Source organism: Kitasatospora purpeofusca, assembly GCF_036010405.1.
GTDB classification, from domain to species: Bacteria; Actinomycetota; Actinomycetes; order Streptomycetales; family Streptomycetaceae; genus Kitasatospora; species Kitasatospora purpeofusca.
This window is the reverse complement of sequence record NZ_CP108561.1, coordinates 8572311-8800376: the sequence shown is the minus strand read 5'-3', so window position 1 is coordinate 8800376 and position 228066 is coordinate 8572311. Positions and strand designations below refer to the sequence as shown.

The window sequence follows — 228066 nt, the reverse complement described above, 5'->3', positions numbered from 1 at the left end:
CGACCGGGCACCAGAACACCTGGAGCAGGTCCGCCCCGGCGGGCGGACGCAGCAGCGGGACGTCGCGCAGGTGGAGCTGGACCACGGCCACCATGGGGTTCGGCCCCTCGCGCTCCTCGTCGGTCGCCTCGTCCCACCAGCCGTGCTGCTCACCGCAGTGCGGCCAGGGCTCGTCGGCAGGCCACAGGAACGGCCCTCCGACCGAGCTGTCGTAGGGCGTGGGAGCCCCGGGCCGGGGATGCAGCCGGATCGCCTCCCTCGCCAGCGGGGCGAGGTCGGGGAACACGGAGGTCACGTCGAGCGGGCGCGGCGGAGTGGTGCGGGAGTGCTTCACGACCGTGATGCTGCCAGGCGCCTCCGACAGCGGACGAACGGACCCGGGCCGGGGCCGTTCCGGCCCATCCCGCCGCAACGCGGCCATTGCGCACAAGCGGGGGTGAACCGACCTCGCCGCACCGCGGGCGTACTCGAACATCTACGCTGTGCGCCGACGGATCATCAGTTCGGCCAGGTGCGGAGGCGTGGAGACAGTGGTGGGTTACAACGAGATGTGGGAACCGGGCGAGCCCGGCGTTCCCGCCGACCTCCGGCCCGAGATTCCGCACCCCGCGCGGATGTACGACTACTACTTGGGCGGGAAGGACAACTTCCCGTCCGACCGCGAGGCGGCCGAGCGGGCGCTGGCGGCCAACCCGGAGTTCAGATCCACCGCGCGCGCCAACCGGGGCTTCCTGAACCGGGCGGTGCGCCATGTGGCCGGGCTCGGCATCGACCAGTTCCTCGACATCGGCACCGGCATCCCGACCGCCGGCAACACCCACGAGATCGCCCAGGCCGTCGACCCGGGCTCCCGGATCGTCTACGTGGACAACGACCCGATCGTGCTCGCCCACGCCCGCGCCCTGATGGGCGGCACCGCCGTCGGCCGGACCACCGTCATCCAGGCCGACCTGCGCGAGCCGGTCGACCTCCTCGCCGCCGCCGAGGCCGAGAAGCTGCTCGACTTCGACAAGCCGATGGCCCTGGTGCTGGCCGCCGTGCTGCACTTCGTCCCGGACGAGAGCGGACCGTACGAGATCGTCCGCACGCTGCTGGACACCCTCGCGCCCGGCAGTCACCTGATCCTGTCCCACGGCACCGCCGACTTCATCCCCGCCGAGGTCCGCGACCGGGTCACCGGCGTCTACAGCAAGGCCACCGCACCGCTGGTCGGCCGCAGCCGGGAGCAGGTGGGCGCCTTCCTGGACGGCCTGGACGTCCTCGACCCCGGCGTGGTCACCGTCCCGCTGTGGCGCCCGGAGGACGAGCCGGTCGCCGGCGCGGACCGGGTCAGCATGTACGGCGCCGTCGCCCGCAAGTCCTGACGGCACGGCGGCGGTGGCGGCCCGGATCCGTCCGGTTGCCGCCACCGCCGGTACGGCCGCGCCCCTCGGCAGGGTGTCAGGCGGGCTTGCTCGCGCGGATCGAGTACATCAGCGGGACGCGGGGCTGACCGGCCGGGAAGCGGAAGCCGCGGTCGTGCTCCAGGACCGGGAAGCGCGGGAACAGCGTGAAGTCGTGCTCGTGGAGGAACTCGACCCGCAGGCCCTCGGCCACCAGGGCGCTGAGGACGTCGCCGATCCCGTGCTGCCACTCGACGGTCCTGGTCGCGAGGGACGTCACCTCGCCGTCGGTGTAGGTGCTCGGGTCGTCCCAGACCGTGGCGTCGCGGTCGAAGTAGTCGTACTCCACCGTCCGGCCGTCGTCGCCCAGGGTGTCGCCGAAGGGGTGGAACTCCGCCAGGTAGAGGAAGCCTCCCGGCGCGACCAGGGACGCCGCGGTGCGGGCCCAGCGCGCGATGTCCGGCAGCCAGCACAGGGCACCGAGGCCGGTGTAGACGATGTCGAAGGTCTGCCCGTCGAGCGCCTCCACCGCCTCGTACACGTCGGAGACGACGAAGCGGGCCGTGTCCGCGCCGATCTTCCCGGCCAGCTCGGTGGCGGCCTCCACCGCCGGCTCCGAGAAGTCCAGGCCGGTCACGGTGGCGCCGCGGCGGGACCAGGACAGGGTGTCCAGGCCGATGTGGCACTGGAGATGGAGCAGGGACTTGCCGCTGACGTCACCGACCTCGGCCAGCTCGAAACCGCGCAGCGCCTCGTTGCCGGCCAGGAAGCCGGGGAGGTCGTAGAAATCGCTGGCCGTGTGCACCGGGACGCGGCCGTCCCAGTTGGCGCGGTTGGTCGCCAGCCAGTCATCGGGGGCAGGGGTCTTCTCCATACCGACCACGCTGCCAGAGCCGCGAGCGCCGCTCAAACGCTTTTCACGGCAGCCACGGACCGTCGGCGGCGGGGAGGTCCAGGACAGTGAGGAGGGGCGGGTCCAGCGGCCAGGGGAAGTCCGGTGCGGCGGTGCTGACGGCGTCGGTACGCGCAGCGGCCGGCACGACGGCCGCCGGGCTGACCGCCGCCGGGGCAGCAACGGCCAGGCGGAGGGCGCCGAGCAGCGGCGGGCCGTCCGGAGGGCCCGGGCGGGCGCCGGGGAGGCGGACCGCGAGCGCGTCCAGGGTCGCCCGGCGCAGCGCTTCGAACCGGAACAGGCCGCCGGTCAGGGCGAGCCGGGGACCGGGCCGACCGGCGGCCTCGGCGGCGGCGGTCGCGGTGGCGGCGATCTCCTCGCCCGCGCGGCGGAGCAGCCCCGCGGCGACCGGACAGCCCTCCTCGGCGGCCGCGACCACCGCCGGGGCGAACTCCGCGAGCAGCGCCGCCCGGTCCGGGCGCGGCTGGAGCGCGGCCGGGAGACCGGCCACCGGGCCGTAGTGCCGCTCGGCCGCCGCCAGCAGGACGGGCGAACCCCCGTTGCGCCCGTCCTGCGCCCGCAGCGCCGCCTCCAGCCCGGCCCGGCCGATCCAGGCGCCGCCGCCGCAGTCCCCGAGCAGCTGGCCCCAGCCGTCGGCGCGGCACCAGCCGCCGCCCGGGCGGAGGCCGATCGCGACCAGCCCCGTCCCCCCGGCCACCACCACTCCGGCGGCGGTGCCCAACGCGCCCACGTAGGCCGTGACCGCGTCCCCCGCGAGCACCAGTCGCCGGGCGCCGGTGGCCCTGGCGAGCGGGCCGGGCAGCCGGGCGGCCAGGTCGCGGCCGAGCAGGGCCATCCCGGTGGCGCCCACGGCGACCGCGCCGATCCGGGCCCCGTCGGGCAGGCCCGAGACCAGGGCGTCGAGTGCGGGCAGCAGTCGGTCGAGCAGCGCCCGCGCGTCCTGCCCGCCCGCCGAGGCGGACACCCGCGCGGCGGCGGCCGACCCGACCGTCCGCACCGCCGCCGGATCGACCGGGCGGCCTGCGGGCGCCGCCCCGACCCGGATGCCGGAGCCCCCGACGTCCACCCCGACCACCCAGCACTCCCCCGCCGCCTGCTCCACTCCGCCTCCACCCGCCGCGCCGACGACCCGTCCTCCCCATGGTGCCCCCGGCGGAGCCCCCGGGCGGGCGGGTGCGCGCCCGGCCGCGTCCCGGCCGCCCCTGCGGTTTCCGGTGGGGCGGAGCCGCAGGGGTGACCCGGGTGCGCGGCGGAGCTGCGGCTACCTGGCGCTGCCGCAGCCGAAGCCTCCTTCCTGATCACGTCGATCTCCTTCACCGTCAAGGTGGTTCGGATCGGGCCGGTTCGCGTTCGGCCGGCCCGGATCCATGGAATCGCCCGCCGGGTGGGCGGGTCGAATGATTCGATGAGGCTCGAACGCAAGCGCGGAGGTGGATGCGGAGGGGGATGCGGTGCTCCGGATCGAGCTGGACGCCCGGGCACTGGCGAACACCCGGTTCGTGGTCTCGCCGCTGTACAACGTCACCGACAGCCTGTGGCTGATCCGTTCGGCGGCCGGAGCGGCCGGAGCAGGTGGGCGCGGAGCGGGCGCGCTGATCCGGGAGGCGGTGCGCGAGCGGCGGCTGGCGGTGCTGGAGTCCTTCTTCACCGGGGCGTGGACGTACATCCCGGACTTCCTCAATCCGCAGCCGGAGCAGCACGAGGAGTCGCTCGAACGGGAACTGCACGCGGTCGCCACGGTCGCCCCGGAGCGGCTGGCGCAGGAGATCCGGACGATGCTCGCGGGTGACGAGGGACTCGGCATCGCGGGCGGCCGCGCGCCGCGCGCCCTGCTGCGGGCGCTCGACCGGGGTGAGGCGGAGTTCGCCGAACTGGTCGCGGCCGAGCTCCACCAGCTCTGGCAGTCCGCCGTCGGACCGCGCTGGCCGATGCTGCGCGCCCGGATCGACGCGGACATCGCGCGGCGGGCCCAGCTCTCCGCCCGGCAGGGCCTGGCGAGCGTGCTCGCCGGGCTGCATCCACGCGTGCTGTACGACGAGGAGGGTGTTCGGCTGCTCGTCGACGCCCGGGCGGAGCTCCCCGCGACGGGGCTGGACCTCACGCCGACGGTCTTCAGCTCCGAACTGCACGTCTCGGTCGACCCGCTGCCCGGCGCACGGCAGTTGCGACCGATGATCCTGTACCCGGCGTTCCCCGCTCCCGGTGCCGGTCCCGATGCCGGCCCCGGCCCGGAGCCGGGACCTGCCTCGCCCGCCGGCGACCTGATCGGGGCCACCCGGGCCCGGCTGCTGGCCGATCTGGACGTGCCCCGGAGCACCACCGAACTCGCCGAACGCCACTGGCTCGCGGCGAGTACCGTCTCCTACCACCTCGGCGTCCTGCACCGCGCGGGCCTGCTGGTGCGGACCCGGTCCGGGCGCCGGGCCCTCTACCAGCAGGCCCCTCGGGCCGAGGCGCTGCGCCAGGAGGGCTGATCAGGCGGCTGCGGCGGGGAGGCCGACGAGTTCGGCGGAGCCGCTGCGGTTGTGGCGCTCCTGCCACTGCTCCAGGGCGCTGCGGCAGGCGTGGTCGAGGTGCCGTACGCCGGCGAGGTCGAGGCGCACCGGGCGGTCCGCCGGCAGTCCCTCCAGGGATTCGAGGGTCTCCAGCAACCGGGGCAGCCGGAGGAAGGTGGCGCTGCCGTGGAGCGTCACCCGGACCGCGCCGTCGGGGAGTTCGGCGACGGCGACCTGGAGGTGCGAGGTGTCCCAGGCACTCTTGAGCACGGCGAGGAGGAGGCCGAGCAGGACGCCTTCGAGCAGGTTGGTCACCACGATCGCGATCGCGGTGACGGCGAGGATCGCGGCCTCGCCCCGGTCCGCCCGCCAGAGCGGCCGCAGGCTGCGCAGCGGGACGAGCTTGGCCCCGGCGTGGACCAGCACGCCGGCCAGGGCGGCGAGCGGGATGGCGGAGAGGGCCGCGGGGACCAGCGCGGCGAAGAGCAGCAGCCAGACCCCGTGCAGCACCCGGGAGGCCTTGGTCCGGGCACCGGCCTGGACGTTGGCCGCGCTGCGGACGATCACGGCGGTCATGGGAAGGGCTCCCAGCAGGCCGCAGACCGTGTTGCCGACGCCCTGGGCGAGCAGCTCGCGGTCGTAGTCGGTGCGCGGGCCGTGGTGCAGGCGGTCGACGGCGGCGGCGCTGAACAGGCTCTCGGCGGAGGCGATCAGCGCGAAGGCGAACGCCGTGCCGAGCACGCCGAGGCTGCCGAGTGCCGCGAGGTCGCCGACGGCGGGCAGGTCGACGACACCGGCGAGGCCGGCCACCTCGACCCGGGCGACGGGCAGGTCGAACAGGGCGGTGACGGCCGTCGCCCCGGCGACGGCGGCGAGCGGCGCGGGAACCAGCCGGACCCGGGCGGGCAGGCGCGGCCAGAGCAGCAGGACCGCGATCGTCCCGGCGCCGATGGCGGCGGCGGCGAGCGCACGGCCGTCCCCGGCGATGTCGACGACGAGGCCGGGGAGTCCGGCGAGTTTGGCGGGGCCGCCGGTGGGGCCCTTGATGTCGGCCAGCGCGTAGAGCTGACCGGCGATCAGGATCAGGCCGATGCCGGCCAGCATGCCCTGGACGACCGAGACGGAGATCGCCCGGAAGAGCCGGCCGAGGCGGGCGGCGCCCATGGCGAGCTGGAGCAGGCCGGCCGCGGCGGTGATCACGCCGAGGGTGGCTATGCCGTGCTCCTGGACGGCGGCGAGGACGAGGACGGTCAGCCCGGCGGCGGGGCCGGACACCTGGAGGCTGCTGCCGGGCATCAGCCCGGTCACCAGGCCGCCGACGATGCCGGTGACCAGGCCGAGTTCGGCCGGTACGCCGGAGGCGACGGCGACGCCCACGCAGAGCGGGAGCGCCACCAGGAAGACAACGAGGGAGGCAGGGAGGTCGGAGCGCAGAGTGCTCAGCCGAAGGGCGGGACGACGAGTCATCGGGTCCTCGGGAGAGTAGCGGGATTCGGACGGCGGTGGTGCGCCAAGCGGTGGTGCGGTGAGCAGTCGTGCGGCGGCCCGTGCTGGGTGGGCCTCACAGCGGGAGGAACAGACCGGTGTCGGCGCGGTGTTCGAGCACCAGGCCGGTGTGGATCTCGTAGAACCAGCCGCGCAGCCGGATCCGCCCCTCGCTCAGCCGCCGGGCGACGGCGGGGTAGCCGCGCAGCCGGTCGAGCTGGGCGAGGACGTGCCGCTGCACGGGGCCGGCGACGGTCGGGTCGAAGACCTCGGCCGCGTCGGCGCGGAGCACGGCCCGGTCGGCGTGGCGCAGCCAGGAGCGGACGGCGGGCACCACGCTGAGGTCCTCGCCCCGGACCACGGCGCCGACGGCGCCGCAGTGCGAGTGGCCGCAGACCACGATGTCGCGCACGCCCAGCACCTCGACGGCGTACTCGACCGTCGCGGTCTCCCCCGAGGCTCCGTCGGCCCGGTAGACGGGGACGATGTTGCCCGCGGTGCGGAGCTCGAAGAGGTCGCCGGGGTCGGCGTTGGTGATCAGGGCCGGGACCACGCGGGAGTCGGAGCAGGTGATGAACAGGGCCTGCGGGCTCTGGCCGGCGGCGAGGCCGGTGAGTTCGCGGCCGGTGTCCCCGGCCCGCTGCGGGAAGGCCCGGGCCCGGTCGATGAGCGGTTCCATGAGGGTGATCGCCTCCTTCGGTGACGGCAGGTGAAGCCCTGTTCACCTGACGTTGCGTCAAGAGCGAGTAAAACATGGGTATGGGGCGAGCAAAAGCGGGTTTTGAGCACAGAGTGTGCCGATCCGGTTAACATCCTGTTGCCTCGAACGAAATGACACCTTCCACTACGGAAGTCGCAGGTCAAAGGGCATGGGCGAGCCGATCGACAGTCGGCGCACAGCATTTGCCGCGCGCCCCTCCAGCCACCGCGCGCCCTCTGCACACTCTCCTGGGCCACCGCCGTCCGGGGGAACGGCCGGAACGCGCCCGGACATTTCCGGACGGCACTCGCACCCACGGGGCCCCTCCTCGCGCCGGGTCTCCCCCTCGGATCCGTCCGACGGCGCCCTCCCGCTCCCCCCGGACCGCCCCCGTCGGCGTCACTCGCCCCGGCCCGGCTCCGTCCGGAGCGCGTCGACGAACCCCAGGAGACGGTCGTTGACCAGCTCGGGACGCTCCAGGTTGAGGCCGTGACCGGCCCGCTCGACGATCTCGGCCCGGACGCCCGGGATCAGCGCGGTGACCCGTGCCAGCACCTGACGGGGCCGGAGCAGGGCGCTGCGCCGTCCGAGCAGGACGAGGACGGGCAGCCGGATCGAGGCCAGCTCCTCGTCGGTGAACGGCCGGGCCGCGGGGCGGGTGTTCGGCCGGTAGGTCCGCACGGCCAGCATCAGCGGCGCGATCATCGCGGGCGGCGCGCTCAGGGCGGGGTTGGCGAGCAGTCGCCCGAGGGCGGGTCGGAGCCGGCGCGGGGCGAGCATGCCGAACAGCCCGCCGATCATGTGCGCGTAGAACCGCGCGGGGACCTTCTCGATCCCGCCGGGGTCCAGCGGTGCGATCGAGGCGAGGCGCTCGGGCGCGTGCACGGCCTGGTTGAGGGCCAGCCACCCGCCGTAGGAGAGGCCGACCAGGTGGACGCGCTCCAGCCCGAGTCCGGCGAGGACCTCGCCGAGCCAGGCCGCGTTCTCCGCGGAGCCGGCCGCGACGGCGCGCTGCACGCTGCGGCCGGGGTCGTCCAGGGTGTCGATCGCGTAGACCGGGTGGTTCTCGCCCAGGGCGGCGATCTGCGGGTACCAGTTGGAGGCGTGTCCGGCGTGGCCGTGCAGGAGCACGATCGGCTCACCGGTCCGGGCCCCGCAGCGGTGGACGTGGACGGTGCCGTAGGCGGTTTCGACGTCCAGTTCCTCGCGCGGGCCGGGCCACAGCTCCATGGCGCGGTCGTACGCCGCCAGGAACTTCCCGCGGGCTTCCTCACTGACGAAATGTCCGACACTCGCTCGGGTCATGGCCCCTCCCGGCACGCAGAACTGCAGGATTTGATGGTATGTTTGTACCATAAAAACGTTCGAGAGGAACCCGATGCCGAAGCTGGTCGACCATGACGAGCGCCGGGCCCAGATCATCGACGCCCTGCTCCGCACAGCGGCGGACACCGGGCTGCACGCCGTCACCATGCGGTCCGTCGCCGTCGAGGCGGGCATCTCGGTGCGGCTGGTGCAGTACTACTTCGACACCAAGGAGCAGCTGCTGCTCGCCGCGGTCGGCCGCCTGACGACCCGCATGGGCGAACGCGTCCGCGAGCGGGTGCGGGCCACCGGCCCGTCACCGACCCCGCGCGACATCGTCGAAGCGGTCCTGCTCGAAGCCGTCCCCACCGACGAGGAGAGCCGGATCTTCCACCTCGTCCACACCGAGTACGCGGTGCTCGCCGTCACCGACACCGCCCTCGGCGGCCGGGCCTTTCTCGCGGCACCCGACGAGATGGAAGGGTTCCTGGTCGGCCGGCTCGAAGCCGCCCAGCGGTCCGGCGCCGCCGACCCGCGCCTGGACGCCCGCCAGGAGGCCGCCGTTCTGCTCGCGGCCTCCGCCGGCCTCGGCCTGAGCGTGCTGCTCGGCCAGCGCACGCCGGAGGACGCCACCGCCGCCCTCCGCTACCACCTCGGACGGCTCTTCACCGGCCCCTGAGCCCGGAGCCGGCCCGGACGGAGCACCCGCGGACGGAGCGGCCGCAGGCGGCGGCCGCTCCGCAGGCGGTCAGCGGGTGGCCACCGGGTCCGGGGCGCAGGTGAGGTCCCGGGGCGGCAGGGTGCCGGTGATCAGGAACCGGTCGGCGGCGGTGACCGCGCAGGACGGGGTGGAGCGGTCGTAGGCGCCGTGGTTGCCGCCGTCGACGGTGACCATGCGGGCCCGCTTGCCGAGGGTCGCCCGCATGCCCAAGGCGCCGATCAGGGGGGTGGCCGGGTCGCGCTCGGTCTGGAGCAGCAGGATGTTCGCGGGACCCCGGTCGGTGATCCTGACGGCGGGCTCGACCGGGTCCGGCCAGAACGCGCAGGGCCAGATGTTGGCACCCATGCCGGCGACGATCGGGTTCCGTTGCCGACTCTCGGCGACGGCCCGCCGGTAGTGGCCGAGGTCGCGCGGTGCCGGGGTGTCGCCGCACAGCACGGCCGTGAGCGCGGCCACGTCGTTGTCCTCCGGGATGCCCGGGGTGCCCTTGGCCAGCCACCAGTACGGGACCGGGCCGGCGCCGTCGTCGGCGAGGAAGCGCCACCAGTCGGCGATCTCCTGGAACAGCGCGGTGTGGTACGAGTCCAGCCGGTAGAGCGTGCGCCACAGGTTGCCGTTGACCGGCCCGGCGACCGGGTGGGTCACCGGCGTCCGGTCCAGCTTCGCCGCCAGGGCCAGGTAGTTGGCGCGGACGGCCGCCGGGGTGGCGCCGAAGCGCAGGGTGGCGTCGCGCTCGGCCGCCCAGCGGGCGAAGTCCTCGAAGCGCAGTTCGCTCGCGCGGTCCCAGCCGGCCAGCCGGTCCTGCCAGGTGACATTGGGGCTGACATTGCCGTCCAGCACGAAGCGGTCGGTCCGCCCCGGGAACAGCTCGGCGTAGACGACGCCCAGGTAGGTGCCGTAGGACGCGGCGCGGTAGGAGATCCTCGGCTCGCCGAGGGCGGCCCGGATCCGGTCCAGGTCGCGCGCCGTGTTGGCGGTGGTCAGATGGCGGATCCGGTCGCCGTTGCGGGCCAGGCAGTCGCGCGCCAGGTCACGGGCGAAGCGCACATTGGGAGCGATCGAGCCGTCCGGCGCGGGGAACGGGAACACCAGCTCGTACGGCACCTCGGCGGCCGTCCGCCCGCAGCTGACCGGGGTGCTGCGGCCGACCCCGCGCGGGTCGAAGCCCACCAGGTCGTAGCGGTCCAGCACCTCCTTCGGGTAGCCGGACTCCTGGGCGCTCGGCAGGTGCAGGCTCGCCACCCCCGGGCCGCCGCCGTTGTGGACCAGGATCCCGCGGCGCAGCCCCGGCTCGGCGGCGGGGAGCCGGGACACCGCGATCTCGACGGTCCGCCCGCGCGGTTCCCGGTAGTCCAGCGGCACCTTCAGGGTGGTGCAGCGCAGCCGGGGGTCCACCGGAGCCCCGGACGGGTCGGCGGGGCAGTCGGTCCAGACCAGGGGCGCGGTCGGCTGCTTCGGTGCCGCTTCGGCGGCGCCGGCGCCGGCGGTCGCTCCGGCCAGGGCCAGGGCGAGCGCGGCGCCGACGGTTCTCAGCGGCCCGGTGGGTCGTAATCTCCTCAACATAGGTCTGGACCATAGGGATGCGGCCGTCGGGTGTCATCCCCCCGGAGTGGTACGGACCACCGGCCGTGCTGATCAGTCGTTCGACCCGGAGGCCGGGCGGGGCGTCCGGACCAGGCCGGTCTGGTACGCGAGGGCGACGAGCTGGGCGCGGTCGCGGGCGTCGAGCTTGGACATCGCCCGGTGGATGTGGGTGCGCACCGTGAAGGGGCTGACGTACATCCGGGCGGCGATCTCCTCGTTGCTGAGGCCGGTGGCGGCCATCGCCATCACCTCGCGCTCCCGGGCGGTCAGGGCGGCCAGCCGTTCGGGTGCGGCGGCCGGGGCCCGGTCCGGGTCGGGCTGGGCGAGCAGGCGGTCGATGACGGCGCGGGTGGCGGCGGCCGACAGCAGTGGTTCGCCGCCGGCGACCCGGCGCAGGGCGGCGAGCAGTTCGGTCGGTTCGGCGTCCTTGCCCAGGAAGCCGCCGGCACCGGCGCGCAGGGCCTGGGCCACGTACTCGTCGATCTCGAAGGTGGTGAGGATGAGCACCCGGGTGCCGGCGAGGTCGGGGTCGCCGCAGATGGCGGCGGTGGCGGAGAGGCCGTCGACGCCGGGCATCCGGATGTCCATCAGGACCACGTCGGGGCGGGTGGTCCGGGCGAGTTCGACCGCCTCCCGGCCGTCGGCGGCCTCGCCGACCACCTCCATGTCGTCCTCGGCGTCGATGAGGACGCGGAAGGCACCGCGCAGCAGGGCCTGGTCGTCGGCGAGCAGTACTCGGATGGTCACGCGGGTTCCTCTCGGGCTGCTGTGCGCAGGGGCAGTTCGGCGGAGACCAGGAAGCCGCCGCCGGGCCGGCGGTCGGCGGTGAGGCGTCCGCCCACGGCGGCGGCGCGCTCGCGCATGCCGATCAGGCCGAAGCCGCCGCCGGCCGGGGCGGACGCGGGCGGGACCGGGCGCGGCGGGCGGTCGTTGGCGACGGTCAGCAGGAACCGGCCGCCGGAGTAGGTCAGGGTGATGTCGGCGGCGCTGCCGGCGGCGTGCTTGGCCACGTTGGTCAGGGATTCCTGGAGGATCCGGTAGGCGGTGAGGTCGACGCCCGGGGAGAGCCGCTGCCGCTCCCCCTCGACGGTGAGCCGCACCGGCAGCCCGGCGCGTTCGAAGGTGTCGACGAGGTCGGGCAGCCGGTCCAGGCCGGGGGCCGGTTCGAGCGGGGCCTCCGGGTCGTCGGCGCGGCGCAGCAGGCCGACGGTGGCCTTGAGTTCGCGCAGCGCGGAGCCGGTGGCGTCGGTGAGGTGGCTGAGCATCTCGCGGGCCTGGGCGGGGTTGCGGTCGAGCAGGTGGACGGCGATCCCGGCCTGGGCGTTGGCGAGCGCGATGTGGTGCGCGACGACGTCGTGCAGGTCGCGGGCGATCCGGATGCGTTCGTCGGCGACCCGGCGGCGGGCCTCCTCCTCGCGGGTGCGCTCGGCCCGTTCGGCGCGTTCCTCGATGGCGGCCAGGTGGGCGCGGCGGGTGCGGACGGAGTCGCCGATGGCGCCGGGCAGCAGGATCCAGGCGACGAAGCCGATCCGGGCGCCGATCGGGGCAGTGGGCTCGGCGACGAACGTGGCGCCGGTGAGCACCACGGCCGCGACGGCGGTGGCGATGCGCGCGGTGGTGCGGTCGGTGTGGACCGCGAGCACGTACAGCGCGACGATCAGCGGAGCGACCAGTCCGACGTTGAGCTGGGTCGCGACGAAGCAGATGGCCAGGGCGCAGGCGAAGGTGATCCCGAACAGCGCGCGGGGGTGGCTGCGGTGGAGGAACACGGCGGCGCTGGAGACCACGGCCAGGGCGAGCGCGGGCGGGTTGGGCGCCAGGTGGTTGCCGAGGCGGTCGACGGTGGTGGTGCCGGCGGTGGCGGTGAACACGCCGAGCACCAGCAGCGCGTCGAGCAGGCGGGGGTAGCGGCGGCGGACGCGGCGCGGCCAGGTGTCGGTCATGCTCGGTTCTCCACGGGCCCGGACGGTTCGGCGGGGGTGCGGGCGTTGGGGCGGGTGCCGTACGGCGCGTACTGCGGATGCAGTACCCGGTCATGCGGTTCGACTGCGGTTCGACTGCGGTTCGTCAGTGCTTCGTCGGTGCTGTTCGTCAGCGGTGTTCGTCCACGGTTCGTACCATTTTGACCGGTCGGGCGCGACGGCCGGAACGCGGGCCGCCCCGCCGCGGCCCCGGGGAGAGGGATCGCGGCGGGGCGGGGTCCTCAGACGCCGACCGAATGGCGGGCCGGTTCGGGGCCGGTCCCGTCTCCGGGGGCGGCGGGGAGCGGGGGCTCGGTCCGGAGGTTGGCGCCCTCGACGTCGATGTCGGGGACGATCCGCTCCAGCGGACGCGGCAGCCACCAGGCGCGGCGGCCGAGCAGGGCGAGGGCGGCCGGGACGATCGCCATCCGGACCACGAACGCGTCGAAGGCGACGGCGGCGGCCAGGCCGAAGCCCATCATCTTAATCATCGGCTCGTTCATGCCGATGAAGCCGGCGAAGACGCTGATCATGATGAGCGCGGCGGCCGTGACCACCCGGGCGTTGTGCCGGAAGCCGGTGACCACGGCCTCGCCGGGTTCCTCGCCGTGCACATAGGCCTCGCGGATCCGGGTGACCAGGAACACCTCGTAGTCCATGGCCAGGCCGAACACCACACCGATCATGAAGATCGGCATCATGCTCATCACCGGGCCGGTCTGCTCGATCCCGATCAGCTCGGCCAGCCAGCCCCACTGGAAGACCGCGACGACGGCGCCGAGCGCGGCGGCCACCGAGAGCAGGAACCCGGCGGCGGCCTTGAGCGGGACGAGCACCGAGCGGAAGACCACCAGCAGCAGCAGCACGGCGAGGCCGACCACCACCGCCAGGTAGGGCAGCAGCGCGTCGTTCATCTTCTGCGAGACGTCGATGTTCATCGCCGTCGGACCGCTGACCAGCACGGTCGCACCGGTGGCGGACTTGAGGCCCGGTGCCTTGTCCCGGATGGCGTGGACCAGGTCGGTGGTCGCGGCCTCGCTGGGGCCGGTGGCCGGCATCGCGGTGACCAGGGCGGTGTCCCCGGCCTGGTTGAAGGCCGCCGGGGTCACGGCCACCACGCCGGGCAGGCCCTTCACGGCATCGGCGACCTGCTGGGCGGCGCCCTTCGGGTCGGGCACGCCCTTGGCGTCGACCAGCAGGGTCAGCGGACCGTTGAAGCCGGGGCCGAAGCCCTCGGAGAGGTGGTCGTAGGCCCGGCGCTGGGTGGTGGAGGTGGGCTTCGCCTCGTCGCCCGGCAGGCCGAGCCGCAGGTCGAGGGCGGGCAGGGCGAGCACGCCGAGCCCGATCACGCTGCCGACCAGGACGGCGACCGGGCGGCGCAGCACGAACCGGGCCCAGCGGGTCCCGCCGTTGGGGCGGGCGCCGGTGGCCGCCGCGGCGGCCCGCCGCGGGTTGCGGAGCTTGCGCGGCAGCACCCGCTGGCCGATGAAGCCGAGCAGCGCGGGGACCAGCGTGAGCGCGACCAGGACGGCGATCACCACGGTGCCGGCCGCCGCGAGGCCCATCTTGGCGAGCAGCGGGATGCCCACCACGGAGAGCCCGGCCAGCGCGATGATCACGGTGAGACCGGCGAACACCACGGCCGATCCGGCCGTGCCGGCGGCCCGTCCGGCGGCCTCCTTGGGCGCGTACCCGTCGAGGAGTTCGGCGCGGTAGCGGGAGACGATGAAGACCGCGTAGTCGATGCCGACGGCGAGGCCCAGCATCATCGCCAGGGTGCTGGTGGTGCTGGACAGTCCGAGCACACTGCCGAGCCCGGTGATCAGCGCGATGCCGAGGCCGACGCCGATCAACGCGGTGAGCAGCGGGAGTCCGGCCGCCAGCAGCGAGCCGAAGGTGATCACCAGGACGACGGCCGATATCGCCATGCCGATGGCCTCGGCGGAACCGCCCGCCTCGCCGCCGGCCATCAGGGCCGTGCCGCCGATGTCCACGGTGAGACCGGCGTCCCGGGCGTGCTGGGCGGCCTGCTCCAGGGCGTCGGTGGCCCCGGTGGAGACCTTGCCGGGCTTGGCGTCGTAGCTGATCGTCGCGTAGGCGGTGGTGCCGTCCTGGGAGACGGCGCCGGTCTTGAACGGTCCGGCGGCTCCGACGACCTGCTCGCCGTGGGCGAGCTCGGCGACCGTCTTCTCGACCGTCTGCTGGTTCTCGGTGGCGGTGATCTTCTGGCCGGACGGCGCGACGAAGACGATCCGGGCCGAGGCACCGTCGGACATCGCGCCGGGGAAGCGCTCGTCCATGAGGTCGAAGGCCTTCTGCGCCTCGGTGCCGGGCATGGCGAAGCCGTCGTCGGGGGCGGCGGGCGCCTTGGCGGCCAGCACCCCCACGGCGGCCAGCAGGGCGACCCAGAGCAGGGTCACCAGCCGGCGCCTGAGGAAGGACCATCGGCCCAGGCGGTACAGGAAAGTGGCCACGGGAGAGCGGACTCCTTCGGATGTCGGTCGGCGGACGTCGGATGCCGGACGTCGGATGCCGGACTACGGGCGTCGGGCGTCGGGCGTCGGGCGGGATCGGTGGCCGGGAGCGCTGCCCGGCCGTCGCGGCCGGGGGCTTCCGGAGCATGGCCATCCTGCGTCGGCGGGCGTCTCGTCGGCGTCGGCCCTGTGCAGGCATTCCGGACTACTGCGGACGCAGCAGGACGACCCGGACGGCGTAGTGCCCGGAGCGGGCCGGCGGCCGTCCGGCTCCGACCTGCGGCCGAGGGGGGCGGCGCGGGGGTCAGGGTCGCCCGGGTCACCCGGGCGGAGGTACGGACGGGCCGCGCCCCGACCGGCGAAGTAGCGTGATGTGCCTGGACCGGACGTTTCACACCGGTTCGTCCGGAGCTGTCCGTCATTCGTCCAGACCTGTCCGTCACCGGTGCACCGGGAAGGCCGCAGGCCCCCGGAACACCGCCCGTCCGCAGCTCGACCGCTGCCGGAGGTGGCCCATGGGCGTTCCCGCCGCCCGCATCGTGTTCGACGAGAACGACCGCGCGGCCGTAGCGGAGGCGGTGAGCGAGATGCTCGCCACCGGCGCGCTCACCCTCGGCCCCTGGACCGAACGGTTCGAGCAGTCCTTCGCCGCCGAGCACGGCGCCACGCACGCCGTCGCCGTCGCCAGCGGCACCGCGGCGCTGGAGATCGTCCTTCGCGGCCTCGACGTCCGCGGCCGCGACGTGGTCGTCCCCGCCGTCACTTTCTACGCGACCGCCGGCGCGATCCTGCACGCCGGTGGCCGGCCGGTCTTCGCCGACGTCGACCCGGCCACCCTCGCGCTCGCCCCGGACACCCTGGAGGCCGCGCTCACCCCCGACACCGCCGCCGTGGTGCTGGTCCACATCGGCGGGCTGATCACCCCCGAGGTCGACGCCCTGCGCGCGATCTGCGACGCCCGGGGCGTCCCGCTGGTCGAGGACGCCGCGCACGCGCACGGCAGCAGCTACCTCGGGCGCGCCGCCGGCACCTTCGGAACAGCCGGAGCCTTCTCCTTCTACCCGACCAAGGTCACCACCAGCGGCGAGGGCGGCATGATCCTCACCGAGTCCGCCGAACTGCGCGACGAGGCCCGGATCCACCGCGACCAGGGCAAGGGCTCCTTCACCACCAACCACCACGTGCGGCTCGGCGCGTCCTGGCGGATGAGCGAGCCCAATGCCGCCATCGGCACCGTCCATCTGCGCCGGCTCAAGGAGTTCGTGGAGACCAGGCGCCGGGTCGCCCAGCGCTACGACGCCGCGCTCGGCGCGCTGGACGGCCTGACGCCCGTCCTCGAACCGGCCGGCTCCCGCGGCAACTACTACAAGTACGTCGCCCTGCTGCCGCCCGGCACCGACCGCGCGGCCTTCAAGCGGGCCGTCGCCGAGGAGTACGACGTCCGGCTCTCCGGCGAGGTCTACGACCTGCCGCTGCACCTGCAGCCGGTGCTCGCCCCGTACCGGCGGGCGGCGCTGCCGGTCGCCGAGGACGTCTGCGCCCGGCAGATCTGCCTGCCGGTGCACTCCGACATGACCGAGGACGAGACCGAGCTGGTGATCGAGGCGGTCTCCGCCGTCCATCGCCGCTCCACGGGCTGACGGACCACGGACCGACGGACCGCGCCGGTCGCGAGAACCGTCGGGAGCAGTCGGTCGACAGAAGACAGGAGAGAACCGTGCGAATAGCGGTCACCGGAGGATGCGGCTTCATCGGCTCACACGTCGTCGACCGGCTGCTCGCCGCCGGGCACGAGGTGCTCGCGGTGGACTCCACCGACAAGTACCTCAACCCCGACGCCGACCACGCGCGGATCGACATCCTCGACCTGCCCGCCCTCACCGCCGCCCTGGACGGCTGCGAGGTGGTCTTCCACCTGGCCGCGCAGGCCGACGTCGAACGGGTCGCCGCCGACCCGGTCGGCGCCGTGCGGGCCAACATCGACGGGACCGAGGCCGTCCTGGAGGCGTCCCGCCGCAACGACCTCAGCCGGACCGTCCTGGCCAGCACCGTCTGGGTGTACGGGGCGGCCCTCGGCGAGGCCGGGATGGAGGACGAGGAGCAGGAGCTCGACGAGCACGTGCCGATCGAGCTGGACCACAGCGGGCACCTCTACGTCGCCACCAAACTGGCCGCCGAGATGCTCGTGCACAGCTACCGCCAGCTGTACGGGCGGCACTTCACCATCCTGCGGTACGGCATCCCGTACGGGCCCCGGATGCGCGACGAGCTGGTGGTCGCCCGGTTCGTGCAGGCCGCGCTCGACGGGCGGCCGATCACCATCGCGGGCGACGGGCGGCAGAGCCGCAACTTCGTCTACGTCGAGGACCTCGCCGACGCGCACGTCCGCGCCCTCTCCCCCGCCGCCGAGGACCAGACCTTCGCCCTGGAGGGCTCCACGGCCGTCTCGGTCCGCGACATCGCCGACACCGTCGACCGGCTGCTCGGACCGGTCAGCATCGAACACATCGAGGCCCGCACCGCCGACTACGCCGGGCGCCGGATCTCCGCCGCGCAGGCCAAGCGGCTGCTCGGCTGGTCGCCGCGCACCAACTTCGCCGACGGCGTGCGGCGGTACGCCGACTGGTACCGCTCCGAGGCCGCGCCCGCGGCCGGCCCCGCGGCCGGCCCCCGCCAGGGCGCCTGAGCCGGGGCCGGGAGGTGCCGCACGCGCTGCTGGTCTCCGGCTCGCTCGGCCAGGGCCACGACGTGATGGCCCGGGCCTGCGCCGACTCCCTGGAGGCGCGCGGCTGGACCACCAGCACGGTCGACGCGATGGCCCTGCTCGGGCAGCACGCGGGCAACGCCGGGGAAGCGGTGTTCCGGCGGCTGCTCGACCTGCCCGGCGTCTACGACGCGTTCCACTTCTCCGCCCTGCGCCCCGGCGCCCGGATCGCCCTGCTCGCCGACGCGGCGGCGAGGCGGCGGCTGGTGCCCGCCGTCCGGGCGCTGCTCGCGGAGCAGCGCCCGGAGCTGGTGGTCTCGGTGTTCGCCACCGCCACCTCCGCCGTCAACCGGCTGCGCGGCGACCCGCCCGCCTTCCGCCACCTGGTTCTCTGCACCGACGTGACCCCGCACCGGCTCTGGGTGCAGGACGGCACCGACCTGTTCCTGGTCACCTCCGAGGTCGCGGCCTGCGGAGTCCGCCGCTACCGCCCGGACGCCCCGGTGGCCGTCCTGCCCGCACCGCTGCGCGCGCCGTTCTACTCGCCGCCCTCGCGCGCCGAGGCGCGGGAACGGCTGGGCCTGCCGCCGGACGCGCGCTGCGTCCTGCTGATGTCCGGCGCCTGGGGCCTCGGCCCGCTGGCCCGCACGGCCGCCGAACTCGCCGACGCCGGACCGCACGTCCTCGCCGTCGCCGGCAGCAACACCGAACTCGAACGCCGCCTGCGCCGGGCCGCCGCCCACCGCCCCCGCCTCCACCCCTTCGGCTGGACCGACCAGGTGCCCGCCCTCATGGCCGCAGCCGACCTCGTCGTCACCAGCTCCGGCGACACCTGCAGCGAGGCCCGCGCCCTGGGCCGCCGCCTCCTGCTCCTCGACGTCGTCCAGGGCCACGGCCGCGACAACCTCCAGCACGAACTCGAACTCGGCCACGCCGACGTGGCCTCCGCCCGCCCCACCGAGGTGCTCCACTCCGCCCTCGCCGCCCTCACCCGCCCCGAACCGCACCCCTCACCGGGCGCCACCCCGGAGGGCTGGCGCACCGGCTTCGAAGCGGCCCTGACCCGGGTCGGCCTGGCCTGACACGGTTCCCGGTCCAACCCGCCCGGGGCAAAGGACACACGAACGCCAACCGGCCGCTTCCCCCGATCGCGACGGGGGAAGCGGCCCAACGCCCGCCAAGGCCGGGCTCTTCCGCGCTTCAGTCGCCCCGGACGCCGTGGTCGCGGAGGGGCCCGAGGGTGAGGCCCCGGTCGTGGCAGTGGGCGGCGATCAGGGGGAGGGCGGCGAGGGTGGCGCGCCAGGAGTCGGGGGCGGAGGTGCAGTCGGAGTCGTGGAGGAGGAGGGTCGCACCGGCAGTGAGGTGGGGGCGGGCGGTGGCGAGGACCGAGCGGCCGGTGGCGCCGGCCTCCCAGTCGCGGCCCCAGGCCGTCCACAGCACGGTGCGCAGGCCGAGGCGGTGGGCGGCCAGGGCCTGGCCGGTGGTCTGGACGCCGTAGGGCGGGCGGTACCAGCACGGGGGCGCGCCGGTGAGGTCGGTCACCGCCTCGGTGGCGCGGCCCAGTTCGCGCAGGTCGCGGGCGGGGGCCGGGTAGTACTGGCGGCGGTGGTGCCAGCCGTGGACGGCGGCCTCGTGGCCGCGGGCGACCAGTTCGCGGCCGAGGTCCGGGGAGCGTTCGAGCATCGCGCCGAGGAGGAAGAAGGTGGCGCGCAGGCCGAGGGCGTCGAGGGCGTCCAGGATCTGCGGGGTGCCGCGCGGGTCGGGGCCGTCGTCGAAGGTGAGGGCGAGGTGCCCGGGGACCGCGCCGTAGCCGGCGGTGCGGCGGGCCAGCAGCCGTTTGACGGGCGGCAGCCGCACGGCGGCCGGGGCGAGGTGGAGCAGTTCGACGCCGGCGGCGGCGCCGAGCAGGAGGCCGGCACCCCCTCGGGCCCTCACCCGAACCGGGCCGCCATCCGGCGGAAGAAGCCCGGCGCGGCGCCGTGGATCCGGGCCGGGAAGTCCAGCCAGTGCGGGAGGAAGGCGCGGTCGCGGTCGGTGGTGATCGCCGTGTGGACGAGGTCGGCCACCGCCTCGGCGGAGACGGGGCGGGGGCGTTCGCGCTGGTAGTCGGTGCCGCGGGTGGCGAAGAAGGGTGTCGCCACCGCTCCGGGGAGGATCAGCCGGACGCCGACGCCGGTGCCGCGCAGCTCGTACCAGAGGCTCTCGGCGAACATGGTCAGCCCGGCCTTGGTGGCGGCGTAGGCGGCCTCGTCGCGGACGCCGACCTGGCCGGCGATGGAGCCGAGCAGCACGATCCGGCCCCGGTCGCGTTCCAGCATCGCGGGCAGCAGCAGCCGGGCCAGCCGCAGCGGGGCGGCGAGGTTGACCTCCAGCATCCGGTCCAGGGTGTCGGTGGGGGTCTGCGCGAAGGGGCCGCGCCAGCCGAGTCCGGCGCCGGCGATCAGGGCGTCCACCCGTCCGGCGGCGGCGAGGGCGGCCTCGGCGAGGCGTTGGGCGCCGTCGGGCTTGGCGAGGTCGGCGGGGAGCGGGCGGCCGCCGGTGCGGGCGGCGACGGCGTCGAGCCGGGTCTGGTCGGTACCGGAGAGCAGTAACCGCCAGCCGACGGCGGCGAGCCGGTCGGCGGTGGCGGCGCCGATGCCGGAGGAGGCGCCGGTGACGAGGGCGATCGGCGGGTTGTCGGCAGGGCGCCGCCGGGGCCGTCGGGAGCGTGAACGGGCGTCTTCCGTGACGTCCGTGGCGTCCGTGGTCATGGCATCTGCCGCTCTGTGCGCACCTCGCCGTCCGTTTTGTCCGGCAAATCACCTTTGCATGGCGGAGCCGTCCGGGCGACCCGACCAAGGTCCGCACCGGGGTCCGCACCGGGTGGCGTCGGGACGGGCGCCGGGACCGTCCCGGCGGGTACCGACAGAAGGCCCGACTCCGACTCCACCTCGCCGAACCGGGACAGTACGAAGGTGCCGCCGACCGCCACCACGAACCCGGTCAGCGCGCACCAGGCGTAGCCGGGCCTGGCGGTGTCGCCGAGCGCCACCACCCCGACCAGGGCCGGGCCGAAGGTCTCCGACACCGTCCCGGCGGCGGTCACCGCCGTCACCGTGCCGCGCTGCAGGGCCAGCGCGTAGGCGAGGTAGCCGCCGAGTCCGCCCAGCGCCAGCCCGTACGCGGCCGGGTCGGTGAACACGTCGAGCGGCCCGGAGACGTCGAGGACCCGGACGGCGAGGCTCGTGACCCCGAAGCCGACCCCGGCCAGCAGGCCGAGGCCGACCGCCGCCGCGTTCCCGCTGCGGCGGGCGAGGACGAAGGTGAGCAGCAGCATCAGCACCGTGGTGGCGAGCAGCGCCCAGTGGAACGCGGCCGAGGCGTGGTCGCGGCCCGCGTGCCCGGAGCCGAGGGCGAGCAGGGTCAGGCCGACCACCACGGCGGCGATGCCCAGCAGGTCGGCCCGGTGCAGCCGGGCCCCGAGCAGCCGGGCGGCGGCCAGCGCGGTGACGGCGAGGCTGGCGTTGGTGACGGCCTGGACCAGGAACAGCGGCAGGGTGCGCAGGGCGACGATGCTCAGCACGAAGCCCGCGACGTCCAGGCCGGTGCCGAGCAGGAACCGCCAGGACCGGAGCAGGGCGGCCAGCAGGCCGACCCGCACCCGGTCCGCGTGCGGCGCCTCGCGCGCGCCGCCCGCCTGGAACACCGAGCCGAAGCCGAAGCAGACGGTGGCGACCAGGGCGGTGGTGAGTCCGAGCAGCATGGCCCTCCCGGCGTCCGGGGCGCCCCCCGGTGACCGGGGGTCCGTCCCCAGTCTCCGCCGGGCCCGCCGGGGCCGCAGCGGGGAGGGACAGGAAGGACCGGGAAGGACCGCGACCGGTGGGGGTCAGCCCTCGGCCGGGCGCCCCGCGGCGGCGGCGAGCACACCGTTGGCCACCGGCACCGCGAGCAGCAGGGCGATCGCGCCGATCAGCCCCGTCCCGGCGGCATCCGGGAGCAGGCGGTCCGCCACCGCCGCGACGAGGACGGACACCGCGCCGAGGGCGGCCACGCCGGCCAGCGCTCCGCGCAACCGACGAGGCGGGCGTTTGCGGTCGTACTCGACCGCGACCCCGACGGCTCCGACGACACTGAAGGCCCAGGGGAGGTCACGCAGCCACCCCTCCCCCAGCAGCAGCCACACCGCCAGGCCGAGCAGGCAGGCGAACAGGACGCCCAAGATCTCGGCCACCACCGTCGCCGCCACCATGTCCCGGACGTGCATTTGCCTCCCCCTCCGCGCGCCCCTCCCGGGAGGCTACCCCGGGAGGGGCGCGTTCGGTACAGGGCCGAACGCGCCGCGTGAGCGGGGGCGGGCGTTCCCGGGGAGGAGCGGTGGCGGCGCGGGACACGCCCCCGGGCGTGGATCGGGTCGTGATCGTCAGGTGCTCCTGGTCAGCTCCTCGTTCCCGATCACGTTCCCGATCACGACCCGGCACCCGGCACCCGGCACCCGGCACCCCGGCTCAGGTCCCGGGGAGGACACGGCGCGTTTCGTACGCCCACATCGCGATCTCGACCCGGTTGCGGGCGCCGAGTTTGGCCATCAGGCTGGCCAGATGCGTCTTCACCGTGCTGAGACTGATGTGCAGCGCGTCGGCGATCTCGGTGTTGGTCAGCCCGCGGGCGACGGCGAGGAGCACCTGCTCCTCGCGGGCGGTGACGGGTGAGACCGGCTGGGCCGCGGGCCGGCCGGCGGGCAGGTCCGCGAACGCCCGGAGCAGACGGACGGTGACGCTGGGCGCGATGAGCGCCTCCCCGTCGGACGCCGACCGTACGGCCTGGGCCAGAAGGTCCGGTCCCGTGTCCTTGAGGAGGAACCCGCGGGCGCCGGCACGCAGCGCGCCGTAGACGTACTCGTCGAGGTCGAACGTGGTGATGACGACCACGGCCAGCGGGTCGACGACGCCCGGGCCGGCGAGCAGCCGGGTGGCCCCGAGCCCGTCGAGCACGGGCATGCGGATGTCGAACAGGCAGACGTCGGGGCGCAGTTCGCGGGCCAGGCGGACCGCTTCCCGTCCGTCGGCGGCCTCTCCGACCACCTCGATGCCGGGCTGGGCGTTCAGCATGATCCGCAGCCCGGTGCGGATGATCGTCTGGTCGTCAGCGACGAGGACGCGTACGGACACCGCTCCCGCTCCTCGCTCTCGGCAGCTCGGCCTCGACCTGCCAGCCGCGGTCGGTGCCCGGGCCGGCTCGTAGTGTGCCGCCGATCAGGGTCGCGCGCTCGCGCAGTCCGGTGAGTCCGTACCCGTCGCGACCCCGGCCGGTGCGCCGGCCGTTGTCCCGCACGCTCACCCGTACCGCGTGCGGTTCCGCGGCGACCCGGACGACGACCTCGGTCGCGTCGACCGCGTGGCGCAGCGCGTTGGTCACCGACTCCTGCACGATCCGGTAGACGGCGGCGTCCAGGGCCGGGGGCAGCGTGTCCAGCTCGCCGTCGAGCCCCAGGTCGACCCGGACGCGACCGCCGGGGGTGCGCACCAGGCGCTCCAGATCCGCGACGCCGGCGGGGGGCGCCAGCTCGGCACCGACGCCGCGGTCGCGCAGCGCGGCGACCATGGCGCGCATTTCCTCCAGCGTGCGCGCCCCTTCCTCCTCGATCCCCTCCAGCACCTCGACCGCGGCGGACGGATCGGTGCCCGCGAGCACCCGGCCCGCCTGGGCGATGATCACCATGGCCGACACGTGGTGGGCCACCGTGTCGTGCAGTTCCCGGGCGAGCTGCTCGCGCTCGCGGGAGCGCACCTGCTCCAACTGCCGCTCGCGAGCGGTCACCCGGAACCGCACCGCGGCCCCGAGCACGCCGGGCAGCAGGCCGAAGACGAAGCCCACGACCTTTTCCACGACCGGGGTGCCGTCCGCGACGACACACAGCGCGAACGCCACGACGATCGTCGCGCCGCCCAGCACGTTCTCGCGCCCCGATCCCCACCGGGGCAGCGCGTACACCAGCACGAGCACGACCGCGCCGGCGTACAGGCCGACGGGCTCGCCCGGTGCGACGACGAGCGAGGCCACCTGAAGCAGGATCACCGAGCCGAACGCCAGCGTGACCGTCGCCAGCGGGCGGGTCCGGCGCCGCAGGGTCAGCAGGCACAGCCATACGGCGAACACCACCGCCGTCGGACGCCACACGACGTTCTCGCGCAGGGCGGCCTCCAGCGCCACCCCGGCGAGGCCCGCGGCGAGCAGCGCCCAGTCCCGCCGCACCCGGGCGGGCGCGTCGGTCGGCCGGGGTTCGGTCCACAGCGTTCGCAGGTCGTCTCGGAGCACGGTTCTCAGCTTAGGGACCGCGGCGGGCCGCGCATCGGCCGAAAGGACGGGTCGTCACTCCGCCCCGGGGCCGACGGATCCGCGGCCTGCGGGCCGATGCCGCGGAGCGCCGCGGCGACGAACCTCGGCATCGGCGGCCGTACAAGGACGGCCACCGAGGTGGTTGGAGGAACCGATGCTGTCGACAGCCCTGTTGCGCCTGGGCACAAGCGCCGCCCGCCGTCCCTGGCGGGTGATCGCGGCATGGCTGGTCGCCGCCACGCTCGCCGTCCTCGCCGCCGTCGCCTTCGGCGGGCCGAACGCGGATTCGATGACCGCTCCGGGACTGGACTCCGGACGGGCCGCGCAACTGATCGAGCGGGCCGGCACCGGCCAGGAGGGGATGACCGCCCAGGTGGTGGTCACCCCCCTCGACGGCGCCGCGACGTTCTTCGACGACGACGGCGCGCGCGCCGCTCTCTCGCGGCTGCAGAGCGAGGTGCGGCGGCTGCCGCACGTGCTCGGCACGAGCGACCCGGCGGGGGCGCTCGACGCGGGCGGGGACACCACCGTGCGCGGCGGCCTCGTCTCGGCCGACGGGCGGATCGCGGTCGTCCGGGTCCAGTACCCCGACCAGAACCGGCTCTCGGCCGAGGACCTCGACGCCCTCGTCGATCTCGGCGACCGGCTGCGCGCCGAACTGCCCCTGCGCGTCGAGATGGGCGGGAGCCTCTTCTACGCCTTCTCCGACCCCGACGGCGGCGCGAGCGAGTTGATCGGGATCCTCGCCGCGGCCGCGATCCTGTTCCTGGCGTTCGGTTCGCTCGTCGCCGCCGCGCTGCCGATCGGCATGGCGGTCTTCGGACTGACCGTCGGGGTCGCCACGATGACCGTACTGGCGGGGGTGACGGACGTCCCCGCCTTCGCACCGGTCCTGGGCAGCATGGTCGGGCTCGGAGTGGGCATCGACTACGCGTTGTTCGTGCTCGCGAGGCACCGGGAGTACCTCGCGCGCGGGCTCGGTCCGCGCGAGGCGGCGGGGCGAGCGGTGGCCGCGGCGGGGAGGCCCGTGGTCTTCGCCGGCGGCACCGTCGTCGTATCGATCCTCGGCCTGGCGGTCGCGAACGTACCGTTCATGACGGTGGGCGGGCTCGCCGTCTCGATCGTCGTTCTGATCATGGTGGTCGCGTCGGTGACGCTGCTGCCGGCCTTCCTCGGCGCCGCCGGCCCACGCCTGGCCCGGCCGGGCCGGATCGGCCGGGCTCTGCGGACCATGAGGCCCGGCCGACTCGCCCGGCGGCGGGACCCGGCGGCAGGCGGCGCCCCCGCCGCCGGGTGGCACCGCTGGATCGGGCACGTCGGCCGGCACCCGGTGCCGTACGCGGTCGGCGCGGCGGGGCTGCTGCTGACCGCGACGCTGCCCGTGCTCGGCCTGCGCGTCGGTCTGCCGGACGACGGCTCACTGCCCCGCAGCCGTACCGAGCGCCGGGCCCACGACCTCGTCGCCGAGGGGTTCGGCCCGGGCATCAACGGTCCCCTCGTCATCGCCGCGGACCCCGCCGGTGATCCGGGAGTGCTGGACCGACTCGTCGCAAGGGTCGCGGCGGATCCGGGCATCGCGTCCGTCGCGCCGACGCACATCGATCGGGCCACCGGCATCGCGACCCTCGTGGTGTTCCCGACCACCAGCCCTCAGGACAGGGCCACGACCGACACCATCGCCCGGCTGCGCACCGACGTGCTGCCCGCGGCGATCGGGCACGGCCCGGCCAGGGCCCACGTGGGCGGCGCCGCCGCGAGCCTGTCCGATGTGGGCCGCCGCACCAGCCGACGCCTGCCGGTGTTCGTCGCCGCCGTGCTGGCGATGTCGTTCCTGCTGCTGATGCTGGTCTTCCGCTCGGTACTCGTACCGCTCAAGGCGGTACTGCTGAATCTGCTGAGCATCGGCGCGGCCTACGGCATCATGGTCGCGGTCTTCCAGTGGGGTTGGGGAAGCGCGCTCATCGGGTTGGAAACGACGGTTCCGATCGTGTCGTTCATCCCGATGTTCCTCTTCGCCATCCTGTTCGGCCTGTCGATGGACTACGAGGTGTTCCTCCTCTCCCGCATACGCGAGGTGTACCTGCGCACCGGCGACAACAGCACGGCGATCGTCGAGGGCGTCTCGCGCACCGCCCGGATCATCACCTCGGCCGCCCTCATCATGGTGGCGGTCTTCCTGTCCTTCGCCGTCACCGAGGACCCCTCCACCAAGATGTTCGGGCTCGGCCTGGCCACCGCGATCCTCGTCGACGCCACGGTCGTCCGCATGGTGCTGGTACCGGCGACCATGACACTCCTCGGCCGGGCCAACTGGTGGCTGCCGAAGTGGCTGGACCGGATGCTTCCCCGCGGCCCGGTCGGCACCGACCGGACGGACGACGAGCATCGACCTCGGACAGGTCCCCACCCGTGAGCGGTCCGACGGCCAGGACCGGGGCGGTCCTGGCCGGCCGGGCCTACCCCGGGAGTGCCGCCTCCGCGCGGCCCGAACCCTCCGCCCGCGCGGGGAGGTTCGGCCAGGTGAGGAGCGGCAGCGGGTCGGGGTGGAGGTGGACGGCGTAGTGGTGCGGGGCCATCGCGGTCTCGTGGCCGGGGAGGGTGCCGACGACCGCGTGGTGTGCGGCGGCGGGGGTGAGATCCTGGTCGGTGGTGGCGATCCGGGCGGTGAGCCGGCCGTCCTCGTAGCCGAGGTCGACCGCCGTCGCCCGCGCGCCGAGGGCGTCGGCGACGAGGGTGCGGACGGCCGCGAGGTCGATCCAGTCGGCGCCGATCCGCTGCCAGTCGCCGGTGCGGGTGGCGGGGCTCAGGCCACTGAGGGCGGCCAGCTCGGTGAGCGGCAGCGGTCCTGCGGCGGCGGCCGCGAGGACGGCGGGGACGGCGCGGGCGAAGCGCTCGGCGTCGGCGCGCTCGAACACCTGGGGGCAGGCCAGCAGGGCGAAATCCAGGCTGCCGGCGGTGCGCAGGATGTTGAGCATCAGGCGCACCGGCAGCGGCTGGTCCGGCAGCCACTGCACCTCGGGGTCGGCGGTCGGGGCCGGGCGGGCGTCGGAGATGGTCTCGGGGATGGCGAGGCTGAGGTCGTTGACGACGATCTGCCGGTTGAAGCGGGCGCCGCGCCGCTCGGCGACGTCCTCCACCAGTTGCCAGACCTTGTCGGCGTTGAGCGTGCTGTGCCAGTAGCCGGTGAAGGAGGCGACCTTGGTGCGGCCGATCAGGGCGTCCAGATCGTCGTCCGCGCCGGAGGGGCCGACCTCCAGGGCGATCAGGGCGTCCTGGGCCAGGGTGCCGATGTGGTCGGCGAGGGCGGAGCGCTGGCGGTTCGCCGACAGGGCCGAGATCACCAGGTCCGTGCGGTCGGCGCGGTGCGCGGCGAGGGCGGCGAAGACGGCGATCAGGACGGCCGAGGGGCCGGCGGCGGTGCGGCGGCAGACCGCCTCCAGGTCGGCGGCGGCGGTCCGGGAGCGCAGCAGCAGGGCGGCCGTCCCCTCGGGGCGGCCGGGGGTCATGCCGTCGACGGAGAAGGAGCTCGACGGTCCCGCGGTGAGCACCGTCTCCCAGTGCTTGAGCGCGGCCGCGGTCTTGCGGCGCCCCTGGGGGCTCTGCTCCAGGGCGGCGAGTTCGAGCGGGGTGCGGGAGCCGGCGGGCGGCAGTCGCGTCCCGGTGGCGAGGGCCAGCCAGTCGCGGATGAGCAGGGTGACGGCGACGCCGTCGACCCCGGCGTGGCAGCCCACCACGACCAGCCGGTGGACGAGTTCGCCCTCGGTGAGCAGGGTGAAGCGCAGCCGCGGGGCGGCGGTCAGGTCGAACGGCACGGCGACGTCGGCCCGGCCCAGCTCGTCGGCGAGGGCATCGATCGCGGCGCCCCCGCGGTCGCCGACGGGGACCAGGGTGACGGTGAACTCGCCCTCGGTGCGCACCTCCTGGCGTTCGGGGAAGCCGTCCGCGCCGGGGCCGGGCGGGAAGACGGTGCGCAGCGACTCGTGCCGTTCCAGCAGCGCGCGCAGGGCGTCGACGGCGGTGGCGACGGTGGTGCCCTCGGGGACGGGCCAGACCGACTCGCGGTTGATCTGTTCGGGCCGGTCACGCCCGATGCAGCGGAGCATGTTGTCCTGGCCGAGGGTGAGCGGTCCTGAGCCGCCTCCCACGCCGTGGAAGCGGGCCGTGATCCGGCCTTCGGTCTCGGTCACGTCGTGCGTCATCACGTCGATCGCGCCCTTCGGTTCGCAGGTCTGGGCGAGGTGCGGTCGGGACGCTACCAGCGGGCCGATCATGTGGTCCAGACCAGAAACCTGGGATACCGGCGGGCCCCGACAGTATTCTGATGTTTCGTCAAGTACCTGTCATGGCAAGTTGATTGGGGACCAGATCCGTCGGCGGACCTCGGCCGGGCCGGCTCCGACGGTGGCGACCGCGGCCCGGAACCCACCGGGGGCGGGCACGTCCTCGACCCGGCAGGGGCCCGGGCCGAGCGCGCCGGGGTCGGCGAGCAGCACCGGCGACGGTCCGTCCAGCGGCAGCCCGAAGCCCTGGACCAGCCGCCCGCCGTACGCCTTGACGCACGCCTCGCGGCGGCACCAGAGCACGGTGAAGCGCCCGGCCGGGTCCGGGTCGGCGGCGACCGACTCGGCCTCGGCGGCCGGGAACCAGCGCCGGGCCATCCGCACCGCGACCCGCGCGTCCCGGACCCGCTCGACGTCCACCCCGACGGCGCGCCCCTCGGTGAGGGCGACGGCCGCGAGGGCGCCGGAGGCGGAGTGGTTGACGGCGAGGCCGTCGAACCCGGGCTTGCCGTGCGGGCCGTAGCGCCAGAGCAGCCGCGCGGGGTCGCGGCCGAGCCGGGCGCCGGCGAGCAGCCGCACGGCGCCGTGGGCGACGGTGAACCGCCGCCCGAAGCGCCGGTCGGGACCGTCCGCGCGGGCGCGTTCGGCCGGGTCGAGCAGCTCGTACAGGGCGCGGACCACCGGCTCCGGCTGGTCGGTGGGGACCAGCCAGACGTCGACGACGTCCGTGCCGGCGACTGGAGCGACAGGAGCAGCGGGAGCGACGGCACCGGTGCCGGCCGGGGCCGCACCGGTGCCGGTCATGACGGCGGACCGGCGCGCAGGGTCAGGGTGGAGAGCACACCGAGCCTGGGGTCGAAGTCGGCCAGCAGCACGGGTCGCCGCTCGGCGCGCCAACCGGGCAGCCGGTCCGCGAGGGCCGACCAGAGTCCGGTGAACGGCTGACCGGCGGGGACGCGGACGGCGTCCAGGCCGGGCACGTCCAGCCCGGCGGCGAGCAGGACGGCCGCCCCCTCCCCCAGCGCCTTCGCCTGCCGGCGGACCTCCTCGGCCACCGAATCGGCCGTCCCGACCACCGCGCCACTGTCCTGACGGACCGTCAACTCCTCGTCGGGCAAGGTCTCGCAGACCAGGACGACGGCGCAGTGGCGGTCCGGCAGGGTGACCGGTTCGGGCGGCAGATGGTGCAGGGCGGTCTGCTCGGCGAGTACGACCACCGCACGCCGGGCGACACCGGTCCGCTGGTACGCGAGTGCGGCGCGCAGCGCGGCGAACGCCCCGGCGGTGCCCTGGTCGCAGAGCGCGAGCGCGGTGGGCGTGCCGGCGCAGGAGCGGCTGAGCGCGAGCGAGGTGGGCGCGCCGGGCCGGACGTCGGGCGAGTCGAAGGCCTGGATCAGTACGTCCGCGGGCTCGTCCGGTCCGAGGGCCTCGGCGAGCAGGCCGGCGGCCAGCTCCTCGTAGGCGTGCCCGACCCCTTCGGCCAGCAGGTCCTCGCGCAGCGGCAGGCCGTACGGGCGGACCAGGTCGGCGACGAAGACCCGGAGGTCGGGGTCGAGGGAGAGTTCGGAGCGGCCGTCGGCGTACCGCGTCAGCACCCGGGTGAGACCCGGGGCGGCGGACACCGGTCAGTCCTCGGCGATGACGTGCGCGGCGACGTAGTCGGCCAGGTTGGTGACCGAGCGCAGGTCGTCCTCGGTGATCTGCTCGACGTCGACCTGGATGTCGAGCGCCTCCTCGACCTCCAGGATCAGCTCGATGGTGCCCGCCGAGGTGAGGCCGAGGTCGTCGAAGAGGCAGGCGTTCTCGGGGATCTCGAACGGGTCCCGCTTGAGGACGCGCGGGATCAGCTCGCCGAGGCTGTGCAGGATCCGGACGCGCAGCTCGGTGTCGGTGGTCTGGACCACTTGGTCGGACATGGGTAGGACCGTCCCGTCGTGCGTGGTGGAGTGGGGCGGAGCGGCCGAAGGACCGGCGCCCGGGGAAGGAGAAGGACCGGGGAGGACGGGCCGACGGCGGGTCGGCCGTCCGGCGTCAGTGCTCGACGACCATGGCGGAGAAGGTCGCTCCGATACCGGCGGCCGCGACGAGGTAGCGGTCGCCCCGTTCGAGCAGCCCCCGCGTGGTCGCGGTGTGCAGGTTGATGAGGCCGTCCGCAGCGAAACTGTGCCCCACCGACGTCACGTTGTCCAGCACCACCTTCCCGATCGGGAAGCCGATCCGGCGCGCGATCGTGCGCCAGGACGCCTGGTTGACGTTGTGCGGGAGCAGCAGCGCCAGGTCGGAGAGGTCCAGACCTGCCTGGTCGAGGGCGGCCTCGATCGCCTCGACCATCACATCCGGGTACTCCCGCTGGTAGCGGGCCAGCAGGTCCTGGTCCTCGGCCAGCCGGCCGTCGAACTCGGGACGCTGGCGCACCGCGTAGGACAGCACCCGGTCGTGCTCGCCGTCCGCGCTGACCAGGCAGGCGGCCGCGCCCTCGGCGAAGATCCCGGTCTCGGGCACCACCTGGGCGTCCTTGGTGAAGGTCTTCTCCCCGGCGAGCACCAGGGCCAGCGCCCGCGGGTCGGGCTCTCCGGCGAGCAGGCGCCCGGCCAGGTCGACGGCCAGCAGGCCGACGGCGCAGGCGTGATGGGTCACGGTGAAGGCCTGCGCGTGGCCGAGGCCGTACTGCTGCAGCAGGTCGTGCAGGGGGTTGAGCGGGTACGGCACGGCCACCGGCATGCTGCGCGCGTGGATCACGAAACGGATGTCCCGTTCGCGTCCGCGCAGCTCCGGAAGGGCGTCGACGGCGGCGCCGAGCAGGTCGGGCAGCTTCCCGTCCGGGTCCAGTCGCAGCTGGTCCAGGCCGTGGAAGCGGCGGAAGAGTCGAAGTTGACGTGGGGTCAGGCCCAGGCGCTCGCCCACTGCCTCGATGGGCACGGTGTGGTGGGGGAGGTGGACGGCCACTGCCTCCAGTGCGGTCACGCGGGCTAGTATTCCCACGCCCGACGGGTCCGCACAAGTGATCTCGGGCGGTTGCGGCGCACAGTCCGCACAGCTCACCCCACGGAACGCGCAGGCCACGTGCCGCCGTCCCCCCGCCCCCGCGTCGTCGAGCCGGTGGAGTCCCTGATGAACGATCGTGAACGTCCCGTCCCCGTACCGCCGGTCCTTCCGGCCCTGGTCGCACTGCTGGCGGAGGCCGCACAGGCACCGCCCGGCTGGGCCGCCGGGGTGATCGGGGAGTCCCGGTTGGACGGGGACCTGCTGCTGGACGAGACCGAGCTCGCCGCCCTGCACGAGGGCCTGCAGCGGAGCTTCGGCCCGTCGGTGGACCTCGCCGCGCTGCGGGCGGGCCTCGACCTGGCCGCGCTGGAGGCCCTCACCGTCGCCGACGTCGAGCGGCTGCTGCCTGCGGAGGACGCCCGATGAGCCGCTTCCTGCTGGTCGTGCCGCCCCTGACCGGGCACGTCAACCCGACCGTGGGCCTGGCCCGGGAGCTGGTGGCGCGCGGCCACGAGGTGGCCTGGACCGGCACCGAGACGGCGCTGCGGCCGCTGCTCGGGCCGGACGCGACCGTGTTCGGCACCGGCACCCGGGCGTTCCGGGCGCAGGGCGGCCACGGGCTGGCCGCCGTCCGCTCGCTGTGGGAGGGCTTCATCGTCCCGTACGCGCGGTTCACCACCAAGGCGCTGGACGCGGCGGTGCGGGAGTTCCGGCCGGACGCGCTACTGGTGGACCAGCACACCCCGGCCGGGGCGCTGGTGGCGCACCGGCACCGGCTGCCCTGGGGCACCCTGGCGCCGGGGGCGATGGAGCTGGGGCGGCCGTTCCGGGGGCTTCCGCTGCTGGAGGAGTGGATGACCGGCCTGCTGCTGGGCCTGTGGCGGCGGGCCGGACTGCCCGAGGAGGAGTACGTCGACCCGCGCTTCTCCCCCGCCCTGGTGCTCGCCTTCACCGGCCCGGCGCTGACCGGCCCCGGGCCGGTCCCCGCGCACCATGCCGCCGTCGGGCCGGTGCTGACGGACCGGCCGGCCGATCCGGCGTTCCCCTGGGAGCGGCTGCTGCCGGGACGGCGCCGGGTGCTGGTCACCATGGGCACCCTGTCCGGCGAACTCGGCGCGGACTTCCTGGCCCGGGCGGTGCGGGCGCTGGAGCTGTGCGGGCCGGACGTGCAGCCGGTGTTCGCGGCGCCCGCCGAGCTGCTGCCCGAACTGCCCGGTCACGCGGTGGCGGTCGACCGGGCGCCGGTGCTGGAGCTGATGCGGCGCGGGGTGCTGGACGCGGTGCTGTGCCACGGCGGGATGAACACCGTCGGCGAGGCCCTGGCGCACGGACTGCCACTGGTCGCGGCCCCGATCCGGCACGACCAGCCGTTCGTGGCGGCCCAGCTGGCGGCCGCCGGGGCGGGACTGCGGGTGCCGTTCGCCCGGGTGACGCCGGATCATCTGGCGGAGGCCCTGCGGAGCGTGCTGGAGGAGCCCGGCTACCGGGCGGCGGCCGCCCGGGTCGGGGCGGAGCTGCTCGCCGGCGGCGGGGCCGGAGCGGCGGCCGACCGGGTGGAGGCACTGGTCACACCGGGTGCCCCTTGGGCCAATCCATTGGTCTAGGCCATTGTTTCCGGGGTGCCGGAACCCCTAGGGTGGCCCGCAGCACCACTTCCCAGGTGTCCCGCGCGCCGTCTTCCGGCGCCCCGGCAACCCCATCCCCGCACGGGAGTTCTGGTTGATCGAGACCAAGGGGCTCAGAAAGTCCTACCCCTCCAAGAAACGCGGCCAGCCCCCCGTGGACGCCGTCCGAGGCATCGACCTCGACGTCGCTCCGGGTGAGATCTTCGGTTTCCTCGGCCCCAACGGCGCCGGGAAGACCACCACCCTGCGGATGCTCGCCACCCTGATCCGCCCCGACGGCGGAGAGGCCCGGATCGCCGGGGCCGACCTGTTCGCCGACCCCGCCGAGGTCCGCCGCCGGATCGGCTACGTCGCCCAGGGCGGCGGCACCACCGACGCCGTCACCGCGCGCGAGGAACTCGTCATGCAGGCGCGGCTGCACGGCTCCGGCAAGGCCGAGGCCGTGCGCCGGGCCGACGAGGCCCTCAAGGCCTTCGAGCTCACCGAGTTCTCCGACCGGCCGTGCCGCACCTACTCCGGCGGCCAGCGCCGCCGGGTGGACATCGCGCTCGGTGTCATCCACTCGCCCAAGGTGCTGTTCCTGGACGAGCCCACGGTGGGCCTCGACCCGGCCAGCCGCGGCCACGTCTGGACCGAGATCCGGCGGCTGCGCGACGAGGGCATGACCGTCGTCGTCACCACGCACTACCTCGACGAGGCGGACGCGCTCTGCGACCGGGTCTCCATCGTCGACCACGGCGGCATCGTCGCCGAGGGCACGCCGGAGACCCTCAAGCGCGAGATATCCGGCGACGTCGTCCTCATCGGCCTCGGCGCCGGCGAGGCCGAGCGCGCCGCCAAGGCCCTGCGCGAGCAGCCCGGCCTGCCGGAACTGCACCGGCTGGAACTGCGCGGCGAGGACGGCCTGCGGCTCTACCTGGACGACGGCGCGGCCGCCGTCCCGCACCTGCTGCGCGCCCTCGACGGGGCGGGTGTCACCACCGGCACCGTGCAGTTGCAGCGCCCCAGCCTGGACGACGTGTTCCTGGCCCGCACGGGCCGCTCCATCGAGCAGTCCTGACCCTCACCTCCGAACCCCGAGGAGGGGCTCCGATGAAGCTCGCCCGCGACACCTGGCTGGTCTTCCAGCGCCAGCTGCTGCTGATGTGGCGAACCCCGATCTGGATCGCCGTCGGCGTGATCCAGCCGATCTTCTACCTGCTGCTGTTCGCACCGCTGCTCAAGCAGGTGCTGGCGCCGATGGGCGCCACCACCTACGCCGAGACCTACCAGATCTACGTGCCGGGCCTGTTGGCGGTGCTGTGCATCTTCGGCGGCCTGTACACCGGCTTCAGCCTGCTCGGCGAACTCAAGGCCGGCATCATCGAGCGGGCCCGGGTGACCCCGGTCAGCCGGCTCGCGCTGCTGCTCGGCCGGGCCCTGCGGGAGACGGTGGCGCTGCTCGTCCAGGCGGTGATCATCACCCTCATCGCGCTGCCGTTCGGCCTGCGGGTCGGCCCGCTGAACCTCCTGCTGGCCTTCCTGCTGATGGGCCTGCTCGCGCTGATGACCTCGGCGATCTCGTACGGGATCGCGCTGGTGCTGCCGGCCGACGAGGCGATGGCACCGGTGGTGAACACCCTCGCCCAGCCGATCGCGCTGCTCTCGGGGGTGCTGCTGCCGCTGGCGCTGGCGCCGATGTGGCTGCAGTCGATGGCCAAGTGGAACCCCTTCTACTGGGCTGTGGAGGGCATGCGCGCGCTGTTCTCGGGCCATGTCGGGGACAGTGCGGTCTGGCAGGGGCTGCTGGTGGTCGCCGTGATGACGACGGCGGCCGTGTACTGGTCGGCCCGGCTGTTCGCGACCCGGGTGCGCTGAACCGGGTGCGCTCAACCGGGTGCGCTCAACCGGGCCCGGGACAGCGGGTCCACGGACCCACGAGTGACAGAACGACAGAACGGCAGACAGACACAGGCGGGAGGCGGGCGGGCCGGGCCGGAGGGGATCCGGCCGGCCCGCCTTCCGGCGTTCCCGCGCCCGGGCCCGTCCGCCACCCGGGCCGCCGCCGCGTCCGCCGCCTCGTCAACACGGTTCGGGCAGTGATCTGTTGTCGGGGCGGACCCGGCGGCCCTATCGTCGGGACCGGTCGATCGTCCGTTCGTCAGAAGGAACCCGAATGAGCCCCCGGTCCGAGAACACCCCGGCCTCCGCCCGGCGCCGCGGCACCCGCCTGGCCATCGCGGGCGGGGCCATCGCCGCGCTGCCGGTGGTCGGCCTGCTCGCCGCGACCCCGGCCTCCGCCAAGCCGCCGGTCAAGGCCGCCGAGGCCCGCCCGGCGGCCGGGAGCGTGGCCGCGAAGCCGCCGATGAAGATCGTGGCCGCCAAGCCGCCCGTCAAGGCCGTCGCGGCCAAGCCGCCGGTCAAGGCGGTCGCCGCGAAGCCGCCGGCGAAGATCGCCGCCGCGAAGCCCCCGGTCAAGGCCGTGGCCGCCAAGCCCCCGGCGAAGGCCGTCCCCGCCAAGCCGCCGATGAAGATCGTCGCCGCCAAGCCGCCCGTCAAGGCCGTCGCGAGCGACCCCCGCGCGGCCCGGGGCAACTGACGCCCCGCCCGGAATCCACCGGCGGAACGCCGAACGGCGGTGCCCCTTCGTGCAAGGGGCACCGCCGTTCCGCGTTCGTGTGCCGCGGGCTACCCGACCGTCCCGCCCTCGGCCCGCAGGAAGCCCGCGAGCCGGGCCACGCCCTCCGCGATCCGCTCGGGCGTCAGCGAGCTGATGGAGAGCCGCAGCCGCCGCTCCCCGCCCCCGGCCGGGTAGAACGGCGCCATCGGCGTCCACAGCACGCCGAAGTCCCGCGCGCAGCGCTCCATCGCCGCCTCGTCGGCCGCGAACCCCACCGTGAGCACGGCGAAGAAGCCGCCCTCGGGCACGTTCCAGGACACGCCCAGGCGGTCCCGCTCGGCCGCCGGGAGCTGCCGCTCCAGCTCGGCCAGCAGCGCCCCCATCGAGGCCGCGTAGTGGGCCGTCGCGGGGGCGTTGGCGGCCCGCAGCCGGCAGTCGTGGGTCAGCAGCATCCCGCCGATCACCGCCTGGCTGAGGGCCGGGGTGTTGACCGTCGTCATGCTCTTCAGCTTGGCGATCTCGTCGGCCAGCAGGGTGCGCCGGCCGCCCGGACCGGTCACCTCCTGGTCGGCGACCAGGTAGCCGAGCCGCGCGCCGGGAAAGCAGGTCTTGGCGAAGGAGCCCAGGTAGACGACCCGGCGCTGGCGGTCGAGCGCCTTCAGGGTGGGCCTGGCGCCGATGTCCCGGGCGAAGAACCCGTACGGGTTGTCCTCGACGATCAGCAGGCCCTCCTCGGCGGCGGTCTCCAGCAGCCTGGCCCTGGCGCCCACCGGCATCGAGGTGCCGGAGGGGTTGGCGAAGTCCGGCACCACGTACAGGGCGCGCGGGCGCCGCCCGGTGGCGCGGACCTCCCGCGCGGCGGCCCGGACGGCCTCCGGGTCCGGCCCGCCCTCAGGCCCCTCGGGGACCGGCACCGTGGTCAGGTCGAGCAGCCGGGCGGCCCCGGTGACGCCGACGTAGCAGGGCGAGCTGACCAGCAGGACGTCGTCCGGGCCGGCGCAGAGCGCCCGCAGCGTCAGCAGCATGCCCTCCTGGGCGCCGACGGTCAGCACCAGCGCCTCGGGGGCCACGGTGAGGCCCTCGTCGTGCGCCAGGGTGCGGGCGACCAGGTCGTTGATGATGCCCTTGGTCGGGCCGTACTGGAACAGCGTGGTGCGGATCGCGTCGCGGTCGAGGCCGGTGGCCGCCAGGTGGTCGAGGTAGGCGTCCAGGTAGGCGGGGACGTCCTCGGGCTCGAAGAAGCCCTCGTAGGGGCGGCCGGGGGCGAAGGAGATCGCCTGCGGGTAGCGGGTGGTGACCTCGTTCAGGAAGGTCATCGCGTCCAGCAGCGGGTCCGCGAGCGAGCCGTGCAGCTCCGCCAGCGGGAGGGTGACGGGCCCGGCGGCGACCGCCGCCTCCGGGGCCGGGACGGCCGGGGCGCTCACGCGAGGGCCTCGCGCAGCCGCGCGGCCGCGTACGCCTGGGCCTCGGCGGCGCCGTCCAGGGTGCCGGTCATGGCGAAGAAGCCGTGCGGCATGCCCTCCCAGCGGCGCAGCTCCACCGGGACCCCGGCCGCGCGCAGCGCCTCCGCGTACTGCTCGCCCTCGTCGCGCAGCGGGTCGTACTCGGCGGTGACGACGGTGGCGGGCGGCAGGCCGGTCAGGTCCGGGGCGCGCAGCGGGGAGACGTGCGGGTGCTCGCAGTCGGCCGGGTCGGCCAGGTAGTTGCCCCAGTACCAGGCGACCGAGCGGCGGTTGAACAGCGCCGGGTCGTCGTGCTCGCGCATCGACGGGGTGTCGGCGCGGGCGTCGGTGTTGGGGTAGACGAGCAGCTGGTGCCGGAGCGCGGGGCCGCCCCGCTCGCGGGCGAGCAGGGCGAGGACGGCGGCGAGGTTGCCGCCCGCGCTGTCGCCGGCGACGGCGAGGCGCTCGGTGTCCAGGCCCAGTTCCGCCCCGTGGGCGGCGAGCCAGTCGGCGGCGGCGGCGCAGTCCTGGACGGCGGCGGGGAAGGGGTGTTCGGGGGCCAGCCGGTAGCCGACGGAGGCGGTGGCGCAGCCGACGGCGTTGGTCAGCGCGCGGCAGATCGCGTCGCTGGTGTCGGGCGAGCCGAGGGTCCAGCCGCCGCCGAACAGGTAGAGCAGGACGGCCGGCCGGCGGCCGTCGGCGGGCGGCGCGGGCCGGTAGAGCCGGAGCGTGAGCTCGCCGCCGGGGCCGGGGAGGCGGTGCTCCTCGACGGCCTCGACCGGCTCGGGCGTGCCCGCGGCGGCGCGGATGTCGGCGAGGTCGGCGGCGCGGGCCTCGGCCACGGTGAGGTCGTAGAGCGGGGGTGTGCCGGCGCTCGCGCGGCGGTCGCGCAGGGCCTGGGCCTGGGGGTGCAGGGGCATCGGGGTTCCTCGGGGCGGCGGTCGGCCGCGGCGGCGGCCGGCGGTCGGGTGGGCGGCCGTGGCGGTGGCCGGCGGTCGGGTGGGCGGCCGTGGCGGTGGTCGACGCCCGGTCGCGCGGCCGTGGCGACGGGCGGGCGGCCGTCGGGCGGGCTACCGCGGCGGCGGCCGGCGGGTCAGCGGTCTGCTTCGACGTAGATGGTCTCGTCGGTGCGGAAGGCGGTGTCCAGGTCGGCGACGTCGCCGCGGACGCCCTCGCGGTAGGCGCAGTGGCGGATCCGGGCCTCCTCGAAGCCGGCCTCGGTGAGGACGTGCCGCAGTTCGTCCAGGTCGTAGATCCACTGGTGACCGTAGTACCGGAAGATCTGGTTGACCAGGAACGCCGGGCGCTGCGGCATCGGCGGGCCGAAGCCCATGGTGCTGAGCCGGCGGTGGTGCTTGGCGAGGAAGCCGTCGCCCTTGGCGTAGCCGTTCAGGTAGCGGGCCAGGTCGGGGGTGGTGATCCGCAGGACGCCGCCGGGGCGCAGGACCCGCCGGGCCTCGCGCAGCCAGCCGATCGCCACCGGCATGGTGACGTGCTCGATCAGGTGCTCGGCGTACACCCAGTCGACGCTGGCGTCGGCGAAGGGCAGCGGGCGGGAGATGTCGAGCTGGGTGAACCAGCGGTCGCCGTCGACCCGGTAGAGGGTGCCGGGCTCGCTGGCGGTATCGGGGCCGCGGAGCGCGGTGAGGTCGCTGCCGAGGCCGCCCGGGTGGGCGGTCCTGAAGGCCGCGAACTCGATGCCGGTGAGGCCCAGGTCGGTGAAGTCCTGGTGGTCGAACGGGAGCCCGCCGTCGGCCGGTTCGAGGCTCCGGCAGGTGGCGACGTCGGCGCTGAAGCGGTCGAGCTGCTCGGCGAGGCCGTCGGGGTCCTCCCAGTCCCAGCCGGGGAAGGCGTCCTGTCTGTTCATGGTCTCGCTCTTTCGGTCGCGGCGGTCGGGATGGGGCTAGGGGCGGTCGGGGCGGGGCTTGCCGGGTCGGGGGCCGGCGGGTCGACAGGTGTACGCACCGTCAGACCGGCCAGGGCGCGAGGGCGGTGCGGTCCAGGTCCGCGGCCGAGGGGCGGCCCAACAGGGCCATGGTGTGCTCCAGTTCGTCGCGCAGCAGGTCGAGGACCTGTGCGACGCCGGCCTCGCCGCCGGTGGCCAGGCCCCAGAACGCGGGGCGGCCGACCAGCACGGCGCGGGCGCCCAGCGCGAGCGCGACGGCGATGTCGGCGCCGCTCCGGACGCCGCCGTCGAGCAGCGCCGGGATGTGCGGCGGCAGGGCGTCGACGACCTCGGGCAGCGCGGCGAGGGCGGGCAGCGCGCCGTCGAGCTGGCGGCCGCCGTGGTTGGAGACCACGACCGCGTCCACGCCGTGGTCGGCGGCGCGGCGGGCGTCCTCGGCGGTGAGCACTCCCTTGAGGACCAGCGGCAGCCGGCTGCGTTCGCGGAGCCAGGCGAGGTCGGCCCAGGTCAGGGTGGGGTCGAACTGCTCCCGGGCGTGCTCGGCGATGCCCGAACTCCCCTGGCCCGCGTGGTGGCTGGCGGCCATCAGGGCAGGGTCGAGATTGACCGCGCGGATCTCCGGCGGGACGGCGAAGCCATTGCGCAGATCGCGCAGCCGGCGGCCGATCCTGGGGGCGTCGACGGTGAGCAGCAGGGCCGCGTAGCCGGCCGCCTCGGCGCGTTCCACCAGGGCGGCGAGGGCCTCCCGGCGGCGCAGCCAGTAGAGCTGGAGCCAGAGCGGGCCGGTGGCGGCCTCGGCGATGTCCTCCAGGGTGCGGCTGGCGAAGATTCCGGCGACGAGCAGCGCGCCGGCCTTTCCCGCCGCCCGAGCGGTCGCCGTTTCCCCGTCCGGATGGACCAACCGGTGGTAGGCCATCGGGGCAATTCCGACCGGGAACTGCAGTGCGGCGCCCAGCAGATCGACGGCCGGGGCGCACTCGGAGACGTCGACGAGCGCGCGCGGGCGGAACGCATGGCGTCCGAACATTTCCCGGTTCGCCGCCAGGGTGCGTTCCGCACCACTGCCGCCTTCGACGAAGTCCCAGATTTCCGGGGCAAGTTGATCGCGCGCCGCGCGTTCGATCCCGGCCAGCGTGAGTGGTGCCACGGGCGTCCTCGTTCCCGGACCGGCTACGTTCGGACCGGCCCACGGATCGGCAGCGTAGGAGGTCTGGACCTGATTGGTATAGACCTTGATTTGACCAATCGTCTGTGCAATCGTCTGGCAACGGAATTGGACGTATTGCCTGGTGTCGACGACGACCCGGGAAAGTGACGACCAAGTGTCCATGACAAATCTCCTCACGTGTGGAGTGGCGTTGACCGGCTTTTCCTCTTCTTCTCCGGCGCCCTCCTCACCCCCGCACGCCGATGCTCCCGCCGACTGGGTCGACCGGGTGCTGCTGGCCGGCCCCGGGGGTGAGGAGTGCCTCCGATTCGGCACACCCGTCGACCGCGACGCCCTGCGCGCCCTGGTCGCCGAGCAGACCGAACGACTGGCCTCGGCCGGGCTCGGCCCGGGCGGCACCGCCGCCCTGCGGCTGCCGCCCTCGCTGGGCTTCGTCGCCGTGCTCCTGGCCGCCTGGCGGCTGGGCGCCCAGGTGGCACTGCTCGACCACCGCCTGACCGAGCACGAGGTCGAGCAGGCGGTCGCCCGGCTGCGCCCGCAGGTCCTGGTCGGCTCCGCCGGGCGGCCCGCGGCGTCCGCCCTGCGCGGCTACTCCGCGGTCGATCCCGTGGCGGTCGCACAGCCCGACGGCCGGCCCGCCGGGACCGGCCACGCGCTGGTCCAGCTCAGCTCGGGCTCGACCGGGCCGGCCAAGGTGATCGCCCGCACCGCGAGCGACCTGATCCGCGAACTCGACTGCTACCGGGAGCTGGTGTCGTTCCCCGGCGAGGGCGAGCGGGTGGTGCTGCTGTCCTCGGTGGTGCACGTGCTCGGCCTGGTCGGCGGGCTGCTCAACAGCCTCCACGGGCGCGCCCCGCTCACCGTCCCGGACCGGATGACGGCGGCCGGCATCCTCGCCGCGGTCGCCGCCGACGACCGCCCGACCACCGTGATCGGGGTGCCGTTCCACGCCGAACTGCTGGCCGGGGCCGCCGATCCGCCGGAACTCCCGCAGCTGCGGCGGATGGTCGTCGCCGGCGAACTGGTCAGGCCCGGCCTGTCCGAGACCTTCACCGCCCGCTGGGGCGTACCGCTCGGCACCATGTACGGGATGACCGAGCTCGGGGTGATCGCCACCGACCTGGACGGCACCCTGCACCCGGCCAAGCAGCCCGTGCACGGCATGGAACTGCGGCTCGTCGACGGCGAACTGCGGCTGCGCACCGCCGCCTCCCCCTACCCCGGGCTCGACGACCCGACCCGCTGGGCGGACGGCTGGCTGCACACCCGTGACGCCGCCACCCTCGACCCCGGCACCGGCCGGGTCACCGTACTCGGCCGCCGGGACTCCCAGGTCTCGATCGGCGGCCTCAAGGTCGACCTCACCGAGATCGAGCAGACCCTCGCCGCCCTCCCCCACGTCCGGGAGGCCGTCGTGGTCTTCGACGAGGGCGCGATCGAGGCCTACCTCTCCGCCGAGGACGGCGCCGACCGGGCACTCGTCCAGGACGGGCTCGCCCGGCAGCTGGCCGCCTACAAGCGGCCGCGCCGGCTCGCCTTCCTCCCCCAGCTCCCCCGTACCGCCACCGGCAAGCTGCTGCGCGACCCGGCCGCCCTGCGCGCCGCCGCCGGCTGAACCGGGCGCGCCGCGACCCGGCGCGCCCGCCCGCATGCCACCCCACGCCACCGGCCGGGACCTCGCGCCCCGGCCGCCACGAACCACCCGGAAGGGCCGGGCGGGATTCCCCGACGGGCAGCCACAGCCTGCCCCCGGGGCCCCGGGTCCGCCCCGAAGGACTGCTTTCCCCTCCCCGACGACCCCGTGCGCACCGCCTGCGCCCGGGCACAAGGAGCACACCATGCAGGACCGCATCCGCGCGTTCGTCCTCTCCGCACTGGCCGAGATGCAGTACGACGTCGAGGGCGTCACCGGCGACACCGACCTCGGCCCGGCCGGCCTGGACCTGGAGTCGCTCGCCCTCGCCGACCTCTCGGTCCAGGTCGAGGACGAGTTCGGGGTCAAGTTCGACCTCGACGAGATGGAGACCACCGCGCTGATGACGCTCGACCAGTTCACCGCCGATGTCGAGGCCCGGATCACCGCCGCCACCGCCACCTCGGGCAGCCCGGCGTGACCGACCTCGCCCGCCCCGACCGGGCCGAGGTCCTGGAGATGCTCGCGGCGTTCGGGCAGCGCGCCGCCGAGGACGTTCCCGATGAGCTCGGCTCACTCGAACTCACTTGGCTGATAGCCGAGTTCGAGCAGCGCTACGGCATCGAACCGGATCTGGACGACGAGGCCTTCGAGGCCGTCCGGACGGTGGACGACGCCGTCGCGGTGTTCCGCGCGGCCGTGCTCGCGGCCGGCGGCGCGGCAAGCGGCAGCGGCAGCACCGCCGGCGGCGTCGCGGGAGCCGCGCGGCCATGAACCGCCACGCCCCGACCGCCGTCCGGCCCGTGGTGACCGGCGTCGGCGTGCTCAGCGCCGCCGGCGAGGGGACCACCGCGCTGGCCGAGGCCGTCGTGCACGGCAAGGCCGCGTTCGGCCAGGTCACCCGGTTCGACGTGTCCGCCCGCCGCACCACCCGCGCCGCACTGCTGCCCGAACCGCGCCCGCTCGCCGACGCGGTGCTCGCCGCCGTCGGCCAGGCCTGCCGCTCGGCCGGCCTCGACCCGGCCGACCCGGACGGCGGCCCGCCCGTGCTGCTCGCCCTCCACAGCGACCGGCACACCCGGGCCACCCTGGCCGAGGTGTCCGCCGGGACCACCGCCCGCTGGGGCGGCCCTGGGGTCCTGCGCGGCTACACCGGCGCCTGCGTGGCGGCCGGGACGGCCGTCGCCGACGCCGCCCAACTGGTCGCCGCCGGCCGTCGGCCCCGGGTCCTGGTCGCCGCCGGGCACCTGGTCGAACCGGGCGTCTTCGCCGCCTTCGACGCCGGCCGGGCGCTCGCCCGGGACGGCGAACTGCGCCCGTTCAGCGCCGGCCGCAGCGGCACCCTGCTCGGTGACGCGGCGGTCGCCGTCCTGGTCGAGGCCGAGACCGAGGCCGAACGACGCGGCGCCCCCGTGCTGGCCCGGCTGGCCGGCTGGGGCCGGGCCGGCGACGCCCACCACGTCTGCCGCCCCGAACCCGGGGGCGACGGCGTGGCCCGGGCGATCGGGGCCGCGCTCGGCCGGGCCGGCATCGCGCCGGAGGAGGTCGACTACGTCAACGCCAACGGCACCGGGTCGACCCTCTCCGACCACGCCGAGGCGCTCGCCCTGCGGCGGGTCTTCGGCGCGCACACCGACCGGCTGCCGGTCAGCTCCAGCAAGGCCGTGCACGGCCACGCCCTGGAAGCCTCGGCGCTGCTCGAACTCGTGGTCACCATCGGCGCGTTGACCGACGGACTGCTGCCGGTCAACGCCGGCTGGCTGGGCCCGGACCCGGAGATCGGACTGGACCTCGTCCTGGACGGCCCGCGCACCGCCCGGCCGCGCCACGCGCTCACCCTCAACTCCGCCTTCGGCGGCGCCAACACCGCACTCCTGGTGGCCGCCCGATGACCGCGCTGCGCATCCTCGCCGAGGCCGTCTGGCCCGACCCCGAAGCCCGCGGGCCCGAGCAGCTGCCGCCGCTGCCCGGCTTCTCCGCGTCCACCTTCAACCCACTGGTCGCCGAGACCGCCGAGCGCTGCCTGCGCGCCCGCCACGGCGCCGCCCCCGCGCCCGGCCGGACGGCGCTGCTGCTGGTCAGCGCGAGCGGCGACCTCGCCACCGCCCGGGCCATCGAGGAGGCCGCCGCCGACACCGCCCGGCGGATGCCCCCGCTGCTGTTCTTCCAGTCCAACCCGAACGCCGTGCTCGGCCACATCGCCGCCCGCTGGGGCCTGACCGGCCCGGTGGTGGCGATCTGCCCGAGCCAGCCCCCGCCACCCGGACGGGTCCCCCAGGACGCGCTGGACCTGGCGGAACTGCTGCTCGCCGACGGCGACGCCGACCAGGTGCTCGTCATCGCCGCCGAGCAGGCGGAGCGGACCGAGCAGGCGGAGCAGACCGACGAGGACGCCGACGGCACCGACGGCACCGATCGGGCGGTGGCCCTCCTGGTCGCCACCGCCTGACCGACCCCGACACGAACCCGCAGCACGACCTCGCAGCACGAACCCCAAGTACCGACCGAAGCACCGACCCGAACCCGCCGACCGCCCCGCCCCAGCCCCACCCTGCGCACCCAGCGGCGCGAGCGGTCCCCCGCCCGCCGCGTCCCGCCGCAGCACGCCCGCACGCCCGCACCTCGGGAGGGATCCACCCCGTGAGCATCCGCAGTATCCGCACCCTGCTGGCGGACGACCCGGCCGTCGGCGCCGGCAACGTCCTCACCCGCCGCATCGAACTCGGCCTCGGTCTCGACGAGCCGCTGCTGACCTTCGACACCCCGGTGGACGAGCACGCCGCCTGGCAGCCGCTGACCCTCACCGAGCTGGACCGCGCCGTCCGGGCCCGGGCCGCCGCGCTGCACGCCCTCGGCATCGGCCGCCGCGACCCGGTGGTGGTGTACGCCGGCGACGCCGCCGACCAGGTCCTCGCCTTCCTCGCGCTGGCCCGGATCGGCGCCATCCCCGCGCTGCTCAACCCCAACCTGGACGGCGAGCGGGCCGCCCGCTACATCGCCAAGCTCGGCCCGGTCGGCGTCCTCGCCGACCCGCCGCACCTGGCCGCGCTGGCCGGCCACGAGACCGGCGCCCCCGCGCTGCCGGAGATCGCGACGCTCGGCGCCGGCGACCCCGAGGACGCCCCCGCGCCCTACCGGCACTCGCCCGACGACCCGGTGGCGATCACCCACTCCTCCGGCACCACCGGACTGCCCAAGGCCGTGGTCCACTCGCACGCGAGCCTCTACGCGGCGATCCGCCACCGCGCCCGGCTGCCCCGCCCGCAGGGACAGGAGCGGATGCTCAGCGCCCTGCCCGCCCCGCACGCCGCCACCCTGATCGCGGTCAACCTGTCGCTCGCCTCGCACACCCAGCTCGCCGTGCTCTCCAGCCAGGCCGGCGCCGGTGTGCTGGACGCGATCGAGCAGTGGCGCCCCAGCGGCGTGATCGGCTTCGCCGCCACCTGGGCCGAGCTCGCCCACCACGACCTCGCCGCAAGGGAGTTGGACTCCGTCGCGCTCTGGTGGAACACCGGCGACTGCGCCCACGAGGTGCACATCCGCCGCCTCGTCGCCTCCGGCAGTCGCGAGTCGGTCACCCGCGAGGGCCGGGTCCGGGTGCCGGGATCGCTGTTCGTGGACGGCCTCGGCTCCACCGAGATGGGCCACTCACACTTCTTCATCACCCACGGGCCCGGCACCGAGCGCTACGGCCGCTGCGTCGGCCGCCCGCACGCCTTCGTCGACTGCGAGCTGGTCGGCCCGGACGGCGAGCCGCTCGGCCCCGGCGAGGTCGGCGAACTCGCCACCACCTCACCGACCCTGGCGCTCGGCTACTGGAACGACTCGGCCACCACCTACCGCACCCGGCTGCGCGGCCGCTTCCTCACCGGCGACCTCATGTACCGGGACGAGGAGGGCTACTACTACCACGTCGACCGGGCCGTCGACTCGGTCGAACTCGGCGACGGCAAGCGGCTGTTCACCGCGATGTCGGAGGAGAGGGTGCTGGCCGCCCACCCCGACGTGCTGGACTGCACCGTGGTCGCGGTGCGCGACGGCGACCGGGTGGTCACCGATGTGCTGCTGGTGCTCGCCGCCGGCGCCGACCCGGACGCCGACCGCACCGAGGCCGTCACCGCCGCCCTGGACGAGGCCGCCGCGGCCACCGTCCGCCAGGTGCTCGTGGTCTCCGGGGACGACATCCCGCTCGGCCCGACCGGCAAGGTGCGCAAGGTGCTGCTGCGGCAGCGCTACCTCGACTCGGTCGCCGTCGCCCCGGTGGCAGCCGTGGCGGCCGCCCGATGAGCGCCGCCCGCCGCCCGGGCGCCGTGGTCACCGGCATCGGCCTGGTCACCCCGCTCGGCCGCAAGCCCGCCGAGGTCTTCGACGCCCTCACCGCCGGCCGCTCCGGCATCCGCGCCGTCCCCGAGGGCCACGCCGCCCACGGCTGGCTGAACGCCGCCGGCATCGCCCCGGCGATCGACGGCCGCGAGGTGCTGCCGCCCACCGAGACCCGCTGCGTGGACCGCTTCGTGCTGCTCGCGCTGGCCGCCGCCGACGACGCCCTCGCCGACGCCGGCCTGGTCGTCGGCCGGGACGCCGACCCGCACCGCACCGCCGTGGTGCTGGCCACCGGCGGCGGCGGACTGGAGACCTTCGAGCAGCAGTCGCAGCGGCGGACCGAACGCGGCCGCCCCGGCGTCAGCCCGTACCTGCTGCCCGGCATGCTCTCCAACATGGCCACCGCCCGGATCGCCATCAAGCACGGCATCCGGGGCTTCAGCACGGCCATCGTGACCGCCTGCGCGGCCGGTGCCCAGGCCGTCGCCGAGGGCCTGCGCCTGATCCGCTCCGGCGACGCCGACGTGGTGGTGTGCGGCGGCACCGAATCCTCGCTGCACCCCACCATCGCCGCCGCCTTCACCAACGCCCGTGCGCTGGCCTCCGGTTGGGACGACCCGGCGCAGGCGAGCCGGCCGTTCGACAGCCGCCGCAACGGCTTCGTGCTGGGCGAGGGCAGCGCCGTCCTGATCCTGGAGAGCCGCGAGCACGCCGCCGCCCGCGGCGCCGCCGGCTACGCCGAACTCACCGGCTGGGGCGCCTCCACCGACGCGCACCACCCGACCATGCCGCGCCCCGACGGCGCGGGCGCCGCCGACGCCATGCGCTCCGCCCTCGCCAACGCGGGCCTGACCCCGGCCGACATCGGCTACGTCAACGCCCACGGCACCGGCACCAAGCTCGGCGACGTCGCCGAGACCGCCGCCCTGCGGTCGGTCTTCGGCGGACACACCCCCGCGGTCAGTTCCACCAAGGGGGCCACCGGTCATCTACTGGGCGCCGCAGGCGCGTTGGAGGCAGCGGTCACCGCCCTGGCGGTGGCCCGGGGGACGCTGCCACCGACCGTCAACCTCACCGAGCCGGATCCGGCCTGCGACCTGGACCACGTCCGGGGCGCGGCCCGAACCGGCCCGCTCACCGCGGCCCTGAGCAACGCCTTCGCCTTCGGCGGGCACAACCTCAGCCTGGTCTTCGAGCCCGCCTCCACCCCGTCCCTCCGCTGACGCCGCCCTGCAGCGCCGCAGCGCGGACACCCGTGCCAGGCCACTCGTCAACTCGCGATCCCCCGGGGAGATCCCGTTGTCCATCCAGTCCATAGCCCACGTCGAGTACTACAGCGCCGACGCCGACACCACCGCGGCGGAGCTCTGCGCCGACTACGGCTTCACCGCCGTCCCGCCCGAGCCCGAACAGCTCGCCGCGGCCGAATCCGCGGACGCCCGCACCGTCCTGGTGCGCCAGGGCAGCATCCGGTTCCTGCTGCGCTCCGCCGCCGACCCCGCGCACCCGGTGGCCCGCTACGCCGCCCGCCACGGCGAGGGCGTGGCCGCCCTCGCCCTGTCCTGCCCCGACCCGCAGGCCGCCCTCGACCGCGCCGAGCGGCACGGCGCCCGCGTCCTGGACCGGGCCGGCGGACTGGTGGCCGGCTTCGGCGACACCGCCCTGCGGTTCGTCCCCGAGGCGCCGGCCCCGGCCGAGCCGGACGGGGCCGGCCCGCAGCTGCTGGACGCCCTCGACCACGCCGCGATCTGCCTTCCGGCCGGCCAGCTGGCGGACGCGGTGCGCTTCTGCGAGGCCGCGCTCGGCATGCACCGGATCTTCGGCGAGTACATCGAGGTCGGCGAGCAGGCGATGGACTCCAGCGTGGTGCAGAGCACCTCCGGCGAGGTGACCTTCACCCTGATCGAGCCCGACACCAGCCGCCGGTCCGGCCAGATCGACACCTTCCTCGCCGACCACGACGGCGCCGGCGTCCAGCACCTCGCCTTCCGCACCGGAGACATCGCCACCGCCGTGCGCAGCGCCCGCGACCGGGGCGTCGCGTTCCTGACCACGCCCGGCACCTACTACGACGCGCTCGCCGAGCGGCTCGGCGCCACCGCCATCCCGGTCGAGACCCTGCGCGAGCTGGACGTCCTGGTGGACCAGGACCACGGCGGGCAGCTGTTCCAGATCTTCGCCCGGTCCACCCACCCCCGGCGGACGTACTTCGTGGAGCTGATCGAGCGCCAGGGCGCCGGCACCTTCGGCACCGCCAACATCAAGGCCCTGTACGAAGCCGTCGAACGGCAGCGCGCCGCCGCCTCCGTCTGAGTCCACCCGCACCGCCCGAAGAGGAGGCCCGACCCCCATGACCACCGCACCCGAGTTCCACCTCACCGAGGCCGAACGCGCCCTGCTGCCCACCCCCGAGGAGGTGGCCGGCTACCTGGAGCACGGCTGGTACCTGTCCCGCCGGCTGTTCAGCGACGAGGAGCTGGACACCCTCCAGGCCGCCACCGAGCACTACTACACCGGCCACCGGGACCGCACCCTGCCGGTCCGCCCGCCGCGCCTCGCCTCCTGGTCGGCCGCCGACGGCCCGGTCCAGCGGCACAACGACTACGTGCACTACGAGAGCGACGCGATCGGCGCGATCCTGCGCAAGCCGCTGCTCGGCGCCGTCGCCGCGCTGCTCGCCGAGGCCGAGGAGGTCCGGATCTTCCAGGCCACCCTCATCTACAAGCCCCCGGTGCCGGGCGAGCCCAGCAACCAGGTGCCGTGGCACTTCGACAAGCACTACTGGCAGACCTCCTCCTCGGACCGGATGCTGACCGCCTTCCTGCCGTTCCACGACTGCGGCGAGGAGAACGGCACCATCACCATGGTCGACGGCAGCCACCGCTGGAAGGAGCTGTCCTCCGGGGAGGACTCCACCCGGCACTTCGCCGAGCGCGACAACTCCGAGCTGGACTCCATCCTGGACGCCAACGCGGAGTACAACGGCACCGAGGTCCGCAAGGTCCCGATGGTCATCCCGCGCGGGCACGTCAGCTTCCACCACTGCCGCACCTACCACGGCAGCGGCCCCAACCTGGCCTCCTTCCCGCGCCGGGCGGTCTCGCTGCACCTCCAGGACGGCGGCAACACGTACCAGGCCGCCACCCGCCCGGACGGCGGGCCGGTGGTCTACAACCACGACGTGCTGGTCCGCCGCACCCCGGACGACCGCCCCGACTACGCCGACCCGGACTTCTGCCCGACCGTCTGGCGGGGAGCGCTGTGACCCCTGGGGCACCCGCCGACACCGCACGTGTCGACACCGCACCCGCCACGGCGGGCTCGGGCACCGCGCCCGCGCCCGCCGTGGCGGCGCTGGACACGCCCGAGCGGCGGTACCGGATGCTGCGGCTGATCCGCTCCTTCGAGGAGCGGGCCCTCGGCCTGGTCAAGTCCGGGGTGATCACCGGCGGCATCCACCCCTACATCGGGCAGGAGGCCGTCGCGGTCGGCGTCTGCGCCGCGCTCGGCGCCGGCGACCGGCTCGCCTCCACCCACCGGGGCCACGGCCACGTGCTGGCCCGGGGCCTCGACCCGGCCCGGATGCTGGCCGAACTCGCCGGGCGGGTCGGCGGGTCCAACCGGGGCCGGGGCGGCTCGATGCACGCCGCCGACCTGCGGCTGGGCATCCTCGGCGCCAACGGCATCGTCGGCGCCGGCGCCCCGATCGCGGTCGGCGCCGCCTGGGCCGACCGGCAGGCCGGCACGGACGCGGTCGCGGTGGCGTTCTTCGGCGACGGCGCGCTCAACCAGGGCGTGCTGCTGGAGTCGCTCAACCTGGCCGCGATGTGGCGGCTGCCGGTGCTCTTCGTCTGCGAGAACAACGGCTACGCCACCACCCTGCCCGCCGGCACCGCGGTGGCGGGCAGCGCGGTCGGCCGGGCCGCCGCCTTCGGCATCCCGGCCGCCGAGGTGGACGGCATGGACACCGAGGCGGTGCGGGCCGCCGCCGAGGAGGCCGTCGCCCGGGCCCGGAACGGCGGCGGGCCCGGCTTCCTGGAATGCCGCACCTACCGGTTCGAGGGCCACCACACCATGGAACGGCTGATGAAGCTGCACTACCGCACCCCCGAGGAGGTGGCCTCCTGGCGCGAGCGCGACCCGCTCCTCCGGGCCGCCGAGGCGATCGGCGCCGCGCGCGCCGCCGCCCTGGACGCCGAGGTCGACGCCCGGCTCGCGGCGGCCGAGGAGTTCGCGCTCGCCTCGCCGCACCCCGACCCGGCCGGCGCCGCCGACCACCTGTACGCCTCCGGCCTGCGGCCCCGGGCGGGGGCGGTCGCATGAGACTGTCCTACACCAAGGCGCTCAACCGGGCGCTGGCCGACGAGTTGGACGGCGACCCCTCGGTCTGCGTGTTCGGCGAGGACATCGGCGCCGGGATGGCCGGGCCCACGCTCGGACTGCTGGACAGGTTCGGGCCGGAGCGGATCGTCGACACCCCGCTCTCCGAGCAGGCGTTCACCGCGATGGCGGTCGGTGCGGCACTGGCCGGGCGGCGGCCGGTGCTGGAGTTCCAGATCCCGTCCCTGCTGTTCCTGGTCTTCGAGCAACTCGTCAACCAGGCGCACAAGTTCTCGCTGATGAGCGGCGGGCAGGCGGGCGTCCCGCTGACCTGCCTGGTCCCCGGCTCCGGCTCCCGGAGCGGCTGGGCCGGCCAGCACTCGGACCACCCGTACAGCCTGTTCGCGCACTCGGGCGTGAAGACCGTCGTCCCGGCCACGCCGACCGACGCCTACGGACTGCTCCGCTCGGCGATCCAGGACCCGGACCCGGTGGTGGTGTTCGCCCCGGCCGCCGCGCTGCCGGTCCGCGAGACCGTCACCTGGGACCTCGCGCCGGTGCCGCTCGGCCGGGCCCGGGTGCACCGCGAGGGCACCGATGTCACCCTGGTGGCGGTCGGGCACCTGGTGCACGACGCGCTGGCGGTGGCCGAGGAACTCGCCGGCGAGATCTCGGTCGAGGTGCTCGACCCGCGCACGCTGTACCCGTTCGACTGGGACGCGCTGGGCGCGTCGCTGGAGCGCACCGGGCGACTGGTGGTGATCGACGACTCCAACCGCAGCTGCGGGATCGGCGCGGAGGTGCTGGCCACCGCCGCCGAGGAGTTCCGACTCACCGCCCCGCCCCGCCGGATCACCCGCCCGGACGGCACGGTTCTGCCGTTCGCCCCCGAGCTGGACCGGGCGCTGCAGCCCGACCGGGAGCAGCTGCGGCACGCGCTGCGCGCCGTCATGAAGTAACCGTCCGAACTGGATCGACGTTCGTCACGACACCCTCCGGGGGCGGCCGCCGCGGCCGCCCCCGGTCGGCGTTCAGAGCACCTTGGGCACGGCCGCGAGCAGCGCCGGGAGCCGGTCCGACGGGTCCCGGTAGCGGTGCAGGGCGGCCCGGCCGTCCGTCCCGCGCAGCCGTGCGGCGAGCCGGGCGGGGACCACCAGCGTGGTGAGGAGCCCGGTGCCGCCGAAGCCCTCCACGCTCCAGGAGACCCACGGAAGCGGGTAGTTGGCGGTCGGGCTGAAGAACACCGGTCGCTGCCCCTGGAAGCTGGCGTCGTAGAGGCCGAAGCGGCTCCAGTTGGAGAAGCTGAACCGGCGGTGCTGCGGGTCGAAGCCGAGCGGCACGCACCCGGCCAGCCCGGGGCGGCCCAGCTCGGCCAGGAAGCGGAGGTTGGAGCGCAGATTGAGGTGCTCCTCCGCGTAGTCCCGCACGGCGGTGCGCAGCGCCCCGGCGAGGGCGCCGGGGCCGTCGGCGGGCGTGTACGGCAGGTGGATGTCGCCGAGCAGGTTGCCGATCAGGGTGTCCGGAAGGCCGAGCGGGCGTCGGACGTTGACCGGGACGGTGAGCCAGCGGGTCTCCGGGTCGCCGTCCAACTCCCGTACGGTGTGCACGACATGGGCGCAGACGGCGTCACCGGCGGAGACCTTGACGCCGGCCGCCGCGCCGAACTCCTCGCGCATCCGGGCGATCTCGTCGTCCCCGAAGTAGAGCTGCACGGTGCGGTTGGCACGCGGTCCGGCGGCCACCTCGCGGTCCAGCAGCAGGCGTTCGGCCTCCTCCGGCACCCGGAAGCCGGGCCGGCCGCAGTCCTCGGCGGGCAGGACCCGGTCGAGCAGCGCGTCCTGGTCCTCGACGAGTTCGGCCACCGGCAGCTCCTCCCCCTCGACCGCCGCCGACCAGGCGCGCAGCAGCAGGGCGAAGCTCTGCAGGTCGCCGATCGCGTGGTGCCAGGAGCAGCCGAGCACGGTGCCGCCGTCGCCGGTGCGGGTGACCCGGACGCCGAACAGCGGCCCGTCGCCGGTCCGGGCGGACCGGGCGTCCAGCGGGTCGACGTGCTGCGCACCGGGTGCGGTGACCCGGCCCATCGACTCGGCGAGGGTGCCGTCGACGCTGTAACTCACCATCGGAACACCGGAGTCGTCGCAGACCGCCTCCAACACCCCGTCGACGGTGCGCAGTCGGCCGGCGAACACCGGAACGCGCTCCAGCGCCCGGGCCAGCCCGGCGGCGAGCCGCTCCTCGTCCAGGGCCCGGTCGAAGAACAGCACGACCGAGACCGAGAGGTCGGCGAGCATGGTGTCGACGAGGCCGCAGCGGAGCACCGTCCCGGGCGCGGCGCCGGCTCTGACCGTTCGGGTGTCGCGCAACTGCGGCCAGACGCTCAATGGATCCATCCCGGGGCTCGCGTGGCGTGTCGTACGGAGGGCCCCGACGACCGTACCGATCTCCCCGAACGATAGGGCAGTACCCGGGCGGCAATCCAGTGGTCCAGTCCAATTCTCCGGCATCGGCCCGCCCGGCCGCCCCGCACCCTCCGTGACCGCCCCCGGCGGGCGCCGCCCGACCGGGTGACCGGGGCGGGCGGACCCGGTGATCGGGCCGGGCGCGGCCCGCCCGACTAGACTCCGAAGCATGGGAGAGCGCCCGGGCGCGCCCGACGCGCCGCCCCTGGTCCTCGTCACCGACACGGATTCGCAACTGCTCGATCCGCGCCGGGCGTACCACGTCGGCCGCGACCCGACCAGCGAGATCGTCCTCGACGACCCCCGGGTCTCCTGGCACCACGCCGTGCTGCGCGCCAGTGCCGACCACTGGCAGCTGGAGGACGTCGGCAGCACCAACGGCACCTTCGCCGACAGCCGCCGGATCCGGTCCGAGGAGGTCGGCCCCGGCACCAGGCTGCGGTTCGGCGACGCGGCGGACGGGCCGTCCGCCACCTTCGCCGGCCTGCCCGCCGCACCCCCGCATGCCGCCGCCCCGCACGCCGCAGCCCCGGCCGCCCCCGCCCCCGCCCCCGCCGAGCGGCCCTCGCTCGTCGCCCCGGCCGTCTCCGGCACCTTCCGCCGGCCCAGCGCCGTCCTCAGGCTGCCCGGCCGCACGGTGCGGATCGGCCGGGCCCCCGACAACGAGCTGGTGCTGGAGGACCTCGTGGTCTCCCGGCACCACGCCGAACTGCGCACCCTGCCCGACGGCGGCCACGAGATCGTCGACCTGGGCAGCCACAACGGCACCTACCTCAACGGCCGCCCCGTCCAACGGGCCCCGATCGGCCCGGCCGACATCGTCGGCATCGGCCACTTCGCGCTCTGCCTCTCCGGCGACGAGCTCGTCGAGTACACCGACACCGGGGAGGTCTCGCTCAATGTGCAGGGCCTCGTCGTACGGGTCGGCTCCGACCGGCGGGTGCTGCTCGACGACGTCTCCTTCCCGCTCGCCGAGAAGGCCCTGCTCGCCGTGGCCGGCCCCAGCGGCGCCGGCAAGTCCACCCTGCTGAACGCGCTCACCGGGCTGCGCCCGGCCGACGAGGGCACCGTGCTCTACGACGGCCGCGACCTCTACCGCGACTACGCCGAGCTGCGCCGCCGGATCGGCCTGGTGCCGCAGGACGACATCCTGCACACCCAGCTCACCGTCCGCCGCGCGCTCTCCTACGCCGCCGAGCTGCGCTTCCCCGGCGACACCGCCAAGGAGGAGCGGGAGGCCAGGGTCTCCGAGGTGATCCACGAACTCGGCCTGGACGCCCGCGCCGACCTGGTGATCTCCAGCCTCTCCGGCGGCCAGCGCAAACGCGTCAGCGTCGCCCTCGAACTGCTCACCAAGCCCTCGCTGCTCTTCCTCGACGAGCCCACCTCCGGCCTCGACCCGGGCATGGAGCGCTCGGTGATGCAGATGCTGCGCGGCCTGGCCGACGACGGGCGCACCGTCGTCGTGGTCACCCACAGCGTGCTCAGCCTGGACGTCTGCGACCGGCTCCTGGTGCTCGCCCCCGGCGGTCGCACCGCCTACTACGGCCCGCCCGACGAGGCCCTGCCGTTCTTCGGCTTCACCGAGTGGCCGCAGGCCTTCGAGGCGTTCGAGAACGAGGACCACGCGGCCTGGCAGCGCCGCTTCCGGGAGTCGCCCCAGTACGAGCGGTACGTCGCCGCCGGGGCCCTGCCGCCCGTACGGCCGGTCCCGGTGGCCGGTCCCGGGGCGGAGGCCGCCGACAGCATCGGACCGGAGCAGCCGCAGGGCTGGTTCGCCCAGCTGGGCACCCTGATCCGCCGCTACACGGCGGTGCTCGCCGCGGACCGGCTGTTCCTGACCGTGATGATCGCCCTGCCGTTCCTGATCGGCGTGATGTGCCGGGCGATGGCGGGCAGCCGGCTCTCCTCCGACAACGCGCTGAACTGCCTGCTCACGCTCTGCATCGGCGGCCTGCTCACCGGCTCGGCCAACGCGGTGCGCGAGATCGTCAAGGAACGGCCGATCTACCAGCGAGAACGCGTGGTCGGGCTGTCCCGCTCGGCCTATCTGGTCTCCAAGGTGGTGGTGCTCGGCACGATCACGGTGGGGCAGGCCGCCGTACTGACGGTGGTCGGCCTGGCCGGCGTCGATCTCAGCCCGACCCTGGCCAACGGGGTGACGGTGCACAGCGGCGTACTGCTGCCACCACTGGCCGAGCTGATCATCGCGGTGGCGCTGCTGTCCTTCTCCGCGATGATGCTCGGCCTGCTGGTGTCCGCGCTGGTCCGCAAGGAGGAGGCGACGATGCCGCTGCTGGTGCTGCTCTCCGTGGTGCAGATCGTGTTCAGCGGCGCCATGCTGAAGCTGCACGACGTGCCCGGCCTCGAACAGTTCTCCTGGCTGGTGCCGTCCCGCTGGGGCCTGTCCGCGATGGCCCGCACCGTCGACCTGCACACCGTCCTGCCGACCGCGATCACCGCCGACCCGATGTTCCGGCAGGACCGGACCGGGTGGCTGCTGTCACTGGCGCTGCTGGTCGGACTCGCGGTGCTGCTGGCCGTCGCCGTGCTCGCCCTGCTGCGCCGGCAGGAGCCGGCGATCATGCGGAAATGAACCGGCGCGAGTGAATCGCCGCAAGCGAATCAACGGAAGTGAACCAGCGGAAGCGACCCTGCGGAAGTGAACCTGCCGATGGACGAGTTCGGGTTCCGCCCCACCCATGTGGCCCCACCCGACGGCCTGCCCAGCTGGGCCGCCCCGGACCCGGCGCAACCCGCGTCCCCGCTGGACCCGCTGCTGCCGCTGCAGTTGCTCGGCCGCGCCGGGGACTGGGCCCAGGTGCTCTGCTCCAACGGCTGGACCACCTGGGTCGACGGCCGGCTGCTCCTCTCGCTCCCCGGTGCCCCGCCCGCCGCCACCGGCCCACCGGCCCGCACCGCCGACCCGCGCCCCGCCCTCGCCGAGGCGGAGAGCGGCCTGGCCCGCTACCGCTCACTGCTGGAGGACCTCGCCGCCGGCGGCGTCGACCTGGAGACCTTCCGGGACCGGGCGCGCGGCCTGCGGATCGGGCTGGTCGTGGACGGCGAGCGGCTCTGGGTGTTCGATCCGGTGCACGACCGCTGGTCCTACTGCGACGGCCTCCAGCTCCACACCTACGCCGTCGGCGACCGTCCTCGGCTGCCCGACAGCGGGCGGCCCGCCGCCGGGGCGCCGGAGGCCGCGCCGCCCGACGCCGGGACGCCGGACGCCGGCCCGCCGCCCGAGGCCGGCGAGCCGACCCGGCTGGTGGGGCCGTGAGCACACCCCCGGAACCGGAGCCCGCGCCGTTGCCCGATGAACAGCCGCCCCGCGAGCAGCCGCCCGGCGGGCCGGCACCTGCCCCGGACCCGTCCGCCGAGCCGTCCCCGCACCCACCCACCGCGGCGCGGCCCACCGAAGTGCCCGACGCCGGTCCCACCGCGGCGGCCGCTCCCGCCGCTCCCGACCCCGTACCCGGACCCGACCTCCCGGCGGACCCCGACGACGACGCCCTGGCCCTGCCGAGCCTGCCCGCCGGCCTGGTCGGCCGCCGGGTCGCCGGCTACCGGCTGGAGGCGGAGATCGGCCGCGGCGGCATGGCCGTCGTCTACCGGGCCAAGGACCTGCGGCTGGGCCGCACCGTCGCGGTCAAACTGCTCGCCCCCGAACTGGCCCGCAACGAGGTGTTCCGGCGCCGCTTCATCCACGAGTCGCAGGTCGCCGCCGCGATCGACCACCCGCACATCATCCCGGTGTTCGAGGCGGGCGAGGCGGACGGCATCCTCTTCATCGCGATGCGCTTCGTCGAGCACGGCGACCTGCGCGGCCTCATCTCCCGGAAGGGCCCCTTCCCGGTCGAGCGGGCCGCCGGGCTCGCCCTGCAGATCGCGTCCGCGCTGGACGCCGCGCACGACCACGACCTGGTCCACCGGGACGTCAAGCCCGGCAATGTGCTCGTCGCCCCCGGCACCGACAGCGAGCACCCCGAACACCTCTACCTCGCCGACTTCGGCCTCACCAAGAAGTCCCTCTCGCTGAGCGGCCTGACCGGCGTCGGCCAGATCGTCGGCACCCTCGACTACGCCGCGCCCGAGCAGATCTCCGGCCGGCCGCTGGACGGCCGCTGCGACCAGTACGGCCTCGGCTGCGTCGTCTTCGAGATGCTCTCCGGAGCGCCGCCGTTCCGCCGGGAGAGTGACCTCGCACTGCTCTGGGCCCACCTCAACGACCCGCCGCCCACCGTGCGCGAGCACCGGCCCGACCTGCCGCCCGCCGTGGACGAGGTGGTCGGCCGGGCCCTCGCCAAGGTTCCCGAGGAGCGGTTCGCCAGCTGTCTGCAGTTCGTCGCCGAGCTGCGCGCGGCCGGCACCGTCACCCCGGCCACCGGCCCTCCCGGCGCCCAGTGGGGCACGGCCGGCCCACCGACCCAGGTCGTCCCCGCCGTCGTACCCCCGTTCGGCGCCACCCCCGGCGTCCCCGAACCCCCCGGTTGGGCCCTCCCGGCCGTCCACCCGCCCGGCCCCGGCCACTGGCGGTGACGGCCCACCGGACGACGGCCCCGGCCGTTGTCGGTGCCGCCTGCTTCGATGGCCCCGACAGCGAGAACAGCAGAGCGACCGGGGAGAATCCGTGGGCACGTGGGGCAGTGGGAACTTCGAGAGCGACACGGCGCTTGACCACCTGTCGGCCGTCGTCGGTCGCCTCGTCGACGAGGTAGCCGAGGCGATGGCCGGCGATCCGGTCGGCATCGAGCCCGACGAGTACTGGGGCGAGGCCGTGCCGTGCCAGCTGGAACTGCTGCACGTCCTCGCGCAGGCCGGCCACGCCACCGAGGGACTGCCGAAGGCCGAGGTGATCGAGGGCTGGAAGGAGACGTTCATGGCCGTCTGGGAGCGCAGCATCGACGGTCTGGAGCCCAAGCCCGACTACAAGAGGAAGCGCCGGGAGGTACTGATCCGCACCTTCGACCAGCTGGCCGCCGACGCACGGCAGGCAGAGGTCGACCAGGACTCCTAGTAGGTCTCGCCGCGGCGGGGCAGGCGGGTGGCGGCGAGGGCGCCCAGGGCGCCCGTCAGCAGGCCCCAGCCGGCGGCGAGCGGCACGGTGATCCAGAGCACCGGGTCGAGCGTCAGCGTGCCGCCGGTCAGGGCGGCGGCCGGGCCGACCGGGCCCACCTCCGGGCCGAGGACGGAGCTGAGCAGGTCGCCCAGGCCGCCCTCGCCGAGGCCGACCCCGAGCACCGAGAGGCCGTAGTCGGCGGAGATCCTGGTCCAGACGCCGACCAGCAGCATGGTGACGGCGGCCGCCGCCGCCAGCCGCACCGCGTGCTGCCACAGCCGGACCCCGCGCGGTGCGCGGTGCGCGGCGAACACCCCGGCAGCGAGCATCAGGACGGCGGCCGCCGGGAGCAACCACCAGGCGCGGGCGTTCTGTTCGGCGAGCGTGCCGAGGCTCACCGTGCCGTCCTGGCCCTCGCCGACGCGCAGGACGGCGGCCAGTGATTTCGGCACGGGCAGTCCGATCGCGCCGACCAGGTGGCCGTGCCACTCGCCGCCGAGGCCGACGCCGAGGGCGAGCCAGACCAGATTGGGCAGGGCGAGCAGCGCGACGGCGGCGACCTCGCGGGCGTTCCCGTTCACCGCGGCGGTGACGATCGCGGCCACCACCCCGAGCGCCACGCACCCGAGCAGGACCAGCAGCATCGCGAACCCGGCCGGACGGACGGCCTGCTGGAAGGGCACCAGGGAACGCGGCAGCGGCGCCCGGCGGGAGACGGCGAAGGTCGCGGCCAGCACGACCAGCAGCCAGAGCAGCCCCAGGCCGAGCGTGGGCGCGGGCTCCGCGTGGAAGCCCACCTCGGGGTCGATCCCGAGCGCGCCGCCGAGCTGTTCGACCAGCCCGCCGCCGAGCGGAACCGGGAAGGTGTGCCGGGCCGCGACGCAGAGCAGGGCGAGCGCGACCAGCCAGACCACCGCCGTCCGGGCGGCGCGGCCGAGCAGTTCCCGGCCGCCCGCGACCGCCCGGAACCGCAGTTGGCGCAGGAACACCTCGGCCACGGCCAGCGCGCCGACCAGGCTCACGGACAGCGGCATCGCGACGATCCCGGCATCGACGGAGGCGAAGAAGCCGGCCCCGCCGTCGAGGCCGACCGAGCCGCCGACCGCGAGGGTGAGGGTGGCCGCGAGCACGTACGGGAAGCCGCCACCGGGCAGGTCGTTCGCCCCGGCCGCCCAGAGGCCGAGCGCGGCCACGGCCGCCATCGCCGCGAACCCGGCCAGGACCACCGCCACCGCGTCCAGCCAGCCGCGCACGGCGCCGGGTGCTCCGGCCGCCCCGGGGCGGGCCGGCCCGCTCGAACGGGCCTGCTGGTGCATGCGGGTCTCCCTGTCGGCTCGGTGTCCCCCGTGCGTCCGTTCCGGCCCCCACGCCTGCCACCAGGGTGGCCCAGGACCGGCCCGCCCGCCTGTCCGCCTCCCGGCGCCGCCACCCCGCCCGCCGCCGCGCCACCGGTCCGCCCGCCGCCGGCCGCTGCTGTTGCTGTTGCTGTTGCTGTTGCGACGGACGGACACCCGGGGCAGAAATGGATCCCAGTGGCAGGAGCCTCCTGCGCCGGCCGGGTGGACCGGCCGCCTGCGAAACGGAGCCTCGATGAGTTCCCAACCGCCTTCGTCCGGCCCGCCCCTCGGCCCTCCCTCCGGACCGCCGTCCGGCCCGCTCTCCGGCCCGCCCTCGGGCGGCCGGTCCGGGCCGCCCGGTCCCCCGTCGGGCCCGGCCTCCGGTGGAGCCGGCGGACCGTCCGGTGGTGGCGGACCCGGCGGGTCGTCCGGTCAGGGCGGGCCGGGCGGGGGGCGTCCGACGCCGTGGTGGCGCTCCGGGCGGAAGGCCGCCCTGGTCGCCGGCACCGCCGCGCTCGCCGTGGTGGCGGCCGTGCTGATCATCAACAACAACAGCGGCGGTGGCAGCAGCAACGACACCACCGTGCCGACCGCGAACGAGGTCGCGCTGCAGGGTCCGCAGGACCCGGGCCCGGCGCCGTTCACCCCCTCGGTCCAGACCGAGGCGGTACAGGCCCCGGCCGCGGCGCCGGCCACGGTGACCGCCACCCGAACGGCCGGTGCCACGGCCACCGCGAGCACCGGCCTCCACAACGTCGAGGGGACGTCGGCCGGCGTCTACGGCGGGACGATGAACAAGCCGAGCTGCGACGTGGAGCGGCTGATCTCGATCACCTCGACCGGCGACACCGGCCGGGCCTGGGCCTCGGCCCAGGGCATCGAGCAGTCCGCCGTCCCCGGCTACCTGCGGTCGCTGACCTCGGCCTACCTGCGGGTGGACACCCGGGTCACCAACCACAGCTACCAGGGCGGCGCGGCGGTCGCCTACCAGTCCGTGCTCCAGGCCGGGACGGCCGTGCTGGTCGACGCGCAGGGCGTGCCGCGGGTGCGCTGCGGCTGCGGCAACCCGCTGAAGGCGCCGACGCTGGTCTCGGACGCCAAGTACGTCGGCAAGCCGTGGACGGGCTTCCAGCCGAGCACGCTGGTCATCGTGGTCGCCGCGCCCCGGCCGGTGACCGAGATCGTGCTGGTGGACATCGTGACCGGCGGTTGGTTCGCGCGGCTGACGGGTCAGATCAAGGTCGTCGACAAGGAGGTCCGGGAGCCGCGAGGTCCGCTGGCACCCGGCGTCCCGCCCGCGACCTCCTGGCCGTCCGCCTCGTCGAGCCCTTCGAAGTCGGGCTCCACCTCCGCCTCGACCTCGTCCTCGACCTCGGGTTCGCCGTCCGGCTCGACCTCCGGCTCCACCGGGCCGTCCAGCAGCTCGGCGACCGCCTCGACCTCGGGCGCGACCTCCTCGGGTGCCACCTCGTCGGGGGCCACCTCCTCGGGCGCGACCTCCTCCGGGGCCACGTCCTCGGGCGCGACCTCCTCCGGGGCCACCTCCTCGTCCGCCTCGGCCGGCACCTCGACCAGTGCCTCCACCGAGTCGGCGAGCTCCAAGCCGACGGTGACCAGCACTCCGGCCGCCACCACGACGACCGCGAAGACGGCCGCGTCGACCACCACGGCCCAGCAGCCGGCGACGGCCGCGGCGACCTGCGCCACCGCCACGCCGTCCACCCTGCCGCCCTGCCCCACCACCACGGAGGCCACCGGCTGATCCGACCGGCCGGTCCGGACCGTCCGGGGTGTCACTCCGGTGGCAGCAGCACCTCGGTGTCGTCCGGCCCCAGTACCCGGCCGTCGGCCGCCCGGACCTCCACCCGGGCGACCGGCGCGCCGGCGGTGCGGTCGACGAGGCGGGCCCGCGGCTCGTCGGCCGCGAAGCAGTACCGCTCGCCCCACTGGCGCATTGCGGTGACGACGGGGAACAGCGCCCGCCCCTTCCCGGTGAGCACGTACTCCTGGTACGGGCTGCCGTCGGCGGCGGGGGCGAGTTCGAGGACACCGTGGGCGACCAGGTTGGCGAGGCGCGCGGAGAGGATGTTCTTCGCCAGCCCCAGGTTCTTCTGGAACTGCCCGAAGCGGCGCAGCCCGTCGAAGGCGTCACGGACGATCAGCAGTGTCCAGCCGTCGCCGAGAAGGTCCAGCGGCCGAGCGACCGGGCAGGTCGACTCCTCGTGCGAGGTGCGTTTCGGCACCCGCTCCTCCTCTCGTCCGGCGGCCGCCGGCGGCTCCGACGGCGCGGGTTTCACCTTGCAACCATAGCGCTCGCCGACCCGGCGATCCGTGGTTGCTTATTAAAACCTCCTCGTGCGAGGGTATCGCGGTAGCACTTTGAAACCACTCTGCCGCGAAGGAGCACCCCTGCCGTGCCCGTCCCAGCCGTGCCTGCGCGTTCCGCGCCCGTCCCCGCCGTCGCCTGGCTGTTCTCCGTCGCCGGCGGCCTGGCCGTCGCCAACGTCTACTACGCCCAACCGCTGCTCGACCTCGTCGCCGGGGACCTCGGCATCGACCACTCCACGGTCGGCCTGATCGGCACCCTCACCCAGATCGGCTACGCGGTCGGCCTGCTGCTGCTCGTCCCGCTCGGCGACCACCTCGACCGCCGCACCCTGGTCACCGCCCAGCTCGGCCTCTCCGTCGCGGCGCTCACCGCCGTGGCGTTCTCCCCCTCCGCCCCGCTGATGCTGCTCGCCATGGCGGCGGTCGGCGTGCTCGCCGTGTCCGCCCAGGTGATGGTCGCCCACGCGGCCGCCCTCGCCGACCCCGCCGACCGGGGCCGCGTCGTCGGCATCGTCACCAGCGGCATCGTGGTCGGCATCCTCCTCGCCCGGACCGTCGCCGGCACCGTCGGCGACCTCGCCGGATGGCGCGCCGTCTACATCGTCTCCGCCGTCGCCACCGGCGCCACGGCCGTCGCCCTCGCCTCGGTCGTCCCCGCCGAACGCCGCCGCCCGGAGCGGATCCGCTACCCGGAACTGGTCCGCTCGGTCTTCACGCTGTTCGCCGAGGAGCCCGTGCTCCGGGTCCGCGCCGGACTCGCGCTGCTCGTCTTCACCGCCGTCACCGTGCTGCTCACCCCGATGGTGCTGCCCCTGGCCGCCCCGCCGTTCGGCCTCAGCCACACCGAGATCGGGCTGTTCGGTCTGGCCGGGGCCGCCGGTGCGCTCGGCGCCGGACACGCCGGGCGGCAGGCCGACCGGGGGCGGGCGCAACGCACCCTGGCGATCGGGCTCACCGCCATGCTGGCCGCCTGGCCGCTCGCCGCGCTGCTGCCGCACTCGGTGTGGTGGCTGGTGCTCGCCACGGTGGTGATCGACTACGGCCTGCAGTCCGTGCACGTGGTCAATCAGCACCTGCTCTACCAGGTCCGCCCCGAGGCGCAGAGCCGGCTCACCGCCGGGTACATGCTGCTCTACTCGGCGGGCAGCGCGATCGGCGCGATCGGCTCCACCCTGGTGTACGAACACGGCGGCTGGACGGCGGTCTGCGCCCTGGGCGGCGGGATCAGCCTGCTCGCGCTCGCGTACTGGCGGGCCACCGAACGCCTGCTGGCGGCCCGGCACGTCGTGGACGACGACCGGTCCGCAGGGGCCACGGCCACGGAGGCCACCGCCGCGGAGCGCTGCCTCAGCCGGTGACCGCCAGCTCCGCGACCACCGCGCGGTGGTCGGTGCCCCGCACCCGGTGCTCCGTCACCGACACCGCGCGCAGCGCCTCCCCGTGCAGCACATGGTCGATCTGGATCACCGGCCACAGCGCGCTGAAGTAGGTGTCCGGCTCCGGCCAGGTGGGCGCGACCCCCCGGCCCAGTTCCGCGTGGGTGTCGGCGAGGCCGGTGTCGAGCAGGGCGCGCATCGGCGTGTGGTCGAGCGTCGCGTTGAAGTCCCCCAGCAGGACGGCGTTGCGGGTGGCACCCGACACCGCCGCCCGCAGTCCGTCGAAGTCCGCCGACCAGCGCCCGGAGTCACCCAGCGGGTAGTAGGTGTGCACGGCCGTCAGCCGGACGGTGCGGCCGCCGACCGTCACCTCGGCCGCGATCTGCTCCCGGGCCGCCTCCGAGGCCGAGCCGTCCAGCGGCGTCAGCGGGAGCCGCGAGTAGATCGCGGTGTCCCGGCCGGGCCGGAGCTCCCGGTGCGGCAGCACCTCGGCGATCCCCGCCCGGTCCAGGCCGGCGACCGCGCCCGGCCCCAGCTCCTCCATCGCCAGGACGTCGACGCGCTGTTCGCGGACCAGCCGGACGATCTCGGCGGCATCGGCCTGCCCCACCCAGGCGTTGCTGGTGGCGACCCGCAGCCGGGGCGCGTCGGCCGCCGGAGCGGCACCGCCGTCCGGCACCAGCCTCGGGACCAGCCAGAAGAGCTGCACCGCCACCAGGACACCGGCGACCGCCGCCGCCCACCACGAGCGGAGCGCCAGCAGCACCCCGAGCGCGAGCACGCCGCCCAGCGCCGCGTACGGCAGCAGCACAACGGCGAGCGCCAGCGGCGTCCCGTCGTCCCACCCACCGAGGCGGACCGCCACCAGCGCCGCCGACAGCGCCGACACCGTCCAGCCGGACCACTCCAGCACCCGCCGCACCCACACCCACACCCACACCCACACCCACACCCACCAGCGTGCCCGCTCCACCGGATTCCCCACACCTCGCTCCAGCCCCTCGCCTCTGGCTCAGGACGCCCCCGTACCCGGAGCGGTTCCGCACCGCGCCGCGCACGGGGCCGCCGGCCGGGAGCCGCCGCGCCTCCTCCCGGAGCCCCGGGCACTGAGCTATTGAGGTGATCGTTTCTGCGTGTCCGGACCGAACGGTCCGCAGGCCGGGCGAGGGTGGGACGGACCTGCCCCGATCCCCTTGCCCGTTGTGAGGCCACCCGTGGTTCATCGACCCTCCCCGCACCGCAAACGTCTGCGGGCCCTGTGCATGGCGGTCCCGCTGGCCGCCGGGCTGGCGGCGCCGTTCGCCCTGGACCCGGCCTTCGCGGCACCGGACCTGCCGCAGCGCCAGGCGGCGGTCCGCGGGGCCGGCACCCAGCGGCCGATCGGCCCCGACCCGGTGCTCGACCTGCTGGCCCACGGCAACCTGACGATGGCCTCGAACTCCGTCCTGACCTGCGACGACAGCGACGGATCGGTCTGCAACGACACCGAGGGCACCAACAACGGCCGCACCAAGTACATCAAGACCGACCCGAACGCCCCCGGGAACAACGCGTCCTCGGCCCAGCTGGAGATCCCCGCCGGGGCCGAGGTGCTCTCCGCCCGGCTGTACTGGCAGTTCAACCCGACCAACACCAGCAACGCGGGCGGTACCTCCGGGGACATCAACAAGGGCAACACGGTGTCCTGGAAGGTCCCGGGCGGCGCCGCCTACGAGCAGGTCACCGCCGACACCTACGACTGGTTCGACCAGCAGGTCGGCGGCACCCCGCCCGAGCCGCTGCTCGCCGGGGCCGGAGTGAAGGACGTCACCGCCCAGGTGAAGGCCGCGGGCGCGGGCAGCTACACCGTCGCGGACATCCAGGCCTGCGCCGGGCGCTCCTCCGCGCAGAACTCCGGCGGCAACAACGTGGGCTGCTGGGGCGGCTGGTCGCTCGTGGTGGCCTACCAGGACCAGGCCGCCCCGCTGCGCTACCTCCAGGTCTGGGACGGCTTCCAGCTGCTGCGCTCCCCCGACAACCTGGCGACGCTCACCCTCGCCGGCATCCGCACCCCGGCCACCGCCCCGCCGGCCACCATGGGCGTCACCGTCGGCGACGGCGACGTACCGATCTCGGGCGACCAGCTGCTGGTCGGCTCCTCGACCGACAACCTGACCCTGCTGCCGATGCCCGGCCCCACCGGTGTCGTCACCGACAACGCCTTCACCAGCCGGATCGACCGGGTCGCCGCCGACGGCACCGGCAGCAACATCACCACCCGCGACCCCGCGCCGGTCAACAACTACGGCTACGACGCCCGCATGATCGACGTCACCGGCAAGATCCCCGCCGACGCCACCCAGGCCGTGCTCCGGATCAACGGCGCCGGCGACGCACTGCACCCGCAGGCCGTCTGGCTCGCCGTCGACGCCCTCGAACCGGATCTGCAGATCACCAAGGCCAACGCCCCGGCCGGTACCACCGACAACAACCCGCCCGGCAACGTCGGCCCCGGCGACAGCATCACCTACACCTTCAACGTCACCAACCAGCACTCCGACGGCGGCACCGGCGACCTCGACACCGCCACCGGCATCACCGTCACCGACCAGCTGCCCGCCGGCACCACCTTCGTCGCGGGCTCCAACCCCGCCTGCAGCGCCGTCGGACAGACCGTCACCTGCCAGGTCGCCGACCTCGCCCCGGGCGCGAGCACCACCGTCGCCTTCCGGGCCACCGTCGACCAGGCCGCCACCGCCGGCACCGTCCTGGACGACAGCGCGACCCTCGCCTTCAAGGGCAACCAGACGCAGCGCGAGCAGACCCGCACCAGCAACACCGTGCGCAACACCGTGGTCGACACCCCGGTCTACTCGATCGAGAAGACCGCCACCCCCACCTCCACCACCCCCGGCAAGTCCGTCGGCTACCGGATCAAGGTCACCAACACCGGCCGCGTCGCCGCACCCGGTGTCACCCTCGACGACAACCTCGCCGACGTGCTCTCCCGGGCCGACTACAACGGTGACGCCGCCACCGACCTGGGCAACGTCACCGTCACCGGCAACACCCTGCACTGGAGCGGGGACCTGCCGGTCGGCGGCAGCGCCACCATCACCTACTCGGTGACCGTGCACGGCTCGCTCACCAGCGACACGGCGCTCGCCAACAGCATCACCTCAAGCACCTACCGCAACAACTGCCCGCCCGGCGAGGGCGACGCCCGCTGCCGCGCCGACGTCACGGTGACGGTCCCGACGCCGTCGCCGTCCCCGACGGCCTCACCCTCGCCGACGGCCTCCCCTTCTCCGACGGCTTCCCCCACCGCGTCGCCCAGCCCCACCGCCTCCCCCACGGCGACGCACAGCCACAGCCACAAGCCGACCGGCCGGCCGACGCACACCCCCGGGCCCGACGGAGAGCTCCCCAGCACCGGCTCCGGCGCCCTCCCCCTTCTCGCCCTCGGCACGCTCGGCTGCCTGACGATCGGCCTGATCGCCCTGCGCACCCGGGGCCGCCGACACTAGGCTCCCGCCCTTCCTGCCCTTGGACAGACCGACAGCGAGCCCGTGCCGGACGCATTCGCCCGGCACGGGCTCGCTGTCGTGGAACGGGCTCGCTGTCGTGGAACGGCGCCCCGGGTTCAGTCCACGCAGGGGATGCCCCCGGCCTTCACCGCGGGGCCCTGCATGGGGAGGTCCGGTGCCGGACCGGTCGGACCGGTCGGACCGGTGCCGGGCCCGGTCGACGGGGCCTCCGGCGAGGCCGACGGGCTCCCGGTGCGGGGGGAGTGCGCGGAGCGGGGTGCGGCCGGGGTCGTCGTCCGGGTGGCGACGGGCGCCGCGAACGCGGCCTTGGCCCTGACCCCGGCCGACGGCGGCACGGCCGGGGCGGACGGCGCGGTCGGTGCGGCTGGCGCGGTCGGTGCGGCGGACGTGGCCGGATCGGGCTGCTCCGCCGGGGCGGACGGCGCGGCCTCCGGCGGGACCTCGTGGCCGAACAGCTGCTTGACGATCCGCTTGATCTGGCCCGGGTCGACGGTGTTGACCTCCTGGCCGCCGATGTTCTTGAACCCGGTGATCGGCAGCGTGTTGAACTCCACATTGCCGCCGGTCAGGTTGGGCGCCTGCTGGGCGAAGTCCAGGACGTTCCACCGGTCGTCGATGACCACGTCCTTCTTCACCGCGTCGAACAGCCGCTGGAGCCGGCCGAGGTCGCCGACCACGCCGTCCTGCTTCAACTTGTAGACGACGGAGGAGATGAAGGCCTGCTGCCGGTGGGTCCGGTCCAGGTCACCGTTCTTCAGGTGGTGGCGCTGGCGGACGAACGACAGCGCCTGCCGGGCGTCGAGCGAGCTGACGCCGGCCGGGAGCCGCAGCCCCGTCCCGCCGCCCTCGTGGGTCGCCGTCCGGGCGACGATCGGGTCGTCGACCGGGTTGTTGAGGCAGACCTGGATCGGCTCGACGGCCTTGGCGATGTCGTAGAAGCCGATCAGGTTCACCTCCGCGAAGTGGTCGATCGGGATGTCCAGGAAGGACTGGACGGTCTGGAGGGTCGCGGCCCGCCCGGCCTCCCGGCTCTGCCGCTCCAGCTCCGGCTTGGACAGGCCCTTCCCGCTCAGCTTCTGCTCGGCGGCGCCCTTGGCGATGCCGTACGCCTCCTTGATCTTGTGCATCTTCCCGTCCGCCCTGACGGTCTGCACATAGTCGTCGCGCGGGACGGACAGCGCCGTCACCTTGCCGCCGTCGGCCGGTATGTGCAGGACGATCAGCGCATTGGTGTTGTACCCGCCGATCTCGCTGGAGCCGGCGTGCAGCTCCTCCTCGACGAACTCCTTGGGCAGGTCGTTGCCGTCCATGTCCTTGCGGCTGTCGAGGCCGATGAGCAGCAGGTTGACGGACTGGTCGAGGTGCGGGGGCGCGTTCTTCCGGGCCTCGGTGAGCGCGGCCGACTTGACCATGCCGCTGTCGAGTTGCCGGTACTCGTACCAGACCAGACCGCTCGCGCCGAGGACGGCCACCGAGAGGGTGCCGGCGAGCACTCGGCCGGCGACGGTCAACGGTCCGGTGCGGGGCTCAGCCATGACGGCGCCTCCGGTCGGCGGTCGGGCCGGTGCGGGCCGACCGCGCCGCGAGGAGCGCTCGTCCCGCGACGACCGACAGCGCGACCAGCAGGGCCACCGCCATCACCGGGAAGGCGTCGACCACCCAGCGCACGGCCGACGAGGCGAGCGCCTTGCCCTGAGCAGCGTCGGAACCGGCGGCCCAGGCGGTGCCGGCCCTGGCGGCCAGGACCGCGGGCGGCGCGGCGATGACGACCCACCAGCGCCCGGGGCGGGTGCAGCGGGCCGCCGCGACGCCGGTGCCGAGGACGGCGCCGAGGGCGAACAGCGGACCGCCGCCGTTCCCGGTCAGCTCCCCGGCGACCGCTCCGGCCAGTGGCAGCCCGGTCGCGGCCAGCAGGACCGCCGCCGTCCCACCGGGACGGGACGGCGGGGCCGCTCCGCCCACGCCTCTCGCGTGTTGCCCGACCATGCCCCACACCCCTTCCGCCGCGCCCTCGGATGAACTTCTACAATGCTGTAGAGCAAGAGTGGAGCATACAAACCCGTCCCCGCGAAATCACCCCGGCCCCACCCGCAACCTCGCCACCACAGGGCCTCCTGGCCGGAAAACGGCAGGTCAGGGGCGGCTAGGATGAACACGAACCGGGCGGAACGAACAGAAGGACCATCATGTTCGAGCACCTCAAGAACCTCGCCGACAAGGCCACCGGCCTCGCCCGCGAGCACAGCGGCGCCGTCACCCAGGGCCTGGACAAGGTCGCCGGGATCGTCGACGAGAAGACGGACGGCAAGTACAGCGGGCACATCGACACCGCCACCGGCAAGGCCAAGGACTTCGTCAACGGCCCCGACGAGTCCAAGTAGCGTCGACGCGGACCCGCCCCGGAGCGGCCCGGCCGGGCCGGGGCGGGGCGGGTCCGCGTCCGGCCTGCCGTCAGACAGTGGCGGCCAGGCGCTCGATCCAGCGGGCGCGCCACGCGAGCGCGTCCCGGACACCCTCCGCGATGCTCCGGCGCGGCTCCCAGCCGAGCAGTTCGCGCGCCGCCGTCACATCGCTGTAGCAACCGAGCACGTCGCCGGGGCGCGGCTCCGCCTCCCGGACGTCCAGCTTCTCGCCGATCGCCTGCTCGAACGCCTCGACCAGCTCGCGGACCGTGGTGCCGTCACCGGTACCGATGTTGACGACCCGGTAGCGCTCCCCGGCGCCGGGCCGCACCACCTCGTCGAACCGGACCAGCGCGGCGACATGGGCGTCCGCGACGTCCTGGACGTGGATGTAGTCCCGGATCCCCGAGCCGTCCCGGGTGTCCCAGTCGACACCCGTGATGGTGAACGGGGTGCCGTTGACGTGCGCCTCGATCAGCTTGCCGAGCGCGTGGCTCGGCGCGAGGTCCTGGAGTCCGGTCCGCAGCTGCGGGTCCGCGCCGATCGGGTTGAAGTAGCGCAGCGCGACGACCCGCGTCCCGTCGGCGTCGGCGCCCCCGGTCCAGTCCTGGAGCACCTGCTCCATCATCTGCTTGGTGCGCGCGTACGGGCTGCTGCCGTCGACCGGGCAGCTCTCGTCGACCCGGCCGGTCGGGGTGGGCCGGTAGATGGAGGCGGAACTGCTGAAGACCACCCGGGTGCAGCCGTTGCGCTGGAGCGACTCCAGCAGCTCGACGGTCTTGCCGACGTTCTCCCGGTAGTAGAACAGCGGCCGCGCGACCGACTCCGGGACGACGATCCGGGCGGCGCAGTGCAGCGTCGCGTCGATGTCGGGGTGCTCCGCGAAGATCCGGTCGACCAGCGCGGCGTCCGCGATGTCCCCCTGGTAGAACTCCCGGCCCTCGACGAACTCGGCCCGGCCCTTGGAGAGATCGTCGAGGACGACCGGGGTGATGCCCGCGTCCAGCAGCGCGGACGCCACGGTGCTTCCGATGAAGCCTGCCCCGCCGGTGATCAGTACCTTCCGCACGATCCGCATGCTCCCTTGCCTCGGTACGGACGTCCCGTGACGCCCGTTGCGGGGGAGGACGACCGGTTCGCACCCGGCGGTTCCCTGCGGCGGACGGGCGCGGTGCCCGGCGGGGCGCCCTCGGGACGGAGCGGGCTCGGGACGGCGACTCAGGGACGGCGGGCGCGGCGGCGCAGGGCGAGGCCGGCCGTGACCAGCGCGACCGCGACGGCGGCGGTGCCCACGGCGACCCAGGTGGCGAGCCCGGAGCCGTCGGAGTCCGCGGATTCGGTGGCGGCCGCGGCGGTGCCCGGGGCCGCGGTGGCGGTGGCGGGAGAGGTGCCCGGAGCCGTGGGCCGGACCGTGGGCCCGGTCGTGCCCGGACCACTTGTCCCCGGACCACTTGTCCCCGGACCACTTGTCCCCGGACCGGTGGGCGTCGGCAGTGTCGGGTCGGAGATCACCGCGGCCTCGACGTCGAGTTCGCGCTCACCGTGCCCGAGCGAGGGGAACGCGCAGTCCACCACGATCCGCCAGTGCCCGGCCGGCAGGAACTCCCGCGTGGTGTAGGTGCCCGGCCGCCCCGGCACGGCGACCAGCCGCCACGGTCCGGCCGCCCGGCCGTCGGCCGAGGTGGCGGAGAGCGTCCCGGCGAACTGCTCGGTGACCGGGTCGCGGTCGTTCTCCCAGGTGGCGACGGTGGTGACGTGCCCGCCGTCCTGGCCGGACACCTCCAGACGGACGGTATCGCCGTGCGCGGCGGCGGGGACTGCGGCGGGAGCGAGCACGACCGCCCCGGCGAGGGCCAGGGCGGCGAGGGACTGACGGGTGCGGGGCATCGCGGGTCTTCCTCGTGAAGTGGAACGGGCCGGGTGCGGCCGCCACTGCGTCAGCGGCGGCCGCACCCGGCTCGGGGTCCGGGGATCGGGGGTCGAACCCCGGACGTCAGGTGGTCTTCTGCAGGTTCCAGCTCTGGTAGGTCTGGCTGTTCGGCTTCTGCAGCTCCAGCAGCCAACCGCCGTAGTACCAACGCTTGCTGGCGCCGAGGACCAGGTCGGAAGCATCGGCGGTCAGGGTGACCGCACCGCCGGCGGAGGTGACCCGCCACTTCTGGCCGGCCGCGTCCGAGCAGGGGCGCTGCGCGACGTACTGTCCGGCGACCGGGTTGCCGCCGAGCTGCAGGCACTTCTCCGAGCGGACGGACTTGATCCGCAGCGTGCCCGAACCGGCGTCCTCGAAGGTCCACTTCTGGTTGGCGTAGCCGGTGCGCTGGTAGGCGATGGCCACCGTGCCGTCGTTGAGCGAGCTGCCCCAGAGGTCGGCCGCCTGGCCGGTGAGGCCGTTCAGCAGGCTGTAGCGGGTCCCGGGCTGCGGCTTCCCGGCGTCGGCCGAGGTGCGGAAGGCCACCGCGCGACCGGGCTTGGAGACCGCTCCGGCGGCGTCCCTGACGGCCACCGCGACGGAGTACGAGGTGTCGGGCGCCAGTCGGACCACGCCGACCACGGTCGCCCGGACGGTGCCGATCGTCTGGCCGTTCAGCAGGACGTCGTAGCCGCTCGCGCCGTTCACGGCGGGCCAGCTCAACACAGCCGAGGTCTGGGTGACCTGACTGACCGTCATCGCCGGGCCGGTGGTGCCGCCGGTGGGCGAGGCGGTCGGGCTCGGGGTGGTCGACCCGGTGGGGCTCGGAGTACCGGTCCCGGTCGGGGTCCCGGTCGGCGTCGGGGTGCCGGTGCCGGTCGGCGAACCGGTCGGGGTCGGGGTGCCGGTCGGGCTCGCGGTCGGCGACGGGCTGCGGGTGGCGGTCGGGCTCGCGGTGGGCGAACCGGTCGCGGTCGGCGTGCCGGTGGGCGTCGGGGTGCCGGTCGGGCTCGCGGTCGGCGACGGGCTGCGGGTCGGCGAGTTCGTCGGGGTCGGCGAAGCGGTCGGGGTCCGGGTCGGGTCGGGCGTCGGCCCGGTGCCGCCGCCGGCGATCAGGAAGCGGTTGTTGGCGACGTTCCAGTGGGTGGCGAGGTAGCTGCCCGGCGCCGGGTCGGTGTGGTAGTAGTCGTCGTGCCGGCAGTCCAGGCGCATGTCACTGGCGTTGTCCGGGCAGACCGTGCGCATCGCCGGGTAGTACGGGGCGTCCGAGTAGCACATGATGTCCCACTCGTCGACGCAGTGGCCGCCCTTGCTGGAGTTGGGCGCGCTGTTGCTCACCGCGCCCAGGTTGTGGCCGAGTTCGTGCGCGGCGGTGTGGCCGCCCCAGCAGCCCGAGTCGGTCCGGCCGTACGAGGGGCCGAAGTTGCTCAGGTTGTCCTGGCCGGGCCGCTCGTCACCGGCGAAGGTGCCGATGCCGCAGTACACCTTGGCGTCGGCGAAGATCATGTACTTGCGGTCCTTGCGGTTGAGGCCCTGGGCCGCGATCGCACGGTTGCTGGTGTTGAAGTCGGCCATCTCCGCGTCGGACACCTGGATGTTCAACACCGAGGCGGAGCAGTCGGATTCGGTGACGAACCGGACGTGCCGGACACCACCCGTCTCCTGGGCGCTCGCGTTGTAGATGACGTCGACGTCGGCCGCCCACTTCTTGAAGGAGGCCAGGTACTGGGCGAAGCGGTCGTTGCCCGGGGTGTGCGCGTAGACCACCTGGACCCGGTTGCCGACGCTGCCGTCACCCTCGCAGACGACGCCCTGGCCACCGGCTGCGGGCGCGGCGGCGGCCGTCCCGTCACCGGCCGCATCGGCCAGCAGGGTCTTCGTGGTGGCGTCCAGGACCGGCATCGTTCCCTTCACCAGGTCCGCGGCGGCGGGCGGTTGGGCATCGGCCGGGGGCGTCAGCGCGGCCGGCTGGGCGACGGCGGCGGCCACCGGCGGGACGTCCTTGCGGATGTCCACGTCCTTCGGCGGCGCGTCCGGGCCGTGGCTGCACAGCTCGCCGCCGGTCACCTCCAGCGACCCCGCGCAGCGGTCACCGGCGGGCAGGTTCAGTCCGGCGTAGACCAGGCCGCGTTCGGGCTGGTCCTTGGGTATCTCCTTGATCGGCGCGGCCTTCTGGTCGCGCTTCGGCCCGGGGGCCTTGGTGGCGTTCTCGGCGGTGCCGGTCTGGCCCGTGCCGTCGTCGGCGATCGTGCCGGCCATGGCACCGCCCACGCCGTCGACCGAACCCGCCACCGCGCTCGCCGCGGCGGTGTCGCGCACCGCCGACGACTCCATGGCGGTGCTGATGCCCAGCGCGCCCGCGACCAGTCCGGCCGCGACCGCCAGTGAGATCAGTGCCGTGCGCTTGCCCGTCCGTCGACGCCGCCGACGGCGGAGCTCCGTGCTCCGGTGCCCCATCGGGTGTCTCCTCTCCTCGTGCGAGGGTCCCGACCACCGCTCGGGGTGATGGCCTGAACCTTCCGACACTCCGGAGACCGGCCGGGGCGGGCCGGATAACAAAAACCTCTTTTCGAAATTCGCGCGGGCGGACGAGGGGGTCGGGACGGGACCACCGGAGCGGTCGGTGGCACGCCCGGGGACATGCCCGGTGACATGCCGTCGGCACGCGCCCGGGGTGCGGTGCGCGGGCCTCGCGGTGCGGCGTACGCGGTGCGGGGTGCGGGGTGCGAGCGAACGGGAGCGGCCGGATCCGTTCGCTTCCCGGGGGTGTTCGGTCTCCGGGGCCGCACGGTCCTCGGGGACCGGTGGGGTGCTCCTCAGGCCGCGACGTCGAGCCGCTGCGCGGCGAGACCGGGGCTGCCCTGCCGGTGCAGTGCGGCGAGGCCCGCCGCGAGCTGCTGCGGATCCCCCGCCAGCCAGTACCGGAGCGCGGCCGACAGAGCGGCGCTCGCCGGGCCGATCCGCAGCCCGGTCACCGCCGTGATCCGCTCGCCGACCAGCGGGAGCAGATCGGCGACCGGCGCCGGCAGCCAGAGCGTGAGCGCGCACGGCGCGGGTCGGGCCAGCACCCGCAGCAGCCGCAGCACCCCCGCGTCCACGGCCCCTGACGCCGACCCGACCCCTGACCCGGCCCCTGAGGCGGCCCCGAACCCGGTCCCGGCCCCCGCCGCCGAACCGACGGGCAGCACCGCCGCCTCCGGCCGGACGGGGAAGGCCGGGAGGACGTGCAGGCTGGGGACGACATCGATCAGGCCGTCCGCCGCGACGTCGGACATGTCGGCGCCGTGTCCGCGCGCGAGTTCGCGCAGCAGGGCCCGCTCGGCGGCCGCGATCCTGACGGTCAGCATGACTTCTTCGCAGTCCATGGTCCCAGTTCCCGTCCAGAGCGTGAGGGTGTGCTCGTCCGTCGTCGGTCGTGTACCGGTCAGCCCTTACCGATCATTACCTGCCCGTCAGTAGGGGTCCGCTATCGGCGTGATCAAGCCATAGTGGCCGTCGTAGCGGCGGTACAGGATCCGGCCGCGTCCCTCGCCGGGGTCGGTGTGGAACACGAAGGGCCAGCAGGTCAGCCAGAGTTGGCGGGCCGCTTCGAGCACGTCCAGCCGGGGCGCCGGGTGCGCGCTCTCCGTCAGCGGCAGTCCCGAGCCGCCGAGCCGGGCGGTGAAGTGGGCCCGGACCAGCCGGAATCCCCCGTTCGCGGGCATCCGGTGGACCACGCTGTCCTGGCCGGTCAGCACGTCCGAGAAGAGGTGGAACCGGTGGTCCAGGGCCAGCATCTCGCGCACCGCCTGCTCGGGTGTGTGCCGGGCCAGGAGCACCGACTTCCGCCGGACGATCCGCCGTTCGGCGAGCGGGCGCGACGCGTACTGGGGGCGGTAGGCGCTCTCGTACGCCGTCGCGAGCCCGATGTCGCCCAGCTCGCGCAGCCGGACGGCGCGCCCGGCGAGGGTGCCGAGCGCCAGGTCGACCGCCTCCCGGACGGTCACCGCCGCCAGTTCCACCCGGACCCGCCCCACGCCCGCCAGGTCCAGCGCCGCCTGGGCGACGGCGGGCCTGGTCACCGACCGGTCGCGCGGCCGGGTGAGCCGCAGCCGGGCGGTGTGCACGTCCGGCCCGAGGTCCGCGATCAGGGCCAGGCACCGGCTCCGGGCGTACTCCGCGTCCTCGCGGGGCAGTTCGCCCCGGATCTCCACCCGGACGTCGAGGGCGGGCCGGTGGCGCAGACGGGTCATCAGGGGATCCTCCTCGGTTCGCCACCATGCTGGACCCGCGCGCACCCTCCCGCCGAGGGCCGAAAGGCCCTGCCCACCAGGCAGGACGACCCGGGCGGACCCGAACGGTTCGTCCTCCGACGGAGTCGCGCACGACCGTCCGGGCCGCCCCATCGGGACGCCACGCGTACACCTTGAGGACACTCCACCGATGGGGTGATCAACCCGGGTACGGCGCAACGCTCACGGGACCGGCGCGTTTCCCATGGCGTGCGCCCTCTCGCAGCGGCGCGCGCGGGGTCCGCGTCGAACGGCCCCCGGAACCCGGCTGTCGCGGCGGCGGCTCCGGTGGTACCGAAGCGCCGGGCCGTTCGACCGGTCCGACACCGACCGGTCGCGCCGGACCGTCCCACCGGTCCGTCCCCCGGTCCATCTGGTGAGAGGTGATGTCATGATCCTGACGAACGAGACCCGTAGACCGCCCGCCCCGCCCAGAACCCCTGCGGCAGGGCCCCGCCGAGCGGTCGTTCCCCCGCTCGCCCCCGGCGCACTGCCCGGACTCGGCCACGCCCCGGCCCTGCTGCGGGACCCGCTCGGCTTCCTCGGCTCCCTCTCCCAGTACGGCGATGTGGTCCGGATCCGCCTCGGCCCGCGCACGGTCTGCGTCGTCACCGACGCCGGACTCGTGCACACGCTGCTGGTCGCGCTCGCCCACGACTGCCCCCGCGGCGCCGTCCAGGACACCCTCAAGACGGCCTTCGGCGACGGCCTGCTGATGTCCGAGGGCCGCGCCCACCGCGACCGCCGCCGGATCATCCAGCCCGCCTTCGGCCCGGACCGGATGACCGACTACCTGGCCGTCATGCACCGGGTCACCGAGGAGCGGGCCGACCGCTGGCGCCCCGGCCAGGTCCTCGACGTGGCCAAGGAGATGAACCACCTCGCGCTGGAGATCGTCACCCGCGCGCTGTTCGACGCCCGGCTGAGCGAGGACGCCACCCTCGCCTTCCACCGCGCCCTGCCCGACCTGGTGAAGGGGCAGATCGTCCAGTCCCTCTACCCGCACCCTTCGCTCGCCCGGCTGCCGCTGCCGGTCAACCGGCGCTTCGACGCCGCCGTCCGGGTGCTCAACCGCGTCGTCGACCAGGCCGTCAACGGCACCGCGCCCGGCGGCCGGTACGGCGAGCGCGGCGGAGCCGGCGGGTACGGCGGAACCGGTACCGGTACGGCCGGGGGCGGCTGCCCGATGACCGGGGGCGGGGCCCGGCGCCCCACCCTGCCCGCCCTGCTGCGCGCCGCCGTCGACCCCGCCACCGGCCGCCCGCTCACCGAGGCGGACGTCCGCTCCGAGGCGATCACCATGTTCGGGGCCGGCACCGAGACCGTCTCCACCACGCTGACCTGGCTGATCGACGAACTGGTCCGGCACCCCCGGATCGAGGCCCGCGTCCTGTCCGAGTTGGACCAGCACCTCCCGGCCGGGACGGTGCCCACCCCGGAGGCCCTCGCCCGGCTCCCCTACACCCGTGCCGTCACCCAGGAGGTCGTCCGGCTGCACGCGCCGAACGCCTTCCTGATGCGCACCGCGCGCGTCCCGGTCACGCTCGGTGCCTACCGGATCCCGGCCGGCACCGAACTGCTCTACAGCCTCACCGCCGTCCACCGCGACCCCGCGCTCCACCCCGACCCGCTCCGGTTCGACCCCGGCCGCTGGTACGACTCCGACGGGGCGGAGGGAACGGGCACCGGCGGTACCGCCGCGGCCCGCCAGGCGTTCCTCCCGTTCGGCGCCGGCAAGCACAAGTGCATCGGCGAGGCCTTCGCCTGGGCCGAGTTGACCGTGGCCGCCGCCGCCATCCTGCGCCGCTGGCGCCCGACGGCCGTCCCCAACGCTCGGGCCCGCGAGGTCGTCTGGACGACCGTCCAGGCCCAGGGCCTGCGGGTCCGGCTCGCACCGCGCGGCGGCAACCGGGCGCCGCACGCCCCAGGCACGCGCCGCACGCCCCCGCCGGGCGGCCGGGAGGACACGCCGACCCGGTGCCTGCCGATCGCCGGCCCGCGCCGGTCGACCCTGCTGCCCGCCCGGTCGACGGTACTGCCCGGTCGGTCCGCGCCCAGCCGCTCGTACCCGGCGGCGCTGCACACCAGCGCCCTGCGGACAGCCGCCCGGACGGTCGCCCGCACCGCTTCGCGCACGGCTTCGCGCTCCTCCGACTCAGGAACTTCGGAGTCACGTGCTCCGGAGTCACGTACGCCGGAGTCACGTACGCCGGAGTCACGTAGTCCGGAGTCACGCACCGCTTCACGCGTCTCCGAGGCACGAACCGTTTCGCGCAGCTCCGACCGAACCGGCCCGCGTCCCCGCGGCGGTGGCGGTGGCGGCGGCGGCGGTGAGGCCCTCGCCCCGGGCGCGGGCACCGTCCGGGCCCTGGCCCAACCCCGGCGCCTCGTCCTCCTCGGGCCCGCCACCGCGACCCCCCGGCCCATGCTGGCCCCCCGCACCGCGGCGCCGACCCGACCGGCGGGCCGCACCGGCGCGGCCGTCCGCCCGCTGCTCCGGCCCGGCACCGAGGAGGCCCGCACTCCGGCCGAACTGACCGCCGCCACCGCCCGGCACGGCGACTGGGCACTCGCCCACGGCCTGCTCGCCCCGGCCGACCTCGCCCGCTACCAGTCCTACGCACTGCCCGAGCTGATCGGCCACGCCTACCCCCGCGCCCGCGGCGCGGAACTGGACCTGCTGGTCGACATCCTGGGCTGGTTCACCATCCTCGACGACCGCTTCGACGGCCCGCCGGGACGGGACCCCGCCGAGGCACGCGCCGTCGTCGGACCGCTGCTCGCCGTCGCCGCCGGCCGCCCCGTCCCGGTCGGCAGCCCCCTCCCCCACCTGCTCGATGCCTGGCGGGAACTGTGGCAGCGCCAGACCGCCCCCATGTCACCGGAGTGGCGCCGGCGCACCGCCGACGAATGGCGCTCCTGCCTGGAGACCTTCCTCGCCGAGACCGCCCACCGGGCCGCGCGCACCCACCCCGACCTCGCCGAGACCGTCCGGCTGCGCCGCCACGCCAGCTGTCTCTACCCCTTCATGGGCATACTGGAGCACGTCCACGGCTGCGAGGCACCGGCCGCCCTGCACCGGGACCCCGCGCTGCGCCGACTGCGCGCGAACACCGCCGATGCGGCGACCCTGATCAACGACCTGTACTCGGCGGACCGCGAGGAACGCCAGCAGGTCGCGGCCTTCAACACCGTGCTCACCCTGCAGCGGGTCCGCGGCTGCACCCGGGCGCGGGCGGTCCGGTCCGTCGGCACGAGGATCGCCCGGCTGACCGCGGAGAGCGAGTCGCTGCGCCGCCGGCTGGTGCTGCGGTACCCGGAGGGCGGCTGGTACCTCCGCGGCACCCGGGAACTCGTCGACGGCGTCCACGCCTGGACCAGCACCAGCCGCCGCTACACCGGGGAGGACGCCGCGCGCTGATGCCGTTGCCGATCCCGGGCGGGCCGGATCACTTCCGGTCGCCGAGGGCGAAGAGCAGCAGGACGAAGCCGGCGAACAGGTGCGTGGCGAAGATGTAGATGCCGGCCCGGATCAGCATCGCCCGGCGCCGGGCCTTCTCCTCCAGCGTCGCCCGCGCGTTCGTGGTGCCGTCACCGTTCATGGTGCCGTCGCTGCCCGTGGTCCCGTTCGGCCTCGTGGCCCCGCTGCTGGGCGTGGTCCCGTCCGGGCTCATCGGTGGCCCGCCGGGGCGGCGGGGGCCTCAGGTGCGCGCAGCTCGCCCAGCAGCGCGTCCTGGTCGGTGATCAGCTCGGTCAGGATCCGCCGGGCGGCCCGCAGCAGCTCGGCGACGTCCGGTGTGCTGAGGGCGTAGACGACGGTGTTGCCCTCGCGGGTCGCGGTGACCAGCTGGGTCCGGCGCAGGACGGAGAGCTGCTGGGAGAGGTTGGACGGCTCGATCCGGATCTCGGCCAGCAGCTCGCGCACCGGTCGTGGTCCGTTCTGGAGCAGTTCCAGGACGCGGATGCGGACCGGATGTCCGAGGGTCCGGAAGAACTCCGCTTTCGCCTGGTAGAGCGGGACCGGCATCGTCCGTTCTCTCCTGCGGGTAGGGGATGGGCTCGTTCGCCGCCTGGCGGCGTGAAGCATCATCCTGGCGGATGAAGATTTCTTCAAGTCGTCATCCCCGAACACGGAAAGCGGACGCAGAGCGGAGGGAGAGCGAGGGACGCGGAGAACCGCGGAGGGGCCCGAGAGACAGGACAACAGTGCGGGCCCGGGATCCAGGGATCCCGGGCCCGCACCGCCCTACCGGGCGCGTGTCATCAACACGGCACCACGACGTCGACGGTCACCGGAACGGGACCCCACGGGTAGGTGGCGGCGCTGAAGCTGCCGTGCACGGTGGAGCCGCACGGAACGGTGCCACCGACGCCGCGCACCTGCACGGTGCTGGCGGTGAAGCGGGTGTACCCGCTGACCGAACCGAGCGACGCGCCGCCGACGACCTGGCCGGACAGGCCGGTGATCAGCTCGACGGTCTGCGGCCACGGGGTGCCGGGGCTCGGCGGGCCGGCCAGGCTGATCTGCCCGTACAGCTGGACGCTGTCGCCGGTGATCTCGGCGCACACCCGGGTCGACAGACCGGCCTGCAGGCCGGAGGCGCCGCAGGTGGTGGTGGTGCCGATGATGCCCGTGGTGGTGGTCTGGGCCGCGTTCGCCTCCGCCGGCACGGCCAGCAGGGCCGCCGCGCCGACGATCCCGGCCGCGGTCAGGGTGAGTCGGTTCATCCGCATGTCCGCTCCTCCTCTTCTCTCTTTGACTGCAAGGAATCAGCATCGCCACATGTGACATTTCACATGTGGCATGTCGTAAGACTTTCATGCGATTCCAATGCAGGAAAGGGCCAAGATCCGAACACTTGATGATCAGACTGGAAACTGGCCTTCGATGGCGTGATTCTCAGCCTCCGCTGGCTTGAATCGCTACTCGCCCAACGGCAATCGGCCGGCACTCAGCCGCTGGGCACTCTCGATCGCCATGTCCATGAACGCGAGCGCGTCGGCCCGCCGGGTGAACGGGTTCGGATAGCGGGAGCGGCGCCGCCCGCCGTCCCGGATCCGCAGGCACTCGTCCACGATCCGGTACCACCGCTCGTCGAACACCGCCCGGGCGTACTCCCCGGCCCCGCGCTTCGAGGCGATCCGCCCGGTGGCCAGCGTGTAGTGCGCGCGGCTCACCCCGAGCACCCCGTGGGCCGGGCCCGCCCCGTTCAGCAGGGCCAGCCCCGACCGCGAGGCCAGCCGCGACGCGCGCCGCCGCCACGGACGCCAGTACTCCTCCAGACTTTCGGCCGTCCACACCGCGAGCTCCCCCGGGCCGGTGTCGATCATCAGCTCCTGCGCCCGTGGACCACAGAGCGTGACGCCGTGCCGCGCCAGGGTGTGCCAGAGCACCGGCGTGCGGTCGGTTCTCACCCGGTGCCGGACCGTCCCCCCGAACACCTGCGGTCCCGGCGCCGCCTGCGCGGGCGGGCCCGCGAGTTCGTGCCAGGTCAGATAGGGGCCGTCGAACGCGGGGCGCGGATAGCGGGCCGCCAGCCGGGCGTGCGCGCGCTCCAGCCCCGCGAGCTGCGCCGCCGTCACCGGATCGGCGGACACGGCCACGAAGTCGATGTCGCTCCGCGCCGGGTGGAAGTCCCCCAGTGCGGCCGAACCGACCACGTAGAGGCCCTCGACCAGCCCGGGTGCGGCGGCGTCGACCAGGGTCAGGTAGGCGTCGGCGATCTCGTGTACGAGAGGGTGCACAGTCACGGCGGCAAGCCTGCCATCCGGATGACCCTCCGTGTCCGCTCGTTTCCGCTAAGGATCGGCGCGTGTTGGTCAGCTGTGCACCCTCTTCGCGCCACCCTCACTCCCTTTCGCGCCACCCCCTCGCCACCCTCGCCACCCGCGCCACCCCGGGTGGGCGCGGGCGGGCAGGGGCGGCAGGGGGCGGGTGGGCATCGGGCGTGCGCCGGGTAGCGGATAGCGGGTGCCGGAGGCGCGGGTGTCGGGGCGTGCGGGTGTGCGGGTGCCGGGGCGTGCGGGCTCAGGACCGGTTGAAGGAGGTACGGAGGCTGTCGACCCGGCCGACGGCGCTCCTGAACTCCCCGGCGTCCAGACGCCCGCTGTCGAGGGCGGCGGCGAGGGCCTCGGCGGCGGCGTCGCCCTGCTGGATGTCGCGGGCGGAGCACAGCAGGAGGTCCATGCCCGCCCCGGCCGCGGCGACCGCCCGGTCCCCGGTGTCCCCGAAGGCGGCGAGAGCACCGGCCTCCAGGGCGTCGGTGACGGTGACCCCGCGGAACCCGAGGCGCCGGCGCAGTTCACCCTGGACGACGAGGCTCGACAGTCCGGCCGGGCGGTCGGCGTCGAGGGCCGGATAGACCGCCCAGGAGGCCATCACCAGCCGGACCCCGGCGGCGATGGCAGCACGGTAGGGCTCCTCCCCCCGCGCCCTGAGCTCCTCCAGCGGGACCGGCAGGACGACCGGGCGCTCGTCGGTGTTCTCCTCACGGGCCGCGGCGCCGAGACCGGGGAAGTGCTTGGCGGTGGCGGCCACCCCCGACTGCTGCTGGGCGGCGAGGAAGGCGGTGCCCAACTCGGCGACCACCTCGGGCTTTCCGCTGTACGAGCGTTCGAAGTGGTCGATGAAGTTGTCCGGTGCGTCGAAGACGTCGAGCACGGGCGCGAGGTTGACGTTCAGACCCGCGTCGGCCAGGGTGCCGGCCGCTCCCGCGCCGGACCGGGCCGCGTCCCCGGCCGGGTCGGCGGCCGCGCCGGTCTGCCGGGCCGAGTGGACGGGCGCCCCGGGCAGCCGCCGGACCTTCCCGCCCTCCTGGTCGGTCATCAGCAACAGCGGTGCGCCGGAGGGCGATTCCTGCGCCGCGTTTTTCAACAGCTCCACCGCCACCCGGAGTTGCTCGGGCGACGGGGCGTTCTCCTTGAACAGGATGACGCCGGCGGCGCGGCCCGCCCGGATGGTGTCGAGCAGTTCGGGCGGAGGGGTGTCGCCGGGGTAGGAGTAGACGATCCGACGGCCGGCGAGCCGGAGCGAGGCGGCGGCGGGAACGGTGGTGGGCACGGTGCTGGTCCTCCCGGTGGGGGTCGGGGTCACCGGATTCGCCCCGACGGCGCCGGCCCCGGTGGCGGTGTCGCTGTCGGTGGCGGTGCGGGTTCCGGCGCCCGCGCCTGTGCCCGGGCCCGCTCCTGGGTCGACGGGCCCGGCGGGCCCGTCGGGCGGCGCCTGCAGGGCAAGGGGCACGACCGGGCCGAGCGCGGTCGCCGGTCCCACCGCCGCCAGCAGCAGCGCCAGGAGCGCGAAGCGGACCGGCCGACGGGGCGTCCGACGGGTGCTGCGGTGGGACGGGCGTGGCATGGGGCGTCCGCGGCGGGGCGTGGGCATCCGGCCTCCCTCGGTCGGTCGGGGTCCGGGCCGGTCGGGCGATCCGGCCCCGGAACGGCCAGGATCGTCGATCGGCGTGCGGGAGTCGACGGGTTCGACCGCGGACACGCCGCCGGTGCCGCGGACACCGCGACCGGACGGCGTAACAGCAGCAGCCTCACCCCGGGAGCGGTGGTCCCGCCTCCTGGAGCAGCCGTCCGAGGACGGCGATGCCCTCCTCGATCTCGCCCGGTGTGCCCGCCGCGTACCCGAGGACCAGCCCCGGCGGGTGCGACAGCCGGGCGTGCCAGGACAACGGGTGCACCTTCACCCCGTGGGCCAGCGCCGCCGCCGCGAGCTCGGTGTCGGTGCAGGGCAGACCGTCCGGGAAGGTGAGCATCAGGTGCAGCCCGGCCGCCGCGCCGTGGACCGAGGCGCCGGGCAGATGGGCGGCGACGGCGGCGGTCGTGGCGTCGCGTCGGCGCCGGTGGCGGGTGCGCTGCAGTCGGAGGTGGCGCTCCAGGGCGCCCGATTCCATCAGATGGGCGAGGACCAGCTGCGGGAGTGCGGCGTTGCCGAGGTCGCTGAGCCGTTTGGCGTCGACCAGGGCGTCCCGGTAGCGGGTCGGGGCGAGCACCCACCCGGTGCGCAGCGCGGGGGCGAGCAGCTTGGAGACGCTGCCCAGGTAGAGGACCTGCTCGGGGAGGACGCCGCGCAGGGCGGGCACGGGCGGTCGGTCGTAGCGGTGTTCGGCGTCGTAGTCGTCCTCGATCACGAGCCCGCCCTCGGCCGCCCATTGGAGCAGCTCGCGCCGTCGGGCACCGCCGAGGACCACGCCGGTCGGGAACTGGTGGGCGGGCGTCAGCAGTACGGCCCGCGCGCCGACGGCGCGCAGCGAGTCCACCCGGATGCCCTCGGCGTCGACGGGGACGGGCGGGGTGGCGGTGATCCGGTGGCCGAGGTGCTGGCGGGTGCCGAGGGAGCCCGGGTCCTCGACGGCGACCACGTCGAGGCCGTCCGCCCGGAGCACCTCGCCGACGAGGGCGAGCGCCTGGGCCGCCCCGGCGACGACGAGGACCTCCTCGGGGTCGGCGCGGATGCCGCGGTTGCGGGCCAGCCAGTCCGCGACGGCGCGGCGCAGGGCGGGGGTGCCGCGAGGGTCGCCGTAGCCGAAGTCCGGTGCCGCGAGGTCGCGCAGGACGGCGCGTTCGGCGCGCAGCCAGGCGGCGCGGGGGAAGGCGGCGAGGTCGGGGACGCCGGGGGTGAGGTCGATCCGGGCGGAGGCGGTGCGGAGGGAGTCGAAGACGGTCGTGGCGGGTGCGCCGTCGAACAGCGAGGCGGGCGCGGGGCTGGTGCCGCGGGCGGTTCGGGAGTGGGCGGGTCGGGGGTGGGCGGGTCCGGGGCGGGTGCCGCCGGGGCGGGCCGCCGTCGACCGGGCGGGTGGCGGTTGAGCAGGTGGCGGTTGAGCGGCGGTCGACGGGGGCGGGGGCAAGGAGAGGGGCGGGGAGAGGGGCGAGGACGGGGAAACGGTCCCCGGGGCGAACTGGTCGACCACGACGGTGCCGCCCCGCCCCAGGCCCGCGATCCGCCCCTCCTCGCCGAGGCGGCGGTAGGCGTCGGTCACCACACCGCGCGAGACCCGCAGGTCGGCGGCGAGCACCCGGGTGGCGGGCAGCCGGCTGCCGACGGGGAGCCGGCCGTCACCGATCGCCTCCCGGAGCCGCCGCGCCAGCCAGTCCGCGAGTCCACCGGCGGGGGCCTGCCCGGGGTCGAGCTGGAGGAAGTCCGCGCCCGCCGTTCTGGACCTGTCGATCGGATGATCATTGGACCTGTGCACCGGTCCATTGTGCCGGGAGGGTGAAGGCATGACGACCACCGCCTCATCCGCCACCCCCTCCGCCACTTCCATCTCGGCCCCTTCCCCGTCCCACCCCGACCAGGCTTACGTACACGGCTACTCCCCCGCCGAGGCCCGCCGCCTGGGCGACCAGGCCGACACCCTCGCCGACCTGCTGCACGCCGGTACGGTGTACCCGCCCGGCAGCCGGGTCCTGGAGGCCGGATGCGGGGTCGGCGCCCAGACGGTGCACCTGCTGGAGGCCAGCCCGGGTCTGCTGCTGACCGCCGCCGACATCTCCGCCGACTCGCTGGCCCGGGCCCGGGCGCGGGTCGCGGAACAGCTGCCGGAGGCCCAGGTCTCCTGGCACCGCGGTGATCTGCACCGGCTCCCCTTCCCCGACGGTTCGTTCGACCATCTCTTCGTCTGCTTCGTACTGGAACACCTCGCCGACCCGGCGGCGGCGCTGACGGCGCTGCGCCGGGTCCTGCGCCCGGGCGGCACCGTCACGGTGATCGAGGGCGACCACGGCTCGGCGTTCTTCCACCCCCGCGGCGAGGCCTCGGAGCGGGTCGTCGGCCATCTGGTCCGGCTCCAGGCGGACGGCGGCGGGGACAGCCTGGTCGGGCGGCGGCTGTACCCGCTGCTCGCCGGGGCCGGGTTCCGGGACGTCTCGGTCGCCCCGCGCACGGTGTACGCGGACGGCGGCCGGCCCGACCTGGCCGAGGGGTTCACCCGGCGCACCTTCGTCGCGATGGTCGAGGCGGTCCGCGCCGACGCGCTCGCGGCCGGCCTCGACACGGCCGAGGGCTTCGACCGCGGCGTCGCCGAGCTGCGTCGCACGGCCGAGCCGGACGGGTCCTTCCACTACACGTTCTTCAAGGCGGTGGCGGTCAACCCGTGACCGGCCGTCGGCGGGGCGGTGCGGTCACTCCGGGTCGTCCCCGAGGGTGCCGAGGAGGGTGCGCAGGGCCGCGACGAAGGCGGCGGTCCTCGGCTCGTCGAGGTCGCCCAGGATGCGGCGCTCGGTCGCCAGGTGGTCCGGCAGGGCACGGTCGATCAGGGCGTACCCCTCCTCGGTGAGCTCGACCTCGCGGCTCCGGCCGTCGGAGCCGCTGGGGGTGCGGGTGACCAGGCCGCGCGCCTCCAGCCGGTCGAGGCGCTGGCTGATCGCCCCGGAGGTGACCATCGCGGACTGCATCAGCAGGGTCGGCGTGAGCCGGTACGGCGGACCGCTGCGGCGCAGGGTGGCGAGCACGTCGAAGGAGGCGAAGTCGAGGTCGTGCCGGGCGAAGGTCTCCTTCAGCTCGGCGTCGACCAGTCGGGACAGCCGCTTGAGGCGGCCGATCACCTCCATCGGCGAGACATCCAGGTCGGGGCGCTCGGCACCCCACTGCTGCACGATCCGGTCCACATGATCCACGCGCTCTGCCATGCCTCCACCCTAAACGATGCCTTAGCGGTGAGATACCTCACAGCACCCTTCGCCCGGGCGGACCTTGCGGAGATTCCTTAGCGCTGAGATATATTGGCTTAGTGCTAAGGAATCGACTCGCCGTTGTGCTGCTGACTGCCGTGGCCCCAGCCATCTGGGGCTCCACCTACCTCGTCACCACCGAACTGCTGCCGCCGGGACGCCCGCTGCTCGCCGGCGTACTCCGCGCCCTGCCCGCCGGACTGCTGCTGATCGCCCTCACCCGCCGCCTCCCGAGCGGGAGTTGGTGGTGGCGCTCGCTCGTCCTCGGCGCCCTGAACATCGGCGCCTTCTTCGCCCTCCTCTTCGTCGCCGCCTACCGCCTTCCCGGCGGGGTCGCCGCCACCGTCGGCGCCGTGCAACCGCTGATCGCCGCCGGTCTCTCGGCCGCCCTGCTCGGCGACCGGCTCTCTCCCCGCACCCTCCTCTCCGGCATAGCCGGGGTGGCCGGCGTCAGCCTGCTGGTCCTGCGGGCCGGCGCCCAGTTGGACGCCCTCGGCATCGCGGCCGCACTGGGCGGCGCGGTGGTCATGGCGACCGGTGTCGTCCTCTCCAAGCGCTGGACGTCACCGGCACCACTGCTCGCCACCACCGGATGGCAGCTCACCGCCGGCGGCCTACTGCTGCTCCCGGTCGCCTTCCTGGTCGAGGGACCGCCCCCGTCCCACCTCACCGGCGCCAACCTGCTCGGCTACGGCTACCTGAGCCTCATCGGCGCGGCCGTCGCGTACGCGCTCTGGTTCCGCGGCATCCGTGCCCTCCCTCCGACCTCGGTCACCTTCCTCGGGCTGCTCAGCCCCGTGGTCGCCACCGCCCTCGGCTGGCTCGTCCTCGACCAGGACCTCTCGCCCGTCCAGGCCATCGGCGCGCTGATCGTGCTCGGCTCCCTCGTTGCCGCCCAGACCCAGCGTCCGCGCACCCCGTCCGGGACGGTGACCGGCCCGCCCCTCGGCGTACCCTCCGACCACAGCGGTCGACCGGCCAACGGCCGCACCCACCAGTCCGCCTGACCGGGCGGCCGCCCCACCTCCTTCCCTTCTCCCGGTTTCCGATCCGCCCGACCCGTCCCAAGGAGAATCACCCATGAACATCACCGTCTTCGGCGCGACCGGCAACGTCGGCAGCCGGGTCGTGGCCGAGGCCGTCGCCCGCGGCCACCAGGTCACCGCCGTGCTGCGCGACCCGCACCGCCCGCACCCGTTCCCCGCCGCCGTCCGGATCGCCACCGGGGACGCCCGCGACCCCGAGGACGTCCGCCGCCTCGCCGCCGGCCAGGACCTGCTGGTCACGGCCACCCGCCCGGCCCCCGGGCGGGAGGACGAACTGGCCGTCGCCACCAAGGGTCTGCTCTCCGGACTGGCCGGCGCCGGCGTCCGACTGCTGGTCGTCGGCGGCGCCGGAAGCCTCACCCTGCCCGGTGGCGACGGCGTCACCCTCGCCGACTCCCCGGACTTCCCCGCCGCCCTGCTGCCCATCGCCAACGCCTGCGGCGAGCAGCTCTCCCTCTACCTCGCCGAGACCGAGGTCGACTGGACCTACCTCAGCCCCTCCGCCCTCCTCGCGCCGGGCGAGCGCACCGGACTCTTCCGGCTCGGCCGCGACGAACTCCTCGTCGACGCCGACGGCAACTCGACCATCTCCATGGAGGACCTCGCCGTCGCCCTCCTCGACGAGGCCGAGCGGCCCGCCCACCGCCGCGCCCGCTTCACCGCCGGCTACTGAGTGCCGCCCACCGGCTTGCCTCCCCCCGCCCTCTCTGCCCGAAACACCCCGTCACCGACATGGCGGTACGTTTCGGGCGGAGTGGCACGGCGTCTCGTCAACTACCCGACGGGCCGGTCACCCTGGTGGATGTTCGGCTGTACCGGGCAACCGGGTCGGGGTGGTGCAGGCACCACCGCAAAGACGGGTGCGGGCCTGATCGACCACGATCGATCGAACCGTCAGGATCGTGCCATGACCACACGAGACCAGATCCGTACCGCCAGCACCCCCACCACCAGCACCCCCACCACCGGCGCCTCCACCCGCCGCGACCGCCGCACCACGCCCGGTGGGCGCACCGCCGCACTGCTCGCCCTCCTCGCCCTCGCCTCCACGACCGGCACCACCGGTGCCGTCGCGGCGCCCACCGCGGCGGCCGCCCCCGCCCGCTACTCCCACCAGCAACTCACCTGGCAGACCTGCGCGGAGGAGGCCGCGCTGGAGTGCGCCACCATGACCGCGCCCAGGGACTGGCACCATCCGGGCCGCGGACCGGACATCACCGTCGCGGTCTCCCGGCACCGCGCGACCGATCCGGCCCGGCGGATCGGCACCCTGATCACGGCCGCGGGCGGCCCCGGCGGCCAGGGGCTGCTCCGCCCGGCCGACCACGTGCGCAACGCACCCGCCCTCGGCGCCTCCTACGACATCATCGGTTTCGACCAGCGCGGCGTCGGCCGCAGCACCCGGGCCGTCTGCCAGACCCCCGAGGAGTTCCGCACCTTCTTCGCCGGGGACTTCCGCGACGACACGCCGGCCGACCGCGCCCGCGTGATCGCCAACTCGGCCGCCCTCGCCGCCGGCTGCGAGCAGCGCAGCGGCGGCCTGCTGCCCTTCCTGACCACCGAACAGACCGCCCGGGACATCGACCTGCTGCGCGCCCTCCTCGGCGAGCGCCGGATCAGCTACTACGGGCCGTCCTACGCCACGATGATCGGCGCCTACTACGCGACGCTCTTCCCGCACCGGATCGAGCGGATGGTGCTGGACAGCAACATCGGTTTCGACGGCACCTGGGAGCGGTTCCAGCTGGGCCAGCCGATGAGCTTCCAGCGGCGCTTCGAGGAGGACTTCCTGCCGTGGCTCGCCGCCCGCGACGCCACCTACCACTACGGCACGACCCCCGCCGAGGTGAAGGCCCGCTGGGAGGCCCGCCGTGCCGCGCTGCGCGAGCACCCGATCGTCGACGGCCAACTCACCCTCGGGCCGAACCAGTTGGACAACGGCACCATCCAGGGCATCTACCGCGAGAACAACGGCTTCACCCTGCTGGCCACCGCGCTGACCGCGCTCGACGACTGGCCGGCCGCCGACCCGGCCGCCCGCACCACGGCCCGGAGGGTCTTCGGCGACTACCTCAGCCCGGAGTTCCTGGCCGAATTCTTCGCCGTCACCTGCGGCGACACCCCCTGGACCCACGACCTCTCCCTCTGGGCCGCCCGGGGTGCCGAGAACGCCGCCCGCTGGCCGCTGGTCGGGGCCCGCACCCTCGCCTTCGCCGCCGTCTGCGCCTCCTGGCCGACCCCGCCCCCGACCGCGACCGCGCCCCGGGTCCGGGTCACCGGCGCGGGCCTGCCGCCCACCCTGATGCTCAACTCGGTGCACGACCCCGCGACGTACTACGAAGCCGCCCTCTCCGCCCACCGGGCCCTGCGCGGATCCCGCCTGGTGACCGTCGCCGACAACGGCGACCACGGCCAGTACCCCGGCCCCAACCCCTGCGTACGCAACGCCGTCGAGTCCTACCTCCTGACCGGCGTGACCCCCGCCGGCGACCTCACCTGCCCCACCGTCACCACGTCCTGACGCTCTCCCGGCCCTCCCCCCAGCCCCCTGCTAGTTTGTACCGACATCACCAACTGCTCTGATCGAAAAGGTACTTGTCCATCGTCCAAGGGGGGCTTGGAAAGATGCAACGACGTCCACTGTCCGTACTCCTCGCGGCCGTACTCGCACTGCTCGGCACAGCGGCACTCGCTCCGGCCGCGGCCTCAGCCGCGCCCGCCGCCACCGCACCCGCACCCGCACCCGCACCCGCACCCGCACCGACCAACAATCTCGACCCCGCGACCAATCCCACCCTCGCCGCCGGCTGGTCCGGCTGGCAGGACCTCGGCGGCTACGCACTCAGTGCCCCGACCGTGTCCTCCTGGGCTGCCGGCCGACTCGACCTGTTCGTCGTCGGCGGGGACAACGCCCTCTGGCACCGCTGGTACGACAACGGCACCTGGAATCCCTGGGAACCGCTCGGCGGCAACCTGACCGGCAACGTGTCCGCCGTCTCCTGGGGGCCGGGCCGCATCGACGTCGTCGGCGCCGATGCCAGCAGCTTCCACGTGGTTCACCGCTGGTACGACAACGGCACCTGGTACGCCTGGGAGGACCTCAGCGAAGGCCTGACGACGGTGAACCCGGCCGTCTCCTCCCAGGGCCTCGGCAAGGTCGACCTCTTCATCACCAATGGCGGGTCCCTGCTCCACCGCTCGTACAGCAACGGCGCCTGGACGCAGTGGGGAAGCATCGGCACCGAGGCCGTCAGCTCCCCGGCAGCCGTCTCCTGGGGCCCCGGCCGCATCGACGTCGTCGGCCGCGCCACCGACGGCCGACTGCGCCACAACTGGTACAGCAACGGGGCCTGGGCCGGTTGGGAGACCCTCTCCGCGCGGACCGACGGCAGGCCGGCGATCTCCTCCCGGGGGATCGGGCGCCTGGACGTCTTCGCCCCGATCGCCGACAACCACATCTGGCAACTCTCCTACGACTCCACCGGCTGGGACCAGTGGGACGACCTCGGGGGCGTCGGCCTTCCGACCGTGGGTGCCGTCTCCTGGGGCCCGTACCGGATCGACCTGTTCACCTTCGGCAAGCAGCAGCAGATCGAGCACGGATGGTACAGCTGACCACCCGGCGCGTCCCGACCCCGCCGCCAGGGCGCCGCTGACGGCGACCCCGATCGCGACCGCCGTCGCCGGATCTCCCCCCGGAGGACCCGGCGACGGCGCGCAGAGCCGGTGCGGGCAGCGGCCCGCCGATTCAGAGGCTCAGGAGGTCAGGAGCTCAGGGACTCAGGGGCGGTCCAGGGTGATGGAGTTGATCGGGCCGAGGTCGGCGTAAACGCCGGCCTGGGCGGCGATGTCGTAGCCGCAGCCGCCACCGTTGGAGCCGGTGCACAGGTGGGCGTGGGCCCCGCCGGACTGGTTGTTGAGCACCCAGTGCCAGCCGTACTGGTTGCGGAGGTTGTGGGGGCCGTAGCTGTAGAAGACATCGGTCGGCGGCCGGCTGGTGTCGGAGTCCTGGGGGTAGATGCAGACCGCCCCGTACGGACACCCGTCCCAGGAACCGTCGGCCGCCTGGGCGCCGGAGCTCCCCATCGTGGTGACGGCGGCCGCCGCGAGGGCGAGCGCGGCGAAGGTGTGCATGATCTTGCGCATAGTGGTTCTCTTCCAGTTGCCGGTCCGGCTCGGATTCGGCCGGTGTTCAGCAGCGTAGGAAGCCACCGCCCGCAGCGGTCCCTGACAGATGACAGGGTCGCCCGGGGCGGGACGCACCACCGGGAACGCGCCACCGGGAGTGCACAACTGGGAACGCAATGCCAGGAGTGCACGGCCGGGGCACGGGTCAGCTCGGCGTCGCGAAGGTGTCGCAACGGGCCGGGTCGCCGAAGCGGTAGCCGGCGGTGAACCAGGCCTTGCGCTGGTCCGAGGAACCGTGGGTCCAGCTGTCCGGGTCGATCCGGCCGGTCGACTGCTTCTGGATCCGGTCGTCGCCGACGGCCGCCGCCGCGTCCAGGCCCTGGGCGATGTCCTGATCGGTCAGGGTGCGGATCAGCGGCCGCCCGGTGGAGGCCTGCGGGGTGGTGGTGGCATGGTTCGCCCAGACACCGGCGTAGCAGTCCGCCTGGAGTTCGAGCTTCACCGAGGCGCTGTTGGCACCCTGCCGGTCGCGGCCGACCTTCTGCATGGTGCCGGTCAGGTTCTGGATGTGGTGCCCGTACTCGTGCGCGACGACGTAGGCCTCGGCGAACGGGCCGCCGGAGGCCCCGAAGCGGGTGGCCAGCTCGTCGAAGAAGCCGAGGTCGAAGTAGGCCCGCCGGTCGGCCAGGCAGTAGAACGGGCCGACCGCCGAGCTCGCCGCGCCGCAGCCGGTGGACACCCGTCCGGTGAACAGGACCGTCTCGGCGGGGCGGTAGGCCACACCGGACCGGGGCAGCTGTCCGCCCCAGTAGTCCTGGAGACTGTTGGTGACAGCGACGATCCGGCAGTCCTGGCGGCTGTTGGCGTCGGCACCGGTCCGGCAGACCTGTTGCACCTCACCCGCCGTCGTGCCCCGGCCGGACCCGGCACCCGTGTCTCCCGCGCCGTCGGAAAGCCCGAGGACGCTCGGGTCGACACCGAAGAGCACCGCGATCAGGACGGCGATCAGACCGGCCGCACCGCCCCCGACGGCGACCTTCCCGCCGGGGACGCGGCGCCGGTCGTCGACCTGCGAGGTGTCGAGGTCGCCCTGATCGTCGAACTGCATGCCTGCCGTCCCTGGTGGTGCCGACGGCGCCCCACGACGCCGGGCGGCCGACCTCGGCCGCCCGGCCACGCTAACCGCTCGATCTGCCGCCACCGAGGAGGGACGCGCAGGTCAGAGGCGGTTCCCCACCCTTCCCGGGCGGAGAACCGCCGAACGGACCGGCCGGCCCCAACCGATCCGCCACCCCCGGCCCGCCACCCCCGGCCCGCGAACACCCGCACGCCACCACCCGCACGCCACTCCGCCGGCGGTGCCGCCGGACCCGCCCCGAGGAGGGTCCGGCGGCCAGCCAGCCCACCGAGCCGCCTACCGACGACCGGCTACCGGCTACCGGGCGGCAGCCGGTGCCGGGGCGTACCCGGCCGGGCGGGTGGTGAACGTGCCCCGGCCCTGGGTGCGGCTGCGCAGCGCGGTCGCGTAGCCGAACAGCTCGGCCAGCGGCACGACCGCCGTCACCGCCGCCACCGCGCCGTGCGGGTCCGAGCCCTGGACCCGGCCCCGGCGCGCGGCGAGATCACCGAGGACCCCGCCCACCGCCTCCTGCGGCACGGTCACCGTCACCTCGACGACCGGTTCCAGCAGCACCATCCGGCAGGCGCGCAGCGCGTCCCGCAGCGCCGTCCGCCCGGCGGTGCGGAAGGCGAGGTCCGAGGAGTCCTTGCTGTGGGTGGCCCCGTCGGTCAGGGTGACCCTCAGGCCGGTGACCGGGTGGCCGCCCAGCGGGCCCTCGGCGAGTGCGTCCCGGCAGCCGGCCTCGACCGCCTGGACGTACTCCTTCGGCACCCGCCCGCCGGTCACGGTGGACGCGAACACGAAGCCCCCGCCCTCCTGCGCGCCGACCGGTCCGTCCAGCGGCGCCACGTCGATCACGACCTGGGCGAACTGGCCGGCGCCGCCGTCCTGCTTGACATGACGGTGGACGTGGCCGGTGACGCCGCGTTCGACCGTCTCCCGGTGGGCGACCTGCGGGCGACCGACGGTCACCTCCAGACCGTTGTGGTCACGGCGGATCTTCTCCACCGCCACCTCCAGGTGCAGTTCGCCCAGGCCCGAGAGCACTCGCTGCCCGGTCTCCGGATCGGTGCGGACGACCAGCGACGGATCCTCCTCCGCGAGCCGGGCCAGCGCGACCGCCAGCCGGTCGGTGTCGACCGAGCGCCGCGCCTCGACCGCTACCGTCACCACCGGCTCGGCGGTGACGGGTGGTTCGAGGACGAGCGGCGCGCCGGGCGCGCAGAGCGTGGCGCCCGTGCGCGCGGCCTTGACCCCGATCACCGCGACGATGTCCCCGGCGACCGCCGAGTCCGTCTCGGTGTGGCTGTCGGCCTGCACCCGCAGGATCCGGGCGATCCGTTCGGTACGGCCGGTCGTGGCGTCCAGCACGGTGTCCCCCTTTCGCAGTGTTCCGGTGTAGAGGCGCAGATAGGTCAGACGGCCGGAGGCGGTGACGTTCACCTTGAACACCAGCCCGGTGAGCGGCCCGGCGGGATCGGCGGCCCGCTCCAGCTCGGCACCCTCGGCGCCCTCCGCACCCGCCGCGCCCGCTGCACCACCGGAGCGCGCCGCACCACCGGAGCCCGCCGCACCCACGGCGGATCCGCGCACCGCGGGGACGTCCAGCGGTGAGGGCAGGTAGGCCGTGACGGCGGCCAGCAGCGGTTCGACACCTCGGTTGCGGTAGGCCGATCCGCACAGCACGACCACGGCCTCACCGCTGTGGGTGAGGTCCCGGAGCGCGGCGGCCAGGGTCGCCGTGGAGAGTGCCGCGTGCTCGTAGTACTCCTCCAGTGCGACCGGATGGAGCCCGGCCACGGCCTCGTCCAGCCGTCGGCGCCGGTGCTCGGCCTCGGCCCGGAGCTCCTCCGGTACCGGCCCCTCCCGCAGGCCGTCCCGACCCGGTCCGTCGTCCCAGGTCAGGGCACGCATCGTCAGCAGGTCGACGACGCCGGTGAAGTCGCCCTCCCGCCCGACGGGCAGTTGGACGGCGAGCGGGACCGGGTGCAGCCGTTCCCGGATGGAGGCGACGGCCGCGTCCAGATCGGCGCCGGCCCGGTCCATCTTGTTGACGAAGGCGATCCGGGGCACGCCGTGCCGGTCGGCCTGGCGCCAGACGCTCTCGCTCTGCGGCTCCACCCCGGCGACGGCGTCGAACACCGCGACCGCCCCGTCCAGCACCCGCAGCGAGCGTTCGACCTCGTCGGCGAAGTCGACGTGCCCGGGGGTGTCGATGAGGTTGATCCGATGGCCGTCCCAGAGGCAGCTGACGGCGGCGGCGAAGATGGTGATGCCGCGTTCGCGCTCCTGCGGGTGGCAATCGGTGACGGTGGTCCCGTCATGGACCTCGCCGCGCTTGTGGGTCTCGCCGGCCAGGAAGAGGATCCGCTCGGTGACGGTGGTCTTGCCCGCGTCCACGTGGGCCAGGATGCCAAGGTTGCGGACGGTGGTGATGCCGGCCAGGACGGCGGCTGCAGCAGCGGAAGTGCTGGTGGTGGTGACGGCGTTGTGCGTACGGCGGACGTCGGTGCGCATGGCCCGGTGCCTTTCGAGGTGGAACGAGGTGCTGGGGCAGCGCGATTGCGGCGACGACGCGCCCGGCCCGGCCGGCCCCACCCCGTCCGCTCCACCTACGAACCCGCCGCACCACCGCACCACCACCACACCACCCCGATCAATACGGGCATGCGGGCGGTCGGGCACCCGAACACACGGAACCCAGGACACACAGGGCCCAAGGCACTCGGACGGGCAGGAGGAGACAGGAAGGCAGAAGAGCCGGAAGGCGGCGGACGACCGAAGGGGTGACCCGAGGTCAGCGGTGCGTCGCGCGGATCCGGTGCCGGCCGCGCAGCGGGCACCGGAGGGACGAGGACACCAGGATCACCTCGTACCGGGACGAGGGGACGACGGCAGCGGTGCGGTGTCGCACGACCGGTCCTCCCTCTGCTCATCACGGCGCGCACCGCCACCGGAACCACGGCGGTGCGTCTCTGGAGGCCGAGTGTAGGGACCGGAACGCCCCCGGGTCACGTGGTTTTCCCGGTTCGCCCTCACGCCGGCCGAGAAGGCACCGACCCTGTGACAGCCGGGTCCTGATTTCGCAACAGCACCGCGTACACACCGATCGGGACACCTAGGCTCCGCCGCATGAGTCTTTCAACGACCGACGTCGCCGCCGCCGGTGCGGCCTGGGTGTGGAAGCCGGACGACGCCGAGGTGGTCGAAACCGCCGAGTACACGATCCTGCGACTGCCCGAGCATGTCGCCTTCGACCTCTCGGTGGTCTCCTTCACCCCGACCGGACCGCTCCCCGCAGCCGTCGACGCCGTCCTCGACCGGGCCCGCGCCTTCGGGCCGCCGATCCTGGACTGGCAGGTGCTGGTCGGCTCCCCGGCCGGTCTGGCCGCCGAACTCGCGGCACGGGGCGGGCGGGTGAAGCTCGGCCTGGAGCTCCTGGCCTCGGACCTGAGCGGGGGCGCGCCCCCGCTGCGGCCCCCGACGGTGGACGTGTCGCTCCGCTGGGCGACGGACCTCGCGACGGCCCGGGACGCGGCGGCGGTCGAGGTCACCGGGTTCGGCGGCGCGCTCCCGCCCGAGGAGCGGATCGAAGCGACCGCGGCGAAGGTCGCCAAGGCCCTTCCGGCCGGCGAGGGCGGCACGGTCGTCGCCTACGTGGACGGTGAACCGGCCGGTTGCGGCGGCGTCTCGATCGTGGACGGGGTCGCACGGCTGACGGGCGGCGTGGTCGCACCGCCCTGGCGGGGCCGGGGCGTCTACCGGGCGGTGCTCGCAGCCCGGCTCTCCTACGCGGCGACGCACGGCGCGACGATGGCCCTGGTCAAGGCCAACAGCACCACGTCCGGCCCGATCCTGCGCAGGACCGGCTTCACGGCCTTCGGACCGGAACCCGTCTACGCCGTCCCCCTGCACTGAGACCCCGCACCCGTCGCAGCCGCGTCCCCGAACGGAGCCACCCGAACGGAACCAGCCGAACAGAACCGCTTCCGAACAGAACCGCCCCCGAACGGAACCGCCCCACGCCTCCCGCGCGTCGAAGCGCGTGTGCGTACGCACCGGCCGCCCGCCGCAGCTGCGCGGAGACGACAGAGACGGCAGGGTCGGCGGAGTCGGCGGAATCCGGGGAGGCTCTCCAGATGTTGATCCCACTCGTCCTGCTGATCGCCGGCGTCGGCCTGGTCCTCATGGGCGTCGACAAGCTGAACAGTGCGGAGCCGACCTGCTACGGCCGGCCCATGTCACCCGGCGACGTCTGCCACGTCCAGGTGAAGGGCTCCTTCGGTGACGGCATGCCGGAGCCTCACGACACGACCTACCAGGAGCAGTTGGACGGTCTGACCAGCGGCGGCTGGACGGCGATCGGCTTCGGCGCCGTCCTGCTGGCACTCGCGGTCGTGATCACGATCTCCTGGACCGTCACCGCCGCCCGTCGGGACCGGGAGTACTGAGGCCCGACCGCGCTCCGCTCCACCCCTCCACGCCTCCACGCCGCCCCCACGTCGCCCCTCCACGCCGTACCCGGCCGTTCCCGCAGGGGCACGAATACCCCTGCGGGAACGGCCGGACCGGCCGGACCGGCGACCGACCGAAGCAGCCTCGACCGGGCCGGCCGACCGGCGCCCGTCAGCCCTTCGCGGCCGCGTACGCGGTCTCGGCGGCGAAGCCCCAGCCCGGGGCGTCGTCCCAGGGCACCAGCAGCGCGTCGTCCGTGGCGTAGACGTAGCCGGCGCCCCGGGTGAAGGCGGCGTCGAGGGCGGTGCGCATCGCGGCGCGGTCCGGGGTGTCGTACACCAGGTGCCAGAAGGCCGTGCCGCTGGCGTCGAGGGCCGCGCCGGAGTAGTAGCCCGCCGTGGCGTTGAAGACGTTGCCGCCCAACCAGGCGCCGGTGTAGTCGTCGTAGTCGCCCTCGAAGGTCACGAAGATGTCGGCCGTGCGGTGGCCGGGTTCGAGGTAGCAGTCGGCGACGGCGGTGCCGGGGTTGTTCACCACCAGGTCCTGGACCTGCGGGGCGACGGCGTAGACGGTCTCCTGGACGTAGCGGCGCAGGTCCGCGTAGTAGTCGCGGGCGGTGTTGCCCGGGCCGCAGTCGCGCCCGGTCTGGTCGAAGAAGATGCCGTCGACGTGCAGCCGGTGGTCGGCCGTCCTGAGGTAGTTGTCGACGACCGCGCGCACGGCGGACGGCGGGAGCGAGCCGTGGCCCGTGTCGACGTAGCCCAGCACCCGGGTGGCGGTGCCGTGCGCGGTGACCCCGGCGCGCAGCGCGTCGGCCTGCGCCTGCCAGGCCGCGTCGAAGGGGGCGTAGCCGTTGGACGGGTTGAGGACGACGATCGACGGTGCCGGGCGGGCGCTCGCCGCAGCGGTCAGCATGGGCTCGCCGGGCAGGACGTAGGCCGGAACGGCGACCTCCAGACCGTGGGGTCTTTCGGCGGTCGCCGCGTCGGCCCCGCTGGGGGACGCCAGCGCGGCTACGGTGAGCGCCACGCCGGCCAGCAGGACGGGCAGGGTCTTGGTGAACGAACGCATCGGGTCCCTTGCTCGCAGAAGACGGGAAAACCGGAGGGGGCTCCCCCGCGGCGCCCGGGCACGGTCCGTCCAGCCCCTCGCGCCCCGTCCCCTCCACCCGCCCCGGCCGGGTCGGGCGCTCCCATTCCTACCGGTCCGATCCGCACCAGGTGGCCAACTTCTGGTGAACGCAGGGAAGTTCGCGCAAGCACCGACGTCACTCGGGAGCATCCCGAACACTCCTGCCACCACTGCCACCACCGTCACCGGCGCCGCCCCCTCCCCCTCCGGCCACACCCGCCGCCGCGACACGCCCGAGCGGGCCACCCCCCGGGCGGCCCTCCGAAACACCCTCCACAACACCCTCCGGAGCACCCCCCGAGCCACCCCCCGCACCGCCACGCGGGCGGCCGAGCGCGACCCCCGCCAGCACCAGCAGCAGTCCGGCGAACTGCGGCGGGCCGAGCCGTTCGCCCGCCACCACCGTGCCGAGCAGCACACCGGTCAGCGGGTTGAGCAGCCCCAGCAGCCCGACCGTGCCCGCCGGCAGCCGGCGCAGGCCCGTGAACCAGGCGGCGAAGGCCAGCGCGGTCGCCACCACCGCGACATAGCCGAAGGCCGCCAGCTCCCGCCCGGCGGGCACCGCGGGCCCGCCCTCGAACACCGAGGCCAGGGGCAGCAGGACCAGTCCGCCCGCCAGCAGCTGCCAGCCGGTGGTGGCGAGGACGTCCGCCCCCTCGCGCCACCGGGTGGCCAGGACGTAGCCGAGCGAGGAGACCAGCATCGCCGCCGCCGAGGCGGCCAGGCCCGGCAGGCTGACCGGTTCGCTCCTGGTCAGCAGCATCAGCGCGACACCGGCCAGGCCGGCCAGGGCGCCGAGCAGGTGCGCCCGGGCGGGGCGGGCGGCGGTCAGCACCCAGGCCAGGAGCAGCATCGCGAGCGGCGAGGCCGCCATCACGGTGGAGGCGACGCTGGTGGCCAGGGACTGCGAGGCGATGTAGAGCAGGACGAAGAATCCCGCCGTGTTGAGCAGTCCGAGGACGGCCGTCCGCCACCACCAGGCCCCTCGCGGTCGGCGCGGGCGCAGCGCGAGCAGCAGCAGTCCGGCGGGCAGGGCCCGCAGGGCGGCTCCCCAGAGCGGGCGGTCCGCCGGGAGGAACTCGCGGGTGACGTAGTAGTTCGCGCCCCACGCCACCGGCGCGACGGCGGTCAGCAGCACCCACCGAAAACTGGCTTCCATGGAAGACAATATACCTTCCACAGAAGCTACTGCGCTAGGGTGGAGCCATGGCACCCACCCCCACCGGCCCCGCCACCCCCACCGGCCCTGCCAACCCCACGGCAACCACCCCCGCGACCACTGCCACCGCAGCAACCGACACCGCGCCCCCCGACCATGTGGCGACCATCCAGGCCGAGTGGCGCCGGGAACGGCCCGACCTCGACGTCTCCCCGCAGGCGGTGATCGGACGCCTGCACCGCCTGTCCGGCCGGCTGACCGAGGAGCTCTGCCTGGTCTACGGCCGCTACGGCCTCGGCGAGGGCGAGTTCGACGTCCTCGCCGCACTCCGCCGGGCGGGCGCGCCGTTCGAGCGGGCCCCCGGGGAGCTCGCCGCCCACACCATGGTCACCACCGGCGCCATGACCAAGCGGGTCGACCGACTGGAACGGGCGGGCCTGGTCACCCGCCGCCGCAGCGAGACCGACGGCCGGGGCCGGGTGGTGGCCCTCACCGAGGCCGGCCGACGGCTCTTCGACGAGGCGTTCACGGCCCACATGCGCAACGAGCACCGCCTGCTGAGCGTCCTCACCCCCGAGGAGGCCTCCGCCCTGGAGCTCCTGCTCACGACCTGGCAGCAGCGCCTCGACCACCCCGAGCCGCCCCAGGCCGGACACCCTCACCCCTGAGGAACCGCCCCACCCGGCGACTGGGATCACCGGCCCCGGCCAAGCCCGGCCCGGCCCGGCCCGGCCAGGTGTCCGACGATAGGGTCGTCGGATGGTCACAGTGCTGGTCAACGGACTTCCCGGAGCGGGGAAGACCACGCTCGCGCGAGCCCTGGCTGCCGAGATGGGCCTTCCGCTCTTCAGCAAGGACGCGATCAAGGAAACCCTGGCGGACACGCTGGCGGGCCTTCGGACGCCGGAGTGTCCCGACCACGAGTGGAGCCGGATCCTGGGCGTTGCCGCCGGCGAGACCCTGTGGACGCTGCTCGGCGACGCGCGGGGCGGGGCCGTTCTGGAGAGCCCCTGGTTGGCCCACCTGCGACCGATCGTGAAGGCCGGCCTTCTACGCGCGGGCGTGGCGGAAGTGCGTGAGGTCTGGTGCGAGGTACCGCTGAACGTGGCCCGCCGCCGGTTCGCCGAGCGCATGGCCGAACGGCACCCGGTGCACCCCGAACGCCTCGGCGGCTTCGGCGGGGACTGGGAGTTGTGGTCCCGCAGTGGCGAGCCGCTCGGACTGGGAATCGTCCACCGCGTGGACACCACCGGCCCGGTCGACGTTCCGGCGCTGGCCGCTGCCCTTTCCCGTCTCGGATGAGCCGGTCCGTGGGTAGTCCTGTGACCTGCGGCGACCATATCCATCGAGACGTCGGGCAGAGCGGAAGAGGATCTTGAGAGTGGTGGGCCCACGCGCGGTCGGTCCGGGAGGTCATGGAGACCTTTGCTGAGGTCGAGGTGGTCAACAGTCCGGATGTCGTCGAGCGGGCCGACTTGGATCTGCCCGGAGTCGACATCGACGAGCCGACCGGACCGTCGGAGACGGGACAAGCGTTCTCGCATCCACCGCCGACAAAATGCCCGCGAATCATCGGACGTCCGTTCTAAGCTGCTGTCCAACCCTTGGACCGAGGAGGCACCTTGGCGGACGAGTACTTCGTGCTGATCTGCGACAACGTGCCCACCGCAGTGGTTCTGACCGACTTCGGACCCCAGGTGATCGAGGTCGTGAAGGTGCTTCGTCGGCGGACCGGGCTGAGCCTGTGGCAGAGCCGGTCCCTCCTGGATCGTCTTCCGGCGACCATCCTCGAAGACGTTTCGGAGGACCTGGCCGAAGCCACGGTCTGCGAACTCCTCGAAGTAGGGGCCAAGGCTGAAGTGCGGCGACAGGCGTAGCCGCTGAACACATTCGCGACAGGGCCACCAGGCACCGCTGGAGCAGGCGGGCGGAGCCGCGCTCAACGAGCTTCATCACCTTGACGACCAAAGGGTGGGTAAATGTCCGAGTTCTCCGTGCGGGATTTCTACGACGAGTTGGCCCGCGACTACCACCTGATGTTCCGGGACTGGGACGCGAGTGTGGCGCATCAGGCCGAGGTGCTGGGCGAGTTGGTCCGCCAAGGTCTTGGGCCCGGGGCGCAGCGGGTGCTGGACTGCTCGTGCGGGATCGGCACCCAGGCGATCGGCCTGGCCTCGGCCGGGCATCGGGTCGTCGGCAGTGACCTCAGTCCGGCCGCCGCCGCACGGGCCTCGGCCGAGGCGGCGGCCAGGGGCGGCCGGCTTCCGACCGCCGCGGCGGACATGCGCCGACTGCCGTTCGCGGACGGGGCCTTCGACGCGGTCGTCTGCGCGGACAACTCGCTGCCGCACCTGCTCTCCGGCGAGGACCTCGGGGCGGCGCTCCTCGGTATGAGGCGGGTCCTCCGGGACGACGGGCTGCTGATGGTCACCGTCCGGGACTACGACGAGGCGCGGCGGGCCAGACCCGCCGCGACGCCTCCGCAGGTCTCGGAGACGAACGACGGGAAGGTGGTCACCTTCCAGCTCTGGCAGTGGCACGAGGACGGTGAGCGCTACGACCTGGAACACTTCCAGCTCGTCCCCGCGAAGGGCACCTGGGACGTCCGGATCCGCAGGACCACCTACTGGGCGCTGACGCGCTCGCAGTTGACGGAGTTCGTGGCCGGGGCCGGATTCACCGACATCACCTGGCACAGCCCGGAGTCCAGCGGCTACTACCAGCCCGTGCTCACCGCCCGGGCGTGACGGACCGGTGAAGCGGTGGACCGGCGGGCGGGCGGGGAAATCCGGATGATCCGGCCGGATCCCGCACGATAGTGTCATCGGATGCCGAAACGGACCTGGGAACTCGTACTGCTCGGTGGCGCCTCCGGCGTCGGGAAGAGTGCGGCGGCCGCCCGGATCGCCGGGGCGACGGGCGCCTTCGTCGTGGAGTTCGACGACGTGGTCGCCGCCCTCCAGGAGCTCACCACCGCCGAACAGCACCCGGCGCTGCACCATTTCGACGGTCCGACCGCGCCCGAGCGGCCGGAGGACACCTGGCCGCCCGAACGCGTGCTGGAGCTCCAGATCGCCACCGCCGAGGCGCTGGAACCGGCCGCGCTGGGCGTGGTGCGCAACCGGCTGACCGTCCCCGTCCCGGCCGTGATCGAGGGCGACTACCTCACCCCCGCCGTCTGCGCCCGGGCGGTCGCCCTCGGGCGGGCGACGGGCCGGGACGTCCGGGCGGTGTTCCTGCACGACGGCGACGCGGAGCGGATCGCCGCCAACTACGCGGCGCGCGAACCGGCGGGCGGCGACCGGACCGGGCGCGCCGAGGTAGGCGCCCGGTACTCGCACTGGCTCGCCGACGAGGCCCGCCGGAACGGCCTCCCGGTGGTCGACTGCCGCCCGTGGAACACGCTCGCGGACCGCCTGGACGCCGCTCCGGACGCCGCGCCGAGCGGCACTCCGCACGCCGCACCGGACGCCGCACCGGACGCCGCGGCGGCCGACGGGACCGGAGTGCCCTCGCGGCGGGCGCCGTAGCCCACGCGGCCCGCCGTGGTCCGGGGGACACCTCCCGTCCTGGCATGATCGCCGTATGAACGACCGAATCATTGCCGCCTGTGACGGGGCGGCCAAGGGAAACCCGGGCCCGGCGGCCTGGGCCTACGTGGTGGCGGACAGCGCCGGGGTGCCGCAGCGCTGGCAGGCCGGACCGCTGGGTCACAGCACCAACAACGTGGGCGAACTCACCGCGCTGGAGCGGCTGCTGGCCGCCACGGACGCCGCCGTGCCGCTGGAGGTCCGGCTGGACAGCACCTACACCCGTGATTCGGTCACCAAGTGGCTGAAGGGCTGGAAGCGCAACGGCTGGAAGACCGCCGCGGGCAAGCCGGTCGCCAACCAGGAGCTGATCCAGCGGATCGACGAGCTGCTGGACGGGCGGGACGTCACCTTCGTCTATGTGCCCGCCCACCAGGTGGACGGCGACCCCCTCAACGCCGTCGCCGACAAGGCCGCCAGTGACGCCGCCCGCACCCAGGAGGCCGCCGGCGGGACGGCCGCCGACCTCCCCGTGCCGGACCCTGCCGCGAGCAGCCCCGCCCGCGGGGGAGCCTCGCGCGGCGGCGCGGCCCGGAGCGGAGCCCGGAGCGCTGGTACCGCCTCCCCGGCCGCGGCGAAACGCCGGTCCTCGGGCGGCGCTCCGACGCTGTCCGCGCGCTTCCCCGGCACCTGCCCGTGCTCGCGGCCCTACGCCAAGGGGGACAAGATCACCAAGGTGGGCGGCGGTTGGGGCCACCCCGAGTGCGCGACGGCCGCGCAGGACTGAGTTCCCGCGCCCGGGCCGATCCCAGGGTCGGCCCGGGCGCCTCAGGCAGCGTCCGGCCCGGGCGCCTCAGGCAGCGTCGGCCGTCCGCCGCTCCGCGCGGCGGGCCCGGAGCCAGCCGAGGGCGGCGACCAGTCCGACCGTGCCGCCGACGCCGATCTTCACGGCGCCCTCGGCGACCAGCCAGCCGAGGCCGGGAGCCGTCCACCCCAGCCCGTGCAGGACGAGCAGCAGCACCAGCGCGCCACAGACCGCGGCGAGGACGGTGACCAGCACGGCCAGGCCGGTCGACAGTTCGCGCTCCTCCGGCTCCGGATCGCGGTCCTCGGTCGTCAGCCCCCGGGCCTCCGGCGCCGGGTCGTTCGTTCCCCCAGTGTTCATGGGGTGAGTCTAACGACGGTCCGACCGGCGCAGTCCCCGCCGATCGGCCGTTCCCAGCACACCCGGCCCCCGCCGATCGGCCCTCCGACGAGGACTTCCCCGGTGTCAGCGCCGGGCGTGGTGGGTGTCCCCGGAGTGCTCGCCGGTCTCCCGGTCGGGGAAGCTGACGGCGAGGGTGACCCGGTACTCGAAGACGTCGTCACGATGGCCGGGGACGCGCGCCCAGGCCAGCGAGTGCACCTCGGCCTCGGGTGCCTGTCGGCACCAGGCGGCGGCCTCCTCCAGGGCGCGGGCCGCCGACCGCCCGGTGCACACCACCGCGGTGTACGCGGCCACCGCGAGGTCCCCCCCGCTCCGGCCGCCCCGGGACGCGGCCCGGACCGCGGCTGCCGCATGGGTGAGGTCGCGGGCGAGGTCGTCGACGACTCTCGGCGGCGCGGGCAGCGCGGCCGGGGCCTCGACCACGGTCTCCGGCAGGTTGGTGCTCATTGTCAGGGCCTCCGTCCCTCAGGTGTCCCACTGGTCGCGCGACCCGCCCCGTCCCGGGATCCGCCTGATCACGGGCTCAGGATGCCGGGCCGCCGTTCCTGGCATGACCACTTTCACCAGAACGTCACCCGTCCGGGGAAGACGCCCTCCGGTCCTCGACAGCGACCCGACCGCACTGGTATGGAGGGGTTCCGCATCCGGCCTGGTCAGTCGGTCGGCCGAGGGCGCCGCCGGGAGCCCGGCCGCACGTTCGCGTACCACCCCCGTGCCCCGGACCGCCGTTCCGGCCTCCGGAGGCGCCGGCTCCGCGCCCGTGACCGGGTTGCCCCGGCGCCCGTGACCGGGTTGTCCAACTCCCGTAGCCGGAACGGGAAATATCAGCCCCTTCCCGGCCGTAGGATCCTGCCACCACGCAGTCCGCCGCACCGGTGGACGACCATCGGAGGGGGTTCCATGGACCGCAGGACACCGATCTCGGCCGGCCGCCGGTACACCTGGCTGCCCGCGCTGGCCCTCGCGGCCGTCGCGGTGGCCGGCTGCTCGTCCTCGGGCGGCGGATCCACCTCGGCCTCCGCCCCGCCGAGCAGCGTCGGCACCGCCGCGGCGCCCGCCACCGGCACGGCCCCCGGCACCCCGAACAGCCCGGTGGCCACCACCCCCGCCGCACCGCCCTCGGCCACGCCGGCACCGACTCCCACGGCCGCCACCACCCCGGCCGGCACCACCAAGCGCCCCGCGGACGCCTGCACCCTCCTCACCTCCCCGCAGGTCGTCGCCGCCGTCGGCACCGCCGGCCCGTTCAGGGGCACCCACCCCGACAAGGTGGACGGCAAGGAGGTCTGGGGCTGCACCTGGGGCTCCCCGCAGTCCTACGTCCACATCCGGGAGACCTCCCCCACCGTCCTCGCCGGACTGAGGACCAACCCGGACTACAAGCTCACCCCGCTCCCGGGCGTCGGCGAGGAGGCCTACCTGGTCGAGCGCAAGGACGGCTTCCGACCCGAGGTGTACTTCGTCTCCTCCGGACACCTCTACTCCATCGCGGTGGTCAAGGACCGGAGCCCGGACGACGAGGTCAACTCCCCGGCCGAGGCGGCGGCCGCGAGCGGGCTCGCCCTCGCCCTGTCCAAGCTGGTCTAGGGCACACCGGGGGCAACTCGGAGGCGCACCGCCCCCGGTCTACTCAGTTCGGGTGAAGGTCCGTCCACCGACCGATGCGGCGAGCGCCCCGCGCCCTAGGGTCGGTGACGGACCGTCACCGTCACCACCCGGATGTCCGCGGTCCGTTCGCAGCCGCGGGAACGCGGCTCTCCGGAAGGGCCATCGGCACTGTGACACATGCATCGGACGAACACGGAGCGGCCACCGGCGGCCCCTCCCGCCGCGAGCTCCTGAGGATCGGCCTCGGGGTCGCGGTGGGGGCGGGAGCCATCGGTGCGGGCGCCCCGGCGGCCGTCGCCAACGGCCCGTACGACCCCACCAGCCCGACGATCACGGTCAAGGTGAAGAACCTCAGCGGCCCGGCCGAGACCGGGCAGTTCGGGGCCCCGTGGACGGACCTGGGCATCCCCGTCCGCTGCCCCGCCGGCAGCATGCTCTTCGTCTGCGGCGACACCTTCGGCGGCGCAGAGGTGGGCGCGCCCGACTGGAACGCCCCGGTCGGCCTGCGTTCCAGCAGCGCGGACCTCGGCAACCTCCGCATCGACGACGTCGTCCGCGGCGCCCACGGCATCAGCCTGGTCGAGGAGCCGCACAACCCGGTCGGCGACACCGCGCACACCACGGCGATCCCGTCCGACGCCTTCGTCGTCGACGGGGTGATGTACATGCACCTCATGCGCGGCGTCATCTACGACACCCACCACACCGACTTCTGGCGCTCCACCGACAACGGCCGGACCTGGGAGTACCTCTGCCAGTGGCCGGGGGACCTGCACGGCGGACAGTTCCAGCAGAAGACCTACGCCGTGGCCGGCGACGGCTACTGCTACGTCCTGTCCACGGTCTTCAACCGCGACGTGCCGTCGGGCATGCTGCTGCACCGGGTGCGGCAGGACCGCCTCGGCGAGCCGGACGCCTACGAGCCGTGGGGCTACGACGGCGGCTGGCGGTGGGGCGCGCGCCCGACGACCGTCTTCGGTACCCGTAAGTGGGGCGAGCTGTGCTTCCGCGCCATGGACGGCAAGTACGTCCTCACCTGGCTGAACACGGACCCGCTGTCGATCAGGGCGATGGTCTTCCCGCTCCCGACCTCGGACCTGACCAGGACACTGGAGCAGACCATGATCCTCCCCGGCGCCCCGGGCCAGGAGGTCGGCAACCTGGTCGCCGCCCCGTACGGCGGGTTCGTCGTCCCCGGCTCCACGTTCGGCAACTTCCACATCGTCGTCAGCCAGTGGTACGACCCGACGAACTACCGGATCATGCAGTACCGCAGCGCCCTGCTGTCCTGACCGGGGATCGGCAACCGGGAATCGGGAACCGGGGACCGGCGTCCAGGCACCGGGGAGCCGGCGCCGGGTCCCGCCCGGGGCGCCGCCGCCCGGCGCAGTGCGTTCCCCCCGGGGCGTGAACGGGGCGGGCTCCGGGGTTCGGGCGGATGCGGGTGCGGCGCGGGCGTTCGCAGAATGACGCGACGGCGCCGCAGCCGTACTCCCCCCGACAGCCAAGGCGGATCGCATGAGCCGATCGCACCCACCCGCCCACTCCACCGGACCGCAGGCCGCCGGACCGCACCCGGAGCCGATATCCAACGGTCCGGCATCCCGGGGCTCGACGTTCCGGGGCCCGACCTCCCCGCCACCGGGGCCCGCGGCGCCGCCGGCGGGCCCCCGGCGGAGGCGCACCGGGGCGGCCCTGCTCTCCGGCTTCGCGCTGCTCGCCCCGGCCCTCGCCGCCGGCGCGCTCGGCGGCGCGGCCCCCGCCCGGGCCGACAGCCCGACCGTCTCGGTCAACACCATGCGCACCGCCTGGGACGCCAACGAACCCGGCCTCGCGCCCGCCCAGGTGTCCGGCTCCGACTTCGGACGCCGCTGGTCGACCGCCGTCGACGGCGCGGTGTACGCCCAACCGCTGGTGGCCGGTTCGACCGTGATCGTCGCGACAGCGACCAACCACGTCTACGGCGTCAACGCGGCGGACGGGAAGATCGTCTGGCAGCGCGCGCTCGGCACCCCGGTGGCGTCCTCCAGCGCCTGCCTCTCCCCGGGTACCGGCATCATCTCGACCCCGGTCTACGACAAGACGACCAAGACCGTCTACCTGGTGAGCAAGTCCAGCGAGGGCGGCGCTCACTTCTCGGTGCACGCGCTGGACGCCACCACGGGCGCCTCCCGCAGCGGCTGGCCGGTCACCGTCTCGGGCTCGCCGGTGAACAGCCCCGGGGTGCAGTTCAACACCAGCACCTCCGCCCAGCGGGCCGGACTGCTGCTGCTCGACGGCGCGGTCTACTTCGGCTTCGCCTCGGACTGCGGCCTCGGCACGTACGTCGGCACGGTCGCGGGCGTCAACACCAGCACCCGCAAACTCACCCTCTGGTCCACCGAGTCCGGCTCCGCCTCGCAGAACGCGGGTGTCTGGATGAGCGGCGGCGGCCTGGTCTCGGACGGCTCCGGGCGGATCTTCATCGCGACCGGCAACGGCGCCGGTGAGGGCTCCTCGCCGCTCAAGGGCCCGGGCGACAAGCCCGGTGGCCACTTCGCCGAGTCCGTCGTCCGGCTGGGCGTCAACAGCGACGGCAGCCTCGCCCCGCGGGACTTCTTCAGCCCCACCAACAACCGCGAGATGGACCACGGCGACGTGGACCTCGGCTCCGGCGGTCCGGTCGCCCTGCCGTCCGGTTTCGGCAACGCCGCGCACCCGCACCTCATGGTGCAGGTCGGCAAGGACGGCCGGATCTTCCTGCTCGACCGGGACAAGCTCGGCGGCATGGGCCAGGGCCCCAACGGCACCGACGGCGTGGTCGGCACCACCGGCCCGTTCAAGGGCGTCTGGGGCCACGCCGGCGTCTGGGGCGGTGACGGCGGCTACGTCTACCTGGTCGAGAACTACGGCTCGCTGCGCGCCCTCAAGTACTCGGTGAACAGCGCCGGGAACCCCCAGCTCACCAGTGCCGCGACCAGCCCCGAGGGCTTCGGCTACGCCTCCGGCTCCCCCGTCGTCACCTCCAACGGGACGGCGGCCGGCTCGGCCCTGGTGTGGTCGGTCTACTCGGGCACCGGGCCGGGCGGCCAGAACGGCGAACTGCGGGTCTACGACGCGCTTCCGGTCAACGGCTCGCTCAAGCTGCGGCGCAGCTTCGCGCTCGGCACGGTGACCAGGTTCTCCGTCCCGGCGACGGACGGCGGGCGGGTGTTCGTCGGCACCAAGGACGGCCACCTGGTGGCCTTCGGCCGGTCCGCCTGAGCCGGTCCGTCCGGTCCCGCCACAGCTTTCCGAACGCCCCGCCGAATCCCGACACACCCCGTGACGCCCACTCGACACGGCACTGCCGGACCGGCACACTCGACACCGGTTTCCGTCCCGGGCCCCGCCCGGGTGCGGAGTCCGTCGCGTCACCCGTTCGATCGCGAATGTCACACGATCGCACGGTCCGGACCGGCGGGCGGACCCGGCGGCTCGTAGCGTCCTGCTCCAGGGGCCGCCGGACCCCGACCCCCACCCCACTTCACCGAGGAGGGCAACTCCCATGAAGTCCACGCTCACGCCCCAGCTGACCGCCACCACCGCCACCGTCGCGCCGGCCGCTCCGGCGGCCGCCGCCAAGCCCGCCTGGTCCGCCCCGTCGGTGCAGTGCCACCGCACCGGCGCGGAGGTCACCGCGTACGCCGCGCGGACCACTCGGTGACCCAGGCTTCCACCATCGCGTCGACCCGCGAGGAGTTCGCGGCCAGGCTCCACGGCCTGCGGGGACGGTACTGGGACACCCACCCGTTCCATCTGCGCCTGCACTCCGGTGGCTGCACGCCACCGGAGTTGCGGCGCTGGGTCGCCAACCGCTGGTACTACCAGCTGTGCCTGACCCGGAAGAACGCCGCGATCATCGCCAACTGCCCGCTCCCGGAGGTCCGTCGGGAGTGGACCCGGCGGCTCGGCCAGCAGGACGGGCCGCAGGAGGGCGAGGGCGGGCTGGCCGACTGGCTGGTGCTCGCCGAGGCCGTCGGCCTGGACCGCGCCGAGGTCCTGGACGAGCGGCACGTGGCGCGCGGTGTGCGCTTCGCCGTCGACGGTTACCTGCACTTCTGTCAGACCCGGCCGTGGACCGAGGGCGTAGCGGCCGCGCTGACCGAGATGTTCTCGCCCGACCACATGGCCGAGCGGGTGATCGCCTGGCAGAAGCACTACGACTGGATCGACCCGGCCGGCTACGCCTACTTCGAGCACCGGATCCCCGACGCCCGCCGGGACAGCGCCCGGACGCTCGACGTGGTGCTGGACCACTGCGTGACGGCCGAGCAGCAGCAGGCCGCGGTGTCGGCGCTCGCCTTCAAGTGCGAGGTGCTGCGGGCGATGCTCGACGCGGTCGACTACGGCCCGGAGACCGCCGCCACCGCCGGGGCCGCCGCCAATGCCACCAAGGCCACCAAGGCCACCGGGACCGCCGGAACCCCCGTGCCCGCCGGGGCCGGCCGGTGAACGCCGCACCCGCCGCCGCGGCCCCCGGGCTGCGGCGCGGGGTGCGGCTGGTCCACGACCCGGTCCGCCGGCAGGACGCCCTGCTCTACCCGGAGGGCGTGCTGCTGCTCAACGGGACCGCCGCCGCCGTGCTGCGGCACTGCGACGGACGGCGCGACGCCGCCGAGGTCACCGCCCGGCTCGCCGAGGAGTACGAGGGCGTGGACGCCGGCCAGGTGCTCGCCCTGCTGGCCGACCTCGCCGATCGGCGGCTGCTCGCCCTCGACGGCACCGGCGGCCCGGCCGACCCGTACCCGGCCGCCGGACTGCCCGGGGCCGCGGCCGGCAAGCGCGCCCCCGCCCCGCTCGGCCTGGTCGCCGAACTCACCCACCGCTGCCCCCTGCAGTGCCACTACTGCGCCAACCCGGTCGAACTCGTCCGGCAACGGGAGGAACTGGACACCGGGCAGTGGCTGCGGGTGCTCGACCAGGCGCGCGGGCTCGGTGTGCTCCAGGTCCACCTCACCGGCGGCGAGCCGCTGCTCCGCCGCGATCTGGTCACCATCGTCGCGCACGCCCGGGAGCTCGGCCTCTACACCAACCTGATCACCAGCGGTCTGCCGCTGGACGGTGACCGCGCCGCCGAACTCGCCGCGGCCGGGCTGGACCACGTTCAGCTGTCCGTCCAGGACGCCGACCCCCGGCAGGCCGACAGCATCGCCGGGCTGACCCGGCTCAAGGGTCCCACCGGGCACGAGCGCAAGCTCGCCTCGGCCGTCCTGCTCACCGGCGCCGGACTGCCGCTCACCGTCAACGCCGTGCTGCACCGCGCCAATGTCGAGCGCCTCGGCGAGATCGCCGACCTGGCCGTCGCGCTCGGCGCCGACCGGGTGGAGCTCGCGCACACCCAGTTCTACGGCTGGGCCTGGGTCAACCGGGCCCACCTCGCGCCGAGCGACGAGCAGGTCCGGCAGGCCGAACAGGACGTCGCCGCCGCCCGCGCGCGGCACGGCGACCGGATCGAGATCACCCATGTCGTCGCCGACCACCACAGCGGCACCGCCAAGCCCTGCATGAACGGCTGGGGGAACGAGCAGTTGGTGGTCTCGCCCGACGGCGCTGTGCTGCCCTGCCTGGCCGCCGCCCAGCTGCCCGGGCTGCCGGTGCCGAACGCCGTGACCGACGGTCTGGCCGCGAGCTGGCACGACTCGCCCGCGTTCAACCGCTACCGCGGCACCGACTGGATGCCCGAACCGTGCCGCAGCTGCGACCTGCGCGAGCAGGACTTCGGCGGCTGCCGCTGCCAGGCCTTCCAGTTCACCGGCGACGCGGGCGCCACCGACCCCGCGTGCCGACTCTCCCCGCAGCACCACCTGGTGCACGCGCCCGACCTGGAGGCCGGTCCGTCCCCCCGGCCGCGCCGGTTCACCGCGCCCGTCCCCCCGGCGCCGCCGGTGCTGCCGGTCCCGACCGTCCAGATCGTCCAGACCCTCCCGGCTCTCCCGGCTGTCCCGGCTGTCCCGGCCGTCCCCGCCCGGTCGCCCGACCCGTCCGTGCCGGGCCCGGCCTGAGCGCCCCCGGCCCGGGACCCGTCCCTCGGAGCACGCACTGAAGATCCGGATCCTCGGCACCGCCGCCGGTGGCGGCCTGCCCCAGTGGAACTGCGGCTGCGCGGGCTGCGCCACCGCCCGCCGCACCGGCGCCGCCCGCAGCCAGGACTGCCTCGCGGTCAGCGCCGACGGCGCCGCCTGGTACCTGGTCAACGCCTCCCCCGACCTGCGGTCCCAGCTGCTCGCGACCCCCGAGCTGGCGCCCCCGCCCGGCACCCGGGACACCCCGCTCCGCGGCGTCCTGCTGACCAGCGGCGAACTCGACCACACCCTGGGCCTGGTGACCCTGCGCGAGGCCGCCGGGCTGACGGTGCACGCGACCGCTCCGGTCCGGGCCGCGCTGCACGAGGGGTTCCCGGTCGGCCCGCTGCTCGCCCCGTACACCAAGGCGCGCTGGCACACCGTCGTCCCCGGGGAGCCGGTCGAACTCGCCGGGGGGCTGGTGGCCGAACCGCTGGCCCTCGGCGGCAAGCGCCCCCGGTACGCCGCCGACCTGGCCGGCCTGCCGACGGGCGACCGGTCCGAGGAACCGCCCGGCGGGCGCACGGACTGGGTGATCGGCTACCGCTTCACCGAGGCCGGCGGCCGCGCCAACGCCGTGTACGCCCCCGGTCTGGCCGCCTGGACGCCCGCCGTCGACCGGGCGGTGGCCGACGCGGACGTGGTGATCCTGGACGGCACCTTCGCGACGGACGACGAGCTCGGCGAGCGCACCGGCGGCGCCCGCGGCTCGCGCGGCATGGGACACCTGGCGGTCGCCGACTCGCTCCCCCACCTGGCCGGCCGCCCCGGCCCGCGCTACCTCTACACCCACCTCAACAACACCAACCCGCTGGCCCACCCGGGTTCGCCGGAGGCCGTCGCCCTCGCCCCGGCACTGGCGGCGGCCGGCGCGGCCGTGGCCGAGGACGGGATGCTGCTCGACCTCTGAAACGCGGCCCCGCCCGGGTCGCCCCGGCCGTCCCTGACCGTGTCCGGTCGAACTGCTCCACCGTCCGTTCACCGAACGGTGGCGCCCGGTATCGCCCCAGGCCACCAAGGGCCTGTCAGATCGTCGTGATACTAATCATTCGGGTCATGAGATCTGTCATGCACCGGAAGGCACGATGGTGACAGCCGGTCCGTTCCCAGGGGACCGGACGGTGACGGGGAGGGGCAGGGCATGGTGACCAGGAACGGCGCGGCCGCACAAGGAGACGGCGGGCCCGCGGGGGCGGAGCCGCGGACCGGTCGGACGACCGGACGCCGGCTGCGGCTCGGCAAGCGGCTCACCGGCATGCTGGCGGTCTTCACCGCCCTCGCCGCGCTGACCGGCTCCCAGGTGACCGGCCTCCGGCTCGCCCCGGCCGCCGCGGCCGAGCCCGTCCCGGAGCAGCCCGGCGGCAGCGCCGCGACATTCCCGGGCCTCGGCGCCGACGGCATCGGCGCGCCGTTCGGCACCGGTGCCACCCCGCTCCCGGGCACCCTCGGCACCGCGCCGGTCGACGGCGGCGGCACCCTGCCGCTCGCCCAGCCGCCGCTCGCGCCGCTCACCTCGCCCTTCGCCGATCCGCTGCGCTCCGGTCCGGCCCTGCCGGAGACGGTGTTCGCCGCCTACCGCAAGGCCGAGGCCGCGCTGATCCTCCGCTCCCCCGGCTGCCACCTGCCCTGGCAGCTGCTCGCCGCGATCGGCGAGGTCGAGTCCGGCCAGGCCGGCCGCGGCGCGGTCGACGCCGCCGGGACGACGTTCCGTCCGATCCTCGGCCCGGCGCTGAACGGCGCCGGCTTCGCCGCGATCGGCGACACCGACGGCGGCCGCTTCGACGGCGACGCCCAGTGGGACCGCGCCGTCGGGCCGATGCAGTTCATCCCCTCCACCTGGGCCTCCTGGGGCGTGGACGCCAACGCGGACGGCAAGGCCGACCCGAACAACATCTACGACGCCGCCGAGGCGGCCGGCCGCTACCTGTGCGCGGGCGGCCGCGACCTGAACGACCCGGCCCAGCTGGACCGGGCGATCCTCGGCTACAACCACTCCGCCGAGTACCTGCGCACGGTCCGGAACTGGATGGCCCACTTCGGCACCGGCAGCCCGGTCACCACCCCGAACCGCCCGGGCACCCCGAGCCCGCTGACGCCGCTGCTCCCGGTCGTTCCGGTGGCGCCGCTCGTGCCGACCGCTCCGCCGGCCCCGGTCGTGCCGAACCCGGCCACGACGCCGGCCACGACGCCCGGCACGTCGCCGACGCCGAGCCAGAGCACCGCGCCGACCGCCCCGGGCACCCCGAGCACCACCCCCACCACCACGCCGTCGGGCGAGCCCTCGCCGAGCGCCACGCCCTCCGGCACCCCCTCGCCCTCCGCGTCCGCCTCGCCGTCCGCCGAGCCGAGCGGCACCCCGAGCGGCACGCCCACCACCGCACCCACCACCACGCCGTCGGGCAGCCCGAGCCCCAGCGCGACCGCGACGCCGACGAGCACCCCCACCACGACGCCCACCGCCACGCCGACGGCGTCGCCCACGGGCACCCCGACGGCCTGCCCCACCCCGACCGGCACCCCGACCGCGACCGCGAGCCCCACCGCGACGCCGTCCGGCACACCGTCGACCACCCCGAGCGCGACGGCCACCCCGGGCGCCCCGGGTTGCCCCACGCCCACCCCCACTCCGTCGGACACCCCGTCCGCGAGCACCACCCCGAGCGCTCCGAGCGCCACCACCTCCCCGTCCGCCGCGCCGTCCCCTTCGGCCCACTAGTACTTGAGCCGCGCTCCTTCGTCCCCCGGTCAACGGCCCGGGATGCGGGGCACGGTGGCACGGAAGCGATACACGAGGGCCCGGCGCGACCGCCGGGCCCTCGGCCCGCGTGCGAACACCTGAATCGTCAAGTCATCGTGCTGATTGGATGAGCCGTATGTTTGACAAGCATTCGATAGACGCCCCTTGGGGCGCGTCCGTGTTCGGCGCGGCGAGCGTGGACGCGGCGCCGGACGTGGCCCGGCTCCGGGTGGCGATCGCGGAGACGCGGCCGAAGCCGGGTGAGGCGTTCGAGGCCACCCGGGGCGGGGTCAACCGGATCCGGGACGTCCTGCGCGGTCACGGGATCCCCGACACCGCGGTCTCGACCTCACGACTGGATCTGAAGTCCTCGTGGGACTACGGCAGTGAGCGCAAGTTCCTCGGTTACGAGTGCACCGCCTCGTTCGTGATCGAGCTGCGCGAGCTCGACCTGCTGGAGCCTGTGCTCGTCGATGTCGTCGAGGCCGGGGCGAACCAGGTCGACGGAGTCGAGTTCGACGTGAATGCGAAGAAGGAGCTGCGCGCGCAGGCCCGCACGGCCGCGGTGGCCGCCGCGCGGGAGAAGGCGCAGCTGTACGCGGAGGCCGCGCAGGTCCGACTCGGTCCGGTCGTCCACATCAAGGACGTGGACTCCGAGCAGCTGCAGAACAGCTACCGCAGTCACCGCGGCGGCGGCGCGGGTGGCGACGGCGACGGCGACCTGACGCCGGGCAGGATCAGTGTCACCGCGGGCGTGGTCATCGGCTTCTCGCTGATCGGGGGCTGACAGCACCCACCCGGACCGCGGCGCCCTGCGGTCAGCTCCCGGCCCGCCGCTCCAGCGTCTCCTTCATCACCTGGGCCCCCCGGGCGACGCGCGGCCGGACCTGGTCGATCATCTCGTGCGGCAGCACATCGGTGGTCCACACCAGCCGGCAGCGCCCGGCCTCCTCGGGGAACACCTGGAAGGAGGCGTGGTGGTGGGTCAGCGGGATCCGGAACCCCTCGACAGCCGAGTAGGCGAGCCGGCGCAGACCGTCGTCGACGCTCACGATCAGCTCCCGCACGACCGCGCCGCCCGGCACCGTCAGATACCGGGTGTCGCCGTCCATCCGGACGTCGAGGACATAACCGGGAACGAGACGCTCGTGCACCGCGCCCACGTCCCGAACCGCGTCCCACACCTCGTCGGCGCCGGCTTCGATCACGATGTCCTGCACGACGGTGGCGATGGCCGTTCTCCCTGCCCGCAACGATGACTGACGATCCGTAAATGATCGCCGTTCGGCGCGGCGGCCTCGGCGGCGGGGTGGGTGCGGGCGTTCGTCAGACCGGGTTCCCGGGCTCTTCGGCGGTGTCCTCGCCGTCGTTCTCGTCCTCGTTCTCGGCGTAGAAGATGCCCGCCTCGCGGTCGCGCTGTTCCTGGACGCGCAGCGGGAGTTCCGGGTCCCAGTCCGAACTGCGGGGCAGTTCCGGGCCGTCGGGGCCGAGGCGGACCACGGGCTCGACCCGGACCAGTCGGAAGTGGCGGTCCGCGGCGCGGAGTTCGTCGGCGCGCTCGGCGTCCAGGCGGTCGGCGGCCTCCGCGTAGCGGGCGAGTTCCTCCTCGCCGAGGTGCGGGTCCAGCCGGGGGGCGAACTCCCGGAGGTAGGCGGCCAGGGTGTCGCGGGCGTGCTGCGGGGTCTCGCAGGCGCCGGTCATCGGGCCCCAGCCGCCGTCCCGGTACTCCGCGACCGCGCAGTGCACGGGCAGTACCAGCACATTCGGGTAGAGGTGGGAGGAGAGCCGGGCCTGTTCCCGGACGTCGTCCGGGATGGAACGGCCGGTCGGCACCAGGGACATCATGTCCAGCCGCAGGATCCCGTCGACCAGGGTGACACCCGCCGCCGGGTCGATCACGAACCCGGTCGTCCGGGGCGGCAGCCGGTGACCCTCGCCGACGGCGGCCGGGTCCGGGTCGGTCGGCCGAGGCGGCTCGATGCCGTCCGGGCCCGAGCGCAGCACCTGCTCGGCACGGAAGATCCGGTAGTCACGCCCGCCGGCGGAGATCTCGTCGAGCGGTTCCCACTCCAGCCGTTCGTAGGCCGCGCTGTAGGAGGCGCGCTGCTCCTCGTCGAGGTCCCGGTCGGCGGCCTGGTCCGAACCGGGTTCGGCGAGCGCCCAGGCCCGGAACGCGTGCCCCAGGTCGTCCCGGGCGGCCTGCGGGGTGGTGGCGTGGAACTCGACGATCCGCCAGGCGCCCGAGCCGGTGCGCTCCAGGCTGCCGAAGACCGGCGGCATCATCATCAGGTTCGGGTACTTCTCGCGGGATGCCCAGGCCTCCAGACCGGCCACCGCCGCGACCGGGTCGTCCGTGTGGGTGACCCGGATCGTCAGGTGCTCCGGCAGCTGCGCAGCGTCGTCGTCCATGCGGCCAGTGTTAGCGGACCCGCCGAGAGCCCCGCAGGGTTATCGCGGAACTCCACCCGACCGGGCCCGCCCGCCGTCGGCCTGGGGGCGCGGGCACCCGGACCGGCCCGTCCGGGACACCCGGGCGGGCCGTGCGGGCGTACCGCAGAGGTGGTTCAGAGGTACTTGACCAGCTCCGGCATGAGGTCCTGGAAGGTGCGGCCGCCGGCCGGCTGCCCGATCGCGGTCATCTGCCAACCGGCCTGGGTGCGCTGCATCTTGGCCATGATCTGCGCGGTGTAGGCGCCGCCGCCGGTGAGTGTGTACCGGGCCAGTTCGGTGCCGGTCTGGGTGTCGACCAGCCGACAGAAGGCGTTCTCGACCTCCTGGAAGGTCTGGCCGGTGAAGGAGTTCACGGTGAAGAGGATCTGGTCCACCTCGGCCGGTACGGCGGTGAGGTCGACGGTGATGGTCTCGTCGTCGGTCGCGTCCCCGGCGCCGCCGGTCAGGTTGTCACCGCTGTGCCGCACCGAGCCGTCGTTGCTGGTGAGGTGCTGGAAGAAGACCACGTCGACCGGCTTGCCCCCGGAGAACAGCACCGCCGAGGCGTCCAGGTCGATCTCCTGGGAGGCGAACAGCTTGGCCAGGAAGCCCTTGCGCTGCGCCGCCCGCCAGCCGAGGCCCATCCGTACCACGCCCAGGCGGCCTCCGCCCGGCTTCTCCAGGCTGAGCTTCTGCCCCTTCGCCAGCGAAACGCTCATCGCGCCCTCCTCGTTGATCGCACTCGCACCTTGAATCTACAGCACTGTAGATCTTTTTGGCGCTGCGGGACGCCTTCGTCCCGGGACACCTGCATACCCCGTGCGACCGCCGCGGATGCGGGTGACACCGCACCGCACCCGGGCCGGGCGATCCGGGCCGCCGGGCCGCCGGGGGTCAGGCCGGCCGCTCCAGCCGGACCAGGGCGTCCACCGCCACCGCGCCGCCGCCCTCCGGCCCGCCCCGCTCCCGGTCCCGGTCCCCGTCCTGGTCCCCACCCCGGTCCCGATGGCCGCTCTCGGCGGCGACCGGGCGGAGGACCCGCTCGGCCCGGACCGTCCGCAGACCGGCGCCGACCAGGTCGGCGAGCACGTCCTCGGGGGTGTAGAGCACGGCCGGGTCCTGCGGGCCGCCGACCCCCTCGGTCAGGTTGCTGGAGTCGTGCCCGACCACCAGCAGGGTGCCGCCGGGCGCGAGCGCCGCCGCGGCGCGCCGCAGTGCCGCCCGGCGGTCCTCGGCCGGGATCTGGAGGTAGGCGACCACGACCAGGTCGTAGCCCTCCGGCGGGGCCTCAAAACCCCGGGCGTCGCCGTGCCGCCAGGTCAGCCGGTCGGCGACCTCGTCGGGCAGCGAGGCGGTGAGCCGTTCGGCGCGGCCGAGGGCGACGGTGGAGAAGTCGAGGCCGGTGACCTCCCAGCCGAGACCGGCGAGCCAGATGCTGTTGCGGCCCTCCCCGGCGGCCAGGTCCAGGGCCCGTCCGGGTACGAGTCCGGCCAGCTCACGGACCACCCAGCCGTTGGGCCCGGTGCCCCAGACCAGCTCGCTGGCGGCGTAGCGCTCGTCCCAGGCGCGGCTGTCCATGGCCGTTCTCCGTTCGACGCGGGGATTTCTCGGGAGGCCACCGTACCGGTCCTCCGGCCGGCCCACCGGGTGCCCGACCCGTCCGCGATTCACCCGCCGGGCACCCTTGACGGCGAATATTGGTCCAGTCCAATCTGTGATGTCGTGATGCACCGGCCCCGGCCGGTCCGCGTCGAGGCTTCCGCACGCCGTACACCCGTACGTCCGTACTGCCGCTCCGTCTTCACCCGGCCGCGCGCCCCCACAGCGCCCGGCCCGGCTCCCCTTGGCCCACCCGGGCCGTCGCACCGCCGGAAACCCCACTCCTCCGGAGGACAACCGCATGCACGACCGTGTCATGTCCGCGCGCCCTGCCGAGCGCCGGGCCGTCGCACCGCGCCGACGAGCGCTCGCACTCGCCCTGGCCGCCACCCTCAGCACCGGTGGCGCCGCCCTCGCGCTCACGCTCGACACCGCCTCGGCCGCCGCCGTCAACCTGCTGACCAACGCGGACCTGGAGACCGGCACCCTGGCCGGCTGGACCTGTGCCAACGGATCCGCGGTCACCACCCCGGTCCACGGCGGCGGTTACGCGCTCAACGGCGCCGTCTCGGCCTCCGACACCGCCGAGTGCCGGCAGACGGTCGCCGTCCTGCCGAACACCACCTACACCCTGGCCGGCTGGGTCCGGGGCAACTACGTCTACCTCGGCGCGACCGGGACCGGCGTCAACTCCCAGAGCTGGACGCCCGGCACGGGCGGCTGGACGCAGCTGAGCAGCACCTTCACCACGGGTGCGAGCACCACCTCGGTGACGGTCTTCACCCACGGCTGGTACGGCACCGGCGCCTACCAGGCCGACGACCTGAGCCTGACCGGCCCGGCCGGACCGACCGGCACCGCCAGCCCGACGGCGACGAACAGCCCGACGGCGACCAGCAGTCCGACGGCCAGCCCGACCGCGACCGGCAGCCCCACCACCAGCCCCACCGTGACCACCAGCCCGACGGCGACGAACAGCCCGACGGCCACCGGCAGCCCCACCGCGACCGGGACCGCGACGCCCACCGCCACCTCGACGGCCACCGGCCCCGCCGGGGACGGCAAGGTCACCACGCCGGCCGGCGTCACCGTCACCAAGGTCACCCACAACGCCGTGGTGCTCCAGTGGCAGCCGTCCACCGCGACCGCAGGTGACGCCCCGGTCGCCTACAAGGTCTACGCGGGCGACCAGTTGGTGGCCACCTCGATGGGCACCTCGGTGGCCGTCAGCTCGCTGCTGCCCACCCGCGGCTACGCCTTCACCGTCCAGGCCTACTCCGGCAGCCACGCCTCCGCCCAGTCGGCCCGGGTGAGCACCACCACCACCGCGGCGCCCGCCACCAGCCCGTTCCGCTCGGCCTACTTCGACCAGTGGGGCGTCTACGAGAACGCGTACCACGCGAAGAACGTCGACACCAGCGGCGCCGCCGGCAAGCTGGACGTCGTCAACTACGCGTTCGCCAACATCCACCCGACCAACCTCACCTGCTTCCAGGCGGTCAAGGCCTCGGACTCGGCGAACGAGAACAACCCCAACGCCGGTGACGGCGCCGGTGACGCGTACGCCGACTACCAGGCCGACTACAACGGCGCGACCAGCGTGGACGGCAGCGCCGACACCTGGGAGCAGCCGCTCAAGGGCAACTTCAACCAGCTGCGCCAGCTCAAGGCCAAGTACCCGAACCTGAGGTTCACCATCTCGATCGGCGGCTGGACCTACTCCAAGTACTTCTCGGACGCGGCGGCCTCCGACGCCTCCCGGAAGAAGTTCGTGTCCTCCTGCCTGGACATGTTCCTCAAGGGGAACCTGCCGGCGAACGTCGCCGGGGACCCGGCGGGCGGCACGGCCACGGCGGCCGGGCTCTTCGACGGCGTCGACCTCGACTGGGAGTACCCGGGTTCGACCGGCGGCCACACCGGCAACCACACCTCGCCCGCCGACAAGCAGAACTTCACCCTGCTGCTGAAGGAGTTCCGCACCCAGCTGGACACCCTCGGCAACGCCCAGGGCAAGCGCTTCCTGCTGACGGCCGCACTGCCCAGCGGGCAGGACAAGATCGCCCAGCTGGAGACCGACAAGATCGGCGCGTACCTCGACTACGCCGACATCATGACCTACGACATGCACGGCTCGTGGGACGCCAAGGGTCCGACCAACCACCAGGACCCGCTGCACGACAGCCCGGCCGACCCGACCACGCCGATCACCCCGGGCAACCGGAAGTACAACATCGACACCACGCTCACCGCGTACACCACCGGCCTGCCGGAGTACGGCATCGCGGGCGGGTTCCCGGCCGCCAAGCTGGTGCTGGGTGTGCCGTTCTACTGGCGCGGCTGGACCGGTGTGCCGGCCGGCTCCAACTTCGGCCTGTACCAGAGCGCGACCGGTCCGACCCCGGCCAAGCCGCTGAGCGCGGAGGCCGGCCTGGCCGCCTGGAAGGAGCTCAACCCCACCGCCGCCAACACCCACTGGGACCCGGTGACGGAGTCCTCCTGGGTGTACGACGGCACCAACTTCTGGACCGGTGACACCCCGCAGGCCGTCCAGGCCCGCGGCGCGTACGCCAGGAGCAAGGGGCTGGCCGGGATGTTCGCCTTCTCGCTGGAGAACGACGACGCCGCCGGGACGATGCTCAACGCGATGAACAGCAGCCTGCACTGACGCCCGGTCGGACAGCGGGGCCCGACCGGGACGATCCGGTCGGGCCCCGCGTGCGACTCGGTGCGCCCCGTCCGAAGCGGCGCACCTGGGCGGTTCAGCGCTCCGGCACCGGGTCGACGCCGTTCCTCCGCCGGGCGGCCGAGGGGCGGCAGCGCAGCAGCCGGCCCGCCGTGAGACGGGCGCCGCGCACCGCGCCGTGCCGGTGCAGGGCCTGCACGGCGTAGGTGGAGCAGCTCGGCGTGTACAGGCAGCAGGCGGGACGCTTCGGGCTGATCTCGGTGCGGTAGTGGCGCACCGCGCCGTAGAGCACCCCGGCCACCAGGCCCTGCGGCGCGGGCGCGGCCCGGTCCGCCGTACGGGTCCCGGCGGCGCCTCCCCGACCGGCGGTGAGGGCGAACCGGAGTCCGGCGGCCAGGGCCATCGGGAGCAGCGCGAGCAGGCAGGGCCCGTCGCACCCGCCTCCTCCCCCGCCGCAGCCTCCGTTGCCGCCACCGCAACCGCCGTTGCCACCGCCGCCGTTGCCACAGCCGGAAGGCAGGCAGTTGTCGAGGTCGTCGTCCTTCTTCCGCTCGCCGTGCCTGCGCAGGTAGGCCTTCCACTCCTGCTGCCGGCGCTTGCGTTCGCGCCGTTCCTCGGCCGGCAGCCACCACCAGGCCCGTCCGGGACGCTGGGTCGTCGGGAACTGTTCACCCTGACCGGGCTGCTGGTACGCCACTGCTCGCGATTCCTCTCGGCGCGCACGCCGGGGCCGACCCCCAACGGCCCGATCAGATTATCGAAGGCCCGGATCGTGGGGGTCGGCCCGCAGGAGGATCCCGCGCGGTGCGCTCAGTCGCTACCGCCACCCAGGGTGGGGAACAGATCGGTGAACGTCTGGGTGGTGACCGAGACGCTCCGGCCGAACGGGTCGTCGAAGTCCCAGATCAGGAACAGCAGGAAGGCGATCAGCGCACTGAACGCACCGGCCAGGATCAACTCGCGCGGGGAGCGCCGGATCTGGAGGAAGAACACCATGCCCACCGTCACCACGGCGCCGACGATCAGGCCGAACCAGACCACGCCGGGCATGCTCGGGCCGGCGTTCTGGCCGCGCGCGTTGCGGGCGTCGTCGACGACGCTGATCCGGTCCAGCATCGGCTGGTACGCCTGCGCCTCCAGGTCGGAGGCCGGGGGGCGGGTCGCCACATCGGTGCGCAGCTTGTCCAGCAGCTCGGTGCCCCGGTCGGAGATCTCGCCGTTCTCGCGCATGTACGTCCACTCCACGTCGACCACGTAGGAGACGTAGGCGTCGACGTCGGCCCGGATCTTGTCGCGGTACTCCACCGGGTAGACCTGCGCACGGGCGCTCACCTCGTGCAGTGCCTGCGCCTCGCGGAAGACGTCGTCCTGCGCCGCGCCGCGGGTCTCCCAGACTCCGGCGATGGCCAGGCCGAGCACGATGGCGTAGACCACGCCGATCATCATCGTCATGTACTCGATGACGTCGGGTGTCTCGTCGGTGTCCTCGTCCGCACCGGCGCGGCGGTGCCTCAGCAGCACCACCGCCACCACCACGGCACAGGCCGCCAGCATGGCGATGGCCAGCGCCAACCATTCGGACATCGGGATTCCTTTCTCGGTCGGGGATCGACAGGAGTCGATCGGAATCAGTCGGACAGGTGGGTCGGGCCGTACCGGGCCCGGCACACGGGGAACAGGAACGCCCACCGGTCGGGCGGGCAAGGACGCAGGCAGAAGGAAGGGAACAGGGAGCGGTGCGGCGTCAGGAGCCGCTCGAACCACCGGAGCCGCTGGAACCGGCGGAACCACCGGCTCCGGCACGACCACCGGCACGCCCCCGTCCGCCTCCTCCGCCGCCGCGCGGGCGCAGCGCCGCCACGGCGAGTACGGCGGGCACGGTGATCACCAGCATCGTCCGGGTCGGCGAACTGCCGTGGTGCACGGGTGGCGCCGGAACGGGCTGGGCCTTCGGAACCGGCCGCAGCGTCGGGGCCGGGCGGACCGGGCTGGGCTTCGGTGACGCCGGGGTCGGCGTCGGGACCGGGGCCGGAGGCGCGGGGGCGGGCGGCACCGGGGGCGGGACCGCCGGCGCCGTGGACGGCCGCGGGCTCGCCGGTCGTGGCGAGGGCTTCGGCGGTGGCGGCGTCGGGGAGGGCGCGGGTGGCCGGGGCGACGCGGGCGGCGGGGTGGGCTGCGGCGTCGGGGAGGGCGGCACCGGGGCCGGAGCCGGCGGCGGGGTCGGCACCTGGGTGGGGGTGGGGGTGACGGTCGGCTTCGGCGTGGGCGTCGGCGTCACGGTGGGGCTCGGGGTGGGCGTCGGAGTCGGCGTCTGGGTCGTCCGCGACGGCGTCGGAGTGAGTGTCGGCGTCGGTGTCGGCGAGGGGCACGGGTGGTGGTGCGTCGGCCTCGGCGGCCAGGGCTTGGTGGGCCACGGCTTCGGGTGGTGCAGGATTCCGGAGAGGTCGACGTCCACGCCCACCTCGACGTCCACGTCCACCTCGGTGTCCACGCCGTCCCGGCCCACCCCGACCGACACGCCCGTACCGGTGTGGACGCAGGTGTCGACGACCGGGCCGTGCGGGTGCCCGCCGTGCCGCTCCGCCGAGGAGCGGGCGGTGGCCGAGCCCGTCAGCAGCGCGCAGAGCGCGACCACACCGGCGGCCGCTCCGACGAGTCGGACCCTCCGCGGCCGCAGGTCGACGCCCTTGGCGAGGCCGGTTCCGGGTAGGACGGCGCGGCTGCGGGGGGCGCCGTCCACCGACGCCCGGTCCGCGGTCACGGTGCCCCGTCCATCGGTATCCGCCGGGGCGGCTGGTGCTGCGGCATGGGCTCCATGCACCTCTCGTGTCGTCAGGAGGGCCGGCCCGGGCCGGAAGGGGGGCCGACACCGGACGGCCCGCCGCAGTGGGCGGGCCGTCCGGCATCAGGTGAAACGATCATGCAGAGGGCCGGTTACGGCCGCTCCGGGGCATCCGGCGCGGGCGGGCGACCCGGGCATGCGGCGCGGCCGTGCGACCCGGCCGGGCGGCGCGGGCCCCACGGCGCGGCGTGCGGCTCAGTGGCGGCCGTGCGCGATCTCGACGTTCTCCAGGACACCGACGGCGTCCGGCACCAGGATCGCGGCCGAGTAGTAGGCGCTGACCAGGTAGGAGATGATCGCCTTCTCGTCGATGCCCATGAAGCGGACCGAGAGGCCCGGCTGGTACTCGTCCGGGAGGCCGGTCTGGTGCAGACCGATGACGCCCTGGTTGTCCTCGCCGGTCCGGATCACCAGGATGGAGCTGGTGTTCTCCTTGCTGATCGGGATCTTGTTGCAGGGCAGGATCGGCACACCGCGCCAGGCCGGCACCTGCTGTCCGCCGAGGTCGACGTGGTGCGGGTAGATCCCGCGGGCGTTCAGCTCGCGGCCGATCGCGGCGATCGCCCGCGGGTGGGCGAGCAGGTAGTCCGGGTCCCGGCGGCGGCTGAGCAGCTCGTCCAGGTCGTCCGGGGTGGGCGGGCCGGAGTGGGTCTGGATCCGCTGGGCGAAGTCGGCGTTGTTGAGGAGGCCGAACTCCGGGTTGTTGACCAGCTCGTGCTCCTGGCGCTCGCGCAGCGCCTCGATGGTCAGCCGGAGCTGGTGCTCGATCTGGTTCATCGGCTGGTTGTAGAGGTCGGCGACCCGGGTGTGCACCTTGAGGATCGTCTGCGCGACGCTCAGCTCGTACTCGCGCGGCTTCAACTCGTAGTCCACGAAGGCGCCCGGCAGCTGGTACTCGCCGTGGTGGCCGGCCGACATGGCGATCTCGGCCTCGCCGCGCTCGTTCTGGCGCTGGAGCGGCAGGGCCAGGAAGGCGGTGAGGTGCTCCTGGAGCGCCGGGGAGTTGTCCCGGATCTGCTCGAAGTCGCGGCGGGGAAGCGACAGCACGGTACCCGCGGTGACCGTCCTGGCGGTGAACTCCCAGACGGCGTCCTGGTCGAGCACGGACTGCTCGCCGAACCGGTCGCCGTCACCGAGCACACCGACCACCGTCTCGTCACCGTACTTGCCGGTGCCGATCTGGTTGATCTTGCCGTGCGCGATCAGGTAGATGCGGTCCGCCGCCTCACCGCGCTCGGCCAGCACCTCGCCCGGACCGAAGTCGCGCTGCTCGCAGCGGTCGGCCAGCGCGGTCAGCACCTCGTCGTCCTCGAACCCGCGCAGCAGCGCCAGCTCACCCAGCTCCTGCGGGATGACCCGGACCTGGGAACCGGTCTTGATGAACTCGACCCGGCCGTCACCGACGGTGTAGGTCAGTCGGCGGTTGACCCGGTAGGCGCCACCGGCGGCCTGCACCCAGGGCAGCACCTTGAGCAGCCAGCGGGAGGTGATCTCCTGCATCTGCGGCGCGGACTTGGTGGTGGTGGCGAGATTGCGGGCAGCGGCCGTCGTCAGGCTCGACTGCGCCACCTGCGGTGTCTCCGGGGCCGTCTCCACGGTCATCGGCAGGGTTCTCCATTTCGTGTGATCAGTCACGCCGACCCGTCGCGCGACCGGCGGCAGCCGGGGGCCAGGTATCGACGGTTCATCAGATACGCGTATCGGTGCGGGTGTTGACTGTTCTTCGCGATGCGGTGCGCCCGCTCGGGCGATCCACCGGAACCCTAGATCACCACCGCACGGCCCATCCCGTACGAGAACCGAGTGCCCCCCGATTGGGTGAATCTCTCCGATCGGAAGGTTTGAATCCGTCACCCCTGCGCCGGTGGGCCGTCACGTTTCTGCGCATGCGAATCATCCAGACGTAGGAACGATTCACTCCACCCGAACGGAGCAGCGTGAAGGTCCGCACCCCGGCCGGTGGGGCGCAAGCATGGCAAACATGTGTTCGAGGCTCGAACACAGTACGAATCCGGGTGCCGGCCGGCCCGCTGCGGGCGCCCCGCGAGCCCCGGCCCCGGTCACCCCCCGGGCCCGTGCTGCGACCGGGCCGCGCGCCTGGCCGCCCGCAGATTGCGCCGGTGCGCGACCCACCACAGCGTGCCCACCGTGACGGACAGGACGATCAGGACCAGGGCCAGCACCGGCCAGCGGCTGTCGGCGAGCCGGATGTCGGCCAGCAGCAGCCCGCCCACCGCCGCGACCGGGACGAGCAGCGCGGCCAGGGCCCGGCCCGTCGCGGCCACCACGCCCGGGTCCGCGTGGGCCCGGTGCAGTCCGGGCCAGCCGAACGGGTCGCCGCCGAAGTAGTGGGCGACCCCCCGGACCGCCAGCCGGTCGGTGGCCCAGGTGTAGGAGAGCGCCATGTAGGGGAGCCAGACCAGCGGGGCGACGGTACCCATCAGGAGGACCAGCGCCAGCAGGGACCACTCCCCCGCCGACCGCCAGCGGGACGGCGGCGGGACGGTGTCCTCGCTGGTGATGCCGAGCAGTCGGGCCATCCGCCGGACCAGCTCCCAGAACCCTCTGAGGCGGCCGGGGGGACGGGAGGCGTCGGGCTCCGGACCCTCCGCGAGCGCCCGCTCGGCGGCGGCGAGATCGGGGTGGGCGCCCTGGAGGACGAGCAGTTCGGGGGCGCGGGCCCGGTCGGCGGGGTCCTTCCCGGCGAGGGCGGCGAGTTCCAGCAGCAGCTGGGCCTGGGCCAGCAGGGCGGTGCAGAAGGCGAACGGGATGAGCCAGAGGAACGGCCCGCCGACGAAGGCGCCCTCGCTCTGGATGACCAGCCGGGCGTGGTCGACGGCCCGCGCCGCCAGGTCGCCGGTCGTGGCCTCGGGGTGGGCCGCGCGGAGTGCCGCGACCCGGCGCGCGGCCCGGGGGCCCCGGTGGCGGACGGCGAAGACGGCGAGCAGTTCCGGCAGCCGGGCGGGGTGGGCCCGCATCGAGCGCACCAGCTCGGCGACGGGGGCGCCCTCCTTCGCCGCTCCGGGGACCGCGGGCCGCGGCGGGGCCGGGGCGTCGAACGGGGCCGGGGCGTCGGACGGGGCTGCGGGCCCCGGGGCCCCGGGGTGTTCCGGTCGTGCGGCGTCGAGGCGCTCGGGGTCCGGGCGCTCGGGGTCCGCGTCTGTTTTCGGGGCCACGTTCGTCCCACCGCTCCGCCGCACGCTCCGGCCGCGCCCGGACCGGCGTCCGACCGCTCGCGGCCGACCGCTCACCCGGGCCTTCCTCCACCCTAGGCTCCGCCCTCGGGCCCCCGCCTGCCGGACGGCCGGGGTCAGGCGACCTCGAAGCCGTGCCGGACCCGGTCGAGGCGGCCGACCGCGAAGTCCTCCTCGGAGATCCAGAAGGAGACGTTGACGCACTCGCCCCAGTCGACGGCCAGCGCGCCGCTCCCGATCTGGAGCAGCGGGCGGTGGCCCTCGGGCCGGCCGGTGTCCGTGTCGCACCAGCCCAGCAGCCGGACCTCGGGCCGGGGCAGCCGCTCGGCGACGTCCTGGGCGAGGTCGAAGGCGACCAGGAAGTCGTCCGGGAACAGCCGCTCCAGCTCCTGGTCCTGGTAGGACGGCGCGGAGAGCGCCCAGGCGGCCCGGACCGGAACGGCGGGGACGGCGGGGGTCCCCTGCTCGACGGCCGGGGCCGGCCGGGGCGGGGCACCGGCGGGGACGTGCAGCACCCGGCAGCCCCGGCCGGTGAAGTCGGAGAGCCATTCGTCGTGGAAGAAGAGCAGCAGGCCCTCGGCGGGCAGCGGCCAGCTCTCGGCGCCCGGCCGGGTGGACCGGAAGGCCGTGGCGAGGGCGGCGCAGTCGAGCTGGGCGAGCAGCTGCATCGGGCGGCCGCCGGCCTCGGGCCAGGCCGTGCCCGCCGGCAGCGCGGGCAGTCCGCCGAGCCGCCCGACCGGCACCGCGTCCGCACCGGGGAGGCCGACCGCGCCGGCGTGGTCCGAGGGGTTCGAGAAGTCCGAGGAGTCCGAGGAGTCCTCGTCCGGCAGCCGGTCCAGGACGAGGGAGGAACGAAACAACCGCTCGACCAGCGCCGCCGGCCGCTCGCCGACCCGGGCCCGGATCAGCTCCGCGACGTCGCCCGGAATCGGTGGCGCGCCCTCGGCGGGCGCGGCCACGGGGGTGTCGGTGGTCACGAGTTCGGCCATGCGCCAAGCCTGCCACGAGGGTCCGACAACGCCGGTCGGCCGACCCCGCGTACAGCGGGCGGCAGCGGGCGCGGGCGGGGCGGGAACGACGGGCAGGCGGGGACGACGGGCAGGCGGGAACGGCGGGAACCGCGGGCGGAAACGCCGAAGGCCCCGTCAGATGCCGGTACGGGGGGATGATCGGCACCTGACGGGGAGCGGGCCGACGGCCTGTCGGCCCGGCTGTGGGAGTGGCTCAGGCGCAGGTGATCTCGTTGCCGGGGACCTGGAAGATACCGGAGTCACTGGCCGCACCGGCGGCGTACTCGTAGTAGAGGTACGTGTAGAAGTCGATCCGCGCGCCGTTGCCGCAGACCGAGTCGGTGCCGATGGTGTAGGTCAGCGTGACGGTGGTGGTGGCGCCCGCGGCGACCGGGACGGAGTGGTGGACCAGGCCGCTGGTGGCACCGGTGTCGCAGGCGGTGACGTTGCCGCCGCAGGAGGAGAAGGCGTACTTCAGGCCGCTGTTCAGGGTGGTGCCGTAGGTCGGCTGGACGGACTCGTAGAGGAAGTACGCGGCGGTGTCGTGCGGGTTGGTCAGGGTCAGCGTCAGGGTGACGTCCGAGCCGGGGGTGGCTGTGGCCTTGTCGACGGAGACCGACAGCAACGGGGTGTCCGCGTGGGCGGGGGTGGCCGACAGCAGCAGGCCGAAGAGGAGGGCGAGGATCGCGGGCAGGCCGATACGGCTCAGAAATGAAGTGCGCATGACCAATGAGCGTAGGCGGCCGTGCCCGCGCCGGGGCCCGCCTCCGCACCGGTCCGTACTGGCATATGACTGCGGAGCGGACGCCGCGGGCCATTGCCTCCCCATTACGCCCCGGTTCCGCCCACTCTCCGGCGGCCGGACGCCTACCCTCCGCGCCCGGCCCTCCGCACCCGACCCTCAGAGCGGCGGCGGCAGAATGGCGCAGAGCGCCTCCAGCGCCGCCGGGTAGGCGTGGTCCGGCGGGGTCGCGTAGCCCACGACCAGGCCGTCCGTCGCCGGCATCGCCTCGGCCGCGAGCAGCGGGTGCCGGTAGTCGGCCAGGCCGTCCAGGACCAGCCCCCGGTAGGCGGCGGCCTTGAGCACCGAGCGCTCCGTCCCGGGCGCGAGCCGGAGCACCGCGTGCAGCCCGGCCGCGATCCCGGTGACCTCGATGTGCGGGGCATGCTCGGCCAGCGCGCCGACCAGCCGGTCCCGGCGGTCGCGGTAGCGGCGGCGCATCCGCCGGACGTGCCGGTCGTAACCGCCGGAGTCGATGAACTCGGCGAGGGTCAACTGGTCCAGGGCGCTGGCCCAGGCCTCCCGCTCGCCCTTCGCCGCCAGCACCCGGTCCACCAGGTGGTCGGGCAGCACCATCCAGCCGAGCCGCAGCGCGGGGCTGAGGCTCTTGCTGGCCGTGCCCAGGTAGACCACCCGCTCCGGGTCGAGGCCCTGCAGGGCGCCGACCGGCTGCCGGTCGTAGCGGAACTCGCCGTCGTAGTCGTCCTCCAGGACCAGTCCGCCGCGGCCGCGCGCCCAGTCGACCACCGCCGCGCGGCGGCCCGGGTGCAGCGGTCCGCCGGTCGGGAACTGGTGGGCGGGCGTCAGCAGCGCCGTGCGGATCTCCGGGTCCTCCGTCAGCCCGCCCACCCGTGCGCCGTGCTCGTCGAGCGGGAGCGGGCTGGTGGTGGCACCGGCGGCGGCCAGCAGCCCTCGGTGGAAGGCCAGCCCGTAGCCCTCGACGGCGAGCGACCCGGCCGTCCGGGCCGCGAGGACCGCGCGCGGGCCGTCGAACAGCAGCCGCAGCGCGTGGGCGAAGCCCGAGCAGACCACGATCCGGTCCGGGTCGGTGCGGACGCCCCGGGCCCGGGCGAGGTAGTCGGCGAGGACTTCCCGCAGTTCGCGCCTGCCCTGCGGATCACCGGGCCCGAACGCCTCGTTGGGCGCGGCGGTGAGCGCCCGGCGCCCGGCGGCGAGCCAGGCGGTGCGCGGGAAGGCGGCGGCGTCGGGCTGGCCCTGCCGCAGGTCGTGGACGGGGCGCGGCGGCCGGGAGGAGCGGCGGGCCCGGGTCGGGGGGACGGGCTCGGCCCGTTCGGCGACGGTGGTGCCGGAGCCCTGGCGGGCGGTGAGCCAGCCCTCGGCGACCAGTTCGGCGTAGGCGTCGGCGGCGGTGTTGCGGGCGATGCCGAGGTCCGCGGCGAGCGCGCGGTAGGGCGGCAGTCGGGTGCCCGGGGCGAGCCGGCCGCTGCGGATCGCGTCGCGCAGGGCGTCCATCAGGGCGGACCGGCGGCTGCCGGTGGCGGGCAGGTCGAGGTGGAGGTCGGCCCCGGTGGGGCCTGCGGATCCGGCGACGCCGGCAACCCCTGAAACGGGGCGCCCGGTGGCCGACGGGGTCGAAGGGACCGAAGGGACTTGGCGGGCCGCGCCCGTCGCGCCCTCGGCGGGGCGGGCGGTGGTGGGCCGGGTGCCGGCGGGGCGGGTGGCGGCGGTGGCGCTCCCGTCGTCCGGCCGGGTGGTGCCCGGCCGGTGCCCCCGCCGGGCGGCCGGGCGCGGTGCCTCGGCCGCTCCGGCGGGACTGCGGCGGGGTGTCCGGGGCGGATCGACCGAGGTGTCCGTCATGGTCCCGCAGCCTAGCGCCGGGCCCGGGCGGCCCCGGGGCCGGGCCTGCCGCCCCGGGGCCGCCGGACCGGGGCCGCCGGACCGTCGGGCGCGGTCCGGTGCCGGGGCGGCGCCTGTTCAACGCCGGTCCGGCGCCGGTCAGTCGATCCGGATCGAGTTGACGATGAACGAGCGCACGTCGTTGCGGGTGCGCTCGGCGAGCGTCGAGTCGGTGGAGTAGGCGCTGACGGTCAGCCAGATGTTCCCGGACTGCGGGACGCAGACGACGGTCGCGATCACGTCCGCGTTGCCGCCGATCACCTGGTAGTCGCCGTCGCCCGCGAGGTCCCAGACCTGGAAGCCCTGGCGCTGCAGCGCGGTCTGGGCCAGGCCGAGGCAGTCGCCGAGGGTGTCGTTCTTGGTGAAGGTACCCCAGTGTGCGTACATACGGGTCTCCCGTTCGTGCCGTGGTGGCGGCCGCCGCCGGAGCGGTCCGACCCCGGTGGCGGCCGTACCCAGAGCGTCGGGGAGCGGCTGTCCCGGGTGCACGGGGCGGGGGTCCCGTTCCGGCCCGGTTCTCCGACCGGGACCGGCGCGGGGGGGAATCCCGGGCGGGGCCGCACCACAGCGGCGGCCGGACCGCCCCTCCGGTGCGCCGGGCGGGCGGCGGGACTCCTGCATCGGTGTGCGGTTCCGCCTGCGATCGGGTGACCTTATGGTCGGATTATGTTGCTATAGGCGTGTCGACTGGCTATTCCTTCGCCATGACCAACACCAGGAAGTACCTGATCACCGCCGGCCTCGGCACCGCGCTGGCGGTCCTCTCCGCCGGCCCCGCCTTCGCGCTCGACTGCGACGCCCCCGTGCACCACACCCCGAGCGCCCCGGCCCACAGCGGCCTCCCGGGCGGCCTCCCCGGTGGAGGCGGCGGCACCGTCTGCATCAACGAGGGCGGCGCCTACGCCAACGGCATCGTGGCGAACTCCCCGGGTGTGCTGTCCGGCAACCAGATCCAGATCCCGATCAACATCCAGACCAACATCTGCGGCAACAGCCTCTCCATTCTCTGACCAGGGCCCGGCACGCGCCCGAGGTTCGCCCGGCGCCCCGCACCGACCGCACGCGGGCCGCGACCCCGGCACCCGCCGGGGCCGCGGCCCTCGCTCCTTTTCCCCGATCCCCGACCGCGGCGGCTACGGCACCACGGTGACCGGCCAGCGGCCCGCCTTGACCAGCCGCACCGCGACCGAGCCGATCACCCGGTGCCCGGCCTGCTCGGAGGCGCCGACCACCACCGCGTCCGCCCGCAGCTCGTCGGCCAGCCGGGCCAGACCCGTATAGGGGTCGCCGCGCACGGTGAGGAAGCGCCACTCCACCCGCCACACGTCGCGCAGCCGGTGCTCGGCCTCGCGGACGGCGGCGAGCAGTTCCTCCGCGATCTCCTGGGTGGTCTCCTCGACGGCGGCGCCCGCTAGCGCGGTGGCCGCGCCCAGCACCGGCTGGATGTACGCGATCGCCAGCGTCGCGTTCTGCCGCCGGGCCAAGCCCGCCGCGTAGGCGGTCGCCCGCCAGGAGGAATCCGAGCCGTCGAGGCCCGCCACGATCATCTTGGGCCCGTCGGTGCCCAGCTCGAACCCGGACGGCGTCACGGCCGCGCCCGGCTGCTCGGCCCCGTCGGCAGCCGCCGACCCCTGCTCCGCATCGCTCTCGTTGCTCATGGCCCGAGGCTATGCCGGACACGGTGGGTGACGGCGCCGGGCACGGCGGGTGAGGGCTGTGGCCCGGGCCACCCGACGCCACCGCCGCACCCCGCCCGGCACCCCGATTCCCGCACCCGGCGCGACGGGACCGCCACCGCGCGTCGACCGTGTGCCCGGCCTCACAGGCCCCCCGGAGTGGCCCGGACCACTTCCGGCCCGTATTCGATCTTGAAAATACGGACATATGCCTTCAAAACAGGCCAATATCAAGATCCATACCCCCGGTAACCCCCCACTGACCTCGCTAAACCTACGAATCCTTGAAACCCCACCCCCACCCCCGTAACTTCGAATGCGTTGCACCGAACGAACCGCCCACCGGAGCCCAGCGCCCCGCAAGCGGACACGGTGCCCGACCGCGCGAAGCGTGCACCCCCTCGAAACCGCCGCCCTCCCCGGGGCCTGGTTCCGCACGCCCGCATCCCCCTCCGAAAGGAAACCCATGACCTTCCGTAACGAGACCGCCACCGCCACCACCACCAAGCGCCGCAACCGCGTCCGGACGGCACTCATGGCCGGGGCCCTCACCGCCCTCCCCGTGGCCGGCCTCGTCACGGCCAACGCCGCCTCCGCCGCCCCCGCCGGCGTCTGGGACAAGGTCGCCGCCTGCGAGGCCACCGGCAACTGGGCCGTCAACTCCGGCAACGGCTTCTACGGCGGCCTCCAGTTCACCAGCTCCACCTGGGCCGCCTTCGGCGGAACCGCCTACGCCCCCCAGGCCCACCAGGCCACCAAGGCCCAGCAGATCACCATCGGCGAGAAGGTCCTCGCCGCCCAGGGCCCCGGCGCCTGGCCCGTCTGCTCCGTCAAGGCCGGCCTCACCAAGTAACACCCCCACCCCCGCACCATGCGGGGCGCACCACAACAACGCCGCTGCACCCGACCACCCCCACCACAGGGACGGCCAGGTGACCAGCGGCGTCGTGCGTCCCCCGCACACAACACCCGACCGACGTCAGACCACCCGACCACCCGCCCAGTCGTACAGACGACGCGCACCCTCACCCAGACGGGTCGCGTAGAGCGTGCCGGCGGTTCCGCCCGCGAGTTCCTCGGTCGTGGTGGTGACGCCCACGACCGTGCCGGAACCGGTCCGGGGGTCGAAGCCGGTCAGGTGGGGGCCTCCGCTCGCCCCGTGCGACATGTCGCAGGACTCGCCCCACAGCAGCGGGGCCGCCGGGCCCTGGCGGGCGGGTCCGGCGCAGTGGATCATGCGCGAACCGGCGTACTTGGCGGCGGGATCGTTGAGCCGGTCCTTCGGGTAGCCGAAGGTGTCGACGAACTCGCCCGCCACGGGCCGGGTGAACGCGATCCGCTGGCTTCCGGTGACCTCGGCGACCCGCCGTCCGTCGGCCGAACGGTTCAGCACCAGCATCCCGGTGTCGTGGCCGGCCGCGGCGACGGCGTCCGAGGTCGTGCCGCCCGGGTCGGCGTCCCAGTGGGAGGAGGTGGCCATGCTCCGGACACTGAAGCCGCCGAGCGGCTTGGTGCCGTTGCGGTAGCCGGGGACGAAGTACAGGTTGTGGCGCCAGGTGTCGTCGGCGCTGGCGGCCCCGACGCCCCGCAGACAGTGCGCGGCGGTGACAGCGGTGCTGCGGTTCGCGGCGGTGACGACGGTGGCGGTGCAGCTGCCGTCGTAGCCGTCGGAGAAGGTGAAGAACAGCCGGCCAACGCTGCGGTTCACCGCGCCACCGCGGGTCCAGACCGCCCCCGGGTCCGGGGTGCCGACGGGCAGCGGCCGGGGGTCGTCGGGCGTGCGGTCGTCCTCCGGCACGGGCGTGATCTCGGGGACGAGGGCGCCCGCGAGCCGCATCCGGTCGGGGGTCCAGTAGCCGTCGATCCGGTCGCGCTCCTCGGTGGTCGTGGCGCCGGCGTGGGTCGTGACGGACTCGCGTTCCGCGGCGACCGCCGCGGTCGGCAGCAGCGCCGCCGCGGTCGCGCTCAGCAGCAGTGCCCCCAGGACGGCGCGCCCGCGCGGGCGGGCCCGGTCGGTGGCGGTGGCTCCGGACGCCTCGGCAGTGGTCGGTGTCTCGGCAGTGGTCGGCGTCTCGGCGACGGTCGGCGTCTTGGCAGTGGTTCCGGGTGTCTTGAACATGACCGGGACGCTAGCCATGACACATCTGGCTTCTGTGTGGACGGCGTCGCGGACGTCCGTCGATCGGGTCAGGATCCGGTAAAGGCGTCTCGGTCGTGTATCGGCGCGCACCTGGGTGGTCGGGCGTATGCGGCCAGCCAGTATCCTTTACGGACTGTCGGGCCTGATGGCACACCAGCACGAGGGAGCGCATCCGTGGCGGACACCGGACTGCTGGCCCACCAGCGGCAAGCGCTGATCGCCGAGATGGTGCGCCGCAGCGGGGCGGTGCGCGTCGCCGAGCTGGTCGACCAGTTGGGCGTCTCGGACATGACCGTGCGGCGCGACCTCGACGCGCTGGAGCGTTCGGGCGTGGTGAAGAAGGTGCACGGCGGCGCCGTCTCCGCCTCGGACACCGCCATCGACGAACCGGGCTTCGAGGCCAAGTCCGGCCTGGAGTCGGCCGCGAAGGCCGCGGTGGCCGAGGCCGCCGCCACCCTGGTCGAGCCGGGCAGTGTGATCGCGATCGCCGCAGGCACCACCGCCTACGCGGTCGCGGCCCGGCTGCTGCACATCCCGCGTCTCACCGTCGTCACCAACTCGCTGCCGGTCGCGGAGCTGGTCCGCTCGGCCGGCGACGAGCACGGGACGGGCGCGCCCTCGCTGCTGCTGACCGGCGGGGCGCCCACGCCCTCGGCCGCGCTGGTCGGGCCGCTGGCCGACCAGGCCGTCCGCTCGCTCCACGTCGACCTGTTGATCCTGGGCGCCCACGGCGTCTCCGAGCGGGCCGGTCTGACCACGCCCAACCTCGCGGAGGCGCAGACCAACCGGGCGCTGGTGGCCTCCGCGCGCCGGGTCGCCGTCGTCGCTGACCACACCAAGTGGGGTGTGGTCGCGCTCAGCGGCTTCGCCACCCTCGACGAGATCGATGTGTTCGTCACCGATTCGGCGCTCAACGCCCAGGCCCGGGCCGCCCTGACGGAAACCGTCGGGGAGCTCGTCGTCGCCCCGGTCGCAGGGGCCTGACCGCCCCTCGCCGGGACACGGAGCCGCGGCACGAGCCGGAGCCGCGGCACGAACCGGAGGCCGGGCCGGCGGCAGCCGCCTCAGTAGCCGCCGAACCCGCCGTAGGAGTGCCCGCCACTGAAGCCGCCGGTGCCGCCCATGCCGGTGCCGCCGAAACTCTGCCGGGGAGCGGAGGAACGCTGCCCGGGCGGCACGAAGACCGGAGCGGGACCGTGGGGGCCGGGCCGCCAGGCGGGACCGGCCAGATCGTGCCACCACTCCAGGAACGTCAGGTGCACCTCCTGGGCCAGGCACTCCGCCTCCGTCACGGCCGTGGCGCGCTCGTCCCACCGGATGTCGACCGGGCTTTCCGCCCGCCGCGCGAGGGCGTTCAACGCGTCGGCCAACTCCCGCGCGGTCAGCGGCTCCTGATCCTCGGTCATCGAACCGCCGGAGGTGCCGGCCGCCGCACCCGGCCCCGGCAGGTCGACGCGCCGGACGAGCACCGGCTCCCCCGAGCCGGCGCTGCGGTGCTGCCACACCCGGCGCCCGGCCGACTCGTCGAGGACCGCCCGCCGGTGCCGCGTCGCCTCCTGCTCGGCCTCCATCGCCGCCCGGCGGGCCGCGAGCGCCTCGGCCACCCGCAGGGCGACCTCCGCCGACACCGGCCGGTACTCCTCGACGGCCCGCCGCACCTCCAGTGCGAGGACGTGCTGGGCGCGGGCCGAGCGTTCGACGGTCCTCCTCTCCCACCCCGGCCAGCGGCGCGGCCGGCCGATCCCCCAGCGGGTTCCCCGACCGGAGGCGAGGTCGATCTCGATCCTGGTACCGCCGTGCGCCCAGTAGAAGTCCTCCAGGGCCCGCGACAACCGGTCGAGGCAGGCCAGGGCAGCCAGCTCCCACCGTTCGTGCTCGGCCGGCGTGCAGGGCAGCGGCTCGCCCCGGCCGTCCAGGATCCGGTAGACCTCCACCCGCTCCGGCAGCTCCGCCGAGGGGTCCGGCCGGAATGCCATGCCGCCGATCCCGGCCACGTCGAGCCGCACGTCCTCCAGCCACACGCCGGTCCACTTCGTGGTCACTGCTGCGCCCTCCCGTCCTGCCGACGGACGGTGACCCACCCGAGGGGCGCCGAACGCTCCGCACCCGGGCGGTCACCCACCACGACGGGTCACCTGCCCGCCGACCCGCTCCCGTACACGCCCGGTCCGGGCGGACCGGGCGGACCGGGCGGACCGGGCGGACCGGGGCGCGGGGAACCGCCACCGGGCAGGACCGCTCTCCAGCAGCAGAACCAAACACATTCAAACGCAATGTGAAATTGCACACCCACCCTTGATGGGCCGTCAAGTGCCGTTCACCGCCGAGATCAAGTCGTGACGCGCCATATGGGACAAGTAATGACAACGGCCTCCGGGGTTCGCACGCCCTCTTGAGTGACAGGTTCAGTCATGTCTATGCTGCGTTGCTTTCTGTTGGGAAAAGAGACAGAAAACATCACGGCGACTCCCCTGCCTGCCGCACCTCAGCGCCGCCACGCACCCCCACGTAACCCCCACCCGCCCCCACTCGCGCCCTGGAGCGCCCATGCGCAGAACCGCGCCGAACCTCCCCCTCACCGTGTCCCGAGCCGTGCTCCGAGCAGTGCCCCGCACGCTGCTCGCCCTGGCCGTCGCCTCGGCCGGACTCGGCACACTCGCCCTCGGCCCCTCGGCGACCCCCGCCGCCGCCGTCGAGAACGGACAGGCCCTCACCCCGCCGATGGGCTGGAACTCCTGGAACACCCTCGGCACCGGCGTCACCCAGCAGGAGGTCCTCCAGACCATCGACTTCATGGTCTCCCGCGGCCTGGTCGCGGCCGGCTACAACACCGTGACCATCGACGACGGCTGGTCGCTGGGCCACCGCGACGGCCAGAGCGCCGACTTCGCGAAGACCGCCGAAGGCGCGATGCAGCTGTACGACGCCAACCGCAACCCGGTCGCCGGCACCGACGGCAACGGCATCGACCTGACGAGCGGTCACCTGGTGCCCGACCCGGAGCGGTTCCCGAACCGCGCCGTCAACGGCCGGACGCTCAACGGCATCGAGTACCTCTCCTGGTACGCGCACAGCAAGGGCATGAAGTTCGGCCTCTACGCCACCACCACCTACACCACCTGCCAGGGCCGCCCCGGCAGCCTGGGCCACGAGACCGTCGACGCCGCCGACTTCGTCTCCTGGGGCGTCGACTACGTCAAGTACGACGACTGTCCCTACGGGCCGAAGATCATCGGCCCCGACGGCCACGACTACTACACCCAGGGCGTCGGCCGCGAGCTCACCCGCTCCATCTACGCCCGGGTGCAGGACTTCCGCCGGGCACTGGACGCCGCCTCGGCCGCGCAGAACCGGCCCAGGGTCACCCTGAGCGTGTCCGCCCAGCCGGTGCACTCCGGTGTTCCCTACCTGCTGGCCCCCGACGACCCGGCCCGCACCGACCCGGTGGTGGTCGCCGCCGGAACGCCCGAGCGCGAGGCGCCCGGTTACGCGCCGACCGGCAAGTGGTGCGGCCAGGTCGCCAACCTGTGCCGGATCGGCGGCGACCGGGGCCCGGACCTGGACGGCGTGCTGTACAACGGCCAGCTGCGGACCGCGCTCCAGTACCCGACCAACGTCCGGCCCGGCAGCTGGAACGACATGGACATGATGTTCGCGGGGTGGCTGAACCCCTACGGCATCTACGGCACCACCGACAGCTGCGTGTGCCACAAGCCGATGACCGACGACGAGTCGCGCAGCGAGATGTCCGTCCTCGCCATGATGGCCTCCCCGCTCATCAGCGGCGCCGACCTGCGTACCGCGGCCGACTCCCAGCACAGCGACAAGGGCTACACCTGGTCCACCGGCATCAGCGACTCGGCGCTGGCGGTCTACAAGAACGCCGACGTCATCGCGGTGAACCAGGACCGCCTCGCCAAGCCGGCCACCCTGGTCGGCCGCACGCCGGGAAACGCCACCGACCCGATCGTCCTCAAGCGCCAACTCGCCGACGGCGACACGGCGGTGCTGCTGATCAACCAGGACCCGTCCGGCTGGCGGAACATCACCACCACGCTCGCCGACCTCGGACTGACCGGCCCCGGCTACACCGCCAAGGACCTCTGGACCGGCGCCACCGGCACCTTCACCAACTCCCTCGGCGGCTGGGTCCCGGCCCACGGCGTCACCATGTACCGCCTCAAGGCGCTGCCCACCACCGTCCCGGCGGCGGTCGTCGGCGACGGCCGCTACCACGGCATCAGCGCCGGCGGCACCGGCGGGCAGGCCCTGGAGGTCAACGGCATGTGCTCCGCGCCCGACGGCTCGACCACCGACGTCAACACCTGGTGGGACTGGCACACCTCGGAGCAGTGGAAGTTCACCCCGAACCCCGACGGCACCGTCCGGATCACCGACAACTGCGACACGCCCACCCAGACCCACGGCACCCTGACCGGCGGCAGCGGCAACGGCTCGGCCGCCTGGGTGCTCAACCGCTGGGACCCCAACAGCCCCAACCAGAAGTGGCGGGTCACCCAGAACGCCGCCACCGGCGCGCTGACCATCACCAACGTCGCCAGCGGACTCGCCCTGGACGCCCCTCGGTCCGCGCCGACCTCCGCCGTGGTCCTGAACCCGCCGAACCCGGCCTCGCCCGGCCAGGCCTGGACGCCGCTGAACTGAGCGGCCCGCTCCACCGGCCCCGTCCGGCGTGATCCGCAAGCACCACCCACCCCCTCAAGCCGGTCCGACCGGTCTGCCGCCAGGCTCCCCCGCCAGGCCGGCCGGTCTGTTTCCCCCGACCGACTCCGATCCCTCGATGGAGGATTCGTGCGAACCCCCGACGCCCGACCGGCGCGCCGTGCCGCGTCCGCGCTCACCGCACTAGCCCTGTTCGCCGGCGGCGGCGCCGTGACGGTGGGGCTCCAGCTCGCGACCGCACCGTCGGCCGCGGCCCTCGACAACGGCCTCAACCTGACGCCGCAGATGGGCTTCAACAACTGGAACTCCACCTACTGCGGGGCCCAGTTCAACGAGGCGATGATCAAGGGCATCGCCGACATCTTCGTCGCCAAGGGCCTCAAGGCGGCCGGCTACCAGTACGTCAACCTCGACGACTGCTGGGCCCAGCCCCAGCGCGACGCGAGCGGCAACCTGGTGGCCGACCCGGTCCGCTTCCCGCACGGCATCAAGGCCCTCGCCGACTACGTGCACGGCAAGGGCCTGAAGTTCGGCATCTACTCCAGCGCCGGCGACCACACCTGTGACGTCAAGGGCTTCCCCGGCGGGCTCGGCCACGAGCAGCAGGACGCCGACCTGTGGGCGTCCTGGGGCGTCGACTACCTCAAGTACGACAACTGCAACAACAAGGGCATCGACGCCAGGACCCGGTACAAGGCCATGGGCGACGCCCTGAAGAAGACCGGCCGCTCGATCCTCTACAGCATCTGCGAGTGGGGCAGCACCGGGCCGTGGAACTGGGCGCAGCCGGTCGGCAACTCCTGGCGCACCACCGGTGACATCAGCGACAACTGGCAGAGCATGATCTCCATCGCGCAGGCCAACCAGGGCCTGGCGAACTACGCCAAGTCCGGGGCGTTCAACGACCCGGACATGCTGGAGGTCGGCAACGGCGGCATGACCGGGACCGAGTACCGGACCCACTTCAGCCTCTGGGCGCAGATGGCCGCCCCGCTGATGATCGGCACCGACCTGCGGACCGCCGAGCCGGAGACCCTGGAGATCCTCACCAACACCGATGTGATCGCGATCGACCAGGACCCGCTGGGCAAGCAGGGTGCCGTGGTCTCCCGGGAGAACGGGCTGGTGGTGATGAGCAAGCCGCTGGCGGACGGCAGCCGTTCGGTGACCCTCACCAACGAGGGCTCCTACGACGCCACCATCAGCACCACCGCGCAGGCGGTCGGGATCGGCGGCGCCGAGTCCTACAAGGTCAAGGACCTGTGGTCGAAGAAGACCAGCACCGGCAACGGTGCGATCAGCGCGGTCGTGCCCGGTCACGGCACGGCGATGTTCCGGGTCACCCCGAGCTCGCCGGTCTCCCCGCCCTCGGGCGTGACCCGGCTGAGCGACCTGCCGTTCACCTCGGCGGCCAACTTCTGGGGCCCGGTGGAGCGCGACCGCAGCAACGGCGACCACGTGGCCGGCGACGGTGGGACGATCACCATCCGCGGCGCCCAGTTCCCCAACGGCCTCGGGGTGCACGCCCCCAGTGAGATCGGCTTCCACCTCGGCGGGACCTGCCGCAACCTGGTCACCGACGTGGGCATCGACGACGACGCCTACGGCAACGGCTCGGTGGTGTTCCAGGTCTTCAAGGACGGCGTGAAGGCCGCCGACAGCGGTCCGGTCACCGGCCAGGACCCGGCGCGACGGCTCACCGCCGACCTCTCCGGGGCGCAGGAGCTGAAGCTGGTCGTCACCGACGGCGGCGACGGCACCTCCTGGGACCACGCCGACTGGGCGAACGTCCGGGTCGCCTGCGGCGACGGTCCGGCCGCCGGGACGTACCAGGTCTCCGACCTCAACTGGTCGGCGGCGGGCAACAGCTGGGGCCCGGTCGAGCGCGACATGAGCAACGGCGACAACCAGGCGCGGGACGGCAGCACCATCACCGTCGGCGGCGCCACCTACGCCAAGGGCCTGGGCGTCAACGCCTTCAGCGAGATCGTCTACTACCTCGGCGGCGCCTGCTCCTCGATCAGCACCGATGTCGGCATCGACGCCGAGGCCCAGGGCCGGGGTTCGGTCTCCTTCGAGATCTACGCCGACGACACCAAGGTCGCCGACAGCGGCCGGGTCACCTCCGCGTCCGGCGTCAAGCACCTGACGGCGGCACTGGCCGGGGCCAACGAGCTGCGGCTCGTGGTGACGGACGGCGGCGACGGCACCAACAGCGACCACGCCGACTGGGCCGCGCCGGTGCTCACCTGCTGACGCACGCCTGGTGACGCTCATTCGGTGATGCCCACCTGGTGACGCCCACCCGGTGACGCTTTCGGTGATACCCACCTGGTGACACTCACCTGCCGACGCCGCCGGACACGGCCGGCGGTCGAGGGCGGGCGCGGTGCCGGACTCCCGGCGCCGCGCCCGTCCGGCGTCCTCAGACCCTGGTCACGTCACGGGTCCCCGTGCCCGGCCGGACGACGTAGATCCCGGACCCGGGCAGCGTCTCCCGGGAGTCCGCCCGCAGCTGGTCGACGCTGATGGCGGCGGGCCACCGGGTGCGCAGCTCGGACCAGCGGACGCCCGCGAGGTCGACCCCGGCGAGGTCGACCGAGGTGAGGTCGGCGGTGGTGAAGTCGTCCAGGACCTCGGCCAGGAACTCCAGGTCCAGGGTCTCCGGTTCGCCGAGTTCGAGCAGTTCGCCGACCTGCTCGACCAGCACCCGGGACAGGTACTCCACCTCCCGGACCGCGCGGGTGAGGTCCCCGCCGATCACCGCGTACATGAACACCTCGCAGGCGCGCAGGAATTCGGCGATCGCCGGGTGGTCCGCCGTCCGCACCCGCGCGTCGATCGTGGTCACCATCTCCCGCACCAGGAGCTGTCCGACCCGGCGGGCCCGGTCGATCTCCGGGTAGTGGGGTTCGAGCAGCGCCACGATCTCGTGGGCGCGGTCCCGCAGGTCCCAGGCGAGGGCTGCCCGCCGGTCGAGCTCCTGCGCGATGCCCCGGGCGACCCCCTGGGCGGCGAACACCGCCCGCTGCAGCGGCATCCCGCGGTAGCGGCCGAATCCCAGGCCGTAGGTGAGGTCCTGGGCCAGCACCACGGTGCGGATCAGCAGGTCCGCGAGGATGGCCGAGGTGACCAGCGGGTGCCCGCGCAGCACCAGGCGCTGCTCGGGGCCGATCAGTTCGAACCGCTGGTGCATCAGGCCGACGTCGTAGAGGGGGGCGGCGGCCTCCTCGAACTCCGTCCTGGCCGTGCCCCGGGACAGTACGGACACCAGCCCGGCCTCGATGTCGAGCACGGCGTCCAGGCCCTCCGCCAGCTCCTTGTGACGGGCGCACAGCATCACCTCGCGCAGCCCGGCCTCCACGTCCAGATGGGCGTCGAGCCCGTGCAGGAAGGATTTCCGCAGCGCCGCCATCCGGTCCGAGAAATCACGGGTGCGGCGCTCGGGAGAACCGCGCTCGGCCATCATTCCCCCTCTCGATCGGTCATTCTGCTGGAGACGGCCAGCCGCGCCTTGAAGAGGCTGGCGCGGACCGCGGCGGGCCGCATGCCCAGCTCGGCGGCGATCTCCGTCGGCGTGTAGCCGTCCAGCGTCCACGCCAGGACCTGGCGCTGACGGGCGGGCAGGCCGCCCAGCAGCCGCAGGATCTCCTGCTCGTCCTCCCACTCGGCGGCGTGCCCCGGCGCCGGAAGCAGCGAGGTCGGTTCGAGCGCGAGTTCCTCGATGCTGTCCTCGACCTGGCTGAAGGCGCGCACGAGTTCACGGGACGCCACTCTCCGGCACCACGCCTCCGGCGACTGGATCCGGTCCCAGCGCTCGTACGCCTTGACCATGGTGTCCTGGGCCAGGTCCGCAGCCAGTGCGGCCGGCGCCCCCTGCCACATCAGGAACGCCACCAGCCGGCGGAGGCAGGTGCGGTAGAAGTACGCGAACTCGCCGTGCCGGGCTCCGGTCCCGCTGCCGTCGGCGGGGGCCGGAAGGTGGCCGAGGGACGCCGCCGACGCGGCCTCCCCCTCCGGGCCGGTCTCACTCATGCGCGCCGCGACCCCGCTCCTCGTACGGCTCCGGCCGTCCCGGCCGCCCCGGCCGCTTCTGTCCGTCGTCCTCGGACCGGCTCGCCCGGAGCGCGAGGACGACCACGACCGGGGGCGGCGGGGGAGGCTGCCGCTCCCGCCGGCGCGGCCGTAACTGCCCCACCAGGGTGACCAAGGCGCCCACCAGCCCCAGCACACCTGCCACCACCGAGCCCGTCACGGGATCCACCAGCGCTCCTGTCGTCGTTCCCACACTTCTACGACCAGGAGGGCCGCCGGGGCGCCCGCGTTAACCGGTCCGGGGATTCTGTTACAGACCGCCCGGAGCGGGCCGGGACCCCCGCGCCGGTGCGGCACGGGGGTCCTGGGGGCGTCAGTGGTGGGCGTCCCGCGGTGGGAGGCGGGCGGCGGCGGGTGTCCGCTGCCGGCGGCGGTGTCAGCGGGTCATGTAGACGCTGTCCATGAAGTCGACGATCTGCTGGTCCGTCAGCCGCTGGCCCTCGCGGTGGCCCGTCGCGAGGTCGGCCTCGCTGATCATGCCGACCAGCCGGTCGCCGTCGATGACCGGGATGCGGCGGATCTGGTGCTGCTCCATCTTGTGGAGCACCGCGTCCATGCTGTCGTCCGCGTGCACGCAGTGCAGGTGGCCGGCCAGCTCCATGGCCTTCACCGACGCCGGGTCCCGCCCCTCGGCGATGCACCGGACGATGATGTCGCGATCGGTGATGATGCCCTTCAGCTTCTGGTCCGCGCCGCAGATCGGGAGGGCGCCGACATTCATGTCGCGCATCATCCGGGCGGCATCGGCGAGGCTCTGGTCGGCGGCGACGCACTGGGCGCCGGCGTGCATGATGTCTCGGGCAGTAGTCACGGGCTCCTCCTCAGGGTCTCCCCGAGCACCGGGTGTTCCGGTGCGCCCACCCTACGCACGGGTCCCGGGAGTCCGCGAGCGCATCGGGACGGCCGTCGCCGAGCGTGGTCGGGAGGCCGTGGCCGGGGCCTGCCGGGGAGGCAGTCGCCGAGCGCGTCCGCGCCCGTCCGGCGGGACGATACTGGGGGCGTGACGGAGGAGTTCGCCGGGGCGCCCGGTGCGGTGAGGGCGTCGGACCGGACAGCGGTGACGACCGCCCCCGACCTGGTCGACGAGGCGGTCCGGGCCCGTCCCGCGACCGCGCTGCGCCCCTATGTGGCCTGGTACTCGGGCTACCGCCAACGGGGCCTGCCGCCCGCCCTGCACCGGGGCCTGCCGTCCCCGTACCTGACCTTCATCGTGACCCTGGACGAACCGCTCACCATGGCGGGCCACCCCGACCCGGCGCAGCCCCCCGGCCGGTTCGCCACCCTGCTCGGCGGCCTGCACACCGCCCCGGCGCTGATCAGCCACGACGGCCGGCAGTCCGGCATCCAGGTCGCCGTCCACCCGCTGGCGGCGCGGGCGCTGTTCGGACTGCCGGCCGGGGAGCTGGCCGAGCTGGACGTACCGGCGGAGGCGGTGCTCGGCGCGGTGGCCGAGCGGCTCCAGGAGGCCGTGCGGGAGGCGCGGACCTGGCCGGAGCGGTTCGCGGCGCTGGACGGCGCGCTGCTGCGGCTCGCGCACCCGTCCGGCCGGGTGCCGCCCGAGGTGCTGCGGGCCTGGGACGCGCTCCGGCGCAGCGGTGGGGCGCTGCCGGTGGCCGCGCTCGCCGAGGAGACCGGCTGGAGCGGCCGCCACCTGCAGGACCGGTTCCGGCGGGAGACCGGGCTCACGCCGAAGGCCGCCGCCCGGGTGATCCGGTTCGACCGCGCCCGGCGGCTGCTGGCCGCGCCCGGTCCGGCGCCCCGGCTGGCGGAGCTGGCGGTGCACTGCGGGTACTTCGACCAGGCGCATCTGGCGCGCGAGTTCCGCACGCTCGCGGGGTGCGCGCCGACGGTCTGGCTCGCCGAGGAGGGGGCGGACGAGGCGAAGTTCCGAAACGTCCAAGGCGGGGCGGCCGGGCCCGGGTCAGAGTGGGAGGCATGACGGCGGACCGGCCCCCACCCGGGCCGGGCGCCCCGAACCGAGGAGGTACCGGCCATGGACGCCGACGGCGCAGACATCAACGGCGCGAGTGACGGTGGCACCGGCGGCGGGGCGGCGCCCGCCCCGCAGGTCTGGCCCAGTCTGCGGGCCCGTGACGCCCGGGCGCTGATCCGCTTCCTGGTGGAGGCGTTCGGCTTCGAGGAGGTCGTCGCCTACGGCGAGGGCGAGTTCGTCGGCCACGCCGAACTCGCGTGGCCGGAGGGCGGCGGGATCATGCTGGGCTCCGACCGGCCGGCCACCGAGGGCAGCGAGCCCTGGCCGGGCGGCCCCGGGACCTTCTCCGCCTATGTGGTGACGGCGGACCCGGACGCCCTGCACGCGCGGGCGGCCGCCGCCGGGGCGCGGATCACCACGGCCCTGTACCACACCGACTACGGCTCGCGGGACTTCGCCGCCGCCGACCCCGAGGGCAACCACTGGTACTTCGGCAACTACCCGGGTGCTCCGCGCCCCTCGGCGGGCTGAGCGGTGCGGACCGCCGAGCCGTCGGGCCCGGTCCCAGGCCCGGGCCCGGCCGTGGAGCGGACGGCCGTGGAGCGGACGGCCGTGGAGCGGCTGCGGGCCGTCTGCCTGGCCCTGCCGGAGGTGGACGAGCGGGTCAGCCACGGCGAGCCGACCTGGTTCGCCGGCGCCGGCCGCCGGGCGCGGGTGTTCGTGATGCTGGCCGACCACCACCACGACGACCGCCTCGCGTTCTGGTGCCCGGCGGCGGCCGGCGCGCAGGAGTTCCTGGTCGCCGAGGAGCCCGAGCTCTTCTTCCGCCCGCCCTACGTCGGCCACCGGGGCTGGATCGGCGTCCGCCTCGACGTCCCGCCGGTGGACTGGGAACGGGTCGAGGACCTGGTCGCGGACGCGCACGCCCTGGTGACCGGCGGGGGCGCCGGACAGCGGGCCTGATCTGTGACCGCCCTGCTCTCTTGATCTTATTTTTAGGTCACCTGACCTAGTTTTTGAATATGACCACTTCGGAGAACACCCAGGCCCCCGACGTCGACGGGCCCGACGGCCCCGACCACCTCTCGCTCGACCCTCGGGGACCGGTCCTGCTGGTCGGCGGCTACGGGACGGTCGGCGCCGAACTCGCCCGCCTGGTCGCGGCCGAGCACCCCGTCCTGCTCACCGGCCGCTCCGAGCAGCGGGGCGCGGCCCTCGTCCGCGAACTCGGCGGCGCCCCGCACGCCGCCGTCCGTCGCTGGGACCTCGCCGACCCCGCCCCCTTCAGCGCGGCGGTGAGCGCCGTCGTCGGCGTCGTCAACGACCCCGACGACCGGGTGCTCCGAGCGGCGGCCCGCGCCGGCGTCCCGTACGTGGACGTCACCCGCTGGACCGTCCGGCTCCAGCGCGCCGCCACCGTGGCCGCGCTGCTGCGCCCCACCGCGCCGGTGCTGCTCTCCTCGGCCTGGATGGGCGGCGTGGTCGGACTCGTCGCGGCCGCGCTGGCCGAACGCCTCGGCGGGGCGGACCGGGTCGAGACCGCGATCCGCTGGGACCTCGCCGACCGGGCCGGCGCGGACTCCGTGGAGTTCATGGACCGGCTGGGGCTGGACTTCGAGGTGATTGGCGAGGGCCGACGCCGCACCGTCGCGCCGCTGACCGGGGCCCGCACCGTCCGGATCGGCGACCACCCCACCCGGGTCGCCCGGATCGACACGCCGGAGCAGTTCACCCTGCCGCTCACCCTCGGCACCACCACCGCCACCACCCGGATCGGCTTCAGCTCCGACCTCAGCACCCGGGCCCTGCTGGCCGCCAAGCACACCGGCTTCTTCCGCTGGGGTCGGGGCGAGCGCTGGCAGTCCGCCCGCCGCGCCCTGCTGTACTCCCCCGGCGCGGGCGGCACCGCGCTGCTGCGCGTCGACGTCGAGCACTCCGGCCGCACCCTCACCGCGGTCGTCGAGGACCGGTCCGGCCAGGCCCACCTCACCGCGGTCGGCGGCCTGCTCGCCCTCCGCCGCGCCCTCGGCTCGGACGGCGCGGCAGCGGCACCGGCCGGCGTCTCCTTCCCCGAGCAGACGCCCCGTCCGGCCCGGGTGGTGGCCGACCTCGCCGCCCTGGGGGTCGCGGTCGACATCAGCGCCGCTCCGGGCTTGGATGCTGCTGCATGAGCACCGCACCCGAACCTGCCTCGTCCGCCCCGTCCGCCGCCCCCGCACGAGGGCAGGGGCGGAAGGGGGCCGAACGGCGGGAGGCCCTGCTGGACGCCGCCGAGGCGGTACTGGTCGCCGAGGGCGGCCCGGAGTGGACGATGCGGGCCGTGGCCGCGGCGGCCGGCGTGCGACTGGGCCACCTCCAGTACTACTTCCCCACCCACGCCGAGTTGGTGGCCGCCGTACTGGAGCGGGTGCTGCGACGATCCGCCGACCGGCTGGCGCCCCTGCTCTCCGCCGACTCCGACGCCTCCGGGGCGCCCGCCGCAGTGGTCACCGCGCTGCTCGCCGAGCAGGAGGACGCCCGCCTGATGCGGCTGTTCGCCGAGGTGTGGGCCCTGGCCGCCCGGGACACCACCGTGGCGGCGGCCGTCCGCGGGTTCTACGGCGACTACCGCACCCAGGTGGCGGCCTTCCTCGCCCGCCGCCACCCCGACCTCCCGGAGGAGGAACGCCGCGCCCGCGCCGGGGTGTTCATCATGCTGATCGAGGGGGCCTCGCTCTTCCGCTCCGGAGTGGCGGGCGAACGCGACCCCGCCACCGACGAGGCATTGGTCCGCACCGCCCACGCCCTGCTCGGGCCCTGACCTACCCGGGCTTGTCGCACGAGTTCGATCCCCGTCGCCCACTCCAGCGATAGGGCCCCGCCTTGCTCCCGGAAGGCCGACCACGACCGGCGAGCCGAAACCGTCCAAGGCGGTGACCGGCCCAACGACAGCGGGCGCGGGAGCCTCTCCCGCGCCCGCTTCGTTCAACAGCACCGGTTCCGAAGTACACACCCGCGCCGCCGGGTTGATCGTCTTCGGATCCGACACCGAGGGGCGGATCACCCTGCCGGGCTGGGTCCGCGATCGGATTCGGCGGCTCCGTCGGTGTCCAGGCCGTCGATCGGTGCCCACTCGTGTTCCAGGATCGAGTAGGTGATCGAATCGCGCCACGCCCCGTGCACGAAGACGTGGTCACGGATCCGGCCGTCCTCGGTCATCCCGGCTCGGAGCAGGGTCCGGGCCGAGGCCTCGTTGAGCGGTGCTCGGGCGGCCCAGATGCGGTGCAGGCCGAGGGCGTTGAAGCCGAGGGCACAGAGCAGGTGGACGGTCTCGGTGCCGAGGCCCTTGCCCCATGCGGCCGGGTGGAGGGCGAAGCCGATGGTGGCGGCCTGCTGCGGCTCGGTTGCCAGGCGCGCGTAGCCGATCAACGGGTGCTCGCCGCGCCGGGTCACGGCCAGGCAGTACTCAGTACGCGGGGTGGCGTGCGCGGAGTCGATGGAGCGGGCAGTGATCGCTTCGACCTGCTCGCGGGTGCGGGGTTCGAAGCTGAGGTGCCGGGTGGCCTCGGGGTCACCGTAGATCGCCAGGAGGCCGCCGGTGTCCTCGGGTTCGACCTCGCGCAGCGCCAGCTTGGGACCGGTCAGGCGGAGTGGGGTCATGGCTGCGGAGCCTATCCGCAGGGTCACCGGACGAGGGCCGAGGTGGGGGTGGTGATGAAGACCTCGATCTCCTGGCGCAGACCGGCCGCCGCGCCGCCGCTGCTGCGACGGCCGGCACCGTGCAGGGCGGCGTGGACGCGTTGGGCGCTGCTGACGATGCCGAAGTTCCTTTGCTCGACGGGGAGGTCGAGTACGGGGCGGACGGCCTCGGCGGCGCCCTCGATCTCACCGCAGGCGATGCGGGCGAGGGCGAGGTCGGTCTGAGCGCCCGCCTGGTCACCGAAGGCCCACTCGTCCTCGGTGGCGTTGCGGTAGGCGAAGACAGCGGTCTCGGACCGGCTCTCACCGAGAGCCGCGTCTTCCCCGAGCTGCACTGTGGCCTCGGCGACGTAGTAGAGCTGGCGGGGCAGCGGGAAGGTCATGATGCCGCCGAAGGCGTCGAGGTCGTCGGGTTCGGCGGTCGCGCGGGCCTCCTCGGCCTGCTGGATGGCGGTGCGGGTGGCCTCACCGTCACCGAGGAGGGAGTGGGCACGGGCGGAGAGACAGGCCAGCCAGACGCTGGTGGTGCCGTGGACGTTGCCGATGACGCCCTGTCCGAGGGCAGCGTAGTCGGCGGCTTCGCCGGGACGGCCGGCCCAGTAGGAGATGAGCGACTGGAGCGAGCGGACCCAGGCCCGCATGGCATGGTGGTCGGCGTTGTCGGCGCAGACGAAGGCGGTTCGGGCCTGCATCATGGCAGCGCTCGGGTTGCCCAGGTCGTGGCTGGCCTTGGCGAGCATGCCCGAGGTGATCCCGGCGAGCAGGTACAGCTCGCGGGCCTGCAGCGGCTTGGCCCGTCCGTGTTCCAGCAGTTGGAAGGTGAGGTCCTGGACCTCGACCAGGTCGCCGAGCAGGGTCGGCAGTGCCAGCTTCGGGTAGGCGACGGTCAGGCGCCGTACCTCGTCGTGGATCTGGCCCAGGGTCTCCGGGCCGATGCTGCTGCCCTCCGCCATCGCGGTGAACCGAAGTGCACGACGAGCTGCCATCGTGACCTGCCTTTCCAATTCCGTGGTGCCCGCGTCGAAGCGGGGCTCGCTGCTGGATGGGCCACCGACAGGCAGTGCCACTACCTGCTCGGGTGGGAGAAGAGCAGGGACCGACCGTGGCAGCGGGACGACGAACGAGGTGGCGGCGGCGGGCACGGATACGTGGCCGGCCGGTGCGGGCGCGAGGAGTTGGTCGACGCCGACACCGAACATGGCCTCCAGCACCCTGCACTGGTCCGGGTAGGGGCGGGTCTTCACGGCGCCGCCGTACCAGCGCTCGAACTGTCGCTTGGAGACCGACAGGCCCCGGAGCCGGGGGTCGCACTCCTGCTCGGCGGCCGAGTTCGCAGTCGCCTCGAACCGGAGACGGAAGGTCTCGTAGACCTGCCAGTGTCGCCGAAGCGCCAAAACCCTTAGGAGTGTGGGAGTTTCAGCCTCTGCGGATCATCTCCGTCCCCGTTCGTCTGTTCTGACGACAGCCGTGGTCGCTCGACAGGAAACCCGTTCGAGGTCGTCTCGGCCCAGATGACGGTGGCCGTGACGGCAGTCATGACGCGCACCGGCATGGCTCGCCCCTCGGGACGGCGGGACGGTGACGGTGGCCGCGTCGTATCGGTGCCGCTCCTGGCGTCGTCATCCTGAACACCACCTCGCTGTCCGTGCATTGCCGACAGCGAAGCGTGAGATCAAGGGCGCTGGGATCGGCGCCCGATCGACCCCGTCCAGCACCACCTGACCCGCTGCCCCTCGCTCAGCCCGGTGGTTGCGGAGCCGCTGCCCGTCGCCGACCGGACGGCCCTGGCCGCGCGGCGGTGGAGAGCGCCCGCAACATGGCCGCCCTCGGCTACACGAAGGCGGCCGAGCGGATGCTGCTTCGGCTCTTCTACACCTACGCCCTGCCGGAGGGCACGGTCTACGACCTGATCGCCGAACTGCACACCTCCCTCGGCGATATGGAGGCCGCGACGAGCTGGGAGACCGCCAAGCGCCGCCTGCTCGCCATCCCCGCCTGATCCCAGCCCACACGTACGCGCGGAAGGAAGAAGCGCATGCCCACCCTGCAACTGGCGGCGATCACCCAGGCCAACCGGCCCGCGCAGCTGCCGCTGCTGTCGAAGCTCGCCGACATCCTGGCCACCTCCCCGGAGGTGACCCACCTGATGGTCCGCGGGTCGCTGGCCCACGGCACAGCCGACCGCCTGTCCGACGTCGATCTCGTCGCCGGTGTCCACGATGCGCGGTTCCCGTCGTTCGTCGAGGCACTGGACACCCTGATGCCGGTCGAGGCCGGCGCCCTGCTGCCCGGCTGGCGCGACACGATCGTCGCCGACCTGGGCGGCGTCGGTCTGGTCTTCCTCGTCCCGGACGAGGGGAAGCTCCACCAGATCGACCTTTACGTCGCACCGGCCTCCCGGATTCCGCGGCTGCAGGAGACGGTCAGCACCGCCGTCCTCCTCGACCGCCGGCCCGGACCGGTCGCCGCGCCGGACGTCGCGGCGGCCGAGAGCTTCGCCGCCGCCTTCCTAGCACGGCCGCGCTCCTGTGCCGAGCTGCTGATCGAGCACCTGGTGCTGGCCGTTCTCCTGCACAAGCGGATCAAGCGCGGCCAGCGGTTCGTGGCGTACTCCGAGTGGTACCGGCTGCACACGGCCACGAAGGACCTCATCAAGACCGCCCTGGCCCCCGCCTCACGATTCTGGGGCTGGTACCAGCTGCGCGAGGAGATCGGCATCACCCCGATCGGCCGAGCCTGCCTGCGCGACCTGGACGCCGCGATCAGCGGCCCGGCCGTTCCGGAGGCGGCCGATGTCACCGAGGCGATCGAACGGGTGCTCACCTTGGCCGAAAGGGCCTGCCCGCAGGCACTCGACGGCCTGCACGACGCCGTCGCCGCCTACCGCACCTACCAGGAGCTGGTGCGAACGCACTCCACCTCGCGGGCCCGGCCGCCGGCCGGGCCCGCGAGGGCCTGACCGCTGTCTTCTTCGGCGGCGTCGTCCCCGCCTCCGCCCAGGAGGAGACACTGGCCGAGGAGATCGGCCGGGCCATGGCCCAGGCCGGGTACCAGCTCATGCACGGCGGCTACAACGGCCTCATGGAGGCCGCTGCCCGCGGAGCCGCCGGCCAGGGAGCCACGGTCACCGCCGTCACGCTGATCGGCAAGCACGACGAGTGGGGCGCGTTCAACCCGCACACCACTCTGTCCGTCCACGTGCCCGACCCCGGCGCCCGCCTCAACCACTACCTGGACAACGCCGACCTGGTCGTCGCCATGGGTGGCGGGACCGGCACCCTCCACGAGCTGACCGCCGCCCTCTACTACGCGACCACCATCCGGCCCGTACCGGTCTGTCTCGTGGGCGCGTCGGCCCTGCGCCTGCTCGCCTTCCTTCGAGAGGAACGGTGGTTGTACGAGACCCCGACCCGACCGCTCGGCTTCCTCACCACCGCCGAGTCCGCCGACGCCTTCCGCGCCCACCTGGACTCTCTCGACACCACCCCGATCGGAGGAGCATGACCGCCCGCACCCCGTCGGCCGGCCTCGCCGCCCGACTCGCCGAAACCGCGTGCGTCAACGCTCCGTTCAAGCTCGCCGACGGCGGCCGACTCGACGCGTACTTCGACGAGTACCGGCTCGCCTCCGACCCCGCGCTCCTGCGCGACACCGCCACCGCCATGGCCGACCTCGTCCCCGACGACGCCCAGGTGCTCGCCGGCATCGAACTCGGCGGCGTCCCCCTCGTCGTGGCGTTGTCCGCCGCCACCGGCCTGCCCGCCGTCTTCGTGCGCCGCAGGCCCAAGGGCTACGGCTCCTGCCACCAGGTCGAAGGCCTTCCCATCGACGGCCGCCGCATCGTCCTGGTCGACGATGTGGTCCGCTCCGGCGGCCAACTGCTCCACATGGCAAGCATTCTGCGGATGGTGGGCGGACCGGTCACCCACGCTCTGTGCGTCCTGGAGCGCCCACTCGGCGGCCGAACGCTGCTGGCCGATCACCGCGTCACGCTGCACTCTCTGTTCACCGAGGCCGACCTGCCAGCGCCACGCCCAGGTGGCGCCGCGTGAAGCGGGCCGCGCTCTTCGACCTCAACGGCGTCCTCGTCGACAGCCGGGACGCACGTCCCAAGCCCGCCCCCGACGGCATCCTGCCCTTGCTGGTCGGCATCGGCCGTCAGGAGGACAACTCCAAGCGATCTTGACCTCGGAGCCGCTACCGTTGGTGGCGCAGTCACAGCGCACTGTTGCGTCGCTGTCGGCTGCGCCACCTCAGAACAACGGATACCGGAGTCATGGTCTACACCGTGGGGGCGCGAGCTATCTGCGTCGAGCTGGAGAACTGAGAACCACTCAGTCCCTGTTCTCGGCCCGGCTCGGCGTGTGATCACCCCCCACCTCTCCGCGACTCTTCCGTGAGGGCCCTACCGCCATGCGCTCGACGCAGATCCGCTCCACGTTCCTGGACTTCTTCACCTCGCGCGGCCACCGCCACGTCCCGTCCAGCCCGCTCATCCCCTCCGACCCGACCCTGCTGCTGGCCAACGCCGGCATGAACCAGTTCAAGCCCTACTTCCTGGGCGAGGTCACCCCGGAGTACCCCCGCGCCACCACCATCCAGAAGTGCGCCCGCACCTCCGACATCGACAACGTCGGCCGCACCAACCGGCACGCCACGTTCTTCGAGATGATGGGCAACTTCTCCTTCGGCGACTACTTCAAGGCCGACGCCATCGCCTACGCCTGGGAACTCCTCACCCAGGGCTACAACCTGGAGAAGGACCGCCTCTGGATCACCGTCCACCACGACGACGACGAGGCCGAACAGCTCTGGCGCAAAATCGGCGTCCCCGCCGAGCGCATCCAGCGACTCGGCGCGGACAATTTCTGGGACATGGGCGTCCCCGGCCCCTGCGGCCCCTGCTCCGAGGTCAACTACGATCGGGGCCCGGCCTTCGGGCGCGAGGGCGGACCGGCCGTCGACGGCGAACGCTACGTCGAGATCTGGAACCTCGTCTTCATGCAGTCCATGCGCGGCGAGGACGACGACAGCGGCACCTTTCCGATCCTCGGCGACCTCGCCCAGCAGAGCATCGACACCGGCCTCGGACTCGACCGCCTCGCCGCGATCCTCCAGGACGTCGAGAACGTCTGCAGCACCGACCTCCTCCTGCCCACCCTGACCACCGTCCAGGAACTCGCCGGCCGCGACTACCCGGGCAGCGGCTCCGCCGTGGGCGAGGAGAAGGTCTCGTTCCAGGTCGTCTCCGAGCACGCCCGCTCCATCGCCTACCTCATCGCCGACGGTGTGCTGCCCGCCAAGGACGGCCGCGGCTACGTCCTGCGCCGCCTGATGCGCCGTGCGATCCGGCACGCCCGCATGCTCGGCATCGACCAGCCCGTCCTCGCCCCGGCGACCGCCAGCGTGATCGCCAACCTCGGTGACGTCTGGCCCGAACTCGCCGGCCAGGCAAGCCTGATCGAGCAGGTCGTCACCGCTGAGGAGGAGTCCTTCACCCGCACGCTCACCCAGGGCACCCGGCTGCTCAACGCCGCCATCACCCGAAGCCGCGGCAGCCGCTCCACCACCCTCACCGGCGAGACCGCCTTCGAGCTGCACGACACCTACGGCTTCCCCGTAGAGCTGACCATCGAGGCCGCCCGCGACGCAGGTCTGACCGTCGACGAGGACCGCTTCACCACCCTGCTCGCCGAACAGCAGAGGCGTGCCAAGGCCGGCGGAAAGGCCAGGACCGCCGAGGCCCTGCGCCGACAGGACGTCTACCGCGAACTGTCCTCCCGCCACGGCCGCACCGACTTCGTCGGCTACGACCGCCTCGACACCGAGGCCACCGTCCTCGGCCTCATCTCCGAGGGCACCGTCGTACCCGGCACCGACCAGGGCAGCACCGTCGAACTCGTCCTCGACCGCAGCCCGTTCTACGCCGAGTCCGGCGGCCAGGTCGGCGACACCGGCACCATCCGTGCCGCCTCCGGCGCGCTCCTCGATGTGCTGGACACCAAGCTCGGCTTGGAGGGCTTCCACGTCCACACCGTCCTCGTCCGTGAAGGCGAGATCCGCAGCGGCGAGCAGGCCGAAGCCCTCGTCGACGGCCCGCGACGCGACGCCGTCGCCCGCTCCCACTCCGCCACCCATGTCCTGCACGCCATGCTCCGCCGTACCCTCGGCGACCACGCCCGCCAGCACGGCTCTCTCGTCGACGCCGGCCGCCTGCGCTTCGACTTCGCCCACTTCTCCGCCGTCGACCCCGCCCAGCTCGCCGCCGTCCAGTCCCTCGTCAACGACCACCTCCTCGACGACCCCGAAGTCCGCATCTGGCACGCCACCCGCTCCGAAGCCGAGGCCGCCGGAGCCACCGCCCTCTTCGGCGAGAAGTACAGCGACCACGTCCGCATCGTCGACATCGGCGACTTCTCCCGCGAACTCTGCGGCGGCACCCACGTCCCCCACGGCGCGAACGCTGGCCCCGTCCGTATCCTCGGCGAAGCCTCCATCGGCTCCAACCTCCGCCGCATCGAAGCCCTCACCGGCCGCGACGCTCTCACGTACCACGACACCGAACGCCGCCTCCTCGAAGAACTCTCCACCCTCCTCGGCACCCGCCCCCAGGACGCCCCCGACACCCTCCGCAAGCGCCTCGACACCCTTGCTGCCGCACAGCAGGAACTCGCCCGCCTCCGCGACGCCGAGCTCCGCACCCGCGCCCAGCAGCTCGCCGCCTCCGCCCGCACCGTCCCCGGCGGCCGAATCATCACCGAGCGGGTCACCGGCCTCGGCCCCGGTGAACTCCGTACCCTGGCCGCCGACACCGCCGACCTCCTGGGCAGCGACCACGCCGTCGTCGTCCTCGGAAGCGAACACGGCGGCAAGGCCCTCCTTGCCGCCGCCATCACCCCCAGCCTCCACGCCACCGGTACCCAGGCCAGCCATTTCCTCACAGTCGCCGCCCGCACCGTCGGCGGAGGCGCCGGCGGGAATGGCCCCACCAGCAGCGCCGGAGGACGCCGCCCCGAGGTCCTCGACGAGGCACTCACCATCGCTGCCCAGGACGCTGCCCAGGCTCTCGGCCAGTAACGCCGGCCGCTGGCGCGTGCGGTCGGCGTCTCCCCGCCGGGAGACGCCGACCGTGCGTTCTCACCGTTCCAGGCGTGCCGCGGCAAGGTCCTTCAGAAGGACCACGCTCTCGTAGTTGGTCACATCCCACCGCCACGTCCCGATCGGTGCGTACCCCCGCCCGAGATACCAGCCGACCAGCTCAACGGCCTCGACCGATGTATCGATGACCGCTTCCGCGGCCCCGAGAGCGACGATGCGGTCCTCTGCCACGGTCAGCAGCCGTTGTCCGAGGCCCGCCCCCTGGCATGTGGGATCCACAGCGAGCTGCCAGAACGAGCCCGCACCGGCCGGTGCGGGATATCCCGCAGGCACCGGGTACGGTGCCGCCAGCGTCACCGACCCGACCAGCTCGGCGCCCTGGAAGGCAAGCCAGCACTCGCCCCTCCCGGCCCGGATGGCCGTGTCCTGTACGGACTGGTAGGACGCGAAGAAGACCCTGCCGGCCGCCGCATGAGCGGCGTATGCGCGGTGCAGGAGCAGGGTGAGTTCCTCGGCCGAATCACCATCGGTGAAGCGCCGAATCGAGATGTCTCTACCAGGGCCGGCCGACCGGCCGTGAACGTTGCGCAGGATCACAGCGAACAGTTTCGCTCCGATGCGGCCGGCGGGCCTCCGCGAACGCCTGCCCGCCGGCCGGTGAGTGGTTGGCGCGTAACGACGGGACACCACTCAGGGCATGGCCGCCGTCCCGGCACCCCGCCCAGGTGTCAGGCCAGGTCGGTGAGGAGTTGGAGGTCCGGCGGGCCGGCCAGCAGGGTGGCGCCGGCGGCGAAGGCCTCGGCCATGTGCGGCGCGGCGAGGTGGGCGTCGAAGTCGGCCCGGCTCGCCCACTGTTCGACGACCACCCAGGACGCGGGGTCGAGCGGGTCCTGGTACGGGCGGTAGAACAGGCAGCCCGGCTCGGCGAGCGTCGGCGCGACCAGCGACAGCGCCTGCTCCCGCACCAGCTCCTCCTGCCCCGGTGCGGCCTTCAGTCTGGCGACTGCGGTGATCGGTCCACTCATTACGTCCCCCTGGATTCCGGTGATCGTCTGCGATCACCGGTGGCCAACAGGTCCGGGACACCAGCTATTCCGGCCGGCGAGCCCCGGCGGACGGCTCGCGCCGCGCCGCCGGCGCGGGCAGACTGGCCGCGACGGGCCCGGTGGACCCGGGCGGCCCAGGAGGGCCATGCCCGGGGCCGGGGACGCGCGCAGCTCCGGAGGCGGCGATGCCGCAGATGACGGTCGACGGGCGCACCCTCGCGCTCTCGCACCTGGACAAGGTCTACTACCCCCGGACCGGCACCCCCAAGGGCGAGGTCCTGCGCTACTACGCGGCCGTCCACACCGCCCTGCTGCCGCACCTGCGCGACCGTCCGGTGTCCTTCCTGCGCTGCCCGGACGGCGTGGCGGCCGAGGTGTTCGTGGCGAAGAACCCGCCGCCCGGCACGCCCGACTGGGTCCGCACGGTGGAGGTGCCGAGCAACAGCGGCGAACTGCGCCAGGTGGTGCTGGAGGACGGTGCCGGGCTGCTCTCGGTGGTCAACCTGGGCTGTCTGGAGCTCCACGTGCCGCAGTGGCACGCCGCCGCGCCCGGGCTCGCCGACCGGCTGGTGCTGGACCTCGATCCGGGGGCGGGGGCGGACGTCCTCACCTGTCGCACCGTGGCCGGGCTGCTGCGCGAGCGGCTCGCGGCGGACGGCCTGGAGGCCTGGGTGAAGACCTCCGGCGGCAAGGGCCTCCATCTGCTGGTGCCGCTGGAGCCCACGCCGAGCGCCCGGGTGTCCGCCTACGCGAAGGAGCTGGCGGCCGAGCTGGAGGCGGCCCGCCCGGAGCTGGTCGTGCACACCATGGCGAAGGCCCGCCGCACCGGCCGGGTACTGGTCGACTGGTCCCAGAACTCGGCGAAGAAGACCACCGCCGCCCCGTACACGGTGCGGGCGCGGGAGCGGCCGACGGTGTCGGCGCCGCTGTCCTGGGCGGAGCTGGACGCGGCCGGTTCGGCGGCGGAGCTGGTGTTCACGATCGCCGAGGTGCCGGAGCGGCTGGCGGCCCGCGGGGATCCGCTCGGGCCGCTGCTCGACCCGGCGCGGGCCCGGCCGCTGCCCTCGGCCGCGCCGCACCGCGCCCGGCCCCAGTCCCCGCCGCCGTCCCCGCCCCCCGGCGGGCGCGACCCGGTGGTCCTGACGCCTCCGGTGGAGGTGATGCGCCCGGCCGCCGTGACCGCCGTGCCGCCGGCGGACGGCCTCGGCGGCGCCGGGGTGCTCTACGAACTGAAGCTGGACGGCTTCCGCTGCGTGGCCTTCGCCCGGGGCCCGGACCGCCCGCCGTTCCTCCAGTCACGTTCCGGACGGGACCTCGCCGCCGAGTTCCCGCCGATCGCCGCGGCCGTCGCCCGGCTGCCGGCCGGGCTGGTGCTGGACGCGGAGCTGGTCGCCTGGCGCGGCGGCCGGTTCGCCTTCGAGGAGCTGCTGCGGACCAGGCGGGACGGGCCCGCCGAGGACGTGGCGCTGGGGCTGGTCGCCTTCGACCTGCTCGCCCTGCCCGGCCGGGACGTCCGCCCCCTCCCGCTGGCCGACCGGCGGCGGTTGCTGCTTGCCGCGCTGGCCGAGGTGCCGCCGCCGGTCCAGCCGGTCCTGGCGACCACCGACCGGGCCGAGGCGCTGACCTGGATGGAGCAGCTCGCCGACACCGGGGTGGAGGGGCTGGTCTGCAAGGCCGCCGGTTCGGCGTACCGGCCGCGCGGGGCGGGCCGGGTCTGGGTCAAGTACCGGCGCGGCGACACCGTGGACGCCACCGTCCGCGCCGTGACCGGACCGCCCGCCCGGCCCCGGGCGGTGGTCCTGGAGCTGGACGACGGCCGGGTGCTGCTCTCCTCCCCGCCGCTGTCACCGCTCCAGTCCCGTCAGGTGGCGGAGCTGGCGGCCGGACGGCTCGGCGCGCCCGTCCACGATCCGCAGTACGGCGACGTCCGGCCGCTCACCGTCCCGCTGCGGGCCGAGGTGACCGTCACCGGCCGGCCGCCGGCGGCGCTCTTCGTCCGCCTGCGCGGCGACTGAGCGTGCGACGACCGAGCGCGGGCGCGGTCGGTCCGGCTCCGCCTACCCCTCCCCCGCCGCGTGGCGGGACGGGGCCGGCTCGTGGGCGACGGGCCACGGCGGGTGCGGGCCCCCGACCGGCCGGGCGTGCGCGAACTCCGTCACCAGGGCCTCGGTGAAGGCCGGCAGGTCGCTCGGCCGACGGCCGGAGACCAGCACCCCGGGGCCGTCCCGGCAGACGTGGACCGGTTCGTCGGCCCAGTAGGCGCCGGCGTTCACCAGGTCGGTGCGGATGCTCGGCCAGGAGGTGAGGGTGCGCCCGCGCACCGCGTCCGCCTCGATCAGCGTCCACGCGCCGTGGCCGGTCACCGCGACCGGACGGCCGGCGGCGGCCAGTTGATGGACCAGGGCCACGGCCGCGCGGTCCAGGCGCAGGCAGTCGGGGTTGGCGACTCCCCCGGGCAGCACCAGGGCGTCGTAGGCACCCGGGTGGGCCAGGGCGACCACGTCGTCGACCGGGAAGGCGTCCGCCCGGTCAAGGTGCCGGTACGCGTCGACGAGTCCGGGGCGGGTGGACAGCAGCCGCGGCGTACCGCCGGCCTCCGCCACGGCCTGCCAGGGGACGGTGAGTTCCACCTGCTCGACACCCTCGGGGGCGACCAGGAAGGCGATCGTCCGGCCGGTGAGGACGGTCAGCGGCATCCGGGCCACCCCGTCCACCGCCCGTTCACCGACACGGCTCGCACCGGCTCAGCTCCCCGGGCGCGCACCGGACCGGCTCGCGCGGTCGGCGGCGGCCGGACCGCCCCCGGTCAGTTCGACGGCGGCGGACGGCGGGGCGAGGCGGATCCGGGCGCGCGGGCAGTCCAGGTGGACGACCAGCTCCAGGTGGTCGACGCGGGCGACCGTCCCGATCGGGACCGGGACCGGGGCGCCCGGCACCCACGGCCGGGTGTCCACCAGCAGGTGGTCACCGGCGTCCTGCTCGACCCGGCCGAGCGGGCCGTCCGTCGCCTCGACGTCGTAGCCGACCAGGGTGAGGTCGGCGGCATGGTGGGAGCCCGGGCGGTACTCCCTCAGCTCGGTGGCCATCACGCCTCCGGGTGGTCCCACGGGCGGCGTTCGCGGCGGCCCCGCTCGTCGCCCGGCTCCTCGGCCCGACCGTCGCCCCGACCGTCGCCCCGGTCGCGGTACGGGCCCCAGCTCCGGTGCTCACCGGGCCACGACCCCCGACCCCAGCGGTCACCGCGGTCCGGCGAGCCGTCCGCCGGGTCCACGCGGTGCCGCCGGTGGCGGCGCAGCACGACCGACAGTCCGGCCGCGATCATGACGCTGCCGACCCACACGGCGGCCGTGGCGATCGCCACGACGGCCGTCGGCTTGCGCACGGCGATGCTGAGGCACAGCGCCGCCATCACCAGCGCCGTCATCAGCACGCCAGTAGGCAATCGGCGGCCGAAGCCGCGCAGCGCGCTCCTGACACGGTGCGGCCGTTCGGCTCCCATCGTGCTCAACCGCCGGTCGAGGCGGCTGTCCCGGCTCAGATCGCACTCGATCTCGGCGAGGAGCCGCCGCTCCCGTCCGCTCAAAGCGGGTCCGTCCATCTCGGTCACCTCCGGCACGTCCGGTGACGACGACATCCAGTCCGGGCGACCGCCCGGTGGGGGGTGCGCTAACCGCTCCGGCCCGCGAGGGCGACGGAGGCGGCCGGGCGACGGTCGCCGAACGCCCGCGGACGGGCGAGCAGGCTGTCGTCCAGCACACACAACAGGGCCGCGGCGTCGGGGTGCACCTCGGCGGCACCCGCCGCCCGCACCTCTGCGGCCGTGGCGCCGGGGCCGGGACCGAGCACCGCGACACAGGGCACTCCGGCCAGCCGCGCGACCCGGACCTCGGGCGCGCTCGCGGCGACGAACACGGCGTGCGACGGCTTGCCGTCGACCAGGTCGAGGGCGACCCGGACCGGATCGAGGCCCGGATCGGTCACGGTGAGTGCCGGCGTCCCGTTCGGGCCGGGGGCGGTCAGGACCACCGTCCAGCCCCGTGCCGCGCACTCGCGCAGCAGGGCGGCGGAACCGCGTGACGTCGCACGCCAACCGGCCCCGAAGAGTGCCGCCGAGACGACCGTCATGGCCCACCGTTCCCGTTCCGCACCACGCACCGGCGCGCCCTTCCAGGTTAGGCCCGCGCCCCCGGGTCCGCCCGACGTCACCGGTCACTCCGGGTGACCACTCGCAGCTGTCCGGATTCCGCTCGGCGTCGACCCCGGGCATCGGCCCTCGGCACCGGCGCCCGGCCGTGCCACGATCGGGCCATGATCACCCCGCTCACGGCCCGCACCACCGCACCGGACGAGGCGTCCCCCGACCCGGCCGAGGACGACCGACGGAAGGGCGGTACCCGGTGACGCGGCCCCGCGCGGACCGGCCTCCGGGGGCGCGCAGTCCACGGGCTCACGCCCCCAAGCTCGGGTCGGGGCAACCCTCGCAACCAGCGGCGGACGGTGACCGCACCGACGCGGAGCGCATCCGTTCCATTGACAGCCCGCCGGACCCGCCCCGATCCTCGCCGGTACGGCCCGGCCACCGAGCGGGGCCGCTCGACGACCGGGGGTGGTCAGCGATGACGGACCAGTGGGCAGCGCGACGCATGCCACCGGCGGTCAGATGGGCGGTCGCGGGCGTGTGGGTGCACGCCGCGCTCAGCGGATTCGCGGGCCTCGTACTGCTCGCCGCCCTCGGCCGCAACCAGGCCGGGGAGGTCGCGCCGGTGCGGTTCATCGCGATGGCCTCCGTCCTGGTGGGCCTGCTGCTCGGCACCTGTGCCGGCCTCGCCTCCCGCCGCGCGGGCTGGACCAGGACCACCGTGGTCGTCATCGAGGCCCTCTCGGTGGCGACCGCCGCCCTCCTCCTGCTGACCGGCTCCCTCGCCGCCCTCACCGGCATCGCCCTCGGCGCCTTCGTCCTCCGCGCCTTCCTCTCCCCCGCCGGGCGCGCCTGGTTCAACGACCAGTAGCGCCTTGTCAGGTGGAGTCGTCGGTTCAGGGCGCGGAGGTGGGGCCCTCGGACGGGGGAAGCAGACAGGGAGTGATGACCCGCAGATACATGCGGTCCCCGGTGCCCGCGGTGGACGCGGTCGCGGTGTACCGGCTGCTGGGGTGGAAGGCATCGACGAGGGCGTCCGGCTTGCCGTCCACGTCCTCGCGATAGCCCTTCTCGGTCAGGCCCTCGCCGACCAGCATGTCGCGGATCTTCCGGACCACTTCCGGGTGCCGGGCGCGCGGCACGTGGCTGTCGACGCTGTATATCAGGATGTACCGGTTGTCGGACGCGGTCTCGCCGTTCTTTCCCGTGCACGGGGTGAAGAGCGCTTCGACGCTCGCCGGGTCGGGCTCGATCCCTCCGGTCCTTGCCATGTGCTCGGTGATCTGCTGGGCCCAGGCCTGGGCGTCGGTCTTGGACTTCACGGGTAGTGGTTCATTCCTGTCGGATTGGGCTGACAAGCATCCGCCGAGCACGGCGAGCAGGAGCGCGGTGGCGATGATCCGCCCGGAGGTACGGGACACGCTGGCAGTCATGGTGCTCCTGAATCGGCTGGGGGTGCAGGGCCAGGTAGGCGTCCTGCTGCTCGGGCGTGAGCCCCTTCCACCACGCCGCCGACTGCTCCGGGTTCTTGCCGTCCGGAATGTAGGGATCGACCAGTCCGAGGTCCTGCATCGCGGCGGCCGCCGCGTTCTTCGCCCCCGCGAGCGCGCCGTTGACCTTGGCCGGGTCGAGGGAACCCGAGCTGAGCCGCCCCAGGGCGGTATTGCCCTGATCACTCGCGGTCTGCGCGTCCTTCAGCGCGGTGTCGATCCGGCTCTGGAAGCCCTTCATGTCCCACCCGAGCTGCTGACGCGCCTTCTGCGCATCCGGATCGTTGTGCTCGCCCGCGCCTTCGGGCGGGAGGCTCACGACCCCGTCGGCGGACACGTTCAGGCCCGCGTCCACCGCACGGTTCAAGGCATTGATGAGGTTGGTCCGCGCCTGGTACATCCGGTCGGCGACGGTGTTGAGCACCAGGGCGGCGGTGCTCGCTTCCATCTTGACGATGTTCAGCTGCTGCTCCGTCTTCCCCATGAACGAAACTGCGGCCTTGGCGTCGTCGCCCTCCCAGTTGCCTGCCAGCGGCCCGGCGACCTGGCTGCGATGCCGCTGGCCGGCGCTCTCCACCGCGTGCCCCAGTGCCGTCCAGTCCTTCGCCGCGTCGTGCAGCCCGTGCGGGTCGAACCGCACCAGAAGCTGGTAGAGGCTCACCTGGCCCCCTGCGGTGCGGCACCCAACCCGCCGGCGATCGCACGATCGGTGGCCCCGTGAGCGGCGGCATTGGCGTCGAGGTTGGCCGCGGTGTCCGCGAGACGCTGACGCAGATCGGCGAGCGGCTTCGACCAGCCGGTCCCCAGCTGCCCCAGCCCACCGGCTATCGACCAACCGGTGAGCTGGCCCGCGACGGTCTCGCTCGTGGTCACAGCGTTCTGGACCGGTGCCTTCAGCTCCTCCCCGAGCCCCCTCGCGACGCCCCCGGACGCCCGCAGATCCGCCGGTTGGACGACGACCTTGCCCCTGGCATTGTCAGCCACGTGGTTTCCTCCCCCGCGATGATCACCGGCCTCGGCTCCTCACAGAACGCCAGGCAGGCAGTACACGCTCCGAACTTGTACAGATAGTCAGATGCTACGACCACACCTGACACGCACCTGCGGCGACCTGGTGAGAAACCGCTCGACGGCGGCGAGCAGAGGACGCCTGGCAGCACGCGGGTCGGGCCGGGGCATCGGCGTTCCTGGTGATCAGTGGGGCAGCCGGACCCCCGGCTGCCCCACTCCCCTCCGGGGGGCGGACGGGGTCAGCCCCGACTGCTCGGGGCGAGGCGGCCGAGGATGTGCAGGAGGCGGTCCAGGGCGTCGCGGGAGTTGGGCTCGGTCAGGTTGACCATCAGGCGGAAGGCGGCGCGCAGGAGGGCCGGGTTGCCGAGACCGGCGGCGCCCGCGGCGCCGACCAGACGGGGGCGGCTCAGGGCGGCGGCGGTGAGGCGGCCGAGGGCGAAGTAGCCGTCGTAGGCGGCGCGGAGGGTCTGGGGGTAGGCGCGCAGGGCGAGGTCGCGGCCCCGGTCGGTGCGGCGGGCGAGCGCCTGGACGACGGCCTCGGCGGCGTAGCGGCCGGACTCCATCGCGTAGGCGATGCCCTCGCCGGTGGCCGGGCTGACCGTGCCGCCCGCGTCGCCGATCAGCAACAGGCCGTCGGCGTAGTGGGGTTGGCGGTTGAGGCCCATCGGGAGGGCGGAGCCGCGGATGGGTTCGGTGACGGCCTCGGGGTGGTAGCCGTAGTCGGCGGGGAGGTTCTCGCACCAGCGGCGGAGCAGGTGCTTCCAGTCCGTCTCGCCGGACACCGCGCCGGTGTCGACGACGCCCAGGCCGACGTTGGCGGTGCCGTCGCCCATGCCGAACACCCAGCCGTAGCCGGGCAGGAGGCGGCGGTCCCGGTCGGACGGGTCGCGCAGGTCCAGCCAGGCTTCGAGGTAGCGGTCCTCGTGGCGCGGGGTGGTGAAGTAGGTGCGGTAGGCGACGCCCATCGCGCGGTCGGTCCTGCGGTAGCGCTTCATCGCCAGCGAGAGCCGGGTGGAGTTGCCGTCGGCGGCCACGACCAGGGGCGCGTGGTAGGCGACGGGGCGGCGCTCCTCGCCGAGCCGGGCGGTGACGCCGGTGATCCGGCCGGTCCGCCCGTCGAGCAACGGGCCGTCCACATTGGCCCGTTCGACCAGCCGGGCACCGGCGGCGGCGGCGCGGCGGGCGAGCAGTTCGTCGAAGTCGGCGCGGCGGCGGACCAGTCCGAAGCCCGGGAAGGCGGAGAGTTCCGGCCAGTCGAGTTCCAGCCGGTGTCCGCCCGCGACGATCCGCAGCCCTCGGTTGTGCAGCCAGCCGGCGGACTCCGAGACGTCGATGCCGAGGTCGATCAACTGCCGTACCGCGCGCGGGGTGAGGCCGTCCCCGCAGACCTTCTCCCGGGGGAAGGCCGACTTCTCCAGCAGGAGGACGTCCAGGCCGGTCCGGGCGAGGTGGTAGGCGGCGGTGGAGCCGGCGGGGCCCGCGCCGACCACGATGACGTCGGCGGTGTCGGCGGACGGGTTGACCGGGTGGGCCGGGCGGGTGGACGGCTGCTGTGCTGGGCCGGGCATGCGACGCTCCCACGGGTGTCGGTCCTGCGGCGGACTCGGCTGATTCGGCGGACACCCGACGATATGGAGCCCGGCGGCCGCGCCGCACCCGACACGCGGGCGTCCGGCGGCCCGCCCGGCCGCTCCCGGCGGATCCGCCGCGCGGGCCCCCGCTCCGGAGTGACCGGATCATGACGGTGGATCGGTCGGCCGATCGTCACGGACGCGCGAAGGGCCGGCGACCTCATCAGGTCGCCGGCCCGTTCGACCGTCCCGCTCCGCTCCGCGGGGGAGGCGGGCGGCGGCTCATGGGACGATCGCGAGCTCTACGTAGGCCGCCAGGATCGCCAGGTGTACCGCGCCCTGGAGCGGGGTCGCCCGGCGCGGGATGACCGTCAGGGTGCCGACCACGAGGGTGAGCGTCAGGAGCACCAGATGCGCGGGGTCCAGGCCGAGGACCAGCGGACCGGAGAGCCAGTGCGAGGCGATCGCCACGGCAGGGATGGTGAGGCCGATGCTCGCGAGAGCGGAGCCGAGCGCCAGGTTGAGGCTGGTCTGCACCCGGTTGCGCCGGGCGGCGCGCAGGGCCGCGATGGTCTCCGGCAGCAGGACCAGCAGGGCGATCACCACACCGACGACCGAGGACGGCAGCCCCGCCGACTCGACCGCCGACTCGATGGTCGGCGACACGCCCTTGGCCAGGCCCACCACCGAGATCAGCGCCACACCGAGCAGCACCAGGCTGAACACCATGGCGCGCTTGGTCGGCGGGTCGGCGTGGTCCTCCTCGTCCAGCACCTTGCCGTCGGAGGTGACCGGCAGGAAGTAGTCCCGGTGGCGGAACGTCAGCGTGGCCACGAACAGCAGGTACAGCACGAGGGAGGCCGCCGCCGCGAAGGCCAGCTGGGCGGGGTTGAACTGGGGGCCGGGCGAGCTGGTGGTGAAGGTCGGCAGGACCAGGCTCAGCGTGGCGAGGGTGCCGATGGTGGCCAGCGCCGCGCCCGTCCCCTCGGCGTTGAAGACCGCCACCCGGTGCTTGATGGCCGCGGCCAGGATGGAGATGCCGAGGATGCCGTTGCAGGTGATCATCACCGCCGCGAACACGGTGTCCCGGGCGAGCGTCGCCGACTTGTCCCCGCCGTCCGCCATCAGGGTCACGATCAGCGCGACCTCGATCACCGTCACCGCGACCGCGAGCACCAGGGAACCGAACGGCTCCCCCACCCGGTGGGCCACCACCTCCGCGTGGTGCACGGCGGAGAGCACGGCGCCCGCAAGGAAGCAGGACACCACCCCCACCACCCAGCCGGGGAGGTCGCGGTGCCAGGTCAGGACGAGGACGAGGAGGGCCAGCAGCGGGACGACGGTGGTCCACTGCGTGACGAGCGGTCGGAGCTTGGTGAACATGCCGCCGAGCATCCCATCCGGAAGCCCGGGTTCCGTGGCGACGCCGCCGGGCAGGCGGCGGATGTGGCCGACCTCATGGCCCGGCCACGCTGCTCCCGCCGTACTCGGTGAGGTAGCCGAGCACGAGTGCGACGTGCCCCTTCACGCGTTCGGGGACGCCGCCGGCGTCGGCGACCGTCTTGTCGCTCGTCCGGTAGCCGGCCGTCACCAGGGCGGGCATCTGCGTGGCGGGGAACCCCCGCTGCTTGAAGCGCTGGTCGAGCCAGCAGACGTAGCCGCCCATCGCGGCGATGGCGTCGTCCGGGTCCAGATAGCTCTTGACGCCGTCGTGGTCGGCGTCCTGCGCCCAGGCGTTGAAGACCGCCGGCGTCCACATCGCCACGCCGTACTCGCCCGTGGCGGGGTGGGATGCCGCCTGGTCGAAGCCGGACTCCGCCTTGAGCATCGCCGCCAGCAGCGCCGGGGTGATCTCGGGCTCGGGGCAGCGGCGGGCGGCGTCCTCGATCGGGCCGCGCAGGGCGGCGGGGACGTCGGCGCCGGGCGGGATCGCGCCGGGGCGTGCGGGGACGGCGCGCGCGCGGGCGGCGCGGCCGGGACCGCCGGACAGGGAGTCGGAGGACTCGGGCCGCTCGGGTGCTCCGGTGAGGAGGAGCAGGCCCGCGGCGGCGGACAGCAGCAGCGCCACGCGCCCGGCGGTCCGACCCCGGCGCTTGCGCCGACCCGGGGCGGCGAGGCCCGAGGTGGCGAGGCCCGGTGCGGCGGGGCCCGGTCGGAGGTCGGCGGCCCGGGTCACGACCGAGACGCCTCCGCCACCGCTCCCGCTCCCGCCCAGGGCGCCGGCGAGCAGAGCGGCGAGGTCCAGCTCCGCACGCCGCCGCCGGTCGGCCGTGAGGCAGGCGGTGACCAGCGGCCGCCACCGCTCCGGCAGCGCGGCGTCGAGCCGCAGCGGGGCGCTGCCGCGGGCGTAGGCGACTGCGGCCAGCGAGCGCGCGCGGGCAGTGGCGCCGAGGAAGGGGTGCAGTCCGCCGGTCAGCACCTGGTGGGCGAGCACACCGTAGGCCCACAGGTCCGCGCTGGGGCGCAGCGCCGCACCGCGCGCGCCGGTCCGCTCGGACCACCACTCGGGCGGGACGTGGTCCGGCGAGCCGAGCGGCGGGGCATAGGCGTGGGTGCCCTCCAGTTCCGAGGTCAGCCCGAAGTCGGCGAGCTTGGCGGTGCCGTCGGCCATCAGCAGCACGTTGCCGGGCTTGAGGTCCCCGTGCACCCAGCCGGAGCCGTGCATGTGGCGGAGCCCGGCGGCGACCTCGGTCAGGATCCGCTCGGCGCCCGGCGTCGGGTGCGGCGGCCGGGCCTCGGCCAGGAGGTCGTACAGGCTGCGCGCGGCGCGTTCCATCACCAGGGCGACGGCACCGTCGAGTTCGGGTCGGTCCGGGTCGGCGAGAGTGAGCACCGCGAAGGTGCGGATCAGGTGCGGGTGGTCGGCGCGGCGGCTGAACCGGATCTCGCTGCGGGCGGCCTGGGCGACCGCCTGCCGCTGCCCCGGCCCGAGCCGCCCCGGATGGAGGAACTTGACGGCGACTTCGGCGAGTTCGCCACCGGGCGCGCGATCGGGATCGGCCGCGCGGGCGACGTGGACGCTGCCCCAGCCGCCCGCCCCGATCCGCTCGCCGACCAGGTAGCCCCCGACCGGGTAGCCCGCCGGGACCGCGAACCCCGCCCCACCACCGGACGGACGGGCTCCGGGCGGGTCCACCGCGCGTGGCGCCACCTCCCGGTCACCCGCCGCGCCGGGGCGGGAGCAGCACCAGGTGCTCCTCCCGGACCAGGTCGAACCTCAGTGCCAGCGCCACGAGTTCCTCCCGTTTGCCACCGGCGCCGGCTCCCCCCGGGTCGGCCGGTTCCGCCGGGTCGCGCAGCCGGAGCTTGCTGCCGACCAGGTAGTCGATGTGGTAGTTGACGGCCGATCGGGTGAGGTCGCGGCATGAGGGCAGGCAGCGCAGCCGGGCCAGCACCTCGGTGACGCCGGGGACCGCCGCCGCGGAGGGTGAGCGCAGGCGCGGCTCGCAGAGCGCGAGCAGGACGAGGAAGTACTTGGCCCCCGGATCCAGGGCGAACGGGCTGACCGTCGGCTCGCCGTACCCGGCTCCCGGCGCGCCGCCGTCGCCCAGGCCCTCCGATCCGCTCGATCCGCCTGCCAGATAGGCGTGTTGGGGCGCGAAGACCTTGAAAGCGGCCGGCTCGCCGAGGGCCGGCAGCAGCACCCGGGAGAACTCGAACGGCACCGGCGCGCCGAGCCTTCCGGGCGCCACCTTGACGTGCTCGCCGGCACCTTCGAGGTTCTCGACCACATAGGTCGCGGTGGCGCTGAAGTTGGAGAGCCGCCAGTAGTCCTCGGCGGCCGTGATCTCGCCGGCCCGACGCGACACGCCGGGATCGGGGATAGGCACGGCGAGCGGCCGGCCGGGCTCGCCGCGCCCGAACTCCACGCTGTCGCCCGGCCCGAGGTGCAACAGGGCCGGTCGGGTGGGCGGGGCACTGCGGGGCGGCCGAGGCAGCCGGGCGAACCGACGGTCGGCTCGGACCGGCGGACGGGGGTCGGGCAACTGCACGATGACCGTGTTCATCCAGGTCACCTCCGGGGGTCGGCCCGATCGTAGCTGCCCAAACGACCTACGGGTGCCACGCCACCCGAACGAGTGAACGCCGCGTCGTGACCGGCGAGTTGCGGACGGAGGACGCGGTCGAGGCACGCGGAGGGCGGCACCCGTTCGTCGGCGGAGCGACACCCGACGGTAATCGTGGGGTCACTGGTGAGATTGCAAGCTGTAGTTGAACGGTCACCATGAGTGTGATGCAGCACACACGGGACGCGTCCATATTTTGTGCAAGACTCATCCCACAGAGTGAGATTCCCTTTCATTCCAAGGAGGTTGACATCATGAACGCTCGTATCGCAGCTCTGACGGTCGCGGCGGCAGGGATCATGGCGGCCACGATCGCTCCGGCCTCGGCCGCGACGGCCAACGCCGGGGGCACGACCCCGGTCACGAACGGGGCGGGCGGCATCTCCTGTACGACGGTGCTGAACCAGCCGTGCGTCTGGCAGGAGAAGGACGGCGGAGGATTCGTCGGCGTCGCCCAGGTGTCCGCCGACCCCGGCCAGCTGACGATAGTCAAGGTCGAGGTGCGCACCCAGCGCGCCTGGGGCAGCCCGTGGCTGACGACCGCCTCGGCGACCACCGTCACCAAGGGCTCCGCCAGGGCCGTGACCCCCCGCGTGGTCACCAGCGACCTCAAGATGGTCTGCGCCACCGCCGGCCCGGCCCTGGAGGCCGGGCAGCAGGTGACCACCTGCACCTACCCCTTCTGAGGCCCCGTCGGGCGAGGAAGGGGTGACGCGGTCGGGGCCCCGCAGCCCCGGCCACGGCCGGCCGCCGGGTCCGCAACCGGCGGCCGGACCGCTTCCCTCCCGGCGCACCCGCCCCCGCTCCCACCAGCAATCACTCAGAATGCTCCCAGCCGTCGCACAGGTCACCGCCGCGTCGCCGAATTCGCCAACCTCTCCCCTAAGCCCGTTCGCAACGCACAACCCGGTTCGGAGCATGGGTTTTTGCACTATCTTGGGAATTCGTGGACGGGGCGGGCCGCCCACCGGGCAGACCTGTGCCGAACGGCCGGAACTGCCCGTGCGACGTGTCCCACCCCCGCCGCCGCAGCATCACACGGGGAGGAAGGGGGGAGCGTGTCCATGCCCGAGGGAACCACGCATTCGACCGCGCATTCGACCGGGACCGAGCACGACCCGGGCACCGGAACGGCCGACGGGACAGCCGGCGGAACGGCCGGCGAAAGAAGCGGCGGAAGAGGCGGCGGGAGCGCCACCGGGACGGCCACGAGAACGGGCCCGGCACCGACCGGGGCACCGGTCCCGGCCGTGGATCCCGGTCCTGGTCCTGATCCTGGTCCGACTCCCGGTCCTGGTCCGACTCCTGGCGCCGGTCCGGAACAGGCACCGGCACCGGCACCGGCCACCGCCCCGCAGAGGGCACGGCTCGCCGGGCGCCGCGCCACCGTGGACGCCGTTCTGCGCAGGTCGCCGCTCCAACCGCTGTTCCGGCTCGCCGCCACCCGGCGGCTGGCCGTCCTCGCCTACCACGGGGTGGACGACCCCCGGGTGTTCGCACTCCAGATGGAGCGCCTGGTCCGCGTCGCCCGCCCGGTCCCGCTCGCGGCCGTCGAGGAGGCCGTACGCACCGGCCGGGCCCTGCCGCCCCGCAGCGTGCTGGTCACCTTCGACGACGGCGACCGCACCGTGCTCACCGAGGGCCTGCCCGTACTGGCCCGGCTCGGCATCCCCGCCGCCGCCTTCGTGGTCACCGACCTCGTCGGCGGCGACCAGCCGTTCTGGTGGACCGAGGCCGCCTTCCTCGCCTCCCGCGGCGGCACCGCCCGCGCCCTGGCCGACTGCCCGCCCGGCGACGCCGTCCGCCGGATGAAGACCCTCCCGGACGGGGAGTGCCGGACCGCACTGGCCGAACTCCGGCAGAGCGCCCGGGCCCGCGCCCCCCGCCAGGAGCAACTGACCCCCGCCGATCTGCTGACCCTCACCCGGAACGGCGTCGCGGTCGGCAACCACACCGCCGGTCACCCGTGCCTGGACCGCTGCGAGGGCGGCACCGTACGGGACGAGATCCGACGCGCGCACGAGGCGCTCACCGGCTGGCTCGGCGGCGAGGCCCCCACCGCCTTCGCCTACCCCAACGGCAACGTCGACCCGCGCGCCGACGCCGAACTGCGGTGCCTCGGCTACCGGACCGGATTCCTCTTCGACCACCGCCACGACCGGCTGCTGCCGCCGCACCCGCTGCGGATCAGCCGGCTGCGGGTCAACTCGACCACGGGGCGGGACCGGTTCGACACCATCCTGTCCGGGCTCCACCCCGCCGTGCACCACCTGCGCGGCGGCAGCTGACCGTCAACTCCCCTTCCAGCGAGGACCAGTGACGACAAATGGAGTAAGTCGAACCGCGTCGCTCGGGGGCGGGAATCCGGGAGAATGCGGACCTGACCGCGACCGGGGCGCCGACCGACGGCACACCGGGGCGGCGAAGACCTGGGGGCAGGGACGTGGGGGCAGTACACGCGGGAACGGGAGACGTGGGGGCGGGAGACCACGGGGCCGCGCGTCCGGGGACGGCCGCGGCGCGCACGGTGCCGGTCCGTCACCGGACGGCCGCACTGCCCGCGGAAGTGGTCGACGGCTGGCGCGAACTGGCGGCGGGCGGGGCCGGCAGCGCGTGGTTCAGCACACCGGAGTGGACCCTCGCCTGGTGGGAGACGCTGGGCGCGACCGCCGGCGACGGCGAGATCGTGGTGTGGCGGGACGGGGACGGCCGGATCGACGCCGTACTCCCCCTGCTGCGCACCGTCCAGCGGCTCCACCCGCGCGCGCCGCTGCCCGTGCCCTGTCTGACGGTGCTCGGCTCCGGCGCGGGCGCGGCCGACCACTGCGGCTTCGTCGTCGCACCGCACCGCCGCGCCGAGGTGGCCGACTGGCTCGCCCGGCGCGGGCGGCGGACGAGCCTGCTGCTCACCGACCTGGATCCCGAACAGGCCGCCCTGCTGCCGCCCGGCGCCGTGGAGATCGGGCGCACCGCGTGCCCGCGCGCCGATCTGGCGGCCGGTCCGGAGGCGCTGGGGAGCCGCCAGTTCCGTGCCAACCTCCGCCGCTACGGCCGGAAGCTGGCCGCCGAGGGGATCACCTTCCGCTGGGTGCCGCCCGCCCTGGCGACGGCCGAACTCCCGGAACGCTTCGAGCTCCTGCACACCGCCGTCCGGCTGCACCGGCTGCGCCGGGCCGCGCTCGGCCTGCCCACCACCTTCGACGGGGCCAGGGCGCCGCTGCACCTGCGGGTGATCGAACGGGCGGCCGACACCGGACGCGGCGAGGGCCCGGCGTTCCTGGTCGCGGAGCGGGCGGGCGAGGTGGTCGGCGTGCTGTACGGGTTCCAGTGGCGGGACACCTTCGCCTACTACCAGATCGGCTGGGACCAGACCTGGGCGCCGCTGCGGCTCGGCACGGCGGTGATCGCCGAGGCGATCCGGGCGGCCGCCGGGCAGGGGCTGAGCACCTTCGACTTCCTGCGCGGCACCGAGCCGTACAAGTACCGCTTCGACGCGGTGGACCGGGAGGACGTCTCCTGGCTGGTGCCGCAGGGTCTGCCGGGGTCGCTGCTCGGGCTCAAGTACCGTGCCAAGGCCGCCCGTCGGGAGCCTTCGGCGGAGGCGGTCCGGTCACCGGCGACGGAGACCGGGGCCGTCCCCGCCGCGCGCTGACGAGGACTCGGGACCGGCGCCTCAGTGCCGGCCCTTCAGCCAGCCGGCGAAGGCGTCGAGCGCGGGGGCCGGGTCGCGGCGGCCGACACCGATCCGGAACCGGTCGGCGGGCATCGGCGTCAGCGACGAGCGAAAGACGGAGGCCGGCAGCAGCAGGACGCCGGCCTCCTCGACCAGCCCGGTGCAGAACGCCTCGACGCCGTCCGCGCCCAGGTAGCGCGGATAGGCGACGCAGCCGCCCTCCGGGGCGCGCCACTCGAACAGGCCGTCGAAGCGGGCGAAGAACTCGTCGAAGTGCGGCAGATTGGCCGCGACGATCGCCCGGTTGCGGGCCAGGATCGGCTCGCGCGCCTTGATCGCGATCCGGGCGAGGACCTCGCTGGGAGCGGCGTTGCAGATGGTGGTGTAGTGCTTGGCGCGCTCCAGCTTCCCGCGCAACTCCCGGTCGCGGCAGACGATCCAGCCGATCCGCAGACCGGGCAGGCCGAGCGACTTGGAGGTGACGTTGAGCGAGAGGGCACGCTCGGACAGGTCGGCGGCCTGGGGAAGGGCGCGGGCCGGGTCGCGCTCCAGGCCCCGGTAGACCTCGTCGCTGAAGAGGTGGATGCCGCGCTCGTCGCAGATCTCGGCCAGCCGGACGAAGTCGGCGTCGTCGATCACCGCCCCGGTGGGGTTGTTGGGGAAGTTGACGGACACCACCCGGGTGTTGGGGCGCAGCGCGGCGGTGAGTTCGTCGAGGTCGAGCGCCCAGTCGCGGCCGGGGTCGAGGGCGACACCGGTGACCTCGCAGAGGGACAGCGGAACGGTCTCGGCGGACTGGTAGTTCGGTGTGAGCACCACGGCGTGGTCCTCGGGGCCGAGCAGTACCTGCATCGCCAGGTTGAGCCCCTCCTGGGCACCGCCGAAGCAGATCACGTCATCGGCGTCGGCCCGCTCGTAGAGTCCGGCGATCGCCTCGCGCAGGGCCGGGTCGCCGAAGGTCTCGGTGTAGCCGAGCGCGAGGGTGTCCCAGGCGTGGCGGTCCTCCGGGTCGGCGAGGGCGAGAAGTTCGGACATCGCCATGGTCTGCGCGTCGGAGGCCGTGAGGTGGTGGCGGGCGGTGAACTCCCAGCGGGAGAAGTACGTCTCCAGGCGGAAGTCGGGGAGCCGGGTCATGACGGGTCTCCTTCGTCGGTGCGGATCGGTCGGCGCGGGTCGGTCGACGCGGGGGTGTCGGCCGCCCCGGGAGGTTCGGCCGCCCCGGGGGTCTCGCCCGCCCCGGGCGTCCCGCGCAGTTCGGCGAGCAGGGTGTAGAGGGTGGAGCGGGACACCGCCAGTGCCTTGGCGACGGCCGGGACCGCGCGCCGGACGGCGAGCACCCCGGCCCGGTCGAGTTCGCGCAGCACGGCGAGCCGGTCCTCCCTCCCGAGGCGCTGGAGCGGGCGGCCGTGGGCGCGCACATAGCCGCCGATCACCTCGTTCATCCGCTCGGTCCAGTCCTGCTCGAAGAGCGGCTCGGGCCGGGGGGCGGTCGGCGCGGCGAAGGCGGTGAGCAGGGCGGCGGCGTGTTCGAGCGGGCCCCGGTCGAGGTTGACGCACAGGACGGCGGCGGGTCGGCCGTCCTCGTCGCGGAGCACCGCGCTGACCGAGGAGAGCCGCCGGCCGTCGGGCAGCAGCTTCGGGTAGGGGCCGTAGACGTCGGGGGCGGCCTGGTCCAGGGCGTCCAGCTCGCCGAGCAGCGAGGGGTCGCCCGGCCCGCGTCCGCCCATCGGGTTCCAGATGGCGAGGACCTCGTCGCGGGCGGCGTCGTGCAGCACCACCTCGGCGTAGGGCCCGAGCAGCAGGGCGACCGCCTGGCAGACGGGGGCCCAGGCGCGAAGGCGCGGGTCGGGGGTCTCGGAGGTCATGGTTGGACTGTACGTCCAGACTGGACGTTTCGTCCAGGACGGGTCGTGGTACGGGCCCGCTCCCGGGGCGAGGAACCCCGGGGGCGGGCCCGTGACGGATCAGGCGTGGTCAGGCCCGATCAGGTGCGATCACACGGATCCGGCGTGATCAGGTGGGATCAGGTGGGATCGGGTCGGATCAGCTGCAGGTGATCTGGAGCAGCGCCGCCTTGCAGGTACGGCTCGCCGAGTCGTTGCCGGGCGCCGGGTCGGCCGGAGTACTGGCCGTACGGGCGGTGGTGACGGCGAAGGTCCGGCCGAGGTCGAGCAGGCCGACCTGCACGGTGAAGTGCCGGGTGACGCTCGCACCGACGGCCAGCGGACCGGCGATCGCGCAGGTCAGACGGCCGGAGGCGATGGTGCAGTCGCTGCTGGTGGCGATCATGCCGCTCGGCAGCGCCGAGGTGACGGTGACGCCGGTCACCGGGTCGGGGCCCTTGCCTGTCACCGTCAGCGTGTAGTCGACCCGGCCGCCCAGCAGGCCGGACACCGGGGAGGCGGTCAGGCCGACGGCGGCATCGGCGGTCGGCGCGACGTAGCCGAACCGGTCGGCGGGCACGACGGCACTGGTGCCGCCCGCCGTGGTGACCCGGACGTCGACCGTCCCGGCGACCGACGAGGCCGGCGCGGTGGCGGTGCAGGAGGTCGCGGTGCAGGAGAACGACGCGGCGTTGCCGGCGGCGCCGAAGCTCACCGAGGTCGCGCCGGCCAGGTCGGTGCCGGTCACGGTGACCGCCGTGCCGCCGGCCTGCGGGCCCGAGGCCGGGCTGACGCCCGTGACCACCGGCGCGGGCGGCGGGAAGTCGAGCACGCTGACGGCGGACCCGTCGAAGTCCGCCAGGTAGCCGCGCCGGCTGTCGGGCGTGATCGCCAGGCCGAACGGGCTCGCGCCGACCTGGACGGTGCCGGTGACGGTGCCGGTGGCGGCGTCGATCGCGGTGAGCGTGTTGTCCGCGTAGTTGCTCGCGTAGACGGACCGGCCGTCGGGGGCGGCGGCGACCGCGTACGGGTTGCCGCCGACCTGGACGGTGCCGGTGACGGTCCGGTGCGCGGTGTCCAGCACGCTGACGGTGGAGTCGCCGCCGTTGGCGGTCCACAGCCGCGAGCCGTCAGCGGCCAGGGCGAGGCCGAACACGCCGTGGCCCACCGGTATCGAGGCGCCGACCGCGGCGGTGGCGGTGTCGATCACGTCGACCCGCTGGTCACCGGAGGCGGCGACGTAGACGGACGCGCCGTCCGGGGCGACGGCCACACCGTGCGGCTCGGCGCCGACCGGGACGGTCGCGGTGACGGTGGCACTGGCGGTGTCCAGCACGCTGACCGTGCCGGCCTCCGCGTTGGTCACATAGGCGTGGGCGCCGTCGGGGGCGACCGCCACACCGAAGGCACCGGCCCCGACCGGGACGGTCGCGGCGACCGTGCCGGTGGCGGTGTCGACCACGCTGACCGTGCCGTCGAGGTGGTGGGTGAGGTAGGCGTGCCGGCCGTCCGGCGCGACGGCGACGGCGTAGGAGCCGGTGCCGGCGGTGAAGGTGCCGGCGACCGTGCCGGTGGCGGTGGACAGGACGGTGACCGTGCCGCTGCCCTGGCTGGTCACATAGGCCCGGGCGCCGTCCGGGGTGAGCGCGACGCCCGCCGGGTACGGGGCGACGGTGACGGTGGCCGCCACCGTGGGCGGCAGCCCGGCGGCCGCGGCGGCGCCGGCGGTGTCGGCGGACGCGGCACCGGGCTGGGCCAGCAGGGCGGCCGTGGCCGCGCCTACGGCGGCCGCGGCCGTCCAGAAGCGGCGCGGGGACGGGCGTGTTGTCACGGGATCTCCAGACTCGTCGGAATCGTCGGAACCGGACGCTTCACGGCCGCACCGGGCATTCCGGGGCGACCCGGGGGGACCGTCCGGATCGCCCGAAGCGTAGAAGGTGGATTGACGAAGCGTCAGGAGATGACCGGGATTGTTGCCAAGCGTTCAATTCTGTTCAATTGGTCACTATTCGAACCGCCAGGTTCCTTCGCCGCCCCCGCCCTCGCCTCCCGGCACCGTCCACCGCCGGACCGACCGACCGTCACCAGGCGTCGAGAAGGTCGGTCAGGCGGGCGGCGGCCCGGGCGCCCCGGGCCTCCGGAGCGTCGGCGGGGACGGAACCGTCGGAGCCGCGGACACCCCGCTCCCGGTACGCGGCGGCCCGGTCGTGGACGCGCTCGGTGAGGGCGGTGACGACGGTCGTGTAGCGGTCGGGGTCGATGTGGAACGCCAGGGCGGCGGCCGGGACGAGGAGTCCGGCGCTCGCCACGGCCCCGGGCGGGAGGGGAGCACGGCGGAGCAGGGCGTCGGACGTCGCGCGGAGCAGTGCGTCGGGGACGACGGGGAAGAGGCCGAGCAGGGTGCTGCCGCCGAGCCCGTCGAGCGGGGCGGTGAGCAGGGTGCGGACGGTCGGCCGCAGCACATCGGGCACGGCATCGCTCGCCGCCACCTGCCCGTTCCAGAGGACGCGCAGTTCCGCCGCGGCGTCCTCGTGCCCGGCCTCGGCCAGGGTGTCCGCGACCAGCGCCACCCGGACCCTGGGCACCGGATAGCGGTCGCTCGGCGGACCGTCCGGGGTCAGCGCCACGAAATCGGCCAGGGTGAAGGCGAATCCGGAGCCCGCGCAGAGCGTCACCCAGAGGTCGGCGAACACCTCGTGCAGCCGGTCCGTCCACCACGTGGCACCTGCGGCGGTCCGCCGCAGCAGGTCGCCCAGCTCGCCGGCCAGCCCGAAGGCGTCCAGGACGCAGTGCCCCACCTCGTGCGCCGTGAGCACGGTCTCGGGCAGGTGCCGCGACTGCACGAACGGCAGTCCGACCAGCGGCACCGGAAGCGCCCGCTGCAACTGGCCGACCTTCGCCGGCCGCCCGTCGACTGCCGGTCGGGGCAGCGCGAACGGCACGGCGTGCCGGGTGAGGTGGACCAGCGGAGGTTCGGCGGCCGGCGGGTCGGCGGCGGCGACGGACCGGGCGGCGGTGAGCGCGGGCAGGTAGCAGGACCACGCGAAGTCGTCGGCGAGCGCGAGGAACGGCGCCGTGGAGGCGTCCCAGCGCTGGGCGAGCGCGTCGCGCAAACGGCACCACACCTCCTGGATCAGGCTCAACTCGACGTCGGAGCGGCGTGGTTCGCCCTCCCGGACGCGGGCGAGCAACGGGCGCAGCGCGGCGTCGAGCGCGCGCACCTGGGTGTGGTGGTGGGGAAACGGCGCGTCGGCGTCGGCGGTGAGGCCGAGCCAGTGGTCGAGGTCGGCGGCCAGCCCGTCGGCCCGGGCGAGCAGCGCGGCACGGCGCCGCCGGTCGGCGGGAGTCATCGCACCTCCGCCCAGAGGGGGACGAGGAGATCGGTGGGCACGGCGCTGAACAGCGCGGGCAGCGCGATGCTCGGCGGGCCGGGCTGCTGCAGCAGTGCCTGCGTCAGCCCCCGGACGGCGTCCGCCGGATGCGCCCCGGTGACCAGCGATTCGACGAACTGTCGCCGGGCCCGTTCACTGTCCGGCGTGGGTCGCAGGAACGGGCCGATCGCCAGCACGGCCGAGACCCCGCCGCAGGCGAGCAGATCGGCGGCGAACAGGTTCCGCAGCAGCAGCTGCCGCATGGCCTCGTGGTGCGAGCCGGGGTGCATCGCCTCCAGCACCACCAACGGGTTGGGGCCGGTCCTGGTGCCGAGGTACTCCCCCAGTCCGGCGGCGCTGCTCTTCCCCCGGGTATCCCAGCCAACACTCGGTTCGGACGCCTCCTTGTGGAAGCTGCCCTGGATGTGGAGGAGCTGGGGGACACCGCGACGGTCGACCCGCCGGGTCGGATCGACCATCCGCACGGAGCGGTGGTTCTCGTAGAGGGGGAGGACGGGCGGCAGCGCCGACCGGCCGCCGGTGTGCTCGGAGCTGTCACGGGACCGTCGCCGTGCGAGCACACCCACCCGGACCTGCTGGTGCGGACTCCTCCAGAGGTTCAGGGCGAACTCGCGGAGGTCCGTCGACGGGGAGGAGCTCGTCGTGTCCTGCTCCAGGGCCCGCAGCCGGCGAAGTGCGGCCGCCTCCGCAGGGTGGTCGACGAGCGCCCGGTAGACGTATTCCCGGTCGGGCCGGAGCACGGGAAGGACGCCGTCCTCGGTCGCGGCCTCCCACGGCGCCGCGAGCAGGGGCTGCTGACCGAGGGCAGCCTCCAGGCGGAGGTCAATGGGCGCCGGCTCGTCCGCCGCCACCTGGCCGGTCCGGTCGGGCAGTACCGCCCCCAGCAGGACGCCGGCCTCCCGCGCCCACTCGGCCGCCGAACCGGACAGCGCGGCCTGGAGCGCGTCGAGACCGCCGGTCCAGTCCGAGGGAACCCCATGGGACTGGGCCAGCCTGCTCCGGCTCTCCGGACCGGTGGATTCGAAAAGTTGGAACGACAGGTGACCGGCGGGCCTCGACGTGAGTGGGTCACCGTCGATCCTGAGGACCGACTCGCGCCAGCTCACCGCCGGTTCCGCGGCACCGGCGCAGAGGTACTCGGGGACGTAGCGGGATTCGGGCTCGCGGCCCAGCTCGCGGTACAACTCATGGGCCAGGTCGGCCAGAACCCGGACCTCCGCCTGCGGCTGCCCCGCCCACACCGCGACCGTCGCCGTCACCCCCACGCACCGCGCCCTGGTCAGGCTCGCCGGGCGGTCCTCCACCAGGCTCCAAGCGCGCGGTGCCAGGTGCCGGGCGTCGGCTTCCCGTCCCTCCTCGAGCGCGTGCAGGGCCCGGTCCGTCAGCACCGCGGCCGCGGCCTCCGGGAACTCCCCGTAGTACCCCGCCAGCACGTCGGCGAGGTCCTCGGGGAGCCGGGCCGGGCCCCGGTCCTCGGGCGCGGTGCGGGCCAGGTACGGGAGCCAGACCGCGGGCTCCGTCCGGGCCAGCGATTCGGCGCACACGTGGGCCAGGTCGGCGGCCTCCCGGGTGCGGCCCAGGACCCGCAGGAGTTCCGCGTAGGTGAGCCCGAGCGCCGCCGCATCGGGGGTCTCGGTCCACCACACGTCCGGGGTGCAGAGCTCCGTCAGCCGGTCAGCCGTCCCCCGGGAGACCTGCAGCCTGCGGCGTACCCGATGCAGCCGTTCCAGGGCGACGAGCCGCGCCTCCGGGCTTCCCAACGGCCCGAGCGCGTCAACCAGTTCGCCCGTCAGTTCCTCGTCGGTGCCGGGGTTCGCCCGCGCCAGCGCGCCCAGCAGCCAGACGACGCGGACCGGTGGCGGTGCGCCCGCACGGCGGTCGGCGCCGGGCACGGTCAGCTCGGGCCACAAGGGCTCCGGCCACCAGACGAGTTCGGCAAGTACCTCGGGCGGTGCGTGGAGCACGACCTGGTTCCGCCGGGAGTCGGCCAGTTGCTCGACCCGGGAGAGCAGTCGGTCCACCTCCGCCTTGCTGCCTCCGGCCGTGTCGAGGAGTTGTGCCACTCGTGCCAGCAGCAACAGCGTCTCCGGACTCGGCGACATACGGGCGAGAACCAGCGACGTCAGTCGGGTCACCGCCGCCACGGGCGCGTGGAGCAGGGCGAGCGCGGCCGCGCGTGTCATCTGGACGTCGACCCACAGCTCACGGGGCTCCGAACCTTCGGGCCACTCCCCGCCCCACTCGGCTGTCAGCGCCAGGACCGCGCCGGGCCGGTGCAGCCGCAGTGCTGCCAACGTGGCCTGTTCCAATGGCAACTCACGGACGTCCGGTTCGTGGAGAAGGCGAAAGGACCGGCCCAGGGCCTCGGCGGGACGGCCCGTGGCGAGCAGCAGACGCAGGTACAGCCTGGGGGCGGCCCGTGCGGACAGGCGCGGGAGCCAGCGGGCCGCGTGGCCGACCCAGCCGGCGTCGAGGAGGCTCACCACGTCGGCCCGGAGCCCGGCCGTGAGCTCGCCCCCGTCGGGGCTCAGCAGCCGGTCCGCGTGCTCGAAAGCGTCCTGGGCCTCGTCCCCACGCCCTTCGGCCAGCGCCAGAGCGCCGGTGATGCGGTGGTACTCGGCCGCGACGGCGGGGGCGGCGAGGTCGAGCTCCGGCGCCACGGCGTCGAGTCGTGGGCGGGCATCGGACGGGCTGCCCAGGCGCAGCATCATGCGGGCACCGGTCAGCTCGATCGCGCGCCGTACCTCCGGGTCCACCAGCTCGACCCCGGCCGTCCCCAGGTCCAGGACGGTGAGTTCTTCCTCGGAGAACCCGGGCCCGTTGCCCGTACGCTCCCGGTAGGCAAGGAGGGCCGCCCGGGCCAGGGCGGTCGGGGGGACCGTCGACTCGCCGGTGCGGTTCAGCTCGATGATCCTGCGGGCCAGGTCGGCCAACGAAGGGTCCGGCTCGTCGAAGCGGGGTTCGCCGAGCAGCCGGGCCCAGGCCTCCGCGCCCTTCTCCTGGTCCTCCGCGAAGCGGTGGTAGAACTCCTCCACCGTCCACCGGACCCACTCCGGGGAACTCTCGGCCTCGGACGCCCGGCGCGCGAAGTGCTCGGCGAGGTCCCGGTCGAGGAGCTTCGACACCGTGTGGTCGGCGAGCAGTGCCCGCAGCGGGTCGCGCACGGTCCGGTCGATCACCAGCCCGTCCGGGTCGGCCGGGTCGCGGCCGACCCAGACCGAGTCACCGGCGTAGCGGGTGAGGGCGGCCCAGAGGTCCGGGAGTTCGGCGGCCCCGTCGGTGAACCCGGGAAAGGCCGGCTGGAAGATCGGGAAGCGCATGACCGGGCGGACGTCCCGGCTCGGGTCGTCGGCCGTGCCGGTGCCGCGGATGCCTTCGCGCAGGTGCGGGAGCATCACCTCGCGGACGATCCGCAGGGACAGCCGCCGGGGGATCACCCCGTACCGCAACAGCCAGCGGAGGCGGTCGTCGTGAACGCGTTCGAGGACGCGGTCGATGGCGTAGAGCAGCCCGGGCCCGGAGGCCGAGCGGATCTGCTCGGGGGTGAGGTCCTCGGCGAGATCGGCGAAGAGGGCGAGGGTGTAGGGCAGGCCCGCGCTGCTCTCGCTCATCGCCCGGCGCAGCTCCGGCTCGCCGATGGCGCGGACGTCGCGCAGATAGGCGTCGGACTCCTCCTGATCGAACGGGTCGAGCCGCAGGACGCGGGCCGGAAGCGGCAAGGCGTCGCCCAGGTCGTACCGGCCGGAGAGGACGATCCGCAGGCCGTGGACCCGCCCCGCAAGCCCGTTGAGCATGGCCGTGAGCTCTCCGAGTCGTGCGCCGTCCCGGAGCAGGACCTCTTCCAAGGTGTCGAGCACCAGGACGGCACGTGTGGCTTGGCGGTCGAGGGTCTCAGTGAGGACGGCGGCGAAGTCGGCGACAACTGCCGTACGCCGTCCGACGATCTGGACCGACAGGAAGGCGTCGGCGGCCCGGCTGCGGTTGCGCGGGAGCGCGGCGAGTTCCTTCCGGTAGGTGGCGAGGAACGCGTCGAACGGCGATTCGAGCAGTTGGCCGTTGAGCTGCTCGGCGGCCTCCAGGACGAGCAACCACGGATGGGTGACAGCAAGGGCCGGGTCGGTGTGGTCGAAGTCCAGGTAGGCACAGGGAACCGGCACCGGCCGGTCCTGGCAGTGCCGGGCCATGAACCAGCGCAGCAGCATGGACTTGCCGGAGCCGCCGGTGGCGTGGATGCGCAGTGGCCGACGGTCGTCGGACGTGAGCAGGGTCCGCAACGGCTCCTCCACCTGTGGCCGCGGGAAGTAGCCGGTGGACTGGTGGTAGGCCGGTCGCCACAGCGCGCGTGCCCTGGCCCTGGCGGCGGCCTCGGCGACGGTCCGGCCGAGGTCGGGCGGGAGCAACGGGGTTACCTGGGGGTCGGACACCGCGTTGACGAGGTCCTGGCAGCGGGCCAGGTCGAACCGTCGGTCGGCCGCGTCGAAGGCGGTGCGGAAGGCGTCGGCGTCGAGGTCGCCGGCGATGGCGAGGAGACGCAGCCGTCCCGGCTCGTCCTCCGCCGCCGCGTACGCACCGGCCAGCCGCACCGCGAGGTTCCGCAGCGGCTCCGGAGCGGTCGTGGCCGGGACGGGGCTGTCGTGCCACCAGGAGTCCCAGCAGGCGAAGCGCAGCAGCTCGGCGATACGGTAGTGCCCGGGGCGGGCGGTGTGTTCGAGCAGGCCGTGGTCGAGCAGTTCGGCGACGGTGGGTCCGCCGGGCGCGGGGCACAGGACGGCACCGTAGAGGTCCTGGGTGAAGTCGGGGACGACGCTGCAGTGGCGCAGGACCTCGCGCCACTCGGGTCCGATCCGGTCGAGCAGGATCCGCTCCAGTGGCTCGCCCTGCTCCAGGCGATCACCGAGCTCGAGGAACGAATCGGCCGGACGGTCCGTCATCGCCGCCCCACCCTGTCTCTAAAGCCCATCGCGGTCCTGAGCTGATCGGGCACCAGGCCTCCGTGCTGCTCCCGGTAGATGTCCGTGATCCTGGCGAACCTGAGCGCTTCGTCGTCGGACAGGTCGTGGGCCCTGCCGTAGTCGCCGACCGCCGCGTCGAGATCGTCGGCAGCGAAGGTCTTGAGGGTGATCCACCGTGCGGTGTCGGACAGCGGGAACGGCACCAGTTCTGCCTCCTCCTCGTTCGCGACCAGGACCACCTTGGCGCGTCCGCCGGCCTGGGCGGCCAGTGGTTCCACCAGGTGCGGGACCAGCAGTTGCTGAACGGTCAGGTGTTCCAGAGCACCGAGGCTCCTGAGCGCGAGGACGAGGCCGGTCTCCGAGCCGATCCGGAGGAGCGCGTCCGCCAGGTGGCGCAGTGCGGTGTGACGGCGGTCGGCGAGGTGGCCGACGCTGTTGCCGGGAACGAAGTCCTGCCAGATCCGGTCGGGCCCGAGGGTGAGCAGGGGCTCCTTGTCGTCGGTGGCCCACTGGGTGTGCAGCTGGGCCAGCCGGTGTTCCAGGAGGCGGAGCTGCGGGTGGCCGGGCGCGGCCTCGCCGAGCCGGTCGACCACCTTGAGCACGAGGTCGAGCCAGGTGGCGGTGCGGCCGACCTCCTCCAGGTCGGTCCAGAGCGTCAGGGCGCCGTTGCGGTACCAGGTGTGCAGGACGGAGCGGACCAGGGTGGCCTTTCCCGTCCCGGGGCCGCCGGTGACGACGGTGACCGGGGCGTCCGGCCCGGTCGGCGCGAAGCCGTCGAAGAGCGCGCGCCGCTCGGTGACCCGGTCGACGGCGTACCGGAGGTTCCACCGCTTGTGCGCGAAGCGCTTGTCGGTCTCGTTCGCCACGCGCAACGCGGGCAGACGGGTGAGGACGGTGTCCCGGGTGTCCCGGACCACGAGCACCGGTCGGGCCCAGTCCACCCGGGCGAGGTCGGCGCGCAGCAGGGCCTGGCGGGCGGTGAGGACCGCGCGGTCGACGGTCTCGGCCCGGCCGAGTGCGGCGTAGAACTCCTCGGCGAAGCGCCCTGCCGGTCCGGACTCGATGCCGCCGCTCATCCCGACCACCGCAGCGACGCCGCTGCTCATCAGGCCGGTGAGCAGGGGTTCGGCGGCGTGGCCGGCGGTGTCGCAGGCGTTCAGCACGACCAGGCGCGGCACGTGGGCGGTGAGCAGGCCGTGCACGGTGGCGCCGGTGATGTCCCACGGCTCCTGGCGGGGCGGGCGCACGGTGAGCGCACCCGCGCCCGTACCGTCGCGCTGCTGGTGGCCGATGAAGTGGAGGACGTGCGGGGTGAGGTCCCGCAGCCGCGCGGCGAGTTCGTCCGAGGTCGGGGTCCGCACCACCTCGACGTGCCATTCCCCGAACGGCTCGGTCAACCCGGCGCGGATCCGTCCTGCCTCCTTCTCCGCACCGAGCCGGGGATCGGTGTCGGCGATCACCACGAGCAGGCGCAGCGGCAGGTGGAGCGGCTGGAGCCGGGTGTTCAGGAGGGCGGACGCGGGCCGCAGCAGCCGGGCGAACGTGAGCCCGGGGCCGACGCCGACGCAGAGCGGGACGGGGTCCCCGGGGGCGGCGACCAACTCCCAGGGGAGGGTGCGCAGGCGCGGGCACCGGATGTCGAGCAGGGTGTGGGCGGGGCGGCCGTCGGCGTGGCACCTTCGGATCGCGTCGAACCAGGGATCCAGCAGGTCGGCCGCGAGGAGCGCGTCGCCGAGCAGCCCGCCGGCCGTACGGACGGCGTCGGACATCGGGGTGTCCGGGTCGAACAGCTCCCGGCAGGCGCGGAGCTGATTCTGGTCGAGGAAGCCGTCCGGGAGCGGGCGGCCGTGGTGGACGGCGCCCGACGGGTCGCCGCCGCCGAGGCCGAGCAAGGTCGGGTGGCCGCTGCCGTCGGCCGCCGGGGTGCCGATCCGGATCAGCGCCGTGCGGGGCGGGAGCCAGGCAGGGGGGTGCTGGTCGGGCACCGTCAGGATGTCCGTCGGCCCGCCGCCTTGCGTTCCTGCAGCGTCCGGGCGAACTGCTCCAGTTCGACCATGCTCCAGGTCCGCGCCGGTGCGGCGAGCGGGCGGGCGCCGTGGGCGCCGGGCGGCAGCTCGGCGGTGCGGGCGGCGTCGCCCCCGTCGGTGCCCGTACCGCCTTCGGCACCCGCACGTTCGGCGGCAGCACCGAGCCCGATCGTGCTGAGCAGGGTGTCGAGGACGTCACTGTTGTCGCGCCCGGCCTCGGCGGCCTCGGCCTGCCGGCCGGCCTCCGCCCGCGCGGTCGCCGCGTCCTCCCGGGCCGCGTTGAGCGCGCCGCGCTGGACGGAGCCGCCGAAGGCCAGACCGGCGGCGGCGAAGACGATGGCCTCCAGGCCGGAGAAGAGGAAGACCAGGCGGTCCCAGTTGGCGTCGCCGCGCTTGAGCGCCAGGAAGGTCATCATCGCCGCGTAGCCGACGAGGACCGCGCAGATCAGGACGTAGATGCTCCAGTGGATCGGCGGCGAGGACGACGACGCCGGTCCCGGCGGGCGGGAGGAATCCCCGCCCGGCTCCGCCACAGGCTCCACTGCCGACATCCCGCGCCCCCTGTCGTCCGCACCACGATGTGCAGGGGCGAGTATGCCAGAGCCTGAGTGATCGTCTTCCTGCTTCGCGGACAAGGAAGTTGAGCGGGCGGCGGGACCGTCCCGCGGACGCTGGGACCGTCCCGACTCAGCGCTTGACGGCCACTCCGCCGTACATCGCGATGTCCTGGTCCCGGATCGGCGCGGCGTCCGGGTCGGGGTTCCAGTGGTGGACCAGGGTGACCCCGGGGTCCAGCAGCTCGTAGCCGTCGAAGAAGGCCAGGGCCTCGGCCCGGTCGCGGATCTGCAGCGGGATGCCCCGGGCGTTGTACTCGCGGCCCACCCCGCCGACGCCCACCGGGTCGGTGTCGCCGGTGAAGACGGTCAGCGCGAGGAAGCTCCCCGGCGCCAGCCGGTCCATCAGCCTCCGCACCAGGCCCTGCGGGTCGTCCGCGTCGAGGACGAAGTGCACGATCGCGATCAGCGACAGCGCCACCGGCCGGGAGAGGTCGAGCACCTGGCGCAGCGCCGGCGAGTCCAGGATCGAGTCGACGTCGCGCAGGTCGGCGTCCAGGTAGGCGGTGCGGCCCTCCGGCGAGCTGGACATCAGCGCGCGGGCGTGGGTCAGCACGATCGGGTCGTTGTCGACGTACACCACCCGCGACTCCGGGGCCACCGCCTGGGCGAGCTCGTGCACGTTCGGCGAGGTGGGGATGCCCGTGCCGATGTCCAGGAACTGCCGCACCCCGTGCTTCTCGGCGAGGTGGCGGACCACTCGCTCCATGAAGGTGCGGGTGGTCCGCATCGAGGTCGGCAGGGCCGGCCAGGCCTGCACTGAGGCGTGCGCGGCGACCCGGTCCGGCGCGAAGTTGGTCTTGCCGCCGATGAGGTAGTCGTACACCCGGGCCGAGTGCGGGACGTCCATCCGGAGGTCCACCCCCGTCCAGGACTCCCGGCCCGGCCCGCCCTGCCGCTCCCCCGACACCCAGTCAGCGCGCCCCATGTCGCTCTCCCGCCCTGTCCCCGTTTGACGTTCCGGTCCGGCCCCCGTCGGCGGCCCGCTGCCTCAACTCGGCAGCGGGCGCGCCTTCGTGCGCACGAGAACCGACCGTACACCAGGGGGTCGGGGGTGGTGCCTGAAGGGGTGGCGCGATCGGGCAGCGGCTCAGATCTGCCCGAACAGCGCCGCGAAGGCCGTCTCCAGACCGGTCACCGCCGCCGCCAGCACCGCGACCGTGCGCAGCGCGTCGACCACCGTGCCGACCCGTCGGCGCAGCGGGCCCTCGCGGGGCTCGTCGAGCGCCGTCTCGGCGAGGATGCCGGCCAGGGCGGCGTCCGCGTCCTCGGCGTCGGCGTCCGCGACGGCGCCCGGCCGTTCGGTCCGCAGCCGGGCGAGCGCGGCGCGCAGCGACTCGGCCGCCGCCCGCAGTGCCTCGGGGCCGACCGGGGCCGCCGGGGCCGCGTCCGTGCCGATCCGCACGGTCGCGCCCTGGCCGCCGGCCACCGGGCCGTGCACGGTGGAGCCGACCACCTGGACCCCGCCGGTGTTCCAATTGGCCCCGGCGGGCGGCCGGTCCGCCTCCGGCCCGGCGGTGCTGTCCGCGTTCTCGGTCACTTGCCCTTCCCCTTCCCCTTCTCCTTGCCGATGTCGACCCTGGCCCCGGCACCGCCCGCGACCGGGCCGTGCACGGTGGAACCCACCACCTGGACACCGCCGTTGTTGATGTTGGTGATGCTCTGCGACTGCTCCTCGAAGGCCGCGCTGTCGTAGCCGCGCGCCTTCAGCTCGGCGCCGACCGCGCTGAACACCCGCTCGGTCACGGTGCTCAGGAAGCGCTGCACGTCGTGCTCCTGGAAGATGTTCTGGTAGGCCGCGCCGGCGCCGAGTTCGCGGACGCTCGACCGGGGCGCGTAGTCGACGGCGTAGCCGGCCCGGGTCAGGTGGCGGTAGCGGCGGGCGAGCCGGGCGGCCCGTCCGCGCGACTGCCAGACCTGCCGGACCTGGCCGACGGCGATCGCCGCGTCGCCGCCTAGCCGGCGCGCGGACCAGCCGAGCGCGTTCATCGCGTGCATGAAACCGGAGCGGTGGCCCAGCAGGTCGACCACGTGGTACTCCTGCGCGACCGGGCCCAGCACGTAGGGCAGCCACTCCAGGTACAGCAGGCCGCCGCGGGTACTGGCCCGGACCAGCACGGTGACCACGACCTCCTCCTGCCAGGAGCCGACCCGGATCGCCAGGTAGTGCCGGAGCCGCTCGTGGCCGGACCGGCTCAGCAGGTCGGCCCAGGCCGGTTCGAGCAGGACCTGCTCCCCGGCCCGGCCGGACATCGCGCCCAGCCAGCTCTCCGGGGCGTCGTCGCGCAGACTGGGGCGGAACACCCGGTCGGTGACGGAGAGTCCGCGCAGGGAGTCCTCCGGGTAGCGCGGGTCCTGGGCGAGCGCGCGGACCCGTGCCGCGACGGAACGGTAGAGCGTGGTGGTGTCGATCGGGTCCGGCGCCCGGCCCCGCGCGGCCCGTTCGGCGGAGGGGCGCAGCTCGAAGGTCATCCGCCAGATCCGGCCGGCCGCGCCGAGGCCGACCAGCGGGGCCTGGCGCTGGTAGAGGAGTTCCGGTCCGGCCTGCTGCTCGCCCAGCCGCTCGTACACCCGGGCGGTCCGCGAGCCGCGGGGGCTCGGCGGCGGGACGGGGGTGGGGTCCATCCCCGCCAGGGCGGACAGCCGGCGCCGCAGCCGGTAGCGCAACCGGGCGGCGGCGAGCCAGATCAGGGCCAGTTCGACGAACAGGCCGGCGCCGATCGCACCGGACAGGTCGGGAACGAACACCCGGTTCAGGCCGGAGTCCTGGAGCGGGCCGTAGAGGTAGGTGGCGGCGGCGGCCACCAGGGCCAGGGTGGCGAGCAGTCGGCCGACACCGGCGACGGCCCCGCGCCAGCCGGTGGCGCGCGGCGACCGCGGGGTGATCATCAGCCGCTCGATCTCCAGGCCGAGCCGGTGGTCCATCCGGCCGGACCCGAGACCGCCGCCGGCCACGGTGAGCAGCAGGAGCAGCGCCAGGGCCGCGAGTCCGGCGCCCACGCCGAGCACCGGGAAGGCCAGTACGACGACGAGGACGCAGAACAGGCCGGTCCTGGCCTCCCAGCGGCGGGCGGTCAGGGCCTCGTGCAGCACCCGGACGAGGTCGGTGCCCGGCGAGGGGGCGGGGATACGGAAGGACTGCTCGACCAGTTCCTCGATCAGCGCGGCGCGGAAGCGCCGGTCCAGCCAGGCGGCGGCGCACAGGTAGCGGGTGGCGTCGCCGGGGACGGTGCCCGCCTGGTGGTGCAGGTTCTCGGGCGTCGCCGGGACGGCGGGGCCGTGGGTGGACGCGGAGGCGGGGCCGGGGCCCGGAGCGGGAGCGGGGCCGGGGGTACCGGCGGAGGTGAACGAGGGGCCCAGGTACGTCGGGGTGTCGTCGGTCTCCGGCGGCTCGGCGGGCACCGGCTCGGCGGGCGCAGGCTGCGGTGGCACCGACTGCGGTGGCACCGGCCTCGGCCCCGGCGGGAGGACCGGCCCGGTCCGGATCGGCGGCGGTGACGGCGGCGGTGACGGCGACCGCGGTGACGGCGGCGGATACCCCTGCGGCGGGGCGGGCGGGCGCGGCGGTGGGTAGAGCGAGGGCGGAGGGTAGGGCGGTGGTGTCCGCGAGGGTTCCTGTGGCGGAGGTGGCGGTGGGGTGCCACTGTCCATGCTGTCCCCATTCCCCAGGTCGCATTCCGGCGAACGAGCTTGGCCAGTAAAGCAGTTGACCTGTCCGACGGACAGCGCGCCGGACGCTTCGGCGGGTAACGGTTCGGCTCCGGCGAGTGGTGCGTGCAGGAAATTGGAGTCCTGGAGTCGTATTCGCTAGCCTTTCGAACGTGAGGCTGACCAAGAGCACCGACATCGCCCTCCGCATCGCCATGCGGCTGGCCGTCCTCGACGAGGGGTCGAACCCGACCACCCGCGAGGTGGCCGAGGCGGTCGGCGTGCCCTACACCCACGCCGCCAAGGTGGTCAGCCGACTGCAGCACCTCGGTGCGGTGGAGGCGCGGCGCGGTCACGGCGGGGGCCTGTCCCTCACCTCGGCCGGCCGCACCGGCTCGCTCGGCCCACTGCTGCGCGAGCTGGAAGGAGTGGGCGACGTGGTCGGCTGCGAGGACGATCCACCGTGCCCGCTGCGGGCGGCGTGCCGACTGCGCGGAGCGCTGCGCACCGCGCAGGAGGCGTTCTTCGCCACCCTGGACCCGCTCTCGATCGGCGATCTGGTGGCCGCGCCGACCGGGCCCGTCCTGCTCGGCCTCACCACCCGACCGGGCCCCGGCACAGGACCCGGCCGGGGAGCCGGCCCCTCCGACTGACCCCGGCTCCGACCGGACCACCGCACGGCGGCACCGCACGGCACCACCGCCGCACCCGCGGCACCACCCCACGCCGGTCCGCGCATCCGCACGGGCAAAAATACGACTCTCAGATTCCAGTTTGGAGCGCCTCCGATGCTTTCCGCCAAGTCCGCCGAGGTCGTCGAAGCCACCCTGCCCGTCGTGGGTGGCGCGATCGGCGACATCACGCCGCTGTTCTACGACCGGATGTTCGCCGCCCACCCGGAGCTGCTGCGCGACCTGTTCAACCGGGGCAACCAGTCCAACGGCAGCCAGCGGCAGGCGCTCGCGGGCTCGATAGCCGCCTTCGCGACCGCCCTGATCGCCGCCCCGGACACCCGTCCGGACGCGCTGCTCGCCCGCATCGCGCACAAGCACGTCTCGGTCGGCATCAGCAACGACCAGTACCGGATCGTCCACGAGCACCTGTTCGCCGCCATCGTGGAGGTGCTCGGCGAGGCCGTCACCCCCGAGGTCGCGGCCGCCTGGGACGAGGTCTACTGGCTGATGGCGAACGCCCTGATCGCCATCGAGGACCGGCTGCGCGCCGAGACCGCCGCCGCCCAGCACCTCGACCCCGCCGACCTCTGGCGCCCGTACACCCTCGTCGCCCGCTACCCGGAGACCGACGACGTCACCACCTACCTGGTCCGCCCGGCCGACGGCCGCCCGCTGCCGGCCGCCAGGCCCGGCCAGTACCTCTCGGTGCGCGCCGAACTCCCCGACGGCGCCCGGCAGATCCGCCAGTACAGCCTCTCCGGCGTGGCGGACGGCGCGCTCCGGTTCACCGTCAAGCGGGCCACCGCCGAGGCCGCCGGCGGCCCGGCCGGCGAGGTCTCCAACCACCTGCACGAGCACCTGCGCGCCGGGGACGTCCTCGACATCGCCCCGCCGTTCGGGGACGTCGCGCTCGCCGAGGGCGAGGGCCCGCTGCTGCTCGCCTCGGCCGGCATCGGCAACACGCCGATCACCGCGATGCTGGCCCATCTCGCCGCCACCGGCTCCACCCGCCGGGTCGTCACCGTGCACGGCGACCGCGACCAGCTGTCGCACGCCTTCCGGGCCGACCTCGCCCAGCTGACCGCCAAGCTGCCGGACGCCGCCGCCCACGTCTTCTACGAGCGGCCGCTCGGCGACTGGCCGGCCGGGCGGACCGGCCTGGTCGACCTGTCCGCGGTCGACGTCCCCGCGGGCGCCACCGCCTACCTCTGCGGCCCGCTGCCCTTCCTGCGCTCGGTCCGGGCCCAGCTCCTCGCGGCGGGCGTCCCGGCCGCCGACATCCACTACGAGGTGTTCGGCCCCGACCTCTGGCTCGGCCAGGACGCCTGACCCCGGCCCGGCACTCCGTCCACCCCCGGCCCGCACCCGACGCGCGGACCGGGGGCGAGCGACGGCGGAAGGCGGGCAGTGCGGGCGGCAGGCCTCAGGGCCGGAGTTCGAGCGTGCAGCACTTGGGGCCGCCGCCGCCCTTGAACAGCTCGGAGACGTCGACCGGTATCGGCTCGAAGCCCTCGTCGGCGAGGCGGGCGGCCAGCGCCTTCGCGGCCTCCGGCAGCAGCACCCGGCGGCCGTCCGAGACGGCGTTCAGGCCGAACACCTCGGCGTCCTCCAGGTCGGCGAGGACGGCGTCCGGGTAGAGGCTGCGCAGCAGCGCCTGGCTGTCCGGGGTGAACGCCTCCGGGTAGTACATGACCTGGTCGTCGGCGAGGACGGCGAGCGCGGTGTCCAGGTGGTAGAAGCGCGGGTCCACCAGGGCCAGGGTGAGCACCTGGAGGCCGAAGAGGTCCCTGGCCTCGGCGTGCGCGGCCGGGTCGGTGCGGAAGCCGCTGCCGGCCAGCACCCGGCGGCCGGCCACCAGGTGGTCGCCCTCGCCCTCGTTGACGTGCGCGGCGCGGCGCACCTCGCGGTAGCCGCCCGCCTCGAACCAGTCCTGGTGGGCGTCGGACTCGCCGGCCCGCTCGGGGTGGCGGAAGTTCGCTACCAGGACCCGGCCGTCGATCACGGTGGCGCCGTTGGCCGTGTAGACCATGTCCGGCAGGCCGGGCACCGGGTCGATCAGCTCCACGGTGTGGCCGAGCTGCCCGTAGAGCGCGTACAGCCGCTCCCACTGCCGGACGGCGAGCGCGGTGTCGGTCGGCCGCCCGGGGTCCATCCAGGGGTTGATCGCGTACTCGACCGTGAAGTACGTCGGCCGGCACATGAGGTAGCGCCGCGGCCTCGCGGTGCGCTCCGGGATTCGGTACGGCATGCGGCGACCTCCGCGGTCGGGAACGGGACGGAGCGGGGACGGGCGGGGGCGGAGTGCGAACGGGGCCCCCGTACGGGGCGCGGGCACCGCCCGCCGCCCGGGGTGTGGCTTTCGGATCACGCCGGGTGGGCGTGATCCGAAAGCCACACCCGCGCCCGTACGGTCCAGAGGGCGGCTGCCCCGGCCGCGCCGTTCCCACACCCGGGTGGGCGCACCGGGTGGCGCAGTGCCCCGCGCATCCGGTGCGCCCACCCGCGCGCCCCTGGCGCACAAGGGCGCTCGCGAGCCGTTCCGGAACGTCCGAACCCTTGGTTCCGGCCTCCGCGGGCCCCCGCCCGGGGCCTTTCGGCCCTTCCGTCCGCGCCGCGCCGACCCTTCCGTTGCGGGCCTTCCGACCGCACGTGGCCGATCTCACGTACCGCTACCGGCCACCTACGGTGGCGTAGGTCACTTGAGACAGTGAACTATCTCCTTCATGTCGTACCTCCAGGAGACTCTTGACCTCAATTCGTACGTCGCCCTCGGGGACAGCTTCACCGAGGGCCTGAACGACCCCGGCGCCGACGGCGCCTTCGCCGGCTGGGCCGACCGGCTGGCGGGGCTGCTCTCCGGTGACCGGCCGCCGGGGGGCTTCCAATACGCGAACCTCGCGGTGCGCGGCCGACTGCTGGACCAGATCATGGCCGAGCAGGTGCCGGAGGTCCGCCGGATCCAGCCCGATCTGGTCACTTTCTGCGCCGGCGGGAACGACATCCTGCGCCCGGGCAGCGACCCGGACGAGGTGGCCGAGCGCTTCGAGGCCGCCATCGTCCAACTCGTCGACGCGGCGGGGACGGTGCTCATCTGCACCGGCTTCGACACACGCGGCGTGCCGCTGTTCAAGCACCTGCGCGGGAAGATCGCCACCTACAACGGCCACATGCGCGCCGTCGCCGACCGGCACGGCTGCAAGGTGGCCGACCTCTGGTCGCTGCGGGCCGTCCAGGACCGCCGCGCCTGGAGCGAGGACCGGCTGCACCTCTCCCCCGAGGGCCACCAGCGGGTCGCCCTGCTGGCCGCCCGCTCGCTGGGCCTGCGCACCGAGCAGGACCCGGAGGCCCCCTGGCCGTCCACCCCGGAGCTCTCCCCCGCCGAGCAGCGCCGGGAGAACCTCCAGTGGGCCCGCGAGTTCCTGCTGCCGTGGGTCGGCCGCCGGCTGCGCGGGGAGTCCTCCGGCGACAACGTCGAGGCCAAGCGACCCGAGCTGATGCCGCTCTGACGTTCCATCAGCTGATGGATCGTCGGACAGCAACCGGTCGTCCGGCCGCCCTCGTGCCCGCGCGGACCCCCGCGTGCACGAGGGCGGCCAGACCGGCGCCGACCAGGTACCAGAGCAGATCCGGCGGGTTGAAGGTGGAGCCGAGCACCAGCCGGGCGAGTGTGCTGCGCCGGGCCAGGTCGTCCGGGACACCGGTGAGCTGGAACAGCTCCACCGCCCAGCTCAGGCCCGCCGCCCAGGCGGCCGCGACCGACGGCCGCAGCCTGGGCGCGACCAGCACCGCGAGCGCGTACAGCAGCACGGTGTAGAGGGCGTCGCCCGCGTACTTGGCCGCCGCGCCGCCCGCCACCGTCCGTACGCCGAGCCCCGCGCCGACCGTGAGCACCACCGCCGTCGCGGCCGCGCCCCGGACCGCCCACCGCCCCCGAAGACCGTTCATCCCCGCACCCTACGGCCGGCCGACGCCTCCCACCGACCGGCCACGAACCGCCGACCGGCCGCGAACCACCGATCGGCCACGCACCGCCCACCTGCCACGACCGGCCGACCACCCCGGGAACCGCGGCCGCCCCCGGTGCGTCCCTCCCTGCCGAAAGACCGGACGCGCGGACCGGTACCCTGCTGGCCGGCCCGTTTCCGGGCCGGGTCCGCGCAGGCCGCGGACGGGAACGACAGAGACAGGGCGGGGCGCAGTGACGCAGCTGACCGAGACGGTGAACGGGTCCGGGATACCGGCGGACGTGGCGGGGGCCGGGCAGGGGCCCGGGCGGCGGTTCACCGTCGAGGGCTTCGCGCCGCGCCAGGACGGCGGGGCGCGCGAGCGCGGCAAGGCCCTGCGCACCCGCACCCCGCGCGAGCGGCACGCCGAGTTCCCGCCCGCCACCGACCGCCCGAGCGCCGTCCAGGCGATCGAGGCCTCCAACGAGGGCCGGCTGGCCGAGCTGGTGCCGATCCGGCTGGGCCGGATGGCCGCCACCCCGTTCGCCTTCCTGCGCGGTTCGGCCGGGCTGATGGCCGCCGACCTCGCCGCCACCCCGACCAGCGGCACCGTCGCCCAGCTGTGCGGCGACGCCCACGCCGCCAACTTCGGCCTGTACGGCGACGCGCGCGGCCGGCTCGTGATGGACATCAACGACTTCGACGAGACCGTCCCCGGCCCGTGGGAGTGGGACCTCAAGCGCCTCGCCGCGAGCCTGGTGCTGGCCGGCCGGGAGATCGGCGCCGACGAGACGACCGCCCGCCGGGCCGCCTTCGACGCGGCCGGCGCGTACCGCCGGACCATGCGTGCCCTGGCCAAGCTGCCCGCACTGGACGCCTGGAACGCCGTCGCGGACGAGCAGTTGGTCTCCTTCGCCCAGGCGCACGACCTGGCCGAGCTGCTGGAGAAGGTCGGCGCGAAGGCGCTCGGCAACACCAGCGCCCGGTTCGCCGCCAAGTCCGCCGTCCGCTCCGAGGACGGCGCCTGGCGCTTCACCTCGGCACCGCCGGTGCTCAGCGAGGTGACGGACGCCACGGCCGCCGCCGTCGCCGCCTCGCTCGGCGAATACGTGGGGACCGTGCCCGGCGAGCTGCACCCGCTGCTGTCCCGCTACCGGGTGCAGGACGTGGCGTTCCGCGTCGTGGGCACCGGCAGCGTCGGCACCCGCTCCTACGTCGTCCTGCTGACCGACCACCGCGAGCAGCCGCTGGTGCTCCAGGTGAAGGAGGCGCGCCCGTCGGTGCTGCTGCCGCACCTGGCCCGGGCCGGCCACCCGGTCGCCGCGGCGGACGTCCACGAGGGCCGCCGGGTGGTGCGCGGGCAGAAGCGGATGCAGGTGGTCAGCGACACCCTGCTCGGCTGGACCACGGTCGACGGACTCCCCTACCAGGTGCGCCAGTTCCGCAACCGCAAGGGCAGCGTGGACCCGGCCGCCCTGCTGCCCGCGCAGCTGGACGACTACGCCCGGATCACCGGCGCCCTGCTCGCCCGCGCCCACGCCCACACCGCCGACCCGGGGGTGATCAGCGGCTACTGCGGCAAGAACGAGGCCCTGGACGAGGCGGTGGCCACCTTCGCGGTCGCCTACGCGGACCGCACCGAGGCCGACCACGCCGACCTCCTCACCGCCATCCGCGCCGGCCGCCTCCCGGCCGAGCACGGCATCTGAGGGACGCGCCCGGTCCCCCGCTCCCGTTCCCCGCTCCCGTTCAGGGGGTGAGGAACGGGGCCACCGCGGCGACGAACTCCGCCGGGCGGTCCTGGTGCACCAGGTGGCCGGCCGCTGTCGCCGTGGCCGCGCAGGTCGAGGGCGTGGACGCGGTGCTGCGGGGCGAGGGCGGGCAGCACGACGTCCCAGTCGGTGGCCCGCTCGCCGAGGGCGTGCAGCAGGACCAGCGGCGGGCCGTCGGCCGGGCCGCTCTCCCGACAGGCGAGGGAGAGGCCCGGCAGTTCGACTCTCAGAGGCTCGGTCATACCGGCACGGTAGCCGGGGCCCGCGCCGTCCGGGCCCGGCTTTTCGCACAGCGAACAGCGGTCGACGGACTGCGGTCGGCGGACCTCGGTCAGCGGGTCGGGGCATCCTCCCGCGCCGCCACCTCCGGCACGTCCCCCGCCGCCGCTCCGACCGACCCGGCTCCGCGCGCCGACACCCGGCCCGCCAGCACCGAGGCGACCACCGCCAGCGCCGCCACCGCCGCGCAGACCCCGCTCGCCCACGCGTACGCCGCCCGGTGCCCGCCGCCCCCGCCGGTCGCCCGCAGATAGACGCCGGACAGCGCCGAGACACTGACCGCCGCCGCGATCCGCTGCGCCATCTGCAGGATCGCCCCGCTCACCCCGGCCGCCTCGGCCGGCGCGTGCCGCAGCACGAACGCCTGGTTGGAGGCCGCCATCAGCCCGACCGAGGCGCCGCCCAGCAGTTGGAGCAGCGCGAGCAGCCACGGCAGCGGACCGGTCGGCGCCCAGCGCGCGACCAGGCCGCCCGCGAGCATCACCAGCGCCGATCCGACCATGCCCGCGGTGACGGTCCGCCGGCCGAAGCGCTGGACGACCCGCCAGGCGAACGCCGAGGCGAAGCCCATCGCGACCGCCGACGGCAGCGCGACCAGGGCCGCGCCCATCGGCGAGAGGCCGAGTCCGTCCTGCAGGAACATCGTCAGCACCAGTCCGGCGGCCAGCGAGGAGCCGAACTGCAACATCGCCACCGCCGTCCCCAGCGCGTACGGCGCGGAGCGGATCAGCGCCGGATGGATCAGCGGGTGGCCGCCGCGCCGGGCGTAGCGGTGCTGCCACCGGGCCAGCGCGCCGAGCAGCGCGGCCGCCGCGGCGGCGAACCCGAGCCAGCCGGCCCAGCCGGGGGGCTGGACGAAGGGCAGCATCAGCACCAGGGTCAGCGCGCCGACGAGCAGCAGTCCGACCAGGTCGAGGTCGGCGTGCCGGGCGCTGGGGCGGGGGCGCGGCAGGTGGCGGACCGCCAGCAGCAGAGTGGCCAGCCCGAACGGCACATTGAGCAGGAAGGTCAGTCGCCAGCCCTGTTCCGGTCCGACGGCGGCGAGCACCGCGCCGCCGATCGGCGGGCCGAGGGCGAAGGCGAGCCCGCCGGTCACGGCGTACATGCCGAGCGCGCGGGCCCTCAGCTGGCCCTGGAAGACGTCCTGGAGGGTGCCGATCATCTGGGAGTTCACCAGTCCGGCACCGGCGCCCTGGAGCAGCCGGGCGGCGACCAGCACCCAGGGCTCGGTGGCGGTCGCGGAAAGCAGGCTGACGACGGTGAACAGGGCGAGGCCGCCGACGAAGAACCACTTGCGGCCGCGCACGTCGCCGAGCCGCCCGCCGGGTATCAGGGCCAGGCCGAAGGCCAGCGAGTAGCCGGCGACGATCCACTGGAGGTGCGCGGGCTGGGCGTGCAGCGACTCGCGCAGCGCGGGGATCGCGGTGTTGAGCACCGACTGGTCGATGAGGGTGGTGAAGCCGCCGGCGACGCAGACCAGCAGCACCCGCCGCCCGGCCGCGTCGAACCGCTCCTTGACCGGCGGCGCCGGTATCGCGCCGGACGCGCTCACGGTTCGACCACCACCAGCGCGTACCGGGCGCCGGCCGGGCCGGGGCAGTGGAAGCGGCTGGTCTCGGCGGTGAACCGCAGGCAGTCCCCGGCCTCCAGCAGGTGTTCCGTGCCGTCGACGGTCATCGACAGCAGGCCGTCCAGCACCCAGAGGTGGTGCTCCCGGCCGGTGTTGTCGGGCTTGTCGTAGGCGATGTCGGCGCCGGCCGGCAGGCGTCCCTCGATCACCTCGGCCCGCAGCGAACCGTGCGGCGGGGAGACGGAGCGCCGGACGTACCCGGTCGCCTCGTCCCGCCAGACCCTCTGGTCCCCGGCCCGCACCAGCCGGGCGGGCGCGGCCTCGACCTCGGCGAGCAGCCGCGACATGCTCCGCCCGTACACCGTGCAGAGCCGCCCGAGCAGCGCCGCCGTCGGGCTCACCTCGGCCCGTTCGACGCGCGAGAGCGTCGAGCGGCTGACGTCCGCCCGCCGCGCCAGCTCCTCCAGCGTCCATCCGCGTTCGACCCGCAGTTCGGCGAGCCGTTCCGCCAGCCGCTCGTCGGCGGCCGTGTCCATTCCCATATCCGTGATGCTATCCCGGATATGGGAAATCCCGGCCGGGGGTGCACAGCCGGGCGGAAGGGACACGGACCCGGGCCGACCCTTCGCCCCAGGGACGAACAGCTGGCTGCGGCGGCGGCACCGGCGGTGAACTGTTCCCGGGCGCCGGCGGGCGCCCGGGACATGCGACCGCCTCCGCCATCGGAAGGACCACCATGCTTTCTGCCCGTGCCGCCCGTCTGCTCGCCGTGGCCACGCTCGGCCTCGGCGCCACCCTGACCCTCAGCCCCGGCCAGGCGTTCGCCGCCGAGGGCAGCTTCCCGATCGGCTCGGGGTCGTGCCAGGCCGTCGAGAAGATCGAACTGCACTTCGTCAACGGTGCCTACCACGACGAGATGGCGAACAACCCGACCCAGAACTCGGCGAGCGACCCCTACCGCTGTCGTTTCACGCTCTACGACAACGGCAACCTGGTCTGGAGCTCCTCCCCCGCCCCCGGCAGCGGGGCCCAGTCGCCGTGGTTCTACGACGGCCCGGGCCACTCGATGAAGGCCTGCGTCCAGCGCTACTACAACGCCACGCCCCAGGGCACCCCGAGCTGCGGCCCGCTCAACTGACCCCGGCCCCACCCGGGGGCGGCCCCGGTCGCCTCGCCCGAGGCGGCCGGGGCCGTCCGGCCCGGTGCGGGAGCGGTGCGGGAGCGGTGCGGAACGCGGTGGCTCAGGTGCCCGCCGACAGCAGGGCGCGCCCGAGCGGTGCCACGAGGTGCAGGACGTGACGCCCCTGCCGTTGCGTCGTGATCGCCCCGGTCGTCCGCAGGGCGGTGGCGTGGGCACTCGCGCTGGACAGGCCGATGCCGAGGCGGGCCGCGAGTTCGGTGGTACTGCAGGGCGCCTGCCCGACGGCCCGCAGGACGCGGGCGCGGGCCGAGCCGATCAGGCCGGTCAGCGGGTCGGACCCGCTCGGCCTGCGGTCGGTCGACGGGCCGGTGGTCGGGTGCAGCAGCACCGCCGGCCGGCCGGGCACCAGGACGGCGCCGACGCCGTCCTGGACGAAGAAGTTCGGGTGCAGCTCCAGGCCCCGGCCGTCCAGGTCGACGGTCCGGTCCGGTCCGCCCACCGCGCACCGGAGCACCCCGTCCTCCTGCCAGCCGACGCGGTGGTGGAGCACTCCCAGCATGGCGCCGATCCCGGCCTCGCCGGAGACGTGGGCGCGGTGGGCGACGTCGGTCTGCAGATGGCGCTGGATGTCGGACCAGTCCTCGGCGAGGCAGCTCCGGAACAGGGCCATGGCGCCGTCGGCGAGCGGCCGCAGCCGGCGGGTGTCGCCCTCGCGGAGCTCGGCGACGATCCGGGGCACGCCCCGCCCGGCGCCGTACCCGGCGAGCGCCTGCCGCAACTCGGCCGGGGTGGTGGCCGCCAGGGCGTCGAGTTCGTCGGCGAGCTGCCGGTGGGTGCCCTGCGGATGGGTCACCAGGAAGTCCGGCACACCGGTACGGCAGGCGCCCACCACCTCGATCAGCGGTGCGGCGGTCTGCGGCATCCGGCCGCGCATCCGGGTCCACCAGCGGGCGCGGCGGGTGCCGGCCCAGCTGTGGGAGCCGGTCAGGGCGGTCAGGACGTGGTCCATCGGTGAGACCACGAACCGGGTCCGGGCGAGATCCGGGACAGCGAAGTTGACGGTCAGCACACATCCCCCAGTGGCCCGGTCGCCGGGTTCGGCGACAGCTCGGATCGACGCTGCCCGACGGGGGTGGTCCCGGGCCGGGGCGGCGACGTCGCGGACCATCCTGTGCCTCGGCCCGGGCTCCTTCCATGGCGGGAACCTGGCGTTCACCCGGCGTTCCGGGCGGGCGGCAGGGCCGAGACAGGACGTGGACAGCGCTCCGCCCCGCCGGACGAGGTCCGACGGGGCGGTGTCGACCGGCCTTCCGCGACAGGCGTCAGGCCAGAGCCTCCAGGCGGGCGCGCAGCCTGTCGAGCTCCGGCCGCTGGCCCGGGTAGACCTTGGTGATGTGCAGGGCCGCCTCCTTCAGGGTGGCGGCCAGCTCCCTGCGGAAGTCCTGCGGGACCGGTGTGCGGCCTTCGAGGGTGCGGAGCCGCTCGACGTCCTCGGCGAAGTACGTGGCGAGGCCGGCCAGGACCTCGCGGTCCACCTCGTCCGGCAGCCCCACCACCGCGGGGATGTCCTTCGCCAGGCGCTCCCAGCGGGACCGCAGGTCGTCGAGGACGGCGGCGTCGAGCTCGACCGCGAGGTCCGCCCACCGGTCGGCGTTCGGCAGGACGGCCGGAACGGCCGCGAAGACGCTCCGGAGCGTGGCGACGACCTGGCGCTCCGCGTCCCGGTCCTGGTCGACCAGGGCGCGGACGAGTTCCCGCGCCCGCTGGGCGAAGGGCTTCGCCTCCGGGAGGCCGGCGGTGCCCTCGATCAGGGCGTCCAGCAGGAGTTCGGCGAGCGCCAGCGGCGCGCGGTCGACCGTGCCGCGCGGGACGCGCAGGGTGCCGGCGGCCGGGTCGAAGGTGATCCGGTCGCCGCGTTCGACCAGGAGCGGGTCGATCCGGTCCACCGCGTGCTTGAGCTCGCTCAGGTAGGGGAAGAGCTGGGCCACCACCGCCTGGTCCTTGGGGAGCAGGCAGGCGACGCCGCCGCGCACGGTCCGCTCGGTGATGTACCCCCAGGAGGCCAGCAGGTTCTCCAGCGCGAGGGAACGGGCGTGGCGCTTCCAGACGGCCCACTCGGGCGTCTTCCACTTGGCCTCGGTGAAGGTGGTCCGGGCGAAGCCCTCGCAGTCGGCGGCGCGGACCCAGGCCCGGTTGACCATGATGTCCAGCCAGGCCAGCGCGCCGCCGAGGGTGGTGGTCCCGGACCGCCGCGCCAACTCGCCCCGCTGGGCCGCGAGCCGTCCGAAACGCTGGTACCGGCCCCAGGCGTTCTCGCTCCGTTCGAGGAGCATGACGGCGGCCTCGGTGTAGGTGTCGGCGTTGCTCCGGGCCACCTCGGCGGAGAGGTAGGTCCAGGCCCAGCCACTGCGGTACGCGTAGTCCTTGACCGGGTGGTTCCCGAGGCCCTCCTGCAGACTGTGGGACAGCTCGTGCACCAGGGTGAGGGCGCGGTCGGTCAGGTTCCGGGTGCCCGGGCCGAGCAGGCTCGGACGGAGTTGGATCTCCCGCACCGACGGGATCTCGTCGCTGGTGATGACCGTGTTCGCCCCCATCGTGGCGGGCAGGTCCTCCCGCACCACGAACCGCACCTCCCGCATCCGGCGGCCCAGCCGGGCGAAGCGCTGCTGGAAGGCCGGGTAGTCGGGGGCGGCTCCCGGGCCGTTCAGCACGGTGGTCGCGGTCAGCTCCGCCACGGTGCCGAGGGCGACGATCGCGTCGATCCGGGCGGTGATCGTGGCCAGCACCTTCTGCTCGGCCGGGGACAGGTCTCGGGTCAAGGGGGGTTCCTCCGCGGCTCGGTTCGCCAACCGGCTTTCCTGGCGGGCCGGTTCACTCGGCGATGTGCGGACGGAATGATGACGGACGGGAATGGACAACGAATAAACACCGGTCGCCCGGTTTTCCTCCGCACCCCGACGGACCGGGCCGGACGGGTCCGGGGTCCGTCTCCGGGTTCCGGAGGAACGGGCCGTCGATCATATGATGTGCGCGATCGAGGGCCGGGTGGCCCATGCACAACACGGGGGAACCACATGTTCGGCATCATCAGACCGTGCCGCCACCGGCTCTCGGAGCGGCTCCAGGCGAGCTGGATGGCCCATCTCTGCGGCCTCTGCCTGGCCCTGCGCGACGACCACGGGCAACTGGCGCGAACCGCCACCAACTACGACGGGCTGATCATCTCGGTGCTGGTCGAGGCCCAGGCCGCCACCGGGCACGCCGCCACCGGGGCCGGCCGGCGCACCGCCGGACCGTGCCCGCTGCGCGGGATGCGGACGGCCTCGGTCGCACGGGGCGAGGGTGCCCGGCTGGCGGCCGCCGTCTCGCTGGCGCTCGCCTCGGTGAAGATCCGCGACCATGTCGAGGACCAGGACGGCGTGTTCGCCCGGCGCCCGGTGGCGGCCGGCGCGCGGGCGGTCACCCGGCGCTGGGACCGCAAGAGTTCGGGCAGTGCCTCGGTGGTCGGCTTCGACACCTCGGTCCTGCTGGACGCGGCCGCCCGCCAGGGCGAGTTGGAGCGCGAGCTGCCGACCGGCGGCTCGGTGCTGCTGGTCACCGAGCCCACCGAGACCGCCACCGCCGCCGCGTTCGCGCACACCGCCGTACTGGCCGGACGGCCGGGCAACGAGGCGCCGCTGGCCGAGGCCGGGCGGCTGTTCGGACGGCTGGCGCACCTGCTGGACGCCGCCGAGGACCAGGAGGCCGACGCCGCCGCCGGTGCCTGGAACCCGCTCGCCGCCACCGGCACCGACCGCGCCGAGGCCGAACGGCTGTGCCGGGACGCCGTGCACGGCATCCGGCTGGCCCTGCGGGACGTCGAGCTCGCGGACCGGGCGCTGGTGCACATCCTGCTCGCCCACGAGACCGAGCGGGCCGTCGAGCGGGTCTTCGGGCGGCCCGGCCACGCCGCCTGCCGGGTCGGGCACGAGCCCGGTACGGCGCCGGCCACCGATCAGGCCCACAGCCACGCGCCGCACGGCCACCCTCAGCTGGACCCGACCGGCTCCAACCCCTACCAGAGCCCGCCGCGGCACGACCCCGGCCAGGCCCCGCCGCAGGACCCGGGCGCCCCGGTCCCGCCCTGGGTGCCGCAGGGCCCCGGCTTCACCACGCCCGGCGCGCCGCCGCCCAACCGCCGCAATCTGCTGGCCGGTTGCGCCGCCTGGGCACTGATGGGCTGCACCTGCCAGCTGCTCTGCTGCGAGCACGACCACCCGTTCTCCGGCGAGCGCCGCGAGGGCTTCTGCACCCGCAACGAGTGCTGCGACTGCGGCAACTGCTGCGACGGCTGCCAGTGCTGCGGCGAGAACGCCCAGTGCTGCAACGACTGCGGCTGCTGCGACGGTTGCGACTGCGGCTGCGACTGCTGAGGCCGCACCGCCCGGGCACGCCCGCAGGTGGAGCCGGACCCGGTCCGACGGCGTGTCCCGGACCGGGCCGGCTCCGCCTCGCGGCGTACCCGCCGTCCCCCGGCGGAGCGACGCGCCGGAGCGGTCCGCCTACTTAACGTGGCGTCATGTCGAAGACCGCCCGGTGGCGTTCCGCCGCCCTGCCGATCGCCTCCACCGCCCTGGTGCTGGCCCTCGCCGGCCCGGCCGCCGCCTCCGCCCCGGCTGCCGCCACCGCCACCACGACCGCCCCTGACTCCGCGCCGGACGCCGCAGCGGGCGCCAGGCCCGAGGCCGCCGGCTCCCGGGTGCCGGCCACCAGCACCCACCGGCCCGTCGGGACGACCTCGGCCCGACTGGTCGACCGGGACCGGCCGGACCCCTGGCGCCCGGACACGCCGTCCCGCGAGCTGATGGTCACCTTCTGGTACCCGACCGACTCCGCCCGGGGCGCCCACGCGCCCTACCTGTCACCGGAGTTGTCCACCGCCCTGTACGGCAGCACCGAACCGGCCGGGGTGCGGACCGGCGCCGTGGACGGAGCCCGCCCCGCCCCGGGGCGCCATCCGCTGGTCCTGCTCTCCCCCGGCTTCGGCCTGAGCCGTACCACCCTCACCGCGCTCGGCGAGGAACTCGCCGCCCGGGGCTACGCGGTGGCCGCCGTCGACCACACCTACGAGACCCTGGTGGAGTTCCCCGGCGGGCGGATCGAACCCTGCCTGGTCTGCGGGCGGGAGGGCACCGACCCGGACTTCGGCGCGACGGCCTCCCGCGCCCGGGCGGCCGACCTGCGCTTCGTGATCGACCGGCTCACCGCCCCCGGCAACCGGGGCCCGGTCCGCGGGCTCAGCGTCGACCCGGGCCGGATCGGTGCGGTCGGCCACTCGCTCGGCGGCGCGGCCGCCCTGGAGGCGATGGCCGAGGACCGCCGGATCCGCGCCGCCGCGAACCTCGACGGCAGCGTCTGGATCCCGCCCACCGGCCTCCGCTCCCGCCCCGTACTGCTGTTCAGCGCCCAGCTCGGCGGCTCACCCGGCGCCACCGGGAACTGGGAGGACACCTGGAAGCAGCTCACCGGCCCCCGGTACTGGGTGGACCTCCCGACCGCCGGGCACCTCTCCTTCTCCGACGAGCACTGGGTGGTGGACGCCCTCGGCAGCCGCGACCAGCTACCGGCCGACTCGGGGCCCGACCTCTTCGGCACCGTCCGGGGCGACCGCGCGCTCGCCGCCACCCGCGCCTACCTCGGCGCGTTCCTCGACCGGCACCTGCTGGGCCGTCCGGCCCCGCTGCTCGACCGGCCCTCGCGCGCCTTCCCCGAGGTCCGCTTCGCCAAGTAGCGCTCCGGGCACGGCGCTCCGGGCGGGCTCGCCCGTCCGGGCGCCGCGCTGCCACAGCGGCAGCACCTCGACCCGCGCGGCCGGGCGGCGGTCCACCGGGCGGTGGTCCGCCGGACGGCGCTCACCCATCGCGGCCCACCGCCGGTCTCGGCGCCCCAACCGCTGTCACGGCCGCCGTACCGCGGCGGTCGGCCGCCAGCGAGTCCTCCAGCCGGGCCAGCAGCACCCGGAACCGGTCCGTGTCCTCGGCCGTCATCCGGCCGTCCTCGGCCCGGGTCCGCATGCCCCGGCCGCCCCTCGTTCCCTCGGTCATGCCCCGACCCTAGGCGCCGACGATCAACGCCGGATAAACGGAGGGGGACCGGCCGAACGGAACGGCGTCCACCGGGGCACCCGAACCGGGCGCTCAGGCCCGCCCGAGCACCCGGTCCACCGTGATCTCGACGACCACCCGGTCCGGATTCACCCGGGGCTCGCGGTAGCGCTCGGCGTAACGGCGCTCCGCCTCGGCCACCGCCTCCGGCTCCTGCCGGACCACGGCCACACCCTCCAGCGTCGACCAGCGCGCCCGGTCCACCTGGCAGACCGCGACCCGCTGGCCGTCCGCCCCGGCCTCCAGCACGTTCCGCACCTTCCGGCTGGTCCGGCTGCTGATCACCCGCGCGATCCCCGTCCCCGGGTCGAAGGTCACCCCCACCGGCACCACGTGCGGCGAGCCGTCCGGGCGCAGGGTGGTCAGGGTGGCGATGTGCCGCTCCCGCCAGAAGGCGAGGAAGGCGTCGTCGAGCGCGCGGGGATCATGGGCCATGCCCGCGATGCTACGTCGTCGGGCCCGGCGGACGGCCGCCGGGCCCGACGTCCCGGGTACGGGTACGGGTACGGGTACGGGTCAGTGCCCGCGGGCGATCCACTCCGGCAGGGCCGGGCCCTCGGCGCCGATGGTGGTCGGGTCGCCGTGCCCGGTCCGGACCACCGTCTCCGGCGGCAGCGTCAGCAGGCGCTCCCGGATCGAGTCGATGATGGTCGGGAAGTGCGAGAACGACCGGCCGGTCGCCCCGGGGCCGCCGTGGAAGAGGGTGTCACCGGTGAACACGGTGCCCAGCTCCGGGGCGTACAGGCAGACCGCGCCCGGCGCGTGGCCCGGGGTGTGCAGCACGGTCAGCTCCGTACCGGCGACCGCGATCCGCTGCCCGTCGGCGAGTTCGCCGTCCGGCAGCCGGTCGGGGTGGGTGAGCTTCCACAGCGGAAGGTCGTCCGGGTGCAGCAGGATCGGCGCGCCGGTGCGCTCGGCGAGCGCGGGGGCGGCGTCGATGTGGTCGTTGTGGGCGTGGGTGGAGACGACGGCGAGCAGCCGGCGCCCGCCGAGCGCCGCCTCGATCGCTGCGGCGTCGTGGGCCGCGTCGATCACCACGGCCTCGGCGTCGTCGCCGACGATCCAGACGTTGTTCTCCACCTCCCAGCTGCCGCCGTCGAGTTCGAAGGTGCCGGCGGTCACGAGCCGGTCGATCCGGAGGCTGCCGGTGCTCACAGGACCACCACCGAACGGAGCACGTCGCCGTGGTGCATGCGCTCGAACGCCTGCTCCACCGCGTCGAGTTCGATGGTCTCGCTGACGAACGCGCCGAGGTCCAGGCGGCCCTGGAGGTAGAGGTCGATCAGCATCGGGAAGTCCCGCGAGGGCAGGCAGTCGCCGTACCAGGAGGACTTCAGCGCGCCGCCGCGCCCGAACACGTCGAGCAGCGGGAGCTCCAGCTGCATCTCCGGCGTCGGCACGCCGACCAGGACGACGGTGCCGGCCAGGTCGCGGGCGTAGAAGGCCTGCTTGTAGGTCTCCGGGCGGCCGACCGCCTCGACCACGACGTCCGCGCCGTTCCCGCCGGTCAGCTCGCGGATCGCCTCGACCGCGTCGGTGGCGGTCGAGTTGACGGTGTGGGTCGCACCGAGCTTGCGGGCGGTGGCGAGCTTGCGGTCGTCGATGTCCACCGCGATGATCTTCCCCGCGCCGGCCAGCCGGGAGCCCAGCACGGCCGCCCCGCCGACCCCGCCGCAGCCGATCACGGCGACCGAGTCGCCGCGGCCGACGTTGCCGGTGTTGATCGCGGCGCCGATGCCCGCCATCACGCCGCAGCCGAGCAGCCCGGCGACGGCCGGGTCGGCGGCCGGGTCCACCTTGGTGCACTGGCCGGCGGCGACCAGGGTCTTCTCGGCGAACGCGCCGATGCCCAGGGCCGGGGACAGCTCGGTGCCGTCCAGCAGCGTCATCTTCTGCTTGGCGTTGTGGGTGTCGAAGCAGTACTGCGGGCGTCCGCGCCGACAGGCACGGCACTGGCCGCAGACGGCGCGCCAGTTGAGCACCACGAAGTCGCCGGGCGCGACCTCGTCGACGCCCTCGCCGACCGTCTCCACGATGCCCGCGGCCTCGTGGCCCAGCAGGAAGGGGAACTCGTCGTTGATCCCGCCCTCGCGGTAGTGCAGATCGGTGTGGCACACGCCGCAGGCCTGGATCCGCACCACCACCTCGCCCGGCCCGGGGTCGGGCACGACGATCGTCGTCACCTCCACGGGCGCGCCCTTGGCGCGTGCGACGACTGCCTTGACCTGCTGGGCCATCCGGTTCTCCTCCGTCGGCCGGTACCCCTGTGTACCGGCGTGACCTGCGTCGACGCGGATCGGACGACCCGCCCACGAAGCCTAGCGCCCGTCACGGCGAGTGGCCGGGGAACGCCCCTGGTGATCCGCCTCACCGGTCGGCCCGGCGCTCCGACGGCCGCGCCGACAGCCATCCCGGCGACCCTCCGACGGACGCTCCGGGGCGTGAGGTGGGGCGCGCGGCCACCGCTGAGCGCCCATCAGTGCCACCGTGCCCTCACCACCCCCTTCCCACCCCGGCGTTGGCTGGAATCGTCGCTGACTGTGGCCCGTCGCCCACGTACGGTCGTAGCGAACCGGCGCACTCGGCACGCCGTCGACCACGCCGCCCGTCCCCGCGCACCGCCCGGATCCACCCCCCGTCGGCCGCCCTCCCAGCGGCCACCGCCCTGGAGTCTGGAGTACGGATGTCCGCCGAGAACAGTGCCACCGGTGCCCGTACCGGCACCGCCACCGACCCCGGTCCCGCCGTCGACACCGGCCCCGGCCGGGCCGCCCAGGCCGTCCTGCCGCCGCTGCACTGCCTGCGGCTGCTCGAACCCGGCCCGCCCCGGCTGGCCGCCCTGCCCACCGGCACCCCCGTCTGGCTGGTCAGCCGGCACGCCGACGTCCGGCAGGTGCTGACCGACCCGCGCCTGGGGCGCGCGCCGCTGCACGCCCCCGGCGCCCCGCCCGTCTCGCTCACCCCGAACCTGCTCGACGACCCGTCCTCGATGCTCAACATCGACGGCGTCGAGCACCAGCGGCTGCGCCGCACCGTGCAGCGCGCCTTCACCCCGCGCGCGATCGCCCGGTGGCGCCCCTGGGTCGCCTCGGTGGTCGAGGGCCTGATCGACGAGCTGATCGACCGGGGCTCGCCCACCGACATCGTGGCCGGCTACACCCGCCCGCTGCCGATCGCCGTGATCAGCCGGCTGATGGGCCTGGACGGCCTCGACAGCAAGCGCCTCGAACACTGGAGCGACCACGCCCTGTCCGCCACCGCGCACTCGGCCGAGGCGATCCGCACCGCGATGACCGAGTTCGCCGGCTTCGGCGCCGAGGTGATCGCCGAACGCCGTGCCGCGCCCGGCGACGACCTCGTCAGCAGCCTGCTCGCGGCCGCCGCCGACACCCCGGGGATCACCGAGGAGCAGATCGTCACCCTCGTCATCGGCCTGGTGGTGGCCGGGCACGAGACCACCATGACCTCGCTCGGCAACGCCCTGGTCTACCTGCTCAGCGACGGGCACGACGCCTGGCAGCAGCTCGCCTCGGACGAGCAGAGCGCGGCCGCCGCCACCGAACAGCTGCTGCGCGCCGTCCCGCTGGGGGACTCCGACGTCCTGCCCGGACTGCTCCGGCGGGCCGTCGAGGACCTCGACATCGGCGGGGTGCGGATCCCGGCCGGGAGCGTGGTCGCCGCCGACACCGGCGCCGCCAACACCGACCCCGAGGTGTTCACCGGCGACCTGCTGACCGAACTCTTCTCCCCGCTCGCCGCACCGATGTACACCTTCGGCGCCGGGCCGCACCACTGCCTGGGAGCCTGGCTGGCCCGGATGGAACTGGAGCTCGCCCTGCACCGGCTGGCCCGCCGGCTGCCCTCGCTGAAGCTCGCCGGGACGGCGGAGGCCATCGACTGGCGGCGCGGCCTGCTCACCCGCAGCCCGCAGCACCTGCGGGTCGCCTGGTGACGGGCCGGGAGGCGACCGGCGCGGCGCCGGCGGTCATCGTCCAGGTGGACCGGGACCGCTGCATCGGCTCGGGCATGTGCGCGGCCACCGCGCCCGGTTCGCTGGCGCTCGGCGCCGACGGGCTCGCCCGGCCGGTGCGGGAGCAGCCGACCGTCGCCGGCGGCGAACCGCTGACCTCGGAACTGGCCGACGCGGTCGACTACTGCCCGGTCGAGGCGCTCTCCCTGTACGGGGTCCGGGACGGGCGGCGGATCGACCCGACAGGCTGACCCGACCGACACCGCCGACACCCTGACACCGCTGACACCGCTGACCCACTCCCGGCGCCGCGCCGTGCCCCGTCCGGCGCGGCGCCGTCGGGTCAGCCCGCCGCGGCCAGCGCCTGCCGGACCTCCGCCGCCGGATCGCCCTCGTGGTACGGGCGCTCACTGTCCTCGATGTGGTCCAGGAACTCCTGGTACCGCAGCGCGTACCCGAAGTGCACCAGCGGACCGGCCAGTTCCAGCGCCCGTTCCGGCGAACACCCCGGTACCCGCTCGCGCCAGGCCCGCGCCCACTCCTCGGCCACCTGCGCCCAGCGCTCCCCGTCCAGGAAGCCGCGCGGCCGCAGCCCGTCCGCCACCGGATGGCCGAAACAGGTGTCGGCGAAGTCGATGACCACCAGCCCGGAACCGTCGGAGCGCCAGTTGCCGGGGTGGAAGTCGCCGTGCACCACGGTCTCCGGCAGGCCGCAGGCGGCGAGTTCCCCGGCCAGCTCCGGCAGGCGCGCGGCCAGCGCCCGGGCGGCGGCCAGCTCCTCGCCCGTCAGCTCGGCCGTCGCGGCCAGCCGGTCCAGCAGGCCCGGCGCGGCGGCGGCCACCGCGCCCGGGGTGCGGTCGGGCAGTCCGGCCGAGGCGGCCCGCCCGCCCGCGGCCAGTGCCGCCTGGGCGGCGACCAGCCCCGGCACGGCGAGCGCCACCTCCTCGACCGAGGGGCCCCAGCAGTCCCGCCCCGGCACGTCGTCGAGCAGCACCCGCCCGTGCGCCGGGTCGGCGGCGAGCACTGTCGGCACCAGCTCCGGCGCGGCGGCGGCGAACAGCGCGATCGCCTCCGCCTCGGCGACGTTGAAGCTCGGGTTGATCACCTTCAGCCAGACCGTTCCGGCGGCCGTGGGCAGCCGGAACACCCCGGACAGGTTCCACGTCCGGACCTGCTCGGCCCGCCCGGTGACCGGCCGTCCGGCGGTGGCCGACGCCCGCTCCGCCCAGTCGAGGGCCGCCCGCAGCCCGGCGGGCGTGGCCCACCCGGCCCGCCGCCCGGCCGGGCCCAGCAGCGCGTCCACCTCCGGCCCCGCCGGCCTCGGCGCCCGGTCCACCGGTCGGTCCAGCGCCTCGGCGTGGTACACCGTGTGCCCGCCCCGGCCGCCCTCACCGCCCGTGACCCCGGCCAGCCGGACCACCGCCACCGGCACCCCGGCCTCCGCCGAGGCGCGCCCGGTCAGCTCCCCGACCGACGACCACCACGGGTCCGCCAGGTCGAACGGGCCGAGCTGCCCGAGGTGGTCGCCGTCATGGGTGAGGTGGACGGCAGCCGTCCGACCGGTTTCTCGATCCATCCGCGCAGCCTCCCGCACCTGCCCCTTCCCGTGCGACCCGTTTTCCGACCGGCCGCGCCCGCAGACACGCGACCCCCGGCCGCCGGTTGCGGCGTCCGGGGGTCGTGGATCGGGCGGTCGGGTACTGCGCGGGGGTCGGGACCGTCAGCCCTCGGCGGAGCGACGGCGGCGGGACACCACGACCAGCGCCGCACCGGCGGCGAGGGCCGCGGCGGCGCCGCCGGCCTCCAGGCCAAGGCCCTCGGTACCGGTGGCCGCGAGCTGGCCGGAGCCGACGGTCGCGGTGCCGGTGGTCCCGGTGGTCGTCCGGGTGACGGCAGCGGTGCCGGTGGTGCCCGTGCCCGAGGTCGTGCGGGCGGCGGCCTGGACGACCTGGCCGCCGGTGGCGGAGGTCTGCGTCGCCGGCGCGGCCGGGGCAGCCGGGGCGGTGGTCGGCTGCTCGGTCGGCCGGACCGCCGGCTCGGTGCCCGGCTTGGCAGCGGCGGCCTCGTCCTCGGCGCGCGCCTTGGCCCAGCCTTCGAGGAGGAAGGTCGCCACGGCCTGCTCGTTGCCGTCCAGCGCGGCGAGCGCGGCCTTCTTGACGGCCGGTCCGCCGGTCTCGGCGATCTGCGCGACCTGCGCCCGGTTGTCCTTCGCTCGGGCCGTGTACTGGCCCTCCTGGAGGAACTTGACCACGTCCGCGTACGAGCCGTCCATCGCGGTGCTCGCGGCAGCCCGCACCTCGGGACCGCCCTTGGCCATGATCTGGCTGAGCGCCACCCGGGCGTCGTGCTCGCGCTGGACGGGGAGCTCGGTCTCCACGAAGTGCCGCAGCGCGGTGGGCGTGCCGGTGTCCAGCGCCTTCTGGCCCGCCTCCCGCACCCCCGGACCGGTGGCCGGGTCGGCGAGCAGTCGCTCGATCTCGGCGCGGTCGTCCTGGGCGCGGGCCGTGTACTGGCCCTCCTGGAGGAACTTCACGATGTCCGCGTACGAGCCGTCCATCGCGGCGTTCGCGGCAGCCTGTACCGCAGGACCGCCCTTGAACATGATCTGGGCGACCTTGACCCGGTCGTCGCTCTCGCGCCACTTGGGAAGGTCGACCGTCAGGAAGTGCCGCAGCGCGGCGGGCGTCCCGGTGTCCAGCGCCTTCTGCGCCCCCTCCCGCACAAGGCGTCCGGTGGCCGGGTCGGCGAGGATCCGCTCGACCTCCGCCCGGTCGTCCTGGGCCCGGGCGGTGTACTGGCCCTCCTCCAGGAACTTGACGAGGTCGGCGTACGAGCCGCGCAGCGCGGCCTCGGCGGCCTTCTTGACCGCCGGGCCGCCGACGCCGAGGATCCGGAGGGTGTCCACCCGGTAGTCGATGTGGCGGGCGTTCTGGAGGCCGGTGGTCAGGAACTCCCGCAGCGCGGTGGCGGTCCCGGCGGCCAGCGCCTTCTCGGCGGCCTCGCGCACGGACACGCCGCTGGCCTTGTCGGCGAGGATCCGCCGGACCTCCGCCCGGTCCAGGTCCTCCTGGCCCGCGTCGGTCGGCGCGGCGTCGGGGGTTCCGGCGGAACCGGTGTCGGGCCCGGAGGCCCCGGTGGGCCGGGGCGCGTCGGCGGCCGAGGCCGAGGACGGGAAGAGGACGGCGGGGGCCAGGACGGCGGCCGCGACCACGGCGGACACCTTGGGAAGCTTCATCCGGCAGACCTTGCTTCGTGCGAAGACATCGTGAACGCACGAAGCATAGGGCCTTCAAACGGATCTTCACACCACCATATTTAGGGCTCACGAGCACCCGGCGTCGCAGACCTGCAACGCCGTCCTCCCGACCCCGCCTGACCCTCCCTCAACAATCAGGAAGCAGAATCCTCCTGGCCGATGGCGACCGCCGCACCGGAGACCCGGACCCGCGGGGCCGCGCTGCCCAGGTCGACGTGGAGAGTGCCCGGTCGGCCCAGGTCCTCGCCCTGGTGGAGGGTGAGCACGGCCGGGGCGGCGGCCGGATCGAGGTCGCGGAGGTAGGCGCCGAAGGCAGCCGCCGCGGCCCCGGTGGCCGGGTCCTCGACCACGCCGCCGACCGGGAACGGGTTACGGACGTGGAAGACGTCCGGCGCGGCCCGCCACACCAGCTGGACGGTGACGAGGTCCCGGGCCGTCATAAAAGCCGCAAGCCCGTCGAAGTCGTAGTCGAGCCGGGCCAACCGGTCGCGGGTACCGGCGGCGAGGACGAGGTGGCGGGCGCCCGCGTACGCGTACCGGGGCGGCAGCGCGGGGTCGAGGTCCCCGGCGGCCCAGCCGAGCAGGGCGAGCGCCTCGTCGACGTCCGCCGCGTCGGCCTCCTCCACCCGGGGTTCGACGCTGGTGAGGGTGGCCCGCAGGCCGCCGTCCGCGTCCTCCGCCACCTCGACCGGCACCTCGCCCGCCGCGGTGCGGTAGAGGTAGCGGCCGGTGCCGACCCGCTCGGCGAGGGCCACGGCGGAGGCGACGGTGGCGTGGCCGCAGAACGGCACCTCGGTCAGCGGGCTGAAGTAGCGGACGCCGTACTCGCCGGCACCCGGGCCGGGGACCAGGAACGCCGTCTCGGAGTAGCCGACCTCGGCGGCGATCGCCAGCATCCGGTCGGCGCTCAGGCCGGATGCGTCCAGCACCACGCCCGCCGGGTTGCCGCCGGCCGGGTCGGTGGCGAAGGCGGCGTAGCGGAGGATCTCGGGCCCGTCGGCGGGAGTGGCGTCAGTGGCAGAAGTGGCGTCAGTGGTCATGCCCGCACGAACGCGCCCGGCCCGGCCGGTGTTCCCTGCCGACGCGACCCTACGAACACGGCACCGTCACCGCAGCACCGCCTCCAGCAGGTCGGTGCCCAGCCGCGCGCTGCCCGCCAGGTCCAGCTGGTACAGCATGTAGCGCCCGCGCCGATGGGTGGTCAGCAGCCCGGCCCGGCGCAGCACCGCCAGGTGCCGGGACACCTCGGGCGCGCTCAGCTGCCAGGCCGCCGCCAGCTCGCCCGTGGTGTGCGGGCCCCGCGCCATGGTGCGGGCGAGCCGGAGCCGGACGGGGTGGGCGAGCGCCTCCAGCCGCTGCTGGACGACGGCGAGCGAGACCGGTTCGGGCACCCCCGGCGCCGCGACGGGGTACTGCACCACCGGGCGCCAGCCGGCCGCGGACACCACCAGCAGGTGCGGTCGGCCGAACGCGGTCGGGATGAGGGTGACGCCGCCCGCGGCGGCGGCGCTGGTGGTGTTGTCCTGGAGCTTGTCGACGACGATCCGGCGCCGTCCTTCGCCCGCGTCCTCCAGCACGATCGAGGAGGAGGCGGCGGCCAGCGCCTCGACCGCGCCGTGCCGCACCAGCAGGTCGGTCTTGCGGCGGGCGTCGGCGGCCAGTTCGGGCAGCACCCGGCGCCAGGCGTCGGTGAAGAAGGCGTCCGCGCAGTCCTCCAGCATCCGCCGGACCATGGCCCGGACGGCGGGCGGGTCCGTGAGCAGCCGGTCCGCGAAGTCCGCCTGCCGGGGGCCGCGGGCGAGCGCCAGCTCCCTGGCCCGTTCCTGTTCCGCCGGGTCGGTGAGCGGCGAGCGCGTCCGGTGGGCGAGCCGGGAGACGCCGCAGGTCGTCACGAGCGCGGCCCGGACGTACCGCTCGTCGTCGATCCGGTCGACGGCGTCGAGCTCCTCGGCGAGGGTGGCGCCGGGGATGCCGGGGACGAGGAAGTCGGCGCGCGAGGAGCGCCAGAGGAACTCCGCCTCGGTCAGTCGCTCGGCGAGCGCAGGCTTCACCGTGGCGGTGGTGCTCGCCGCCCAGCCGTGCAGGTCGGGGTGGTGCGCCGGTTCGGCGAGCACGTGCAGCATGGCGCTGAGCTCGGCCAGCGGGGAGGGGGTGAAGAGCAGCCGCTCGTCGGGCAGGCCGGTGATGTCGATGGTCAGGCTCACGGTCCGATCCTGTCATCCGCGGCGGTCCGGTCCGGCGTCGATTGACGGGACTCGTCAATCGACGTGCCTCCCGGCCTGGTGCGGACGGACGGTACCGGCCATGAGCCTGATCCAGACCCCGAAGCCTGCCCCCGCTCCCTCCCCCGCTGGCGCCGACGCCGAACGGCCCCGCAGTGGACCGGCCGCGCTGCTCGGCCTGCTGACCGCGGCCGGCGGGCCCCGCTACGCCGCCGCCCTGCTGGTGGACGCCCTCGGCACCGGGCTGCTGCGGCCGTTCCTGCTGCTCTACGGAATCGGCGTCCTCGCCCTGGACGCCGGGGCGGCGGGCCTCGCGATGTCCGCCGGCATGGTCGCGGGGCTGCTGGTGCTGCCGCTGACCGGCCGGTGGATCGACCTCGGCGCGCGCAGCCTGCCCGCCGCGGCGACGCTGCTGGTCCGGGCGGCCGGGTCGGTGACGCTGCTGTTGGCGGACGGGCTGCCCGGGTTCACCGCGGCGGCGGTGCTGCTCGGTGTGGGCAGCCAGTCCTGGCCCGCCACCCACGCGGCCGTGGTGTCGACGCTCACCGAGGGCCGCACCAGGGACGCCGCCCTGGCGGCCGGCCGGACGCTGCGCAACGCCGGGCTGGGCGCGGGCGCGCTGCTGGCGACGCTCGCGGTGGCCGGCGGCACGGGGGCGCTCCAGTTGCTCGCCGGGGTCACCGCGGCGGCCTGCCTGCTGGCGGCGGGGCTGGTGCACTCGCTCCGGGTGTCCGCACCACCGGCGGCGGAGACGCCGCAGCCCCGGCCGTCCACAGCAACCGCCGCCGCCACCCCCGATCCCGCGCTGCGCCGGATCACCCTGCTCAGCGTCGCCAACCTCCCCTTCGCCTTCACCTTCGACGTCCTGGAGGTGGCCCTGCCGGCCCTGCTGGTGCTGCACCTGCACGCCTCCGCCGCCTGGTCCTCCGGCATCTTCGTCGGCAACACCGTGCTGGTGATCGCCCTCCAGCTGGCCGTGGTGCTCCGGCTCGGCGAGCGGTCCCGGCACACCGTGCTGGCCGCCGGCGGTTTCGCACTCACCCTCTCCTACCTGGGCTTCTGGGCGGCCGGCGGGCTCGGCGGCACGGCCGCGGCCGGCGCGGTGGCGGCGGTGTCGGTGCTGTACACGTTCGGCGAGATCCTCTACTCCGGTTCGGGGACGGCGCTGGTGGCCGCGACCGCCCCGCCGCACCTGCTGGGCCGGGCGCTGGCGCGCTGGGAGCTGTCGATGGGTGTCGGCCGCGCCCTGGCCCCGGCGGCGCTGACCGCGCTGCTGGCCGTCGGTCCCGGCGTGCTCTGGCCCGTACTGGCCGGTGCCACCCTGGTCTCCTCCGTCGCCGTGGCCCGGCTGCGCCCGCGCGGGTGAACCGCAGGCCGCCGTCCCGGGGTGCGGGCGTCGGCCGGGTCGCCGATGCTGGGCGGCGAGGCGTGCACACCCGGCACGCGAGGCGTGCGCATCCCCGCACGCGACACGTGCGAACCCCGGCACGCAGGACGACGCGCCCGGCCGCGAGGAAGGACACCGCCCATGAGCGCCCTCGACTTCGAGGTCATCGACAGCCCGGACAGCTCGCTCAACAAGACCTCCGTGCTGGTCACCGGCCCCCAGGACGCGCTGCTGGTGGACGCCGGGTTCACCCGGTCCGACGGCCGCCGGCTGGTGGAGCGGATCCGGACCACCGGCAAGCGGCTGACCACCGTCTTCGTCAGCCACGGCGACCCGGACTTCTACTTCGGCGCCCAGGAGGTGCGGGACGCCTTCCCGGAGGCCCGGTTCCTGGCGACCGCGTCGACCGTCGAGCACATCCAGGAGACCTTCGAGGCCAAGCTCCGCGCCTGGGCGCACCTCGGCCCCGAGCTGCCGACCCGGCTGGTCCTCCCGGAGGTGCTGCCCGGCGACGAGCTGGTCTTCGAGGGCCACCGCTTCGAACTGCGCGGCGCCGACTTCCACCTGCCGGACCGGCACTACCTCTGGCAGCACCACCACCGCGCGCTGTTCGGCGGGGTGCTGCTGTTCCAGGGCCTGCACGTGTGGACGGCCGACACCCCGACCCCGGAGCAGCGCTCGGCCTGGATCGACCTGCTGGACGGCATGGCGGCGCTGGAGCCGGACTTCGTGGTGGCCGGGCACCGGACGGCCGACGCGCCCACCGACACCTCCTCGATCGACCACACCCGCGACTACCTGCGGGGATTCGAGACCGAGATCGGCCGGGCACCGGACGCGGCCTCGGCCCGGGAGGCGCTGGAGCAGCGGTTCCCCGGGCTGGGCATGCCGCTGGCGGTCGACCTCGGGACGAAGGTCGCCAAGGGCGAGCTGGTCTGGGGCTGAGCGCGATGATCGAGATTCCGAGGGCCGCGGCCGCGTTCGCCGAGTCGGACGCCCCGGCCGACGTGGTCCGCCGCCAGTACCTGGCCTCGGCGCGCGGCGACCTGGCGGCGCTGCGGGCCACGCTCGCCGAGGACGTGGAGTGGACCGAGATGGCGGGCTTCCCGCTGGCCGGCACCTACCGGACGCCGAAGGGCGTGACGGGCGGGGTGATGGACCGGCTGGCCGCCGAATGGGAGGACTGGACGGCGCACGACGACCGGTACGTGGTGGACGGCGAGGACGTGGTGGTGCTGGCCCGCTACACGGCGGTGCACAGGGCCACCCGGCGCCCGCTGAACGTGCGGGTGGCGCACCACTTCACGGTGCGCGGCGGGCGGATCGTGCGGTTCGAGCAGTTCACGGACACCGCCCTGGTCCGGGACGCGATGGCCCCCTGAGCCCTCCCCCGCTCCCGGTGGCGTCACCCGTTCGGGGGAGCCGGGACGGCGCGCCGGACGCCGTCTCGACAGGCCCGCCGGCCGGCGGCAGGCTGTCCGTGGTTTCCGCCGCAGAGCGAGGAGTTCAGCATGGCCACCACGGACAGTACGGGTACCGACGGCGCCGGGCGGCAGCGTCCCATCGTGATCGTCGGCGCCTCCCTCGGCGGCGCGAAGGCGGCACAGGCGCTGCGCGAGGCCGGGTACACCGGCGGCATCGTGCTGATCGGCGAGGAGCACGAGCGCCCGTACGAGCGCCCGCCGCTCTCCAAGGGCTATCTGCTGGGCAAGAGTTCCCGGGAGAAGATCTACGTCCACCCGCCGGAGTGGTACGCCGAGCACGACGTGACGCTGCGGCTCGGCACCCGGGTGGTGTCGATCGACCCCGCCGCGCACACGATGACGCTGGCCGACGGCGGGCAGGTGGAGTACGCCAAGCTGCTGCTGACCACCGGTTCGGTGCCGCGCCGGCTGACGCTGCCCGACACGGGGAGCGGGGACTTCGGCGGTGTGCACTACCTGCGCCGGGTGGAGGACAGCGAGCGGATCCGCAAGGAGTTCCGCACCGGCGCCCGGATCGTGGTGATCGGCGCGGGCTGGATCGGCCTGGAGACGACGGCCGCGGCCCGGACGGCGGGCGCCGAGGTGACGGTGCTGGAGGCGGCCGAGCTGCCGCTGCTGCGGGTACTGGGCCGCGAGGTGGCGCAGGTCTTCGCCGACCTGCACCGCGCCCACGGCGTGGACCTGCGGTTCGGGGTGAAGGTCGCCGAACTGACCGGCGCGGACGGCCGGGTCACCGGCGTCCGGCTCGGGGACGGCACGGTGGTACCGGCGGACGCGGTGGTGGTCGGTGTCGGCATCGCCCCGGACACCGAACTCGCCGAGGCAGCCGGGCTGGAGGTGGAGAACGGGATCAAGACCGACGAGCACCTGCGCACCTCGGACCCGGACATCCACGCGGCGGGCGACGTCGCCAACGCCTTCCATCCGCAGCTGGGACGCCACATCCGCGTCGAGCACTGGGCCAACGCCGTCAACCAGCCCCAGACGGCAGCCCGCGCGATGCTCGGCGAGGACGCGGTGTACGACCGTGTCCCCTATTTCTTCTCGGACCAGTACGACCTCGGCATGGAGTACGTCGGCTGGGTGGAGCCCGGCGGCTACGACCGGGTGGTGTTCCGCGGCGACGTGAAAGCTCGGGAGTTCATCGCCTTCTGGCTGAGTGAGGGAAAAGTCCTGGCCGGTATGAACGTGAACGTCTGGGACGTCACCGACCCGATCCGGTCGCTGATCCGTTCCGGACGAGTGGTCGACCCGGCCCGCCTGGCGGACCCCGAGGTGCCGCTCGGCGACGTCTGATCCGGCGCGAGCCCCGGTCGGCACAGTCCGACCGGGGCCCGGGGACTACCCGATCACGTTGTCCGGGTCGTCCAACCAGGCACGGTGCTCACCGACCGTCGAGACCGTCAGCCCGAACCGGTGCAGGCTCGGCTTGCCCTGACGCTGCCACCACCGGTGCGCGGCCGTCACCTCGGCCCACAAGTCGCGCGGGCCGGACTGGGAGACGGCATGCTTCCCCTCCCGGTCCGCGAGCCGGCAGTGCGCGTAGGACGTGCCGTCCCAGACCTCGAACCGACCGGTGCCGAAGCGGTCGTAGGGTGCCGCCACGCTCTGGCGGAACAGGTCCGGCATTCGGAGCCCGATCGCGAACGCGGCGTCGGTGGAGTCCGCGACGTCTGCGGGGTCGATCTCCGAGGGACCGTAGCGGACGTCCTCGATGTCGAACTCGCCGCTGTCGGGCCGCTGGTCGCGCACCCACATGAAGGCGACGTCCTCCACGAACGGCCCGGAGGCCGACTTGCCGTCGTCCGCGACCGTCAGCCGTGCCAGCGCTCCGTTGCAGAACGCCGTCCCGTAGGGCACGAGAATCACGCCGCCCGGTTTCGTCTGCTCGATCAGCGTCCCGGGCAGCCTCTGCACGGCGGCCGTGAGGTGGACGCGATCGTAGGGGGCTCCGGCGGGGTGGCCCAGCATCCCGTCCGCCGCCAGCACCGTGGGCGTGCGCCCCATGGTGGCGAGCTGCGCACGGGCGTCGATCGCGAGCCCGGGGTCTGCTTCGACGGTCACCACGTTCTCGGCGCCGAGCCGGCCGGTCAGCAGACCCGCCGTCCACCCGGTGCCGGTGCCGACCTCCAGGACCCGCATCCCGGGGGCCGCGTCCAGGTGCCGGAGCATCTTCGCGACCACGGTGGGCATGGAGCTGGAGGACGACGGGGTGGTGGTCCCGTCGTAGACCTGCGTGACGAGCGGCAGGTCGGAGCTCACGGCCTCCGCCCACCGATCAGGGTGCTCCGTCCGCTCGATCCACTCCCCGTCGACCCGGATCCGGTCCGGGGTGAAGCGGTCGCGCGGGGTGGATCGGAAAATCTGCTCCCAGTCGGCCGAGAGCGCGCCGGACTCCCGGAGCGCGTCGGTCAGCTTGTCCCACGTCATGATGTCCCCTACGGCTTCTCGGGCTTGGGCGGGTTCTTCGGCGGCGAGTCCCGCTGACCGTCGTGCGGGGCGGTGTCCGGCGACCCCGAGTGCCCGCCGCCCTTGCCCCCGCCGGCCTTGCGGGGCCGTCGTTGCCCGAGCCTCCGCCGTGCTTTGCCATGTGGTGTTCCCTTCTGCGAAACGTGCGATCGCGAGTGGGAGAGCCGGCTCCGCTCTCTCCGCAGAGCCGGATCTCAAGTGAACTAGCAGACGTCCGGAACTACCCCGGGCTCCGGCGCGGTCGGTCCGGGCGGCCGATTCGGGTCGACCGTCAATTCGGCCATGCTGGTGTCTCCTCACGCTGTGGCGGCCCCAGTCACCGGTAGGTGCTGGGTCGTTCGGTGTTGCCGGAACCCGCTTCGGCTGCTGCTCTCCCGAGCGGGGGCCCAGGAGCCCGTGTGCTTCCGCCGGGCGCGTTCGTTCGCCCGGCGGACCTGCGCCAGCATCTCGGCTCGTCGCTCGCGCTCCTCGGGCGACAGCGGAGCCGGGGCGTGGTCCTCCGGGCTCAGCACCGGGCGGCGTCCGCACCACTCCGGCGTCATCGACTGCGGTCGGCCTGACGACTTTTCAGTGGGATCAGCCACTTCATCCACGGTGAGCCTCCTCCCGGTGCCGCGCCGCGCTCACCCGGGCATCCAGGGCGAGGGAGTGGTCACCGGACTCGGCCGACAGTCGTTCCAGCGCCTGCCATGCCGCGCACATGAGACAGATGGCGGGCTCTGCGGGCACCTCCACCGCGTTGGGCACGCTTACGGTTCTCCGTCGGCACCACGAGCCACGGCGTCCACACGACGTGCTCGTAGGAGCGGTGATCCTGCTCCACTCGCAGGGTGTTCCGCGGTCCACTCCGATCGGGCCGCCGCCCGTCACGTCGACCGCCCCGCGACGCAGCGCGGACACGAGCAGTGCGCACGGACCGCGTCCCGCTGGAGCACCTCGGCATCACCCGGGGCAGTACTCACCGTCGCCCGGTAGTCGTCGAGCGGTCTCCACTCCGCCGGCAGTTCGCCCAGGACGCGGGCTCCGCCAGCGATGGTTCTCCTCGTTCCGCTGCGTGTGGTGGACGCCGTCACCGCGCATCCCCTTTCGGTCCGATCGGTCGCCGGTGGACAGATCGAATCCTCGCCCGTCACGCACTGTCGAAGTAACGTCGACAAGACGTCACTTCGACCGGATGCAAGGCGTCATTTCGGTGTCGTACCAGGGGCGTCACCGGATACATTCGGACGCATGACGACCCCGAACACGGTGTTCCGCGCCGTCCGCATCGGTCTCCGTCTCAGTCAGGACGAGATGGCCCAGCGGATCCGCGATGCGGGGCAAGCCCTGGGAGAGCCCAACGACGCCAGCAAGCGCCTCGTCCAGCGATGGGAATCGGGCGATGTGCGCACACCACGCCCGGTCTACCTGCGCGCGCTCGAAGCCGTGACCAAGCTGTCGGCGGACCGGCTGGGTTTCGAGTCCGTCAACCTGCCGCCGGCACGCGTTACGGAGGACGGATCCGGAGGTCATGACGTGACAAGGAGCCAGCCCGACGGGCGCCCCGCCCCGGCCCCGGCGCCCTTGGGCGACGACTACAGCGGGGTGTGGCTGAGCCACTACGAGTACTTCAGCAGCAGCCGGGCGAACACCTTCTCCGGGTTGCACCACGTGCTGCTCCGACACCACGGGAACCGGATCACGGCCGCCTCGCTGGCCGGCGCCTCGTCCAACCCCGACTCACCGCTCACGCTCGACCTCACCGTCGACCGCAACGTCGTGACCGGCACCTGGACCGAGCAGACCGCCGACGCCGGCTACTACCGGGGCGCCCGCTACCACGGCGCGATCCAACTGCTCGTCGATCCCACGGGCCGCCTCATGACCGGCAAGTGGGTGGGCTTCGGGAAGGAGTTCGACGTCAACACGGGCCCGTGGGAGCTGCGGTTGTTGGACCGGTCCACGGCGGAAGAAGTACTTCGACGGTACAGCGTGGCGCCGGAGGTGCCGCCGTCCGCGTGACCGACGACGTTCGACCGCACGGCCGCCGCACGGACGAACGGCCCACTCCCGGAAGGCTGTTTCCGGGGGCGGGCCGTTCGGTGTTTCCCAGGGGTGGCTCAGGGTTGCTCAGGCGACGGGCGGGAAGGCCTCGGCGTCGGGCTTCAGGAGCTGGCCGGGGGCCGGGGCCTTCTGGTTCACCAGGTAGTCGGTGACCAGCTTGTTCAGTTCCTTGCTGCGGCCGACGGCGCAGTGCTCGACCACGTCGACCGAGACCAGCACGGCGTTGCCCAGCTGGCGCTGCATGCGCTGCGCGAAGCCGTAGTTGGTCGCCGGGTCGTAGAGGTTGCCGATGACCATCACCGGAGCGGCGGTCTTGCGGTTCCACGGGCCGGTGAAGGTCTCGGCGTCGCGGGCCGGGGCCGGCCAGGAGGCGCAGGTCGGGCCGTCGAAGGCCTGGTAGCGGCCGAAGGTCGGCGACTCCTTCTCCCACGGCTTGGCCAGGTTGGCCAGGGTCCACGGGTTCGACGGGTACGGCTTGTCCTGGCAGTTGACGCCGTAGTAGGAGTCGTCGGAGGAGTACGGGGTCTCCGGCAGCGCCTCGCGCAGGGCGTTCGGCACGGTCTTGGCGAGCACCTTGGCGTTCTCGACGACGGCCGGGTCGACGGCGGGCGCGGCGGCGGCCAGGCCCTGCGGGGCGGCGGCCGGGGCGTTGAGGACCTGGTGGATCGCCTGCAGCGACACCGCGAGCGGCGCCTGGAGGCGCTGCGCGTAGAGGGAGCTGGCGACCTGGCTGGTGAAGCTGGACAGGGTGACCTGGGTGCCGTCCGGCAGGGTGACCGGGCTGGTGCGCAGGTGGTCGCGGAGGGCGTCGAACTTGGCCCGGGTGTCGCCCTCGCCGAAGGCGCAGCGCGGGGCGCCCGCGGTCTGGCAGCGCTTCAGGAACTCGGTCAGAGCGACCTCGAAGCCGGTGGCGCGCTGGCGGTCGTACTCGACGCCGTTGTGCATCCGCAGGTTGGGGTCGACGTTGCCGTCGACGATCAGGGCACGGACCTTGTCCGGGTACATGCCCGCGTAGGTGGCGCCGATCAGGGTGCCGTAGGAGAAACCGGCGAAGTTCAGCTTGCTGTCGCCGACGGCGCGCCGCATCCGGTCGAGGTCACGGACCACGTTGATGGTCGACATGTGCTCGATGAGCGGGCCGGCGTTGCGCGAGCAGGCGTCGCTGTAGTCCTCGGTGGCGTCGATGGTCTGGGCTATCTCGGCCCTGGTCACCGGGACGCCGATCATGCGGTCGTTGACGGCCGCGGCCTCTTCGTCGGTGGTGAAGCACTTCAGCGGGTTGCTGCGGGCCACGCCGCGCGGGTCGAAGCCGACCAGGTCGAAGCGGTCCTGGACGTCCTTGCCGAAGCGGGTGGTGGTCGCCCACAGGTAGCCGCTGCCGCCCGGGCCGCCGGGGTTGAGGAACAGCGAGCCGATCCGCTTGGCCGGGTCGCCCGCGCGGCGGCGCATCATCGCGATGCCGGTGGTCTCGCCCTTGGGGTGGTCGTAGTCGAGCGGCACCTGGTAGACGGCGCAGTCGTAGATCTTGGGGTCCGGCTGGCTCGGATCGGGGTTGCACGGCTTCCAGTCGACCGCTGCCACCTTGGCCTCGGCGGCTGCGCCGGGGGCCGGTGCTGCGACGGCCGCCGCGGCCGAGCCTGCGACGAGGGCGAGGGCACTGGTGACCGCCAGTACCGTGCCGGTGAATCGGGACACGAAACCTCCTCCGGTTCTGCAAACGCCGGACAGCCTGTCAGCCCTCGATCAACAGCGGAAGACGTGCGCGACCGCAGATTCTTGCGAAGAGTGCCCGATTGGCCGTCAATACCCTTTATCAGAGCCAGATTGACGGGAAACAGTGCGGCCGGTGGCCGAAGATCATCATTAACCGTATGGTCTGGCAACCCGGGGGCGCGACGGGAGCGCCGGACGCCGAGTCGTGCGCCTGCGCTCCGTTGACCGTGTACAGCCCCGACTCGATACGCCAGCTACAACTTCAACATCCCGCACGACATCCCCGAGACCCCGACCGCCCAGCACAACTGGCGCTTCTGCACCAAGTGCTACGGCATGTTCTTCTGGGGCTACCCCGACAACGGCCGCTGTCCGCCGGCAACGCACACGCGGCGGCGGGGTACGACTTCGTCCTCCCGCACCTGTAATCCGGGATCCCCGGGTGCGGGCAGCGCGCCCGCACCCGGTCACGGCCGGGCTCGAACGCCGACCTCAGCCGGTGGGGGCGAGGGGCGCGGTGGCCGGAGCGGGGGCGAGCCAGGAGGAACGGTCGCGCTCGGCGTACCGGACCGCGGGGCCCATGGCGCAGCCGGCGGCGAGGAAGAGGACGCCGAGGACGAGCCAGCCCGGGCCGCCGCCGTCGAGGAGGAGGGTGGTCAGCAGCAGCGGTCCGGCGGTGCGGGCCACCGCCACGCCGGTGCCGAAGAAGCCCTGGTACTGGCCGAGCCGGTCGGCCGGGGCGAGGTCGAAGGCGATCTGCCAGGATCCGGCGGACTGCTTCATCTCGCCGAACACCTGGAGCACCGCGCCGCCGACCAGCAGGGCCGCCATCGCCCAGACCGGGACGGGCGCGGCCGAGAGCGCGAAGACCGCGCAGGAGGCGAGCAGGACGGCGCCGGCCTGGCGAACGGCCCGGGCCGCCGAGGGCAGGCCGGTGACGGCGCGGGCGGTGCGGACCTGGAAGAGGGTCACGCCGACGGTGTTGAGGACGAAAAGGGCCGAACCGAGCCAGCCGAGTTGCGGGGCGCGGTCGGCGATCCAGAGCGGGATCACCAGGCTGAGCAGGGGCATCCGCAGCAGCAGCACGGTGTTGACCAGCGTCACGACCGCGTAGCGGCGGTCCGCCAGCACCGCGAAACCGCCGTCCCGGCCCTTCCGGGCTGTCGCACCGTCCGCCCCCGCGCCACCCGCCGCGACGGTCGCCGGGAGCACCGGGATCACCGCCGGCAGCCGCAGCAGGATCAGGCCCGTGGCCAGGAAGCCCAGCGCGGTCAGCGTGAACGCGGCGAGGAAGGCCGCCCTGGTCCCGACCGTGAGCGCGACGCCGCCGAGCGCGGCGCCCACCGCCAGCCCGGCGTTGAGGGTGGCCTGCAGCCGGGCGAGCGCCGCCGTCCGCTCGCCTTCCGGGACGAGGCCGCCGACCAGTGCCTGGCGGGCCGCGCCCAGTCCGGACTGGGCGGTGGCGTAGAGGCAGGCGGCGACCAGGAACGGCAGGAAGTCGTCGACCACGAGGAACGAGGCGACCACCGCCGCCGTGACGAACGCCAGCGCCGCCGCCGTGCCCCGGGGGCCGCGCCGGTCGGCGAGGTGGCCGAGCGGTACGCCGGCGACCGAACCGATCGCCCAGGCCACCGCGAGGCCGAGACCGAGCCGGGTCGGCGAGAGTCCGACGATCCGGGTGAAGTAGAGCGCCGAGCTGGTGTAGTAGGCGCCGTCTCCGATCGCGCTCACCAACTGGGCTGTCGCCAGGGTTCGTTGGGATCCGGACAGCGGGGTGCGGCGCGACGGCACGATGCTCCTGGGGTGGTGGGCCATCAGTGGTTCTTCGGTGTGGACACCAGTCTGTGCCGATGGCGGACCACGCGGAAGGTCCAGTGGATCATCATGATCCTGGGCCGGTTCGGCAAGTCGTTTTCCGGATGCCCGCGCTCCGGGTTGCTCCCGCTCCGGCGCCGACCGCGCCCCGCCCGCCCCCGTCGGCCCGCACGCGCCCCCTGAGCAGGCGTCACTCGTACGGCGGTACCGTGCGCCCTGCGCGGCGTGTCACGCGCCCTCCGTGTCCGCCCGATCCGACATCCGCACATATGTCCGATCAGGCCCCAAGTGCCCGTGTTGACCGGCCAGTAGGCCCCTCCTATGCTCATCCGCGTTCTCGTTCGCGAACGTGGACACGACCAGAACGTGGCCGCCGTCGCACGCACCGTCCGGCACCGCCCGGCACCGGGGCGGGACCCTCACGGCCCGCCCGTCCGGAGCCGTCACCCGGCGAGAGGGGCTCCTCCCATCAGCATCTCCATCGTGCCCCCGGCCGCCACGGGCCCCGCCGCCGAGCAGTCGTCGACCGACCAGCAGCCGCCCGCCCCGCGGCAGTTGCCCGCCGACCAGCAGCCGACCGCCGACGCCGACCGCCGACGCTTCCTCACCTACCTGCTCGCCGCGCCGACCCTGACCGTCGCCGCCCGGGCCAGCCTCGACGCCGTCGCACCCGCCACCGCCCGGGCCGCCGCGACCGCGCCGCCACCGGCCCCGACACCGGCCCCGCCCGCGCCCGCGGCTCCCGCGGCGGCCGCCGCCCCCTCCCAGCTGCTCGGCCTGCCCGGCATCCCGGACATCGTCGACCTCGGCCAGGCCCTGCAGGTCGCCGGCCTGCCCACCGCGCACCTGCTCGTCCTTGAGATCACCACCGCCGGCCGCGCCGTCCTCCACCTGCCCCGCCTGGAGGTCGGCCAGGGTCTGACCACCACGGTCGCCATGATGGTCGCCGAGGAACTCGACGCACGGCTGACCGATGTCGACGTCCCGCTCTCCGACAGCCGCCCCGACCTGCTGTTCAACCAGCTCACCGGCGCCTCCAACTCCGTCCGCACGCTCTACGACCCGGTGCGCGGCGCGGCCGCCGCCGCCCGGGCCCGGCTGGTCACCGCCGCCGCCCGCCGCTGGTCGCTGCCCGCCGAGACCCTGCGCACCGCCGACTCCGCCGTGACCGCCCCCGACGGCCGCCGGGCCGGCTACGGCGAACTCGCCGCCGAGGCCGCCGCCGTCGCGGTACCCGCCGTCCCCGCCACCCCCAAGCCGCCCGAGCAGCGCCGGGTGATCGGCCGCCCCACCGGCCGGATCGACGCCCGCGACATCGTCACCGGCCGCGCCAAGTACGCCGGCGACCTCGCCGTGCCCGGCGCTGTGCCGACCGTCGTCGCCCGGCCCACCACCATCAACGGCACCCTCGCCTCGCTCGACGCCTCCGCCGCCCGCGCCATGCCGGGCGTGCTCGCGGTGGTCACCGTACCGACCGGGGTCGCCGTCCTCGCCGAGACCTTCGACCAGGCCCTCAAGGCCCGCGACGCGCTGCGCACCACCTGGAACCCGGGCCCGGTCGCCGCGCTCTCCGACCCCGACATCCGGGGGAAGCTGCGGGCCGCGCACGCGCCGTTCCTGATCCCGCCGCTGCTCACCCAGTACGTGGACGGCGAGTTCGACTTCGCCTTCGTCAACCACGCGCCGATGGAGGTGCTGACGGCGATCGCCGACGTCCGCCCGAACCGCGCGGAGTTCTGGTTCGCCGCACAGACCCCGATCGTCGCGCAGCAGACCCTCGCCGCGGAACTCGGCCTGCCGCAGGACGCGGTGACGGTGCACGTGGTGCGCGGCGGCGGGTCCTTCGGCCGTCGGCTGTTCTACGACGCCGCCGTGGAGGCCGCGCGGATCTCCCGCGCCGCGGGCCGCCCGGTCAAGCTGATGTGGACCCGCAACGACGACATGCGGCACGGCCGGATGCGCCCCGCCAGCCACCACCGGGTCCGCGCCACCTACGGGCTCGGCCAGGTGCTCAGCTACGAGCACCGCGCCGCCACCGTGACGACCGACTTCGGCCACGGACTCGGCGAGGCGCTCACCGCCGCCGGCTTCCAGCTCTCGGTCGCGGGGCTCTCGCTCGCCCAGGCCTTCTTCCTGCTCAGCCAGAGCAACCCGTACAACATGGGCGTCCCGACCCAGCTGCTGGCCGAGGTACCGCTGAAGATCCCGACCGGCAGCTGGCGCTCGGTCTACTCGGGCACCGTCCGGGTCGCCGACGAGATCATGGCGGACGAGCTGGCCCGCCGCCTCGGCCAGGACCCGGTGGCCTTCCGCCGCACCCGGCTGCGGGAGCCGGCCGGCCGGGCCGTGCTGGACACGGTCGCCCGGGCGGGCCGCTGGGGCCGCGCCATGCCGGCCGGACAGGCCCAGGGCATCGGCTACCACGCCGAGAACGGCGGCCGCGCCGCCTACCTGGTCGAGATCGACGCGACCGACCCCGAGCAGCCCCGGGTCACCAAGGCCGTGATCGCCGCCGACGTCGGCACGGTGATCAACCCCACCGGCCTGGAGGCCCAGCTGACCGGCGCCCTGATCGACGGGATCTCGGTGATCCTCCAGGCCGGCAACCACATCGACGGCGGCGCCGTCCGCGAGGGCAGCTTCGGCGACTTCCACTACGCCCGGCAGCGGCACACCCCGCCGGTGGTCGAGATCCACCTGCTGCCGCCGAGCGGACCGCCCGGCGGCGCGGGCGAACTGGGCGTCCCGGCGGCCTCCGCCGCCGTCGCCAACGCCTACGCCCGGGCCACCGGAACCAGCCCCCGGTCCTTCCCGATCAACTTCTGACCTGCTTCCGACCTGCTCCCGGCCTGCCTCCGACCCGCTCCGACGAACCCCCGAGGAACGCGCCCCCGATGCCCAGCCACACCTTCGTCCTCAACGGCCGACCGGTCACCGTCGAGGCACCGGACGACATGCCGCTGCTCTGGGTGCTGCGCGACAAGCTCGGCGTCACCGGCCCCAAGTACGGCTGCGGCGTCGGCGTCTGCCGCGCCTGCACCAGCCACCTGGACGGCGAGGAGATCCAGCCCTGCACCGTGCCGGTCAAGAACTGCGCCGACCGCCGG

Annotated in this window: 204 protein-coding genes and 2 pseudogenes (2 of these 206 running past the window's edge); 93 read left to right on the top strand and 113 right to left on the bottom strand. The window is 74.4% G+C overall.

The features are described 5' to 3' along the window. Nucleotides 1-334, bottom strand: partial view of a YwqG family protein gene (locus tag OG715_RS38315; protein WP_266272625.1) — the beginning only. Its footprint begins 584 nt before the window's first position; the window shows 334 of its 918 coding nt (coding positions 1-334); the start codon lies at nt 332-334; its stop codon lies beyond the left edge, outside the window. A 187-nt stretch (nt 335-521) separates the two neighbouring features. Here OG715_RS38315 and OG715_RS38310 point away from each other — a divergent pair, with 187 nt between their 5' ends. Next, entirely contained in the window at nt 522-1364 is an 843-nt protein-coding gene (locus tag OG715_RS38310) for an SAM-dependent methyltransferase (RefSeq protein ID WP_323182195.1), read from the top strand. A gap of 76 nt (nt 1365-1440) precedes the next feature. Here OG715_RS38310 and OG715_RS38305 read toward each other — a convergent pair whose 3' ends face one another. Then, the gene (locus OG715_RS38305) at nt 1441-2256 is read right to left on the bottom strand and encodes a class I SAM-dependent methyltransferase (RefSeq protein ID WP_266272626.1); all 816 of its coding nucleotides are present in this window, start codon (nt 2254-2256) and stop codon (nt 1441-1443) included. Between the two features lie 43 nt (nt 2257-2299). Beyond that, complete coding sequence (locus OG715_RS38300) at nt 2300-3397, bottom strand: BadF/BadG/BcrA/BcrD ATPase family protein (protein ID WP_266272627.1); 1098 nt, start codon at nt 3395-3397, stop codon at nt 2300-2302. Between the two features lie 349 nt (nt 3398-3746). On the opposite strand from OG715_RS38300, the gene OG715_RS38295 reads away from it, so the two are divergent. Beyond that, nucleotides 3747-4769, top strand: a complete 1023-nt coding sequence (locus tag OG715_RS38295; protein ID WP_266272628.1) for an ArsR/SmtB family transcription factor — start codon at nt 3747-3749, stop codon at nt 4767-4769. Here OG715_RS38295 and OG715_RS38290 read toward each other — a convergent pair whose 3' ends face one another. The 3 genes from OG715_RS38290 to OG715_RS38280 form a co-directional block, all read right to left on the bottom strand. Continuing rightward, a complete protein-coding gene (locus tag OG715_RS38290; RefSeq protein ID WP_266272629.1) occupies nt 4770-6257 on the bottom strand; it encodes a SulP family inorganic anion transporter in 1488 nt (495 codons plus the stop codon). It lies immediately after the preceding gene. A 94-nt stretch (nt 6258-6351) separates the two neighbouring features. Beyond that, the gene (locus OG715_RS38285; RefSeq protein ID WP_266272630.1) at nt 6352-6954 is read right to left on the bottom strand and encodes a carbonic anhydrase; all 603 of its coding nucleotides are present in this window, start codon (nt 6952-6954) and stop codon (nt 6352-6354) included. A 420-nt stretch (nt 6955-7374) separates the two neighbouring features. Continuing rightward, the gene (locus OG715_RS38280) at nt 7375-8280 is read right to left on the bottom strand and encodes an alpha/beta fold hydrolase (protein WP_266272631.1); all 906 of its coding nucleotides are present in this window, start codon (nt 8278-8280) and stop codon (nt 7375-7377) included. Between the two features lie 73 nt (nt 8281-8353). On the opposite strand from OG715_RS38280, the gene OG715_RS38275 reads away from it, so the two are divergent. Next, nucleotides 8354-8959: a TetR/AcrR family transcriptional regulator gene (locus OG715_RS38275; protein ID WP_266272632.1), complete on the top strand. Its 606-nt coding sequence runs from the start codon at nt 8354-8356 to the stop codon at nt 8957-8959. A gap of 69 nt (nt 8960-9028) precedes the next feature. On the opposite strand, the gene OG715_RS38270 is transcribed toward OG715_RS38275, so the two are convergent. From OG715_RS38270 to OG715_RS38255, 4 genes are all read right to left on the bottom strand, one after another. After that, a complete protein-coding gene (locus tag OG715_RS38270) occupies nt 9029-10564 on the bottom strand; it encodes an alpha/beta hydrolase (RefSeq protein WP_266272633.1) in 1536 nt (511 codons plus the stop codon). A gap of 72 nt (nt 10565-10636) precedes the next feature. Then, nucleotides 10637-11332, bottom strand: coding sequence for a response regulator transcription factor (locus OG715_RS38265; protein WP_266272634.1), 696 nt, complete (start codon nt 11330-11332; stop codon nt 10637-10639). After that, nucleotides 11329-12528 carry a sensor histidine kinase gene (locus OG715_RS38260; RefSeq protein ID WP_266272635.1) on the bottom strand — a complete coding sequence of 400 codons (1200 nt, stop codon included), beginning with the start codon at nt 12526-12528 and terminating at the stop codon, nt 11329-11331. The genes OG715_RS38265 and OG715_RS38260 overlap by 4 nt, the downstream gene beginning before the upstream one ends. 260 nt (nt 12529-12788) lie before the next feature. Next, nucleotides 12789-15020 (bottom strand): MMPL family transporter, encoded by a 2232-nt coding sequence (locus tag OG715_RS38255; RefSeq protein WP_266272636.1) that lies wholly within the window; start codon nt 15018-15020, stop codon nt 12789-12791. Between the two features lie 515 nt (nt 15021-15535). Here OG715_RS38255 and OG715_RS38250 point away from each other — a divergent pair. The 3 genes from OG715_RS38250 (at nt 15536) to OG715_RS38240 (ending at nt 18806) form a co-directional block, all read left to right on the top strand. Beyond that, the gene (locus OG715_RS38250) at nt 15536-16660 is read left to right on the top strand and encodes a DegT/DnrJ/EryC1/StrS family aminotransferase (RefSeq protein WP_266272637.1); all 1125 of its coding nucleotides are present in this window, start codon (nt 15536-15538) and stop codon (nt 16658-16660) included. 77 nt (nt 16661-16737) lie between these two features. Further along, a complete protein-coding gene (locus OG715_RS38245) occupies nt 16738-17706 on the top strand; it encodes an NAD-dependent epimerase/dehydratase family protein (RefSeq protein WP_266272638.1) in 969 nt (322 codons plus the stop codon). 14 nt (nt 17707-17720) lie between these two features. Further along, entirely contained in the window at nt 17721-18806 is a 1086-nt protein-coding gene (locus tag OG715_RS38240; RefSeq protein WP_266272639.1) for an MGDG synthase family glycosyltransferase, read from the top strand. A gap of 118 nt (nt 18807-18924) precedes the next feature. Here OG715_RS38240 and OG715_RS38235 read toward each other — a convergent pair whose 3' ends face one another. The 6 genes from OG715_RS38235 to OG715_RS38210 form a co-directional block, all read right to left on the bottom strand. Beyond that, the gene (locus OG715_RS38235; protein ID WP_266272640.1) at nt 18925-19659 is read right to left on the bottom strand and encodes a polysaccharide deacetylase family protein; all 735 of its coding nucleotides are present in this window, start codon (nt 19657-19659) and stop codon (nt 18925-18927) included. Next, entirely contained in the window at nt 19656-20474 is an 819-nt protein-coding gene (locus OG715_RS38230) for an SDR family NAD(P)-dependent oxidoreductase (protein ID WP_266272641.1), read from the bottom strand. The genes OG715_RS38235 and OG715_RS38230 overlap by 4 nt, the downstream gene beginning before the upstream one ends. Beyond that, nucleotides 20471-21466 carry a DMT family transporter gene (locus OG715_RS38225; RefSeq protein WP_266272642.1) on the bottom strand — a complete coding sequence of 332 codons (996 nt, stop codon included), beginning with the start codon at nt 21464-21466 and terminating at the stop codon, nt 20471-20473. Before OG715_RS38225 ends, OG715_RS38230 begins: the two co-directional genes overlap by 4 nt. A 123-nt stretch (nt 21467-21589) precedes the next feature. Then, nucleotides 21590-21967, bottom strand: coding sequence for a hypothetical protein (locus tag OG715_RS38220; RefSeq protein WP_266272643.1), 378 nt, complete (start codon nt 21965-21967; stop codon nt 21590-21592). A gap of 241 nt (nt 21968-22208) precedes the next feature. Further along, nucleotides 22209-22871 (bottom strand): response regulator, encoded by a 663-nt coding sequence (locus OG715_RS38215; protein ID WP_266272644.1) that lies wholly within the window; start codon nt 22869-22871, stop codon nt 22209-22211. Next, the gene (locus OG715_RS38210) at nt 22846-24018 is read right to left on the bottom strand and encodes a sensor histidine kinase (protein ID WP_266272645.1); all 1173 of its coding nucleotides are present in this window, start codon (nt 24016-24018) and stop codon (nt 22846-22848) included. Before OG715_RS38210 ends, OG715_RS38215 begins: the two co-directional genes overlap by 26 nt. Nucleotides 24019-24193: 175 nt before the next feature. On the opposite strand from OG715_RS38210, the gene OG715_RS38205 reads away from it, so the two are divergent. Then, nucleotides 24194-26452, top strand: coding sequence for an MMPL family transporter (locus OG715_RS38205; RefSeq protein ID WP_266272646.1), 2259 nt, complete (start codon nt 24194-24196; stop codon nt 26450-26452). Between the two features lie 43 nt (nt 26453-26495). On the opposite strand, the gene OG715_RS38200 is transcribed toward OG715_RS38205, so the two are convergent. The 5 genes from OG715_RS38200 to OG715_RS38180 all read right to left on the bottom strand — a co-directional run bounded on the left by OG715_RS38200 (nt 26496) and on the right by OG715_RS38180 (nt 31283). Beyond that, nucleotides 26496-28310 (bottom strand): condensation domain-containing protein, encoded by a 1815-nt coding sequence (locus OG715_RS38200; RefSeq protein WP_266272647.1) that lies wholly within the window; start codon nt 28308-28310, stop codon nt 26496-26498. A gap of 69 nt (nt 28311-28379) precedes the next feature. Beyond that, nucleotides 28380-29123 (bottom strand): 4'-phosphopantetheinyl transferase family protein, encoded by a 744-nt coding sequence (locus tag OG715_RS38195; protein WP_266272649.1) that lies wholly within the window; start codon nt 29121-29123, stop codon nt 28380-28382. Further along, nucleotides 29120-29941: a hypothetical protein gene (locus OG715_RS38190; protein ID WP_266272652.1), complete on the bottom strand. Its 822-nt coding sequence runs from the start codon at nt 29939-29941 to the stop codon at nt 29120-29122. The genes OG715_RS38195 and OG715_RS38190 overlap by 4 nt, the downstream gene beginning before the upstream one ends. A gap of 3 nt (nt 29942-29944) precedes the next feature. Further along, nucleotides 29945-30235 carry an acyl carrier protein gene (locus tag OG715_RS38185; protein ID WP_266272654.1) on the bottom strand — a complete coding sequence of 97 codons (291 nt, stop codon included), beginning with the start codon at nt 30233-30235 and terminating at the stop codon, nt 29945-29947. 115 nt (nt 30236-30350) lie between these two features. Beyond that, a complete protein-coding gene (locus tag OG715_RS38180; RefSeq protein ID WP_266272655.1) occupies nt 30351-31283 on the bottom strand; it encodes a 3-oxoacyl-[acyl-carrier-protein] synthase III C-terminal domain-containing protein in 933 nt (310 codons plus the stop codon). A gap of 147 nt (nt 31284-31430) precedes the next feature. On the opposite strand from OG715_RS38180, the gene OG715_RS38175 reads away from it, so the two are divergent. From OG715_RS38175 to OG715_RS38155, 5 genes are all read left to right on the top strand, one after another. Next, a complete protein-coding gene (locus OG715_RS38175; RefSeq protein WP_266272656.1) occupies nt 31431-31730 on the top strand; it encodes a hypothetical protein in 300 nt (99 codons plus the stop codon). Continuing rightward, nucleotides 31727-32908 carry a glycosyltransferase gene (locus OG715_RS38170; protein WP_266272657.1) on the top strand — a complete coding sequence of 394 codons (1182 nt, stop codon included), beginning with the start codon at nt 31727-31729 and terminating at the stop codon, nt 32906-32908. The genes OG715_RS38175 and OG715_RS38170 overlap by 4 nt, the downstream gene beginning before the upstream one ends. A gap of 115 nt (nt 32909-33023) precedes the next feature. After that, nucleotides 33024-33989, top strand: a complete 966-nt coding sequence (locus OG715_RS38165; protein ID WP_266272658.1) for an ATP-binding cassette domain-containing protein — start codon at nt 33024-33026, stop codon at nt 33987-33989. A gap of 32 nt (nt 33990-34021) precedes the next feature. Further along, nucleotides 34022-34786: an ABC transporter permease gene (locus tag OG715_RS38160; RefSeq protein ID WP_266272659.1), complete on the top strand. Its 765-nt coding sequence runs from the start codon at nt 34022-34024 to the stop codon at nt 34784-34786. A gap of 298 nt (nt 34787-35084) precedes the next feature. Continuing rightward, entirely contained in the window at nt 35085-35507 is a 423-nt protein-coding gene (locus tag OG715_RS38155; RefSeq protein ID WP_266272661.1) for a hypothetical protein, read from the top strand. An 89-nt stretch (nt 35508-35596) separates the two neighbouring features. On the opposite strand, the gene OG715_RS38150 is transcribed toward OG715_RS38155, so the two are convergent. From OG715_RS38150 to OG715_RS38135, 4 genes are all read right to left on the bottom strand, one after another. Further along, nucleotides 35597-36952, bottom strand: a complete 1356-nt coding sequence (locus OG715_RS38150) for an aminotransferase-like domain-containing protein (protein ID WP_323182196.1) — start codon at nt 36950-36952, stop codon at nt 35597-35599. Next, nucleotides 36949-37890: an alpha/beta hydrolase gene (locus tag OG715_RS38145; protein ID WP_266272662.1), complete on the bottom strand. Its 942-nt coding sequence runs from the start codon at nt 37888-37890 to the stop codon at nt 36949-36951. The genes OG715_RS38150 and OG715_RS38145 overlap by 4 nt, the downstream gene beginning before the upstream one ends. Nucleotides 37891-38063: 173 nt before the next feature. Then, nucleotides 38064-38837 carry a class I SAM-dependent methyltransferase gene (locus OG715_RS38140; RefSeq protein ID WP_266272664.1) on the bottom strand — a complete coding sequence of 258 codons (774 nt, stop codon included), beginning with the start codon at nt 38835-38837 and terminating at the stop codon, nt 38064-38066. Between the two features lie 100 nt (nt 38838-38937). Next, entirely contained in the window at nt 38938-40023 is a 1086-nt protein-coding gene (locus tag OG715_RS38135; protein ID WP_266272665.1) for an alpha-hydroxy acid oxidase, read from the bottom strand. A 205-nt stretch (nt 40024-40228) separates the two neighbouring features. Here OG715_RS38135 and OG715_RS38130 point away from each other — a divergent pair, with 205 nt between their 5' ends. The 11 genes from OG715_RS38130 to OG715_RS38080 all read left to right on the top strand — a co-directional run bounded on the left by OG715_RS38130 (nt 40229) and on the right by OG715_RS38080 (nt 51279). Continuing rightward, nucleotides 40229-41659, top strand: a complete 1431-nt coding sequence (locus tag OG715_RS38130) for a class I adenylate-forming enzyme family protein (RefSeq protein WP_407661153.1) — start codon at nt 40229-40231, stop codon at nt 41657-41659. 223 nt (nt 41660-41882) lie between these two features. Beyond that, nucleotides 41883-42158: an acyl carrier protein gene (locus tag OG715_RS38125; protein ID WP_266272667.1), complete on the top strand. Its 276-nt coding sequence runs from the start codon at nt 41883-41885 to the stop codon at nt 42156-42158. Continuing rightward, nucleotides 42155-42451: an acyl carrier protein gene (locus tag OG715_RS38120; RefSeq protein ID WP_266272668.1), complete on the top strand. Its 297-nt coding sequence runs from the start codon at nt 42155-42157 to the stop codon at nt 42449-42451. Before OG715_RS38125 ends, OG715_RS38120 begins: the two co-directional genes overlap by 4 nt. Continuing rightward, on the top strand, nt 42448-43569 hold the full coding sequence (locus tag OG715_RS38115) for a beta-ketoacyl-[acyl-carrier-protein] synthase family protein (RefSeq protein ID WP_266272669.1): 1122 nt from the start codon (nt 42448-42450) through the stop codon (nt 43567-43569). The genes OG715_RS38120 and OG715_RS38115 overlap by 4 nt, the downstream gene beginning before the upstream one ends. After that, nucleotides 43566-44126, top strand: coding sequence for a hypothetical protein (locus OG715_RS38110; protein WP_266272671.1), 561 nt, complete (start codon nt 43566-43568; stop codon nt 44124-44126). The genes OG715_RS38115 and OG715_RS38110 overlap by 4 nt, the downstream gene beginning before the upstream one ends. Nucleotides 44127-44317: 191 nt before the next feature. Next, entirely contained in the window at nt 44318-45964 is a 1647-nt protein-coding gene (locus OG715_RS38105) for a class I adenylate-forming enzyme family protein (protein ID WP_266272673.1), read from the top strand. Next, nucleotides 45961-47223: a beta-ketoacyl-[acyl-carrier-protein] synthase family protein gene (locus OG715_RS38100; protein WP_266272674.1), complete on the top strand. Its 1263-nt coding sequence runs from the start codon at nt 45961-45963 to the stop codon at nt 47221-47223. The genes OG715_RS38105 and OG715_RS38100 overlap by 4 nt, the downstream gene beginning before the upstream one ends. Before the next feature lie 76 nt (nt 47224-47299). Further along, nucleotides 47300-48313 (top strand): 4-hydroxyphenylpyruvate dioxygenase, encoded by a 1014-nt coding sequence (gene hppD / locus OG715_RS38095; RefSeq protein ID WP_266272676.1) that lies wholly within the window; start codon nt 47300-47302, stop codon nt 48311-48313. A 37-nt stretch (nt 48314-48350) separates the two neighbouring features. Continuing rightward, nucleotides 48351-49265 carry a phytanoyl-CoA dioxygenase family protein gene (locus tag OG715_RS38090; RefSeq protein ID WP_266272677.1) on the top strand — a complete coding sequence of 305 codons (915 nt, stop codon included), beginning with the start codon at nt 48351-48353 and terminating at the stop codon, nt 49263-49265. Continuing rightward, a complete protein-coding gene (locus OG715_RS38085) occupies nt 49262-50323 on the top strand; it encodes a thiamine pyrophosphate-dependent dehydrogenase E1 component subunit alpha (protein WP_266272678.1) in 1062 nt (353 codons plus the stop codon). The genes OG715_RS38090 and OG715_RS38085 overlap by 4 nt, the downstream gene beginning before the upstream one ends. Beyond that, nucleotides 50320-51279: an alpha-ketoacid dehydrogenase subunit beta gene (locus tag OG715_RS38080; protein ID WP_266272679.1), complete on the top strand. Its 960-nt coding sequence runs from the start codon at nt 50320-50322 to the stop codon at nt 51277-51279. Before OG715_RS38085 ends, OG715_RS38080 begins: the two co-directional genes overlap by 4 nt. A gap of 72 nt (nt 51280-51351) precedes the next feature. Here the strand turns inward: OG715_RS38080 and OG715_RS38075 are convergent, their stop codons facing one another. Next, the gene (locus OG715_RS38075) at nt 51352-52701 is read right to left on the bottom strand and encodes an acyltransferase (RefSeq protein WP_266272680.1); all 1350 of its coding nucleotides are present in this window, start codon (nt 52699-52701) and stop codon (nt 51352-51354) included. Between the two features lie 247 nt (nt 52702-52948). Between OG715_RS38075 and OG715_RS38070 the strand changes: the two genes are divergently transcribed. From OG715_RS38070 to OG715_RS38055, 4 genes are all read left to right on the top strand, one after another. Continuing rightward, nucleotides 52949-55375 carry an FHA domain-containing protein gene (locus OG715_RS38070; RefSeq protein WP_266272681.1) on the top strand — a complete coding sequence of 809 codons (2427 nt, stop codon included), beginning with the start codon at nt 52949-52951 and terminating at the stop codon, nt 55373-55375. Between the two features lie 66 nt (nt 55376-55441). Beyond that, a complete protein-coding gene (locus OG715_RS38065; RefSeq protein WP_323182197.1) occupies nt 55442-56059 on the top strand; it encodes a hypothetical protein in 618 nt (205 codons plus the stop codon). 233 nt (nt 56060-56292) lie between these two features. Further along, nucleotides 56293-57318, top strand: coding sequence for a serine/threonine-protein kinase (locus OG715_RS38060; protein ID WP_266274558.1), 1026 nt, complete (start codon nt 56293-56295; stop codon nt 57316-57318). A gap of 91 nt (nt 57319-57409) precedes the next feature. Continuing rightward, on the top strand, nt 57410-57796 hold the full coding sequence (locus tag OG715_RS38055; protein WP_266272682.1) for a DUF4259 domain-containing protein: 387 nt from the start codon (nt 57410-57412) through the stop codon (nt 57794-57796). On the opposite strand, the gene OG715_RS38050 is transcribed toward OG715_RS38055, so the two are convergent. Next, nucleotides 57793-59154: a streptophobe family protein gene (locus OG715_RS38050; protein ID WP_266272683.1), complete on the bottom strand. Its 1362-nt coding sequence runs from the start codon at nt 59152-59154 to the stop codon at nt 57793-57795. The two genes, OG715_RS38055 and OG715_RS38050, sit on opposite strands and share 4 nt — an antisense overlap. 274 nt (nt 59155-59428) lie before the next feature. Here OG715_RS38050 and OG715_RS38045 point away from each other — a divergent pair, with 274 nt between their 5' ends. Continuing rightward, complete coding sequence (locus OG715_RS38045) at nt 59429-60937, top strand: DUF6777 domain-containing protein (RefSeq protein WP_266272684.1); 1509 nt, start codon at nt 59429-59431, stop codon at nt 60935-60937. Between the two features lie 31 nt (nt 60938-60968). On the opposite strand, the gene OG715_RS38040 is transcribed toward OG715_RS38045, so the two are convergent. Then, the gene (locus OG715_RS38040) at nt 60969-61418 is read right to left on the bottom strand and encodes a winged helix-turn-helix transcriptional regulator (protein WP_266272685.1); all 450 of its coding nucleotides are present in this window, start codon (nt 61416-61418) and stop codon (nt 60969-60971) included. A 171-nt stretch (nt 61419-61589) separates the two neighbouring features. Between OG715_RS38040 and OG715_RS38035 the strand changes: the two genes are divergently transcribed. After that, nucleotides 61590-62861: an MFS transporter gene (locus OG715_RS38035; RefSeq protein WP_266272686.1), complete on the top strand. Its 1272-nt coding sequence runs from the start codon at nt 61590-61592 to the stop codon at nt 62859-62861. Here OG715_RS38035 and OG715_RS38030 read toward each other — a convergent pair. Then, complete coding sequence (locus OG715_RS38030; RefSeq protein ID WP_266272687.1) at nt 62851-63864, bottom strand: endonuclease/exonuclease/phosphatase family protein; 1014 nt, start codon at nt 63862-63864, stop codon at nt 62851-62853. The genes OG715_RS38035 and OG715_RS38030 overlap by 11 nt on opposite strands. A gap of 277 nt (nt 63865-64141) precedes the next feature. Between OG715_RS38030 and OG715_RS38025 the strand changes: the two genes are divergently transcribed. Continuing rightward, the gene (locus OG715_RS38025) at nt 64142-66385 is read left to right on the top strand and encodes a DUF7927 domain-containing protein (RefSeq protein ID WP_266272688.1); all 2244 of its coding nucleotides are present in this window, start codon (nt 64142-64144) and stop codon (nt 66383-66385) included. 116 nt (nt 66386-66501) lie between these two features. Here the strand turns inward: OG715_RS38025 and OG715_RS38020 are convergent, their stop codons facing one another. Together OG715_RS38020 and OG715_RS38015 are read right to left on the bottom strand one after the other, a co-directional pair. Next, nucleotides 66502-67941: an LCP family protein gene (locus OG715_RS38020; RefSeq protein WP_266272689.1), complete on the bottom strand. Its 1440-nt coding sequence runs from the start codon at nt 67939-67941 to the stop codon at nt 66502-66504. Next, nucleotides 67934-68392, bottom strand: a complete 459-nt coding sequence (locus OG715_RS38015) for a DUF6542 domain-containing protein (protein ID WP_266272690.1) — start codon at nt 68390-68392, stop codon at nt 67934-67936. The genes OG715_RS38020 and OG715_RS38015 overlap by 8 nt, the downstream gene beginning before the upstream one ends. Before the next feature lie 200 nt (nt 68393-68592). Between OG715_RS38015 and OG715_RS38010 the strand changes: the two genes are divergently transcribed. After that, entirely contained in the window at nt 68593-68787 is a 195-nt protein-coding gene (locus OG715_RS38010; protein WP_266272691.1) for an antitoxin, read from the top strand. A gap of 70 nt (nt 68788-68857) precedes the next feature. On the opposite strand, the gene galE is transcribed toward OG715_RS38010, so the two are convergent. The 5 genes from galE to OG715_RS37985 form a co-directional block, all read right to left on the bottom strand. Continuing rightward, entirely contained in the window at nt 68858-69877 is a 1020-nt protein-coding gene (gene galE, locus OG715_RS38005; RefSeq protein WP_266272692.1) for a UDP-glucose 4-epimerase GalE, read from the bottom strand. 149 nt (nt 69878-70026) lie between these two features. Beyond that, nucleotides 70027-70695, bottom strand: a complete 669-nt coding sequence (locus OG715_RS38000; protein WP_266272693.1) for a hypothetical protein — start codon at nt 70693-70695, stop codon at nt 70027-70029. A gap of 106 nt (nt 70696-70801) precedes the next feature. Next, nucleotides 70802-73174, bottom strand: a complete 2373-nt coding sequence (locus tag OG715_RS37995; protein WP_266272694.1) for an RICIN domain-containing protein — start codon at nt 73172-73174, stop codon at nt 70802-70804. Between the two features lie 359 nt (nt 73175-73533). After that, complete coding sequence (locus OG715_RS37990) at nt 73534-74082, bottom strand: hypothetical protein (protein ID WP_266272695.1); 549 nt, start codon at nt 74080-74082, stop codon at nt 73534-73536. 87 nt (nt 74083-74169) lie between these two features. Then, nucleotides 74170-74949 carry a sigma 54 modulation/S30EA ribosomal C-terminal domain-containing protein gene (locus tag OG715_RS37985; protein ID WP_266272696.1) on the bottom strand — a complete coding sequence of 260 codons (780 nt, stop codon included), beginning with the start codon at nt 74947-74949 and terminating at the stop codon, nt 74170-74172. Between the two features lie 430 nt (nt 74950-75379). Between OG715_RS37985 and OG715_RS37980 the strand changes: the two genes are divergently transcribed. Next, nucleotides 75380-78409, top strand: coding sequence for a cytochrome P450 (locus tag OG715_RS37980; protein ID WP_266272697.1), 3030 nt, complete (start codon nt 75380-75382; stop codon nt 78407-78409). Between the two features lie 28 nt (nt 78410-78437). Here OG715_RS37980 and OG715_RS37975 read toward each other — a convergent pair whose 3' ends face one another. The 6 genes from OG715_RS37975 to pdxR (OG715_RS37950) all read right to left on the bottom strand — a co-directional run bounded on the left by OG715_RS37975 (nt 78438) and on the right by pdxR (OG715_RS37950) (nt 84185). Further along, nucleotides 78438-78590, bottom strand: a complete 153-nt coding sequence (locus tag OG715_RS37975; RefSeq protein ID WP_266272698.1) for a DUF6126 family protein — start codon at nt 78588-78590, stop codon at nt 78438-78440. Nucleotides 78591-78658: 68 nt separating this feature from the next. Next, nucleotides 78659-79015, bottom strand: coding sequence for an ArsR/SmtB family transcription factor (locus tag OG715_RS37970; RefSeq protein ID WP_053645150.1), 357 nt, complete (start codon nt 79013-79015; stop codon nt 78659-78661). A 236-nt stretch (nt 79016-79251) separates the two neighbouring features. Beyond that, on the bottom strand, nt 79252-79716 hold the full coding sequence (locus OG715_RS37965; protein WP_266272699.1) for a hypothetical protein: 465 nt from the start codon (nt 79714-79716) through the stop codon (nt 79252-79254). A gap of 195 nt (nt 79717-79911) precedes the next feature. Beyond that, on the bottom strand, nt 79912-80739 hold the full coding sequence (locus OG715_RS37960) for a nucleotidyltransferase domain-containing protein (protein ID WP_266272700.1): 828 nt from the start codon (nt 80737-80739) through the stop codon (nt 79912-79914). Between the two features lie 277 nt (nt 80740-81016). Then, nucleotides 81017-82342 carry a glycoside hydrolase family 3 N-terminal domain-containing protein gene (locus OG715_RS37955; protein WP_266272701.1) on the bottom strand — a complete coding sequence of 442 codons (1326 nt, stop codon included), beginning with the start codon at nt 82340-82342 and terminating at the stop codon, nt 81017-81019. Nucleotides 82343-82526: 184 nt separating this feature from the next. Continuing rightward, entirely contained in the window at nt 82527-84185 is a 1659-nt protein-coding gene (pdxR, locus tag OG715_RS37950) for a MocR-like pyridoxine biosynthesis transcription factor PdxR (protein WP_266272703.1), read from the bottom strand. A 28-nt stretch (nt 84186-84213) separates the two neighbouring features. On the opposite strand from pdxR (OG715_RS37950), the gene OG715_RS37945 reads away from it, so the two are divergent. Next, entirely contained in the window at nt 84214-85089 is an 876-nt protein-coding gene (locus OG715_RS37945) for a methyltransferase domain-containing protein (protein ID WP_266272704.1), read from the top strand. A 24-nt stretch (nt 85090-85113) separates the two neighbouring features. On the opposite strand, the gene OG715_RS37940 is transcribed toward OG715_RS37945, so the two are convergent. After that, nucleotides 85114-85620 carry a MarR family winged helix-turn-helix transcriptional regulator gene (locus OG715_RS37940; RefSeq protein WP_266272705.1) on the bottom strand — a complete coding sequence of 169 codons (507 nt, stop codon included), beginning with the start codon at nt 85618-85620 and terminating at the stop codon, nt 85114-85116. A 101-nt stretch (nt 85621-85721) separates the two neighbouring features. On the opposite strand from OG715_RS37940, the gene OG715_RS37935 reads away from it, so the two are divergent. From OG715_RS37935 to OG715_RS37920, 4 genes are all read left to right on the top strand, one after another. Further along, nucleotides 85722-86669 (top strand): EamA family transporter, encoded by a 948-nt coding sequence (locus tag OG715_RS37935; protein WP_266272706.1) that lies wholly within the window; start codon nt 85722-85724, stop codon nt 86667-86669. A gap of 73 nt (nt 86670-86742) precedes the next feature. Continuing rightward, nucleotides 86743-87381 carry an NAD(P)-dependent oxidoreductase gene (locus tag OG715_RS37930; protein WP_266272707.1) on the top strand — a complete coding sequence of 213 codons (639 nt, stop codon included), beginning with the start codon at nt 86743-86745 and terminating at the stop codon, nt 87379-87381. Nucleotides 87382-87615: 234 nt separating this feature from the next. Next, nucleotides 87616-89229 carry an alpha/beta hydrolase gene (locus tag OG715_RS37925; protein ID WP_266272708.1) on the top strand — a complete coding sequence of 538 codons (1614 nt, stop codon included), beginning with the start codon at nt 87616-87618 and terminating at the stop codon, nt 89227-89229. A 104-nt stretch (nt 89230-89333) separates the two neighbouring features. Then, complete coding sequence (locus OG715_RS37920; protein WP_266272709.1) at nt 89334-90323, top strand: hypothetical protein; 990 nt, start codon at nt 89334-89336, stop codon at nt 90321-90323. Nucleotides 90324-90488: 165 nt separating this feature from the next. Here the strand turns inward: OG715_RS37920 and OG715_RS37915 are convergent, their stop codons facing one another. From OG715_RS37915 to OG715_RS37905, 3 genes are all read right to left on the bottom strand, one after another. Then, nucleotides 90489-90854 carry a hypothetical protein gene (locus OG715_RS37915; protein ID WP_266272710.1) on the bottom strand — a complete coding sequence of 122 codons (366 nt, stop codon included), beginning with the start codon at nt 90852-90854 and terminating at the stop codon, nt 90489-90491. Nucleotides 90855-91041: 187 nt separating this feature from the next. Beyond that, nucleotides 91042-91944 carry a KPN_02809 family neutral zinc metallopeptidase gene (gene ypfJ, locus OG715_RS37910; RefSeq protein WP_266272711.1) on the bottom strand — a complete coding sequence of 301 codons (903 nt, stop codon included), beginning with the start codon at nt 91942-91944 and terminating at the stop codon, nt 91042-91044. Between the two features lie 327 nt (nt 91945-92271). After that, the gene (locus OG715_RS37905; protein WP_266272712.1) at nt 92272-94473 is read right to left on the bottom strand and encodes an elongation factor G; all 2202 of its coding nucleotides are present in this window, start codon (nt 94471-94473) and stop codon (nt 92272-92274) included. A 615-nt stretch (nt 94474-95088) separates the two neighbouring features. On the opposite strand from OG715_RS37905, the gene OG715_RS37900 reads away from it, so the two are divergent. Together OG715_RS37900 and OG715_RS37895 are read left to right on the top strand one after the other, a co-directional pair. Further along, nucleotides 95089-95874 (top strand): GNAT family N-acetyltransferase, encoded by a 786-nt coding sequence (locus OG715_RS37900; RefSeq protein WP_266272714.1) that lies wholly within the window; start codon nt 95089-95091, stop codon nt 95872-95874. Nucleotides 95875-96095: 221 nt separating this feature from the next. After that, complete coding sequence (locus tag OG715_RS37895; RefSeq protein ID WP_266272715.1) at nt 96096-96407, top strand: hypothetical protein; 312 nt, start codon at nt 96096-96098, stop codon at nt 96405-96407. Nucleotides 96408-96582: 175 nt separating this feature from the next. Here OG715_RS37895 and OG715_RS37890 read toward each other — a convergent pair whose 3' ends face one another. Continuing rightward, entirely contained in the window at nt 96583-97482 is a 900-nt protein-coding gene (locus OG715_RS37890; protein ID WP_266272716.1) for a spherulation-specific family 4 protein, read from the bottom strand. A gap of 196 nt (nt 97483-97678) precedes the next feature. Then, nucleotides 97679-98701 carry an EamA family transporter gene (locus OG715_RS37885; protein ID WP_266272717.1) on the bottom strand — a complete coding sequence of 341 codons (1023 nt, stop codon included), beginning with the start codon at nt 98699-98701 and terminating at the stop codon, nt 97679-97681. Between the two features lie 47 nt (nt 98702-98748). On the opposite strand from OG715_RS37885, the gene OG715_RS37880 reads away from it, so the two are divergent. The 6 genes from OG715_RS37880 to OG715_RS37855 all read left to right on the top strand — a co-directional run bounded on the left by OG715_RS37880 (nt 98749) and on the right by OG715_RS37855 (nt 103018). Then, nucleotides 98749-99369, top strand: a complete 621-nt coding sequence (locus OG715_RS37880; protein ID WP_266272718.1) for a MarR family winged helix-turn-helix transcriptional regulator — start codon at nt 98749-98751, stop codon at nt 99367-99369. Between the two features lie 91 nt (nt 99370-99460). Beyond that, the gene (locus OG715_RS37875; protein WP_266272719.1) at nt 99461-100003 is read left to right on the top strand and encodes an AAA family ATPase; all 543 of its coding nucleotides are present in this window, start codon (nt 99461-99463) and stop codon (nt 100001-100003) included. Nucleotides 100004-100323: 320 nt separating this feature from the next. Beyond that, nucleotides 100324-100578: a ribosomal protein L7/L12 gene (locus tag OG715_RS37870; RefSeq protein WP_266272720.1), complete on the top strand. Its 255-nt coding sequence runs from the start codon at nt 100324-100326 to the stop codon at nt 100576-100578. Between the two features lie 102 nt (nt 100579-100680). After that, nucleotides 100681-101448: a class I SAM-dependent methyltransferase gene (locus tag OG715_RS37865; RefSeq protein WP_266272721.1), complete on the top strand. Its 768-nt coding sequence runs from the start codon at nt 100681-100683 to the stop codon at nt 101446-101448. Nucleotides 101449-101529: 81 nt separating this feature from the next. Continuing rightward, complete coding sequence (locus OG715_RS37860; RefSeq protein ID WP_266272723.1) at nt 101530-102231, top strand: AAA family ATPase; 702 nt, start codon at nt 101530-101532, stop codon at nt 102229-102231. Between the two features lie 55 nt (nt 102232-102286). Further along, nucleotides 102287-103018, top strand: coding sequence for a ribonuclease H family protein (locus OG715_RS37855; RefSeq protein WP_266272724.1), 732 nt, complete (start codon nt 102287-102289; stop codon nt 103016-103018). Nucleotides 103019-103084: 66 nt separating this feature from the next. On the opposite strand, the gene OG715_RS37850 is transcribed toward OG715_RS37855, so the two are convergent. Both OG715_RS37850 and OG715_RS37845 read right to left on the bottom strand, forming a co-directional pair. After that, a complete protein-coding gene (locus OG715_RS37850) occupies nt 103085-103396 on the bottom strand; it encodes a hypothetical protein (RefSeq protein ID WP_266272725.1) in 312 nt (103 codons plus the stop codon). A 105-nt stretch (nt 103397-103501) separates the two neighbouring features. Further along, nucleotides 103502-103885, bottom strand: a complete 384-nt coding sequence (locus OG715_RS37845; RefSeq protein WP_266272726.1) for a hypothetical protein — start codon at nt 103883-103885, stop codon at nt 103502-103504. A gap of 453 nt (nt 103886-104338) precedes the next feature. On the opposite strand from OG715_RS37845, the gene OG715_RS37840 reads away from it, so the two are divergent. From OG715_RS37840 to OG715_RS37800, 9 genes are all read left to right on the top strand, one after another. Then, complete coding sequence (locus OG715_RS37840; protein ID WP_266272727.1) at nt 104339-105025, top strand: hypothetical protein; 687 nt, start codon at nt 104339-104341, stop codon at nt 105023-105025. A 191-nt stretch (nt 105026-105216) separates the two neighbouring features. Beyond that, nucleotides 105217-106338, top strand: a complete 1122-nt coding sequence (locus tag OG715_RS37835; RefSeq protein ID WP_266272728.1) for a DUF4185 domain-containing protein — start codon at nt 105217-105219, stop codon at nt 106336-106338. A 226-nt stretch (nt 106339-106564) separates the two neighbouring features. After that, nucleotides 106565-108289, top strand: coding sequence for an outer membrane protein assembly factor BamB family protein (locus tag OG715_RS37830; RefSeq protein WP_266272729.1), 1725 nt, complete (start codon nt 106565-106567; stop codon nt 108287-108289). Nucleotides 108290-108572: 283 nt separating this feature from the next. Continuing rightward, on the top strand, nt 108573-108731 hold the full coding sequence (gene pqqA / locus OG715_RS37825) for a pyrroloquinoline quinone precursor peptide PqqA (RefSeq protein ID WP_266272730.1): 159 nt from the start codon (nt 108573-108575) through the stop codon (nt 108729-108731). Next, a complete protein-coding gene (gene pqqC / locus OG715_RS37820) occupies nt 108728-109519 on the top strand; it encodes a pyrroloquinoline-quinone synthase PqqC (protein WP_266272731.1) in 792 nt (263 codons plus the stop codon). Before pqqA ends, pqqC begins: the two co-directional genes overlap by 4 nt. After that, complete coding sequence (gene pqqE, locus OG715_RS37815) at nt 109516-111069, top strand: pyrroloquinoline quinone biosynthesis protein PqqE (protein WP_266272732.1); 1554 nt, start codon at nt 109516-109518, stop codon at nt 111067-111069. The genes pqqC and pqqE overlap by 4 nt, the downstream gene beginning before the upstream one ends. Continuing rightward, the gene (gene pqqB / locus OG715_RS37810) at nt 111005-112039 is read left to right on the top strand and encodes a pyrroloquinoline quinone biosynthesis protein PqqB (protein WP_327064238.1); all 1035 of its coding nucleotides are present in this window, start codon (nt 111005-111007) and stop codon (nt 112037-112039) included. The genes pqqE and pqqB overlap by 65 nt, the downstream gene beginning before the upstream one ends. A gap of 231 nt (nt 112040-112270) precedes the next feature. After that, the gene (locus OG715_RS37805; protein WP_266272733.1) at nt 112271-113845 is read left to right on the top strand and encodes a lytic transglycosylase domain-containing protein; all 1575 of its coding nucleotides are present in this window, start codon (nt 112271-112273) and stop codon (nt 113843-113845) included. A 157-nt stretch (nt 113846-114002) separates the two neighbouring features. Beyond that, complete coding sequence (locus tag OG715_RS37800; RefSeq protein ID WP_266272734.1) at nt 114003-114653, top strand: SIMPL domain-containing protein; 651 nt, start codon at nt 114003-114005, stop codon at nt 114651-114653. Nucleotides 114654-114684: 31 nt separating this feature from the next. Here the strand turns inward: OG715_RS37800 and OG715_RS37795 are convergent, their stop codons facing one another. The 4 genes from OG715_RS37795 to OG715_RS37780 all read right to left on the bottom strand — a co-directional run bounded on the left by OG715_RS37795 (nt 114685) and on the right by OG715_RS37780 (nt 117874). Further along, nucleotides 114685-115086 (bottom strand): SRPBCC family protein, encoded by a 402-nt coding sequence (locus OG715_RS37795; protein WP_266272735.1) that lies wholly within the window; start codon nt 115084-115086, stop codon nt 114685-114687. Between the two features lie 106 nt (nt 115087-115192). Beyond that, on the bottom strand, nt 115193-116275 hold the full coding sequence (locus OG715_RS37790) for a DUF5954 family protein (RefSeq protein WP_266272736.1): 1083 nt from the start codon (nt 116273-116275) through the stop codon (nt 115193-115195). A gap of 155 nt (nt 116276-116430) precedes the next feature. After that, entirely contained in the window at nt 116431-117015 is a 585-nt protein-coding gene (locus OG715_RS37785) for a TerD family protein (RefSeq protein ID WP_266272737.1), read from the bottom strand. Between the two features lie 175 nt (nt 117016-117190). Beyond that, entirely contained in the window at nt 117191-117874 is a 684-nt protein-coding gene (locus OG715_RS37780) for a class I SAM-dependent methyltransferase (protein WP_266272738.1), read from the bottom strand. Nucleotides 117875-118196: 322 nt separating this feature from the next. Between OG715_RS37780 and OG715_RS37775 the strand changes: the two genes are divergently transcribed. Beyond that, entirely contained in the window at nt 118197-120560 is a 2364-nt protein-coding gene (locus OG715_RS37775; protein WP_266272739.1) for a glycosyl hydrolase family 18 protein, read from the top strand. 94 nt (nt 120561-120654) lie between these two features. Here the strand turns inward: OG715_RS37775 and yidD are convergent, their stop codons facing one another. The 9 genes from yidD to OG715_RS37730 all read right to left on the bottom strand — a co-directional run bounded on the left by yidD (nt 120655) and on the right by OG715_RS37730 (nt 130649). Continuing rightward, nucleotides 120655-121275 (bottom strand): membrane protein insertion efficiency factor YidD, encoded by a 621-nt coding sequence (yidD, locus tag OG715_RS37770; protein ID WP_323182198.1) that lies wholly within the window; start codon nt 121273-121275, stop codon nt 120655-120657. 113 nt (nt 121276-121388) lie between these two features. Continuing rightward, the gene (locus OG715_RS37765) at nt 121389-122162 is read right to left on the bottom strand and encodes a bestrophin-like domain (RefSeq protein WP_266272740.1); all 774 of its coding nucleotides are present in this window, start codon (nt 122160-122162) and stop codon (nt 121389-121391) included. 160 nt (nt 122163-122322) lie between these two features. Further along, on the bottom strand, nt 122323-123339 hold the full coding sequence (locus tag OG715_RS37760; protein ID WP_266272741.1) for a hypothetical protein: 1017 nt from the start codon (nt 123337-123339) through the stop codon (nt 122323-122325). Nucleotides 123340-123615: 276 nt separating this feature from the next. Further along, a complete protein-coding gene (locus OG715_RS37755) occupies nt 123616-125022 on the bottom strand; it encodes a family 2B encapsulin nanocompartment shell protein (RefSeq protein WP_266272742.1) in 1407 nt (468 codons plus the stop codon). Nucleotides 125023-125480: 458 nt separating this feature from the next. Then, nucleotides 125481-126596 (bottom strand): hypothetical protein, encoded by a 1116-nt coding sequence (locus OG715_RS37750; RefSeq protein WP_266272743.1) that lies wholly within the window; start codon nt 126594-126596, stop codon nt 125481-125483. Nucleotides 126597-126730: 134 nt separating this feature from the next. Beyond that, nucleotides 126731-127603: a YwqG family protein gene (locus tag OG715_RS37745; protein ID WP_266272744.1), complete on the bottom strand. Its 873-nt coding sequence runs from the start codon at nt 127601-127603 to the stop codon at nt 126731-126733. Between the two features lie 235 nt (nt 127604-127838). After that, the gene (locus tag OG715_RS37740) at nt 127839-128348 is read right to left on the bottom strand and encodes a hypothetical protein (protein WP_266272745.1); all 510 of its coding nucleotides are present in this window, start codon (nt 128346-128348) and stop codon (nt 127839-127841) included. 177 nt (nt 128349-128525) lie between these two features. After that, nucleotides 128526-130223: a MocR-like pyridoxine biosynthesis transcription factor PdxR gene (pdxR, locus tag OG715_RS37735; RefSeq protein ID WP_266272746.1), complete on the bottom strand. Its 1698-nt coding sequence runs from the start codon at nt 130221-130223 to the stop codon at nt 128526-128528. A 138-nt stretch (nt 130224-130361) separates the two neighbouring features. Further along, on the bottom strand, nt 130362-130649 hold the full coding sequence (locus OG715_RS37730) for a hypothetical protein (RefSeq protein WP_266272747.1): 288 nt from the start codon (nt 130647-130649) through the stop codon (nt 130362-130364). A 317-nt stretch (nt 130650-130966) separates the two neighbouring features. Here OG715_RS37730 and OG715_RS37725 point away from each other — a divergent pair, with 317 nt between their 5' ends. Continuing rightward, on the top strand, nt 130967-131272 hold the full coding sequence (locus OG715_RS37725; protein ID WP_266272748.1) for a chaplin: 306 nt from the start codon (nt 130967-130969) through the stop codon (nt 131270-131272). Between the two features lie 123 nt (nt 131273-131395). On the opposite strand, the gene OG715_RS37720 is transcribed toward OG715_RS37725, so the two are convergent. Next, a complete protein-coding gene (locus OG715_RS37720) occupies nt 131396-131809 on the bottom strand; it encodes a universal stress protein (RefSeq protein ID WP_045943418.1) in 414 nt (137 codons plus the stop codon). Between the two features lie 595 nt (nt 131810-132404). Between OG715_RS37720 and OG715_RS37715 the strand changes: the two genes are divergently transcribed. Then, the gene (locus OG715_RS37715) at nt 132405-132791 is read left to right on the top strand and encodes a transglycosylase family protein (RefSeq protein ID WP_323182199.1); all 387 of its coding nucleotides are present in this window, start codon (nt 132405-132407) and stop codon (nt 132789-132791) included. 126 nt (nt 132792-132917) lie between these two features. Here OG715_RS37715 and OG715_RS37710 read toward each other — a convergent pair whose 3' ends face one another. Continuing rightward, nucleotides 132918-134057, bottom strand: coding sequence for a trypsin-like serine peptidase (locus tag OG715_RS37710; RefSeq protein WP_266272749.1), 1140 nt, complete (start codon nt 134055-134057; stop codon nt 132918-132920). Between the two features lie 246 nt (nt 134058-134303). Here OG715_RS37710 and OG715_RS37705 point away from each other — a divergent pair, with 246 nt between their 5' ends. After that, nucleotides 134304-135062 (top strand): DeoR/GlpR family DNA-binding transcription regulator, encoded by a 759-nt coding sequence (locus OG715_RS37705; protein WP_407661152.1) that lies wholly within the window; start codon nt 134304-134306, stop codon nt 135060-135062. A gap of 80 nt (nt 135063-135142) precedes the next feature. Here OG715_RS37705 and OG715_RS37700 read toward each other — a convergent pair whose 3' ends face one another. Next, a complete protein-coding gene (locus OG715_RS37700; RefSeq protein ID WP_266272751.1) occupies nt 135143-136120 on the bottom strand; it encodes a hypothetical protein in 978 nt (325 codons plus the stop codon). 550 nt (nt 136121-136670) lie between these two features. Between OG715_RS37700 and OG715_RS37695 the strand changes: the two genes are divergently transcribed. From OG715_RS37695 to OG715_RS37685, 3 genes and pseudogenes are all read left to right on the top strand, one after another. Beyond that, a complete protein-coding gene (locus OG715_RS37695; RefSeq protein WP_266272752.1) occupies nt 136671-138743 on the top strand; it encodes an alpha-galactosidase in 2073 nt (690 codons plus the stop codon). A gap of 147 nt (nt 138744-138890) precedes the next feature. After that, nucleotides 138891-140564, top strand: a pseudogene (locus OG715_RS37690) (NPCBM/NEW2 domain-containing protein); the annotation flags it as partial. Between the two features lie 36 nt (nt 140565-140600). Continuing rightward, nucleotides 140601-141017, top strand: a pseudogene (locus tag OG715_RS37685) (NPCBM/NEW2 domain-containing protein); the annotation flags it as partial. 169 nt (nt 141018-141186) lie between these two features. Here OG715_RS37685 and OG715_RS37680 read toward each other — a convergent pair. From OG715_RS37680 to OG715_RS37665, 4 genes are all read right to left on the bottom strand, one after another. Then, nucleotides 141187-142227 carry a hypothetical protein gene (locus OG715_RS37680; protein WP_266272753.1) on the bottom strand — a complete coding sequence of 347 codons (1041 nt, stop codon included), beginning with the start codon at nt 142225-142227 and terminating at the stop codon, nt 141187-141189. Beyond that, entirely contained in the window at nt 142227-142796 is a 570-nt protein-coding gene (locus OG715_RS37675; RefSeq protein ID WP_051742781.1) for an RNA polymerase sigma factor, read from the bottom strand. The genes OG715_RS37680 and OG715_RS37675 overlap by 1 nt, the downstream gene beginning before the upstream one ends. Next, on the bottom strand, nt 142789-143025 hold the full coding sequence (locus OG715_RS37670; protein WP_266272754.1) for a hypothetical protein: 237 nt from the start codon (nt 143023-143025) through the stop codon (nt 142789-142791). The genes OG715_RS37675 and OG715_RS37670 overlap by 8 nt, the downstream gene beginning before the upstream one ends. 207 nt (nt 143026-143232) lie before the next feature. Next, complete coding sequence (locus OG715_RS37665; RefSeq protein ID WP_266272755.1) at nt 143233-143667, bottom strand: CBS domain-containing protein; 435 nt, start codon at nt 143665-143667, stop codon at nt 143233-143235. Between the two features lie 189 nt (nt 143668-143856). Here OG715_RS37665 and OG715_RS37660 point away from each other — a divergent pair, with 189 nt between their 5' ends. The 5 genes from OG715_RS37660 to OG715_RS37640 all read left to right on the top strand — a co-directional run bounded on the left by OG715_RS37660 (nt 143857) and on the right by OG715_RS37640 (nt 147589). Then, nucleotides 143857-144795: a helix-turn-helix domain-containing protein gene (locus OG715_RS37660; protein ID WP_266272756.1), complete on the top strand. Its 939-nt coding sequence runs from the start codon at nt 143857-143859 to the stop codon at nt 144793-144795. A gap of 54 nt (nt 144796-144849) precedes the next feature. Next, a complete protein-coding gene (locus OG715_RS37655) occupies nt 144850-145320 on the top strand; it encodes a VOC family protein (protein ID WP_266272757.1) in 471 nt (156 codons plus the stop codon). 66 nt (nt 145321-145386) lie between these two features. Further along, entirely contained in the window at nt 145387-145752 is a 366-nt protein-coding gene (locus tag OG715_RS37650) for an MmcQ/YjbR family DNA-binding protein (RefSeq protein WP_266272758.1), read from the top strand. 59 nt (nt 145753-145811) lie between these two features. Continuing rightward, a complete protein-coding gene (locus tag OG715_RS37645) occupies nt 145812-146960 on the top strand; it encodes a saccharopine dehydrogenase family protein (protein WP_266272759.1) in 1149 nt (382 codons plus the stop codon). Beyond that, entirely contained in the window at nt 146957-147589 is a 633-nt protein-coding gene (locus OG715_RS37640) for a TetR/AcrR family transcriptional regulator (protein ID WP_266272760.1), read from the top strand. Before OG715_RS37645 ends, OG715_RS37640 begins: the two co-directional genes overlap by 4 nt. Nucleotides 147590-147828: 239 nt before the next feature. Here OG715_RS37640 and OG715_RS37635 read toward each other — a convergent pair whose 3' ends face one another. Then, nucleotides 147829-148428, bottom strand: coding sequence for a GNAT family N-acetyltransferase (locus tag OG715_RS37635; protein ID WP_266272761.1), 600 nt, complete (start codon nt 148426-148428; stop codon nt 147829-147831). 23 nt (nt 148429-148451) lie between these two features. Then, nucleotides 148452-149861 (bottom strand): hypothetical protein, encoded by a 1410-nt coding sequence (locus OG715_RS37630; protein WP_266272762.1) that lies wholly within the window; start codon nt 149859-149861, stop codon nt 148452-148454. A gap of 404 nt (nt 149862-150265) precedes the next feature. Here OG715_RS37630 and OG715_RS37625 point away from each other — a divergent pair, with 404 nt between their 5' ends. The 6 genes from OG715_RS37625 (at nt 150266) to alaS (ending at nt 155544) form a co-directional block, all read left to right on the top strand. After that, on the top strand, nt 150266-150466 hold the full coding sequence (locus OG715_RS37625) for a hypothetical protein (protein ID WP_266272763.1): 201 nt from the start codon (nt 150266-150268) through the stop codon (nt 150464-150466). Between the two features lie 36 nt (nt 150467-150502). Continuing rightward, nucleotides 150503-151426: a hypothetical protein gene (locus tag OG715_RS37620; protein ID WP_266272764.1), complete on the top strand. Its 924-nt coding sequence runs from the start codon at nt 150503-150505 to the stop codon at nt 151424-151426. Further along, nucleotides 151423-151971, top strand: coding sequence for an SLOG cluster 4 domain-containing protein (locus tag OG715_RS37615; protein WP_266274561.1), 549 nt, complete (start codon nt 151423-151425; stop codon nt 151969-151971). The genes OG715_RS37620 and OG715_RS37615 overlap by 4 nt, the downstream gene beginning before the upstream one ends. Further along, a complete protein-coding gene (locus tag OG715_RS37610) occupies nt 151968-152519 on the top strand; it encodes an orotate phosphoribosyltransferase (protein WP_266272765.1) in 552 nt (183 codons plus the stop codon). Before OG715_RS37615 ends, OG715_RS37610 begins: the two co-directional genes overlap by 4 nt. Further along, on the top strand, nt 152516-152653 hold the full coding sequence (locus tag OG715_RS37605) for a hypothetical protein (RefSeq protein ID WP_266272766.1): 138 nt from the start codon (nt 152516-152518) through the stop codon (nt 152651-152653). The genes OG715_RS37610 and OG715_RS37605 overlap by 4 nt, the downstream gene beginning before the upstream one ends. A gap of 227 nt (nt 152654-152880) precedes the next feature. Further along, nucleotides 152881-155544, top strand: a complete 2664-nt coding sequence (gene alaS, locus OG715_RS37600) for an alanine--tRNA ligase (RefSeq protein WP_266272768.1) — start codon at nt 152881-152883, stop codon at nt 155542-155544. 60 nt (nt 155545-155604) lie between these two features. On the opposite strand, the gene OG715_RS37595 is transcribed toward alaS, so the two are convergent. Next, the gene (locus tag OG715_RS37595; protein ID WP_266272769.1) at nt 155605-156162 is read right to left on the bottom strand and encodes a GNAT family N-acetyltransferase; all 558 of its coding nucleotides are present in this window, start codon (nt 156160-156162) and stop codon (nt 155605-155607) included. Between the two features lie 131 nt (nt 156163-156293). Then, on the bottom strand, nt 156294-156590 hold the full coding sequence (locus tag OG715_RS37590; RefSeq protein WP_266272770.1) for a putative quinol monooxygenase: 297 nt from the start codon (nt 156588-156590) through the stop codon (nt 156294-156296). Between the two features lie 206 nt (nt 156591-156796). On the opposite strand from OG715_RS37590, the gene ligD reads away from it, so the two are divergent. Continuing rightward, nucleotides 156797-158626, top strand: coding sequence for a non-homologous end-joining DNA ligase (gene ligD / locus OG715_RS37585; protein ID WP_323182201.1), 1830 nt, complete (start codon nt 156797-156799; stop codon nt 158624-158626). A gap of 42 nt (nt 158627-158668) precedes the next feature. Here ligD and OG715_RS37580 read toward each other — a convergent pair whose 3' ends face one another. From OG715_RS37580 to OG715_RS37565, 4 genes are all read right to left on the bottom strand, one after another. Next, complete coding sequence (locus tag OG715_RS37580) at nt 158669-159307, bottom strand: DJ-1/PfpI family protein (RefSeq protein ID WP_266272772.1); 639 nt, start codon at nt 159305-159307, stop codon at nt 158669-158671. A 48-nt stretch (nt 159308-159355) separates the two neighbouring features. Then, the gene (locus tag OG715_RS37575) at nt 159356-159697 is read right to left on the bottom strand and encodes a PRC-barrel domain containing protein (RefSeq protein ID WP_266272774.1); all 342 of its coding nucleotides are present in this window, start codon (nt 159695-159697) and stop codon (nt 159356-159358) included. Further along, a complete protein-coding gene (locus OG715_RS37570) occupies nt 159697-160209 on the bottom strand; it encodes a hypothetical protein (protein WP_266272775.1) in 513 nt (170 codons plus the stop codon). The genes OG715_RS37575 and OG715_RS37570 overlap by 1 nt, the downstream gene beginning before the upstream one ends. 68 nt (nt 160210-160277) lie before the next feature. Then, entirely contained in the window at nt 160278-160736 is a 459-nt protein-coding gene (locus OG715_RS37565) for a hypothetical protein (protein ID WP_266272776.1), read from the bottom strand. Nucleotides 160737-161227: 491 nt separating this feature from the next. Between OG715_RS37565 and OG715_RS37560 the strand changes: the two genes are divergently transcribed. Continuing rightward, nucleotides 161228-161620 carry a hypothetical protein gene (locus OG715_RS37560; protein ID WP_266272777.1) on the top strand — a complete coding sequence of 131 codons (393 nt, stop codon included), beginning with the start codon at nt 161228-161230 and terminating at the stop codon, nt 161618-161620. 25 nt (nt 161621-161645) lie between these two features. Here OG715_RS37560 and OG715_RS37555 read toward each other — a convergent pair whose 3' ends face one another. From OG715_RS37555 to OG715_RS37525, 7 genes are all read right to left on the bottom strand, one after another. Then, nucleotides 161646-162071: a hypothetical protein gene (locus OG715_RS37555; protein ID WP_266272778.1), complete on the bottom strand. Its 426-nt coding sequence runs from the start codon at nt 162069-162071 to the stop codon at nt 161646-161648. Between the two features lie 10 nt (nt 162072-162081). Next, nucleotides 162082-162900 (bottom strand): WXG100 family type VII secretion target, encoded by an 819-nt coding sequence (locus OG715_RS37550; protein ID WP_266272779.1) that lies wholly within the window; start codon nt 162898-162900, stop codon nt 162082-162084. After that, nucleotides 162897-163223, bottom strand: a complete 327-nt coding sequence (locus OG715_RS37545; RefSeq protein ID WP_266272780.1) for a hypothetical protein — start codon at nt 163221-163223, stop codon at nt 162897-162899. Before OG715_RS37545 ends, OG715_RS37550 begins: the two co-directional genes overlap by 4 nt. Nucleotides 163224-163489: 266 nt before the next feature. Further along, the gene (locus tag OG715_RS37540) at nt 163490-164818 is read right to left on the bottom strand and encodes a geranylgeranyl reductase family protein (protein WP_266272781.1); all 1329 of its coding nucleotides are present in this window, start codon (nt 164816-164818) and stop codon (nt 163490-163492) included. A gap of 285 nt (nt 164819-165103) precedes the next feature. After that, the gene (locus OG715_RS37535) at nt 165104-166204 is read right to left on the bottom strand and encodes a calcium:proton antiporter (RefSeq protein WP_266272783.1); all 1101 of its coding nucleotides are present in this window, start codon (nt 166202-166204) and stop codon (nt 165104-165106) included. A gap of 73 nt (nt 166205-166277) precedes the next feature. Further along, nucleotides 166278-167957, bottom strand: coding sequence for a serine/threonine-protein kinase (locus OG715_RS37530; protein WP_266272784.1), 1680 nt, complete (start codon nt 167955-167957; stop codon nt 166278-166280). A gap of 22 nt (nt 167958-167979) precedes the next feature. Continuing rightward, on the bottom strand, nt 167980-168828 hold the full coding sequence (locus OG715_RS37525; protein WP_266272785.1) for a serine/threonine protein kinase: 849 nt from the start codon (nt 168826-168828) through the stop codon (nt 167980-167982). A 314-nt stretch (nt 168829-169142) separates the two neighbouring features. Between OG715_RS37525 and OG715_RS37520 the strand changes: the two genes are divergently transcribed. From OG715_RS37520 to OG715_RS37510, 3 genes are all read left to right on the top strand, one after another. After that, nucleotides 169143-169574 (top strand): hypothetical protein, encoded by a 432-nt coding sequence (locus OG715_RS37520; RefSeq protein WP_266272786.1) that lies wholly within the window; start codon nt 169143-169145, stop codon nt 169572-169574. Between the two features lie 702 nt (nt 169575-170276). Then, nucleotides 170277-171176 carry a polysaccharide deacetylase family protein gene (locus OG715_RS37515; protein WP_266272787.1) on the top strand — a complete coding sequence of 300 codons (900 nt, stop codon included), beginning with the start codon at nt 170277-170279 and terminating at the stop codon, nt 171174-171176. Between the two features lie 239 nt (nt 171177-171415). Next, nucleotides 171416-172540, top strand: coding sequence for a GNAT family N-acetyltransferase (locus OG715_RS37510; protein WP_266272788.1), 1125 nt, complete (start codon nt 171416-171418; stop codon nt 172538-172540). Nucleotides 172541-172561: 21 nt separating this feature from the next. Here OG715_RS37510 and OG715_RS37505 read toward each other — a convergent pair whose 3' ends face one another. From OG715_RS37505 to OG715_RS37460, 10 genes are all read right to left on the bottom strand, one after another. Continuing rightward, a complete protein-coding gene (locus tag OG715_RS37505; RefSeq protein WP_266272790.1) occupies nt 172562-173695 on the bottom strand; it encodes a pyridoxal phosphate-dependent aminotransferase in 1134 nt (377 codons plus the stop codon). Further along, nucleotides 173692-174426 (bottom strand): helix-turn-helix transcriptional regulator, encoded by a 735-nt coding sequence (locus OG715_RS37500; protein ID WP_266272791.1) that lies wholly within the window; start codon nt 174424-174426, stop codon nt 173692-173694. Before OG715_RS37500 ends, OG715_RS37505 begins: the two co-directional genes overlap by 4 nt. A gap of 178 nt (nt 174427-174604) precedes the next feature. Further along, the gene (locus tag OG715_RS37495; RefSeq protein ID WP_266272792.1) at nt 174605-176275 is read right to left on the bottom strand and encodes a YVTN family beta-propeller repeat protein; all 1671 of its coding nucleotides are present in this window, start codon (nt 176273-176275) and stop codon (nt 174605-174607) included. 250 nt (nt 176276-176525) lie between these two features. Next, nucleotides 176526-177794, bottom strand: coding sequence for a hypothetical protein (locus tag OG715_RS37490; RefSeq protein ID WP_266272794.1), 1269 nt, complete (start codon nt 177792-177794; stop codon nt 176526-176528). Further along, nucleotides 177791-182767: a hypothetical protein gene (locus tag OG715_RS37485; RefSeq protein ID WP_266272795.1), complete on the bottom strand. Its 4977-nt coding sequence runs from the start codon at nt 182765-182767 to the stop codon at nt 177791-177793. The genes OG715_RS37490 and OG715_RS37485 overlap by 4 nt, the downstream gene beginning before the upstream one ends. Continuing rightward, nucleotides 182764-184773, bottom strand: a complete 2010-nt coding sequence (locus OG715_RS37480; RefSeq protein WP_266272796.1) for a CHAT domain-containing protein — start codon at nt 184771-184773, stop codon at nt 182764-182766. Before OG715_RS37480 ends, OG715_RS37485 begins: the two co-directional genes overlap by 4 nt. Before the next feature lie 2 nt (nt 184774-184775). Next, entirely contained in the window at nt 184776-185366 is a 591-nt protein-coding gene (locus OG715_RS37475) for a hypothetical protein (RefSeq protein WP_266272797.1), read from the bottom strand. Nucleotides 185367-185502: 136 nt separating this feature from the next. Continuing rightward, on the bottom strand, nt 185503-186357 hold the full coding sequence (locus OG715_RS37470; RefSeq protein ID WP_407661063.1) for an SAM-dependent methyltransferase: 855 nt from the start codon (nt 186355-186357) through the stop codon (nt 185503-185505). 162 nt (nt 186358-186519) lie between these two features. Beyond that, complete coding sequence (locus tag OG715_RS37465) at nt 186520-186969, bottom strand: hypothetical protein (RefSeq protein ID WP_266272800.1); 450 nt, start codon at nt 186967-186969, stop codon at nt 186520-186522. Further along, nucleotides 186966-188861: a hypothetical protein gene (locus OG715_RS37460; RefSeq protein ID WP_266272801.1), complete on the bottom strand. Its 1896-nt coding sequence runs from the start codon at nt 188859-188861 to the stop codon at nt 186966-186968. Before OG715_RS37460 ends, OG715_RS37465 begins: the two co-directional genes overlap by 4 nt. A 389-nt stretch (nt 188862-189250) precedes the next feature. Here OG715_RS37460 and OG715_RS37455 point away from each other — a divergent pair, with 389 nt between their 5' ends. Next, nucleotides 189251-189730 (top strand): RrF2 family transcriptional regulator, encoded by a 480-nt coding sequence (locus OG715_RS37455; RefSeq protein ID WP_266272802.1) that lies wholly within the window; start codon nt 189251-189253, stop codon nt 189728-189730. Between the two features lie 135 nt (nt 189731-189865). Continuing rightward, nucleotides 189866-191080 (top strand): globin domain-containing protein, encoded by a 1215-nt coding sequence (locus OG715_RS37450; RefSeq protein ID WP_266272803.1) that lies wholly within the window; start codon nt 189866-189868, stop codon nt 191078-191080. Nucleotides 191081-191174: 94 nt separating this feature from the next. Here the strand turns inward: OG715_RS37450 and ddaH are convergent, their stop codons facing one another. Further along, a complete protein-coding gene (gene ddaH, locus OG715_RS37445; protein WP_266272804.1) occupies nt 191175-191999 on the bottom strand; it encodes a dimethylargininase in 825 nt (274 codons plus the stop codon). A gap of 475 nt (nt 192000-192474) precedes the next feature. Here ddaH and OG715_RS37440 point away from each other — a divergent pair, with 475 nt between their 5' ends. After that, entirely contained in the window at nt 192475-193257 is a 783-nt protein-coding gene (locus tag OG715_RS37440; RefSeq protein WP_266272805.1) for an SGNH/GDSL hydrolase family protein, read from the top strand. 7 nt (nt 193258-193264) lie between these two features. On the opposite strand, the gene OG715_RS37435 is transcribed toward OG715_RS37440, so the two are convergent. Continuing rightward, nucleotides 193265-193696 (bottom strand): ribosomal maturation YjgA family protein, encoded by a 432-nt coding sequence (locus tag OG715_RS37435; RefSeq protein ID WP_266272806.1) that lies wholly within the window; start codon nt 193694-193696, stop codon nt 193265-193267. Between the two features lie 253 nt (nt 193697-193949). Between OG715_RS37435 and OG715_RS37430 the strand changes: the two genes are divergently transcribed. After that, on the top strand, nt 193950-195404 hold the full coding sequence (locus tag OG715_RS37430; protein ID WP_266272807.1) for a DUF2252 domain-containing protein: 1455 nt from the start codon (nt 193950-193952) through the stop codon (nt 195402-195404). On the opposite strand, the gene OG715_RS37425 is transcribed toward OG715_RS37430, so the two are convergent. The 3 genes from OG715_RS37425 to OG715_RS37415 form a co-directional block, all read right to left on the bottom strand. Continuing rightward, the gene (locus OG715_RS37425; RefSeq protein ID WP_323182202.1) at nt 195320-195709 is read right to left on the bottom strand and encodes an alpha/beta fold hydrolase; all 390 of its coding nucleotides are present in this window, start codon (nt 195707-195709) and stop codon (nt 195320-195322) included. The genes OG715_RS37430 and OG715_RS37425 overlap by 85 nt on opposite strands. Nucleotides 195710-195798: 89 nt before the next feature. Continuing rightward, complete coding sequence (locus tag OG715_RS37420) at nt 195799-197298, bottom strand: MFS transporter (protein WP_266272808.1); 1500 nt, start codon at nt 197296-197298, stop codon at nt 195799-195801. Beyond that, on the bottom strand, nt 197295-197858 hold the full coding sequence (locus tag OG715_RS37415) for a helix-turn-helix domain-containing protein (RefSeq protein ID WP_380504102.1): 564 nt from the start codon (nt 197856-197858) through the stop codon (nt 197295-197297). The genes OG715_RS37420 and OG715_RS37415 overlap by 4 nt, the downstream gene beginning before the upstream one ends. Nucleotides 197859-198052: 194 nt before the next feature. On the opposite strand from OG715_RS37415, the gene OG715_RS37410 reads away from it, so the two are divergent. After that, a complete protein-coding gene (locus OG715_RS37410) occupies nt 198053-198454 on the top strand; it encodes a hypothetical protein (RefSeq protein WP_266272809.1) in 402 nt (133 codons plus the stop codon). A gap of 103 nt (nt 198455-198557) precedes the next feature. Here the strand turns inward: OG715_RS37410 and OG715_RS37405 are convergent, their stop codons facing one another. Both OG715_RS37405 and OG715_RS37400 read right to left on the bottom strand, forming a co-directional pair. Then, the gene (locus tag OG715_RS37405; RefSeq protein WP_266272810.1) at nt 198558-199466 is read right to left on the bottom strand and encodes an ArsR/SmtB family transcription factor; all 909 of its coding nucleotides are present in this window, start codon (nt 199464-199466) and stop codon (nt 198558-198560) included. Nucleotides 199467-199779: 313 nt separating this feature from the next. After that, complete coding sequence (locus tag OG715_RS37400; protein ID WP_266272811.1) at nt 199780-201276, bottom strand: hypothetical protein; 1497 nt, start codon at nt 201274-201276, stop codon at nt 199780-199782. A gap of 255 nt (nt 201277-201531) precedes the next feature. On the opposite strand from OG715_RS37400, the gene OG715_RS37395 reads away from it, so the two are divergent. Both OG715_RS37395 and OG715_RS37390 read left to right on the top strand, forming a co-directional pair. Beyond that, nucleotides 201532-202869: a DUF5685 family protein gene (locus tag OG715_RS37395; protein ID WP_266272812.1), complete on the top strand. Its 1338-nt coding sequence runs from the start codon at nt 201532-201534 to the stop codon at nt 202867-202869. 146 nt (nt 202870-203015) lie between these two features. Continuing rightward, a complete protein-coding gene (locus OG715_RS37390; protein WP_266272813.1) occupies nt 203016-204227 on the top strand; it encodes an alpha/beta hydrolase family protein in 1212 nt (403 codons plus the stop codon). Between the two features lie 121 nt (nt 204228-204348). On the opposite strand, the gene OG715_RS37385 is transcribed toward OG715_RS37390, so the two are convergent. The 4 genes from OG715_RS37385 to OG715_RS37370 form a co-directional block, all read right to left on the bottom strand. After that, on the bottom strand, nt 204349-204540 hold the full coding sequence (locus OG715_RS37385; protein WP_266272814.1) for a hypothetical protein: 192 nt from the start codon (nt 204538-204540) through the stop codon (nt 204349-204351). Between the two features lie 93 nt (nt 204541-204633). Continuing rightward, nucleotides 204634-205035 carry a pyridoxamine 5'-phosphate oxidase family protein gene (locus OG715_RS37380; RefSeq protein WP_266272815.1) on the bottom strand — a complete coding sequence of 134 codons (402 nt, stop codon included), beginning with the start codon at nt 205033-205035 and terminating at the stop codon, nt 204634-204636. Nucleotides 205036-205116: 81 nt separating this feature from the next. Continuing rightward, a complete protein-coding gene (locus OG715_RS37375) occupies nt 205117-205755 on the bottom strand; it encodes an MBL fold metallo-hydrolase (RefSeq protein ID WP_266272816.1) in 639 nt (212 codons plus the stop codon). Then, nucleotides 205752-206837: an S-(hydroxymethyl)mycothiol dehydrogenase gene (locus OG715_RS37370; protein ID WP_266272817.1), complete on the bottom strand. Its 1086-nt coding sequence runs from the start codon at nt 206835-206837 to the stop codon at nt 205752-205754. The genes OG715_RS37375 and OG715_RS37370 overlap by 4 nt, the downstream gene beginning before the upstream one ends. A gap of 446 nt (nt 206838-207283) precedes the next feature. Between OG715_RS37370 and OG715_RS37365 the strand changes: the two genes are divergently transcribed. Both OG715_RS37365 and OG715_RS37360 read left to right on the top strand, forming a co-directional pair. Further along, complete coding sequence (locus OG715_RS37365) at nt 207284-208552, top strand: cytochrome P450 (RefSeq protein WP_266272818.1); 1269 nt, start codon at nt 207284-207286, stop codon at nt 208550-208552. Further along, nucleotides 208549-208821 (top strand): ferredoxin, encoded by a 273-nt coding sequence (locus OG715_RS37360; RefSeq protein ID WP_266272819.1) that lies wholly within the window; start codon nt 208549-208551, stop codon nt 208819-208821. The genes OG715_RS37365 and OG715_RS37360 overlap by 4 nt, the downstream gene beginning before the upstream one ends. Nucleotides 208822-208913: 92 nt before the next feature. Here the strand turns inward: OG715_RS37360 and OG715_RS37355 are convergent, their stop codons facing one another. The 4 genes from OG715_RS37355 to OG715_RS37340 all read right to left on the bottom strand — a co-directional run bounded on the left by OG715_RS37355 (nt 208914) and on the right by OG715_RS37340 (nt 214030). Next, on the bottom strand, nt 208914-210146 hold the full coding sequence (locus tag OG715_RS37355) for a phosphotransferase family protein (protein ID WP_266272820.1): 1233 nt from the start codon (nt 210144-210146) through the stop codon (nt 208914-208916). A gap of 144 nt (nt 210147-210290) precedes the next feature. Next, nucleotides 210291-211805 carry an ALF repeat-containing protein gene (locus tag OG715_RS37350; protein ID WP_266272821.1) on the bottom strand — a complete coding sequence of 505 codons (1515 nt, stop codon included), beginning with the start codon at nt 211803-211805 and terminating at the stop codon, nt 210291-210293. A 155-nt stretch (nt 211806-211960) separates the two neighbouring features. Continuing rightward, nucleotides 211961-212866 (bottom strand): PhzF family phenazine biosynthesis protein, encoded by a 906-nt coding sequence (locus OG715_RS37345; RefSeq protein ID WP_266272822.1) that lies wholly within the window; start codon nt 212864-212866, stop codon nt 211961-211963. Between the two features lie 66 nt (nt 212867-212932). Beyond that, nucleotides 212933-214030 carry a DUF5937 family protein gene (locus OG715_RS37340; protein ID WP_266272823.1) on the bottom strand — a complete coding sequence of 366 codons (1098 nt, stop codon included), beginning with the start codon at nt 214028-214030 and terminating at the stop codon, nt 212933-212935. Nucleotides 214031-214130: 100 nt separating this feature from the next. On the opposite strand from OG715_RS37340, the gene OG715_RS37335 reads away from it, so the two are divergent. The 4 genes from OG715_RS37335 to OG715_RS37320 all read left to right on the top strand — a co-directional run bounded on the left by OG715_RS37335 (nt 214131) and on the right by OG715_RS37320 (nt 218215). Beyond that, complete coding sequence (locus OG715_RS37335) at nt 214131-215414, top strand: MFS transporter (RefSeq protein WP_266272825.1); 1284 nt, start codon at nt 214131-214133, stop codon at nt 215412-215414. 162 nt (nt 215415-215576) lie between these two features. Continuing rightward, the gene (locus OG715_RS37330; RefSeq protein ID WP_266272827.1) at nt 215577-216380 is read left to right on the top strand and encodes an MBL fold metallo-hydrolase; all 804 of its coding nucleotides are present in this window, start codon (nt 215577-215579) and stop codon (nt 216378-216380) included. A gap of 5 nt (nt 216381-216385) precedes the next feature. Beyond that, complete coding sequence (locus OG715_RS37325) at nt 216386-216817, top strand: nuclear transport factor 2 family protein (RefSeq protein WP_266272828.1); 432 nt, start codon at nt 216386-216388, stop codon at nt 216815-216817. Nucleotides 216818-216946: 129 nt separating this feature from the next. After that, complete coding sequence (locus OG715_RS37320; RefSeq protein WP_266272830.1) at nt 216947-218215, top strand: NAD(P)/FAD-dependent oxidoreductase; 1269 nt, start codon at nt 216947-216949, stop codon at nt 218213-218215. Nucleotides 218216-218260: 45 nt separating this feature from the next. Here OG715_RS37320 and OG715_RS37315 read toward each other — a convergent pair whose 3' ends face one another. Next, a complete protein-coding gene (locus OG715_RS37315) occupies nt 218261-219349 on the bottom strand; it encodes a methyltransferase domain-containing protein (protein ID WP_266272831.1) in 1089 nt (362 codons plus the stop codon). A 1269-nt stretch (nt 219350-220618) separates the two neighbouring features. Between OG715_RS37315 and OG715_RS37310 the strand changes: the two genes are divergently transcribed. Beyond that, the gene (locus OG715_RS37310) at nt 220619-221389 is read left to right on the top strand and encodes a helix-turn-helix domain-containing protein (RefSeq protein WP_266272832.1); all 771 of its coding nucleotides are present in this window, start codon (nt 220619-220621) and stop codon (nt 221387-221389) included. 108 nt (nt 221390-221497) lie between these two features. Here OG715_RS37310 and OG715_RS37305 read toward each other — a convergent pair whose 3' ends face one another. Next, nucleotides 221498-223126, bottom strand: coding sequence for an alpha/beta hydrolase (locus OG715_RS37305; RefSeq protein WP_266272834.1), 1629 nt, complete (start codon nt 223124-223126; stop codon nt 221498-221500). 510 nt (nt 223127-223636) lie between these two features. Next, the gene (locus OG715_RS37300; RefSeq protein WP_266272836.1) at nt 223637-224959 is read right to left on the bottom strand and encodes an MFS transporter; all 1323 of its coding nucleotides are present in this window, start codon (nt 224957-224959) and stop codon (nt 223637-223639) included. 483 nt (nt 224960-225442) lie between these two features. Between OG715_RS37300 and OG715_RS37295 the strand changes: the two genes are divergently transcribed. Together OG715_RS37295 and OG715_RS37290 are read left to right on the top strand one after the other, a co-directional pair. Continuing rightward, nucleotides 225443-227785, top strand: a complete 2343-nt coding sequence (locus tag OG715_RS37295; RefSeq protein ID WP_266272837.1) for a xanthine dehydrogenase family protein molybdopterin-binding subunit — start codon at nt 225443-225445, stop codon at nt 227783-227785. A gap of 68 nt (nt 227786-227853) precedes the next feature. Beyond that, nucleotides 227854-228066 carry the 5' end (the start) of a (2Fe-2S)-binding protein gene (locus tag OG715_RS37290; RefSeq protein WP_266272838.1) on the top strand. The gene runs 258 nt beyond the window's last position, so the window shows 213 of its 471 coding nt (coding positions 1-213); the start codon lies at nt 227854-227856; its stop codon lies beyond the right edge, outside the window.

Excerpts from the sequence above, each read along its gene's own strand:
- OG715_RS38305 (WP_266272626.1), bottom strand. The coding sequence starts at position 2,256 with ATGGAGAAGACCCCTGCCCCCGATGACTGGCTGGCGACCAACCGCGCC.
- OG715_RS38290 (WP_266272629.1), bottom strand. The coding sequence starts at position 6,257 with ATGACTCGTCGTCCCGCCCTTCGGCTGAGCACTCTGCGCTCCGACCTC.
- OG715_RS38285 (WP_266272630.1), bottom strand. The coding sequence starts at position 6,954 with ATGGAACCGCTCATCGACCGGGCCCGGGCCTTCCCGCAGCGGGCCGGG.
- OG715_RS38280 (WP_266272631.1), bottom strand. The coding sequence starts at position 8,280 with ATGACCCGAGCGAGTGTCGGACATTTCGTCAGTGAGGAAGCCCGCGGG.
- OG715_RS38275 (WP_266272632.1), top strand. The coding sequence starts at position 8,354 with ATGCCGAAGCTGGTCGACCATGACGAGCGCCGGGCCCAGATCATCGAC.
- OG715_RS38270 (WP_266272633.1), bottom strand. The coding sequence starts at position 10,564 with ATGTTGAGGAGATTACGACCCACCGGGCCGCTGAGAACCGTCGGCGCC.
- OG715_RS38260 (WP_266272635.1), bottom strand. The coding sequence starts at position 12,528 with ATGACCGACACCTGGCCGCGCCGCGTCCGCCGCCGCTACCCCCGCCTG.
- OG715_RS38250 (WP_266272637.1), top strand. The coding sequence starts at position 15,536 with ATGGGCGTTCCCGCCGCCCGCATCGTGTTCGACGAGAACGACCGCGCG.
- OG715_RS38230 (WP_266272641.1), bottom strand. The coding sequence starts at position 20,474 with ATGACCACGGACGCCACGGACGTCACGGAAGACGCCCGTTCACGCTCC.
- OG715_RS38225 (WP_266272642.1), bottom strand. The coding sequence starts at position 21,466 with ATGCTGCTCGGACTCACCACCGCCCTGGTCGCCACCGTCTGCTTCGGC.
- OG715_RS38220 (WP_266272643.1), bottom strand. The coding sequence starts at position 21,967 with ATGCACGTCCGGGACATGGTGGCGGCGACGGTGGTGGCCGAGATCTTG.
- OG715_RS38205 (WP_266272646.1), top strand. The coding sequence starts at position 24,194 with ATGCTGTCGACAGCCCTGTTGCGCCTGGGCACAAGCGCCGCCCGCCGT.
- OG715_RS38200 (WP_266272647.1), bottom strand. The coding sequence starts at position 28,310 with ATGATCGGCCCGCTGGTAGCGTCCCGACCGCACCTCGCCCAGACCTGC.
- OG715_RS38195 (WP_266272649.1), bottom strand. The coding sequence starts at position 29,123 with ATGACCGGCACCGGTGCGGCCCCGGCCGGCACCGGTGCCGTCGCTCCC.
- OG715_RS38185 (WP_266272654.1), bottom strand. The coding sequence starts at position 30,235 with ATGTCCGACCAAGTGGTCCAGACCACCGACACCGAGCTGCGCGTCCGG.
- OG715_RS38175 (WP_266272656.1), top strand. The coding sequence starts at position 31,431 with ATGAACGATCGTGAACGTCCCGTCCCCGTACCGCCGGTCCTTCCGGCC.
- OG715_RS38170 (WP_266272657.1), top strand. The coding sequence starts at position 31,727 with ATGAGCCGCTTCCTGCTGGTCGTGCCGCCCCTGACCGGGCACGTCAAC.
- OG715_RS38160 (WP_266272659.1), top strand. The coding sequence starts at position 34,022 with ATGAAGCTCGCCCGCGACACCTGGCTGGTCTTCCAGCGCCAGCTGCTG.
- OG715_RS38155 (WP_266272661.1), top strand. The coding sequence starts at position 35,085 with ATGAGCCCCCGGTCCGAGAACACCCCGGCCTCCGCCCGGCGCCGCGGC.
- OG715_RS38145 (WP_266272662.1), bottom strand. The coding sequence starts at position 37,890 with ATGCCCCTGCACCCCCAGGCCCAGGCCCTGCGCGACCGCCGCGCGAGC.
- OG715_RS38140 (WP_266272664.1), bottom strand. The coding sequence starts at position 38,837 with ATGAACAGACAGGACGCCTTCCCCGGCTGGGACTGGGAGGACCCCGAC.
- OG715_RS38125 (WP_266272667.1), top strand. The coding sequence starts at position 41,883 with ATGCAGGACCGCATCCGCGCGTTCGTCCTCTCCGCACTGGCCGAGATG.
- OG715_RS38115 (WP_266272669.1), top strand. The coding sequence starts at position 42,448 with ATGAACCGCCACGCCCCGACCGCCGTCCGGCCCGTGGTGACCGGCGTC.
- OG715_RS38110 (WP_266272671.1), top strand. The coding sequence starts at position 43,566 with ATGACCGCGCTGCGCATCCTCGCCGAGGCCGTCTGGCCCGACCCCGAA.
- OG715_RS38100 (WP_266272674.1), top strand. The coding sequence starts at position 45,961 with ATGAGCGCCGCCCGCCGCCCGGGCGCCGTGGTCACCGGCATCGGCCTG.
- OG715_RS38090 (WP_266272677.1), top strand. The coding sequence starts at position 48,351 with ATGACCACCGCACCCGAGTTCCACCTCACCGAGGCCGAACGCGCCCTG.
- OG715_RS38080 (WP_266272679.1), top strand. The coding sequence starts at position 50,320 with ATGAGACTGTCCTACACCAAGGCGCTCAACCGGGCGCTGGCCGACGAG.
- OG715_RS38070 (WP_266272681.1), top strand. The coding sequence starts at position 52,949 with ATGGGAGAGCGCCCGGGCGCGCCCGACGCGCCGCCCCTGGTCCTCGTC.
- OG715_RS38050 (WP_266272683.1), bottom strand. The coding sequence starts at position 59,154 with ATGCACCAGCAGGCCCGTTCGAGCGGGCCGGCCCGCCCCGGGGCGGCC.
- OG715_RS38045 (WP_266272684.1), top strand. The coding sequence starts at position 59,429 with ATGAGTTCCCAACCGCCTTCGTCCGGCCCGCCCCTCGGCCCTCCCTCC.
- OG715_RS38025 (WP_266272688.1), top strand. The coding sequence starts at position 64,142 with ATGGCGGTCCCGCTGGCCGCCGGGCTGGCGGCGCCGTTCGCCCTGGAC.
- OG715_RS38020 (WP_266272689.1), bottom strand. The coding sequence starts at position 67,941 with ATGGCTGAGCCCCGCACCGGACCGTTGACCGTCGCCGGCCGAGTGCTC.
- OG715_RS38015 (WP_266272690.1), bottom strand. The coding sequence starts at position 68,392 with ATGGTCGGGCAACACGCGAGAGGCGTGGGCGGAGCGGCCCCGCCGTCC.
- OG715_RS38010 (WP_266272691.1), top strand. The coding sequence starts at position 68,593 with ATGTTCGAGCACCTCAAGAACCTCGCCGACAAGGCCACCGGCCTCGCC.
- OG715_RS38000 (WP_266272693.1), bottom strand. The coding sequence starts at position 70,695 with ATGCCCCGCACCCGTCAGTCCCTCGCCGCCCTGGCCCTCGCCGGGGCG.
- OG715_RS37995 (WP_266272694.1), bottom strand. The coding sequence starts at position 73,174 with ATGGGGCACCGGAGCACGGAGCTCCGCCGTCGGCGGCGTCGACGGACG.
- OG715_RS37990 (WP_266272695.1), bottom strand. The coding sequence starts at position 74,082 with ATGGACTGCGAAGAAGTCATGCTGACCGTCAGGATCGCGGCCGCCGAG.
- OG715_RS37985 (WP_266272696.1), bottom strand. The coding sequence starts at position 74,949 with ATGACCCGTCTGCGCCACCGGCCCGCCCTCGACGTCCGGGTGGAGATC.
- OG715_RS37980 (WP_266272697.1), top strand. The coding sequence starts at position 75,380 with ATGATCCTGACGAACGAGACCCGTAGACCGCCCGCCCCGCCCAGAACC.
- OG715_RS37975 (WP_266272698.1), bottom strand. The coding sequence starts at position 78,590 with ATGAACGGTGACGGCACCACGAACGCGCGGGCGACGCTGGAGGAGAAG.
- OG715_RS37970 (WP_053645150.1), bottom strand. The coding sequence starts at position 79,015 with ATGCCGGTCCCGCTCTACCAGGCGAAAGCGGAGTTCTTCCGGACCCTC.
- OG715_RS37965 (WP_266272699.1), bottom strand. The coding sequence starts at position 79,716 with ATGAACCGACTCACCCTGACCGCGGCCGGGATCGTCGGCGCGGCGGCC.
- OG715_RS37955 (WP_266272701.1), bottom strand. The coding sequence starts at position 82,342 with ATGCCACGCCCGTCCCACCGCAGCACCCGTCGGACGCCCCGTCGGCCG.
- OG715_RS37945 (WP_266272704.1), top strand. The coding sequence starts at position 84,214 with ATGACGACCACCGCCTCATCCGCCACCCCCTCCGCCACTTCCATCTCG.
- OG715_RS37940 (WP_266272705.1), bottom strand. The coding sequence starts at position 85,620 with ATGGCAGAGCGCGTGGATCATGTGGACCGGATCGTGCAGCAGTGGGGT.
- OG715_RS37930 (WP_266272707.1), top strand. The coding sequence starts at position 86,743 with ATGAACATCACCGTCTTCGGCGCGACCGGCAACGTCGGCAGCCGGGTC.
- OG715_RS37925 (WP_266272708.1), top strand. The coding sequence starts at position 87,616 with ATGACCACACGAGACCAGATCCGTACCGCCAGCACCCCCACCACCAGC.
- OG715_RS37920 (WP_266272709.1), top strand. The coding sequence starts at position 89,334 with ATGCAACGACGTCCACTGTCCGTACTCCTCGCGGCCGTACTCGCACTG.
- OG715_RS37915 (WP_266272710.1), bottom strand. The coding sequence starts at position 90,854 with ATGCGCAAGATCATGCACACCTTCGCCGCGCTCGCCCTCGCGGCGGCC.
- ypfJ (WP_266272711.1), bottom strand. The coding sequence starts at position 91,944 with ATGCAGTTCGACGATCAGGGCGACCTCGACACCTCGCAGGTCGACGAC.
- OG715_RS37905 (WP_266272712.1), bottom strand. The coding sequence starts at position 94,473 with ATGCGCACCGACGTCCGCCGTACGCACAACGCCGTCACCACCACCAGC.
- OG715_RS37900 (WP_266272714.1), top strand. The coding sequence starts at position 95,089 with ATGAGTCTTTCAACGACCGACGTCGCCGCCGCCGGTGCGGCCTGGGTG.
- OG715_RS37895 (WP_266272715.1), top strand. The coding sequence starts at position 96,096 with ATGTTGATCCCACTCGTCCTGCTGATCGCCGGCGTCGGCCTGGTCCTC.
- OG715_RS37890 (WP_266272716.1), bottom strand. The coding sequence starts at position 97,482 with ATGCGTTCGTTCACCAAGACCCTGCCCGTCCTGCTGGCCGGCGTGGCG.
- OG715_RS37885 (WP_266272717.1), bottom strand. The coding sequence starts at position 98,701 with ATGGAAGCCAGTTTTCGGTGGGTGCTGCTGACCGCCGTCGCGCCGGTG.
- OG715_RS37880 (WP_266272718.1), top strand. The coding sequence starts at position 98,749 with ATGGCACCCACCCCCACCGGCCCCGCCACCCCCACCGGCCCTGCCAAC.
- OG715_RS37875 (WP_266272719.1), top strand. The coding sequence starts at position 99,461 with ATGGTCACAGTGCTGGTCAACGGACTTCCCGGAGCGGGGAAGACCACG.
- OG715_RS37865 (WP_266272721.1), top strand. The coding sequence starts at position 100,681 with ATGTCCGAGTTCTCCGTGCGGGATTTCTACGACGAGTTGGCCCGCGAC.
- OG715_RS37860 (WP_266272723.1), top strand. The coding sequence starts at position 101,530 with ATGCCGAAACGGACCTGGGAACTCGTACTGCTCGGTGGCGCCTCCGGC.
- OG715_RS37855 (WP_266272724.1), top strand. The coding sequence starts at position 102,287 with ATGAACGACCGAATCATTGCCGCCTGTGACGGGGCGGCCAAGGGAAAC.
- OG715_RS37850 (WP_266272725.1), bottom strand. The coding sequence starts at position 103,396 with ATGAACACTGGGGGAACGAACGACCCGGCGCCGGAGGCCCGGGGGCTG.
- OG715_RS37845 (WP_266272726.1), bottom strand. The coding sequence starts at position 103,885 with ATGAGCACCAACCTGCCGGAGACCGTGGTCGAGGCCCCGGCCGCGCTG.
- OG715_RS37840 (WP_266272727.1), top strand. The coding sequence starts at position 104,339 with ATGGACCGCAGGACACCGATCTCGGCCGGCCGCCGGTACACCTGGCTG.
- OG715_RS37830 (WP_266272729.1), top strand. The coding sequence starts at position 106,565 with ATGAGCCGATCGCACCCACCCGCCCACTCCACCGGACCGCAGGCCGCC.
- pqqA (WP_266272730.1), top strand. The coding sequence starts at position 108,573 with ATGAAGTCCACGCTCACGCCCCAGCTGACCGCCACCACCGCCACCGTC.
- OG715_RS37805 (WP_266272733.1), top strand. The coding sequence starts at position 112,271 with ATGGTGACCAGGAACGGCGCGGCCGCACAAGGAGACGGCGGGCCCGCG.
- OG715_RS37800 (WP_266272734.1), top strand. The coding sequence starts at position 114,003 with ATGTTTGACAAGCATTCGATAGACGCCCCTTGGGGCGCGTCCGTGTTC.
- OG715_RS37790 (WP_266272736.1), bottom strand. The coding sequence starts at position 116,275 with ATGGACGACGACGCTGCGCAGCTGCCGGAGCACCTGACGATCCGGGTC.
- OG715_RS37785 (WP_266272737.1), bottom strand. The coding sequence starts at position 117,015 with ATGAGCGTTTCGCTGGCGAAGGGGCAGAAGCTCAGCCTGGAGAAGCCG.
- OG715_RS37780 (WP_266272738.1), bottom strand. The coding sequence starts at position 117,874 with ATGGACAGCCGCGCCTGGGACGAGCGCTACGCCGCCAGCGAGCTGGTC.
- OG715_RS37775 (WP_266272739.1), top strand. The coding sequence starts at position 118,197 with ATGCACGACCGTGTCATGTCCGCGCGCCCTGCCGAGCGCCGGGCCGTC.
- OG715_RS37765 (WP_266272740.1), bottom strand. The coding sequence starts at position 122,162 with ATGTCCGAATGGTTGGCGCTGGCCATCGCCATGCTGGCGGCCTGTGCC.
- OG715_RS37755 (WP_266272742.1), bottom strand. The coding sequence starts at position 125,022 with ATGACCGTGGAGACGGCCCCGGAGACACCGCAGGTGGCGCAGTCGAGC.
- OG715_RS37745 (WP_266272744.1), bottom strand. The coding sequence starts at position 127,603 with ATGGCCGAACTCGTGACCACCGACACCCCCGTGGCCGCGCCCGCCGAG.
- OG715_RS37740 (WP_266272745.1), bottom strand. The coding sequence starts at position 128,348 with ATGCGCACTTCATTTCTGAGCCGTATCGGCCTGCCCGCGATCCTCGCC.
- pdxR (WP_266272746.1), bottom strand. The coding sequence starts at position 130,223 with ATGACGGACACCTCGGTCGATCCGCCCCGGACACCCCGCCGCAGTCCC.
- OG715_RS37730 (WP_266272747.1), bottom strand. The coding sequence starts at position 130,649 with ATGTACGCACACTGGGGTACCTTCACCAAGAACGACACCCTCGGCGAC.
- OG715_RS37725 (WP_266272748.1), top strand. The coding sequence starts at position 130,967 with ATGACCAACACCAGGAAGTACCTGATCACCGCCGGCCTCGGCACCGCG.
- OG715_RS37720 (WP_045943418.1), bottom strand. The coding sequence starts at position 131,809 with ATGATCGTGGCGGGCCTCGACGGCTCGGATTCCTCCTGGCGGGCGACC.
- OG715_RS37715 (WP_323182199.1), top strand. The coding sequence starts at position 132,405 with ATGACCTTCCGTAACGAGACCGCCACCGCCACCACCACCAAGCGCCGC.
- OG715_RS37710 (WP_266272749.1), bottom strand. The coding sequence starts at position 134,057 with ATGTTCAAGACACCCGGAACCACTGCCAAGACGCCGACCGTCGCCGAG.
- OG715_RS37705 (WP_407661152.1), top strand. The coding sequence starts at position 134,304 with ATGGTGCGCCGCAGCGGGGCGGTGCGCGTCGCCGAGCTGGTCGACCAG.
- OG715_RS37680 (WP_266272753.1), bottom strand. The coding sequence starts at position 142,227 with ATGGCCGAGCGCGGTTCTCCCGAGCGCCGCACCCGTGATTTCTCGGAC.
- OG715_RS37675 (WP_051742781.1), bottom strand. The coding sequence starts at position 142,796 with ATGAGTGAGACCGGCCCGGAGGGGGAGGCCGCGTCGGCGGCGTCCCTC.
- OG715_RS37655 (WP_266272757.1), top strand. The coding sequence starts at position 144,850 with ATGGACGCCGACGGCGCAGACATCAACGGCGCGAGTGACGGTGGCACC.
- OG715_RS37645 (WP_266272759.1), top strand. The coding sequence starts at position 145,812 with ATGACCACTTCGGAGAACACCCAGGCCCCCGACGTCGACGGGCCCGAC.
- OG715_RS37640 (WP_266272760.1), top strand. The coding sequence starts at position 146,957 with ATGAGCACCGCACCCGAACCTGCCTCGTCCGCCCCGTCCGCCGCCCCC.
- OG715_RS37635 (WP_266272761.1), bottom strand. The coding sequence starts at position 148,428 with ATGACCCCACTCCGCCTGACCGGTCCCAAGCTGGCGCTGCGCGAGGTC.
- OG715_RS37620 (WP_266272764.1), top strand. The coding sequence starts at position 150,503 with ATGCCCACCCTGCAACTGGCGGCGATCACCCAGGCCAACCGGCCCGCG.
- OG715_RS37610 (WP_266272765.1), top strand. The coding sequence starts at position 151,968 with ATGACCGCCCGCACCCCGTCGGCCGGCCTCGCCGCCCGACTCGCCGAA.
- alaS (WP_266272768.1), top strand. The coding sequence starts at position 152,881 with ATGCGCTCGACGCAGATCCGCTCCACGTTCCTGGACTTCTTCACCTCG.
- OG715_RS37590 (WP_266272770.1), bottom strand. The coding sequence starts at position 156,590 with ATGAGTGGACCGATCACCGCAGTCGCCAGACTGAAGGCCGCACCGGGG.
- ligD (WP_323182201.1), top strand. The coding sequence starts at position 156,797 with ATGCCGCAGATGACGGTCGACGGGCGCACCCTCGCGCTCTCGCACCTG.
- OG715_RS37580 (WP_266272772.1), bottom strand. The coding sequence starts at position 159,307 with ATGCCGCTGACCGTCCTCACCGGCCGGACGATCGCCTTCCTGGTCGCC.
- OG715_RS37575 (WP_266272774.1), bottom strand. The coding sequence starts at position 159,697 with ATGGCCACCGAGCTGAGGGAGTACCGCCCGGGCTCCCACCATGCCGCC.
- OG715_RS37570 (WP_266272775.1), bottom strand. The coding sequence starts at position 160,209 with ATGGACGGACCCGCTTTGAGCGGACGGGAGCGGCGGCTCCTCGCCGAG.
- OG715_RS37565 (WP_266272776.1), bottom strand. The coding sequence starts at position 160,736 with ATGACGGTCGTCTCGGCGGCACTCTTCGGGGCCGGTTGGCGTGCGACG.
- OG715_RS37560 (WP_266272777.1), top strand. The coding sequence starts at position 161,228 with ATGACGGACCAGTGGGCAGCGCGACGCATGCCACCGGCGGTCAGATGG.
- OG715_RS37540 (WP_266272781.1), bottom strand. The coding sequence starts at position 164,818 with ATGCCCGGCCCAGCACAGCAGCCGTCCACCCGCCCGGCCCACCCGGTC.
- OG715_RS37535 (WP_266272783.1), bottom strand. The coding sequence starts at position 166,204 with ATGTTCACCAAGCTCCGACCGCTCGTCACGCAGTGGACCACCGTCGTC.
- OG715_RS37525 (WP_266272785.1), bottom strand. The coding sequence starts at position 168,828 with ATGAACACGGTCATCGTGCAGTTGCCCGACCCCCGTCCGCCGGTCCGA.
- OG715_RS37520 (WP_266272786.1), top strand. The coding sequence starts at position 169,143 with ATGAACGCTCGTATCGCAGCTCTGACGGTCGCGGCGGCAGGGATCATG.
- OG715_RS37505 (WP_266272790.1), bottom strand. The coding sequence starts at position 173,695 with ATGACCCGGCTCCCCGACTTCCGCCTGGAGACGTACTTCTCCCGCTGG.
- OG715_RS37500 (WP_266272791.1), bottom strand. The coding sequence starts at position 174,426 with ATGACCTCCGAGACCCCCGACCCGCGCCTTCGCGCCTGGGCCCCCGTC.
- OG715_RS37490 (WP_266272794.1), bottom strand. The coding sequence starts at position 177,794 with ATGACTCCCGCCGACCGGCGGCGCCGTGCCGCGCTGCTCGCCCGGGCC.
- OG715_RS37485 (WP_266272795.1), bottom strand. The coding sequence starts at position 182,767 with ATGACGGACCGTCCGGCCGATTCGTTCCTCGAGCTCGGTGATCGCCTG.
- OG715_RS37475 (WP_266272797.1), bottom strand. The coding sequence starts at position 185,366 with ATGTCGGCAGTGGAGCCTGTGGCGGAGCCGGGCGGGGATTCCTCCCGC.
- OG715_RS37470 (WP_407661063.1), bottom strand. The coding sequence starts at position 186,357 with ATGGGGCGCGCTGACTGGGTGTCGGGGGAGCGGCAGGGCGGGCCGGGC.
- OG715_RS37450 (WP_266272803.1), top strand. The coding sequence starts at position 189,866 with ATGCTTTCCGCCAAGTCCGCCGAGGTCGTCGAAGCCACCCTGCCCGTC.
- ddaH (WP_266272804.1), bottom strand. The coding sequence starts at position 191,999 with ATGCCGTACCGAATCCCGGAGCGCACCGCGAGGCCGCGGCGCTACCTC.
- OG715_RS37440 (WP_266272805.1), top strand. The coding sequence starts at position 192,475 with ATGTCGTACCTCCAGGAGACTCTTGACCTCAATTCGTACGTCGCCCTC.
- OG715_RS37435 (WP_266272806.1), bottom strand. The coding sequence starts at position 193,696 with ATGAACGGTCTTCGGGGGCGGTGGGCGGTCCGGGGCGCGGCCGCGACG.
- OG715_RS37425 (WP_323182202.1), bottom strand. The coding sequence starts at position 195,709 with ATGACCGAGCCTCTGAGAGTCGAACTGCCGGGCCTCTCCCTCGCCTGT.
- OG715_RS37415 (WP_380504102.1), bottom strand. The coding sequence starts at position 197,858 with ATGGGAATGGACACGGCCGCCGACGAGCGGCTGGCGGAACGGCTCGCC.
- OG715_RS37410 (WP_266272809.1), top strand. The coding sequence starts at position 198,053 with ATGCTTTCTGCCCGTGCCGCCCGTCTGCTCGCCGTGGCCACGCTCGGC.
- OG715_RS37405 (WP_266272810.1), bottom strand. The coding sequence starts at position 199,466 with ATGGACCACGTCCTGACCGCCCTGACCGGCTCCCACAGCTGGGCCGGC.
- OG715_RS37395 (WP_266272812.1), top strand. The coding sequence starts at position 201,532 with ATGTTCGGCATCATCAGACCGTGCCGCCACCGGCTCTCGGAGCGGCTC.
- OG715_RS37390 (WP_266272813.1), top strand. The coding sequence starts at position 203,016 with ATGTCGAAGACCGCCCGGTGGCGTTCCGCCGCCCTGCCGATCGCCTCC.
- OG715_RS37385 (WP_266272814.1), bottom strand. The coding sequence starts at position 204,540 with ATGACCGAGGGAACGAGGGGCGGCCGGGGCATGCGGACCCGGGCCGAG.
- OG715_RS37380 (WP_266272815.1), bottom strand. The coding sequence starts at position 205,035 with ATGGCCCATGATCCCCGCGCGCTCGACGACGCCTTCCTCGCCTTCTGG.
- OG715_RS37370 (WP_266272817.1), bottom strand. The coding sequence starts at position 206,837 with ATGGCCCAGCAGGTCAAGGCAGTCGTCGCACGCGCCAAGGGCGCGCCC.
- OG715_RS37365 (WP_266272818.1), top strand. The coding sequence starts at position 207,284 with ATGTCCGCCGAGAACAGTGCCACCGGTGCCCGTACCGGCACCGCCACC.
- OG715_RS37355 (WP_266272820.1), bottom strand. The coding sequence starts at position 210,146 with ATGGATCGAGAAACCGGTCGGACGGCTGCCGTCCACCTCACCCATGAC.
- OG715_RS37350 (WP_266272821.1), bottom strand. The coding sequence starts at position 211,805 with ATGAAGCTTCCCAAGGTGTCCGCCGTGGTCGCGGCCGCCGTCCTGGCC.
- OG715_RS37345 (WP_266272822.1), bottom strand. The coding sequence starts at position 212,866 with ATGACCACTGACGCCACTTCTGCCACTGACGCCACTCCCGCCGACGGG.
- OG715_RS37335 (WP_266272825.1), top strand. The coding sequence starts at position 214,131 with ATGAGCCTGATCCAGACCCCGAAGCCTGCCCCCGCTCCCTCCCCCGCT.
- OG715_RS37330 (WP_266272827.1), top strand. The coding sequence starts at position 215,577 with ATGAGCGCCCTCGACTTCGAGGTCATCGACAGCCCGGACAGCTCGCTC.
- OG715_RS37325 (WP_266272828.1), top strand. The coding sequence starts at position 216,386 with ATGATCGAGATTCCGAGGGCCGCGGCCGCGTTCGCCGAGTCGGACGCC.
- OG715_RS37320 (WP_266272830.1), top strand. The coding sequence starts at position 216,947 with ATGGCCACCACGGACAGTACGGGTACCGACGGCGCCGGGCGGCAGCGT.
- OG715_RS37315 (WP_266272831.1), bottom strand. The coding sequence starts at position 219,349 with ATGACGTGGGACAAGCTGACCGACGCGCTCCGGGAGTCCGGCGCGCTC.
- OG715_RS37310 (WP_266272832.1), top strand. The coding sequence starts at position 220,619 with ATGACGACCCCGAACACGGTGTTCCGCGCCGTCCGCATCGGTCTCCGT.
- OG715_RS37300 (WP_266272836.1), bottom strand. The coding sequence starts at position 224,959 with ATGGCCCACCACCCCAGGAGCATCGTGCCGTCGCGCCGCACCCCGCTG.